This is a genomic window from Pseudomonas sp. KBN12P06040 (genome assembly GCF_037574965.1).
GTDB lineage: Bacteria > Pseudomonadota > Gammaproteobacteria > Pseudomonadales > Pseudomonadaceae > Pseudomonas > Pseudomonas aeruginosa.
Map to the genome: position 1 here is coordinate 3,647,658 of NZ_JBBELS010000001.1, position 222,784 is coordinate 3,870,441.

At 66.4% G+C, this 222,784-nt stretch carries 217 protein-coding genes and 2 pseudogenes (2 of these 219 only partly in view); 75 read left to right on the top strand and 144 right to left on the bottom strand.

The window, feature by feature from the left end; all coding sequences use genetic code 11:
- On the top strand, positions 1–33 hold the 3' end of the coding sequence (locus VQ067_RS17075) for an alpha-L-glutamate ligase-like protein (protein WP_003087807.1). The gene continues 951 nt to the left of window position 1, outside the view; only the last 33 of its 984 coding nucleotides appear in the window; its start codon lies off the left edge, out of view; it ends in the stop codon at positions 31–33.
- Between the two features lie 56 nt (positions 34–89).
- Here VQ067_RS17075 and VQ067_RS17080 read toward each other — a convergent pair whose 3' ends face one another.
- The 7 genes from VQ067_RS17080 to VQ067_RS17110 form a co-directional block, all read right to left on the bottom strand.
- Positions 90–1,277: a MalM family protein gene (locus tag VQ067_RS17080; RefSeq protein ID WP_003087803.1), complete on the bottom strand. Its 1,188-nt coding sequence runs from the start codon at positions 1,275–1,277 to the stop codon at positions 90–92.
- Positions 1,278–1,290: 13 nt separating this feature from the next.
- On the bottom strand, positions 1,291–2,889 hold the full coding sequence (locus tag VQ067_RS17085; protein WP_079383373.1) for an outer membrane protein transport protein: 1,599 nt from the start codon (positions 2,887–2,889) through the stop codon (positions 1,291–1,293).
- Positions 2,890–2,908: 19 nt separating this feature from the next.
- Positions 2,909–3,934, bottom strand: a complete 1,026-nt coding sequence (locus VQ067_RS17090) for a transporter (RefSeq protein WP_003120313.1) — start codon at positions 3,932–3,934, stop codon at positions 2,909–2,911.
- Between the two features lie 40 nt (positions 3,935–3,974).
- A complete protein-coding gene (locus VQ067_RS17095; RefSeq protein WP_003098072.1) occupies positions 3,975–4,736 on the bottom strand; it encodes a C39 family peptidase in 762 nt (253 codons plus the stop codon).
- Positions 4,737–4,814: 78 nt separating this feature from the next.
- Positions 4,815–5,252, bottom strand: coding sequence for a DUF6160 family protein (locus VQ067_RS17100; RefSeq protein ID WP_003098074.1), 438 nt, complete (start codon positions 5,250–5,252; stop codon positions 4,815–4,817).
- 231 nt (positions 5,253–5,483) lie between these two features.
- The gene (locus tag VQ067_RS17105; protein WP_033991557.1) at positions 5,484–8,207 is read right to left on the bottom strand and encodes a LuxR C-terminal-related transcriptional regulator; all 2,724 of its coding nucleotides are present in this window, start codon (positions 8,205–8,207) and stop codon (positions 5,484–5,486) included.
- 2 nt (positions 8,208–8,209) lie between these two features.
- Positions 8,210–10,915 (bottom strand): LuxR C-terminal-related transcriptional regulator, encoded by a 2,706-nt coding sequence (locus tag VQ067_RS17110; RefSeq protein ID WP_060853487.1) that lies wholly within the window; start codon positions 10,913–10,915, stop codon positions 8,210–8,212.
- Between the two features lie 164 nt (positions 10,916–11,079).
- On the opposite strand from VQ067_RS17110, the gene pabB reads away from it, so the two are divergent.
- Complete coding sequence (pabB, locus tag VQ067_RS17115; protein ID WP_009314634.1) at positions 11,080–12,441, top strand: aminodeoxychorismate synthase component I; 1,362 nt, start codon at positions 11,080–11,082, stop codon at positions 12,439–12,441.
- A 42-nt stretch (positions 12,442–12,483) separates the two neighbouring features.
- On the opposite strand, the gene thrH is transcribed toward pabB, so the two are convergent.
- A complete protein-coding gene (gene thrH, locus VQ067_RS17120) occupies positions 12,484–13,101 on the bottom strand; it encodes a bifunctional phosphoserine phosphatase/homoserine phosphotransferase ThrH (protein WP_003098078.1) in 618 nt (205 codons plus the stop codon).
- A 134-nt stretch (positions 13,102–13,235) separates the two neighbouring features.
- Here thrH and VQ067_RS17125 point away from each other — a divergent pair, with 134 nt between their 5' ends.
- Both VQ067_RS17125 and VQ067_RS17130 read left to right on the top strand, forming a co-directional pair.
- On the top strand, positions 13,236–14,039 hold the full coding sequence (locus VQ067_RS17125) for a phosphoadenylyl-sulfate reductase (protein WP_003120317.1): 804 nt from the start codon (positions 13,236–13,238) through the stop codon (positions 14,037–14,039).
- 64 nt (positions 14,040–14,103) lie between these two features.
- On the top strand, positions 14,104–14,451 hold the full coding sequence (locus VQ067_RS17130; RefSeq protein ID WP_003140016.1) for a hypothetical protein: 348 nt from the start codon (positions 14,104–14,106) through the stop codon (positions 14,449–14,451).
- A gap of 56 nt (positions 14,452–14,507) precedes the next feature.
- On the opposite strand, the gene cysB is transcribed toward VQ067_RS17130, so the two are convergent.
- The 4 genes from cysB to VQ067_RS17150 form a co-directional block, all read right to left on the bottom strand.
- Positions 14,508–15,482 carry an HTH-type transcriptional regulator CysB gene (gene cysB, locus VQ067_RS17135; protein WP_003087775.1) on the bottom strand — a complete coding sequence of 325 codons (975 nt, stop codon included), beginning with the start codon at positions 15,480–15,482 and terminating at the stop codon, positions 14,508–14,510.
- A 131-nt stretch (positions 15,483–15,613) separates the two neighbouring features.
- Positions 15,614–16,111 carry a universal stress protein gene (locus VQ067_RS17140; protein ID WP_003087770.1) on the bottom strand — a complete coding sequence of 166 codons (498 nt, stop codon included), beginning with the start codon at positions 16,109–16,111 and terminating at the stop codon, positions 15,614–15,616.
- A 162-nt stretch (positions 16,112–16,273) separates the two neighbouring features.
- Positions 16,274–17,221: a putative 2-dehydropantoate 2-reductase gene (locus VQ067_RS17145; RefSeq protein WP_003113573.1), complete on the bottom strand. Its 948-nt coding sequence runs from the start codon at positions 17,219–17,221 to the stop codon at positions 16,274–16,276.
- The gene (locus VQ067_RS17150; RefSeq protein ID WP_003120319.1) at positions 17,221–17,598 is read right to left on the bottom strand and encodes a thioredoxin family protein; all 378 of its coding nucleotides are present in this window, start codon (positions 17,596–17,598) and stop codon (positions 17,221–17,223) included. Before VQ067_RS17150 ends, VQ067_RS17145 begins: the two co-directional genes overlap by 1 nt.
- A gap of 317 nt (positions 17,599–17,915) precedes the next feature.
- Between VQ067_RS17150 and VQ067_RS17155 the strand changes: the two genes are divergently transcribed.
- Positions 17,916–18,992, top strand: coding sequence for a 3-deoxy-7-phosphoheptulonate synthase (locus VQ067_RS17155; RefSeq protein ID WP_033991555.1), 1,077 nt, complete (start codon positions 17,916–17,918; stop codon positions 18,990–18,992).
- 57 nt (positions 18,993–19,049) lie between these two features.
- Here the strand turns inward: VQ067_RS17155 and VQ067_RS17160 are convergent, their stop codons facing one another.
- Positions 19,050–19,334, bottom strand: coding sequence for a GNAT family N-acetyltransferase (locus VQ067_RS17160; protein WP_003087762.1), 285 nt, complete (start codon positions 19,332–19,334; stop codon positions 19,050–19,052).
- A gap of 384 nt (positions 19,335–19,718) precedes the next feature.
- Between VQ067_RS17160 and VQ067_RS17165 the strand changes: the two genes are divergently transcribed.
- Both VQ067_RS17165 and VQ067_RS17170 read left to right on the top strand, forming a co-directional pair.
- Positions 19,719–20,408 (top strand): crotonase/enoyl-CoA hydratase family protein, encoded by a 690-nt coding sequence (locus VQ067_RS17165; protein ID WP_003087759.1) that lies wholly within the window; start codon positions 19,719–19,721, stop codon positions 20,406–20,408.
- Between the two features lie 150 nt (positions 20,409–20,558).
- Positions 20,559–20,747 (top strand): hypothetical protein, encoded by a 189-nt coding sequence (locus tag VQ067_RS17170; RefSeq protein ID WP_003087758.1) that lies wholly within the window; start codon positions 20,559–20,561, stop codon positions 20,745–20,747.
- A 71-nt stretch (positions 20,748–20,818) separates the two neighbouring features.
- On the opposite strand, the gene VQ067_RS17175 is transcribed toward VQ067_RS17170, so the two are convergent.
- Complete coding sequence (locus tag VQ067_RS17175) at positions 20,819–21,325, bottom strand: macro domain-containing protein (protein WP_003087757.1); 507 nt, start codon at positions 21,323–21,325, stop codon at positions 20,819–20,821.
- A gap of 220 nt (positions 21,326–21,545) precedes the next feature.
- On the opposite strand from VQ067_RS17175, the gene VQ067_RS17180 reads away from it, so the two are divergent.
- From VQ067_RS17180 to VQ067_RS17190, 3 genes are all read left to right on the top strand, one after another.
- The gene (locus VQ067_RS17180) at positions 21,546–22,034 is read left to right on the top strand and encodes a hypothetical protein (protein ID WP_023091972.1); all 489 of its coding nucleotides are present in this window, start codon (positions 21,546–21,548) and stop codon (positions 22,032–22,034) included.
- 154 nt (positions 22,035–22,188) lie between these two features.
- Positions 22,189–22,407: a hypothetical protein gene (locus tag VQ067_RS17185; RefSeq protein ID WP_003098091.1), complete on the top strand. Its 219-nt coding sequence runs from the start codon at positions 22,189–22,191 to the stop codon at positions 22,405–22,407.
- A gap of 27 nt (positions 22,408–22,434) precedes the next feature.
- Complete coding sequence (locus VQ067_RS17190; RefSeq protein WP_003087754.1) at positions 22,435–22,674, top strand: hypothetical protein; 240 nt, start codon at positions 22,435–22,437, stop codon at positions 22,672–22,674.
- A 57-nt stretch (positions 22,675–22,731) separates the two neighbouring features.
- Here VQ067_RS17190 and VQ067_RS17195 read toward each other — a convergent pair whose 3' ends face one another.
- Positions 22,732–23,454, bottom strand: a complete 723-nt coding sequence (locus VQ067_RS17195) for an amidotransferase (RefSeq protein ID WP_003087753.1) — start codon at positions 23,452–23,454, stop codon at positions 22,732–22,734.
- A gap of 244 nt (positions 23,455–23,698) precedes the next feature.
- Between VQ067_RS17195 and VQ067_RS17200 the strand changes: the two genes are divergently transcribed.
- Positions 23,699–24,070 (top strand): glutaredoxin family protein, encoded by a 372-nt coding sequence (locus VQ067_RS17200; protein ID WP_033991553.1) that lies wholly within the window; start codon positions 23,699–23,701, stop codon positions 24,068–24,070.
- Positions 24,071–24,078: 8 nt separating this feature from the next.
- Here the strand turns inward: VQ067_RS17200 and VQ067_RS17205 are convergent, their stop codons facing one another.
- Both VQ067_RS17205 and VQ067_RS17210 read right to left on the bottom strand, forming a co-directional pair.
- The gene (locus VQ067_RS17205) at positions 24,079–25,077 is read right to left on the bottom strand and encodes a Vgb family protein (protein WP_033991552.1); all 999 of its coding nucleotides are present in this window, start codon (positions 25,075–25,077) and stop codon (positions 24,079–24,081) included.
- A gap of 22 nt (positions 25,078–25,099) precedes the next feature.
- On the bottom strand, positions 25,100–26,071 hold the full coding sequence (locus VQ067_RS17210) for an aldo/keto reductase (RefSeq protein ID WP_033991550.1): 972 nt from the start codon (positions 26,069–26,071) through the stop codon (positions 25,100–25,102).
- 150 nt (positions 26,072–26,221) lie between these two features.
- On the opposite strand from VQ067_RS17210, the gene VQ067_RS17215 reads away from it, so the two are divergent.
- The gene (locus tag VQ067_RS17215; RefSeq protein WP_033991548.1) at positions 26,222–27,136 is read left to right on the top strand and encodes a LysR family transcriptional regulator; all 915 of its coding nucleotides are present in this window, start codon (positions 26,222–26,224) and stop codon (positions 27,134–27,136) included.
- 253 nt (positions 27,137–27,389) lie between these two features.
- Here the strand turns inward: VQ067_RS17215 and VQ067_RS17220 are convergent, their stop codons facing one another.
- The 3 genes from VQ067_RS17220 to VQ067_RS17230 all read right to left on the bottom strand — a co-directional run bounded on the left by VQ067_RS17220 (position 27,390) and on the right by VQ067_RS17230 (position 32,212).
- A complete protein-coding gene (locus tag VQ067_RS17220) occupies positions 27,390–29,534 on the bottom strand; it encodes a 3-hydroxyacyl-CoA dehydrogenase NAD-binding domain-containing protein (protein WP_023112521.1) in 2,145 nt (714 codons plus the stop codon).
- 13 nt (positions 29,535–29,547) lie between these two features.
- Positions 29,548–30,753 (bottom strand): acetyl-CoA C-acetyltransferase, encoded by a 1,206-nt coding sequence (locus VQ067_RS17225; RefSeq protein WP_033991546.1) that lies wholly within the window; start codon positions 30,751–30,753, stop codon positions 29,548–29,550.
- Between the two features lie 571 nt (positions 30,754–31,324).
- On the bottom strand, positions 31,325–32,212 hold the full coding sequence (locus tag VQ067_RS17230) for an AEC family transporter (RefSeq protein ID WP_003087746.1): 888 nt from the start codon (positions 32,210–32,212) through the stop codon (positions 31,325–31,327).
- Positions 32,213–32,324: 112 nt separating this feature from the next.
- Between VQ067_RS17230 and VQ067_RS17235 the strand changes: the two genes are divergently transcribed.
- On the top strand, positions 32,325–33,146 hold the full coding sequence (locus VQ067_RS17235) for a cytochrome c (RefSeq protein ID WP_019484633.1): 822 nt from the start codon (positions 32,325–32,327) through the stop codon (positions 33,144–33,146).
- Positions 33,147–33,153: 7 nt separating this feature from the next.
- On the opposite strand, the gene VQ067_RS17240 is transcribed toward VQ067_RS17235, so the two are convergent.
- The 6 genes from VQ067_RS17240 to VQ067_RS17265 all read right to left on the bottom strand — a co-directional run bounded on the left by VQ067_RS17240 (position 33,154) and on the right by VQ067_RS17265 (position 38,619).
- Positions 33,154–33,885, bottom strand: a complete 732-nt coding sequence (locus VQ067_RS17240) for a peptidase (RefSeq protein WP_003100716.1) — start codon at positions 33,883–33,885, stop codon at positions 33,154–33,156.
- An 81-nt stretch (positions 33,886–33,966) separates the two neighbouring features.
- Complete coding sequence (locus tag VQ067_RS17245; protein ID WP_033991544.1) at positions 33,967–34,767, bottom strand: transglutaminase family protein; 801 nt, start codon at positions 34,765–34,767, stop codon at positions 33,967–33,969.
- Positions 34,764–35,717 carry an alpha-E domain-containing protein gene (locus VQ067_RS17250; RefSeq protein ID WP_003087742.1) on the bottom strand — a complete coding sequence of 318 codons (954 nt, stop codon included), beginning with the start codon at positions 35,715–35,717 and terminating at the stop codon, positions 34,764–34,766. Before VQ067_RS17250 ends, VQ067_RS17245 begins: the two co-directional genes overlap by 4 nt.
- A gap of 2 nt (positions 35,718–35,719) precedes the next feature.
- Positions 35,720–37,132 (bottom strand): circularly permuted type 2 ATP-grasp protein, encoded by a 1,413-nt coding sequence (locus tag VQ067_RS17255; protein WP_003087741.1) that lies wholly within the window; start codon positions 37,130–37,132, stop codon positions 35,720–35,722.
- Positions 37,133–37,481: 349 nt separating this feature from the next.
- Complete coding sequence (locus VQ067_RS17260; protein WP_033991542.1) at positions 37,482–38,180, bottom strand: type 1 glutamine amidotransferase; 699 nt, start codon at positions 38,178–38,180, stop codon at positions 37,482–37,484.
- A 97-nt stretch (positions 38,181–38,277) separates the two neighbouring features.
- Entirely contained in the window at positions 38,278–38,619 is a 342-nt protein-coding gene (locus VQ067_RS17265) for a ribonuclease E inhibitor RraB (RefSeq protein WP_003087738.1), read from the bottom strand.
- 352 nt (positions 38,620–38,971) lie between these two features.
- Here VQ067_RS17265 and VQ067_RS17270 point away from each other — a divergent pair, with 352 nt between their 5' ends.
- Positions 38,972–41,029, top strand: a complete 2,058-nt coding sequence (locus tag VQ067_RS17270) for a putative bifunctional diguanylate cyclase/phosphodiesterase (protein ID WP_023095811.1) — start codon at positions 38,972–38,974, stop codon at positions 41,027–41,029.
- A gap of 170 nt (positions 41,030–41,199) precedes the next feature.
- Positions 41,200–43,494 (top strand): beta-glucosidase BglX, encoded by a 2,295-nt coding sequence (bglX, locus tag VQ067_RS17275; protein ID WP_003087736.1) that lies wholly within the window; start codon positions 41,200–41,202, stop codon positions 43,492–43,494.
- A 102-nt stretch (positions 43,495–43,596) separates the two neighbouring features.
- On the opposite strand, the gene pscL is transcribed toward bglX, so the two are convergent.
- From pscL to popN, 28 genes are all read right to left on the bottom strand, one after another.
- Positions 43,597–44,241: a SctL family type III secretion system stator protein PscL gene (pscL, locus tag VQ067_RS17280; RefSeq protein ID WP_023097772.1), complete on the bottom strand. Its 645-nt coding sequence runs from the start codon at positions 44,239–44,241 to the stop codon at positions 43,597–43,599.
- Complete coding sequence (gene pscK / locus VQ067_RS17285; protein ID WP_023112524.1) at positions 44,220–44,840, bottom strand: SctK family type III secretion system sorting platform protein PscK; 621 nt, start codon at positions 44,838–44,840, stop codon at positions 44,220–44,222. The genes pscL and pscK overlap by 22 nt, the downstream gene beginning before the upstream one ends.
- 8 nt (positions 44,841–44,848) lie before the next feature.
- Positions 44,849–45,595, bottom strand: a complete 747-nt coding sequence (gene pscJ, locus VQ067_RS17290; RefSeq protein WP_003120329.1) for a SctJ family type III secretion inner membrane ring lipoprotein Psc — start codon at positions 45,593–45,595, stop codon at positions 44,849–44,851.
- Complete coding sequence (gene pscI / locus VQ067_RS17295; protein WP_003132858.1) at positions 45,592–45,930, bottom strand: SctI family type III secretion system inner rod subunit PscI; 339 nt, start codon at positions 45,928–45,930, stop codon at positions 45,592–45,594. Before pscI ends, pscJ begins: the two co-directional genes overlap by 4 nt.
- The gene (gene pscH, locus VQ067_RS17300; RefSeq protein WP_003100725.1) at positions 45,930–46,361 is read right to left on the bottom strand and encodes a YopR family T3SS polymerization control protein PscH; all 432 of its coding nucleotides are present in this window, start codon (positions 46,359–46,361) and stop codon (positions 45,930–45,932) included. The genes pscI and pscH overlap by 1 nt, the downstream gene beginning before the upstream one ends.
- Positions 46,358–46,705: a YscG family type III secretion system chaperone PscG gene (gene pscG / locus VQ067_RS17305; RefSeq protein ID WP_340080871.1), complete on the bottom strand. Its 348-nt coding sequence runs from the start codon at positions 46,703–46,705 to the stop codon at positions 46,358–46,360. Before pscG ends, pscH begins: the two co-directional genes overlap by 4 nt.
- 2 nt (positions 46,706–46,707) lie before the next feature.
- Complete coding sequence (pscF, locus tag VQ067_RS17310) at positions 46,708–46,965, bottom strand: type III secretion system needle filament protein PscF (RefSeq protein WP_003087729.1); 258 nt, start codon at positions 46,963–46,965, stop codon at positions 46,708–46,710.
- Between the two features lie 2 nt (positions 46,966–46,967).
- A complete protein-coding gene (gene pscE / locus VQ067_RS17315; protein ID WP_003100751.1) occupies positions 46,968–47,171 on the bottom strand; it encodes a YscE family type III secretion system co-chaperone PscE in 204 nt (67 codons plus the stop codon).
- A complete protein-coding gene (gene pscD / locus VQ067_RS17320; RefSeq protein WP_003132859.1) occupies positions 47,134–48,432 on the bottom strand; it encodes a SctD family type III secretion system inner membrane ring subunit PscD in 1,299 nt (432 codons plus the stop codon). Before pscD ends, pscE begins: the two co-directional genes overlap by 38 nt.
- A gap of 1 nt (position 48,433) precedes the next feature.
- Positions 48,434–50,236 carry a SctC family type III secretion system outer membrane ring subunit PscC gene (pscC, locus tag VQ067_RS17325; RefSeq protein WP_003109511.1) on the bottom strand — a complete coding sequence of 601 codons (1,803 nt, stop codon included), beginning with the start codon at positions 50,234–50,236 and terminating at the stop codon, positions 48,434–48,436.
- A complete protein-coding gene (pscB, locus tag VQ067_RS17330) occupies positions 50,236–50,658 on the bottom strand; it encodes a YscB family type III secretion system chaperone PscB (RefSeq protein ID WP_003109510.1) in 423 nt (140 codons plus the stop codon). Before pscB ends, pscC begins: the two co-directional genes overlap by 1 nt.
- 33 nt (positions 50,659–50,691) lie before the next feature.
- Positions 50,692–51,522, bottom strand: coding sequence for a T3SS regulon anti-activator ExsD (gene exsD, locus VQ067_RS17335; RefSeq protein WP_003109509.1), 831 nt, complete (start codon positions 51,520–51,522; stop codon positions 50,692–50,694).
- Between the two features lie 97 nt (positions 51,523–51,619).
- Entirely contained in the window at positions 51,620–52,456 is an 837-nt protein-coding gene (gene exsA / locus VQ067_RS17340; protein ID WP_003120334.1) for a T3SS regulon transcriptional activator ExsA, read from the bottom strand.
- Between the two features lie 297 nt (positions 52,457–52,753).
- A complete protein-coding gene (exsB, locus tag VQ067_RS17345; RefSeq protein WP_033991539.1) occupies positions 52,754–53,167 on the bottom strand; it encodes a YscW family type III secretion system pilotin ExsB in 414 nt (137 codons plus the stop codon).
- An 8-nt stretch (positions 53,168–53,175) separates the two neighbouring features.
- On the bottom strand, positions 53,176–53,421 hold the full coding sequence (gene exsE, locus VQ067_RS17350; RefSeq protein ID WP_003117722.1) for a T3SS regulon translocated regulator ExsE: 246 nt from the start codon (positions 53,419–53,421) through the stop codon (positions 53,176–53,178).
- Positions 53,422–53,429: 8 nt separating this feature from the next.
- Positions 53,430–53,867, bottom strand: a complete 438-nt coding sequence (gene exsC / locus VQ067_RS17355; RefSeq protein ID WP_003100769.1) for a type III secretion system regulatory chaperone ExsC — start codon at positions 53,865–53,867, stop codon at positions 53,430–53,432.
- A 126-nt stretch (positions 53,868–53,993) separates the two neighbouring features.
- Positions 53,994–54,881 carry a type III secretion system translocon subunit PopD gene (gene popD, locus VQ067_RS17360; protein ID WP_003109504.1) on the bottom strand — a complete coding sequence of 296 codons (888 nt, stop codon included), beginning with the start codon at positions 54,879–54,881 and terminating at the stop codon, positions 53,994–53,996.
- Between the two features lie 11 nt (positions 54,882–54,892).
- Complete coding sequence (gene popB / locus VQ067_RS17365; protein ID WP_003087710.1) at positions 54,893–56,065, bottom strand: type III secretion system translocon subunit PopB; 1,173 nt, start codon at positions 56,063–56,065, stop codon at positions 54,893–54,895.
- Positions 56,046–56,552 (bottom strand): SycD/LcrH family type III secretion system chaperone PcrH, encoded by a 507-nt coding sequence (pcrH, locus tag VQ067_RS17370; RefSeq protein WP_033991537.1) that lies wholly within the window; start codon positions 56,550–56,552, stop codon positions 56,046–56,048. The genes popB and pcrH overlap by 20 nt, the downstream gene beginning before the upstream one ends.
- Positions 56,553–56,560: 8 nt before the next feature.
- The gene (gene pcrV, locus VQ067_RS17375; protein WP_003109502.1) at positions 56,561–57,445 is read right to left on the bottom strand and encodes a type III secretion system needle tip protein PcrV; all 885 of its coding nucleotides are present in this window, start codon (positions 57,443–57,445) and stop codon (positions 56,561–56,563) included.
- Positions 57,446–57,454: 9 nt separating this feature from the next.
- Complete coding sequence (gene pcrG, locus VQ067_RS17380) at positions 57,455–57,751, bottom strand: LcrG family type III secretion system chaperone PcrG (protein WP_003109501.1); 297 nt, start codon at positions 57,749–57,751, stop codon at positions 57,455–57,457.
- 27 nt (positions 57,752–57,778) lie between these two features.
- Complete coding sequence (gene pcrR / locus VQ067_RS17385) at positions 57,779–58,213, bottom strand: LcrR family type III secretion system chaperone PcrR (protein WP_033991535.1); 435 nt, start codon at positions 58,211–58,213, stop codon at positions 57,779–57,781.
- Complete coding sequence (gene pcrD / locus VQ067_RS17390) at positions 58,210–60,330, bottom strand: SctV family type III secretion system export apparatus subunit PcrD (protein WP_003100792.1); 2,121 nt, start codon at positions 60,328–60,330, stop codon at positions 58,210–58,212. Before pcrD ends, pcrR begins: the two co-directional genes overlap by 4 nt.
- Complete coding sequence (pscY, locus tag VQ067_RS17395; RefSeq protein ID WP_003113547.1) at positions 60,327–60,656, bottom strand: type III secretion system chaperone PscY; 330 nt, start codon at positions 60,654–60,656, stop codon at positions 60,327–60,329. The genes pcrD and pscY overlap by 4 nt, the downstream gene beginning before the upstream one ends.
- A 4-nt stretch (positions 60,657–60,660) precedes the next feature.
- On the bottom strand, positions 60,661–61,026 hold the full coding sequence (gene pscX, locus VQ067_RS17400; protein WP_003100794.1) for a type III secretion system protein PscX: 366 nt from the start codon (positions 61,024–61,026) through the stop codon (positions 60,661–60,663).
- The gene (gene sycN, locus VQ067_RS17405) at positions 61,023–61,394 is read right to left on the bottom strand and encodes a type III secretion chaperone SycN (RefSeq protein ID WP_003087694.1); all 372 of its coding nucleotides are present in this window, start codon (positions 61,392–61,394) and stop codon (positions 61,023–61,025) included. The genes pscX and sycN overlap by 4 nt, the downstream gene beginning before the upstream one ends.
- Positions 61,381–61,659, bottom strand: a complete 279-nt coding sequence (pcr1, locus tag VQ067_RS17410; protein WP_003087693.1) for an Acr1 family type III secretion system gatekeeper subunit Pcr1 — start codon at positions 61,657–61,659, stop codon at positions 61,381–61,383. The genes sycN and pcr1 overlap by 14 nt, the downstream gene beginning before the upstream one ends.
- Positions 61,640–62,506 (bottom strand): SctW family type III secretion system gatekeeper subunit PopN, encoded by an 867-nt coding sequence (gene popN, locus VQ067_RS17415; RefSeq protein ID WP_003087692.1) that lies wholly within the window; start codon positions 62,504–62,506, stop codon positions 61,640–61,642. Before popN ends, pcr1 begins: the two co-directional genes overlap by 20 nt.
- Positions 62,507–62,696: 190 nt before the next feature.
- Between popN and pscN the strand changes: the two genes are divergently transcribed.
- Genes pscN through pscU form a run of 8 tightly spaced genes read left to right on the top strand, consistent with a single transcriptional unit; the run spans position 62,697 to position 69,280 of the window.
- Positions 62,697–64,019 carry a SctN family type III secretion system ATPase PscN gene (gene pscN / locus VQ067_RS17420; protein ID WP_004349099.1) on the top strand — a complete coding sequence of 441 codons (1,323 nt, stop codon included), beginning with the start codon at positions 62,697–62,699 and terminating at the stop codon, positions 64,017–64,019.
- The gene (pscO, locus tag VQ067_RS17425; protein ID WP_003109497.1) at positions 64,016–64,492 is read left to right on the top strand and encodes a type III secretion system central stalk protein PscO; all 477 of its coding nucleotides are present in this window, start codon (positions 64,016–64,018) and stop codon (positions 64,490–64,492) included. Before pscN ends, pscO begins: the two co-directional genes overlap by 4 nt.
- Positions 64,480–65,604 carry a type III secretion system needle length determinant PscP gene (pscP, locus tag VQ067_RS17430; protein ID WP_094226338.1) on the top strand — a complete coding sequence of 375 codons (1,125 nt, stop codon included), beginning with the start codon at positions 64,480–64,482 and terminating at the stop codon, positions 65,602–65,604. The genes pscO and pscP overlap by 13 nt, the downstream gene beginning before the upstream one ends.
- Positions 65,601–66,530: a SctQ family type III secretion system cytoplasmic ring protein PscQ gene (gene pscQ, locus VQ067_RS17435; RefSeq protein WP_003132883.1), complete on the top strand. Its 930-nt coding sequence runs from the start codon at positions 65,601–65,603 to the stop codon at positions 66,528–66,530. The genes pscP and pscQ overlap by 4 nt, the downstream gene beginning before the upstream one ends.
- Complete coding sequence (gene pscR, locus VQ067_RS17440; RefSeq protein WP_003111622.1) at positions 66,527–67,186, top strand: SctR family type III secretion system export apparatus subunit PscR; 660 nt, start codon at positions 66,527–66,529, stop codon at positions 67,184–67,186. Before pscQ ends, pscR begins: the two co-directional genes overlap by 4 nt.
- On the top strand, positions 67,183–67,449 hold the full coding sequence (gene pscS, locus VQ067_RS17445; protein ID WP_021264587.1) for a SctS family type III secretion system export apparatus subunit PscS: 267 nt from the start codon (positions 67,183–67,185) through the stop codon (positions 67,447–67,449). The genes pscR and pscS overlap by 4 nt, the downstream gene beginning before the upstream one ends.
- The gene (gene pscT, locus VQ067_RS17450) at positions 67,446–68,234 is read left to right on the top strand and encodes a SctT family type III secretion system export apparatus subunit PscT (RefSeq protein ID WP_021264586.1); all 789 of its coding nucleotides are present in this window, start codon (positions 67,446–67,448) and stop codon (positions 68,232–68,234) included. The genes pscS and pscT overlap by 4 nt, the downstream gene beginning before the upstream one ends.
- Positions 68,231–69,280: a SctU family type III secretion system export apparatus subunit PscU gene (pscU, locus tag VQ067_RS17455; RefSeq protein WP_003087668.1), complete on the top strand. Its 1,050-nt coding sequence runs from the start codon at positions 68,231–68,233 to the stop codon at positions 69,278–69,280. Before pscT ends, pscU begins: the two co-directional genes overlap by 4 nt.
- Positions 69,281–69,385: 105 nt before the next feature.
- On the opposite strand, the gene VQ067_RS17460 is transcribed toward pscU, so the two are convergent.
- From VQ067_RS17460 to speE, 3 genes are all read right to left on the bottom strand, one after another.
- On the bottom strand, positions 69,386–71,488 hold the full coding sequence (locus VQ067_RS17460; RefSeq protein ID WP_003087666.1) for an LTA synthase family protein: 2,103 nt from the start codon (positions 71,486–71,488) through the stop codon (positions 69,386–69,388).
- Positions 71,489–71,490: 2 nt separating this feature from the next.
- Positions 71,491–72,360, bottom strand: a complete 870-nt coding sequence (locus VQ067_RS17465) for a YncE family protein (RefSeq protein ID WP_003087664.1) — start codon at positions 72,358–72,360, stop codon at positions 71,491–71,493.
- Between the two features lie 160 nt (positions 72,361–72,520).
- Positions 72,521–73,381, bottom strand: a complete 861-nt coding sequence (speE, locus tag VQ067_RS17470) for a polyamine aminopropyltransferase (RefSeq protein WP_003103196.1) — start codon at positions 73,379–73,381, stop codon at positions 72,521–72,523.
- 147 nt (positions 73,382–73,528) lie between these two features.
- Here speE and VQ067_RS17475 point away from each other — a divergent pair, with 147 nt between their 5' ends.
- Positions 73,529–74,422 carry a DNA-3-methyladenine glycosylase family protein gene (locus VQ067_RS17475; RefSeq protein ID WP_003087659.1) on the top strand — a complete coding sequence of 298 codons (894 nt, stop codon included), beginning with the start codon at positions 73,529–73,531 and terminating at the stop codon, positions 74,420–74,422.
- Between the two features lie 15 nt (positions 74,423–74,437).
- Here VQ067_RS17475 and VQ067_RS17480 read toward each other — a convergent pair whose 3' ends face one another.
- From VQ067_RS17480 to aroC, 6 genes are all read right to left on the bottom strand, one after another.
- Positions 74,438–74,629 carry a PLDc N-terminal domain-containing protein gene (locus VQ067_RS17480; RefSeq protein WP_003087658.1) on the bottom strand — a complete coding sequence of 64 codons (192 nt, stop codon included), beginning with the start codon at positions 74,627–74,629 and terminating at the stop codon, positions 74,438–74,440.
- A gap of 48 nt (positions 74,630–74,677) precedes the next feature.
- Positions 74,678–75,355, bottom strand: coding sequence for an acireductone synthase (gene mtnC / locus VQ067_RS17485; protein WP_033991532.1), 678 nt, complete (start codon positions 75,353–75,355; stop codon positions 74,678–74,680).
- 71 nt (positions 75,356–75,426) lie between these two features.
- On the bottom strand, positions 75,427–75,972 hold the full coding sequence (locus VQ067_RS17490; protein ID WP_003087656.1) for a 1,2-dihydroxy-3-keto-5-methylthiopentene dioxygenase: 546 nt from the start codon (positions 75,970–75,972) through the stop codon (positions 75,427–75,429).
- A complete protein-coding gene (locus VQ067_RS17495; RefSeq protein ID WP_003087655.1) occupies positions 75,969–76,586 on the bottom strand; it encodes a methylthioribulose 1-phosphate dehydratase in 618 nt (205 codons plus the stop codon). The genes VQ067_RS17490 and VQ067_RS17495 overlap by 4 nt, the downstream gene beginning before the upstream one ends.
- The gene (locus VQ067_RS17500) at positions 76,583–77,734 is read right to left on the bottom strand and encodes an MFS transporter (protein WP_003087654.1); all 1,152 of its coding nucleotides are present in this window, start codon (positions 77,732–77,734) and stop codon (positions 76,583–76,585) included. Before VQ067_RS17500 ends, VQ067_RS17495 begins: the two co-directional genes overlap by 4 nt.
- 43 nt (positions 77,735–77,777) lie before the next feature.
- Complete coding sequence (gene aroC / locus VQ067_RS17505; protein ID WP_003087653.1) at positions 77,778–78,869, bottom strand: chorismate synthase; 1,092 nt, start codon at positions 78,867–78,869, stop codon at positions 77,778–77,780.
- Positions 78,870–78,976: 107 nt separating this feature from the next.
- Here aroC and VQ067_RS17510 point away from each other — a divergent pair, with 107 nt between their 5' ends.
- Together VQ067_RS17510 and VQ067_RS17515 are read left to right on the top strand one after the other, a co-directional pair.
- Positions 78,977–79,960 (top strand): alpha/beta hydrolase, encoded by a 984-nt coding sequence (locus tag VQ067_RS17510; protein ID WP_003132885.1) that lies wholly within the window; start codon positions 78,977–78,979, stop codon positions 79,958–79,960.
- A 77-nt stretch (positions 79,961–80,037) separates the two neighbouring features.
- The gene (locus tag VQ067_RS17515; RefSeq protein WP_023106735.1) at positions 80,038–80,817 is read left to right on the top strand and encodes a hypothetical protein; all 780 of its coding nucleotides are present in this window, start codon (positions 80,038–80,040) and stop codon (positions 80,815–80,817) included.
- Positions 80,818–80,841: 24 nt separating this feature from the next.
- Here the strand turns inward: VQ067_RS17515 and prmB are convergent, their stop codons facing one another.
- Positions 80,842–81,756: a 50S ribosomal protein L3 N(5)-glutamine methyltransferase gene (prmB, locus tag VQ067_RS17520; RefSeq protein WP_003087648.1), complete on the bottom strand. Its 915-nt coding sequence runs from the start codon at positions 81,754–81,756 to the stop codon at positions 80,842–80,844.
- Positions 81,757–81,926: 170 nt separating this feature from the next.
- Between prmB and VQ067_RS17525 the strand changes: the two genes are divergently transcribed.
- From VQ067_RS17525 to folE, 4 genes are all read left to right on the top strand, one after another.
- On the top strand, positions 81,927–82,523 hold the full coding sequence (locus VQ067_RS17525; RefSeq protein ID WP_003103179.1) for a cysteine hydrolase family protein: 597 nt from the start codon (positions 81,927–81,929) through the stop codon (positions 82,521–82,523).
- A 172-nt stretch (positions 82,524–82,695) separates the two neighbouring features.
- Entirely contained in the window at positions 82,696–83,016 is a 321-nt protein-coding gene (locus tag VQ067_RS17530; RefSeq protein ID WP_003087644.1) for a hypothetical protein, read from the top strand.
- 56 nt (positions 83,017–83,072) lie between these two features.
- Positions 83,073–83,630: a Smr/MutS family protein gene (locus tag VQ067_RS17535; RefSeq protein WP_003087642.1), complete on the top strand. Its 558-nt coding sequence runs from the start codon at positions 83,073–83,075 to the stop codon at positions 83,628–83,630.
- A 77-nt stretch (positions 83,631–83,707) separates the two neighbouring features.
- Positions 83,708–84,253, top strand: coding sequence for a GTP cyclohydrolase I FolE (gene folE / locus VQ067_RS17540; RefSeq protein WP_003087639.1), 546 nt, complete (start codon positions 83,708–83,710; stop codon positions 84,251–84,253).
- Positions 84,254–84,317: 64 nt separating this feature from the next.
- Here folE and VQ067_RS17545 read toward each other — a convergent pair whose 3' ends face one another.
- A complete protein-coding gene (locus tag VQ067_RS17545; RefSeq protein ID WP_003087637.1) occupies positions 84,318–84,779 on the bottom strand; it encodes a bacteriohemerythrin in 462 nt (153 codons plus the stop codon).
- Positions 84,780–85,024: 245 nt separating this feature from the next.
- Here VQ067_RS17545 and VQ067_RS17550 point away from each other — a divergent pair, with 245 nt between their 5' ends.
- On the top strand, positions 85,025–85,405 hold the full coding sequence (locus VQ067_RS17550; protein ID WP_003110435.1) for a VOC family protein: 381 nt from the start codon (positions 85,025–85,027) through the stop codon (positions 85,403–85,405).
- A 27-nt stretch (positions 85,406–85,432) separates the two neighbouring features.
- On the opposite strand, the gene VQ067_RS17555 is transcribed toward VQ067_RS17550, so the two are convergent.
- The 17 genes and pseudogenes from VQ067_RS17555 to tssA all read right to left on the bottom strand — a co-directional run bounded on the left by VQ067_RS17555 (position 85,433) and on the right by tssA (position 106,115).
- Positions 85,433–86,422 (bottom strand): serine/threonine-protein kinase, encoded by a 990-nt coding sequence (locus VQ067_RS17555; protein WP_003087629.1) that lies wholly within the window; start codon positions 86,420–86,422, stop codon positions 85,433–85,435.
- The gene (locus tag VQ067_RS17560) at positions 86,419–87,147 is read right to left on the bottom strand and encodes a PP2C family protein-serine/threonine phosphatase (RefSeq protein ID WP_003110437.1); all 729 of its coding nucleotides are present in this window, start codon (positions 87,145–87,147) and stop codon (positions 86,419–86,421) included. The genes VQ067_RS17555 and VQ067_RS17560 overlap by 4 nt, the downstream gene beginning before the upstream one ends.
- The gene (gene tssM / locus VQ067_RS17565; protein ID WP_033991301.1) at positions 87,147–90,674 is read right to left on the bottom strand and encodes a type VI secretion system membrane subunit TssM; all 3,528 of its coding nucleotides are present in this window, start codon (positions 90,672–90,674) and stop codon (positions 87,147–87,149) included. Before tssM ends, VQ067_RS17560 begins: the two co-directional genes overlap by 1 nt.
- A 15-nt stretch (positions 90,675–90,689) precedes the next feature.
- Positions 90,690–91,559 (bottom strand): type IVB secretion system protein IcmH/DotU, encoded by an 870-nt coding sequence (gene icmH, locus VQ067_RS17570; protein WP_003120354.1) that lies wholly within the window; start codon positions 91,557–91,559, stop codon positions 90,690–90,692.
- Between the two features lie 2 nt (positions 91,560–91,561).
- Positions 91,562–92,893, bottom strand: a complete 1,332-nt coding sequence (tssK, locus tag VQ067_RS17575; RefSeq protein ID WP_003087620.1) for a type VI secretion system baseplate subunit TssK — start codon at positions 92,891–92,893, stop codon at positions 91,562–91,564.
- The gene (tssJ, locus tag VQ067_RS17580; protein ID WP_023110165.1) at positions 92,890–93,396 is read right to left on the bottom strand and encodes a type VI secretion system lipoprotein TssJ; all 507 of its coding nucleotides are present in this window, start codon (positions 93,394–93,396) and stop codon (positions 92,890–92,892) included. Before tssJ ends, tssK begins: the two co-directional genes overlap by 4 nt.
- Before the next feature lie 5 nt (positions 93,397–93,401).
- A complete protein-coding gene (gene tagH, locus VQ067_RS17585) occupies positions 93,402–94,595 on the bottom strand; it encodes a type VI secretion system-associated FHA domain protein TagH (protein ID WP_033991302.1) in 1,194 nt (397 codons plus the stop codon).
- Positions 94,596–94,612: 17 nt separating this feature from the next.
- Positions 94,613–94,753: a hypothetical protein gene (locus VQ067_RS17590; RefSeq protein WP_003087614.1), complete on the bottom strand. Its 141-nt coding sequence runs from the start codon at positions 94,751–94,753 to the stop codon at positions 94,613–94,615.
- Positions 94,754–94,841: 88 nt separating this feature from the next.
- Positions 94,842–96,353, bottom strand: coding sequence for a sigma-54 interaction domain-containing protein (locus VQ067_RS17595; protein WP_003087611.1), 1,512 nt, complete (start codon positions 96,351–96,353; stop codon positions 94,842–94,844).
- A 10-nt stretch (positions 96,354–96,363) separates the two neighbouring features.
- Positions 96,364–98,997: a type VI secretion system ATPase TssH gene (tssH, locus tag VQ067_RS17600; protein WP_074241138.1), complete on the bottom strand. Its 2,634-nt coding sequence runs from the start codon at positions 98,995–98,997 to the stop codon at positions 96,364–96,366.
- Positions 98,998–99,003: 6 nt separating this feature from the next.
- Positions 99,004–100,011: a type VI secretion system baseplate subunit TssG gene (gene tssG, locus VQ067_RS17605; RefSeq protein WP_003087607.1), complete on the bottom strand. Its 1,008-nt coding sequence runs from the start codon at positions 100,009–100,011 to the stop codon at positions 99,004–99,006.
- Complete coding sequence (tssF, locus tag VQ067_RS17610; RefSeq protein WP_003087605.1) at positions 99,975–101,762, bottom strand: type VI secretion system baseplate subunit TssF; 1,788 nt, start codon at positions 101,760–101,762, stop codon at positions 99,975–99,977. The genes tssG and tssF overlap by 37 nt, the downstream gene beginning before the upstream one ends.
- Before the next feature lie 159 nt (positions 101,763–101,921).
- Positions 101,922–102,083: pseudogene (locus VQ067_RS17615) on the bottom strand (PAAR domain-containing protein); the annotation flags it as partial.
- Between the two features lie 10 nt (positions 102,084–102,093).
- Positions 102,094–102,501 (bottom strand): type VI secretion system baseplate subunit TssE, encoded by a 408-nt coding sequence (tssE, locus tag VQ067_RS17620; protein ID WP_003110444.1) that lies wholly within the window; start codon positions 102,499–102,501, stop codon positions 102,094–102,096.
- A gap of 12 nt (positions 102,502–102,513) precedes the next feature.
- Complete coding sequence (gene tssC / locus VQ067_RS17625; RefSeq protein ID WP_003087596.1) at positions 102,514–103,989, bottom strand: type VI secretion system contractile sheath large subunit; 1,476 nt, start codon at positions 103,987–103,989, stop codon at positions 102,514–102,516.
- 27 nt (positions 103,990–104,016) lie between these two features.
- The gene (gene tssB, locus VQ067_RS17630) at positions 104,017–104,523 is read right to left on the bottom strand and encodes a type VI secretion system contractile sheath small subunit (RefSeq protein ID WP_003114607.1); all 507 of its coding nucleotides are present in this window, start codon (positions 104,521–104,523) and stop codon (positions 104,017–104,019) included.
- A 35-nt stretch (positions 104,524–104,558) separates the two neighbouring features.
- The gene (tssA, locus tag VQ067_RS17635) at positions 104,559–106,115 is read right to left on the bottom strand and encodes a type VI secretion system protein TssA (RefSeq protein WP_003097814.1); all 1,557 of its coding nucleotides are present in this window, start codon (positions 106,113–106,115) and stop codon (positions 104,559–104,561) included.
- 697 nt (positions 106,116–106,812) lie between these two features.
- On the opposite strand from tssA, the gene VQ067_RS17640 reads away from it, so the two are divergent.
- The 5 genes from VQ067_RS17640 (at position 106,813) to VQ067_RS17660 (ending at position 115,582) form a co-directional block, all read left to right on the top strand.
- Complete coding sequence (locus VQ067_RS17640; protein WP_003083317.1) at positions 106,813–107,331, top strand: Hcp family type VI secretion system effector; 519 nt, start codon at positions 106,813–106,815, stop codon at positions 107,329–107,331.
- Positions 107,332–107,530: 199 nt separating this feature from the next.
- Positions 107,531–109,567, top strand: coding sequence for a type VI secretion system Vgr family protein (gene tssI / locus VQ067_RS17645; RefSeq protein ID WP_060853488.1), 2,037 nt, complete (start codon positions 107,531–107,533; stop codon positions 109,565–109,567).
- Positions 109,557–110,297 (top strand): DUF4123 domain-containing protein, encoded by a 741-nt coding sequence (locus VQ067_RS17650; RefSeq protein ID WP_033990475.1) that lies wholly within the window; start codon positions 109,557–109,559, stop codon positions 110,295–110,297. Before tssI ends, VQ067_RS17650 begins: the two co-directional genes overlap by 11 nt.
- Complete coding sequence (locus VQ067_RS17655; protein WP_031636289.1) at positions 110,294–115,138, top strand: RHS repeat-associated core domain-containing protein; 4,845 nt, start codon at positions 110,294–110,296, stop codon at positions 115,136–115,138. Before VQ067_RS17650 ends, VQ067_RS17655 begins: the two co-directional genes overlap by 4 nt.
- Positions 115,139–115,147: 9 nt before the next feature.
- A complete protein-coding gene (locus VQ067_RS17660; RefSeq protein ID WP_016254153.1) occupies positions 115,148–115,582 on the top strand; it encodes a hypothetical protein in 435 nt (144 codons plus the stop codon).
- A 362-nt stretch (positions 115,583–115,944) separates the two neighbouring features.
- On the opposite strand, the gene VQ067_RS17665 is transcribed toward VQ067_RS17660, so the two are convergent.
- Both VQ067_RS17665 and VQ067_RS17670 read right to left on the bottom strand, forming a co-directional pair.
- Entirely contained in the window at positions 115,945–116,547 is a 603-nt protein-coding gene (locus VQ067_RS17665; RefSeq protein WP_003097816.1) for a glutathione S-transferase family protein, read from the bottom strand.
- A 55-nt stretch (positions 116,548–116,602) separates the two neighbouring features.
- Entirely contained in the window at positions 116,603–117,769 is a 1,167-nt protein-coding gene (locus tag VQ067_RS17670) for an aminotransferase-like domain-containing protein (protein WP_003140110.1), read from the bottom strand.
- A gap of 81 nt (positions 117,770–117,850) precedes the next feature.
- Here VQ067_RS17670 and VQ067_RS17675 point away from each other — a divergent pair, with 81 nt between their 5' ends.
- The gene (locus VQ067_RS17675; RefSeq protein ID WP_003097819.1) at positions 117,851–118,327 is read left to right on the top strand and encodes a MarR family winged helix-turn-helix transcriptional regulator; all 477 of its coding nucleotides are present in this window, start codon (positions 117,851–117,853) and stop codon (positions 118,325–118,327) included.
- A gap of 50 nt (positions 118,328–118,377) precedes the next feature.
- Here the strand turns inward: VQ067_RS17675 and VQ067_RS17680 are convergent, their stop codons facing one another.
- Positions 118,378–119,013 (bottom strand): hypothetical protein, encoded by a 636-nt coding sequence (locus VQ067_RS17680; protein ID WP_009876209.1) that lies wholly within the window; start codon positions 119,011–119,013, stop codon positions 118,378–118,380.
- Between the two features lie 230 nt (positions 119,014–119,243).
- Here VQ067_RS17680 and VQ067_RS17685 point away from each other — a divergent pair, with 230 nt between their 5' ends.
- Positions 119,244–120,440 carry a benzoate/H(+) symporter BenE family transporter gene (locus tag VQ067_RS17685; protein ID WP_003087572.1) on the top strand — a complete coding sequence of 399 codons (1,197 nt, stop codon included), beginning with the start codon at positions 119,244–119,246 and terminating at the stop codon, positions 120,438–120,440.
- Between the two features lie 6 nt (positions 120,441–120,446).
- On the opposite strand, the gene VQ067_RS17690 is transcribed toward VQ067_RS17685, so the two are convergent.
- Complete coding sequence (locus VQ067_RS17690) at positions 120,447–121,340, bottom strand: bile acid:sodium symporter family protein (protein ID WP_003087569.1); 894 nt, start codon at positions 121,338–121,340, stop codon at positions 120,447–120,449.
- A 158-nt stretch (positions 121,341–121,498) separates the two neighbouring features.
- The gene (locus VQ067_RS17695) at positions 121,499–122,260 is read right to left on the bottom strand and encodes an SDR family oxidoreductase (RefSeq protein ID WP_003120415.1); all 762 of its coding nucleotides are present in this window, start codon (positions 122,258–122,260) and stop codon (positions 121,499–121,501) included.
- 250 nt (positions 122,261–122,510) lie between these two features.
- Here VQ067_RS17695 and VQ067_RS17700 point away from each other — a divergent pair, with 250 nt between their 5' ends.
- Positions 122,511–123,515 carry an NADP-dependent oxidoreductase gene (locus VQ067_RS17700; RefSeq protein ID WP_340080873.1) on the top strand — a complete coding sequence of 335 codons (1,005 nt, stop codon included), beginning with the start codon at positions 122,511–122,513 and terminating at the stop codon, positions 123,513–123,515.
- A gap of 163 nt (positions 123,516–123,678) precedes the next feature.
- A complete protein-coding gene (locus VQ067_RS17705; protein WP_003087559.1) occupies positions 123,679–125,400 on the top strand; it encodes a SulP family inorganic anion transporter in 1,722 nt (573 codons plus the stop codon).
- On the opposite strand, the gene VQ067_RS17710 is transcribed toward VQ067_RS17705, so the two are convergent.
- Positions 125,381–127,339: a methyl-accepting chemotaxis protein gene (locus tag VQ067_RS17710; RefSeq protein ID WP_023106744.1), complete on the bottom strand. Its 1,959-nt coding sequence runs from the start codon at positions 127,337–127,339 to the stop codon at positions 125,381–125,383. The genes VQ067_RS17705 and VQ067_RS17710 overlap by 20 nt on opposite strands.
- A 201-nt stretch (positions 127,340–127,540) precedes the next feature.
- On the opposite strand from VQ067_RS17710, the gene VQ067_RS17715 reads away from it, so the two are divergent.
- Entirely contained in the window at positions 127,541–127,948 is a 408-nt protein-coding gene (locus VQ067_RS17715; protein WP_003087555.1) for a DUF5086 domain-containing protein, read from the top strand.
- Positions 127,949–127,954: 6 nt separating this feature from the next.
- Here VQ067_RS17715 and VQ067_RS17720 read toward each other — a convergent pair whose 3' ends face one another.
- Positions 127,955–128,563 (bottom strand): flavin reductase family protein, encoded by a 609-nt coding sequence (locus VQ067_RS17720; RefSeq protein WP_003087553.1) that lies wholly within the window; start codon positions 128,561–128,563, stop codon positions 127,955–127,957.
- Between the two features lie 137 nt (positions 128,564–128,700).
- On the opposite strand from VQ067_RS17720, the gene VQ067_RS17725 reads away from it, so the two are divergent.
- Positions 128,701–129,048, top strand: coding sequence for a GFA family protein (locus tag VQ067_RS17725; protein WP_003087550.1), 348 nt, complete (start codon positions 128,701–128,703; stop codon positions 129,046–129,048).
- Here the strand turns inward: VQ067_RS17725 and mnmH are convergent.
- The 3 genes from mnmH to VQ067_RS17740 form a co-directional block, all read right to left on the bottom strand.
- Positions 129,027–130,136 carry a tRNA 2-selenouridine(34) synthase MnmH gene (gene mnmH / locus VQ067_RS17730; protein ID WP_003087548.1) on the bottom strand — a complete coding sequence of 370 codons (1,110 nt, stop codon included), beginning with the start codon at positions 130,134–130,136 and terminating at the stop codon, positions 129,027–129,029. The two genes, VQ067_RS17725 and mnmH, sit on opposite strands and share 22 nt — an antisense overlap.
- Positions 130,136–131,170, bottom strand: coding sequence for a selenide, water dikinase SelD (gene selD, locus VQ067_RS17735; protein ID WP_003087546.1), 1,035 nt, complete (start codon positions 131,168–131,170; stop codon positions 130,136–130,138). The genes mnmH and selD overlap by 1 nt, the downstream gene beginning before the upstream one ends.
- Positions 131,171–131,253: 83 nt before the next feature.
- Entirely contained in the window at positions 131,254–131,532 is a 279-nt protein-coding gene (locus VQ067_RS17740) for a hypothetical protein (RefSeq protein WP_003097836.1), read from the bottom strand.
- A 114-nt stretch (positions 131,533–131,646) separates the two neighbouring features.
- Here VQ067_RS17740 and VQ067_RS17745 point away from each other — a divergent pair, with 114 nt between their 5' ends.
- On the top strand, positions 131,647–132,684 hold the full coding sequence (locus VQ067_RS17745; protein WP_003087542.1) for a patatin-like phospholipase family protein: 1,038 nt from the start codon (positions 131,647–131,649) through the stop codon (positions 132,682–132,684).
- Between the two features lie 3 nt (positions 132,685–132,687).
- On the opposite strand, the gene VQ067_RS17750 is transcribed toward VQ067_RS17745, so the two are convergent.
- The 10 genes from VQ067_RS17750 to VQ067_RS17795 all read right to left on the bottom strand — a co-directional run bounded on the left by VQ067_RS17750 (position 132,688) and on the right by VQ067_RS17795 (position 144,737).
- Positions 132,688–133,293 (bottom strand): DUF4893 domain-containing protein, encoded by a 606-nt coding sequence (locus tag VQ067_RS17750; protein ID WP_003110632.1) that lies wholly within the window; start codon positions 133,291–133,293, stop codon positions 132,688–132,690.
- 110 nt (positions 133,294–133,403) lie between these two features.
- Positions 133,404–134,312, bottom strand: a complete 909-nt coding sequence (gene glsB, locus VQ067_RS17755) for a glutaminase B (protein WP_003087537.1) — start codon at positions 134,310–134,312, stop codon at positions 133,404–133,406.
- 120 nt (positions 134,313–134,432) lie between these two features.
- A complete protein-coding gene (locus tag VQ067_RS17760; protein WP_003087534.1) occupies positions 134,433–135,125 on the bottom strand; it encodes a response regulator in 693 nt (230 codons plus the stop codon).
- 100 nt (positions 135,126–135,225) lie between these two features.
- Positions 135,226–137,883: a sensor histidine kinase gene (locus tag VQ067_RS17765; protein ID WP_003140123.1), complete on the bottom strand. Its 2,658-nt coding sequence runs from the start codon at positions 137,881–137,883 to the stop codon at positions 135,226–135,228.
- 107 nt (positions 137,884–137,990) lie between these two features.
- Positions 137,991–138,542 (bottom strand): potassium-transporting ATPase subunit KdpC, encoded by a 552-nt coding sequence (gene kdpC / locus VQ067_RS17770; protein WP_003136152.1) that lies wholly within the window; start codon positions 138,540–138,542, stop codon positions 137,991–137,993.
- A 53-nt stretch (positions 138,543–138,595) separates the two neighbouring features.
- The gene (gene kdpB, locus VQ067_RS17775) at positions 138,596–140,668 is read right to left on the bottom strand and encodes a potassium-transporting ATPase subunit KdpB (protein WP_003087527.1); all 2,073 of its coding nucleotides are present in this window, start codon (positions 140,666–140,668) and stop codon (positions 138,596–138,598) included.
- A gap of 11 nt (positions 140,669–140,679) precedes the next feature.
- Positions 140,680–142,374: a potassium-transporting ATPase subunit KdpA gene (gene kdpA / locus VQ067_RS17780; protein WP_023091989.1), complete on the bottom strand. Its 1,695-nt coding sequence runs from the start codon at positions 142,372–142,374 to the stop codon at positions 140,680–140,682.
- 10 nt (positions 142,375–142,384) lie between these two features.
- Positions 142,385–142,474 carry a K(+)-transporting ATPase subunit F gene (locus tag VQ067_RS17785; RefSeq protein ID WP_003097848.1) on the bottom strand — a complete coding sequence of 30 codons (90 nt, stop codon included), beginning with the start codon at positions 142,472–142,474 and terminating at the stop codon, positions 142,385–142,387.
- Positions 142,475–142,661: 187 nt separating this feature from the next.
- Positions 142,662–143,816 carry an acyl-CoA dehydrogenase family protein gene (locus VQ067_RS17790; protein ID WP_003109952.1) on the bottom strand — a complete coding sequence of 385 codons (1,155 nt, stop codon included), beginning with the start codon at positions 143,814–143,816 and terminating at the stop codon, positions 142,662–142,664.
- A 54-nt stretch (positions 143,817–143,870) separates the two neighbouring features.
- Positions 143,871–144,737 (bottom strand): IclR family transcriptional regulator, encoded by an 867-nt coding sequence (locus VQ067_RS17795; RefSeq protein WP_003097851.1) that lies wholly within the window; start codon positions 144,735–144,737, stop codon positions 143,871–143,873.
- Positions 144,738–144,978: 241 nt separating this feature from the next.
- Between VQ067_RS17795 and VQ067_RS17800 the strand changes: the two genes are divergently transcribed.
- The 4 genes from VQ067_RS17800 (at position 144,979) to VQ067_RS17815 (ending at position 149,372) form a co-directional block, all read left to right on the top strand.
- Complete coding sequence (locus VQ067_RS17800; RefSeq protein WP_031685949.1) at positions 144,979–145,764, top strand: enoyl-CoA hydratase; 786 nt, start codon at positions 144,979–144,981, stop codon at positions 145,762–145,764.
- A gap of 3 nt (positions 145,765–145,767) precedes the next feature.
- On the top strand, positions 145,768–147,297 hold the full coding sequence (locus VQ067_RS17805) for a 3-hydroxyacyl-CoA dehydrogenase (protein WP_033990474.1): 1,530 nt from the start codon (positions 145,768–145,770) through the stop codon (positions 147,295–147,297).
- A gap of 137 nt (positions 147,298–147,434) precedes the next feature.
- Entirely contained in the window at positions 147,435–148,082 is a 648-nt protein-coding gene (locus VQ067_RS17810; protein WP_003122888.1) for a FadR/GntR family transcriptional regulator, read from the top strand.
- 15 nt (positions 148,083–148,097) lie between these two features.
- On the top strand, positions 148,098–149,372 hold the full coding sequence (locus VQ067_RS17815; RefSeq protein WP_003136147.1) for a CynX/NimT family MFS transporter: 1,275 nt from the start codon (positions 148,098–148,100) through the stop codon (positions 149,370–149,372).
- A gap of 51 nt (positions 149,373–149,423) precedes the next feature.
- Here the strand turns inward: VQ067_RS17815 and VQ067_RS17820 are convergent, their stop codons facing one another.
- The 12 genes from VQ067_RS17820 to VQ067_RS17875 form a co-directional block, all read right to left on the bottom strand.
- Positions 149,424–150,491 carry an AI-2E family transporter gene (locus VQ067_RS17820; protein ID WP_003087507.1) on the bottom strand — a complete coding sequence of 356 codons (1,068 nt, stop codon included), beginning with the start codon at positions 150,489–150,491 and terminating at the stop codon, positions 149,424–149,426.
- Positions 150,492–150,656: 165 nt separating this feature from the next.
- A complete protein-coding gene (locus VQ067_RS17825; RefSeq protein WP_023099732.1) occupies positions 150,657–151,463 on the bottom strand; it encodes a DUF4892 domain-containing protein in 807 nt (268 codons plus the stop codon).
- An 8-nt stretch (positions 151,464–151,471) separates the two neighbouring features.
- Complete coding sequence (locus VQ067_RS17830; protein ID WP_003087500.1) at positions 151,472–152,134, bottom strand: glutathione S-transferase family protein; 663 nt, start codon at positions 152,132–152,134, stop codon at positions 151,472–151,474.
- A gap of 79 nt (positions 152,135–152,213) precedes the next feature.
- Positions 152,214–153,074, bottom strand: coding sequence for an alpha/beta fold hydrolase (locus VQ067_RS17835; RefSeq protein WP_033990473.1), 861 nt, complete (start codon positions 153,072–153,074; stop codon positions 152,214–152,216).
- On the bottom strand, positions 153,071–153,883 hold the full coding sequence (locus VQ067_RS17840; RefSeq protein WP_003087496.1) for an alpha/beta fold hydrolase: 813 nt from the start codon (positions 153,881–153,883) through the stop codon (positions 153,071–153,073). The genes VQ067_RS17835 and VQ067_RS17840 overlap by 4 nt, the downstream gene beginning before the upstream one ends.
- Before the next feature lie 101 nt (positions 153,884–153,984).
- Complete coding sequence (locus VQ067_RS17845; RefSeq protein ID WP_023126228.1) at positions 153,985–154,626, bottom strand: LysE family translocator; 642 nt, start codon at positions 154,624–154,626, stop codon at positions 153,985–153,987.
- A gap of 40 nt (positions 154,627–154,666) precedes the next feature.
- Complete coding sequence (locus VQ067_RS17850) at positions 154,667–155,491, bottom strand: AraC family transcriptional regulator (RefSeq protein ID WP_033990471.1); 825 nt, start codon at positions 155,489–155,491, stop codon at positions 154,667–154,669.
- A gap of 57 nt (positions 155,492–155,548) precedes the next feature.
- Positions 155,549–155,986, bottom strand: a complete 438-nt coding sequence (locus VQ067_RS17855) for a hotdog fold thioesterase (RefSeq protein WP_023106751.1) — start codon at positions 155,984–155,986, stop codon at positions 155,549–155,551.
- 52 nt (positions 155,987–156,038) lie between these two features.
- Positions 156,039–157,706, bottom strand: a complete 1,668-nt coding sequence (locus VQ067_RS17860) for an AMP-binding protein (RefSeq protein ID WP_003087486.1) — start codon at positions 157,704–157,706, stop codon at positions 156,039–156,041.
- 126 nt (positions 157,707–157,832) lie between these two features.
- Entirely contained in the window at positions 157,833–158,297 is a 465-nt protein-coding gene (sixA, locus tag VQ067_RS17865; RefSeq protein WP_003117751.1) for a phosphohistidine phosphatase SixA, read from the bottom strand.
- A complete protein-coding gene (locus VQ067_RS17870) occupies positions 158,294–158,635 on the bottom strand; it encodes a DUF4389 domain-containing protein (RefSeq protein WP_003097882.1) in 342 nt (113 codons plus the stop codon). Before VQ067_RS17870 ends, sixA begins: the two co-directional genes overlap by 4 nt.
- Positions 158,636–158,648: 13 nt before the next feature.
- Positions 158,649–159,671 (bottom strand): NAD(P)H-dependent glycerol-3-phosphate dehydrogenase, encoded by a 1,023-nt coding sequence (locus VQ067_RS17875; RefSeq protein WP_003087482.1) that lies wholly within the window; start codon positions 159,669–159,671, stop codon positions 158,649–158,651.
- A gap of 150 nt (positions 159,672–159,821) precedes the next feature.
- On the opposite strand from VQ067_RS17875, the gene VQ067_RS17880 reads away from it, so the two are divergent.
- From VQ067_RS17880 to VQ067_RS17910, 7 genes are all read left to right on the top strand, one after another.
- Positions 159,822–161,930, top strand: a complete 2,109-nt coding sequence (locus VQ067_RS17880) for a TonB-dependent receptor plug domain-containing protein (protein ID WP_019485660.1) — start codon at positions 159,822–159,824, stop codon at positions 161,928–161,930.
- Positions 161,931–162,101: 171 nt separating this feature from the next.
- Positions 162,102–162,860 carry a hypothetical protein gene (locus tag VQ067_RS17885; protein ID WP_003132907.1) on the top strand — a complete coding sequence of 253 codons (759 nt, stop codon included), beginning with the start codon at positions 162,102–162,104 and terminating at the stop codon, positions 162,858–162,860.
- Positions 162,857–164,812 carry an ATP-binding protein gene (locus VQ067_RS17890; protein ID WP_003109961.1) on the top strand — a complete coding sequence of 652 codons (1,956 nt, stop codon included), beginning with the start codon at positions 162,857–162,859 and terminating at the stop codon, positions 164,810–164,812. Before VQ067_RS17885 ends, VQ067_RS17890 begins: the two co-directional genes overlap by 4 nt.
- Positions 164,813–165,000: 188 nt before the next feature.
- Positions 165,001–165,516, top strand: a complete 516-nt coding sequence (gene fabA, locus VQ067_RS17895; protein WP_003087475.1) for a 3-hydroxyacyl-[acyl-carrier-protein] dehydratase FabA — start codon at positions 165,001–165,003, stop codon at positions 165,514–165,516.
- 11 nt (positions 165,517–165,527) lie between these two features.
- Positions 165,528–166,745 (top strand): beta-ketoacyl-ACP synthase I, encoded by a 1,218-nt coding sequence (gene fabB / locus VQ067_RS17900; RefSeq protein WP_003087471.1) that lies wholly within the window; start codon positions 165,528–165,530, stop codon positions 166,743–166,745.
- Between the two features lie 153 nt (positions 166,746–166,898).
- Positions 166,899–168,524, top strand: a complete 1,626-nt coding sequence (locus VQ067_RS17905; protein ID WP_023126233.1) for a methyl-accepting chemotaxis protein — start codon at positions 166,899–166,901, stop codon at positions 168,522–168,524.
- A gap of 104 nt (positions 168,525–168,628) precedes the next feature.
- Positions 168,629–169,069 carry a winged helix-turn-helix transcriptional regulator gene (locus tag VQ067_RS17910; RefSeq protein WP_003087468.1) on the top strand — a complete coding sequence of 147 codons (441 nt, stop codon included), beginning with the start codon at positions 168,629–168,631 and terminating at the stop codon, positions 169,067–169,069.
- 173 nt (positions 169,070–169,242) lie between these two features.
- Here the strand turns inward: VQ067_RS17910 and VQ067_RS17915 are convergent, their stop codons facing one another.
- Both VQ067_RS17915 and VQ067_RS17920 read right to left on the bottom strand, forming a co-directional pair.
- The gene (locus VQ067_RS17915) at positions 169,243–169,719 is read right to left on the bottom strand and encodes a DUF3859 domain-containing protein (RefSeq protein WP_003087466.1); all 477 of its coding nucleotides are present in this window, start codon (positions 169,717–169,719) and stop codon (positions 169,243–169,245) included.
- A gap of 68 nt (positions 169,720–169,787) precedes the next feature.
- Positions 169,788–170,822 carry an amidohydrolase family protein gene (locus tag VQ067_RS17920; RefSeq protein WP_003087464.1) on the bottom strand — a complete coding sequence of 345 codons (1,035 nt, stop codon included), beginning with the start codon at positions 170,820–170,822 and terminating at the stop codon, positions 169,788–169,790.
- Between VQ067_RS17920 and VQ067_RS17925 the strand changes: the two genes are divergently transcribed.
- The 5 genes from VQ067_RS17925 to VQ067_RS17945 all read left to right on the top strand — a co-directional run bounded on the left by VQ067_RS17925 (position 170,821) and on the right by VQ067_RS17945 (position 176,479).
- The gene (locus VQ067_RS17925) at positions 170,821–171,726 is read left to right on the top strand and encodes a substrate-binding periplasmic protein (RefSeq protein WP_031636641.1); all 906 of its coding nucleotides are present in this window, start codon (positions 170,821–170,823) and stop codon (positions 171,724–171,726) included. The genes VQ067_RS17920 and VQ067_RS17925 overlap by 2 nt on opposite strands.
- Before the next feature lie 38 nt (positions 171,727–171,764).
- Entirely contained in the window at positions 171,765–172,187 is a 423-nt protein-coding gene (locus VQ067_RS17930; protein WP_023095839.1) for a MarR family winged helix-turn-helix transcriptional regulator, read from the top strand.
- Positions 172,188–172,393: 206 nt separating this feature from the next.
- Positions 172,394–172,885 (top strand): (2Fe-2S)-binding protein, encoded by a 492-nt coding sequence (locus tag VQ067_RS17935; RefSeq protein WP_003140151.1) that lies wholly within the window; start codon positions 172,394–172,396, stop codon positions 172,883–172,885.
- The gene (locus tag VQ067_RS17940; protein ID WP_033990470.1) at positions 172,882–175,128 is read left to right on the top strand and encodes a xanthine dehydrogenase family protein molybdopterin-binding subunit; all 2,247 of its coding nucleotides are present in this window, start codon (positions 172,882–172,884) and stop codon (positions 175,126–175,128) included. Before VQ067_RS17935 ends, VQ067_RS17940 begins: the two co-directional genes overlap by 4 nt.
- A gap of 49 nt (positions 175,129–175,177) precedes the next feature.
- Complete coding sequence (locus tag VQ067_RS17945; protein ID WP_003122895.1) at positions 175,178–176,479, top strand: cytochrome c; 1,302 nt, start codon at positions 175,178–175,180, stop codon at positions 176,477–176,479.
- A 10-nt stretch (positions 176,480–176,489) separates the two neighbouring features.
- On the opposite strand, the gene VQ067_RS17950 is transcribed toward VQ067_RS17945, so the two are convergent.
- Positions 176,490–177,272, bottom strand: coding sequence for an AraC family transcriptional regulator (locus VQ067_RS17950; protein WP_003097919.1), 783 nt, complete (start codon positions 177,270–177,272; stop codon positions 176,490–176,492).
- An 80-nt stretch (positions 177,273–177,352) separates the two neighbouring features.
- Between VQ067_RS17950 and panB the strand changes: the two genes are divergently transcribed.
- Positions 177,353–178,174, top strand: coding sequence for a 3-methyl-2-oxobutanoate hydroxymethyltransferase (gene panB / locus VQ067_RS17955; RefSeq protein WP_003087450.1), 822 nt, complete (start codon positions 177,353–177,355; stop codon positions 178,172–178,174).
- Positions 178,175–178,184: 10 nt separating this feature from the next.
- Here the strand turns inward: panB and VQ067_RS17960 are convergent, their stop codons facing one another.
- The 5 genes from VQ067_RS17960 to VQ067_RS17980 all read right to left on the bottom strand — a co-directional run bounded on the left by VQ067_RS17960 (position 178,185) and on the right by VQ067_RS17980 (position 183,182).
- A complete protein-coding gene (locus VQ067_RS17960) occupies positions 178,185–178,910 on the bottom strand; it encodes a dienelactone hydrolase family protein (RefSeq protein WP_003087448.1) in 726 nt (241 codons plus the stop codon).
- Between the two features lie 67 nt (positions 178,911–178,977).
- Positions 178,978–180,882, bottom strand: a complete 1,905-nt coding sequence (gene htpG / locus VQ067_RS17965; protein WP_003087446.1) for a molecular chaperone HtpG — start codon at positions 180,880–180,882, stop codon at positions 178,978–178,980.
- A 117-nt stretch (positions 180,883–180,999) separates the two neighbouring features.
- Positions 181,000–182,229 carry a hypothetical protein gene (locus VQ067_RS17970; protein ID WP_009877910.1) on the bottom strand — a complete coding sequence of 410 codons (1,230 nt, stop codon included), beginning with the start codon at positions 182,227–182,229 and terminating at the stop codon, positions 181,000–181,002.
- Between the two features lie 36 nt (positions 182,230–182,265).
- The gene (locus VQ067_RS17975; protein WP_003087441.1) at positions 182,266–182,712 is read right to left on the bottom strand and encodes a PaaI family thioesterase; all 447 of its coding nucleotides are present in this window, start codon (positions 182,710–182,712) and stop codon (positions 182,266–182,268) included.
- Complete coding sequence (locus tag VQ067_RS17980; RefSeq protein WP_003087438.1) at positions 182,709–183,182, bottom strand: PaaI family thioesterase; 474 nt, start codon at positions 183,180–183,182, stop codon at positions 182,709–182,711. Before VQ067_RS17980 ends, VQ067_RS17975 begins: the two co-directional genes overlap by 4 nt.
- 172 nt (positions 183,183–183,354) lie before the next feature.
- On the opposite strand from VQ067_RS17980, the gene VQ067_RS17985 reads away from it, so the two are divergent.
- Complete coding sequence (locus VQ067_RS17985; RefSeq protein ID WP_003087435.1) at positions 183,355–183,591, top strand: hypothetical protein; 237 nt, start codon at positions 183,355–183,357, stop codon at positions 183,589–183,591.
- Between the two features lie 58 nt (positions 183,592–183,649).
- On the opposite strand, the gene VQ067_RS17990 is transcribed toward VQ067_RS17985, so the two are convergent.
- From VQ067_RS17990 to sdhC, 11 genes are all read right to left on the bottom strand, one after another.
- Positions 183,650–184,414 (bottom strand): DUF599 domain-containing protein, encoded by a 765-nt coding sequence (locus VQ067_RS17990; RefSeq protein ID WP_003087433.1) that lies wholly within the window; start codon positions 184,412–184,414, stop codon positions 183,650–183,652.
- Positions 184,415–184,559: 145 nt separating this feature from the next.
- Positions 184,560–185,873 carry a branched-chain amino acid transport system II carrier protein gene (brnQ, locus tag VQ067_RS17995; RefSeq protein ID WP_003132922.1) on the bottom strand — a complete coding sequence of 438 codons (1,314 nt, stop codon included), beginning with the start codon at positions 185,871–185,873 and terminating at the stop codon, positions 184,560–184,562.
- A gap of 310 nt (positions 185,874–186,183) precedes the next feature.
- Positions 186,184–187,071, bottom strand: a complete 888-nt coding sequence (sucD, locus tag VQ067_RS18000; RefSeq protein WP_003087428.1) for a succinate--CoA ligase subunit alpha — start codon at positions 187,069–187,071, stop codon at positions 186,184–186,186.
- Entirely contained in the window at positions 187,071–188,237 is a 1,167-nt protein-coding gene (gene sucC, locus VQ067_RS18005) for an ADP-forming succinate--CoA ligase subunit beta (RefSeq protein WP_003087425.1), read from the bottom strand. Before sucC ends, sucD begins: the two co-directional genes overlap by 1 nt.
- Positions 188,238–188,565: 328 nt before the next feature.
- Positions 188,566–190,002: a dihydrolipoyl dehydrogenase gene (lpdA, locus tag VQ067_RS18010; RefSeq protein WP_023095843.1), complete on the bottom strand. Its 1,437-nt coding sequence runs from the start codon at positions 190,000–190,002 to the stop codon at positions 188,566–188,568.
- 68 nt (positions 190,003–190,070) lie between these two features.
- Positions 190,071–191,300, bottom strand: coding sequence for a 2-oxoglutarate dehydrogenase complex dihydrolipoyllysine-residue succinyltransferase (gene odhB, locus VQ067_RS18015; RefSeq protein WP_003114264.1), 1,230 nt, complete (start codon positions 191,298–191,300; stop codon positions 190,071–190,073).
- A 42-nt stretch (positions 191,301–191,342) separates the two neighbouring features.
- Positions 191,343–194,174 (bottom strand): 2-oxoglutarate dehydrogenase E1 component, encoded by a 2,832-nt coding sequence (locus VQ067_RS18020; protein ID WP_003087413.1) that lies wholly within the window; start codon positions 194,172–194,174, stop codon positions 191,343–191,345.
- A 256-nt stretch (positions 194,175–194,430) separates the two neighbouring features.
- Positions 194,431–195,138: a succinate dehydrogenase iron-sulfur subunit gene (locus VQ067_RS18025; RefSeq protein WP_003087410.1), complete on the bottom strand. Its 708-nt coding sequence runs from the start codon at positions 195,136–195,138 to the stop codon at positions 194,431–194,433.
- Between the two features lie 11 nt (positions 195,139–195,149).
- Positions 195,150–196,922 carry a succinate dehydrogenase flavoprotein subunit gene (gene sdhA / locus VQ067_RS18030; protein ID WP_003087407.1) on the bottom strand — a complete coding sequence of 591 codons (1,773 nt, stop codon included), beginning with the start codon at positions 196,920–196,922 and terminating at the stop codon, positions 195,150–195,152.
- A gap of 3 nt (positions 196,923–196,925) precedes the next feature.
- Positions 196,926–197,294, bottom strand: a complete 369-nt coding sequence (gene sdhD / locus VQ067_RS18035; RefSeq protein ID WP_003104386.1) for a succinate dehydrogenase, hydrophobic membrane anchor protein — start codon at positions 197,292–197,294, stop codon at positions 196,926–196,928.
- A complete protein-coding gene (gene sdhC, locus VQ067_RS18040) occupies positions 197,288–197,674 on the bottom strand; it encodes a succinate dehydrogenase, cytochrome b556 subunit (RefSeq protein ID WP_003104388.1) in 387 nt (128 codons plus the stop codon). The genes sdhD and sdhC overlap by 7 nt, the downstream gene beginning before the upstream one ends.
- Positions 197,675–198,022: 348 nt before the next feature.
- Between sdhC and gltA the strand changes: the two genes are divergently transcribed.
- Positions 198,023–199,309, top strand: a complete 1,287-nt coding sequence (gene gltA / locus VQ067_RS18045) for a citrate synthase (protein ID WP_003087400.1) — start codon at positions 198,023–198,025, stop codon at positions 199,307–199,309.
- Positions 199,310–199,423: 114 nt separating this feature from the next.
- Here the strand turns inward: gltA and VQ067_RS18050 are convergent, their stop codons facing one another.
- The 3 genes from VQ067_RS18050 to VQ067_RS18060 all read right to left on the bottom strand — a co-directional run bounded on the left by VQ067_RS18050 (position 199,424) and on the right by VQ067_RS18060 (position 201,279).
- A complete protein-coding gene (locus VQ067_RS18050) occupies positions 199,424–200,032 on the bottom strand; it encodes an START domain-containing protein (RefSeq protein WP_003104390.1) in 609 nt (202 codons plus the stop codon).
- 133 nt (positions 200,033–200,165) lie between these two features.
- Positions 200,166–200,420, bottom strand: coding sequence for a YkgJ family cysteine cluster protein (locus VQ067_RS18055; protein ID WP_003087397.1), 255 nt, complete (start codon positions 200,418–200,420; stop codon positions 200,166–200,168).
- A gap of 103 nt (positions 200,421–200,523) precedes the next feature.
- Complete coding sequence (locus VQ067_RS18060) at positions 200,524–201,279, bottom strand: hypothetical protein (RefSeq protein ID WP_033990463.1); 756 nt, start codon at positions 201,277–201,279, stop codon at positions 200,524–200,526.
- A 112-nt stretch (positions 201,280–201,391) separates the two neighbouring features.
- Here VQ067_RS18060 and VQ067_RS18065 point away from each other — a divergent pair, with 112 nt between their 5' ends.
- Positions 201,392–201,733: a DMT family protein gene (locus tag VQ067_RS18065; protein ID WP_003087393.1), complete on the top strand. Its 342-nt coding sequence runs from the start codon at positions 201,392–201,394 to the stop codon at positions 201,731–201,733.
- A 6-nt stretch (positions 201,734–201,739) separates the two neighbouring features.
- Here the strand turns inward: VQ067_RS18065 and VQ067_RS18070 are convergent.
- Positions 201,740–202,605, bottom strand: a pseudogene (locus VQ067_RS18070) (NAD(P)-dependent oxidoreductase).
- Between the two features lie 103 nt (positions 202,606–202,708).
- Between VQ067_RS18070 and VQ067_RS18075 the strand changes: the two are divergent.
- On the top strand, positions 202,709–203,260 hold the full coding sequence (locus VQ067_RS18075) for an exonuclease domain-containing protein (RefSeq protein WP_003087377.1): 552 nt from the start codon (positions 202,709–202,711) through the stop codon (positions 203,258–203,260).
- Positions 203,261–203,354: 94 nt separating this feature from the next.
- Positions 203,355–203,636 (top strand): pyrimidine/purine nucleoside phosphorylase, encoded by a 282-nt coding sequence (gene ppnP / locus VQ067_RS18080; RefSeq protein ID WP_003087375.1) that lies wholly within the window; start codon positions 203,355–203,357, stop codon positions 203,634–203,636.
- 114 nt (positions 203,637–203,750) lie between these two features.
- On the opposite strand, the gene VQ067_RS18085 is transcribed toward ppnP, so the two are convergent.
- Both VQ067_RS18085 and VQ067_RS18090 read right to left on the bottom strand, forming a co-directional pair.
- On the bottom strand, positions 203,751–204,347 hold the full coding sequence (locus tag VQ067_RS18085; protein ID WP_003087371.1) for a DUF1287 domain-containing protein: 597 nt from the start codon (positions 204,345–204,347) through the stop codon (positions 203,751–203,753).
- 9 nt (positions 204,348–204,356) lie between these two features.
- Positions 204,357–205,502: an ATP-NAD kinase family protein gene (locus tag VQ067_RS18090; RefSeq protein ID WP_033937419.1), complete on the bottom strand. Its 1,146-nt coding sequence runs from the start codon at positions 205,500–205,502 to the stop codon at positions 204,357–204,359.
- Between the two features lie 209 nt (positions 205,503–205,711).
- Here VQ067_RS18090 and VQ067_RS18095 point away from each other — a divergent pair, with 209 nt between their 5' ends.
- On the top strand, positions 205,712–205,891 hold the full coding sequence (locus tag VQ067_RS18095; RefSeq protein WP_003087367.1) for a PA1571 family protein: 180 nt from the start codon (positions 205,712–205,714) through the stop codon (positions 205,889–205,891).
- Between the two features lie 68 nt (positions 205,892–205,959).
- Here VQ067_RS18095 and VQ067_RS18100 read toward each other — a convergent pair whose 3' ends face one another.
- Positions 205,960–206,841, bottom strand: coding sequence for a LysR substrate-binding domain-containing protein (locus tag VQ067_RS18100; protein ID WP_003140168.1), 882 nt, complete (start codon positions 206,839–206,841; stop codon positions 205,960–205,962).
- 377 nt (positions 206,842–207,218) lie between these two features.
- Between VQ067_RS18100 and VQ067_RS18105 the strand changes: the two genes are divergently transcribed.
- The 6 genes from VQ067_RS18105 to VQ067_RS18130 all read left to right on the top strand — a co-directional run bounded on the left by VQ067_RS18105 (position 207,219) and on the right by VQ067_RS18130 (position 213,625).
- Entirely contained in the window at positions 207,219–208,598 is a 1,380-nt protein-coding gene (locus VQ067_RS18105; protein WP_033990462.1) for an MFS transporter, read from the top strand.
- A 52-nt stretch (positions 208,599–208,650) separates the two neighbouring features.
- On the top strand, positions 208,651–209,004 hold the full coding sequence (locus VQ067_RS18110) for a RidA family protein (protein WP_003087359.1): 354 nt from the start codon (positions 208,651–208,653) through the stop codon (positions 209,002–209,004).
- A gap of 10 nt (positions 209,005–209,014) precedes the next feature.
- Positions 209,015–210,412, top strand: a complete 1,398-nt coding sequence (locus VQ067_RS18115; protein WP_033990460.1) for an FAD-dependent oxidoreductase — start codon at positions 209,015–209,017, stop codon at positions 210,410–210,412.
- A gap of 151 nt (positions 210,413–210,563) precedes the next feature.
- On the top strand, positions 210,564–210,752 hold the full coding sequence (locus VQ067_RS18120; protein ID WP_011666714.1) for a hypothetical protein: 189 nt from the start codon (positions 210,564–210,566) through the stop codon (positions 210,750–210,752).
- 127 nt (positions 210,753–210,879) lie between these two features.
- Positions 210,880–212,244 carry a glutamine synthetase family protein gene (locus tag VQ067_RS18125; protein WP_009314736.1) on the top strand — a complete coding sequence of 455 codons (1,365 nt, stop codon included), beginning with the start codon at positions 210,880–210,882 and terminating at the stop codon, positions 212,242–212,244.
- A 70-nt stretch (positions 212,245–212,314) separates the two neighbouring features.
- Positions 212,315–213,625, top strand: a complete 1,311-nt coding sequence (locus tag VQ067_RS18130; protein WP_003132950.1) for an NAD(P)/FAD-dependent oxidoreductase — start codon at positions 212,315–212,317, stop codon at positions 213,623–213,625.
- A gap of 31 nt (positions 213,626–213,656) precedes the next feature.
- Here the strand turns inward: VQ067_RS18130 and tusA are convergent, their stop codons facing one another.
- Together tusA and rlmM are read right to left on the bottom strand one after the other, a co-directional pair.
- On the bottom strand, positions 213,657–213,896 hold the full coding sequence (tusA, locus tag VQ067_RS18135) for a sulfurtransferase TusA (RefSeq protein ID WP_003105999.1): 240 nt from the start codon (positions 213,894–213,896) through the stop codon (positions 213,657–213,659).
- Between the two features lie 84 nt (positions 213,897–213,980).
- A complete protein-coding gene (rlmM, locus tag VQ067_RS18140) occupies positions 213,981–215,039 on the bottom strand; it encodes a 23S rRNA (cytidine(2498)-2'-O)-methyltransferase RlmM (RefSeq protein WP_003087345.1) in 1,059 nt (352 codons plus the stop codon).
- A 326-nt stretch (positions 215,040–215,365) separates the two neighbouring features.
- Between rlmM and acnA the strand changes: the two genes are divergently transcribed.
- Both acnA and VQ067_RS18150 read left to right on the top strand, forming a co-directional pair.
- On the top strand, positions 215,366–218,098 hold the full coding sequence (gene acnA, locus VQ067_RS18145) for an aconitate hydratase AcnA (RefSeq protein ID WP_003087332.1): 2,733 nt from the start codon (positions 215,366–215,368) through the stop codon (positions 218,096–218,098).
- Positions 218,099–218,470: 372 nt separating this feature from the next.
- Positions 218,471–220,036, top strand: a complete 1,566-nt coding sequence (locus VQ067_RS18150) for a methyl-accepting chemotaxis protein (RefSeq protein WP_003140182.1) — start codon at positions 218,471–218,473, stop codon at positions 220,034–220,036.
- A 37-nt stretch (positions 220,037–220,073) separates the two neighbouring features.
- On the opposite strand, the gene cprA is transcribed toward VQ067_RS18150, so the two are convergent.
- Together cprA and VQ067_RS18160 are read right to left on the bottom strand one after the other, a co-directional pair.
- Positions 220,074–221,231: a cationic peptide resistance protein CprA gene (gene cprA, locus VQ067_RS18155; RefSeq protein ID WP_003087328.1), complete on the bottom strand. Its 1,158-nt coding sequence runs from the start codon at positions 221,229–221,231 to the stop codon at positions 220,074–220,076.
- An 88-nt stretch (positions 221,232–221,319) separates the two neighbouring features.
- Entirely contained in the window at positions 221,320–221,952 is a 633-nt protein-coding gene (locus VQ067_RS18160) for an alpha/beta hydrolase family protein (protein ID WP_003105994.1), read from the bottom strand.
- A 186-nt stretch (positions 221,953–222,138) separates the two neighbouring features.
- Between VQ067_RS18160 and ccoN the strand changes: the two genes are divergently transcribed.
- Positions 222,139–222,784: the 5' end (the start) of a cytochrome-c oxidase, cbb3-type subunit I gene (gene ccoN, locus VQ067_RS18165; RefSeq protein WP_003087322.1), read on the top strand. The gene runs 782 nt beyond the window's last position; only the first 646 of its 1,428 coding nucleotides appear in the window; it begins with the start codon at positions 222,139–222,141; its stop codon lies beyond the right edge, outside the window.

Consider the following 222,784-nt stretch of genomic DNA (forward strand, 5'->3'; position numbering starts at 1 on the left):
CTGTTCGGCCACGTCCAGCAGCACCAGGGCTGACGTGCTTCCGGTATGAAGAAGCCCGGCTCCGGCCGGGCTTTTTCATGTCTCGGATTTCAACGCACCACGGCCAGCTCGAAGCCGCCCTGCCGGGCGTGCTCATGCACCTGCATGCCCGCCTCGTTCACCGCCAGGTCCTGCAGCGGACGCTTGAACGGCTTGTTGTCGAGGGTTTGCAGCGAGCGGTCCTCGTCGGTGGTCAGCAGCAGCACGTAGCGCTCGCCGCGATTGGCTCGCACCGGCACCGTACCCTCGATGAAAGCGTAGCGATACCAGGTTTCCGGGTTCAGCTTGTACACCGCGTCGCTGACCAGCCGGGTCGGCCGCTTGTGCTCGTCGAGGAACAGCAGCGACGGGTAGACCACCTGGCGGTTGGCGAAACTGCGGATGCGCAGGCCGTAGACACCCTGGGAGCGCGGCAGCCGGATCGCCGCGTAGAAGCTCCTGCCCATGGGAAAGTCGAAGCTCGGCGAGAAGCGGTTCAACTCCTCGTAGCGCGGTTCGTCGGCATCCAGTTCGGTGAAGTCGCTCTCGGCGATCTGCTCGCAGCAGCGCCGTTGCAGGTCCTGGTAGAGATCGTCGATGGTCATCTCGGTGCCCTTGAGCAAAGCCTTCAGCGCATCGCTCTGCTGGCCGGCGCCATCCAGCCCGGGCAACGCCGTCGGACGTTGCTTGAACTCGATCTGCCGGCCCTCGGTGAAGGCGATCTGCGACGAAGGCGCGGCCTCCCGCTTGAAGCGCGCCGCGCGCTCCTCGGGCGGGATCTGCGAGTTGTGCATGCGGCCCTTCTCGTCCACCCAGGTGTAGTAGGGACTGCCGTTCTCGCTGCGAACGAAACCCTTGCCCTCGAAGGCCTCGGCATCGATGTATTCGGCGGAGTGCTCGCCGTTGGGCAGGACGTAGTCGGCGCGCTGGCCGGCGACCTGGGCGCCGGCATAGAAGCTGTTCTGCACGTTGCCGTTGGCATCGATCCAGGTGTAGTAGCGACGCTTGCTCTCCCCTCCGCTGCTGTTCCCCGGCCACTGCGTGGCGTTGTCCGCCTTGTTCAGCACCCGCGCCTGGTCGCTCTGGCCGATGCGCTGCCGCGCCTGGCGCTGCTGGCGGTCGAACTGGCCGTCGACGAAGGTGTTGTGCACCCCGCCATTGTCGTCCACCCAGGTCAGGTAGCGCCCGCCGGAGGCCCAGCCCGGCGAAGATGCCGGCAGCGCCAGGGAGAAGACGCAAAGTACGATGGATGCGCGCATCATGCTCCAGCCCTCAGAAGGTCGTACGGTAGGTCATGGTGAAAATATAGGCCTTCACCGTGGTGTCCACGTCCAGTCCCGCGTAGGGGTTGTACACCAGGTTGTCGAGCCCGGTGCAGTTCAGGTTGCAGCTGGTATCGGCCTTGACGCTCTGCTTGGTGACGAAGTAGTTGAAACCGACATCGATCACCGTGTCCTTGTCCCACTGGTAGCCCAGCCCCAGGCCGTAGAGATTGGCATCGCCGATCGGCACCAGGATGTCCGCCTGGCCCTTGGGGATCGCCGAAGGCCGGTATTCATAGCCGGCGCGTAGCTGCAAACGGTCGTTGACGTCGTACTGCACGCCCATGGCCCAGCTCCAGGTATCGCGGTAGCCGCGGTCGAGGGTGATGCTGTGGCTGGTGGCGTCCTTCGAGTCGAGGTACTTGGCGATGCGCAGCAGGTCAAGCTCGCGGTCGAACTCGATCTTGAACTCGTTCCAGTCGCTGTAGCCGTTCCATTTCAGGTCGAAGTTGAATTGCCACTTCTTGAACGGGCGCAGCTTCACGCCGGTGGAGAAGGCATCCGGGTAGACCATGTTCATCGTGGCGTTGCCATGCTCTTCATCGACGTTCCCGTAGGGGAACATCTGGCCGAGGATCGCACCACCGAGCGACTTGTGCACCCCGGTCCAGAAACCCTGCCAGCCCTGGCCGTAGTCGACCCGGTACTTGCCCTTGAGCCTCATCCGCGACTCGCTCTGGTAGGTCGCGCCCCAGGCGAACCAGTCGGTGGGCTCCCAGAGCACGCCGAGGTTGAAGCTGGGCGACAGCGACTGCTGCATGTCCAGGTCGATATTGGCCAGGTTCTGGAACGGGCCGATGTTGCCGCCGCAGACGTTGAAGAACACCTCGAGGATCTCCTGCATTCCCGGCAGGCAACCGATCTCCTTGGTCTGCTGCAACAGCCCGAGCAACTGGTTCGGCGCCCGGAAATCCTCGTTCAACGCTACTGCCTGGTGGGAAAAACCCACCGACAGGCCGACCGACAGCTCGTCGTTGACCTGGTAGGCCAGGGTCGGCGAGAAGTAGGTGAGCCGCTGCAACGACACCTCGCGTCCCTGGTAGCGCGCCGGATCGCTATCGGAATCGCGGCTGTAGCCCAGCGCTTGCGGGGTGTAGACGTTGGTGGCGAAGGTGAACTTGGAACCCGGCGGGTTGATCGAGATCCCGGCCAGCGGCGCCACCAGCAACGGCACGTCGGTCATGCCGCCGAGGCCGGGCAGGTACATGGTCGGGGTCAGGGTCCGGCTGTGGCTGTTGGCGACCGGGTCGTCGCGCAGGCCGAAGGTGCCTTCGCCGTAGTTCGGCGGCGCCTTGAAGCCGGCGCGGATGTCCATTACCCCGGTGAGCAGCTTCACGGTCGCCTGGCGGCCCTTCATCTTGGTCAGCGCCGCCGGGTTGTAGTGCACCGAATCGATGCCGGTCTCGTCGGCGGTCACGGCGTTGCCGAGGGCCATGGCTTTCGGGTTGCCGATGGTCAGGTCGTTGGCCATCTGCGCGCCGGCCGGCGGAATCCAGGCCAGGCACACCCCTGCCAGCGCCAGCCAGAGCGGCGCAATGCGCATCTTCATAACAGGCCTCGCTCGCGGGTTACTGGGCCTTCAGCCCTTTGATATCGAGGGGTACGGATAACCCCAGCAGTACATCCGGCGAGTCTTCCGTGAGGCCGAAACCGGCGTTGACGTTGACGATGTAGTCCGGTGACGTCCGCAAGCCGAGCGAGAAGTTCATGATGCTACTGGTCTGTTCGGACGACTCGAACGTACCGGCAGTGGTGTGGTAGCGGTTCTTCAGCGTGTAGGCCATCTGGTACGAGGTCGCCAGCGAGACGTCGTAGGACAGCGCGTAGGCCATGCCCATGTTGAAGTTGATCGTGTTGCCGGGCGAGACCTTCTCCAGCTGGGAGTTGTCGGCCAGGGTCTGGTGCACGTCGTCCACCGGCAGGTTCCAGGTGTAGCCGAGCGAGCCGTAGAGGACCACCGGGTCGATCACATAGGACATGTTCGCGCCGAAGCCCAGGCTGTAGTAGCCGTTGCCGGTGGAGATGTCCTTGTCCAGGTTGGTCTTGTAGGGACTGTCGCCGGTCGGCAGGCCGATGGTGGTATACAGCGTGGTGACCGGCCGCCCGCGCACCGCCGCCCAGGGCTGCCAGCGCAAGGTCGCGGAAACGTCGCCGAGGCTGTAGGCGTGGGTATCCATCTCGGTGTCGTACTTGGCTACCAGCGGCAGGCGGAAACTGAAGGTGAGGTTGTCCCAGATCCCGTAGTCGAAGGTGAAGGAGTTGGTGAAGGTGTGCTGGGACTGGCTCTGCCGGCCGGCGAGGCCGTAGATCTGCGTGCCGCCGCTGGTCTTGGTCAGCGGCACCAGGGTCAGCCGCTGGTCGCGCACCAGCGCGTAGTCGAAACCGTAGGTCAGGGTCCGCTCGCCCTTCTTCAGCAAGGTGTAGCTCTTCTCGGCGGCCTGGAAGACTTCCTCCAGCGCCTTGGCGCTGTCGGCATCGTCATTCTTCTTGGCCAGCGCGTCACGGGCCTGGTCGACCGAGGCTTCCTCGGCAACGGACAAACCGCTGATAGACAGCATCAGCGCCGCCGCGCATGTGTACCCCCTGATTCTCATGGCGCTATCCCCAGAGATTGTTCTTGTTTTTGGGTATCTGCTACTTGGTGCGCAGGTGTATGACGTCGCCACCAGTGCCCAGCTCACGGACCTGGTTTTCAGTGATCTTGTTGATCTGCGGAAACTCGCGGAACGCCAGCAGGCTGACGGTGCGGTCGTCCACCAGGCGCATGTCGCGATCGTTCAGCGCCAGCGCGTTGCGGGGCTCCTGCCCACTCGGGAAGATCACGAACAGGACGTTCTGGTCCCAGATTTCCTCGAAGCGCGTCCGGGTGAAGCTGATGTTGCCCAAGGCCGGATCGGCGACGAAGACGTGATCGTTGTAGACATCGCGCACCACCACGAAATGCTTGAAGCCGGCATAGTGGATGGGGACCAGCGCCGGATGCTCGAGAGCGTCCAGGTCGCTGAACTCGGCGCGAAAACCACCGCTCTTGTAGCCCAGCGCAGCGGCGTAGCGCTTCATGTCGAGCAGCGAGAAACCGCGGCGCTGCACGATCTTATCGGCCTCGCCATAGCGCAGCAGCCCTTCCATGACCTGGCGTTCCTCGAGGTTGCGCCCGAGGTAGTAGTCCAGCAGCGTGGTAAGCGCCGCCGAGCCGCAGCTGTAGTCATAGGCCTGGCGGATGACGTTGCGGAACTGCAACTGGCTCATCGGCTCCAGTTGCACCGATTCGCGGTAGGGTCCATTGGGGGTCAGAGGCTGGCTGAGGTTGACCGTGCCCTGCGGTTGCGGCTTGGTATCGACCGTCTGGGTGAACCCGAACAGCCCGATCAGACTTCCCAGCAAAATCTCGAACATCGCCCCGTCGTACCTCTTTCGGAGAAAGACCCCGCCGATGCCTCGGCGAGGTCTTCGCGTCTCGACTCGGTTCCTGGATCAGTGACCCCAGACCTTGATGGTGGAACCGGCCATGTTCAGCCCGGAGACGGTCAGCGAGCCGATGCTGGCGGCGCTGGTGTCGCCCACCTTGATGGCGCCAACGGTCACGTCGCCGGTGATGGCCGGCAGGCCGATGGCCAATTGCTGGGTCGACTTGCCGCCGATATCGGTGGTGACGACGTCGATGGTCAGCGGCTTGGTATCGTCGATGGTCAGCGCCGGCAGGCTGATGTTCTCCAGCCGCAGGGAGCCGCCGTTGGTGTCGGTATCGGTGTAGGTCACGGCCCCGACGGAGCCCTGGAAAGTACCGGAAATGCTGATGCCTGCCTGGCCGGTCACGTCGGACAGCGCGCCATCGTCCATGGCTTTCAGGTCGGCATGCGCCAGCAAGGGAGCAGCCAGAACAGCAGTTGCAAGGAACAGGTGCTTTTTCATTGTTATTTCTCCAGTGTTCAGGTGTGGTTTGCCCCAGGGCACTGCCGTTTGCATCCTGTCCCCGGCAGATCGACCGGCATCTCGCCGGTCTCCAGGTCCGGTACTGCTTCCCTAGGTGTCCCGGACATGGATTCGGTAGAGCCTCATGCTCTCTCGTCCTGGATTCCAAGCTACTGGGCCACCCCTTCCGCCGCCAGCCCATCCAAGGGATGGAGCGATGGCGGCTGCCGCTCACGCCTCGCTCAGCAGTCCCAGGCTTTTACCCTTTAGTACGGCTTGCGTTCTGCTCTTCACACCCAGCTTGGCGAACAGGTTGTGCAGGTGCCACTTGATGGTGGCTTCCGACAGGTGCACCGCCTGCGCGATATCGCGGTTCGACAAGCCCGCCGCCACCAGCCGCAGGATTTCCCGTTCGCGATGGCTAACATCCTGATTTTCATCGAAACTTTCCGGGTCCACGGAGAGCTTCCGGCACTGCTCGCGGAGCAGGTCGGCCAGCCCCTGCCAGGCCGCGGCACGCTTGGGCTCCGCTTCCCTCCAGCTTTCCCACATCGGCAACAGCCACAACGCGTCGTCCTGGAACAGCCGGCGATAGCCGAGATTCCAGGCTTCCTCGAGCGTGGCGAGGAACAGGCCGATGGCTTTTTCGCTGTTACCTTTCTGCCAATACGCCACAGAAAGTAACAAGGACAAACGCAGCCGCCGATCCCTCTGGTAAGCGGAAGAGTAGCCGGCCAGACAGCTTTCCAGCTTGCTCTGCGCGCGTTCCGCGTGACGCTCGGACAATGCCAGCCGAGCCTCCGCCAGGACCAGGGCGGTCTGTGCGTCGGCATGCCGCTCGCCGGAGAGCCCGGCAAGATGCCGCTCCAGTTGCAGGCAGACCCGTTCGGCCTCGTTCGGACGGCGCAGCCACAGCAGGAACTGCACCTTGCAGCTCATGGCGTGAGCATAGACACGCTCGTAGCCGGGCGAGAGCAGACCGCTCAGCCATTCGTCGAGTTGCGCCAGCCCCTGCTCGGCGGCGCCGGAGAAGAAGCGCGCCTTGGCCATGACCAACTGGCCGCGACTGAGCAGTTCCACCGGCGTCGCGACATCCCGCCAGACCGTCGCCAGCGGTAGTTCGGCGAGCACGCCGGCATGCCGGTCCTGCTCGTAGAGCAGGTCGGCATAGGCCAGCGACAAGGGGCCGCCGACCCGGCTGCGCCGGCCGAACACCTGCTCGACCCGGTTGCGCGCCGACTCGGCGATCGCCCTGCCCCGCTCCAGGTCGCCACTCTCCTTGCAGATCAGGGATTCGATCAGGCTGGTCACCACCTGCAGGTACTCGCTGTCGGCGACTTTCAGGTCTTCCCGCGCGGAACCGATGGCGCCGGCGGCCTCGGCGTAGTCGCCGAGCAGCGCATGCGCCGAAGCCTGCACGCAGAGCAGGCTGGCGCGGAACACCGGCTGGTTGCTCGGGACCATGGACAGCCAGTGGCGGGCGACCTTCAGGCAGGCTTCGAGCTTGTCCTGGTAGAGCAACACCAGGGCCTTGAGCACCTGGGCGGCGGCGAGCAACTCGCCGAGCCCGAAGTGCATGACCTTGCCGCGCCCCTGCAAGAGGCGGTGGCTGACCTCCTCGATCAACGCCTCGGCCTCGGCGAAGCGTTGCTCGAACGCCAGTTGCCAGGCGTAGAAGATCTGGAACACCGGATGCTCACGGATCACCTCGGCGGGAATGCCGTTGAGCATGCCGAGGATGCCGTACACCCGGTTACCGGCGATCAGGCGCGCGCCCTGGCGCTCCAGCAACTCGGCGGCGAACAGGTAGTCGCGGGCGCGAAGGGCGTACTTGATCGCCCGGTCGGCCAGGTCGCGCCCCTCGCACCAGCGCGCCGCCGCATGCAGCAGCGGGGTCGGATCGGCATGCCGGGACAGCCGCCCCTGGAGGAACTCGGCGAACAGATGGTGGTAGCGGAACCATTCGCGCTGGTCGTCCAGGGCGATGACGAACAACTGCTCGTTCTGCAGGCGCATGAGCATGTCCAGGCCGTCGCGACGTCCGGTCAGCGCATTGCACAGTTCCGCATTGAACTCGTCGAGCACCGAGGTCTGGTCGAGGAACAGCTGCAGGTCGGCGGGCAGGCTGGCCAGCACGTCTTCCGCCAAGTAGTCGGCGATGTTCCGTTCGGTCCCGGAGAGCCTGCGGAGGAAACCTTCCCGGTCGGTATTGCGACTGAGGGCCAGGGCCGCCAGGTGCAACGCCGTGATCCAGCCTTCCGTGCGCTTGAACAGAAGCTTCAGCTCGCGCTCGCCCAGTTCCAGTCCCTTGAGGTCGAGGAGAAACGCATCGCTCTCCTCGCGCGATAGCCGCAGGTCTTCCGCGCTCAGGCAGAAGGTCCAGGGCTTGAGGGTCGGCTCGTCGACCAGGAAGCGCGGGCGGAAGCGGGTCGAGGCCACCACCCGCACGTGATCGGGCAGGTTCTCGATCAGGTAGCGAACCCCATGCGGCAAGGCGGCGTGGCGGATGCGGTGGAAATCGTCGAGGAACAGGTACAAGGGACCTTCCAGGCGACGCAGGTCGGCGAGGAAGGCATCCAGGATACCCTCCAGCGGCACCGCGACGTCGGTGCCGAGCAGATTGGCGGTATTGCCGCCGAATGCCGGGACCACTCGCTGGATGCTCGCCAGCAGGTACTGGATCAGACGCTGCGGTTCGCTGTCGGTCTCGTCACAGGACAACCATGCGACCGCCGCGCCCTGCTCCAGCAGGCGCAGGCGCAACTGGCAGAGGATGGTGCTCTTGCCGAAGCCGGCCGGCGCGCTGAGCACCATCGCGCGTCGCCCGCGGGCCTCGTACAGGCGGTCGATCAGCGCCTGGCGGGGCAGCAGCGGCAGCCCTCCGGCGCCTGGCGGGAACAGCTTGGTCTGCAACAGCGGGATGGTGCTGGCGGGAACCCCGTCGCGATGGCCCATGGTCAGAGCAGGCTCAGCTCGCGGGCTCGCCGGATCGCCTGGGTGCGATTGCGCACCTTGAGCTTTTCGTAGATGTTGTGCAGATGCCATTTGACGGTCCCCAGGGCCAGCGACAGGCGCTGGCCGATTTCTTCGTTGGATAGGCCCTGTGCGGCCAGGCAGACCACTTCGCGCTCGCGCTCCGTCAGGCCTTCCTCGAGCGCATCCTGGGGCTTGCGCACGCCCTGCCCGGGCCAGATGCCGAGCAGGCCGCGAATGAAGGTCTGTAGCGCCGGCTGGCGCTCGGTGGATTCGAGTTGCTGGAGCAACTGGCGAATGCCGTCGCCTTCCTCGATGAAGAGGCTGCGCACCCCTTCCCGTTCGGCATTGATCAGGCATTCGCCGAGCAGGCTGTTGGCCCGTTCCTGGTAGCCCAGGCGCTGATAGCTGAGCGCCGCCAGGATATCCAGGCGCAGGCGCTGCAGGCCGTGCCAGCCGGGCTGCAAGGTGCCGCGCAACTGAGTGATCTCGTGCAGCGCCTCGCTGAAATGTCCTCGCCCCTGCAACAGGCGCACGCGGCTCACACCCAGCGACCAGTTGACCGGGTTGAAGGCCATGTTGCGGTAGTGTGCGGCCATCTTGTTCCAGTCCACGCTCTTCAACCGCTGCTCGGCGCGCTTCAGGCGGTCGGGGCCGCTGTCCTGGAGGATCAGGTTGATCTCTTCGGCCATGGCCTGGGCGAAGAAGCGCCACGACTGATTGCGCGAGGCCAGGGCCTGCATCGCCGCCAGGCTGGCCAGCGCCTCCTTCGGCCGTCCCAGCAGGCGCTGGGTGCGCGCCAGGCAGATCTGTCCCTGGGCATAGAAATCGATCGGATTGATCACATCCACATGCCCGAGCGCCCAGCCCAGGCGCTCTTCCAGCCCGTCCAGCTCGATCCTGTAGTAGGCGGTCAGGGCCTCGGTGATGGTCGGCAGCGCCAGCGCGCTCCTGGACTTCTCGAACAGCGGCCGGGCACGCTGGCGGAGCCGCTCGATGAGCAGTTGCGCCTGTTTCACCTGGCCCTGCTCGAGTGCGAGGATCACCTCGACGTTGGCCAGTTGCATGTCCAGGTAGCGCCCTTCGAGGAAATGATTGCGCTGCTGCGCCAGCCCCAGCAGGCGCCGCGCCTGGTCGCCCTGGCCACGGACCACCTGGGCCAGCGCGGCGGTGATCAACACCGCCACTTCGAGGAAGGCAGCGTTCTGCCCGAGCTGGACCTCGACCCGGCGAGCCAGGGAGATGCACAGTTCCAGATCGTCCTTCTGCAACGCCACCACCGCTTTCACCGCCAGCGCGGAGAGGTACTGGTCGCCCATCGGTCCGTCGCCGCGGCTCTCCCCCCAGCGCGCCAGCAGTTCGTCGATGATCCGGTTGGCCTCGCCCAGGCTGAGGTCGCTGGCCCGCGACCAGACATCGGTAAGGACCAGGATCGGATAGCGCTCGGCGATTTCGTCCGGCACATGCTTGCGCCAACGGTAGATCAGGCTGAGCTGGCCGCGGTTGATCAGCTCCAGTCCGCATCCGTCGACCAGCGCGGCGATCATCTCCGGGTCTTCCGCCGCACAGGCATGCTCGATGGCGAACGTCGGCATGTGGTGGTTGGTGAACCACAGGCTGGCGTTGAAATGCAGTTGCTTAAAACGGTCCGGATCGGAGTCGCGCAGGCGGTTGCGGAGGAAGTCGGCGAACAGCAGGTGGAAGCGATACCACTGGCGTTCGCGATCCAGCGGCAGGAGGAACAATTGCATGGACTCCAGGCGTTCCAGCAGCGCCTGGCCGTCCTGGCGCCCGGTCAGGGCGTTGGCCAGGTCGCCGCTCAATTGGCTGGCAACGCCAAGGGCCAGCAGCGCTTCCTGCAGGTCGCCAGGCAAGCGTTCGAAGACCGCCGCCAGCAGATAGGCGCTGACCGCCTGCTTGTCGCCGTCGAGCAGGGCCATTTCCTGCACCTGCGGTTGCTGGCGCAGCCACAGGCTGACGAGATGCACGCCCACCACCCAGCCTTCGGTCTGGCCATAGAGCGCCTTCAGGCAGGGCTCGTCCAGATAGAGACCGCTGCGCTCGAGGTATTCGCGGGTTTCCTCGAAGCCGAGGCGCAGCTCCTCGAGGCCGATTTCCAGCAACAGTCCCTTGGCCCGCCAGGTAGCCAGGCTCAGCGCCGGCTGCGAACGCGTGCCCAGGGCCAGGACCAGCCCGGGCGGTGCGTACTGCACCAGGCGGTTGAGGCCGGTGAAGATGTCCGGGTTGCTAACCAGGTGCAGGTCGTCCAGCACCAGCAGCAACGGCCGCGCATAGCGATCGAGATCGCCGAGCAGGCTTTCGATCACCGCCACCACCGGGACCCGCATGGTGTTCTGCAGGTAGGTCTGGGCGTCGTCGCCAAGCTGCGGCACGGCTTCGCCCAGCGCCTCGATCAGCTGCCGGCAGAAACGGGCGGGGTCGTCGTCTTCTTCGGCCAGCGACAGCCAGGCCACCGCCTGGTCTGCTACAGTGCGCTCCCTGGCCAGGGCGGCGAGCGCGCAGGTCTTGCCGAAGCCGGCAGGTGCGGAAAACATCAGAACGCGTGAATGGGGATTGCGATCCAGCAGGTTGCGGATCGCGGGGCGAAGAGAATATTCGGCTGGCACCTGAGGCGGCACTATTCTGGAGCGCGAAAGGCTGCCGGCTGCTGGATCCTGTACTGCATCCACGGCCTGTATCCCTGTGTCATTATCATTGTGGTACGGAGCCAAATCTCCGTGGGATATTTCCATAATTAGCAGATCACCCTTCTTACGTAAACTGAAGAAATGGCTCTAGGATCGACGATTCCGGCGAACTAGAATTCCTGACTGTCCCACTACCCCCACTTTCCATGCCCAGTTGTCATGTTCACCCCCTGCCCTACCATAGCGACCCAAGCTGTCTCTTTGCCATCATCCATGAGGCGCCCGGTGCGGTGATGCTCGATTCGGGTCGCCCCATCGCTACCCGTGGACGCTATGACCTTATGAGCGCCTGGCCATTGGCAGAACTGGCGCCGCTGCCCGACGAATCGGCCAACCGCTTCTTCGCCCGCCTACGCGAAGCGGCCGGAAGCCTGGGCCCCGCGCAGCTGCCAGCGCCGTACGAACTGCCCTTCGCCGGCGGTCTGCTGGGCTATTTATCCTACGACCTGGGTCGGCGCATCGAGCGCATCGGCGAACACGCCCGCGATGACCTGGGCCTGCCGCTGGCCTCCGTCGGCCTGTATGCCTGGGCGCTGATCAGCGACCACCAGGCCGGCACCAGCCAACTGGTATTCCACCCGCGATTGGACGAGCGCGAACGCCAGCGCCTGATCGCCCTGTTCAGCGAGGAAGCGCAAGGCACGGCCGGCAACTTCAAGCTTCTGGGAAAATTCCGACGGAGCATCAGCGCATCCGACTATCGGCAGGCGATCCGCCGCATCCAGGACTACATCCAGGCAGGCGACTGCTACCAGGTGAACTATAGCCAGCGCTTCCAGGCCGCTTGCAGCGGCTCGCCGTGGCCGGCCTATCGCGCCCTGCGCGAGGCCTGCCCGACGCCGTTCTCCGGCTACCTGCGACTGGCCGACGGCGCGATCCTCAGCCTGTCGCCGGAGCGCTTCCTCAAGCTCGGCAAGGGCAAGGTGGAAACCCGGCCGATCAAGGGCACCCGCCCGCGTGGCAAGACGCCCGAGGAGGACATGGCGCTGGCGGCGTCGCTGCTGGCCAGCCCCAAGGACCGCGCGGAAAACCTGATGATCGTCGACCTGCTGCGCAACGACATCGGACGCAGTTGCCAACCTGGCAGCGTACGGGTACCGGAGCTGTTCGCCCTGGAAAGCTATCCCAACGTGCATCACCTGGTGAGCAGCGTCACCGGCGAACTGGCGCCGGGCAAGGACGCCCTCGACCTGCTGGAAGGCAGCTTCCCCGGCGGCTCGATCACCGGCGCGCCGAAGATTCGCGCCATGCAGATCATCGACGAGCTGGAACCGAGCCGACGCGGCATCTACTGCGGCAGCCTGTTCTACCTCGACGTGCGCGGCGAGATGGACAGCTCGATCGCCATCCGCACCCTGCTGGTCAGGGACGGCCAGGTCAGTTGCTGGGGCGGCGGCGGCATCGTCGCCGACTCGCACTGGGAGGACGAGTACCAGGAAACCCTGGACAAGGTCCGGGTGCTGCTGGAAACCCTGGAAGGAATGGCCGGGACAGCGTCCCCGGAATAGAAAAGAGCCCGCGTTCCGCGGGCTCTTTCATCGGCGGCGCGGCTACAGGCTCAGCGAACGGCTGGAAGCCTTGAGGAACTCGCGCTTGAGGTCTTCGTAGGTATGCACCGCGGGGAACTGGGGAAACTCGCGGATCACGTTTTCCGGGGCATGGAACAGGATGCCGGCGTGGGCCTCGGAAAGCATGGTGGTGTCGTTGTAGGAATCGCCGGCGGCGATCACCCGATAGTAGAGGCTCTTGAAGGCGATCACCGACTGCCGCTTGGGATCCTTCTGGCGCAATTGATAGCCGACCACGCGGTCGCTGTCGTCGATCTCCAGCTTGTGGCACAACAGGGTCGGGAAGCCCAGCTGGCGCATCAGCGGCTGGGAGAACTCGTAGAAGGTGTCGGAGAGAATCACCACCTGGAAGCGCTCGCGCAGCCAGTCGACGAATTCCACCGCCCCCTCCAGCGGCTTCAGGGTAGCGATCACCTCCTGGATGTCGCCCAGCTTCAGACCATGTTCGTCGAGGATGCGCAGGCGCTGCTTCATCAGCACGTCGTAGTCCGGAATGTCCCGGGTGGTCGCCTTCAAGGCGTCGATACCGGTTTTTTCCGCGAACGCGATCCAGATTTCCGGAACCAGCACGCCTTCCAGGTCAAGACAGGCAATTTCCACAGGACTCTCCTCGAAATTCTCTGAACGATGGGGTGACGACGGACGCGGCACTCTAGCCCCTCGCCGAGGGCAAGGCAACGCCGGCTTATTCCTGGAATCAAGGTCGACAGGGGTAAATGGTTATTTAGGGCCATATGCCGCCCTTTGCTACCATTCCCGCCACAGAGCGCAACAGCGCCGCCCAGCACCAGGACCCCAGCCCGATGAGCCAGCCTTTCGACCTTCCCGCCCTCGCTTCCAGCCTTGCCGACAAATCCCCCCAGGACATCCTGAAAGCCGCCTTCGAGCACTTCGGCGACGAGCTGTGGATCTCCTTCAGCGGCGCCGAGGACGTCGTCCTGGTAGACATGGCCTGGAAGCTCAACCGCAACGTGAAGGTGTTCAGCCTCGACACCGGTCGCCTGCACCCGGAAACCTATCGTTTCATCGACCAGGTCCGCGAACACTACGGCATCGCCATCGACGTGCTTTCCCCCGACCCGCGCCTGCTCGAACCCCTGGTGAAGGAAAAGGGCCTGTTCAGCTTCTACCGGGACGGCCACGGCGAGTGCTGCGGCATCCGCAAGATCGAACCGCTCAAGCGCAAGCTCGCCGGCGTGCGCGCCTGGGCCACCGGCCAACGCCGCGACCAGAGCCCCGGCACGCGCAGCCAGGTGGCGGTGCTGGAAATCGACGGTGCCTTTTCCACGCCAGAAAAGCCGCTGTACAAGTTCAACCCGCTGTCGTCCATGACCAGCGAGGAAGTCTGGGGCTATATCCGCATGCTCGAACTGCCCTACAACAGCCTGCACGAACGCGGCTATATCAGCATCGGCTGCGAACCCTGCACCCGTCCGGTGCTGCCCAACCAGCACGAGCGCGAGGGCCGCTGGTGGTGGGAGGAAGCCACCCACAAGGAGTGCGGGCTGCACGCCGGCAACCTGATCAGCAAGGCCTGAAACCGTCGATAGAGCGTATGCAATCGGGGTAAAGTGCGGGTCGAACCCCGAGCGGAGACCCAGCATGCGCATCACCATGGTCAAGAAAGTCCTCGCCACCGGCGAGGACTGCCGCAAGTGCAAGGAAGTCCGGCAACGCCTGGAACAAGGCGGCTACCTGCCGCGCATCCATCGCACCCTGGTGGCCGACGAACGCGACCCGAACAGCGCAGGCTGGATGGTCGCCGCCCAATATGGCGTAGAGACCGCGCCGTTCTTCGTGGTTCGCCACGACGACGGGCGCGAACAGGTCTACACCGTGTTCATGAGCTTCCTCCATGAAGTCCTCGAACCGCGAGCCGAGCAGGCCGCGGACGCTGATCGTGAAGCGCTGGCCAGGCTGGCCGGACGCGACAATCTCGACATGCTCTGAGGGCCAGCCATGAAAAAGCCCGGCACCAGGCCGGGCTTTTTCATGGGCCGAGGCGATCAATAGACCGGCAGTTCGATGCCGTCGAACAACTCGTCCAGCTCGGCCTTGTTGTGGCATTGCACGGCCTTGGCCAGCAGCTCGCGGGTCAGGTGCGGAGCGAATTTCTCGATGAAGTCGCACATGAAGCCGCGCAGGAAGGTGCCGCGGCGGAAGCCGATCTTGGTCACGCTGGACTCGAACAGGTGGCTGGCGTCGAGGATCACCAGGTCGTTGTCGAGCTTCGGATCGACCGCCATGTGCGCCACGATGCCGACCCCCAGGCCCAACCGCACGTAGGTCTTGATCACGTCGGCATCGGCCGCGGTGAATACCACCTTGGGCACCAGGCCGCGCTGGCTGAAGGCTTCGTCGAGCTTGGAACGGCCAGTGAAGCCGAACACGTAGGTGACGATCGGCTGCTCGGCCAGGGCTTCCAGGGTCAGTTTCGGCAGCTTGGTCAGCGGATGCCCGTGGGGCACGATGACGCAGCGATTCCAGCGGTAGCAGGGCATCATGATCAGGTCGCCGAACAACTCCAGCGCCTCGGTGGCGATGGCGAAGTCGACGGTGCCGTCGGCCGCCATTTCGGCGATCTGCATCGGCGTGCCCTGGTGCATGTGCAGGGAGACGTCCGGGTACTGCTTGATGAAGCCGCTGATCACGTTGGGCAGCGCATAGCGCGCCTGGGTGTGGGTAGTGGCGATGGACAGCGTGCCCTTCTTCTCGTTGGAGAATTCCTGGGCGATCTGCTTGATGCTCTCGACCTTGCGCAGGATCTCGCCGGCGGTATGGATGATCCGCTCCCCCGCCGGCGTCACCCGGGTCAGGTGCTTGCCGCTGCGAGCGAACACTTCGACGCCCAGTTCGTCCTCCAGCAGGCGGATCTGCTTGCTGATGCCCGGCTGCGAAGTATAGAGGCTCTGCGCCGTGGCGGAGACGTTGAGGTCGTGGTGCGCAACCTCCCAGATATAGCGCAATTGCTGAAGCTTCATGGAGATTCCTCGAAAAGGTTGTCGCGACCGGCGATCAAGAACCGAAGGTATATAACCATATTAATGGTTTGAGGAATAAAATTAGACGTTTTTTTTGATTTTGCACGCTTTTTCACCAGCCGACCGCTGGCCTACAGGTCGCGACTACGGTGCTGCAACATCGGCACCAGGTACACCGGTACCTCCGCCAGTTGCACCAGACGCGCGGCAGTCCGGCCCAGCGGCGTATCGAGCTGGGTGCCGTGGCTATGGCTGCCGGCGACGATCAGGTCCACGGCCAGCTTTTCCGCCTCATCGAGGATCATCTGCGGCGGGTCGCCCTGCACCACTCGCACGCTCTTGACCAGCGCCGCATCCTGGGGCAACTCGCCGAGTTCATCGCGAAACCCTTCCAGGACCCGCTTCTCGATGCTTTCCATGACGTTGTCCAGCCCTTGCGCCCGCAGGTCCTGGAGACGCTCGGTGTCAAGGTAGGTCTGCAGGACCGACTCGGCGAACAGCCCGAGGGGCTCCACCACATGGACGACATAGAGCTCGGCGTTGTAGGCGCGGGTCAGCGACAGGGCGTGTTGCAGGACATAGGGAGCATAGAGCCCCAGATCGGTGGCATAGAGAATCGAACGAATCATGCGGCCTCCTCGACAGCCTGCGCGGCGGGCCTCATTAGCAGATTAGCAGCAAGCATCCATTCTCCTAGCGTTCCCTGCTGTTTCGGGCTTTTTCCGGCCCGTTGGGGTAAATCCCTTTTCTCCCTGCGAGCGCGGCGCCGGCTGGTCGCCGCGCTCGGCCCTTCAGCGCGGTTGCGCTTCGAGGAAGCGCAACGCCTGGTGCAGCGCCTCGACCCTGGGCATCCGGTAGCCCGCAGCAGCAGCGCGGGCCAGGGGCGCGGCATAGATCGCCGCCAGCTCCAGTGGCCGCCCATGGGCGAAGTCGTGGTACATGCTCGGCCGATAGTCGGGCATCCGCTCGGTCGCCGCCAACAGTTGGTCCGCATAGCCCTCAGGCAGGATGAAGCCGCAGGCGCCGGCAGCACCGATGACTTCCTCCATGATCGCCTCGATCAGCGACCGACTGTCCGCGTTGGCCATCAGCGGCGCGGTGCTGCTCTTCAGCAATACCGACAGCCCGTTGTAGGGGATGTTCCAGACCAGCTTCTGCCAGCGCGCCTGCTCCAGGTCGGGCATCGCCGTGGACTCCAGCCCGGACTCGCGGAACAGCGCGGCACCCTCCTCGACGATCTCGCGCCGGCGTCGCTCGTCGGCCGGTCCGGAATGATAGCCGAGATTCACTCCGCCGTAGGCCTGGTGCTCGATCACGCCCGGTTCGCCGCGATGCACACAGATGAAGCAGAGGCCGCCCAGCAGATGCAGGCTTTCCGGCAGCAGCGGCCGCAGCCGCTCCTCCACGCCCAGACCGTTCTGCAGCAGCAGAACCTTGGCACCCGGCGCCGCCGCTGCGCGGATCAGGGGTGCCAGTTCGTCATTGCCGGTGGTCTTGGCGCCCACCAGCAACCAGTCGCAGGGCGGCATGTCCTGCGCCGAATGGTAGGCCTGGACCGGCGCCAGGCGCCGGAAGCCATGCACCGCACTATTCAGGCTGAGTCCGGCGCGATTGACCGCCTCGAACTCGCTGCGCAGGAGAAAATGCACGTCGTGACCGGCATGCGCCAGCATCAATCCATAGAAGCCGCCGATGGCTCCCGTACCGATGACGCCGATCCGTTGCTGCTTTGAATCCATCAGGGCAACTCCTCAGGTAAAGCGGTCGACCCCGCCAGCACCGCACCCCGCAAGGCTTCCTGGTGCAGCGGAACGTTCAGTGCGCCATGGAAGCGGCCGTCGCGGACCATGAACAGGGCCGGCAGGTGAAAGACGCCGTAGCGTTCCACCAGGCCGCCATTGCGGCCGGCGTCCACCCAGCACAGGCGCTCGATGGGCAGGTCCATCGCGGGGAGATGGCGCCGGGCCCAGCGGCACGACGCGCAGCCTTCGCTGGTGAATACCAACAGCGAAACCCCTTCCAGGGCAAGCAACTGCCGGTCGGCGTCCAGATCGGTGAGTTCCAGGGACGGCACGCTGCTGACCTCGATAGAAAGGAAGAAATGGGGCCCGACCATCATCCGTATGCTTCGGCTCCTGCGATAGCGCTGGCGCCCTCCTCGGCCAGCGGATACGCGCAAGGCGCGCCCCTCCGCAGCACCTGCACAATATCGTCCGCGGCGGCCTCGCCTGCAACTCCGCTGGCAGCCTTGGCCCGGAGCAACGAAGAAAACGTGCGCAGAGCGGGGAAAACACCGGCGAACCGCGTCCCGCCCATTGTCTAGGCCCGGCCCGACACGTTAAGGTTCGTCTCCCCGTTTGCGAACTTCATGCCTGCGCCCTTTCGCAGGGGGCCTCCCGGCGGCCGGCGCCCGTGACCTGATTGAGTACCACGATGGCTGATTTACAGATCGACGACCTTAACGTTGCCTCCAACGAGACCCTGATCACGCCGGAGCAGCTCAAGCGTGAAATTCCCCTGACCGACAAGGCGCTGCAGACCGTGGCCCATGGTCGCCAGGTGGTGCGCGACATTCTGGATGGCAAGGACCACCGTCTGTTCGTGGTGATCGGCCCCTGCTCCATCCACGACATCAAGGCCGCCCACGAATACGCCGACCGCCTCAAGGCGCTCGCGGCCGAAGTGGCGGATACGCTGTTCCTGGTGATGCGCGTGTACTTCGAGAAGCCGCGTACCACGGTGGGCTGGAAAGGCCTGATCAACGATCCGTACCTGGACGACTCGTTCAAGATCCAGGATGGCCTGCACATCGGCCGCCAACTGCTCCGCGACCTCGCCGAGAAAGGCTTGCCCACCGCCACCGAAGCGCTCGACCCGATTTCCCCGCAGTACCTGCAGGACCTGATCAGTTGGTCGGCGATCGGCGCCCGTACCACCGAATCGCAGACCCACCGCGAGATGGCCTCCGGCCTGTCTTCCGCGGTCGGCTTCAAGAACGGCACCGATGGCAGCCTGACCGTGGCGATCAATGCCCTGCAGTCGGTCTCCAGCCCACATCGTTTCCTCGGCATCAACCAGCAGGGCGGCGTATCCATCGTCACCACCAAGGGCAACCGCTACGGTCACGTGGTGTTGCGCGGCGGCAACGGCAAGCCGAACTACGATTCGGTCAGCGTCGCGCTCTGCGAGCAGGACCTGAACAAGGCGAAAATCCCGCTGAACATCATGGTCGACTGCAGCCACGCCAACTCCAACAAGGACCCGGCCCTGCAACCGCTGGTGATGGACAACGTCAGCAACCAGATCGTCGAAGGCAACAACTCGATCGTCGGCCTGATGGTGGAAAGCCACCTGGGCTGGGGCAGCCAGCCGATTCCGAAGGATCTCGACCAACTTCAGTACGGCGTCTCCATCACCGACGCCTGCATCGACTGGGCGACCACCGAGAAGAGCATCCGCAGCATGCACGCCAAGCTCAAGGACGTGCTGCCGAAACGCCTGCGCGGCTGAGCGAGGCGGAAACGAAAACGCCGGGCTGATGCCCGGCGTTTTTCATTGCACGCCTGCTCAGGCGGCCGGATCGGCCTGACGCTGACGACGCTCGATGTAACGCTCCACGTAGGAGCAGGACGGGATCACGCTGTAGCCCATGCGGTCGGCGTACTGCAGGGCGTGCTCGGTCAACGCAGCGGCGATACCGCGACCACGCAGCGAATCCGGTACGAAGGTCCGGTAGATATCCAGCGTCTGCTTGCCCAGGTCCATATAGGCCAGATAGGCACGATGGCCATCCACCGTCGTCTCGAATTGATGGCCGCCCACGTCATGATGGATGGACAGGGACTCGCTCACTTTGGATCTCCTCAACGGGTTCGTAACCCGACCCGCGCCTGATTGATAGGTTCCTCGCGAGGACGCCCCCGCGTACCGGCCTCCAGCGGACCGCCGGAGACCTTCGTCCGTTCTCGTCCCGGTGGCGGATCGCGCCTGGCGGACATCCTCGAAACGGCTGGCCTGCACCGCATGCAAGGCCGGACTAACGATAGGGCCCATATTGCTGTCTTCCCCGGTCAGACTCAACCGTTTCTTCTGGCAGGAACGCGCAGGCGTCGCTGGAGCCCTGGCCGGGAGGCCGCGCAAGCGCAATCGCGCATGACCCGCGGGTCAGCCAAAGCGCTTTACGCCGACGGCGGCCATCAGTAAGGTCTGCGCCACTCCACCAAAAGGAATCCTGCCATGAGCGAGTTGATCAGCTACCAGTTCGAAGACGGCATCGCCACCCTGACCCTCAACAACGGCAAGGTGAACGCCATCTCCCCGGCGGTGATCGACGCCTTCAACCAGGCTCTCGACCAGGCCTTGCAGGACAAGGCCGTGGTCATCGTCACCGGCCAGCCGGGCATCCTCTCCGGTGGCTACGACCTGAAGGTCATGACCTCCGGCCCGGAGAATGCCGTCAACCTGGTCGCCGCCGGCTCGACCCTGGCTCGCCGCCTGCTCTCCCATCCCTACCCGGTGATCGTCGCCTGCCCCGGGCACGCGGTAGCCAAGGGCGCCTTCCTGCTGCTCTCGGCCGACTACCGGATCGGCGTCGACGGGCCGTTCCAGATCGGCCTGAACGAAGTCGCCATCGGCATGACCATGCACCATGTCGGCATCGAACTGGCCCGCGATCGCCTGCGCAAGTCGGCGTTCACCCGCTCGGTCATCAATGCCGAGATGTTCAGTCCGGCCGCTGCGGTGGATGCCGGCTTCCTCGACACCCTGGTCAGCGCCGACCAGTTGCAGGAAAGCGCGCGTGCAGCGGCCCAGCAGTTGAAGAAACTCAACATGACCGCGCACCGCAATACCAAGCTCAAGGTGCGCAAGGCACTGCTGGAAACCCTCGACCAGGCGATCGAGCTGGACAAGAAGCACCTGGGCTAAGGCCCGCTCCAGCGAAAGCCCGGTTGATACCGGGCTTTTTTTGCGCCCAATAATTACTTATTACGCAAAGGTAACTCTCCAGAACTGCTATTTTTAAAAAATTATTACGAATTATCCTGATGACATTCCCAAGGAAAACCGGAGGTCATCATGAAACGCAATGTCTTCGCCGCCATTCTCCTCGGCATGGCTACCACCCTCGCAGTGCAAGCCAGCTTCGCCGACGAATCCAGCCTGATGGAAAACCGCATGGTCCAACTGAACCAGCACGCCATCGAGCAGGCCCAGCAGCAACAGGCCACGGCGCCAACCGCGAGCGACACCGATGCGCAGGGTTGAACGCCGCCTGCCAGGAACGTTTTTCTTTTCCCCGCAACCCTGAAAAGCCCGGCTCACGCCGGGCTTTTCGTTCAGGCCAGCTTTTCCTCGGCCGCCACGCCCTTGCGATAGACCTCGTAGAGAATCACCGGGATCTCCAGGTCGCCCAGGTGGCGAACCACCAGCGGCTTGACCTCGGACCAGTCCAGCCCGCCCACTCCCGTCGCCACGCAGGGCAGAGCCAGGCTGCTCACCCCTTCGCTGCGCACATAGCGGGCCAGCTCGCGCAGGGCATGGCCGACATCCTCCAGGCTCGCCTTGCCCGGCTTGGCGCTACGACCGCTGTGCAGCATGCCCTGGGTGATCAGGTTGACGATGCACTGGGTCTTGCCCTGCTCGTCGACCCCGGCCCAGACCCAGATGCCGCCCGGCTCGGGCGCCCTGGCATGGGCGGCATGCCGGTAGTCGCGAACCATCGACGGCCAGCGTTCGCGCAAGGCGAGGGCCAGGCCGCTGTCGAAATGGTCCTGGGGCGCGATGCCGTGGGCGATCACCTGGGCCCCGGAAAGCAGAATGTCACCTTCAACTTCACGAATCATGAGCGTTTCCTTCTTGGCTTCGGGACAGGCGCTTCGTGCGCCGCCCTGCATCTTTCACCGTACGCCTTGCCCGCCGGCGCCAGTTGATGCGTATCAAGAACGGCCGGTCCCATCCGCTACGGGCCGACTAGACTGCATGCGAGGGAACCTTGGAGGCGCCTCGCCTCTCCATTGGATTCCAGCCTCGTGCCGTCTCATCCATGACAAGGAAACAACCGCCATGCCGAAATGGATTGCACTTTGCCTGATCCCGCTGTTGGCAAGCTGCGCCACCTGCCGCCAGGACAGCGACAGGGAAAAACTGCTGTACGAGAACGACATGCTGCAGGCGAAACTGATCATCGTCGCCAACGACCGCGATCGCCTGCCGCTGGCCCAGGCCCTGCTGGAGCGCGCGGCGCGCGACGACCGCAGCGGCGAGGCGGACTTCTACCAGGCCGTGCTGATCGCTCGCCGCGACGGCCAGGCCAGCGATTGCGAGCGCATCACCCGCCTCCTCGAACGTTCCGCCGAGCGACGCTACCCGCTGGCCAACGCGATGCTCTACAAGATCTACGCCGAGCCCTTCCTGTTGCCGCGCGCCGACATTCCCAAGGCCGAGACCTATCGCCAGGCCTACGCCGAGCTGCCGGTCGCGCGCAGCGGCTACCCCTCCTTCGAGCGAGCCCGGCAGGTGGTCGATCGCCTGCTCACGCCGACTTCGTCCTGATCCATCGGGCCCGAACCCGGGCCCCGCAACCCGTACCGGTCGTTCGGCCAAAGCATCATTTCTGTCGATAGTTAATAGCGCGACAATTCGTTATCCAATCGAATTCTTCTCCGCGATCCTATGCCCATCCGAGGTATCGATCACGGAAGCCGCCATGAAACGTCGCAGCCCACGCCATTACGCCCGCAACACCGCCCTGGCCACCCTGGGTCTGTACGCCATCCTCATGCTGGTCGTGCTGAGCCTCGTCGCCGGCGCCGAAAGCGCCAGGAACGCCACACCGGACAACGACACCGCCACGACCTTCTCCAACCAGATCGGCCAGGCCCTGCCAGGCCTGCTCTCGGGGTTGAACAGTCGACGCGCCGGTTGAACGCCGGCTTCTTTCCCGGGAAACAGCATGAGAAGGCAAACACGGAAATTCTGGATCGTCGCCGCCCTGGCGATATTGACCAATGGCTACTCGCTACTCGGCCTCGCCCAAGGCTCGGCAGGCGCACTGGCGCGCACCATCGAATGCAACCAGGCGATGGTCCGCGCGCTGGCGGCCAACCTGGCGCTGAAGCTGCAGAGCGGCACCCCGCCGGCACGCCCGCAGCGCTGGATCCCGGAGCGCTTCATCCTCGACTGCCCGGCCTGAAACGAAAACGCCGCCAACCCCGGGAGGCTGGCGGCGCTCGCATGGCGCGGGGCCGGCTCAGGCGCCGGTCGGCTGGCGCGCGACGAAACGCATCATCCATTCGGCGACGACGGTGCCCTGGTGATCCCTCGCCAGGCTATCGACCCCCTTGCGATAGAGTTCCTCACCCAGGTGCTGCTGGCGCAGTTCGAGCAGTTCGCGGGAATAGTCGTGGACGAACTCGGGATGCCCCTGGAAGCACAGCACTTGGTCGCCGATGGCGTAGGCGGCATAGGGACAGAAGTCGCTGGAAGCGATCACCCGCGCGTTTTCCGGCAGCCGGGTGACCTGGTCCTGGTGGCTGATCAACAGGGTCAGGTCCGGCAGCGCCGGGCTCATCCAGTCGGCCCGTTCGTTCAACTGGTACTGGTGGATGCCCATGCCCCAGCCCTGGCTGGCGCGCTCGGCCTTGCCACCGAGCAGCAGGGCCAGCAACTGGTGGCCGAAACACACGCCGAGGAGCTTGTCGCCGCGCTCGTAGCGGTCCAGGAGGAAGGTCTTCAGGGTCTGGATCCACGGGTCGGGACCGAAGGAGTCGGCCTTGCTGCCGGTCACCAGGTAGGCGTCGAAGCGCTCGTCGTCCGCCGGATAGCGCCCCTCCACCACGTTGTAGATGACGAATTCGGCGGCGATCGGTTGCTTGGCGAACAGTTGCTGGAACATCCGGCCGTAGCCTTCGTAGCGCTCGATCAGCTCGGGACGAAGGATATCGGTTTCCAGGATACAGATGCGGAGCGACATAAAGACTCTCTGAAGAAGTGGGGTTATTGTCGTTTTCGTTTGATTTAATTAACACAGGAGCGCGGGCAAGGGAACCGTCGCCCTGGCCTCGAAAGGAATATCCGGACGATTCGCCAAAAAACAAGCAGGCGGCAGAAAGATTCCCGAGACGCCCAGCCGTAAAGAAATCTGCACAGGAGACGGAAGGACTCCCCATGCCCGGAACCGCCACGTAAACTGGCGGTTTTCCCGCGAGGCACACGCCATGTTGCTCAAGGCAGTACGTAACGGACTGGGTCAGGCGATTATCCTCGCCGACTTCGTCAGCCGCCCCCGCAAGCTGCAGCGCAGCGCCGAGGCCCAGGCCGAGGTCGAGCGGGCGCTGCGGAACCTGTCGCTCTACCAGTTCCGCGCCTGTCCGTTCTGCGTGAAGACACGCCGCGCCATGCACCGGCTGAACCTGCCGATGCAACTCAAGGACGCCATGAACGATCCGCAGGCCCGCCAGGCTTTGCTGGAAGGCGGCGGCAAGGTCAAGGTGCCGTGCCTGCGCATCGAGGAAAACGGCCAGGTGCGCTGGATGTACGAATCCAGCGAGATCATCGCCTATCTGGAAGGCCGTTTCGCCAACACCTGAGCGGCCGATCAACGGCCCCCGGCCGCATCCAGGGGCAGCCGATGGATCAGGAAATGCGCCGGCACCTCGCCCTCGCGCCCCGGCAACAGGCGATGGCGAATGCGTGACTCGCTGACATAGGCGCAACCCTGTCCGGTGACGGTCAGGTTGACCGGCGACTCCAGGCCCTCGCGTATCACTTCGATGCCGCGCCGCCCTGGAGCGAGGGGCTCGGCGATCCGCAGCACCTTGCCGGCGCCGCTGCGGATGGCGTTCTCCAGCACGATCAGCGAGCCGTCCGGAGCCAGCGCCATGCCATCCGGATTCTCCAGCGTTCGGGGCAGCTCCATCTCGCGCAGCCGCGGACGCGTGGCGACCCCTTCGACGACATGGATCGCCCCGCTACCGAAGTTGCCGACCAGCAGGGTGTCGTCGTCCACCCGGACGATGCCCGCCGCGCCCAGGCCGCCGGGGCCGGCCAGGCGGCTGTCGCGCAGCAACACCTGGAACGCCGGTTCCCCGGGCCGCAGCCGCATCAGGCTGCCATCCCGGGTTTCGCTCAGGTAGACCGTTCCGTCCGGCGCCACCGCGAGATCGTTACCCATCCCGTCGCCGGGCAGGGTCAGGTATCGGCGCACGGCACCGCTCGCGAGATCCAGGGCGAACACCCCATGCGGCCGGCGCCGGCCAGCGGGTAGGAAGTCCGGCGAATTGCCCCAGAGCAGGCCACGCGGCTCGTCCAGCCGCAGCGCGGTGGCAGCGAAGATCGCCGGGCTGCCGGCGAAGAAGGTTTCCCACTCGCCCCCGGGAGGCTTGCGCAGGATGCGCCCGCTGGTGACCAGACCGACGTACAGCGTTCCATCGGCGGCATGGGCGATGCCGTTGGGATACCGGGCCCCCGCTGGCAGGACGATGCTCGTCGCGGCGCAGGACGGCTCGCGCTCGCCCGGCGCACGGGCGAAAACCGGCAAGACGGTCGCCGATACCATGGATACCAGCAGCAACACGGAAGCCTGTCGTCTCATCATGCTTTCTCCGTCGATGTGCGCCCTACCAGCGCGGGGTCCGGGCGCGCACCGTGAGCGGCGCCTCCAGCGTGGCGCACTCCTCTTCGGCGAGGTCCAGCGTCAGCGCCGCGAGGGCATCCTCGAGGTGATGCGGCCTGGACAGGCCGACGATCGGCGCGGCGACACCGTTCCGGCCAAGCAGCCAGGCCAGGGCGAGTTGCGCCGGTGGAAGCCCGCGGGCTGCGGCGATTTTCTCCAACGCGCCGAGGGTCGACTCGACTTCCTCCCTGCCGCCGTACCAGCGCGGGGCCTGTTCGTCCGTCCGGGTCCGCAGCGTGCCGGCGCTTCGCGCTCCGGCCAGCAGCCCACGCGCCAGCGGCGACCAGGGCGTCAACGCGATCCCCTCTTCCCGGCACAGCGGCACGAGGTCCTCCTCGTCCTCGCGAACGATCAGGTTGTACTGGCTCTGCATCGAGATGAATTGCGCCAGGCCGTGGTGGCGCTGGAAGGCGAGCATCTTCATGAAGCGCCAGGCCGGCATCGACGAGGCGCCGAGGTAACGGACCTTGCCGACGCGCACCAGGCTGTCGAGGGTTTCGCAGGTTTCCTCGATCGGGGTGTCCGGATCGAAGCGATGGATCACGAAGAGATCCAGGTAGTCCGTACCCAACCGCCGCAGCGAGGCATCCACGCTGGCAAGCAGGTGCTTACGCGACAAGCCGCAGGCGTTGGGCCTGTCGCTCATGGGAAAGAACGCCTTGGTGGCGATTACCAGGTCCTCGCGCTGCGCGAAGTCCCTGAGCGCGCGCCCGAGGATCCGCTCGCTCTCGCCGGTGGAATAGATATCGGCACTGTCGAAGAAGTCGATCCCGGCTTCCAGCGCCTCGCGAATGAACGGACGCGCCCGTTCCTCGTCCAGCACCCACGGACGCCACGCCGGAACGCCATAGGTCATGCACCCCAGGCAGAGCCGGGAGACTTTCAGGCCGCTGTTGCCAAGACGGACATGCTGCATCGTACGACCTCGTCGGAAGGCTCTGAAAAGAGTGGTTTCCCCGGCCCAGCCTGTTCATGAGCCAGGTTTCCCGACGATGCTATATTGCTGCCGAATAGCTAACTATCCTGGAAAAATCTCTTTCATTGATCGAGTTATTTTAATAATCCAATGAAGAAGCCCGATCTCGCCGGTCTCGCCGCCTTCGTCGCCATCGCTCGCGAACGCAGTTTCCGCCGCGCCGCCGCCACCCTCGGCGTAACCCCGCCGACGCTCAGCCACACCCTGCGCGAACTGGAAACCCAGCTCGGCATCCGCCTGCTCAACCGCACCACTCGCAACGTCTCGCCGACCGAGGCCGGCGAGCACCTGCTGGCGCACCTGGACCCGGCGTTCGAAGACATTGCCGCCGCGCTGGACAGCCTTAACCGCTTTCGCGAAACGCCTCACGGCCTGGTACGAATCAACGCACCGCGAAACGCCATCGGTCTCGTCCTCGCGCCACGTTTCGGCGAACTGGCCCGCGACTATCCCGGCATCACCCTGGAAGTGGTGGCGGACGAAAGTTTCGCCAATATCGTCGAAGCCGGTTTCGACGCCGGCATCCGCCTCGGCGAAGACCTCCAGCACGGCATGCGCGCCGTGCGGGTCGGCCCGGACCTGCGCTTGGCCATCGTCGCGACCCCGGCTTACTTCCGACGGCAAGGCAGGCCGGGTAGCCCGGAGGAATTGCTCGGCCACCGTTGCATCGGCTGGCGCAAGGTGTCTTCCGGAGAGCTGTACAAATGGCAATTCAGCAAGGGCACGAAAGCGCTTTCGGTGGCCGTGAGCGGACCGCTGGTCCTCGACGACCCGCGCCTGATGCTACAGGCGGCGCTGGCCGATGTCGGGATTGCCTTCGCCATCGAGGAGGAAGTCGCCGAGCACCTCGCCGCCGGCCGCCTGGAACGGGTCCTGGCGGATTGGTGCGCCCCCTTTCCCGGTTTCCATCTCTATTATCCGAACCGCCGCAACCACCCGGCGGCGTTGAGCGCCGTGATCGACCTGCTGCGCTACCCCGGCGAGGAACACCCAGGTCCCGCGTAGGCACATCGGCGGAAGCGCCCGTGGCGGCCTGGAGGCAAGGGCCTGTACCGACGCACGGCGTAGGGCGCATAACCGCATCGCGGTTATCCGCCGAACCTCGGCATATCGGCGGATAGCGCCCACGGCGCTATTCGCCCTACCCGTGGCGGCCTGGCTGGCAAGAACCAGGGGATACCGGGGTGGCGTCATCCGCCGCGGTACGCGACCACGAGAAAGCCGGCCCGAAGGCCGGCTCTCCATGCGACGTCAGGACTCAGAATAGCTCGCCCTTCGCCGCCTTCTCCAGCAACAGCGCCGGCGGCTCGAAGCGCTCGCCGTACTGTTCGACCAGGTATTGGGCGCGGGCGATGAAGTCCTTCAGGCCGTACTGGTTGATGAACTGCAAGGCGCCCCCGCTCCAGGCGGCGAAACCGATACCGAAGATCGAGCCGATGTTCGCGTCGGCGGTGGAGTGCAATACCCCCTCCTCCACGCAACGCACGGTCTCGATGGCCTGGATGAACAGCAGGCGGTCGCGTACGTCCTCGGCGGATATTTGCGCATCGGGCTTCTCGAAGCGGCTCTTGAGTTCCGCCCAGAGATGTTTCCTGCCGTTCGCCGGGTAGTCGTAGAAGCCGGCGCCGGCCGCCTTGCCCGGGCGCTTGTACTCATTGACCATCAGGTCGATCACGGCGAACGCGGGGTGCGTCGGCAGAGCCTTGCCCTCGGCCTCGAGGTCACGGGCGGTCTGGTTGCGGATGTGGGTCATCAGGCTCAGCGAGACTTCGTCGGAAATCGCCAGCGGCCCCACCGGCATACCGGCCTGGCGCGCCTGGTTGTCGATCATCGCGGCGCTCACGCCTTCGCCGAGCATGGCGATGCCTTCGTTGGTGAAGGTGCCGAATACCCGCGAGGTGAAGAAGCCGCGGCTGTCGTTGACCACGATCGGCGTTTTCTTGATCTGCAGCACGTAGTCGAAACCGCGTGCCAGGGTTTCGTCGCTGGTCTTTTCGCCGCGGATGATCTCCACCAGCGGCATCTTGTCCACCGGGCTGAAGAAGTGCAGGCCGATGAACTTCTCCGGCCGCGCCACCGCCTGGGCCAGCCCGGTGATCGGCAGGGTCGAGGTATTGGACGCCACCACCGCATCGGCCAGGGCATGCTTCTCGGCCTCGGCGGTGACCTTGCCTTTCAGCGCGCGGTCCTCGAAGACCGCCTCGATGATCAGGTCGCAGCCTTCGAAGTCGGCTTCGCTGACGCTCGGCACGATCCGCGCGAGGAAGGCGTCGCGCTTCTCGGCGGACAGGTGCCCGCGCGCAACTTTCTTGTCCAGCAGCCTGGCCGAATAAGCCTTGCCCTTCTCCGCCGCTTCCAGCGAGACGTCCTTGAGCACCACCTCGATGCCGGCCGCCGCCGATACGTAGGCGATGCCCGCGCCCATCATCCCGGCGCCGATCACGCCGACCTTTTTCGTCTCCCGCACCGGATACCCCTGCGGCCGCGACTTGCCGGCGTTGATCTCGTTGAGCTGGAACCAGAAGGTGCCGATCATGTTCTTCGCCACCTGGCCGGTGGTCAGCTCGGTGAAATAGCGCGCCTCGATCAGTTGCGCGGTGTCGAAATCGACCTGGGCGCCCTCCACCGCCGCGCACATGATCTTCTCGGGCGCCGGGAAGCAACCCTTGGTCTTGTCGCGCAGCACCGACGGTGCGATGGCCAGCATCTGCGCCACGTTGGGACTGGCAGGCGTACCGCCGGGAATCTTGTAGCCGGCGCTGTCCCAGGGCTGCTTCGCCGCCGGGTTGGCGAGGATCCAGGCGCGGGCCTTCTCCAGCATTTCCTCGGTGCTGTCGGCCAGTTCGTGGATCAGCCCGGCCTTGAGCGCTTCCGCCGGACGCACCTTCTTGCCTTCGGCGAGGTACGGCAGGGCTTTCTCCAGGCCAAGCAGGCGCACCATACGTACCACCCCGCCGCCGCCCGGCAACAGGCCGAGAGTCACCTCCGGCAGGCCGAGCTGCACGCCGGGATTGTCCAGGGCGATGCGGTGGTGGCAGGCCAGGCAGATCTCCCAGCCGCCGCCCAGCGCAGCGCCGTTGATCGCGGCGACCACCGGCTTGCCGAGGGTCTCCAGGCGCCGCAGTTGGCCCTTGAGTTCGAGGATGCCCTGGTAGAAGGCCGGGGCGTCAGCCTTGGTGACCTTGATCAGCTCGTTGAGATCGCCGCCGGCGAAGAAGGTCTTCTTCGCCGAGGTCAGCACCACGCCGGCGATCCCCTCTTTCTCCGCCTCCAGCCGCGCGATGGTCTTCGCCATCGCCTCGCGGTAGACACCGTTCATGGTGTTGGCGCTCTGCCCGGGCATGTCCATGGTCAGGACGACGACGTTGTCCTGGCCTTTTTCGTAACGGATAGCGTCAGTCATTCCGGTTCTCCCTTCACACGCGCTCGATGATGGTGGCGATGCCCATGCCGCCACCTACGCAGAGGGTGGCCAGGCCGTAGCGCAGGTTGCGCCGCTCCAGTTCGTCGAGCAGCGTGCCGAGGATGATGCAGCCGGTGGCGCCGAGCGGGTGGCCCATGGCGATGGCGCCGCCGTTGACGTTGACCTTGCTTTCCGCCACGCCCATGTCCTTCATGAATTTCATCACCACCGAAGCGAACGCCTCGTTGACTTCGAACAGGTCGATGTCTTCCACCTTCAGGCCGGCCTTGGCCAGGGCCTTGCGGGTCGCCGGCGCGGGGCCGGTAAGCATGATGGTGGGGTCGGTGGAGGTCACCGCGGTAGCGACGATCCGCGCCCGCGCCTTCAGGCCCAGTTCGCGGCCCTTGGCCTCGGAGCCGATGAGCATGGCGCTGGCGCCGTCGACGATCCCCGAGCTGTTGCCCGGCGTATGCACGTGCTCGATGCGCTCGACCTGGCTGTACTTGCGCAGCGCGGTGGCGTCGAAGCCCATCTGCCCCATCATCTCGAAACTCGGCTTGAGCGCGGCGAGCCCTTCCAGGGTGGAGTCGGCGCGAATGAACTCATCGTGGTCGAGCAGGACGATGCCGTTCTGGTCGGCGACCGGCACCAGCGACTTGCCGAACAGCCCTTCGGCGCGGGCCTTGGCGGCCTTCTGCAGGGAGCGCAGGGCGAAGGCATCGACATCGGCGCGACTGAAGCCTTCCAGGGTGGCGATCAGGTCGGCGCCGATCCCTTGCGGGACGAAGCTGGTGTGCAGGTTGGTTTCCGGATCCAGTGCCCAGGCGCCGCCGTCGGAGCCCATCGGCACGCGTGACATGGACTCGACGCCGCCGACCAGGACCAGGTCCTCGAAACCGGAGCGTACCTTCATCGCCCCCAGGTTCACCGCCTCCAGGCCGGAGGCGCAGAAACGGTTGATCTGCACGCCGGCAACCTGTTCGTCCCAGTCGGCCACCAGCGCCGCGGTCTTGGCGATATCGGCGCCCTGGTCGCCCACCGGCGTCACGCAGCCGAGCACGATATCGTCGACCTGGGCGGTATCCAGGTCGTTGCGCCGCTGGACCGCGCGCAACAGCCCGGCCATCAGGTTCACCGGCTTGACGCTGTGCAGCGCGCCATCCTTCTTGCCCTTGCCGCGGGGAGTACGCACGGCGTCGTAAATGAATGCGTCGGTCATGGCGGTCTCTCTTATCCTGTTCTCGTCCGGCCGAGCGGGCCTCCGCCTACCTTAAACAGGCTCGCCGGCGGGACAATGACCGAACCGCTCAGGCTGATTGACCGCCAAGCTCAGCCTGCAACGCCGGGAAGATAGCACCATGCCATCTTTCGACCGGAAACCCGGACACCGGACGAACGGTCGAGACGCACGCCAGAGCCGTCACCACGCTGTCATATAGAGGGAATATGTCTAGACCGGAGCAGCTTGTATCCAAGTGGTCTAAGCCCGCGCAGGCCGGGGCTTAGACTGATTCATGCAAGCGTTCGAAAGGGAGGTCGACGCCGGGGATGCCGGGCCGACCGAAGAGTACGCCACTGCGTGGCAAGCCGTTCCGCCGGGCCGTAGCGCGGAGCAGGCAGCCACCCGACAACAAGAAAGGCAGACAGGCCATGTTGAACGAGCAGCCAAAAAGATGGCGGCAAGCGAGCCTCATCGTCTTCGCCACCACAGTCATCCTGATCCTTCCCAACCTTAACAGTCTGATCCGCTAGGGCATCCTGCTGCCTGCACGCTGCGCACCGCCTCGCGGTCAGCGCAGCGCAGGCAGCCACCAGGTCAGCAGCAGCGGAATGAAGGCGAACGACAGCAAGGTCGAACACAGCACCAGGCTGGCGACCTGATCCGGCGAACGATTGCCGCGCAAGGCGTAGAGATAGTTGAACACCGCCACCGGCATCGACGATTGCACCACCAGCACCCCCTGCGCCAGCGGCGGCAATTGCAACGCCAGCGCCACCGACCAGCCCACCAGCGCCCCCAGCAGAAGACGCAGGCCGCCATAGAAGAAGCCATTGCCCAGTTGCCGCGGACGGATGCTGGCCAGGGACACGCCGAGGGTGATCAGCATCAGCGGAATGGTCAGCCCGGCCATCAGGTCGACGGTATTCGCCATCCAGCGCGGCAGTTGCAGGTCGAGCCCCATCAACAACAAGGCCAGTAGCACGCTGAGCAGGATCGGATTGCCCAGCAGCGAGCGCCAGGAGCGCTCGCCGCTCATCCAGAACACGCCGAGGCTGAAGTTGCCGATCGACATGATCAGGTAGAACGCCACCGCCAGGGTCATCCCCGCCTCGCCGAACGCATACAAGCACACCGGCAGGCCCATGTTGCCGACATTCGGGAAGCTGTAGGCCGGCACCAGCACCTGCCACTCCTGGCGCCCGAGGCGCGCCGCCGCCCAGCCCAGCGCAGCCATGCAGACGCAGATCAGCGCGCTGGCCAGGGCCATCCGGCCGAAGCTATGCAGGTCCACCCGGGTATGCGCCAGGGTGGCGAGGATCAGGCATGGCGAACCGATGTTGAACACGATGCGCGAAACGAACTCGGTCGGATAGGCGTGTCCGAGACGGACCCAGACATAACCGACACCGGCGCCGAACAGCACGGGCGCCATCACGGCGAACAACTCGGCGAGCACGGGAACCCCTTGGTTAGCCAGCTATGCAATGGCCCGCATGCTACCGCGAGGCCCCCGTTCCGTGCCAATCTCTCGCTCCATGTCATAACCGGCGGATGCACGAGGAACCCGCATGCCTGTCACTCTCCCGCGCCTGGCGTTGCTAGGTGCCCTGCTCTTCCCTGCGGCTGCCGCCTGGGCCGCCGAGCTCCGCCTGGAACTGCCGGGGGGCACGCAGACCTGGAGCAGCGAAGAACTGCTCAGGCATCCGCAGGCCCGCGACCTGGACATCCCGGCCGACGTCGCCTACCGCCGGAACATGCGCTACCGCGCCGTGCCACTGGCGGCCTTGTTGAAAGGCGTGCATCCCGAAGACCATTTGCAGGCCGTGGCCAGCGATGGCTTCGCCGCCGAGTTGCCGGCCGCCCCGCTGCTCGCCGAACAGGGCTCGCAAGCCTGGCTGGCGATAGAGGATCCGCAGCGCCCCTGGCCGCCGTTGGGCGCCGGCAAGCCGTCCGCCGGGCCGTTCTATCTGGTCTGGAGCAAACCCGAGGAAAAACGCATCGGTCCGGAGCAATGGCCCTTCCAGGTCGTCCGCATCCGCTATCAGCCCCCTCTGGCCGAACGCTTCCCGGCCCTGCTGCCGGCCGCCGACGCCAGCGCGGAAGTGCGCGCCGGCTTCGCCGTGTTCCAGAAGAACTGCCTGGCCTGCCACCGTCTCAACGGTGCCGGCGACGCCCAGTTCGGCCCGGACCTGAACCTGCCGTACAACCCCACCGAGTACTTCCAGCCGCAATTCCTCTCCCGCTACATCCGCGACCCGCAGGCGCTGCGGCAATGGCCACAGGCGAAAATGCCGGCGTTCCCGGAACGGGTGATCGACGACCAGGAGTTGCGCCAGCTGATCGGCTACCTGCGCCACATGGCCGGCCGCAAAGCGGGCGCGGCCGGCTGAAGCGGCGTCAGATGTTGTACGCCGAGGGCGGCGACGGCAGGCGCTCCAGCAAGTCGTGCAGGCCGGCGCTCCACTGGCGGCGGATGGCGCTGAAATAGGCGTCGTCCTCGGTGACCCGGTAGCCCTCCGGCAGGATCAGGCTGTCGCGGTGGTAGACCAGCAGGTCCAGCGGCATGCCCACCGAGAGGTTGCTGCGGATGGTCGAGTCGAACGACACCAGCGCGCAGCGCAGGGCCTGCTCCAGCGGCGTGTCGAAAGTCAGGTTGCGGTCGAGGATCGGCTTGCCGTACTTGCTTTCGCCCAGTTGCAGGAAAGGCGTGTCCGGCGTGGCCTGGATGAAGTTGCCCTGGGGGTAGATGCTGTACAGCGCCGGCGGTCCGCCGGCGATCTGCCCGCCGACCAGGAAGGAGCAGCTCAGGTCGGTATTGCCGGCCAGATTGCCGCCGTCGCGGGCCATCACCTCGCGGGTGGTCTCGGCGATCAGCGCCGTGGCGTCGTAGACCGAGGGCACGTTGAGCAGGCTGGCGCCGTCCCGGCGGATGCGCTGCTGCAGCAGGTTGATCACCGATTGCGAGGTCGCCAGGTTGCCGGCCGTCTGCACCACCAGCAGGCGCTCGCCGGGCGTGCCGAAGGTGAACAGCTTGCGGAAGGTGGCGATATGGTCGATCCCGGCGTTGGTCCGCGAATCGGAGGCGAACACTAAGCCGTCGGCCAGGTGCATCGCGACACAGTAGGTCATCTCGAATCTTCCTTATTCCGTCCGTCCCCGCCCCTCAAGCGTAAAGGCAATCGCCGATAACGCCAGGCGCGCAATGGATCGTCACTGTTGCTGCACCTGCAGCAGCGGCGCGCTGACCAGCACCCGCGCATGCATCTGCTCGCAACCGCCGCCACGGCGCAAGCCGCGCACCGGGCAGGCATCCAGGTAGTCGAGGCCGACGGCCAGCTTGAGATGGCGCTCCGGACGGCCGAGCCGGTTGGTCACGTCGAAGCTGTACCAGCCGTCGCCGAGCCAGGCCTCGGCCCAGGCATGGCTGGCCAGGTGCGTGTCGTCCTCGGTGTAGAGGTAGCCGGAGACATAGCGCCCCGGCACACCCTGGCTGCGGATGCAGGCGAGGAAGGCATGGGCATGGTCCTGGCAGACCCCGGCGCGTGCGCCGAAGGCCTCGATGGCGGTGCTGTCGACGCGGGTCGCCCCCGGCTGGTAGAGGATATGCTCGTGCAGCGCATGCATCAGGTCGAGCAGGCCGCCGCGATCCTTGCGGCCGCCCATGGCGCGTTCGGCGAAGGCGCGCATCTCGGCATCGGCGCCGGTCAGGCGGGTGCTGCGCAGGAACGGCAACGGCGACTGGCGATCGTGCTCCACCTCACGCTCCTCGTCGATCTCGACCAGGCCGTGGGCGGCGATCAGGACCGACTCATGCGGTTCGTCCAGGGTCAGGACGTGCAGGATGTTGCCGTACGGATCGCGCAGCGGCCGCGCCGGGCGCGGCAGGTCCAGGCGCCAATCGACCACGTGCTGGCGCTCGCTGTCCTGCGGGGTCAGGCGCAGGTACTGGATGCTGGCGCGCACCCGGTCTTCGTAGCGATAGGTGGTGTCGTGGGCGATCGAGAGTCTCATGCGGCCTCCAGGTAGGAGCTGTGAATGGCGTTGGCCAACTGGCGAACCAGCAGGATGTAGTCGGTGATCCAGGTATGCAGGCCCTGCTCCAGCACCTCGTCGATGCCGGTGTAGCGCACCCGCGCCTCCAGCTCGGCGGCCAGGCGCTGCGCCGGCCGGCCGTTGACACCGGGCAGGCCGGAAAGGATCTCGCTCAGTTCCTCGATGCAGGACAGCAGCGAACGCGGCACGTCCTCGCGCAACAGCAGCAATTCGGCGATGTTGCGCGCGTTGGGCGAGGCGCGGTACAGCTCGGTGTAGCCCTCGAAGGCGGATAGCGCCCGCAGCAGCGCGCTCCACTGGTAGTAGCCGCGCGCGGTGCCCTCGTCCGCCCCGGCGAGCGCCGCTTCGCCCTGGGTCTGGTAGCGCGCATCGAGCAGGCGCAAGGTATTGTCGGCGCGTTCGATGAAGGTTCCGAGACGGATGAAGCGGAACGCATCGTTGCGCATGCTGGTGGCGAAGGTCGCGCCGCGGAACAGGTGCGAGCGGTCCTTCACCCATTCGCAGAAACGACTGATGCCATAGCGCAGGATGCCCTCGGCGGCGATGCCGCGCATTTCCAGCCAGGTGGCGTTGATGTTCTCCCACATGTCCAGGGTGATCCGCCCGCGTACCGCATGGGCACTGGCGCGCGCTGCAGCCAGGCAGCTGTAGATGCTCGCCGGGTTGTCCGGGTCGAGGGCGAAGAAACTCAGCAGGCGCTCGGCGGCCAGTTCGCCGTGGCGCTCCAGGTAGGCGTCGAGGGTGCCGGTGATCAGCAGCGGCATGGCCAGTTCGTCCAGGCCGCCGCCGTTGCGGTCCTGCGGCAACAGCGACAGCGAGTAGCTGACGTCGAGCATGCGGGCGAGGTTCTCCGCGCGTTCCAGGTAGCGCGACATCCAGTACAGGTCGGAAGCGGTCCGGCTGAGCATGCTTATTCCTCCACCACCCAGGTGTCCTTGGTGCCGCCGCCCTGGGACGAATTGACCACCAGCGAGCCTTCGCGCAACGCCACCCGGGTCAGCCCGCCAGGCACCAGGCGAACCCGATCCGGCGCCGACAGGACGAACGGCCGCAGGTCGATATGGCGCGGCGCGACGCCGCTCTCGACGAAGGTCGGACAGGTCGACAGGGACAGCGTCGGTTGCGCGATATAGGCCTCCGGACGAGCCTTCAGGCGCTCACGGAACAGCTCGATTTCCTCCCGGCTGGCCGCCGGTCCGACCAGCATGCCGTAGCCGCCGGAACCCTGGGTCTCCTTCACCACCAGCTCCGGCAGGTGCGCCAGGACGTGCGCCAGTTCCTTCGGCTTGCGACATTGCCAGGTCGGCACGTTGTGCAGCAGCGGGTCTTCGCCGAGGTAGAAGCGGATCATGTCCGGCACGTAGGGATAGATCGACTTGTCGTCGGCCACCCCGGTACCGATCGCGTTGGCCAGCACCAGGTTGCCGGCCCGGTAGGCGGCCAGCAGGCCGGGCACGCCGAGCAGCGAATCCGGGTTGAACGCCAGCGGGTCGAGGAAGGCGTCGTCGATCCTTCGGTAGATCACGTCCACCGGTTGCGGTCCGGCCGTCGTGCGCATGTAGACCCGCTCGTCGCGGACGAACAGATCGGCGCCTTCGACCAGTTCCACGCCCATCTCGCGGGCGAGGAAGGCGTGTTCGAAGTAGGCGCTGTTGAAACGTCCCGGCGTCAATACCACCACGCTCGGCGATTCGACGTCACTGGCCCGCTTTAGGGTGTCGAGCAGCAGGTCCGGGTAGTGGTCGATCGGCGCCACGCGCTGGCGGACGAACAGCTCGGGGAACAGGCGCATCATCATCTTGCGGTTTTCCAGCATGTAGGAAACACCGCTGGGCGTGCGCAGGTTGTCCTCCAGCACGTAGTAGTTGCCGCTGCCGTCGCGGACCAGGTCGACCCCGGCAATGTGCGCGTAGACGTTGCCCGGCAGGTCCAGTCCCTGCATCGCCAGTTGGTACTGGTCGTTGGCCAGGACCTGCTCGGCAGGAATCACCCCGGCCTTGAGGATGCGCTGTTCGTGGTAGAGATCGGCGAGGAACAGGTTCAGCGCCTGGACGCGCTGGATGCAGCCGGCCTCGATGTGCGCCCACTCCGCCGCGGGGATGCTGCGCGGGATGGTGTCGAAGGGGATCAGGCGCTCGGTGCCCTGCTCGTCGCCGTACAGGGTGAAGGTGATGCCGGCGCGATGGAACAGCAGGTCGGCTTCGCGCCGGCGTTGCAGCAATTGCTCTTCAGGGGTGTCGGCCAGCCAGCGAGCGAATTCCCGATAATGCGAGCGGCATTCGCCGCCAGCATCGTGCATCTCGTCGTAAAACATACGTGCCATGCCGGACTCCTTGTCGTCACGAACGATGGGGAACTCGCAAAGCCCGTGCCAGCGCGCGGATCACGGCTCGTCGGCGATTCGCAGGGTCGGCGCGGCGGGTTCGCCCCAGTCTGGTGCATCCTGCCCACAGGGAGAGGAAGGGCGCCCCGTTCGACGGCATGCGCGCCCCGCGGCCACGGACCGGCATCGACCTGCCGATCGCGAAGCGACCTGTGGGACCGATAAGTCTAGAACAGACCCGGAAGGGAGACGGCTTCTCCCCTCCCTTCCATGCAGACAGCCGTCTCGCTCGAACGAGCGATAAAGCGGACCGGCGGTAGTGCCAGGGAAGCGCCCGCGGCCGGGAAGGTCAATCGATCAGCGACAGCCAATGACGGTAGAAACCCTCGGCCACCCGATTCAGCCCGGCAACCTTGGCAGGCAACCCGGCCAGCATGTCCTCGGCGGATTGCTGGCTGGGCTGGGAGGGATCGAGCAGGTGCGGCCAGCCGGCGATCCAGCGCCGCACCAGTTCCTCGGTCATTTCCGGATGGCCTTGCAGGCCGAGTACGTGATCGCCCCAGGAAAACCCCTGGTTCTCGCACCTCGGGCTGGACAGCAGGCGCTCGGCGCCCTGCGGCAGGTCGAAGGCATCGCCGTGCCACTGGAAGATCGAGAAGCGCTCCGGCAGCCCGGCCAGCCATGGACTGTCGCGGCTTTCCCGCTGCATGGGCTGCCAGCCCATTTCGGTGTAGGGCTGGTGCCGCACCGTCGCGCCCAGGGCGCGGGCCAGCAACTGGCCGCCGAGGCAATGGCCGATCAGCGGGATGCGCCGCTCGATGAAGCGACGCAGCAGCGCCAGTTCGTCGCGCAACCAGGGCAGGTCGTCGTTGACGCTCATCGGCCCACCCATGATCGCCACCGCTCGCGGGCGTTCGGCGTCGAGACCGGCGAGTTCGCCGAGGTCGGCGCGGATCACGCGGAAGTCCAGGCCGCGCGCCGCCAGCACGGCACCCAGATGGCCTGGCGGACAGAACTCGGCATGGGTCAGGATCAGAATATCGCTCATGGCTTACCTCCTTCCCCAGTCTGAAGGAAAGCCTTCGAGGAAGGAAAGCCCGACGCAGGAGCCCCGGCCCGGGATCGCGGCCGGGGTCCCGCCGCCGTCACGGACGCAGCGAAGTGACCTCCTGGGTCACGCCCCACCCGTCCAGCACGCCGCCCAGCGGCACCACGACTTCCTCCAGGTCGTGTTCGAAGGCACCGATGGCGGCATGGGTGGCGTACATCACCTTGCTGACCTGCAGGTTCCAGGAGCCATCGTCGCGAGCGACGACCTGGGCCCTGAGCGACTCGCCGCGAAACTGGCCCGCTGCCTGGCGGGCCTCCCGCTCACTGGGAAAGATGGCGAAGAAGTCGATGGGATGGATGCGCGCGAAGTCGAAGCCGCCTTCTTTCATGCGACGCAGGACATTCACGCTGACATCATCCGAGAAGGGCTTTTCCATGAGACGCACCTCCTGTCGAGACATTCAGAAAATTCACCGATTCCCCATTCAGCTGAAGCCATCGTCGGCGATCATGAGAGTTTTGTGATCAGGCCAGAGGAGGATCGGACGACCATGGCTTCTTTCAGGGTAGCGTCAACCTGCCAGCGCTGCCGAGCTTTCCGCCGCCTGCCCCGGCGGGCGGCGACCGGCGGCAGACAAAGCGCTGTACAAAAGGCCCGGCCGTTGAGCAAGATTCCGCCTGCGCCGGCGACCGTTGGTCCTGCCCGATGGCATTGGCGAAAGCGACTCGTGCAATAATATCAGGTTGATATCAACCACTTCTCTCCCGCTATCCCGTTCGGACGCTTTCATGCTTATCAGCAGCTACAACCAGGTTCTTGTCGCCTTTTCCCTGATTGTGGCCATCCTGGCGTCCTACACCGCTCTCGACATGGCCGGCCGGGTGACCCTGGCGAAAGGCCGCGAGGCGCTCTCCTGGCTGATCGGCGGCGCTTTCGCCATGGGCTTCGGCATCTGGTCGATGCATTTCGTCGGCATGCTCGCCTTCAGCCTGCCGATCCCGCTCGGCTACGACCTGGGCCTGACCCTGCTGTCGCTGCTACTGGCCGTCGGCAGTTCGGCCTTCGCCCTCTGGCTGGTGTGCCAGGCGGAACTCCCCTGGCAACGCCTGGCGCTGGGCGCCCTGCTGATGGGCAGCGGCATCGCCGCCATGCACTACACCGGGATGGCCGCCCTGCTGATGATGCCGGGGATCGTCTACGACCCGCTGTGGCTCGGCCTCTCCATCCTGATCGCGGTGATCGCCTCCGGCGCCGCGCTGTGGATCGCCTTCCGCCTGCGCCATGGCAGCCGGCGCATCGTCCTGGTCCGGGCCGGCGCCGCCCTGGTGATGGGCTGCGCCATCGTCGGCATGCACTACACCGGGATGGCCGCCGCGCAGTTCCCCCTGGGCAGCTTCTGCGGCGCCGCCGGCCGAGGCATCGACAACGGCTGGCTGGCGGTGCTGGTCATCGTGATCACCCTGGCGGTGATCGCCATCGCCCTGATCGTCTCGGTGCTGGACTCGCGCCTGGAGGCACGTACCTCGGTGCTCGCCACCTCCCTCGCACGAGCCAACCGCGAGCTGATCCAGTTGGCCCTGCACGACAACCTGACCAAGCTGCCCAACCGCATGCTCCTCGACGACCGCCTGGAGCAGGCGATCCAGCAGGCGATCCGCGACGATCGCCGGTTCGCCGTGCTGTTCATGGACCTGGACGGCTTCAAGGCGGTCAACGATGCCTACGGCCATCACCTCGGCGACCTGTTGCTGATCGAAGTCGCCGAGCGTATCCGCGCCAACGTCCGCGCCCAGGACACCATCGCCCGCCTCGGCGGCGACGAGTTCGTCCTGCTGATCGAGGCCCGCGAGCCCGCCGACGCCGCGACCCTGGCCGAGAAACTGGTGAAGCGGATCAGCCAGCCGTACCAGATATCCCGCCACGAGGTGCGGATCTCGGCGAGCATCGGCATCGCGCTCTACCCCGGCGACGGGCAGACCCGCCACGAACTGATGATCAATGCCGACGCGGCGATGTATCACGCCAAGGACCAGGGACGGAACGGCTACTGCTTCTTCGAGAGTTCGATGAACGCCAACGCCCAGGAACAGTTGCAACTGCTCCATGACCTGCGCCAGGCCCTGGAGCGCCGGCAGTTGGTCTTGCACTACCAACCCAAGGTACTGGCGCCGAACGGACCGATGGTCGGCGTGGAAGCGCTGCTGCGCTGGGAGCATCCGCAACACGGACTGATCCCCCCCGACCAGTTCCTGCCGCTGGCGGAAAAAACCGGCCTGATCGTGCAGATCGGCGAGTGGGTGCTCGACGAAGCCTGCCGGCAGATGCGCCTCTGGCTGGACGGCGGGCATGCGGAGTGGAACATCGCGGTGAACCTTTCGGCCCTGCAGTTCGCCCATGCCGGCCTGGTCGACTCGGTGCGCAACGCACTCCTGCGCCACAGCCTGGAGCCCAGCCACCTGATCCTCGAGGTGACCGAATCGACCGCCATGCGCGATGCCGATGCCAGCCTGGTGATCCTCGAGCAGTTGTCGGCGATGGGCGTCGGCATCTCCATCGACGACTTCGGCACCGGCTACTCCAGCCTGCTCTATCTCAAGCGCCTGCCGGCGAGCGAACTGAAGATCGACCGTGGCTTCATCAACGAGCTGGCCCACGACAGCGACGACGCCGCGATCGTCTCGGCGATCGTCGCCCTCGGCCACACGCTGAACCTGAAGATCGTCGCCGAGGGCGTGGAAACCGAGGCCCAGCAGGAGTTCCTGACCCGCCTCGGCTGCAATTCGCTGCAAGGCTTCCTGCTCGGCAGGCCGATGCCGGCCGAGCAGTTGCTCGCCAGCGTCGCCTGAGCGCCGCCAGCGGCGCGCCACGTGACCTGTCAGAACCGGCAGATTCGCCCATCGCCGTCTCGTTGACTTCCGCCCGCGCTGCGAACACCTTATGTCGCGCCCGCCGGGCGGCATGCCGCGACATGTCACGCCGCCACGACGAGCGTCTATCCAATAACGAGAAAACATGCATGAACAGGCTGTGTGTACTGGGGCTTCTCATCGGGCTGAGCGGGAGCCCGGCACTGGCGGCTGGCCAGGGCGAATCCGGCAATCCACCGGCTACCGACAAGGAGCGTTTCATCGCCAGCCTGATGGCTCGCATGAGCAACGCGGAAAAGATCGGCCAGCTACGCCTGGTCAGCGTCGGCGCCGACCATCCCAAGGAGGCGCTGATGGCGGACATCCGCGCCGGCAAGGTCGGCGCCATCTTCAATACCGTGACCCGCCCGGACATTCGCGCCATGCAGGACCAGGTCCGCCATAGCCGCCTGAAGATCCCGCTGTTCCATGCCTACGACGTGGCCCACGGCCACCGCACCATCTTCCCCATCAGCCTCGGCCTCGCCGCCAGCTGGGACCCCGAGGTGGTCGCCCGCAGCGCGCGGATCTCCGCCCTCGAAGCCAGCGCCGACGGGCTCGACATGAGCTTCTCGCCGATGGTCGACATCACCCGCGACGCGCGCTGGGGGCGGGTCTCGGAAGGCTTCGGCGAAGATACCTACCTGACCTCGCTGCTGTCCGGCGTGATGGTCCGTGCCTACCAGGGCTCCAACCTGGCCGCCCCGGACAGCATCATGGCGGCGGTCAAGCACTTCGCCCTGTACGGCGCGGCCGAAGGCGGCCGCGACTACAACACCGTGGACATGAGCCTGCCGCGCATGTTCCAGGACTACCTGCCGCCCTACAAGGCCGCGGTGGACGCCGGCGCCGGCGCGGTGATGGTCTCGCTGAACACCATCAACGGCGTGCCCGCCACCGCCAACCGCTGGCTGCTGACCGACCTGCTGCGCCAGCAGTGGGGCTTCAAGGGGCTGACCATCAGCGACCATGGCGCGGTGAAGGAACTGATCAAGCACGGCCTCGCCGGCAACGAGCGGGACGCCACGCGCCTGGCGATCCAGGCCGGTGTCGACATGAACATGAACGACGATCTCTACTCGACCTGGCTGCCGAAGCTACTGGCGGCCGGCGAGATCGACCAGGCCGACATCGATCGCGCCTGCCGCGACGTGCTGGCGGCGAAGTACGACCTCGGCCTGTTCGCCGATCCCTACCGGCGCCTGGGCAAGCCGGACGACCCGCCGTTCGACACCAACGCCGAGAGCCGCCTGCACCGCCAGGCCGCCCGCGAGGTGGCTCGCGAAGGACTGGTCCTGCTGAAGAACCGCGACGGCCTGCTGCCGCTGAAGAAGCAGGGGCGGATCGCGGTGATCGGCCCGCTGGCCAAGAGCCAGCGCGACGTCATCGGCAGTTGGTCGGCAGCCGGCGTGCCACGCCAGGCGGTAACCGTCTACCAGGGCCTGGCCAATGCCGTCGGCGAGCGTGCCACCCTGCTCTACGCCAAGGGTGCCAACGTCAGTGGCGACCAGGCGATCCTCGACTACCTGAACAGCTACAACCCGGAAGTCGAGGTCGATCCGCGCTCCGCCGAGGCGATGCTCGAGGAGGCCTTGCGCACCGCGCGCGACGCCGACCTGGTGGTCGCCGTGGTCGGCGAATCGCAGGGCATGGCCCACGAGGCCTCCAGTCGCACCGACCTGCGCATCCCGGCCAGCCAGCGGCGGCTGCTGAAGGCACTGAAGGCCACCGGCAAGCCGCTGGTGCTGGTGCTGATGAACGGCCGACCGCTGTCGCTGGGCTGGGAGCAGGAAAACGCCGACGCGATCCTGGAAACCTGGTTCAGTGGCACCGAAGGCGGCAACGCCATCGCCGACGTGCTGTTCGGCGAGCACAACCCCAGCGGCAAGCTGACCATGTCCTTCCCGCGCTCGGTGGGCCAGGTACCGGTCTACTACAACCACCTGAACACCGGCCGGCCGATGGACCACGACAACCCCGGCAAATACACCTCGCGCTATTTCGACGAAGCCAACGGCCCGCTCTACCCGTTCGGCTACGGCCTCAGCTACACCGAGTTCAGTCTCTCGCCCCTGCGCCTGTCCAGCGAACGGCTGGCCCGCGGCGACACCCTGGAAGCGCGGGTCACGCTCAGCAACAGCGGCAAGCGCGCCGGCGCCACGGTGGTCCAGCTTTACCTGCAGGACCCGGTCGCCAGCCTCAGCCGTCCAGTGAAGGAACTGCGCGGGTTCCGCAAGGTGATGCTGGAGCCCGGCGAATCGCGGGAGATCGTCTTCCGCCTCGGCGAGGCGGACCTGAAGTTCTACGACAGCCAGCTCAGGCACACGGCCGAGCCAGGCGAGTTCAAGGTCTTCGTCGGCCTGGACTCGGCGCAAACCGAAAGCCGCAGCTTCACCCTGCTCTGAAGGCGCCGACCGCACCGCCAGCGTCGCCGCCGCGGGCGAACGGCAGCGCCTCAGCCCTCGGCCCGGAGCCAACGCCCGGGCCGGGGGCGGCGCCTGGTTCCCTCAACCGGCGTCCCCTTCCTCCTCGCCGCTCCGCGCCACGCCCTCCGTCAATGCGGCCTGCAACGCCGCCAACTGGCTGTCGAGCGATGCGTCGATGATCCCGATCTCGGTTTCCAGGATGCAACCGCCCTGGTCCAGCCGGGCATCGCCGACCACTTCCAGGTAGCCCACCTCGGGGAAATCCTTGAGCACCCGGGCGACCTGCTCGCGCACCGCGACCAGCTGTTCCGGCTGGACGTGCAGGATCACCTGCTTCTGGTTGCTCACCAATGCCAGTGCCTCGCGCGTGGCCGCCAGGGTCAGCTCGACAGCGTCGTAGTGGCGCAACACCTTGCGCACCGCCTGCAGCACCACTTCGCCAAGCTGGCGATCGACCTGCCGGTAGTAGCGATTGCAGCGCAGTAGCGTTTCCTGGATCAGCCCGGCCTGGCGCAGACGCGCCTCCTCCAGTCCGGCCTCCCAGCCCAGGCGCTTCTGCTCCTGGTAAACCTCGTGGGCGTCGCGCTCGATTTCGGCGGCACGCTCGCGTGCCGCTTCCACCAGGCGGTTGGCGCTGAGGTAGTCCTGGTAGTCGCGGGCGCGCAACAGGGCCTGCCCGGGGGCCAGCCGTACGCGACTGGCGTCTAGTTCAACAAATGGAAGCATTCATCGCTCGCTTGTCGGGCGACCTTCAGGCACAGGGTCCGCGCCAGGGATCGCCGTTGTTCGTCGAAGGTCCAGTCCGCCGGGGCCGGCATGGCCTCCAGGCGCAGGCGCAGGCGCCGCGAGAAACCGCAGTCGGCATCGCTACAGGCGGCCAGCCAGAAAGCCAGGCCGCAGCGCCGGAAATAGCCGTCTTCCGGGTTTTCCGGCAAGGCCCGCTGCCAGCCGGGCGGCCAGCGACCGATGAGCAGGTCGAGCTGCTCCAGGCAGAAACGCTGGCCCTGTGCGCCGATCTGCGCGCGGATGCGCCGTACCCGCGCACCGTCCAGCACCTGCCGCAAGGCCTGGCCGTGCAGCAGCGCGCCGAGCCAGCCCAGGGTCCGTTCCAGCGCCGCCTGCGGGTAAAGGGCCAGCCCGCCCAGTTGCGCGGGCATGCGGAACGCGCAGTCCAGCTCCAGCTGCTCCAGCAGCCAGGCGTTGAGAACGCTCTGTCGCCGCCAGTCCGGCAGCGCCGGCAGCAACCGCAGCAATACCGCGGGCAAGTGCGACTCGTGGATGTAGCGGGCCGGGCAGAAGCGCAACTGGTAGGCCGTCAATGGCATCGCGCCGCTCAGCCCCGTTGCCGGTGCCAGAAGAACTGCGCCAGGTTGCTCGCCAGCAGCAACGCCAGCAGCAGGCCGAACAGACCGAGCAGGCGTCCGCGCGAGTGCTCCGCCACCTGGATCGAGAAGACACTCTCGAAGCGTGGCGCCAGCGGGACCTGGCGGACCCCGGCCGACGGCACCAGCACCACGCTGATGCGGTCGTAGCTGAGTCCTTCGATGCCGTTGTTCACCAGTTGCTTGATCTGCGGCACGTAGGCATCCAGTTGCACGTCGGCGGCGTGCTTGATGAACACCGAGGCCGATGCCGGCGAGGACTTCCTGCCCAGTCCGTCGCGCTCCTCGGGCAGCACCACATGGACCCGCGCCACCAGCACGCCATCGATCTCGGAAAGGGTATGGGAAATCTCCTGGGCCTTGGCGTAGTTGAGCCGCGCGCGCTCTTCGATGGGCGAGGAAATCAGCCCGTCCTTGGGAAACACATCCTTCAGCGTGGAGAAGTTCTCCCGCGGATAGCCCTTGCGCTTGAGCACCTCCACCGCCTCGGCGATATCCGATTCCTCCACCAGCAGGCGCACGGTGCCATCCTTGTCCGCCTGCTTGTCCGCGGAAACGCCCTCCGAACGCAACAGCGCCAGCATCTCGTTACCTTCCTTCTGGCTGATCCCGGTATAGAGTTCGACCTTGCACCCGCCCAACGCCAGGACCAGCGCCAGGAGCGCCATGCGCGACAGACCTTTCACCGTTCGCCTCATTGGGTCTTCATCAGGGTTTCGACGTTCTGGCTCATGCGCCCGACGGTCTTGGCGATCAGCTCTTCCTGCATGGTGATGCGCATCAGCGACCACTGCATCTGCATCAGGCTGTTGGGATCGTCGCCGGGCGTCGACAGCTCCACCTGCAACTCCTGCTTGGCCTGGCTGAAACGCTCCTTGATCTGCCCCAGTTCGCTGAGCAGGTCGCCGCCCAGGCTGCCGGCACCGCCCATCGCCCGTTCGAACTCGGCGACGTGGGCCGCGCCGGCCGGGCCGCCGGAGAGTTCTTCGAGACTGGTGATCTGCGCCTGGGCGCCCATCCGAGAGATATCCATCATGACTCCAGGTCGAGTTTGTGGCTGTTGCGCACGAGGTTGTCGAGCATGCCGTTGAGCGGGATCAGCACCTGCAATTCGCGACGCGCCAGTTGCGCCAGGTATTCGCCGCCCGGCGCATGCTCGACTGCACCGAGCAACTGGAGGAGAAAGGTTTGCTGCTGGCGCCCCAGCGGCAGTTCCGCACGGAGCATCGCCTTCAGCTCCAGGCGGTCCGCCTCCAACCCTTGTAGCGGCTGGGCAAAGCGCTGCAGCAGGCGCTCGCCGAGAGCGCCGTTCTCCAACCCGGCCAGGCGGCGTCCGGCCGCCGGCGGCTCGCCGCCGAGGGCCTGCTCGAAAGCCAGCACCTGATCGACAGCCGGCAGGTTCGCCGCCTTTGGACTGGCCGACGGATAGACGGCGAATCCCGGCGGCGTGTCGATGCGGCTCATGTCCGCACCTGGGCGCGCATGCCGGCGGCGAAGTCGGCCAGGGCAGGATTGCTGCTGCCGCCCAGCCCGGCCAGCCTGCGGTCCAGCGCGGCGCCCAGCCCCAGGTGCCACTCGCACAAGGCGAACCAGGGCTCCAGCGCCGGCCAGGGATTGCCATGGGCGAAGGCCAGGGCTTCCTGATAGCGCCCCTGGTTGGCCAGGCTGGAAATCCGGATCAGCCGTGCCGCTTCGTCCTGTCCGAGGCGCTCCAGCCACTCGGCGATGCACAGCGCCTCTTCGTGGCAGTGCTGCCCGCTGCCAGCCAGCGCCAGTTCCGCCAATTCGCGTATCAGTGAAGTGTCCATGTTCAGATCTTCTGCAGGATGCCTTGCATCAGGTCGCGCAGCGCCCGGGTCACCGTCGAGTTGATGTTGTAGATGACCGACCACTTGTTGATCTTGTGTTGCAGCTCGGCCAGCAGCGCCGGGTTGTCGGCATTGTCGGTCCCCTGCAAGGCCTTGATCGCGTCGTTGACGTCCTTGTTCGCTGCGTTGGCCTGCTCCTTCAAGGCATTGGCCACGGTATCGAGGGTATTCCCCGGGTTGGGGTTGAATATCTGCGCCATGCTTAGTCCTCTGTGAGCTGCGAAAGAATGCCGAGACCGCCTTCGAGGGCCCGGGCCTGCTGTTGCAGGAATTGAAAGCGCTCCGGGCCGGCGCCTCTGGCCAGTTCCCGGCGACACTCCGCCAGCGCCGCCTGCAGACGCTGCCGGAGCGCTGCGGCATGCGTGCCGTCAGCGACCGACAGTCGCGTTTCCAAGGCTGTCATCATGGAGCACCTCCCCTTTGAGATTGATGATGAAACGCTGCTTGCCGCGGGCCACCAGGATCGACTCCGGCTCGATGGCGAGGATTCGCACACCGCGGGATGTCGAGGCGCCCACCGGGTATTTCTGGCCGTCGCCGAGCACTACATAGGGCACCCGCCCCAGCGACACCGAGCGCACCGTGAACTCCAGTTCGTCGCCGCTGGCGCGCTTGCCGCGACTGAGCAGCTCCAGGCTCGGGCGGTTGCCGAACTCCTGCTGGAACTCGCGCTGCAGGCGGTAGAAGGCGCTGAGCTGGACCTCGTCGAGCGTACCGCTCAACTCGATGCGCTCGCCGCGCTCGCGGAAACTCAGTTGCCGGTCGAGGCCGGCGTCCGCCAGTAGGCGTTCGAGGCGGCGCAGGTGCGAGCCGGCCACCCGGACCTGGTTTTCCACCCCGAGCAGGCCCGGCACCTCGGACTCCAGCAATGCGTCGATCCGCGCCCAGCGTTCGTCCTGTTCCGCCAGTTCGCCGTTGAGCCGGACCCAGCCAGGCTTGTCCGCGTTGCTGCTGAGGATCTGCCGATAGCCGAATTTCTGCAGGATGAAATCCACGCCCTGGCGAATGTCTTCCATGCTCCGTGCTTCCAGTCGGTAGTCCACGCCGCTGCCATCGAGGTAGCGCTGCAGCGCCAGGCGCCGAGCGTTGTCCTCCAGGTAGCCGCCGAGCAGGAGACTGTCGCCCTGGCGCTGCACATCCACCTCGCTCATGCCCTGCTCGCGCAGGTAGGCGCGCACCCTCGCCAGGGGCTCCTCGCCGGCCATGCCGTGCTGGCGGGCCGACCAGGGTTCGACGAGCATGCCCAGCAGGCACAGGGCCAGCGCCAGGCTGATGCCGAGCAGCCAGGCCCCGCCGGCACGGGCGGACGGCTTGCGGCGCACTGGCGCGGTCTGCGCCTCGACTTCGGGGAAACGCTCGGGAAAACTCCGCTGCGGGTCGCAGAATGCCCAGCGCAGCGGGCCGCAGGTCTGCCCGGCAAGCGCCTGCAGGATCGCTCCGGCGACTTGCGCCTGGCCGTCCTGGCGAGGCTCGCAGCCCTCCGCCCACTCCAGCAGGCGCACGCCCTGGGCATCGACCTCGAGCACCAGGTGGACTGCCGCGATGCCCTCGTCGAGCAACACCAAGTCGGCCTGCAACGGATCGCTGCCAAGCGCCACCCGGCCCTCTCCGAGCGAGACTTCGGCGCCCTGGTTCAGCCCGCTGTAGAAGCGGATCTTCCAGGCCATGCTAATTCCCGCGCTCCGCGCCGACGCACCAGGCGCCGTCCTTGGGACAGGCGCCGTCGGTCACCCGCCAGCCCTCCTGCGCACCCATCCGGCAGGGCGTGAGGAACGAACCCTGGCCGGCCTGGCGCAAGCGCTCCTGTTCGGCCCTGGCCGGCGCCAGCGCCTGGCAGCGGGCGCTACCGAGCAGCTTGCGCAACGACAGGCTCTGGTTCGACAACTCGTCGATTTCAAGCAGGCCGCCGCGCAGGTCGCGACGGTTGTTCAGCGCCAGGTAATGGCCGACGCCATCGTCGATCAGCCGCGGCTCGATGAGGAACAGCCGCACCGAGCGGCGCACGGTGTCCGCGGTAGTGCGGAACAGCGCGCCGAGATAGGGAATGTCGCCGAGCCAGGGTACCTTGCGCTGGCTCTGGCTCAGTTCGTCGCGGTAGATGCCGCCGATCAGCAGGCTCTGGCCATGGCCCACGCGGGCGATGGTATCGATCACCGTGCGGTTGATCGTGGGGATCTTGTCCAGGCCGGCGCTATTGGGTTTCTGGCTGCCGTCCTCGATGTGCAGGCTGAGGCTGATCTCCGGCGTATCGCCGAGAGTCACCACTCGCGGCGTCATTTTCAGCATGGTGCCGTAGGTGATCGCCTTCAGCTCGGCCACCCGCTCGCCCGTGACCCGCACATAGTAGGTTTCGCTCTGGTCGAGCACCGCCTGGGTATTCTCCTGGGTCAGCAGGGTCGGCCGGGATCCGATCTGCGCCTGCCCCTGGCTCTGCAACAGGGTGACCTTGGCCAGCAGGAAATCCAGCCCGCGACTGTCCACCAGGCTGCCGACCGCCCCGTTACCGGCGCCGCCGCCCTCCTCGCTATCCTGGCCGGTGGTGCGGATCTGGATCGACTTGTTGTTGCCCAGGCGAATCCCGGCGCTCCAGTCGACGCCCAGCTGGGCGAGGTTCTCGGCATTGATGTCGATGATCGACAAGCCGACCTCGATCCGCGCCGAGGGCCGGTCGAGGGCTTCGATCAGGCGACGATACATGGGCAACCGGTCCTTGTGGTCGCGCACCACCACCGCGTTCAGCGACGGTTCCGCCTGGACCACCGCATGGCTCGATTGCGGTCCCGGGCGCAGCTTGCCCGGCTCGTCCCCCACCGCAACCACGTTGGCATCGCTGAGCACCCGCGAGAGGATGCTGGCGATGCCCGGCGCCTCGATCTCGTCGTCGCGGTACTCGATCTTGCGGTCCTCGGCGACCGCATAGCGCAGCGGGAAGATCTCCACGCTGAGGTCGCCGGTCTTTTCGCTGCGCAGGGTGTATTGCTGCTCCAGCACCTGGGCGGTCTGCTCGACCAGTTCGAGATAGCGCCCCGGACCGGACACGTGCACCAGCCGCCCGGAAGGGTCGGCACGCCAGCCGAAGCGCGGTTCCCAGATGCCGGCGGCGGTCAGCGCGCGCTTCAGCTCGGCCTCGCCGACCTGCTCCAGCCTCACCAGCCGCGATTGCATCTCGGTGGTCTTGAATACGTACAGCACGGTGCCGTCGTAGTACCAGCCGAGGTTGTAGAGGGAGGCCATCAACTGCAGGAAGGCCTGCGGGCTTTCCAGGTCGAAGCGACCGCTGACCTGGTCGTTGACCTTGTCGCTGACGATCACCGAGGCATCGTAGTTGGCGCCGAAGTTGGCCAGCACGTCGCGCAGGCTTTCGCCCTGCGCCACATAGTCGTAAGGCAGGCTGGGCCAGTCCAGCGGCTGCGCGCGCAAGACCGCGCCAGGCAGCAGCGCCAGCAGTCCGCCGATCAGCAGGCGGCGCATCAGGGACGCCACACCGGAACCTGCGGCGGCAACCCGCGGGGCAGCGGCTCCAGCTCCGGCGCCAGCGCCTCGAGCAGCCCCACCTGGGCGGCCAGGGCCCGTTCGAGTCGCTCGGGATCGAGGCCATCGAGGCCCAGCCGCGCCTGCAACAGCAGGCGCCCGTCCGCATCCAGGACGATGGCCTGGGGATAGCGCCGGCTCCAACTGGCGACCCGCGACAACAGCGCTCGCAGCAACCCCTGCTGGTCGCGCTGCGGGTCCAGGGGGGCGTGCTCCAGCGGGCTTTCCAGCAGCAGGTCGTCGCCCTGGCGCAGCAACAGGACGCTCTGTCCGTCGATGCGCAGGTGGTACGAACCCGTCCGATCGGCAACAAAGGGCCCTTGGCCCAGGCGAGTGGCCAATCCGCTCAACAGATGATCCATGATTCCTCGGTAGGGCCGGCTTTCGCCGGCCGCTCAGCTCTGCCAGTAGAAGTGATCCTGTGCCTGGCACAGGTTGCGTTCGTGCAGCCAGGCCTGGACGGCGTCCGCCGCGCCGACGTCGTCGTCCAGCCGGCAGAGAGGTTGCCAGAGGCATTCGAGGACCTCGGGGATCGGCTCGAAGCCGGCCAGCCCGCCGCTGGCGAGCAGCGTCGCCATGCCCCGCTGCCAGTTCGGCCAGGCGCTCTTCGCCAATGCCGAAGCCGTCTCCAGCTTGCCGGCCAGTTCGGCCACCTGTTCCTGGGTGCGCGCCTGGCACTTGGCGACCCTGGCCAGTTCCTCGCGGGCCTGCTCCGGCTCCAGCTCGGCCACGCGGGACCAGAATTCGGACTTGATTCGCAGTTGCCGGGACTGGGTCTCCAGCTCCACCAGCGACAGGCGCCAGCCGGGGATCGCCTGGTCGAGCAGGCTTTCCCACCAGCCATAGACCGGCAGCAGGACCCAATCGATCATCGACTGCGGCACGGCGAGGTTGACCCGATCGCCCAGTTCGGCGCACCAGCCGTCGTCGTCCTGCGCCGCGCAGAGGAGAATCTGCCGCACCTCTTCGCGCCCCAGTGCCAGGCCGCGCGCCAGGCGCTGCTGCAACCATTCGCAGCGGAACAGTTGCTCCAGCCGCAGGCGCGGCAGCATCCGCTGCAGCAACGCCAGTTGCCGCGCACTGATGATTCCGGACTCACGATACAAACTGCTCGATGCGTAACCCGGCACCCGACCCCGCGAGCGGGCGTCCGAGCCCACCACGGATACCCGCCTGCCGGCGAACACCGCTTCTCGGGAGTACTGCTTATCGTCTTCCTGCTCCATTCTCTGCCTTGGCTTCCTCACTACATTGCGCGCTCGTCAGAGCCTGCAATTTGGGCCGATTCTACTCATGCAGCCGCTACCGGGCTTTCAAAAAACGTCAGTTATTTTTAGCCCGGCATTCGTCCTTCCCCTGCCGCGAGCGGCTCGGTGTGCAGCCGAAACGACGGCGATAGCTCTGGGTGAAATAGGACTGGCTGGAAAAGCCCGCCTCCATGGCGATGTCGACGATGCTCATGTCGCTGTTGAGCAGCAACTGATGGGCATAGAGGATTCTCCGCTCGCTGATCCAGGCGCGCGGCGAAACCCCGTAGACACTGCCGAACAGCTCCTTGAAGGTGGTCAGCCCCATGCCGAACTCGCGGGAGAAGTCGGACAGCTTCCACTCGTTGAGGTAGTGCTTCTCCATGAATAGCTGCAGACGCTCGACATGCCGGTTGCTCAGTTGCCGCAGGACCGACATCAGCAGCGGCCCCTGCGGACTGAACGCGAAGAGCATCAGCAACTCCTCGATCTTCAGGCAGGCGAGCATCGGCGGATGCTCATGCACAAGCAATTCCTTCAACCCCTTGACGCAACCGGCCAGCAGAGGCGTGGCAGCGAACGCGATGATGCCCGGCACGGGCTCGTCGCAACGCTCGACTTCACTCAACAGCGCGCCGAAGCGCTGGACGAAGCCTTGTAGAAACTGGGCAGATAATGGAATCCAGAGTATTCGGCTGTCCTTTCCCTTGGTACTTACGACATAGCTTCCGCGGCGGACGAAAAGCAACTCGCCAGGCGCCAGGCAAAAAGTGGAATCGATGTCCTGGACGGTCAGTTCGCCCTCGAGCAGAACATATACGCCCTCTTCCTTGTTTACCCTGTATTCGAAAGTTGGAATGTTCCAATGACAAGACGTTATCTGCTTTCGGCCAAGAGATTTGGCTCCTTGCATATTATAAGAACCCCAACACTTCCCGTCGTACCTTGAATGCCCCGCCTAGCGGAGAGGCATGAATACGCTCCGTTTTATTGATTTTCAAAGCCATGAGCACGGAGTCGATTTTATAATAATCAGGATTATCCGACGTGCGCTGATTCGCAGAGCGAGTCGGCTTCCGCCAATTAATCCAGCCTTCTTTAGAAGCGGAACAAAAGTACCAGTTTTATTATTCGAGGCCTTCCCTGACAACGAACGAGACTTGCACTTCTTTAATCTCCATACGCACTTTCCGAAACAGCAGGCAATGTATCAATCGTTGCCAGATCTTTCTTCCGGGCGAGCGGCCGTACAATTCGGAAAACAGTCGCGCCGAACCAGCCGGACCCACTCATCGACGCCCGCCGCCACCCGCTGCCAGGCGCTCGCCTGGAGCGCCGCGACGCCCACCCAGGAAAGCTCGGTGCGCAGGTACAACGCCTCGCCCTCCAACCTGTCGACCTCCAGATCGAACGCATAGCGCAACGGCAACCCGGACACCCGGTAGCGCCGCTCGGCAATCGTTTGCATTCTTCCCTGAACGACGACATACAGGCGCAGCCTGAGTTGCGCCTGGCGCGCCTGCAGGGAAACGCCGCCCACCGAACCGCCCACCGTCACCTTCGGCGACATCGGCGCGGGCTGGCTGACGCAACCGCCGAGCAGCAACGCCAGCGGCAACAGCATCCAGCACCTCACCTGCGCCGGACCGTGCGCGCCTCCAGCGGCGTGCCGTCGCCGTCGGCGAGGCGCTGCAAGGCCTGCTCGCTGCGCGGATCGCCAGCCACGTTGCGCGCCAGCCAGCGCGCCAGCCCGGCCACGCTGGAACGGTCGTCGCCGCGAACGGCCGCGCGGGTCACCGAACGCCCCTCGAAATGCCCCACCGTCTCGGCTCCTGCGTCTTGGGACGGCTGCACCGGCGAAATCGATTCGATTTTCATGGAGCCACTCAAACCCTCATGCCGACCGCAGCGACCGCCTCGCGATCGCTGTCGCACGGCAGCAGGCGCTGCCAGAACTCGGCGTGGTCGAGCAGGTTGGCCAGGGTCGCCTCGAAGCATTCGAGGGTCAGTTGCGCTGCGAGAATCTGCGCATACAACTGGACCTTGCCGGTCAGCTCGTCGAAGCCGAAATGCAGATCGAAACGGTGCCAATGGCGGTTGAAGCTGGCGAGCTGGCGAAAGATCCCCTCGCCCAGCACATCGATGCCCGCCACATCGGCCTCCAGCAACAGACGCTCGCGCTCGGCGAGCAGCAACAGGGTGACGCCCACCTGTTCGTCGAACAGCAGGCTCGCCATGCCCTCTTCGTCGAGGGACAGGGAAGGCAAACCGATACGGCCTGCGAACTCGGCAAGCAGTCGGTTGACCTTGCTCGTTAAATCCATGGGGGCGCCTCCTAAAGCTCAGCGCATGCTAGCACCGGGCTATGCATCGCTTTTGTCACTGAGAGACTTTTCTTTTAAGAAAAAAGCCACATCGCTGTGGCCTTTTTCCTCCCGCGCGGAGACGGCTCAGACCACTCCGGCCGCCGCACGCCAGGCCTGGTTATGGCTCTGGGTGTACTGCTGGATGAGCTGCAGGACGTCCTTCATGAAGCCGGCATCGAAGCTCATCTGGTCCTCGACCTTCTGCTTCTGGCTCTGCCCGATGGTGGCGTTGACCTCCTCTTCCCGGGCGCTCGCCTGCGACTCGCCCTGGCGCACCTGGACCGAGGCGTTGGCCATCTGGACGAAGGACTGGATCACCGTGTTGGCCACCTGCAGGGCGCCGTTGCGGCTCTCGAAGGCACGGCCCGCCGCGCGCAACGCCACACTGTCCTGCGCCTGGTCCGCCGCCCAGACCTTGCCGACGATCTTGCGATCCTCGTCGGAGGTCTTGCCCAGCGCCTGCATCTTCGCGTCGATCAGTTCGTTGCGCCCATCGATGTTCTTCTGCAGGGTCTTCTCCTGGCTGATGGCCTTGCCGTTCTTCAACGCGCCGAGACTGCCGACCACTGCCGAGGCCAACGCGCCGACGCCGGCGATCACCGCCATGGCGATCATCAGCGTGGCGCCGCTGCGCATCTCGTCCACCTGCGCCTTCTGCGCGTGGATGATCGCCTGGTTCTCGTTGTCGCGCTGGAGTACACCCAGCTCGCGCGCCTTCTGCGCGATGCGGAAGAGAATCAGCAGAAGCTCCACGCTGCTGTCCAGCTCGCTGCCGGCCGCTTCCATACGCACCGGGTCGAGCACCTGGCGCGGAGCGTTCAGTTCGACCCGGTCGGCCCGCGCGGCCGGCACCTGCGGCAGCTCCGCAGCCGCTTGCGGCGTGCCGACGGAACGCCCGGCGGCGCCGGGAGCGATCGGCTCGGAGGGGATCGCGGCCTGGGTAGCCGCCAGGGAATATTGCGTATCGATCATGTGACGCCTCCTCAGATCGCTGCCGGTCGGCTGGACAGGTTGTGCAGGGTTTCACCCTTGGCCTGGAGCATGGCGAAGATCCGCTCCATGATTTCCTGGAATGCTTCCAGCATGCGGCTCAGCTCTTCCTTCAGGCGCTCGATCACGCCCTGCAGGGTGGTCAGGTCGGCACGCGATTCCTGCACGTCGGCCTGGCGGTTCGCGGCCTTCGCCTGGAATCCCGAATGAGTGGCCTGGGCCGCGCCGTTGGCGACGTCCAGGGTCAGGTCGGAAACCTGCACGCCGAGTTTCAGCGAGTGCGACAGCGATTGGCCGGCCAAACTGCCGAACTTGCCGCCCAGGTCGGCGACCTTGCTCGCCAGGCTGGCGGTCATCTCGGCCGCCTTGCCGCCGATCTTCGCGCCCAGCTTGGCCAGCCCGCCGACCGCTGAGCCGCCGAAGCTGACCACCGCCGCCAGCAGCGCGACGGCGATCTCGATACCCATCAGTGCCGGGCCGAGCTTTTCCATCACTTCCTTGCTGATCAATCCGTCCGCGGCTGCCTGCTGTACCGACTGGGAGACCACTCCCATGACACCGCCCGCGATCATCAGTGCACCCGCGGCCGCGCCGACGCCGGTTGCCACCATGATTGCGCCGACGATGATCGAAGCTATTGCACTGATCCAACCAAAGATTTTGGCTGCCAGACCGGACTTCTGGGCTTCTTTCGCGGCTTCTTCCGATTCCCTGATCTTCTGCTGGTTGTCCTCCATCTTCTGCAGGTTCTGCTTTCGCGCCTGCTCGATTTCGGTCAGCTTGAGTTTCTTCTGCTGGTTCTCGACTTCGCCGGTGATTTTCGCCAGCTCGATCTCGAACGCCTGCGGCGACATCAGGCCGGCGGACAACAGCGTCGAAGCGCCGGCCAGCACAACCTGCCGCGCCAGTCCGGCATCCTCGCCCACTGCTTGCACCAGGCTGGCGATCTCCGCACGATTGGCGACCTCCAGGCGCTGCTGGCTGGCTGCGGACGGCGGCGTCAGCGCCACCCCCGTGCCGCTCGCGGAAGCCGCGGCCGGCGCCGCCAGGCGCTCCACCCGCAGACTCTCGACATCCCTCGCGACCGGCCTGCCGAGCGCCGGGATATCCCCGGCGTCGGCCACCCCGTAGGGCAGTCCGGCGCGTTCAAGCGTTATCGGATTCATATGTTCGATCCTTTCTCGCGGTTACGGCTTCCAACATGGCGCCGGCACGCGCGGCCAGGGCCTCGTGCGCCGGCTGTGCCGCGGCCAGGGCCCGGGCCGAGTAGAAGCCACTCTCGGCTCCGTCGAGATCACCCAGTTGCAGGTGGCACTCGGCGGCATGGAAGGGAAAGCGCGGCTCGTTGATGTCCATCAGCGCGCCGTAGCTGTAGCTCTGCAGGGCCTGTTCATAGAGACCGAGGGACTGGCGGCAGGCGCCCAGGCCGAGAAAGTAGCGGGCGTCGTAGTGGTCGAGCATGCACAGTGCCTGGAAGATCTTCTGCGCGTCGTCCCACTTGCCCGCCTGGTACTGGTTGAAGCCCAGCACATAGAGCTGCTCCAGGGTGTCCTCGCTGAGTCCGCGAAGCATCGCCAGGGTGCCGCCGTCGCGCAGGAAGGCCTCCAGCGCCTGTTGCTGGTCGGTGTCGGAAGGGGTCGCTTGCTGGTTCATGGATACCTCTAGATCGCGCTGAGAATGTCGCGCAGGACGCTGTCGTATTTCTGGATGAAGCGGTTGAGCGCCTCGACCGCCGAGTTGTAGCGGGAGCTGGTGTCGTTGAGCAGGGTGGTCTTCTCGTTGACCTTGTCGTTCAGCGGACGCGAGCGGTCGCTCACCGTGGTGGCGAAATTGCCGACCGGGTTGTTGTCCTTCTCGAAGGGGTACTCATCCTTGAGGCCCTTGAGTTCCCCGCTCTGCTTCGGCGAGCCGCTGAGAAAATCCTTGATCGACAGCTTGCCGCTGAAGGTATCCAGATTGCTCAGCAACGCATACTCGGGGCTGTCCTTCCACCTGGGATCGCCGACGGCATAGCCATAGAGCGTGGGGTCGACCAGATCGATACCGCCAGCGTCGATCCTGATGCCCTGCTTGGCCGACAGCGCGGCGTTGATCTGCGACTGGATCACGCTGTAGACCTTCAACTCCGCGGTCAGCGCCTTGAGCTCGTCGAGCAGCGCCTTGCGCTTGCCGTCCTGGGTCTGCAGGACATCCTTGTAGACACCGATGACATCCTCGTCGAGACGGCCGTGCAGGCTGAAATAGGCCGACACCAGGAACTCGCGCAAATCCCACTGCGCACCGGGCTGCCGACGTGCCTGCAGGACTTCGCGGAGTACCTCGAGGCCCTGCCCCGGAGGCGCGGACGGATTGGCCGCGAGCAACCAGGCGAGCGCCTTGAGCACTTGCGCCTCGCTCAGCGGCTGGCCGGCGTGGGCCAGCACGATCCGCTCGCTGCGCAACAAGGCCAGCAGTTCCTCCTGCTCGGCACTGGCAGGCGCCGCCGGCGCGGCCAGGAGTTCGTCCAGGAACAGCTCGCGAGCGGCATTAAAGTTTCTGACTTCCATCGTGATTCCTCAGATCAACAAGCCACGCATCGGCGTCGGACGCCGCGGCCGGGTACCCTGCTCGCCCTGCGTCGGCTGGGAACTGCGCATGCGCCGCAGTTCGGCCAGCAGCTCCTCTTCGGCGGCTCGCGCCAGCTCTCGCTCCGGCGCCAGGAACAGCAGCTCGCCGGCGTCCGCGGCAAGCCCCAGGCCTTGCCACATTTCCGCCAGCAGGCGGCCGCGTTCCTCGCTGTCGCGAATCGCCAGTTCGGCGGCCTGGACGGTCGCCCGCAGGGTGTCTTCGGTGTATTCGTTCATGTCGCCCATGGTAGGGATCGACGTCGCCGGAGCCTGTCAGGCACGGTCGGGTTTTTGTCGTTTTCGCAGGCTTCGCTGCGTCACCACCCGCCCGGCCTCCAGCTCGAACCAGCCGTCGGCGGGCTCGGCGGCGCCGGTCCAGCGGCGATAGAAGCGCGCCATGCGCTCGCCAGGCAGCGGGCTGCCGGCCAGCACCAGGACCTTGCCGTAGAGACGCTGGCGCGGCCCCAGCGTATCGAGCGTGGCCTCCGCCAGCAGGTACAGCGCGGCGAATGGATTGGCCAATCCGCTGCGCGCCTGCCGCCGACGCAACATCACGATCCAGACCCGCTCGCCGTCGCAGCGCCAGGCCAGTTCGCAGCCATGGGCCAGGACCTGCCAACCGAGCGCGATCGAGGTGTCGCGCAGGCAATGCGGACGCACCGCCAGGCCGCGGGCGAGAAACCAGGGAATCAGCGGATCGGCGCTCACAACACGATCCTGCCAAGCGGCTGGATGTTGATCTGCTGGGTCAGCTCCTGGTAGGACAGCACCGGCAGCCCGGCATAGTCGCTCTCCACCAGCTTGCGCACGTAGCGGCGGATATCCATGGAAACGATCAGCACCGGCCGGTTCTGCATCTGCGCGAGATCGCCGACGGTCTGCCGCACGCGCTCGAGGAAGGCCTGGGTTATCGCCGGGTCGAGGGCCAGGTAGCTGCCGGCGCTGGTCTGGCGGATGCCACCGCGGATCTGCTCCTCCACCGCCTGGTCCAGCAGGTAGGCGGGAAGGATATTGTTGCCGCTGGAGTACTTGTAGCAGATGTAGCGCTTGAGGCTGCTGCGGATGTACTCGGTGAGCTGCACCACGTCCTTCTCCTTCTGCCCCCACTCCACCATCGCCTCGAGGATCGCCCGCATGTTGCGGATCGAGATGTCCTCGCCGACCAGGCGCTGGAGAATCTCGGTCATCCGCTGCAGGGGAACGATCCGCTGCGCCTCCTTCACCAGCTCGCCGTAACCCTGCTCCATCTGCTCCAGCAGGTAGCGCGTCTCCTGGATGCCGATGAAATCCTCGGCGTACTCCCGCAGCACATGGGACAGGTGCCAGGTGAGCACCTGCTCCAGGCCCAGGCAGGCACAGCCGGAACGCTCCAGGCGATCCTGGTGCGCCTGCTCCACCCAGCTCGCTTCCTCTCCCGGCACCTGCAGCTCCGCCGGCTCGTGGGGGACCGCGAGCAGTTCCAGCTGCGCGGCGCGTTCGCGCACCAGCAACCAGCCCGGCCGCAGGCATCCGCGCGCGACCGGGACCTCCTGTAGCTGCACCAGGTATTCGCCATCGCCCATCGCTTCGTTGAAGCGCAAGTGGATACCCGGGAACGGCACGCCGAAATCCAGGTACAGCGCGCGTCGTACCCGCACCAGCTCCTCGTTCAGCGACATCGCCTCGAGACGTTCCTGGAGGCTGGCATCGACGTCGATCAGCAACGGCACGGTGAGGGCGAATTCTTCCTGCTCGGCGAGACGCCCGGCCTTCGGCTTGCCGCCGCCAGCCTTGCCACGCGCCTTGGCCGATGGCGCTCCGGCGCCCTGCGCGAGCAACGCCGGCAGGTCGCGGGAACCGGCGCTGGCCTGGGCCCGCTGGCGCCAGAGCATGAAGTAGCCGCCGCCGCCGACCAGCAGCGCGAGAGCCAGGAAGGTCAGGGTCGGGAAACCGGGAATCAGGCCGAACAGTACCAGCAACAGGCCGCCGATCAGCAGCGCCTTGGGCTGCGCCACCACCTGTTCGCCGATGTCGCTGCCGAGGTCCGCCGACTCGTCGGAAGACACCCGGGTGACGATGATCCCGGCGGTGATGGCGATCAGCAACGCCGGCACCTGCGAGACCATGCCATCGCCGACGGTCAGCACCGCGTACAGTTGCAGCGCGTCGGCGGTGCTCAGGCCCTTCTGCGTGACGCCGATGGCGATGCCGCCGAGGATGTTGACGACGATGATGATCAGCCCGGCGATGGCGTCGCCCTTGACGAATTTCATCGCGCCGTCCATGGAGCCGAACATCTGGCTTTCCTTTTCGATCACCGCGCGCCGCGCCCGCGCCTCGTTGACATCGATCACGCCAGCACGCATGTCGCCGTCGATGCTCATCTGCTTGCCCGGCATGGCATCCAGGGAAAAGCGCGCGCTGACCTCGGCGACCCGCTCGGCACCCTTGGTGATCACCAGGAACTGCACGATGGTGATGATCAGGAAGATGATGATGCCCACCACCAGGTTGCCGCCGACCACGAAGCTGCCGAAGGTGTTGACGATCTGCCCCGCGTCGGCCTGCAGCAGGATCATCCGCGTGGTGCTCACCGACAGCGCCAGGCGGAACAGCGTGGTGATCAGCAGCACTGCCGGGAACACCGAGAACTGCAACGGCGAGCCGATGTACACCGACATCATCAACAGGACCACGGAGATGGTGATGTTGACGGCGATGAGGATGTCCAGCAGCAGCGGTGGCAACGGCAGCACCATCATGAACACCACCGCCAGCAGCAACACCACCAGCAGGATGTCCTTGCGCTCGCCGACCCGGCCGAGAAGCCCGCTCAGGTCGTTCATTCCCGCGCCTCCAGCTCCAGCGCCCGGGCGTGCGCGGCACGCGCCGCGTCGAGACGCCCGGCGAGCTGTTCGGCACGGCTCAGGCAACGCCACAGACCGGGCTCCTCCTCGCCATCCTCCTGCAACTGCCGGCACAGGCGCACGGCGGGCTCGCCGAGGCCTTGCTGGAGCAACGCCAGGAGCAAGGCGCGGCGCCCGTCGCGGCGCTCCGGCGCAACGCTCAGCAAGGCCTCCAGCAACACCTGGGCGCGTCGCGGCTGGCCGCATTGCAGGTGCAGCCAGCCCAGCATCAGCAACAGGCGCTGTTGCGTCGGTTTCAACGTCATCGATTCATACCTTGTGCAACAGGTTCAGGGCCATTTGCAGCAGTCGCTCGTCTTCGTCGCGCTCGCCGAGCAGGCAGGCCGCAGCCTGCAGGGCTGGCTGGCGGGGCAGCGTGAGGGCCAGGCGGAGATCGCGCAGCGCCTGGCGGAAGTCGCCGGGGCGCAGCAGGCCGTGGAACTCCAGCTGGGGCCGGGCGTAGTCGAACAGGCGCTGTTGCGCCTGCTGCGCGGGATACAGGCTGGCGACGTGGGTCTCCACCGGCCGGCCGTCGGGCGCCAGCAGATGGCGCTCCGGCAGGGGCGGCGCGAACGGCTCGGCATGCGCCAGGTCGAGCCGTTCGATGCCGATGTGCCAGGCACCGACCCGGCTCATGCGGCGAGCACTTCGCTGCGCGCCGAGCGCAGCGCCTGCAAGGCCTGGTGCAGCGTCGGGATGCCGACCTGCCGGGCTTCCAGGGTGATGCACAGCAGCAGGCGCGATTCGCCGCTCCAGGCGCAACGCAGCGGCAGGCTCCCGGCCGCGCGCGCATGGCACAGGCGCAACGCCCGCAGCGTTCCGCGATAGGCCTGGTGCCAGGCCAGGTCACAGGCCAGCCAGAGCGACAACTGTTCGCCATGGCGTTCCAGCTGCAAGGTGCCGCTGTCCTCGAAATCCAGTTGCACCACGCGCGCCAGCGGCGCCGGTACGCTCACCCGCAGGTCCTGGCAGAACTGCGCGACGGCCAGCTCAACCCAGTCCATGCTGCTGCTCCTCTTCGCGCTCGATCGCCAGGTCGAGTGCCATCTGGCAGGCATTCAAAAGATTCTGGCGCTGCTCGTCGTCGCCGAACACTTCGACCGGCAACAGGCGGTAGAGACGCTTCAGTTCGCGGAAGAAATGGATCTGCCGGGCGACGTCGGCCAGCGGCAACGGCTCGAGCAACGCCTGCACCTCGGCGACGCCGACCCAGCGCTTCTCGAGCAAGGCGATGACTGCGCCGGTCAATTCAGAAGGCCCGTATGCCATGGCCCCGCTCCCCTGTCACCAGCACCTGCCAGAGCGCCCCCACCTGCTCCGCCAGGCCGCCGAGCACGCGCAGCTTGTGCATGTCGCTCATGACCCGCTCCAGCTTCACCGGATCGAGCCGGCTCGACTGACTGTCCAGGTCGGCGCTCAGGGCTTTCTGCAGGAAGGCCACGACCCGCTCCAGCGGCGTCGCGGCGAAGCGCGCCTGGATGTCCTGCCAGGCCGCCGACAGGCCCCGGTAGTCGAGTACCGCGTCACGGTAGGTATCGCGCAGCGCCTGGATATCGCCGACACCGGCGGCGGAAGCCTCGGCGGCCAGCGGCTCGATGCGCAGGCCGAGTTCGATCTCCAGGCCCTGCTCGTCGGCCATCCGCAGCAACGCCTGGTCGACCAGCGCCAGCATCGCCCGCGCCTCCGGCCGCCCGGCCAGGACGTCGCGCGCCCGCGACAGCGCCAGGAAGCGCTGGCTGATCTCGCTGGAGAAGCCCTCCAGGTAAGCACTGAGCTGCGCCAGGCTGCTCAGTTGGCCGCTGCCCAGGTGGGCGATCAGCGCCTCGAGCTTCTGCTGGCTTTCCAGGTCCGGAATGCGCTTCCAGTACTCCTGCAGCATGGCCTGGACTTCGCTCAGGCGCGCATGGGCGTCGCTCAGGCGGCGCTTGGCCAGGGATTTCTCGGCGCGCTCGGAAAAGGCGAAGGTCAGCTCTTCCGCGGCATCGGCCAGCGACTGCGAAACGGAAACGTAGTGGACGCGCTCGCCCTGAAAGCTGCCGCCAGCCTGCTGCGCGGGGGCGTTGGCCGCTTCCCGCGGCGCGAGGGGCGCGGCGGAGGAACTCTGGAGGATGTCCATCGTGGCTGTGGTTCCTGGTCTGCAAAGGCGGCGCAGTATAGGAACCGGCCCGGTGCCGCCGATGCCAATATCGGCCGGTTTTTTTTAGCCGCGGCGGCAACCGATTTCTAAAAACTCCCGGCTGGCACTGAAATTCGTCGCGCGAGGCTTTCTCTATAGTGCGCGCCGACTCCAGCCGAACCGATCCGCCATGCCCGCGCCTCTCTCTCCTCTCATCGTCCGGATGCGCCACGCCATCGAAGGCTGCCGGCCGATCCAGATCCGCGGGCGGGTCACCCAGGTCACCGGAACCCTGCTCAAGGCCGTGGTGCCCGGCGTGCGCATCGGCGAACTCTGCCAGTTGCGCAATCCCGACCAGAGCCTGGCGCTGCTCGCCGAGGTCATCGGCTTCCAGCAGCACCAGGCGCTGCTCACCCCGCTCGGCGAGATGCTCGGGGTTTCCTCCAACACCGAAGTCAGCCCTACCGGCGGCATGCATCGCGTGGCGGTCGGCGAGCACCTGCTCGGGCAGGTGCTCGACGGCCTCGGCCGCCCCTTCGACGGCAGCCCGCCGGCCGAGCCGGCGGCCTGGTATCCGGTCTACCGGGATGCCCCGCCGCCGATGAGCCGGCGCCTGATAGAGCGGCCGCTATCGCTGGGTGTGCGCGCCATCGACGGCCTGCTGACCTGCGGCGAAGGCCAGCGCATGGGCATCTTCGCTGCCGCCGGCGGCGGCAAGAGCACCCTGCTGGCCAGCCTGGTGCGCAATGCCGAGGTGGATGTGACGGTACTCGCCCTGGTCGGCGAGCGCGGTCGCGAAGTCCGCGAGTTCATCGAAAGCGACCTCGGCGAACAGGGGCTGCGCCGCTCGGTGCTGGTGGTCGCCACTTCCGACCGACCGGCGATGGAGCGCGCCAAGGCCGGTTTCGTCGCCACCAGCATCGCCGAGTATTTCCGCGACCAGGGACGCCGCGTCCTGCTGCTGATGGACTCGCTGACCCGCTTCGCCAGGGCCCAGCGCGAAATCGGCCTGGCGGCCGGTGAACCGCCCACCCGCCGCGGCTATCCGCCATCGGTGTTCGCCGCGCTGCCACGCTTGATGGAGCGTGCCGGGCAATCCGAGCGGGGCTCGATCACCGCGCTCTACACCGTGCTGGTGGAAGGCGACGACATGAGCGAGCCGGTGGCCGACGAGACCCGCTCGATTCTCGACGGGCACATCGTGCTGTCGCGCAAGCTGGCCGCCGCCAACCACTATCCGGCCATCGACGTGCTGCACTCGGTGAGCCGGGTCATGAACCAGATCGTCGACGACGATCAGCGCCATGCGGCCGGACGCTTGCGCGAATGGCTGGCGAAGTACGAGGAAGTCGAGTTGCTGCTGAAGATCGGCGAATACCAGAAAGGCCAGGACAGTGAAGCCGACCGGGCCATCGAGAAGATCGGGGCGATCCGCCAGTGGCTGCGCCAGGGTACCCACGAAACCAGCGATTACGCACAGGCCTGCGCGCAGTTGCGGAGCCTCTGCGCATGAGCCTGGCGCTGCTGTTGCGCGTCCGACGCCTGCGCCTGGACCGGGCCGAGCGCGCCCAGGGCCGCCAATTGCTACGGGTTCGCGCCGCGGCGCAGGAACACACCGAGCGCCAGGCGGCACAACGGGACTACCGCGACTGGCGACTGGCCGAAGAGCAACGGCTGTTTCTCGCCTGCCAGGCGGCCATGCTCGACCGCCGGCGCCTGGAAGCCTGGCAGCAGCAGGTAGGGCTGCTGCGGGAAAAGGAAGCCGGCCTGGAACAGGACTGCGCCGAGACCGCGCAGCGCCTCGAAGGGGAGCGCGAGCGCCTGCGGCAGTGCCGGCGAGAACTGCTGGAACGCCAGCGGCAACTGGAGAAGTTCGCCGAACTGGAGCGCCACGTCGACGCCGAGCGCCAGGGGCTGCGCGAACGCAGCGAGGAAGGCGAACTGGAAGAATTCACCCGCCACGAGACCTGGCCATGCTCAAGCTGAACGCCGTGGATACGGCTCCGCTCGTGTCGTCCGACACCCCTGCCCCCCTTCCGCCGCTGCGCGCGCAGCAGATCGCCTTCGAACAGGCCCTGCCCGCGCACCGACCGCCGGCGCCCAGGCCACCGTTCGACAAGGGCGACGAAACGACAGAGGCCGAAGAGCCCGCCGCGACAGCCGACGCGCCGACCTCGACGCCTCTCGCCGACCAGCCCGCGGCGCCTGCCGCCGACCGGCCGCCGACCACTCGGCAAGCCCCCGTGCCAGTTGCCGCGGACGCAACGCCAACGCCAACGCCAACGCCAACGCCAACGCCAACGCCAACGCCAACGCCAACGCCAACGCCAACGCCAACAGTGTCGCCGTCCGGATCGGTAGCACGGCAAGCGCCGGCGGTCTCCGCGCGCGTCGCGGCGTCCACGCAAGCCCGGGAGCCGGCCAGCGTTTCGGCGCCTCCGGTCGACGAACCGCCGCTGGTGCCGGTGTCCTCCCACCCGCAAATCGCAGGTCGGACGCATGAGCGGCCGCAGCCCGGCCCCGGCTTCCCGGCGAAAGCCGCAGCCGAGGTCGCGCCCACGGCGCAGGCCAGTGCCCAGGCTTCGCCGCCCGCGCCGACAGGGGGCGGCGAAGGCCGCGGAGAGGAGCGTCGGAAACCCGGAGAAACCGATCCATCCGCACTGCCCCCCGACGACCAAGCGCCTGTGCCACTGCCTGCCATGCAAACCCCCGGCGACCGCCTGCTGGCACGCCTGCTGGCATCGAGCGGGAGCCGGCCACTGCCGCTGGCCGATCTCGCGCGCCTGCTCGATGCCGTGCAGGGGCGCATCCAGGTCGCCAGCGCAGCCGAAAGCCATGCGGCGCGCCTGCAGGTGCGACTGCCCCAGCTCGGCGCCGTGGAGGTGCAGGTCCTGCATGGCCATGGCCAGTTGCAGGTCGAGATCAGTGCCAGCCCCGGCAGCCTGGCGTTGCTCCAGCAAGCCCGTGGCGAGTTGCTCGAACGCCTGCAACGGCTGCATCCGGAACAACCGGTGCAACTCACCTTCAATCAGCAGCAGGACAGCGGCCAGCGCTCGCGGCAACGTCGCTACCTGCATGAAGAGTGGCAAGCCGAATGAACGGTGCGGACCTCGACCTGCCGCTCGCCAGCCGCGCCGAACTGGATCTCCAGCGACGTCTCGCACGTTGCCGTCGCCACTATGTCGGCAACGCTTTGCAAGCGCGCCTGGACATCGCCCAGGCCGCCCCCGACGTCGATCTCGAACTGAGCCTGGCGTGGGACGGCCTGCCCCTGCGCTTTCTCTGCCAGGCCCCGGCGCTGGCCCGCTGGCTCGCGCCGAACCTGCAGGAGGCAGCCTTCGCCAGCCTGCCGGCGGCCCTGCAACTGGCCTTGCTGGAGCGCGAAGGCAACGTCTTTCCCGGCCTGGTCTGGTACGGCCTGAGCCCGGCGCAACCACGCGCTGCGATGGGCCTGCGCCTGAGCCTGGAACGCGACGACCAGCGCCTGGCGCTCTGGCTCGACGGCGATCCGGCGACGCTGCTGGCACGCCTGCCGCCGCGCCCCTCGGCGCAACGCCTGGCCATACCGCTGCGCCTGTCGCTGCAATGGCCCGGCCTGCCGCTGGACGCCGGCGAGCTGCGCACCCTGGAGCCCGGCGACCTGTTGCTGCTGCCTGCCGGCCATCGCCCCGACGCAGCGCTGCTGGGGGTTCTCGAAGGACGCCCCTGGGCGCGCTGCCAACTCCACTCCACGCAACTGGAACTGCTCGACATGCACGACACCCCCTCCCTCGCCGACAGCGAGGACCTGCACGAACTCGACCAACTGCCGATCCCGGTCAGCTTCGAGGTCGGCCGCCGCACCCTGGACCTGCATACCCTCTCCACCCTGCAGCCAGGCTCGCTGCTCGATCTCGACTGTGCCCTGGACGGCGAAGTGCGCATCCTCGCCAACCAGCGCTGCCTCGGTATCGGCGAACTGGTCAGGCTCCAGGACCGGCTCGGGGTGCGCGTAACCCGCCTGTTCGGACACGACGAAGCATGATCCAGTTGCCCGACGAGCTCGGCCTGATCCTCGGCCTGGCCCTGCTCGCGCTGGTCCCGTTCATCGCGGTGATGGCGACCTCCTTCATCAAGATGACCGTGGTCTTCTCGCTGCTGCGCAACGCTCTGGGCGTCCAGCAGATTCCGCCGAACATGGCGATGTACGGGCTGGCGATCATCCTCAGCCTGTACGTGATGGCACCGGTCGGCTTCGCCACCCGCGACTACCTGCGCAACCACGACGTCAGCCTGAGCGACTCGGCATCGGTGGAACGCTTTCTCGACGAGGGCATGGCGCCCTACCGGAACTTCCTCAAGCGGCAGATCCAGGAGCGCGAACACACCTTCTTCATGGAAAGCACCCGCCAGGTCTGGCCCAGCGAATACGCCGAGCGGCTCGACCCGGACAGCCTGCTGATCCTGCTGCCGGCCTTCACCGTCAGCGAACTGACCCGTGCGTTCGAGATCGGCTTCCTGATCTACCTGCCCTTCATCGCCATCGACCTGATCATCTCCAACATCCTCCTGGCGATGGGCATGATGATGGTGTCGCCGATGACCATTTCCCTGCCGTTCAAGCTGCTCCTGTTCGTCCTCCTCGACGGCTGGGCGCGGCTGACCCACGGCCTGGTCATCAGCTACGGAGGCTGGCCATGAACAGTGCTGACATCCTCCACTTCACCAACCAGACCCTGTGGCTGGTGCTGGTCCTGTCGCTGCCGCCGGTACTGGTCGCGGCCCTGATCGGCACCCTGGTATCGCTGGTCCAGGCGCTCACCCAGATCCAGGAGCAGACCCTCGGCTTCGTCGCCAAGCTGGTGGCCGTGGTGGTGGTACTGTTCGCCACCAGCGGCTGGCTGGGCGGCGAGCTGTACCGTTTCGCCGAAATGACCCTGCTGAAGGTGCCGCTGGTGCGATGAGCGTCCAGGACCTGCAGCAACTGCTGCTGACCTACAGCCTGCTGCTGCCGCGGATCATCAGTTGCTTCGTGGTCCTGCCGGTGCTGGCCAAGCAGACCCTGGGCGGCGGCCTGGTGCGCAACGGCGTGGCCTGCTCGCTGGCGCTGTTCGCCTACCCGATCGTCGCCGGCAGCCTGCCGCCGGCCCTCGGCGCGCTGGACATCGCCCTGCTGATCGGCAAGGAAGTGCTGCTCGGCCTGCTCATCGGCTTCGTCGCCACCATTCCCTTCTGGGCCATGGAAGCGACCGGCTTCATCATCGACAACCAGCGTGGCGCGGCACTCGCCTCGACCCTCAACCCCAGCCTGGGCAGCCAGACCAGCCCCACCGGGCTGCTGCTGACGCAGACGCTGATCACCCTGTTCTTCTCCGGCGGCGCCTTCCTCGCGCTGGTCGGCTCGCTGTTCAGGAGCTATGCCAGTTGGCCGGTGAGCAGTTTCTTCCCGCAGTTCGGCAGCCAATGGGTGGCATTCTTCTACGCGCAGTTCTCGCAGATGCTGATGCTCTGCGCGCTGTTCGCCGCGCCGCTGCTGATCGCCATGTTCCTCGCCGAGTTCGGCCTGGCGCTGGTCAGCCGCTTCGCCCCGTCGCTGAACGTGTTCATCCTCGCCATGCCGATCAAGAGCCTGGTCGCCAGCCTGCTGCTGGTGCTCTACCTGGGCATCCTCATGGAGCACGCCTACGATGCCCTGCTGCTCGCCGTCGACCCGCCGCGCCTGCTGCGTCCCGTGCTGGAGACGCCATGAGCGCCGAGAAGACCGAGCAGCCCACGGCGAAGAAGCTGCGCGACGCCCGCCGGCAGGGCCAGGTGGTGAAGAGCAAGGAAATTGTCTCCAGCGCGTTGATCCTGTCGCTGGTGGCGCTGCTGATGGGCTTTTCCGACTACTACCTGGAGCATCTCGGCAAGCTGCTCCTGCTGCCCGCCGAGTACATCGACCTGCCGTTTCGCCAGGCGCTGGAGACCATCCTGGAGAACCTTCTCCAGGAACTCCTCTACCTGCTGGCGCCGGTCCTGCTGGTCGCGGCGCTGGTGGTGGTGCTCAGCCATGTCGGCCAGTACGGCTTCCTGCTCAGCCTCGACAGCGTCAAGCCGGACCTGAAGAAGATCAACCCGGTGGAGGGCGCGAAGAAGATCTTCTCGATCCGGAGCCTGGTGGAGTTCCTCAAGTCGACCCTGAAGGTCGCCCTGCTCTCCCTGCTGGTCTGGCTGACCTTGCAGGGCAACCTGGCCAGCCTCCTGCGGATTCCCGCCTGCGGGCTGGACTGCGTGGCACCGGTGAGCGGGCTGATGCTCAGGCAACTGATGCTGGTCTGCGCGGTCGGCTTCCTGGCGATTGCCGTCGCCGACTACGCCTTCGAACGCCACCAGCACTACAAGCAGTTGCGCATGAGCAAGGACGAAGTGAAGCGCGAGTACAAGGAGATGGAGGGCAGCCCGGAGATCAAGAGCAAGCGCCGGCAATTCCATCAGGAACTGCAATCGAGCAACCTGCGCGCGGATGTCCGGCGTTCCTCGGTGATCGTCGCCAACCCGACCCACGTCGCCATCGGCATACGCTATCGACGCGGCGAAACACCCCTGCCGCTGATCACCCTGAAGCACACCGACGCCCTGGCCCTGCGGGTCCGGCGCATCGCCGAGGAAGAAGGAATCCCGGTGCTGCAACGAGTTCCGCTGGCACGGGCGCTGCTGCGCGACGGCAATGTCGACCAGTACATACCGGCGGACCTGATCCAGGCCACCGCCGAAGTCCTGCGCTGGCTGGAAAGCCAGCAGACGGATACACCCTGAACGCTATCGGGCAGGGCGGCCGCCTCGGCACCGGCAACGCAAGACGCTGCGACCTGGCGCCGAAAAAAAGGGGCCCGAAGGCCCCTTTCTCATGCTTGCTACGGGTCAGTCCTTGTCCGGGATCCCGTGTACCACGCCCGCGGTATTCTCCAGCAGGCTCTTGGTCGCGGTCTGGATGAACGACTCCAGCTTCTTCTGTAGCTCGGCCTGGTCCGGCACGTCCTTGGTGATCACCGCCTTGGCATCGCCGCCCAGCTGGTAATCGTAGACGCGCACGTCACCGTCCTTCGGCCGCACCAGGATGCGGTTGCCGGAGACGATGGCGACGTTCTGCTCGCTGCCCGACGGCTTGATCACGCCGAAGCCCTTGTCGCCTTCCGGCAGGTTCAGCAGGTCGCGGCCCCAGCACTGGTGGACGGTCTCGCCGCCGAGCAGGCCCATGATGGTCGGCACGATGTCGACCTGGGTACCGACGGTCGGCAGGTGGGTACCGAACTTCTCCTGGATGCCGGGGGCGATCAGCAGCAGCGGCACGTTGAAGCGGTGCAGGTCCATCTCGGTGAGCTGCTCGGGGCTGCCGAAGCCATGGTCGCCGACCACCACGAAAAGGGTGTCCTTGTAGTACGGCGACTTCTTCGCCTTCTCGAAGAACTGGCCCAGCGCCCAGTCGGAATAGCGCATGGCGGTCAGGTGCTCGTCGAGCGAACCGTAGCCGGTCACGCGCTCCACCGGCAGGTCCTTCGGCAACGCGTAGGGCACGTGGTTGGAGAGGCTCTGCAACAGCGCATAGAACGGCTTGCCGGTGCTCGCCAGCTTGTCCAGCTCCTCGTTGCCACGGGCGAACATGTCCTGGTCGGAGACGCCCCAGGTCGGATCGGAGAACACCGGGTCGACATAGTCGTTGCGGCCGATGAAGGTGGTCATGCCCTGGTTGCTGAAGAAGCCGGACTGGTTGTCCCAGGCGAAATCGCCGTTGTAGACGTAGACGTCCTCGTACTGGCGGGCGCTGAGCAACTGCGGCAGGCCGGAGAACTTGTGGCCGCCCTCCGGGGTTTGCATCAGGTATTCGAAGCCCGGCAGGTTGGGGAAGCAGGCCATGGTGGCGAACATGCCCTGGTGGGTATGGGTGCCGTTGGAGAAGAACTGGGTGAACAGCAGGCCTTCCTTCGACAGCTTGTCGAAATACGGCGTGATGTTGCCCGGCGCGCCCAGGGCGCCGACATAGTGGCCGGCGAAGCTTTCCAGCAGGACCACCACCACGTTGCGGATCGGCAGGGTGTTCGCCGCCGGCGGGGTGAACTCGCGGCGCACCGCGGCCTCGTCGGCGTCCACCAGCTTGTCGTTGGGGGTCAGCAACATCTGCCGGGTGGTCTCCAGGGCGACCTTGTCGTCCAGGGTGGCCTTCCAGATGTTCGCGCGGTCTTCGGAGAAGCGCTCCTTGGCCGCCTTGACCAGGGTCAGGGTGCCGTTCAGGCCCAGTTGGTTGGCGAACATGGATTCGGTGGTGAAGGCATCGCCCCAGCGCAGCGGCGGGCCCTGGCGCAGGGTGCCGCGGGCGGCGAGGACGCAGACCAGCACGCAGAGGAACAGCACCACGCCGCGCACGTACCAGGGCGCGGCAGCGCCCGGCCGGGCGATCACGCTGTCTTCGCGGGGCTTGCGCTGGCTCGGGCGGGTCGCCAGGTCGATGGCCTTGAACACCCGGTACAGCACCCAGGTGGCGAAGGCCCAGGCCAGCAAGTAGCGGACCACCGGGAAGCCGTACCAGAGCATGCTCATGACGGTCTTCGGGTCTTCCGACATGTACTGGAAGACCAGGCTGTTCAGGCGCTGGTGGAACTCGCGGTAGAAGTCCAGTTCGAGTACGCCGAGGAACAGGGTGATGCTGGCGAACAGCGTCAACCATGTACGGAACAGGCCGCGAGCGGCCATCGCGCGTACCGCGAACAGCGACAGCACCAGCGGCGCCACGGCATAGACGACGACCCGCAGGTCGAAACGCACGCCGTTGCCGAACGCCTCGAGGAAGGTGCTCGCCGGGGTCGCGCCGATCAGTTCGCGGTTGTAGATCAGCAAGGCCAGGCGCAGCAGGCTGAACATGACCAGCAGCACCAGCGCGCTGAGCGCGGTGAACGCCAGGTGACTGCGGATGGTGGGCTGGAACAGCCGTGGGGGCGATTGGGTGGTTCGGACTTCCGTTTGGTCCATGTTTACAATTCGCTCTTCTGTCGTTCGATTTCGAGAATGCGGTCCCGCCCCTGCTCGGCCAGCAGGTAGCGGCCGGGCCCGATGGGCAGTAGGGACTGTGCGGAACGCAGGCGCCGTACGATCACCTGCAGCGGCCCGTCGGGCGGCAGCAGCAAGGCTCGCGCGTTATGCGTCGAGTCCTCGGTGATCCACAGGCCTTCGCTGTCGCACAGCAAAAAGCTCGGTGCATTCAGTCCGTTCAGCACCACCTCGTCCTCGGCCCCCTCATGCAGACGCATGACGTGGCCACGTTTCTTTTCCGTGTAGAAGACGCTTCCGTCCGGGCAGGCGGCCACCCCTTCGGAGCGCTGCAATCCCTCGCGCAGTACCGTCAGTCCGCCGGTCTCCGGGTCGTAGCGGAGAATCCGCCCGTCCAGGTCGCGATCCTCGGCGGCGTACAGGTAGCGGCCGTCGCTGGCGACGCCCTCCACCTGGATGCCGTCGAACAGCGGCCGGGCCTGCTGGGCATGCCACCAGAACACCGGCGAGGCGCCCTGCTCCTGGCTGATCGCGATGCCGTCGCGGAAGCTGGCCATGCCGTCGGGCTTGGACAGCCCGTCGAGCACCGTATCGCGGCTGCCATCGGCGGCGATGCGGAACACCAGGCCCTTGCCGTCCTGCAACTCCTGGCTCACGTAAAGCAGGCCGTCCGGGTCGCGGGCCAGGGCGCTGACGTGGGGAATGTCCTCGAGCACTACCCGGTAGGTCCAGCCGGATACGGTGGCCGCCGGGGCGAAACGTTGCCAGCCGAGGAAGGCCAGGGCGATGAAGAGGACGCTACCGAGCAGGCAGGAGACTACTACGCCGCTCTGGCGCAATCGTTTGGTCAGCATTCGATGCACTCAAGGACAAAACTGCCATTTATAGCCATGGCAACGGAAAAAAGCGCGCAGATTTTCCCGGATCGATTGTGAAAAAAATGTTAGCTGGCAGTAACAGGGGATGTCGGAGCGACGCATGAAAAAGGGCCTTGCGGCCCTTCCCGGTGAAGCGTCAGTCGTTGTCCTGCTTGCCGATGGCCTGCAGCACGTACTGCGGCAGAGCAAACGCGCCCAGGTGGATATCGGCGTTGTAGTAGCGGGTGGCGATGCCGCTGTCACGGAAGCGCTGGCGCAGCGTTTCCAGCGGAAGGCGACGCAGGCCTTCGCGGGTCGAGCCCCAGGCGAAGGTCATGGCGCCGCCGATATAGGTCGGCACCGCCGCCTGGTAGAAATGCCAGTCGGCGAACAACCCGTCGGTACGTGCGGCGGTGGTGCGCACTTCCTCCAGTTGCATGAACGGCGTGCCGTTCTGGGTGACCAGGATGCCGCCCTCGTTCAGGCAGCGCCGGCAGGCCTGGTAGAAGTTCTCGGAGAACAGCACCTCGCCAGGGCCGATCGGGTCGGTGGAGTCGGAGATGATCACGTCGAAGCGTTCTTCCGTGGTAGCCACGAAGCGCATGCCGTCGTCGATCACCAGGTTCAGCCGCGGGTCGTCGAAGGCGCCCTGGGAGTGGTTGGGCAGGAACTCCTTGCACATGTCGACCACGGTGCCGTCGATCTCGACCATGGTGATCCGCTCGACGCTCTTGTGCTTGGCCACCTCGCGCAGCATGCCGCCGTCGCCGCCGCCGATGATCAGGACGCGCCGGGCCGCGCCGTGGGCGAGGATCGGCACGTGGGTGAGCATCTCGTGGTAGATGAACTCGTCGGCCTCGGTGGTCTGGATCACTCCGTCGAGCGCCATCACCCGGCCCATCCGGGCGTTTTCGAAAATCACCAGGTGCTGGTGCTCGGTGCGCACCTCATGCAGCATGTTGTCGATGCTGAAGCGCTGGCCGTAGCCCTGGTACAGAGTTTCCTGATAATCGCTCATGGGCCGGGATCTCCCTGGTAAGGCTGCAATCTGGCAGCGGGACTTGCCCGCGCCGCGAAGAAAGGCGCGCATTCTACGCTGGCGGCAATGACAGGTCGAACCCCCCGGCGGATGGCGCCGGCTGCGCCGGACAGGTATCGTCTGCCCATGAGCCAGCCTACCTCTCCCCTCGTCCTGCACCTGCCCTACCAGTCACCCTGGGAATGGCGCCAGTTCCACCAGCATTTCGCCCTGCGCCTGCTCGCCGGTGTCGAAAGCCTGGGCGACGACCACTATGCCCGCAGCTTCCGGGCCAACGGCCGCCCGGCCTGGTTCGAGGTGCGACCGCTGGCGGAACGCCAGGTCCTGGCGCTGAGCCTCAGCCCGTCCGCCCATGCCCTGGCCGCCGAACTCGAGGCACGGGTCCGCCGGATGTTCGACCTGGACAGCGACCCGGCCGCCATCGCCCGGCATTTCGCCGGGGATCCCCTGCTCGGCCCGCTGGTGGCCGCCAATCCGGGGCTGCGCCTGCCGGTGGCCTTCGACCCCTTCGAACAGGCGGTGCGCGCCATCGTCGGCCAGCAGGTCACGGTGAAGGCCGCGGTGACCATCACCGGGCGCCTGATCCAGCGCCTCGGCGAGCCGCTGGAAAATCTCGGCTACGACGGCATCAGCCACCTGTTCCCGACACCCGCCGCGCTGGCGCAAGCCAACCTCGACGGCATCGGCATGCCCGGCAAGCGGGTACAGACGCTGCAACGCTTCGCCGCGGCGATCGCCTCGGGAGAGCTGAGCCTGGACCTGGCGGACGGCCCCGAGGCGCTGGTGGAGCGCCTCTGCGCGTTGCCCGGCATCGGCCCCTGGACCGCCGAATACATAGCCCTGCGTGCCATGGGCGAAGCCGACGCCTTCCCCGCCGCCGACCTCGGCCTGCTGAAATCCACGGTCTGGGGGCCGCAAGGCATCGATGCGCGCAGCCTCAAGGCCCGCGCCGAGGCCTGGCGGCCTTGGCGCGCCTACGCCGCCATCCACCTGTGGCACCACTACGCCGCAGGCGGCTAGCGCCGCGGCGGGAGGCTACAGCCTGACGTTGCCGCGCGGGCCGGCGATGGCCCAGATGATCAGGCCGAGCACCGGCAGGACGATGATCACCAGGACCCAGATGATCTTCATCCCGGTTTCCGCAGTGCTTTTCAGGATGTTGACGATGGCCCAGATATCCAGGGCCAGGATGACCAGGCTGATCAGCCCGCTGAGGGTGGAACCCATGGCGCGATGCTCCCGAGCAAGAGTGTTCCCTCAGGATAGCCGGCGCGCTCACTCCACGACGATGTCGGCGAAGCTGGCCACCGTCGGATGGCCGTCCAGGCTGCCGCCTTCGCGGGCCAGGCCGAGCGTGCGCATGCCCGCGTCGCGCGCGGCATCCAGCTCCTGCAGCACGTCGGAAAGGAAAAGGATTTCCGCGGCCGGCAGGCCGATGGCCCCGGCGATCCGCGCATAGGAGGCGCTTTCCCGCTTCGGCCCGCTGGTAGTGTCGAAGTAGCCGGAAAACAGCGGGCCCAGGTCGCCGGCCTCGGAACAGCCGAAGATCAGCTTCTGCGCCTGGATCGAGCCGGAGGAATAGACGTACAGGTCCAGCCCACGGGCCTTCCACTCGCGCAGCGCCTGCACCGCGTCCGGGTAGACGTGGCCCTTCAATTGACCGTCGCGGTAGCCCTGGGCCCAGACCATGCCTTGCAGGGCCTTCAGCGGCGTCGCCTTGCGGTCCTCGGCGATCCATTGCAGGAGGATCGCGATCGCCCGCTCGACATCGGCGTCCGCCTCACCGCTCTCGGCACGCACCGCCGCCAGTTGCGCGACTACCTCGGGCTCCCCGGCGTGTTCGCGGACGAAGTCCGGCAGGTGCCGGGCGGCATAGGGAAACAGCACGTCGAAAACGAAGCTGACCGCGCTGGTGGTGCCTTCGATGTCGGTGAGGATGGCTTTGATGGTCATGCGGACTCCGGATGAAACCGCCCCCGGCAGGACCGGGGGCGCGGATGGTGACGGATGGGACGGCGCCTCGCTCAGTCTTCCAGCAGGGGGAAGCGGCTGGCGATGTCGTCGCCGGTGAACTGGGCGACCCAGCCCTCCGGGTTGTTGAACAGGCGCACGGCGACGAAATGCGGGTGCTCGCCCATGTCGAACCAGTGGCGCGTGCCGGCCGGCACCGAGATCAGGTCGTTGCGCTCGCAGAGCACGGCGTAGACATGCTCCTCGATATGCAGGACGAACAGGCCGCGCCCGGCGACGAAGAAGCGCACCTCATCTTCGCCATGGCGGTGCTCGTCGAGGAACTTGGCGCGCAATTCGGCCTTCTGCGGGTGGTCGCTGTTCAGGCTGACCACGTCCACGGTGATGTAGCCGCGCTCGCGCTTGAGCCGCTCGATCTCGTGGGCGTAGGCGGCGATCACCTCGTCCTGGCTGGCGCCGGCGGCGATCGGCGCGGCGGCTTCCCAGCGTTCGAAACGGACGCCGACCTCGGCCAGGGTCGAAGCGATGTCCTCGGCATGGGTCAGCAGCTTCAGCGGCTGCTCCGGCTGGTTCTCGTGATAGACGGTAAGGCTGCTCATCGGCTCAGACTCAGTACTTTCAGTTCACACTCGAACAGAAACTCGAAAGCTTCCACCTGACGCAGGGCATCGCTCATGCGCGCACCCCAAGTGTACAGCCCGTGGCCGCGGATCAAATACCCCGGGCAGTGCGGATGCGCCTCCAGCCAGGGCTGCACGCGGCTGGCCAGGCGGGCGATGTCCTGGTCGTTGTCGAAGATCGGCACCTCGACCTGGCCTTCGTGGGTGGTGACCCCGGCGAAGGCTTTCTGCAGTTCGTAGTCCTGCAACACCAGGCGGTCGCCGCGGACCAGGCGGGAAAGCACGGTGGCATTCACCGAGTGGGTATGCAGCACTGCGCCGATCGCCGGGTTCCAGGCATACAGCTGGGTGTGCAGGAGGGTCTCCGCCGAGGGTTTCTTGCCCGGTTCCAGGCTGTTGCCGGCCAGGTCGGTGACCAGCACGTCGTCGAAGCCCAACTGGCCCTTGTGCTTGCCCGAGACGGTGAGCAGCGCGCGCTGTTCGTCCAGGCGCGCGGAGTAGTTGCTGCTGGTTGCCGGCGACCAGCCGCGGCCGTAGAGGAACCGGCCGGCGTCGATGATCTGCTGGGTCAGCTGTTCACGGTTGTCGTTCATGCCCGCACCTCTTGCAAACGGGTACTGATGATAGCGGCTGCCAGCAAGGCTGCCAGGCTGGCGATGGCGAAGGTCCAGGCAGGGCCCAGGCTGTTCCAGCTATAGCCGGAATACAGCGCGCCCAGGGCTCCGCCGGTACCGGCCAGCGCAGCATACAGGGCCTGGCCCTGGCCCTGCTGGCGCGGGCCGAAGCTACGCTGCACGAAATGGATGGCAGCCGCATGAAAACTGCCGAAGGTGGCGGCATGCAGCGTCTGGGCAAAGACCAGCAGCGCCAGGCTGTCGGCCAGGTTGCCGAGAAGCAGCCAGCGCAACGACGCCAGCAGGAAGCTCGCGGCCAGCACCTGGCGCAGGCTGAAACGTTGCAGCAGGCGTGGCATGGCGAGGAACAACATGACCTCGGCAACCACCCCCAGCGCCCAGAGCAGACCGATCAGCGCCCGGCTGTAGCCCAGCGATTCCAGGTGCAGGGTCAGGAAGGTGTAGTACGGCCCATGGGACAGCTGCATCAGGCACACGCACAGGTAGAACGCCAGCACGCCCGGCTGGCGCAACTGGGCGAGGAAGCCGCCCTCGCCTTCGCGCGGTTCGCGATGGGCCGGCTGGGCATTGGGCACCCACCAGCTGCACAGCACGATGCCGAGCATGATACCCAGCAGCGTCGCCGGGTAGACATCCAGGCTCAGGCGCTCGAACAGCGCGCCGAGACCGACCACGGTGCAGATGAAACCGATCGAGCCCCACAGGCGAATCCGGCTGTAGCTGGCGCTGCGCTCGCGCAGGTGGGCCAGGGTGATGACCTCGAACTGCGGCAGCACGGCGTGCCAGAAGAACGCGTGCAACGCCATCACCAAGGCCAGCCAGGCGTAGCTGTGGCTGACGAAGATCAGCGAGAAGCCCAGCGCCGTGCATACCGCGCCGAAGCGCACGATGGCCAGGCGCTGGCCGCTGCGGTCGCCCAGCCAGCCCCACAGGTTGGGCGCGACGCAACGCATCAGCATGGGAATCGCCACCAGCTCGCCGATGCGCGGGCTGGGGAAGCCCAGGTGATGGAAATACAGGGCGAGGAACGGCGCCGTGGCGCCGAGCAGGCTGAAATAGAAGAAATAGAAGCTGGACAGGCGCCAGTAGGGAACCGCGCTGGTCACGATCCGCCGTTCACCCGTCCCGCACCGCGGCCTGCCACAGCCCTCACAGCTGCGGCAGGACCGGCGTGTCGACGCGCACGTCGGCGTTCTGCCCACGCTGGCGCAGCAACTGGTCGAGCAGGACGATGGCCATCATCGCCTCGGCGATCGGCGTGGCGCGGATGCCGACGCACGGGTCGTGACGGCCTTTGGTGATCATGTCCACCGGCTCGCCGGCGGTATCGATCGAGCGCCCGGGAGTGGTGATGCTGGAGGTCGGCTTCAGCGCCAGGTGGGCGACGATCGGCTGGCCGGAGGAGATCCCGCCGAGGATGCCGCCGGCATTGTTCGACAGGAAGCCTTGCGGGGTCAGTTCGTCGCGGTGCTCGGTGCCGCGCTGGGCGATGCTGGCGAAGCCGGCGCCGATCTCCACGCCCTTCACCGCGTTGATGCTCATCAGCGCATGCGCCAGTTCGGCGTCCAGGCGGTCGAAGATCGGCTCGCCCAGGCCCGGCGGCACGCCTTCGGCAACCACGGTGATCTTCGCCCCGACCGAATCCTGGTCGCGGCGCAATTGGTCCATGTAGGCCTCCAGCTCCGGCACCTTGTCCGGGTCGGGGCTGAAGAAGGCATTCTGCTCGACGCTGTCCCAGCTCCTGAACGGAATCTCGATCGGCCCGAGCTGGCTCATGTAGCCGCGCACCTGGATGCCCAGGCCCGCCAGGTATTTCTTGGCGATAGCCCCGGCGGCCACGCGCATGGCGGTCTCGCGCGCCGAAGAACGGCCGCCGCCGCGGTAGTCGCGCACGCCGTACTTGTGGTGGTAGGTGTAGTCGGCGTGGGCCGGGCGGAACAGGTCCTTGATCGCCGAGTAGTCCTTGGACTTCTGGTCGGTGTTGCGGATCAGCAGGCCGATCGGCGTGCCGGTGGTCTTGCCCTCGAACACCCCGGAAAGAATCTCCACCTCGTCGGCTTCCTGGCGCTGGGTGGTGTGCCGGCTGGTGCCGGGCTTGCGCCGGTCGAGGTCGCGTTGCAGGTCCCGGGCGGACAGTTCCAGCCCCGGGGGGCACCCATCGACGATGGCGACCAGCGCCGGGCCGTGGCTTTCGCCTGCGGTGGTGACGGTGAAGAGCTTGCCGTAGGTGTTGCCGGACATGCGAGGCTCCGCGTGAGGACGAGAGGGAAAGACATCGGAGTATACCCGTCAAGGACGGGCCTGCGAACCTTCCCCGGAGGACGCGATCAAAGCGCTATCATCGGCCCATGAAGACCTCCATGCCGCGCGCCCTCCTCGCCCTGTTCTGCCTGCTCGCCAGCCTGGCCCACGCCGCTCCCAACAGCATCCTGCACCGCCCCTACGACCTGGACACCGGGCACGGCGTGCTGCGCGGCTCCTTGCTGCTGCCGCGCAGCGCCGTGCCGCCGCCGGTGGTCCTGCTGGTCGCCGGCTCCGGTCCCACCGACCGCGACGGCAACAACCCCTTCGGCGGCAACAACCGCTACCTGCTGCGTCTCGCCGAGGCCCTGGCCGAACGCGGAATCGCCAGCGTGCGCTACGACAAGCGGGGAGTCGCCCGCAGCCTGGCGGCGGCGCCGCGCGAGGAAGACCTCAGCGTCGGCGCCTATGTCGACGACGTGGTCGCCTGGAGCGAGCGGCTGGCCCGCGACCCGCGCTTCTCCCGGCTGATCCTGGTCGGCCATAGCGAAGGCGCGCTGATCGCCAGCCTGGCGGCGCCTCGCACGCCGGCCGAGGAATTGATCGCCATCGCCGGCAGCGGCCAACCCATCGACCGGGTGTTGCGCGAGCAACTGCGCGGTCGCCTGCCGCCGGCGCAACTGCGCCAGGCCGACTCGGTGCTGGCTTCGCTGAAGGCCGGCGAGACCCGCAGCGATATCCCGCCGGCGCTCTCCAGCCTGCTCCGACCCAGCGTGCAGCCGTACCTGATCTCGCTGTTCCGCGAAGACCCGGCCCGCGCGTTCGGCCGCCTGCGCATCCCGACCCTGATCGTCCAGGGCCGCAATGACATCCAGGTCGGCGTCGCCGACGCCAAGGCGCTCCAGCGGGCCAAGCCCGACTCGCAACTGGTGCTCATCGACGGCATGAACCACATCCTGCGGATCGCCCCGAGCACCGGTCTGCAGCAGCTTTCCGCCTACAACGACCCGAACCTGCCGCTGGCCCGGCAACTGGTCGAGGCGGTCAGCCGCTTCATCCTGCGCGGCGCAGACGCGGAAAAAGGCCGCTGAGCCGCTACAGAAATCGCTTCCCGCGCCGACAAGTTCTGAAAGCCGGCCCGTGAAGGCGGCCGGCCAGAGGATGTCCGATGATCGATAGCGATACCCAACCGGCCGCAGAAGAAGCCGAGAAAAAACCGCCGCACCCCTGGGCCGAACTGGCGCCGGAGCATTTCCGCCTGCTCCGCCTGGCGCCGCTGCCCACCGACCGCGCGACCGGCGCCCGCCCCCTGCGCTTCGTCCAGCTCGGCAGGGTCGAACGGCACAGCGCGGACCAGAGCCTGCTGCGCCTGAGCATCCAGGTGCCAGGCCTGATGCTGCGCAAGGAGCAGAACCTGCTGGAGGTCTGGGCCGATCATCGCAACAAGGAAGTGCGTTTCGGCTCGGACGCCGGGCTCAGCCTTGAACCCTTGAACCGCGGGCTGGGCCGTTTCCTGCTGGCCCAGGCGATCGCCTGGGCGCAACGACGCTGGGCCCACTACAAGGTGGAAGGCGGCGCACTGGCGCTGAAGGATGGCCTGAGCGAAGACGCACGCCTGCGCCGCGACCATTTCATCCGCGCCCAGGGCTTCGACGTCAGCTATGAGGACCAGCGGTTGCTCAAGGCCCGCTACAGCGCCGGCCGGGTCAGCGAGCTGCACAGCGATTGGCACAAGGACAAGGTGCAGATCGTGCCGCTGCTGGACGCCGCGGCGATGCTGGAACAGGCCGAGCAGACCCTGCAGGCCCAGGATGCGGAGATCCGCCAACTGGAACAGCGCATCAACCACTACCGCCGCGACGACACCAGCTTGCGCTTCACCATCGCCTGCCTGACCGCCTTCGCGGTGTTCCAGGCCGGCCTGCTGATCTGGATCGCCACTCACTGAACCGGCGGCACCAGCCGCCTCCGATCACTTTTCCAAGCGCGAACGGAACAGTTCCCGGTGCTCGCGGCACTGCGCGGCGGACAGCATGAACACCCCGTGGCCGCCGTGCTCGAACTCCAGCCAGGTGAAGTCCACTTCCGGATACAGCGCCTGCACATGGACCTCGCTGTTGCCCACCTCGACGATCAGCAGGCCTTTCTCGCTGAGGTGGTCGGCCGCCTCGGCGAGCATCCGTCGCACCAGGTCCAGGCCGTCGTCGCCGCAGGCCAGGCCGAGTTCAGGCTCATGATGGAACTCCGCCGGCATGTCGGCGAAATCCTCGGCATCCACGTAGGGCGGATTGGACACGATCAGGTCGAAGCGCTGGCCGGGAAGCCCGGCGAAACCGTCGCCCTGGACGGTGTAGACCCGCTCGCCGAGGTCGTGGCGCTCGATATTGACGTTGGCCACCTCCAGCGCATCAAAGGACAGGTCGGCGAGCACCACCTCCGCCTGCTCGAACGCATAGGCGCAGGCGATGCCGATGCAGCCGGAACCGGTGCAGAGGTCGAGGATTCGCGCCGGCTCGGCCGGCAGCCAGGGCGCGAAGCGCTGTTCGATAAGTTCGGCGATAGGCGAGCGCGGCACCAGCACGCGTTCGTCGACGCTGAAGGGAATCCCGCAGAACCAGGCTTCGCCCAGCAGGTAGGCCGCCGGAATCCGTTCCTCGATGCGCCGCCGGAGGATCTCCGCCAGCTCGGCGCGTTCATCGTCTTCCAGGCGACAATCCAGGTAGCTGTCAGAAATTTCCCAGGGAAGGTGCAGGGAGCCCAGAACCAGGTGGCGCGCCTCGTCCCAGGCATTGTCGGTGCCGTGACCGAAGAACAGGCCGGCGGCGTGGAAACGGCTGACTGCCCAGCGGATATAGTCGCGCAGGGTGAGCAGACGGGACTCGGACATGACGGAATTGCTCCTCGCAACGCACAAAAGGGCGACATTCTAGCCGATCGCGCCGGAGCTGGCCTCCAGCGCGGGAAGTCCATACCACTTTAGTGCGCATGCGGCAAAGGTTCACAGGCTCGCCGATAGGGGCCAGAATGAAAGGCATGTGCCTTCTCAGGAGTAGTGACATGCCTCATCCGCTCACCCTTTTGCAGATCAGCGGACGCGGCTACCCGCCAGCCCCCCTTCGGCAGAGCACCTTGCTGATCATCGATGCCCAGGAAGAGTACCGCAGCGGCGCCCTGCGCCTGCCAGGCCTCGACGCCGCCGCCGCGGAGATCGGCGTGCTGGTGCAGGCGGCCCGCGCCAGCGGTACGCCCATCGTGCATGTGCGCCACCTGGGTATCCAGGGCGGCCTGTTCGATCCGCAGGGTCCGCGCGGCCAGTTCCTCCCGGAACTGCAACCGGAAGCCGGGGAAAAGGTCGTGGAGAAACGCCTGCCCAATGCCTTCTCCGGCACCGAGCTGCACGACCTGCTGCAGAACCACGGCCGTCTCGACCTGATCGTCTGCGGTTTCATGACCCATTCCAGCGTCAGCACCACCGTGCGCGCGGCCAAGGACTACGGCTACCGCTGCACCCTCGCCGATAGCGCCTGCGCCACCCGCGACATACCCACCCTGAACGGCGGGGTCCTGAGCGCCGCGGACCTGCAACGCGCCGAGATCGCCGCCCTCGGCGACAACTTCGCGGCGATCGTCGCCCAGGCCCGGGAACTGCTCTGACCGCCCATCCAGCCGCCCTCCCGTCCCGCCCTGCGGAGGACTAGTCTGCCTGCAGGGCCATGGCTTGCGGCGAGAAGACGAGTGGCGCACGGTTTGCCCACGGCTCCCGGGAATCCGGGAACCCGGCCGGAAGGTTCCGGTCCTAGCCCCGATGACACACGAGGAAGTCGGGATGAAGCTGTCCGATAGTTTCGATGCGCGCCGGCTGCGCCCGCGCCGGCCGAGAGTCTGGCGCTGGCGCCTGGCGGCGGCGTTCGCGGCCCTGGTGGCGAGCCTGGGCGTGCTGCTGTCGCTGGCCGGCACCTCGGCCTTGATCGGCCGCCAGCCGGCTGTCGGCATGCTGCATATCGAACCCGCCGCCGGCGGCGTCTTGCTGGCCCTTGGCCTGCTGTCGCTCTGCCTCGGCGTGTTCTTCTGGCGTTTCAGCCGCCGTCGCAGCCGCCGCAACAGCGACCTGAGCCTGTCGCCGAACCTGATGAAAAAGCGCGACTGAGCGGGCTGCCGGCGTGCGGCCGATCCGGTAAACTGCGCCGCTTCGCGGAGGCTCCCATGCAAGACGACGACTTTTCCCTGTTCAAGAGCGAGATGCGCGGCGTCAAGCGCATCTCGGTCGATCGAGCCGATACCGGCAAACCTCGCAACGACCGCCAGCAACTCAAGCAGCGCCAGCTCAATGCCAGCGTGCGCAACGACGAAATCCGCGTCGACGGCCTGTCCGACCAGTTCGTCATCGACGTCGGCCCCGAGGACGAGCTGTCCTGGGCCCGCGACGGCGTCCAGGAAAGCCAGTTGCGCAAGCTCAAGCAGGGCCTGGTGCCCTTCGACGGTAGCCTCGACCTGCACGGCATGAGCGTGGAGAAGGCCCGGCAGACGCTATGGGACTTCCTTGCCGAGGCCACCCGCCTGGAAATCCGCTGCGTGCGCGTGACCCATGGCAAGGCCGCGCGCAAGGACGGACGCAGCCCGCTGGTGAAAAGCCACGTCAATACCTGGTTGCGCCAGCACCCGCAGGTGCTCGGTTTCACCTCCTGCCTGCCACGCCACGGCGGCACCGGCTCGGTCTACGTGATGCTGCGCAGGACCATGCTCGAAGGCCGCGACGAGTAGCCGGCAACCGCCGAGTCTTGCCAGCGGCCCGGCGACGTCCTACCCTCCGCGCTGGTAATCGTCTGACTGGAACGCCCATGTCCCTGGAACAACACTACTCCTCGATCCTCACCCAGCTCGGCGAGGACGTTAACCGCGAAGGTCTGCTGGACACGCCCAAGCGTGCCGCCAAGGCCATGAAGTACCTGTGCCGCGGCTACCAACAGAGCCTGGAAGAAGTCGTCAACGGTGCCCTGTTCAGCTCCGACAACAGCGAAATGGTATTGGTCAAGGACATCGAGCTGTACTCGCTCTGCGAGCACCACCTGCTGCCCTTCATCGGCAAGGCCCACGTGGCCTATATCCCGAACGGCAAGGTGCTCGGCCTGTCGAAGGTCGCGCGGATCGTCGACATGTACGCCCGCCGCCTGCAGATCCAGGAGAACATGAGCCGGCAGATCGCCGAGGCGGTCCAGCAGGTCACCGGCGCCCTCGGCGTCGCGGTGGTGATCCAGGCCCAGCACATGTGCATGATGATGCGCGGCGTGGAGAAGCAGAACTCGTCCATGGTCACTTCGGTGATGCTCGGCGAATTCCGCGACAACGCAGCCACCCGCAGCGAATTCCTCAGCCTGATCCGCTGAGGCCAGGTCCGCTGGCGAAAGAACCGGCCCCACTGGGCCGGTTTTGCGTTTCCCTCCCCGGCGATCAGCCGAAGAAGCGCTTCATCGAGCGCGACAACCAACCGCCCTCGCTCTTGTCCTTGACCAGTTCGGACATGCTGTGGCGTACCGCATCCACGTAACCGGCGTCGTCGTTGCGGATGTGGTTGAACAGCCAGCGCGAGAGCAAGCCCTTGAGTTCGTCGCCGACATCCTCGCCGGCCTGGAAGCGCACCCGGTACTCGGAGACCCGGCGGATGAACAGCTCGTGGATCTTCTTGTGCGCCCGGGAAAACTGGTAGCCGGCATCCTCCATCAGGGTTTCCTCGAAGGCGAAGTGCGACAGCGTGTAGTCCACCAGCTCCTCGATCACCTCGGCGATCGCCGCGTGTTCCTTGCCTTGCTGGGCGTCGTGCAGGTGATTGATCATCTCGACGATGCGTTTGTGTTGATTGTCGATGACCTGAATACCGGTATTCAGGTCATCCTGCCAGACCAGATGCGCCATGATGACTTCCCCCAAGCGAACAGCGAACGGCCTTTCCGAACGGCCTGGGGCCAGGGTATTTTTGTGACGCAGTACGGGTATTGACGCCGGTCAAGCGGGACAAGATGTTAATGAATTTCGCATGAATTCATTCGCCTCCCTCGCGGCGGCATGCCCGCTCGACCCGCTCGGTTTCGCGCGGCTGAACATCCGCCATCGTCGCCGGAAAGCGGCGTCACCAGTGGTCCCGACAGGACAGGAAGGAAATGAACCTGATCGCGCACGTGGAAATACCGGTGTCCGACCTGGAGAGGGCGATGCGTTTCTACGCCTCGGTGTTCGGAGTGGCGTTCGGCGAGGTAGCCACCCTGCACGGAAGCAGAATGGCGCATTTCCCCTTCGAGGAAGGCCGTGACGGTGCCAGCGGCGCACTCGCCGAGGGCGACGTCTACGTGCCTACGCTACATGGGGCGATCATCTACCTGAATGTCGCGGACCTGGATGTCGTCCTTGCCCGGGCTCTCGGCGAAGGCAGCGAAATCCTCTTCCCGAAGACGCCGCTTGGCGACGGCGTGTTCATCGCCGAGATCAGGGACAGCGAAGGCAATCGTATCGCCCTGCAGAGCGCTTGCGGAGAGCGGCCGTAGAGGTCCTGCAAACCGAGCGCCGCCGGCTCAACGGGCAAGAACGCCGGCCAGCCAGGAACGCCGCGCGCCCAGCGCTTCCTGCAATTCGCGGACGCCGATGCAGCGCCGTTCGGGGTCGAGGCTCAGGGCGGTACGCAGCGCCGGCCAGCAGCGCCGAGGCAGGTGTCCGGGCGCGCGCAGCTGGCGCTCCAGCCCCTGCTCCCGGGCCTGGTTCGAGGGCAGGCGGCGGAACGGATGGCGACCGTCGGCCAGTTCGTAGAGGACGCAGGCCAGCGCATACAGGTCGGCTGCCGGCGACAACGGCGCACCCTCGAGCAGTTCGGGAGCGGCGTAGCCCGGGGTCCAGGCGTCGATGCGGCCCCGGCTGAGCTGCGGCAGGCCGTCCAGGATGCCTGCCTGCGCCTGGCCGAGGCCGAAGTCGAAGAGCCGCACGCCCTCCTCGCCGAGCATCACGTTGCTCGGCTTCAGGTCGCCATGCAGCACCCCTTGTTCGTGGACATAGGCCAGGGCGTCCAGCAACGGCCGGGCGATCGCGCTCAACTCGGACCAGGGCAGGCCTTCGGGACGCTCGCAGAGCAGGCGATCGAGCGGCAGGCCAGGCATGAGTTCCATGACGATGTAGGCGCGCTGGCAGGCGGTGTCGACGTCGAAGGTGAACAGACGCACGACGTTCGGATGGCGCAAGCGCCGGGTCAGGGCGAACTCGCTATAGAGCAAGGCGCTGGCGTCGGGTGACTCGGCGACCGATTCGTTGAGCAGCTTCAATGCTACCAGCGGCGCCGGGTCGCCGAACTGCTCATGGAGCAGGTCCCGGGCACGGTATACCGTGCCCATGCCGCCGGCGCCGAGCATCCGCTCCAGACGGTAGCGCCCGGAAAGAACGTCCGGCAGCGGACCGGGCAACACGGCCGGCAGGTCCGGCGCCGAGGCGGTCGGGGCGGCGAAGGCGAAATAGGTCAGGTTCGCGCCGCCCTCCTCCTCCGGCAGCAGCTCCAGCGACGACAGCGGTTCGTTCATTGGCGGATCACCACGGCCGTCAGGTTGTCCCGCGCGGCGCCGCTCAGAGCGCCGTCGAACAGCCGCTCCACCGCCACCTGCGGCGATGCCAGGCTCAACGCGCGGCCCAGCGCATCGGCGCTCAGCTCTTCGTAGAGCCCGTCGCTGCAGAGCAGGAAGACATCACCGGGATGCACCTCCAGTTCCAACACGTCCAGCACCAGTTGTTCGCTGGCGCCGACGGCACGGGTCAGCGCGCGCGCCGAGGGATAGGCGCGCGCCTGCTCGATATCCATCCGCCGTTCGTCGACCAGTCGCTGCAACAGCGAGTGGTCGCGGGACAGCTGGTACAGCCGCTGGCCGCGCCACAGGTAGCAGCGGCTGTCGCCGACCCACACGCAGGCCGCCCGCGAACCCTCCACGACCAGCGCCACCACCGTACTGCCGATGATCCTGTCGCCGCGTTCGGCGCTGAGGGTGAGTTCCTCGCCCAGGCGCCGGTTGAGCCAGTGCAGGCACTGGCGCATCGCGTTCAGGCGCTCGTCGAATCCCGCCCGGGCCGGCAGTTCCGCCAGGCTGGTGACGATCATCCGGCTGGCCAGGTCGCCGGCCTGGTGCCCGCCCATGCCATCGGCGACCACCCAGAGCCCGCGATCCGGGCAGTCCAGGAAGGCATCCTCGTTGCGCGCGCGGACCTTGCCGCGATCCGTGCGCGCCGCGCTGCGCCAGGGCTCGGTGCGTTGCATCAGAGCTGCACCGGCATGCGGAAGCTGCGCAGGACCGCGAGATCGAACGGATTCGGCGTGCGCTGGGCGAGCAGCAGGTAGTTGGCGCGCAGGCCGCCCAGGTCGGCCTTGAGCACCATCACGTCACGCCCGCTGAGGTACTCGGTCTGCATCAGGTCGAACAGCCTGAACAGCGACCAGGGCCCGGTATTGCGTTCGATTCCCACCGGTCGCCCGGCCATCTTCTCCAGCACCAGGCTGGTGCGGCCGCCGTCGGCGTCGCTGGGCCACTTGAACGACATCGGCACGATCGGGCCGTGGCGGTATTCCATGGATTGACCGTCGAAACGGAACTCGGCGCGGCTGACGCCAGGATCGAGGGTATAGGGCTCCAGGCGGAAGCGCACCTGTGGCTCGGCCGGGTTCTCGGCGAAGAAGCTCTGGCGGATCACCTGGGCCGTGCCCATCTGGTCGAGATAGACCTTGGACATCGGCAGGCTGTAGCCGTCCACGCTGCGCAGGCGATAGCTGCCCGGGTCGCCGCTGACGAAGGGCCGCATGTAGGTTTCGAAGAAGCGTTCGGCGACGCCCTGCGCCTTGAAGAACTCGCGGAAATCGCTGACCGCGACATCGCTGGCGCTGTGCGCGTTGAACGGGTAGCGCTTGTTGATCGCCTTGCTGTAGAAACCGTACAGCTCGCTCTGGTAGCGCTGGTTGAGGTACAGGTAGGCATCGCCGAGGACCAGCCGCCAGGCGTCTTCGGCCAGCACGCTGAACCATCCGCCAAGCGGTCGCGGCAGTCGTGCGGAGGCGTTGCGCAGGTTGCTCAAGGCATCGCGCTGGCCGCCCATGCGGCTCTTCGCCATGTCGAAAGCCGCCTGCTCCGGCTGGCTGGCGCGCGCCAGTCCGGCGAGTTGCAACTGCAACTCGTTGAGCGCCTGCAACAGTGGGGTGAGGTCGGCCGCCGGGCCGTTGTTATCGTCGAGCAGGCGATGCAGGGGCTCGAAGCGGCGTTGCAGGGACTTCTTCGCGGTATCCGGCAGGTTCTTCGCCAACGCGACCCTGGCCTTGCCGGCCGCCGCGGCGGCCGCCTTGCCCAGCTTGCCGCCCTTTTCCGCGGCCTTGTCGCTGGCCTCTGCCAGCGCCTCGGCGCTCTCCGCCAGGACCGGGAAACGGGTGTTCTCACGGACCTCCAGCAACAACTGGAGGATCGGCGAGTTGGCGGCGAGCAGCCCGGAAACCTGGTCGGCGCCCTCGCCGGCATCGTTGAACGGCAGCAGGCCCAGGCGTCCGACCGCCTCGCTCCAGAAGTTCGCGTAGTCGCGGAAATACAACTGCTCGAGTTCGACCATCAGGCGCCGCAGGTCCATGTCGCTGATCCCGCTGCCCTCGCCCAGGACCCAGTTGTCGCGAAGGATGTCGTTGACCAGGCTGGCGCCCTGTACCACGAAGTACTGCTGATAGCCCTGCTGGGTGTAGAACCCCGGGATCACGTAGTCGGTGCCGACGAACAGACCGGCCTGCGGCCCCAGGTGCTGGCCGAAGCGATACTCGGGCAGGCTTCGCGCCTGTTCGCGCAGCACCCGGTAGACCACGTTGGCCAGGGACTCGCTGCGCAGCACCTGGCGCGCCTGGGCCACCAGGGTCTCGTTCAGCGGATAGCTGAACGGTTGCTCGAGCAGACGGGCGAAATGCGTGTTCAGGCCATTCTGCACGGTGCCGTTGCCGGCATAGCGCTGCGACCAGTCGGTAGCCACCCAGTCCTTGAGCCATCCGTTCTCGCGGCGCTCGCGCAGATTCAGCATCAGGTAGGCCCGCAGGCTGTTGAGCAGGCGTTCGCGATTCTGCATGTTGCCGCGGATCTGCGCTTCGAGCATCCGCGCCACGCGCGGCAGCAGTTGCGTCTCCAGCTCGCGGCGATAGGCAGCGGCCAGCGGCGGGTTGACCTCGTTGCCCTGGTACAGCCCGGCGCGCTCGTGCAGCGAGACTTCCCCTTTGGGCGGAAACACGGTGGTCGCCGCATAGCTGCTATCCAGCGTCTTCAGCGCCGCCATGGCATCATCGCGCTCGCCAAGCGCCTGGCGCTGCTGGGTCCATTGCTGCGCCAGCTCGCGGACCCGCTCCAGGCGCTCGTGGTTGGCCGAGAAACCGCCAGCCCAGAGCAGGCCGAATAGCAGAAGGAGCGCCAGCGAACCGACGTACAGGGCGCGCTGGCCCCAGTGGATGCGCGTGCGCTCGCGGCGATCGAGACCTGCCAGGTTGGCCTCGGGGAAGATCACCTGGCTCAGCAGGTGGTGGATGAAGCGCGAGCGCCCGTTGCGCAGGGTCGGCAGCAGGCCGCTGGCGATCCCCAGGTTGGCGCCGATGCCGGCGGTGTCCTCGTCCAGCTGCTGGGCCAGGTGCGGCGCGCTGGTCAGGTAGAAGCCGCGCAGGCGGCTGGCGCGCTGGTAGCGATTGCCGGTGAAGGCGAGTTCGACGAACAGGCACAACCGCTCGCCGATCTGGCCAAGCTGGTGCGGGAAGTCGAGGATGCGACCGCGACGCAGGGTATCGCGCTCCTGGTGGATGCGCATGATCACCTGGCTGTTCAGGCGTCGCAGAAGGTCCTCGAACGCCTGGCGCAGGACCGTCACATCGGTGCCGTTCTGCTCCTTGCCGAAGCTGGTGCCCAGAACCTGGTCGCTCTCCTCGCGGCTCAACTGGTCGAAGAACTCGTCGAAGCCGAGCAACTGGTCGGCCTTGCTCAGCACCAGGTAGACCGGCAGATCGAGGTGCAGGGTCTGCTGGATTTCCTGCAGGCGCGCGCGCACCTGGCGAGCCAGCGTATCCAGCGCCATCTCGTCGTCGCTGAGCAACGTTTCCACCGGAATCGACACCATCACGCCATTCAGCGGCCGTGCGCGGCGGCGCTTGCGCAACAGGCCGAGCAGGGTCGCCCAGGCGCCCCCGTCGACCTCGCCGTCGGCTTGGGTCAGGTAGCGCCCGGCGGTGTCGATCAGGACGCCGTGGTCGGCGAAGTACCAGTCGCAGTAGCGCGTGCCGGCGGTATCGCGGGTCAGCTTGCGGTCGATCCGGTTGATCGGGAATTCCAGTCCGGAAAAGTCCAGCAGGCTGGTCTTGCCGCTTCCCTGCGGGCCGATCAGCAGGTACCAGGGCAGCTCGTTGCGCCAGCGCTCGCTGCGGCCGCGGTACAGGCTGGAGGTCTTCAGGGTGCGCAAGGCATCCTTGAAGCGGCTGCGCAATTCCTTCTGTTCGTCTTCGATCAGACCGTCGCGGCGCAGGCGCTCCTGGCCCTCGTCGCTGTCCTCGACGGCCTTGCGCCGCACTCCGGCGCGCCAGCTGACGAAGACCATCGCCAGCCCCCAGACCAGGAACATCAGGCTGATGCTCAGCAACCGCGAGGTCGGGCTTTCCCAGAACTTGTAGTCGGCGACCGCCAGCAGCGGCCCGACGAACCACACCAGCAATGCCGCCAGGAGTACCAGCAGCAGCGTCCAGACCCACGTCTTGCGCAGGAAGGCGCCGACTTTCTTGAAGAAGTTTTTCATTTCGCGTCCCTGTGTTTACGAACCGGGCTGTCCTGCCGCCGCATCGAGCGACTGGTAAGGCTGCAGCACCGTGTCGCGTTGCTCGCCGAGAACCCAGGCGAATCCCGAATACATCACCACCAGGCAGACCAGGGTGAACAGCGCCACCATCCACCAGGGCACGATCCGCACCAGGCCGCGACGCTGGTCGCTGAGCCCCTGCCAGTGCGGCGACAGTTCGCGCGGCACGTCGCCGCGCAACTGGCGGATCTGCCGGTAGAGCGCATCGGAAATACCGTCCAGGTCGAGCACGCCGCGAGCCATCACCCGGTACTTGCCCTCGAAGCCTAGGGCCAGGCAGAGGTACATCAGCTCCAGCATCGGCAGGTGCTTGACCGGGTTCTTCGACAGCCGGTCGAGCAACTGGAAGAACTTCTCGCCGCCGAAGGTCTCGTTATGGAAGCTGCTCAGCAGGCTGATCTTCGACCATTCGCTTTCGTTGCCCCACGGGGTGGTCACCACCGCCTCGTCGACCACCGTGCACAGCACGTAGCGCGCCGCCATGACCTGGCTGTTTTCCACGCCATCCTGCACGGCGCGGAATTCGAAGAGCTTCATGGCGGAGGTCAACCGCTCCTTGAGCGCCGCAAGGTTCTCCAGCACGCTGCTGTGCTTGAGCCGGACCACTTCCGAAAGCAGTTCGGAAGCCGCCGCCACCAGCGGGTTCAGGCTGACGTTGAAGGCCTCGCCCGGACGCAGGCGCGCCGCGTAGATCATCCGCTCCTCGAGCTGCTCGAAGCGCGGCGGTTCGGCGAAATCGGTCAGCGGCCCCTGGGCCGGTACCTGTCCCTGGTGATCGAGGAGGACGGTCTTCTCGTCCTCGTGGTATTCCCTTTCCTTGATCATGTTCAGTTCCTGATGGCCCAGAATTTCAGTTCAAGCTCGGAGAACTCGCCGGATACGTGGAACGCGAAACCGCCGGAGCGCTCCAGCTGGGTCATGTCCTCGGCGTTGGGTTCGAGAATGAAATAGGTCTTGTTGGAGTGGAACGGGATCTGCCGCGGCGCCACCGGCAGCGGCTTGACCCGGATCCCCGGCAGGTGCAGGTTGACCAACTGGCGAATGTGCTCGACCGCACCCACCTTGAGATGCGCGGGCAGGCGCTGGCGCAGTTCCTCCGACTCGCAATTGGCACTGGCGGCGAGCACGAACGAGGCGCTGCCGAGCAGCTTGTGGTCGTGCAGGGGCGAGACCAGGATGCCGTACTGGCGGGCCTGGAGAGGCAGTTCGATGGCATGCTGCTCGAGCACCATCGACAGGACCTGGCGAATCGCCTCCATCAGCCTGCGGAAGCTGGCGCCCTGGTCGCTGTGCTGGTAACGGCTGTCCAGGCGCGGACGCTTGCTCTCGCTGCCGAAGGTGGCGAGGTCGCCGAGCATGGTCAGCAGCACCCGGTACAACTGCTCCGGATGCACCTGCTCCAATCCCAGGTAGTGGCGCAGCAGCAACTCGGTGCGATTGATCAGTTGCAGCATCATGAAATCGCCGACCTCCGCGCCGCCGACCTTGCCATTGGACCGGATACGCTCGGCGATGGTGTCGCCGCGATGGCCGAGCATGCTGATCACTTCCTTCAGGCAGGACAGCAGGTAGGCGGATGCGTGGGCGTGGAGGTAGCTCGGCACGAAGTCGGGATCGAGGCTGATCACCCCGTCCGGCGTGGTATCCAGCACCACCGCCACCTTCAGTTTGACGTAGGCCTGGTCGCTCTGCTGCTCGCCGAGCAGCAGGCGAAAATCCGGCCGCGCGCAGCTGACCTGCACCATGGAATCCTCGCCGGCGTTGGAGTCCGCCACCTCCAGGTCGTAGGCGGTATAGCGCGCCAGGACCTCGGCCTGCTCCGGCCGGCGCGCCTCGATGTGGTTGCCGGTGACCAGCGGCAGGGCCAGGTAGATCGGCACGTTCGAGGTATTGGGCGGCACGTCGAGGGCGAGCGGCTCGGTGTTGCCACCGAGTTCGAACAGGCTGCCGTCGGGCAGTACGCCGGAGGCCTGGCTGATCACCAGCTTGCCCATGTTGAGGAACTGGCGGTCCAGCTCCAGGGCGAGGAAGCCCCAGTTGTAGCTGCCCAGCAACTGGGTCCGGGCCTTCATCTGGTTGTCGTAGTAGCGGTCGTTGTGTTGCAGGTGCTGCGGGCGCAGCAGCATGCCTTCCTGCCAGACGATCTTGTGCACGTTCATCGCGCGTCACCCGCCTTGCCGAGCAATTCGCCGGCATTCTGGATGCCCTTCCGGCCCAGCTTCAGCTCTACCCGGGTCAGCTCTTTCGCCGTGACCGGCACCACGTAGCGCCAGCTTGCCTCGCCGAGATCGCGGTAGGCGGCGAGCACGCCCACGTAGCGGCTCCCCTCCTCCACGCTGAGTTTGAGTTCGACCCGCTCGCCGGGCCGCAGCTCCAGCTCCTCGCTGGTCACCAGGTCGGGGTCCAGGGTCTCCTTGGGACGTTCGTAGAGGCTGAAGAAGTCGGCGTTCTCGAACGCCACCGGATGCTTCAGCTCGAACAGCCGCACTACCACCGGCGACGGCCGGCCATTGAGGTCGGGATTGACCCGCTCGCCGGCGCTCAGGGCGAGGTCGAGCTTGGTCAGTCTGGAATACGGCGACAGCGTGGAACAGCCGGCCAGCAGCGCCAGGACGGCGAGCATGGCCAGCGCCCTGGCTGGCGGGATCGGGCGACGAGACATGGCGATCATCCTTGGTGCTCGGTGTAGAGGGTGGAAATCAGGCGAACCTGCTCTTCGTAGGCCTGGGCGAAATCACGCGCCAGCAGGCGCTCGCTCCAGTCGTCGTCCTGGCATAGCGACTGGTGGTAGCGACCGTAGGCACGCCAGCGGCTGCCCGAGGTGGCCAGCAACGGCCGGCGGCCGTCGCGCTCGAAACGCAGGGTCAGCTGCTGCGGCGAGAAATGCTCGAGGGTCGCGCGCACCGCCGCCCGGCTGGCGCCGAGCAGCGCCACCTGGTGCGCCTGGAGGTCGCGGAAACTGCGTGCGACGGCCTGTTCGCCACTCAACTGGCCAGGCTTGCCATCCCGTAGCAGATGACCCAACGCCTCGCCGGCATCAGCGCTGAAGCGCAAGGGATTCTTGCCGGTATCGCGCAACGTGCTCAGCGACAGGCGCAGTTCGTTCTTCAGTTCGCTGCGGGTCCGCAGGCTCTGCTGCAAGCCGCCGATGCACTGCCGCAGCAAACCGGCGGCGTTGATCGCCAGCGCTTCGCGCGCAGCGCCGTCGAGGCCTTCGAGGTCCACTCCCAGGGCCTGGCCGAAACGCTGCCAGAAGGCTTCGTCGCGACCCGGACGCGGACTGTCCACGGGTTCCTGCGGAGCCACCGGGGCGGGCACCAGCTCCGGTACGACCAGGCTTTCCATGTCGATCCGCGCGTAGTCTGCACGCGCCCCGGCCTCCTGGCTGGGCTGGGCGATCGCGCTCAGGTCGTCGAGTTCGTAGGCATCTGCACCGTCCTGGTCGAGCGCCTGCAACGGATCGAGGGCCAGGAAGGCATCGTCCGGAATGATGCTGCCCGCCGGCTGCGGCCGCCCGACGTCCATGGCGAGCTCGTCGGGCTCGCGCAGCAACCGCGCGCGGATCTCGAAGTCGCCGAGCAGGAAGACGCTGTCCTGCTCGATGCGCTGCGGCTCGCCATGCGGCAGGCGGCTGCCGTTGCCGGCGCGGATGCCGTTGCTGCTGGTGTCGGTCAGGTAGAACGCGCCGTTGCGATAGCTGACCCGCGCATGCTGCTTGGAAAGGTGCCGCTTGCGATCGGGAATCGCCCAGTCGCACTCACCGCCGCGGCCGATGAGGCCTCCGTTCCTGCCGAAGGTCTTGCTGCACAGCTCCGTCGGTACGAATTGCTTGGCGCTGAGCATTTCCAATACCAATTCCATGAGATCGCTCCTTGCGGTCACTTGCCGCGATTGACCGCCTGCGGATCGCCAAGCGGGCGATAGTCGCCGTCGTTGAATTTGTAGTTGCCGCTGCAACCGGCGAGGCCGCAGAGGACGGCCAGGGCCAGAAGCACGGCGGGCCAGTGACGAACAGGCATCAGGGAGTCTCCATGGAAGGGCCGCGGACGCCGCGCTCCAGGCGCGCGCCCGGCAGGGCTGGATGGAAGGAAATCTCGATCATGGGCTTCAGGTCCGGGGATCGCCGAAATGAATGTTCAGGCGTCCCATGCGATAGATCAGGGTTCGGCGCGGCAGACCCAGTTCGCGCGCAGCGAGGGTCTGGTTGCCAGCGTTCCTGCGCAGGCAGGCGAGCAGCAGGTCGCGCTCGATCTGCTCCAGGTGCTCGCGCAGCTTGAGCGGCGCCTCCGCTTCCGGGGGCGCGCGCAGGGAAAAGTGTTCGGCCAGCAGCACCTCGCCTTCGCAGAGCAGTACCGCGCATTCCACCAGTCCCTTCAGCTCCCGAACGTTGCCGGGAAAGCCATAGCCGTCGAGCAGTTCCAGCGCTTCCGCGGACCAGCCCAGCGGCGCGCGGCGCAGGAACACGCAGGCGCGTTCGGCGAAATGCCGGGCCAGTTCGAGGGCGTCGCCCTCGCGCTGGCGCAACGGCGGCAACTCGATGGGAAACTGCGCCAGCCGGTAGTAGAGGTCTTCGCGGAACTTGCCATCGCGGACCAGCAGGGCGAGGTCACGGTGGGTAGCGGCGATGATGCGTACATCGACCTTGTGCGTGTCGTTGCCGCCGAGCGGGCGAATCTCGCCTTCCTGCAACACGCGCAACAGCTTGGCCTGGAGCGACAGGGGCATGTCGCCGATTTCGTCGAGCAGCAGGGTTCCGCCATCCGCGGCATCGAACAACCCGGGACGATCGCGCTCGGCACCGGTAAAGGCGCCCTTGCGGTAGCCGAACAGCTCGCTTTCCAGCAGGTTTTCCGGAAACGCCGCGCAGTTCTGCACCACGAACGCCTGTGCTCGCCGCGGGCCGTACTCGTGGATCGCCCGTGCGACCACCTCCTTGCCGGTGCCGGTCTCGCCCTGCAGCAACACGGTATAGGGGTTGTGCAGGACCTTGCTGATCAGGCGGCAGGTCTCACGCATCGCCGCGCTCCTGCCGATCAGCCCGTAGCCGCTGACCACCGGTGCGCTGGACGGTCCCTGCGGCTCGCCGGAGGGTTGCGAGAGGCGTTGCAGCAGATGCAGCTGGGCCAGCACGAACGAGCCCAGCTGGCCCAGTGGATGGGCGAATCCCTGCAGGTCCAGTGGGCGCCGGGTAGCGCAGACCACCATGCCCTCGACCGTTTTCTCCGGGCTCACCAACGGAACGCAGAGCAGGGACAGCCAGGGCTGCTCCCCTGCCGGCAGGAAGCCCGTCTCGTGCAGCCGCGACGGCAGGTCGACGAGACTGACCACGCGGTTCTGGCACAGGGCGAACTGCAGCAACTGCTCGCCGGTGTAGTCCGCCGGCAGGCTCGACGGCTCCAGCGCCTGCAACAGGCCGTCCCGGCATTCGGCGTTGAGGGTGAGCGCGGTATGGGTCTGGTCGAGCAGATACAGCTGGCTCAGCTCGCAGCCGCTGAGTTCGCCGACTGCGCGTGCGAAACCGCCCAGCAGGGCCGCGATGTCGGTTTCCCGCGACAGCGCGCCGAACTGAGCGAGCAGGGCTTCGGCGAAGGCCAGGGGTTGCGGTACGCGGCTGAACATCGCACCCACCTCAGGCGAACTCGCAGAGCACGCGGCCGTGCTCGCCCAGCGTCGCATGGACCCGCTCGAGACGCTCGTCGCGCGCCATCGCTTCCAGCAAACGGTCGGCCACCAGCGGCAGCAGGTGCGTGTCCAGCAGGTGGTCGATCAACCGTGCGCCGCTGTCGCTCTGGGTGCAACGCTCGGCCAGGTGGTCCACCAGCGCCTGGCTGTAGTCGAAAGCCAGTTGACGGCGGGCCAGACGCTCGCCGAGGCGTTGCAGCTTGATCTCGATCAGCTCGCGCAGTACCGGGCCGCCCACCGGGTAGTAAGGCACCACGCGCATGCGCGCCAGCAGCGCCGGCTTGAAATGCCGGCTGAGCGCCGGCCGGATGGTTTCCTCCAGGAGTTCGGCGGAAGGCCGCGCGCCGTCCTGGCAAAGCGCGGCGATGTGCTCGCTGGCGAGGTTGGAGGTCATCAGGATCAAGGTATTGCGGAAATCGATCTCGCGCCCTTCGCCATCGTTGGCCACGCCCTTGTCGAAGATCTGGTAGAACAGGTTGAGCACGTCCGGATCGGCCTTCTCCACCTCGTCCAGCAATATCACCGAATAGGGCTTCTGGCGTACCGCCTCGGTGAGCATGCCACCCTCGCCATAGCCGACATAGCCGGGCGGCGCGCCGATCAGGCGCGAGACGGTGTGCTTCTCCTGGAACTCGGACATGTTGATGGTGGTGATGAAACGCTCGCCGCCATACAGCAGGTCGGCCAGCGCCAGCGCGGTCTCGGTCTTGCCCACCCCGCTCGGGCCCACCAGCAGAAACACGCCGACCGGCGCATCGGGCTTGTTCAGCCCGGCCGCGGTGGCGCGCATCGCGCGGTCCAGGGCGCTGACCGCCTGTTCCTGGCCACGGATCCGCGTCCGCAGGTCGTCGGCGAACCCCATCACCTTGGCGTTGTGTTCCCGCGCCAGTTGTTCCACCGGTACGCCGGTCCAGGCGCCGATCACCTCGGCAACCAGGCGCGGGCAGACCTCGAAGCTGACCAGCCGCCCCTGGGCCTGGGCATCGGCGAGTGCCTGGCGGGTTTCGTGAAGGGCCTTTTCCAAGGCTTCGACACCGCCATGCTCGTCGGCCGGGAAAGCCTCCGCGTCCGCCTCGCTGCCCTGCTCTTCCCGGTTCGCCTCGCGGGCCCTGGCCAATTGCTGGCGCAGGGCGAGCAGGCGCTCGGCGAGTTCGCGCTGGCGGCTCCACTGGTCCTCCTGTACGTGCCGCTCGCTTTCCACCTGGGCCAGGCGCTCCTCCAGCGCCTGCAGGGCATCGTGGTCGATCGGCAGGCCTGCCTCGGCATCGCGGCGCAGGGCCTGGCGCTGGCGCTCGCCTTCGGCCAGCTCGCCGCGCAGGCGCTCGAGATTCTCCGGCGCCGCCGCCAGGCTGATGCGCACCCGCGCACAGGCGGTGTCGAGGACGTCGACGGCCTTGTCCGGCAACTGGCGACCCGCCAGGTAGCGGGCGGACAGTTCGGCGGCGGCCACCACCGCGTCGTCGCGCAGGTAGATACCGTGGCTTTCCTCGTAAACCCGGGCCAGGCCACGCAGGATCGTCACCGCCTCGGCAACGCTCGGCTCATGCAACTGCACGGGCTGGAAGCGCCGGGCCAGCGCCGGGTCCTTCTCGAAATACTTCTTGTATTCGGCCCAGGTCGTCGCCGCGATGGTGCGCAACTCGCCACGGGCCAGGGCCGGCTTGAGCAGGTTGGCGGCATCCGAGCCGCCGGCCTGACCGCCCGCGCCGATCAGCGTATGGGCCTCGTCGATGAACAGGATGGTCGGCCTGAGCGCTGCCTTCACTTCGTCGATGACGCCTTTCAGGCGCCGCTCGAACTCGCCCTTCACGCTGGCACCGGCCTGCAACAGGCCCATGTCGAGGGACAACAGTTCGACGTCCCTCAGCGCCGGCGGCACTTCTCCTGCGGCGATCCGCGAGGCCAGGCCTTCGACGATGGCGGTCTTGCCGACGCCGGCCTCGCCGACCACGATGGGGTTGTTTTTCCGCCGACGGGCCAGGATGTCGACCATCTGGCGAATAGCCCCGTCGCGACAGAGCACCGGATCGAGCTTGCCGTCGCGCGCCTGCTGGGTAAGGTTGTGGGTGAAGCGCTGCAACAGGGACTCGCCGCCGCCCGGCTTGCCGCTGGGCGCGCCCTCCAGCGGCTGCGAGAGCGCGAAATCCTTCAACCGCTCGATGTCGAGCCGCGCCAGCAGCGGCTGGTAGCGGCTGCCGGCATAGCGCAACGGGTTGCGTAGCAGGGCCAGGATCAATGCCGCCTGGTCGATCTGGCTACGGCCCAGTTCGAGGTTGGCCAGCAGCAGCGCATCCTGCAGCCACTGCACCAGCTCGGGCGCGAACACCGGATTGCGCGAGGCACTGTGCTCGCCCCGCGCTTGCAACGCGGCGTTGAGTTCGCCAGCGTCCACCGCGGCATCCTGCAGGGCGCGCGCCAGCAGTCCCTGGGGACGCTCCAGCAGGCCCAACAACAGGTCCTCCACCAGTACCTTGCTGCCGCCGCGGGCTACGCAGCGCTCGGCCGAGCCTTCGAGGTCGCGCCGGGTGTCGGCATCCAGCGCCTGAATCAGTTGTTGCAGGTCTACGTTGATCATGCTCATCCATCCTTAATGAATCTTGCTGCCCAGCGTCACCACGCCATCCGCGCGCTCCCGGCCCAGCCAGCTGGTCCAGCCAAGGCGGCAGGCGTTCTGCGCGCCGATGCGGAACTCGCGGATTTCCTCGTGGCGCAAGACCAGCCGGATGTCGTAGTCGAGCGGGTCGCGCAGGGTGAAGCGGACCAGCGCGCAAAGCGGCTGGTAGCCGGGACCGATCGGCAGGAACTCGTGGAAGCGCTGCCAGTCGAGCTGGCGGATATGAATGCGGAACTTGCCGCTGCGGTCGCGGACCCGTTCGCCCAGCACCGCGTCTTCGCCAAGCTGGCTGTTGAACAGGCCGAGTCGGTTGCGCTGCTCTTCGAGGATCGCGACGCGCCGTTCGATACACTGCTCGGCGACCAGTTCGGCATGCTTGAAGTAGTAGCGCAGCACCGATTCGATCAAGGCCGCCGAGTGCGCCCGCAGGCTGAGCAGGCCCAGGTAGGGCAGCAGGCGTTTCCAGTTCAGTTCCCTGGCCTTGCGGATCTCTTCCCCGCCCAATCCGACGAGGGCGAACAACTGAGCGGAGAACGCATCGCTCGCGCCGCTCTGGAAGCTCACCCGGTAACGGTACTTGCGCCAGATCGGCAACAGCAGCCGATGCAGGCGGTGATGGAAGAGATCGAGGAAGTTCCGCGTAGGATTGCCCTCCTCGCTGTCGCCCAGGGCCTGTTCGCTGTAGAACGCCGGCAACGGCGAACTGGCACCAAACAAGCCGATCAGGTTGAAACGCAGCCGCGCCCGCAGCATGCCGCGCTCTTCGAAGAACTCCACCCGATCGACATCGCTGCCCGGGAAGCCGAGGCTAGGATTGGCCTGGAATTCCAACTGATCGTAGAGCGCCTCGTCTCCCAGGCCGGGATATTCCTCGCGCAGGCGATCCATGACCAGCAGGACCGCCTGGAACAGCGAGTACTCGCGAATGCCCCGGGCCAGCGCGCTTACAGCAGGGGCTGCAAACCCATGCGCGGTTTCCATTGGTACACGTCTCCCTGTGTGCTCCTCACCCGCAACTCGTGGTAGGAGTTGATGCTGGCGTAAAGCGCGAAAAATTCGTTCAGAACCGAAGCGAACACGAACAGGTCGCCCTCGCCGATGTAGCCTTCCGGATCGATCGTCAGCTCGGTACGCAAGCCGCGCAGCGGCAGGCCCCGATGCAGGCGGTCGACATGCTCGTGGCGGACCGCCTTGAGCCCGCCCAGCAGGCGCTTGCTGACCTTCGCCGCATGCTGGTCGTAGTAGCGCGGCAGGTCGTAGGTTTCGAGGATCACCTTGAGCGCGTCGACGTTGGCCAGCGACAGGTAGTTGAGCGACATGTTGCTGATCAGTTTCCAGAGGAAATCGCGGTTCAGCGGCGGCGCGTAGCTCGGCGTCGCCGGGGTGATATTGCGGAAACCGAGGAACTCCGGCGTGCCTTCGCAGGCGACGCAGATATCGCCCAGGCGCAGCCGTTGGGGCAGGTTCTGGTTGGTGCAGGTCAGTTCCACCGACAGCGTCTCGATCTGCTCGGGATGGCGGATGCCGAAGCTCAGGTAGGTGTCCAGGCCATCGTGCAGCAACGAGGTCCGTTGCCGGACGCTGTAGTGGGGCCGTGCTTCGGGAACGTCGAAGCTGGGATCGTGCTCGAAGGACTCGAACGGTACGTAAGCCTGGTAGCCGAGCCCGCCCGGCCGCCAGCCAGTGACGCCTTCTACCGAGAACACCCCGCAGTCCTCCAGGCTGTATTCGGCCGGCATCAGCAGGTACTCGTCCTGCTTGCCGTCGAGGCGGATCGGCAGCGCATCGTGGCGGAACAGGTTGGCCACCGGCGTACAGTACAGCTTGACGTTCTCCAGCGTCGGGTGCAGGCGCTGGATGCCGCTCTTGCGGATATCGAAGCGCAACTCGAGGCCGCGGACCTGCTTGAGGGTTTCCTCGGGCAGCGCGCCGAGCAGGTCCAGGCCATCCACGTCGACGAACAGGAACTTGTCCTGGAACGCGAAGTACTCCTGCAGGTAGCGATAGCCACGGAAGGTATTCAGCGGATAGGGAATCAACGCCTCGTCTTCGGCGAAACCCACCGGCTGCACCCGCTCGCCCGTCAGGCGGAACGACATCGGCTTGCCGGCCACGCCATCCAGCGGCCGCCCATGGGCGTCCAGCGGAATCAGCTGGATGCTCTCCAGGTTGCGCAGCAGGCACAGGTAGAGCATCTGGCTGATGTAGCGCTCGCCGGCCAGGTGCAGGCGCAGCCGACTCAGGCCCAGCTCGCCGAGGTGCCCGTCGCAGTTCATCGCCAGGCGCAGGCCGAGCAGCGCGCCTTCGCCGGTCACCGAATAGTTGAGCGCCTCCAGCACCAGCGGCAGGACCTCGGTGGCGTAGCAGGTACGGAAGCGACAGGCGACCTCGCCCACCGGCCGGCTCTCGACCGGCGTATCGCGCTCCACGCGCAGCGCCCCGCCCGGGCGGGTCAGGGGGTCGAACTGGAGAATGCTGAAAGCCGGCAGCGGGCGCATATAGTTCGGCCACAGCAGGTGCATCATCGAGTGGCTGAGTTCCGGCAACTCGTCGTCCAGCTTCTGCCGCAACCGCCCGGTCAGGAAGGCAAAGCCCTCGAGCAGGCGCTCGACATCCGGATCGCGTCCGACCTGCCCGAGAAACGGGGCCAGGGCCGGGCTACGCTCGGCGAAACGGCGCCCCAGCTGGCGCAGTGCGGTGAGTTCGCTCTGGTAGTAATGATTGAAGGACACGGCCTACCTGCTGGATATCGTTTCACTGATGGCAGTCGTCTGACCGCTGCCGCCAAAACCGCAATGACATTTCTGGCCTGAAGATCGGAAACCCACGGTGTCCGTTGTCTTTCCGTAATCGACCCGATTCGCGCCCATCTCAGAAGACCTCATGGACGAACCAGGCATCGAAGCGCGCCAGGCCGAGGCGTCACCCTGGCGGGCCGCCGCGAGGCCGTCGAAGAACACGTCGGCGGAACCGACGACGATGGGATTGCTGCCGTGCCCGGGGAGCGGACAAGCGGTTGGATCGGAAACGCGGGCTGCGGGTTTGCCGGACATCGAAACCTCCTTAGCTGACCGTCACTTGGCCGCTGCCATCCAGGCATGCGGAAAAACTCACCTGGCGCTTGAAACCTTCCACCTCCAGCAACCCTTCGATGCTGAAGGCCAGGCGGAGCTGGTCGTTGTCGCGTGGCAGGGAAACGACACGCACGTCGCTCAAGCGCGGTTCGTAAGCCTCGATGAAACCTTCGATGGCCGAGCGGGCCTGGCTCAGGGAGTCGTGCAGGCTCAGGCGCATGTCGTTGAGATCGGGCAACCCGTAGTCGGACAGCGTCTGCACGCTGCCCGCCCGGGTGCTGAGCATCTTGCCCAGATGGGCAGCCACCGACGCCATGGCGGAAACCTCGCGGCTCCAGCCGACGCGCTTATCCGCGTCGCCGTTCAGGCGCTCGAACAGGCTGCCGTATCCGGTCATGGAAAGCTCCGCTTACTCTTTGTCCAGCTTGCCGACCAGCGACAGGGTGAAGTCCGCCCCCATGTACTTGAAGTGCGGGCGCACGTTCAGGCTGACGCGGTACCAGCCCGGCTCGCCCTCGACGTCACTGACGATGATCTGTGCAGCGCGCAGCGGGCGACGGCCGCGCACTTCGGCGCTGGGGTTTTCCTGGTCGGCGACGTACTGGCGGATCCACTTGTTCAGCTCCAGCTCGAGGTCGGTACGCTCCTTCCACGACCCCAGCTGTTCGCGTTGCAGGACCTTCAGGTAATGGGCCAGGCGATTGACGATCATCATGTACGGCAACTGGGTGCCGAGCTTGTAGTTCAGCTCCGCGGCCTTGCCTTCGGCGCTGATGCCGAAGAACTTCGGCTTCTGCACCGAGCTGGCGGAGAAGAACGCGGCGTTGTCGCTGCCCTTGCGCATGGTCAGGGAAATGAAGCCTTCCTCGGCCAGTTCGTACTCGCGGCGATCGGACACCAGCACCTCGGTGGGGATCTTGGTCTCGATCTCGCCCATGCTCTCGAAGTGGTGCAAAGGCAGGTCCTCCACCGCACCGCCGCTCTGCGGCCCGATGATGTTCGGGCACCAGCGATACTTGGCGAAGCTGTCGGTCAGCTTGGTGCCGAAGGCATAGGCGGTGTTGCCCCACAGGTAATGCTCGTGGCTGTTGGCCACGGTCTCCTTGTAGGCGAACGACTTGACCGGATTCTCTTCCGGATCGTAGGGCGTGCGCAGCAGGAAGCGCGGTACGGTCAGCGCCACGTAGCGGGAATCCTCGGACTGGCGGAAGCTCTGCCACTTGGCGAACTGCGGGCCTTCGAAATGATCCTTCAGGTCCTTCAGGTCCGGCAGGCCGGTGAAGCTTTCCAGGCCGAAGAACTTCGGACCGGCGGCCGCCACGAACGGCGCATGGGCCATGCAGGCCACGCTGGAGACGTATTGCATCAGCTTGACGTCGGGCGAACTGGGCGACATGTAGTAGTTGGCGATGATGGCGCCGACCGGCTGGCCACCGAACTGGCCGTATTCGGCGGTGTAGATGTGCTTGTACAGGCCGGACTGCATCACCTCGGGCGAGTCCTCGAAATCGTCCAGCAGGTCCTGCTTGGAAACGCTGAGAATCTCGATCTTGATGTTCTCGCGGAAGTTGGTGCGGTCGACCAGCAGTTGCAGGCCGCGCCAGGCCGACTCCAGCGCCTGGAAATCGGGATGATGGAGGATCTCGTCCATCTGCGTGCTGAGCTTGGCATCGATCTCGGCGATCATCCGGTCGACCATCGCCTTCTTCACCGGCTCGCCGTCGTTCTGCGGCTTGAGCAATTCCTCGATGAAGGCGGAGACGCCGCGCTTGGCGATGTCGTAGGCCTCGTCGTCCGGGCTCAGGCGGGTCTCGGCGATGATGCTGTCGAGAATGTTGTATTCGCCGTTCTGGTTCCGGCCTTGCTGTGCGGCACTGGTGCTCATGTATCTGCTTCCTTGGCTAGGGGTGGCTCAGGCGTCCTGGGAGGGGGCGGCGCTCAGCCCCAGCTCGCCCAGCACACGGCTACGGGACTCGTCGTCGGCGAGTACGCTTTCGATGGCCTTGCGGAACGCCGGGGCGTTGCCCAGCGGGCCCTTGAGGGCCACCAGCGCATCGCGCAACTCCATCAGCTTCTTCAGCTCGGGCACCTGCTCGACGATGCTGGCCGGGTTGAAGTCCTTCATCGAGTTGATCTGCAGCCCCACCGCCAGCTCGTCGCTGCCGCCCTCCTCCTGGAGACGATTGGGTACGCTCAGCGTCAGCCCCAGCTCCTGCTTGGCCAGGACCTCGTCGAAGGTCATCTTGTCGATGCCGATCGGCTTGCGGTCCTCCACCTTGCGCTCATCCGCGCGCTGGGTGTAATCGCCGATCGCCAGTAGCTTCAACGGCAGTTCGATTTCTTCCTGGGCACCGCCAGTGGCGGGCTTGAAGGTGACGTTGATGCGTTCCTTTGGGGCTACCGAGCCTTCTTTGGCCATGGCTTTTTCTCCTTGAGAATTGAGGGCGCGAAGCCCTATTCGAGCACCACCTCGAGATCGAGGTGGCACAGCCTGCGATAAATGTCTTCCTTGCGTTCTCGCACGGCGTGGTTCTGCGGCAACAGCTCGCAGCAGCTATGCAGCAGGTGCAGTACATCCAGCGCCAGATCGGGCTCCCAGGCGTGCAATCCCGATTCGTGCAACTGATGGTCGAGGCTCTCCAGCTGGGTCTTGGCCAGCTCGTACTTCTTCGCCAGGAAGCACAGTCGCGCGAGGCTCAGTTGCCAGAAGAACCGGGCGCGCCCGCCGTGGGCGCGCTTCATGCCCTGCTTCAACACCTGTACCGCCGCCTTCAAGCCGTCCTTGCGCAACACCGGCTGGACCTCGTCCAGGGCGACGTCCCATTCGGCCTGCAGGGCCACGGTCTCGACCTTGCGCGGCGCACTGTCGTTCTGGAGATGGGGCATGACATGGGCGCTGATCCAGCCGCGGGTGGCCGCATCGGCGAATGCGCTGCCGTCGTGGAAACGCAGCTCCACCAGCCCCGGCAGACGCTGCAGGAGCAAGGCGAAATGCATTTCGACTTCCCGCATCGCCTGCTCGGCGTTGAGCCCTTGCAGGCACTCCCAGACCAGGCGCTGGCCGTCGAACCAGAACGGCGCCCGTGCCAGGCTCGCCTCCAGCTCCACCAGGAGATCGGCGTACAGGCCCTGGGCGAAACGCTCCTGGTAGCTTTTCAGCTTGTCCGCCGGCACTCCCCTTAGCGCGGTGACCTGTTCGGCATTGCGCTCGGGCATGGACTCGATGGGCAGCCAGAGCATCGTCCGGTTGAGGCGCAGCGCGCGCAGATCGGTGGCTTTCTGCTTCAGCCACCAGGCGCACAGGGGGCGTGCAGCCTCCTGCTGGGCGCGCATGGCCTTGTGGGCGTCGCGCTCGTTGTCGATGGGCGCACCAGGCGCCAGCAACTGGCTGGCCGCCTGCTTGACCTGGGCCACCACGGCGCCGACCACGCCAGGTTCGGGCTGGTTGTCGGCGGCGCGCTGGAGCATGCCCGAAAGGCGTCGACTGATCGGCAGCAACAAGGGCGCGTCGTCGCCCAGTTGCGCGGTCAGCGCGGTATCGAGTTTTTCCAGGTGCTCGGCGAGACGCCGGAACAGGGGGAGTTGCTCCTTGATCGGTACGTTCTCGTTCAGCGCCTGCTCCAGCCGGGGCACCAGCCAGGCAATTGCCGCGGCGCGAGTGCGCGCCTTGAGCGGATGGATCTCGACCCAATGCCGGCTGCACAGACGTTCCAGCAATCCCAGTCCGGCCAGCAAACCGGGAAAGGATTCCCGTTGGTAGAGTGCCCAGGTCAACCAGGCTGCAACACGCAGGTCCTTGGATTGGGCACGAAGCAGCGCTTCGCTGTTTTCCAGGATTTTCAACCAGTCGGTCTGGCCGTTCTCATGGAGCGAGAGCGCCTTGCCCAGCTCATTTTCCAGCGCCTCGTATTCGCTGGAAAAACGCACATCCTCACCCGCAAAGACATCCTTTGAAATCGGCTGTTCCGCGAGTTCCAGATAATGCGAGGAGAGCTTGCTCGAATAGGTCATCCTAACCCTTCAATGCACACCATGTGCGCCAATGAATATCTTAACAATTCAACTAGTTGGCATAAAAACCGAACAAAAATCCCAATAGCCTGAAGAGCTCTTTGCCTTTTCCATGAAAACAACATAAAAACTGGCAAGCAACAGGACATTCCCTCTTTGGGAATTTTCCTATTCATTGATACGAATCAATGAAAGATTTTCAGCCAAACGTCAGGCGTCTGCATCCATGCCCTTTACGGCTTGGCTCTAGCCATCATAACGACATTGATGGCCATTTGGAAAACCCTACCAAAACAGGTAGTTAAAAATTTATAAAAAATAAGGCAGGCAACAGTGGATTCCTCTGGAGAGCCTCGAAACATAGGCCTTCCAAGCGGACCAACAGCTGATTTAGAGCGTAATAGCGATCGTGCAAGAAGTTGCACAATTAAAACCAAGAAACATCCCCAATAACAGCCCACAGCCCTTGAAAATACTGGCCTGGACACTACTGCGCAAAAAGTTGCACAGCACTGCGCAACTTCTTGCTCAATTCACTTGTTATTTTTCATTCAAAACGAGACATGGATAACAATTATCCGTCGGATTCGTTTGATTTATAAGGATAGTTAAAACACTGGCATGAGAATTGTTAGGTGAAGTTGCCCGAGGGGTGGTCCAACCCGCGGGATTTCCTACTCACGCAAGGAGAGCATCCATGGCAACCCCCGCCTATATGTCCATCACCGGCACCAAGCAGGGCCTGATCACCGCCGGCGCCTTCACCGAGGATTCGGTCGGCAACACCTACCAGGAAGGCCACGAGGACCAGGTGATGGTCCAGGGCTTCAACCACGAAGTGATCATCCCGCGCGACCCGCAGTCCGGCCAGCCGACCGGCCAGCGCGTGCACAAGCCGGTGGTCATCACCAAGGTCTTCGACAAGGCCTCGCCGCTGCTGCTGGCCGCCCTGACCTCCGGCGAGCGCCTGACCAAGGTGGAGATCCAGTGGTACCGCACCTCCGCCGCCGGCACCCAGGAGCACTACTACACCACCGTCCTGGAAGACGCGATCATCGTCGACATCAAGGACTACATGCACAACTGCCAGGACCCGGGCAACGCCCACTTCACCCACCTGGAAGACGTGCACTTCACCTACCGCAAGATCACCTGGACCCACGAAGTCTCCGGCACCTCCGGCTCCGACGACTGGCGCTCCCCGGTCGCCGGCTGAGCCGCGACCGCCGCACGCGGCCAGCCTCGCTGGCCGTCGTGCCCTCGATGACCCACAGCGCCGTGGCCAGGAAAGCCCGCGCCGGGTCGATGCCGCTTTGTTTGTTGTAGGCAGCTTCCGATCGAGCCTGCGCGCCCTTGTCTCGCCCGCGCCAGGCAGGACAATCGAATCGGTCGCCTGCGCCAGTGAGGGACAACGGATGTTCGCAGCAGCCAACCAGACCCATTTCAGCCTCGCCATCGACGGCCTCGCCCTCGACCTGCAGGTGCTCTCCTTCAGCGGCCGCGAAGCCATCAGCCAGCCGTTCGCCTTCGACCTGGAGCTGGTCGGCGAACGCCCCGTGCCGGACCTCGAAAGCCTGCTGCACAAACCCGCCTTCCTTACCCTCGGGCCCGCCGGCAACGGTATCCACGGCCTGGTGCGCAGCGCCGGACAGGGCGACTCGGGCAAGCGCCTGACCCGCTACCGCATCACCCTCGTCCCGCAACTGGCCTACCTCGCCCAACGCACCAACCAGCGCATCTTCCAGCATCTCACGGTGCCGCAGATCGTCGGCCGGGTGCTGGAGGAACACGGCATCCTCGCCGACGCCTACCGCTTCCAGCTCGGCACCCGCTACCCCGAGCGCGAATACTGCGTGCAGTACGACGAGAGCGACCTGCAGTTCGTCCAGCGCCTGTGCTGCGAGGAGGGCATCCACTTTCATTTCCAGCACAGCGCCACGGCGCACCTGCTGGTGTTCGGCGACGACCAGACGGTGTTCCCGCGGCTCGCGCCGGTGGCCTACCAGCAGGACTCCGGCCTGGTCGCCGACCGGCCGGCGGTCAAGCGCTTCGGTGTACGCCTGGAAACCCGCACCAGCCGCGTCACCCGCCGCGACTACGACTTCGAGAAACCGCGCCTGACGCTGGAAAGCGCCGCCCGCGGCGAAGCCCGGCCGGACCTCGAGGACTACGACTATCCCGGTCGCTTCGTCGACCGCGAGCGCGGCAAGCACCTGGCCAGGCGTGCCCTCGAACGGCAGCGCAGCGACTACCGCCTGGCCGAGGGCCGCAGCGACCAGCCGTTGCTGCTCAGCGGCCACTTCCTGCCGCTGGCCGCCCATCCCCAGGCGGGCTGGAACGACCTCTGGCTGCTCACCGAGGTGATTCACGAGGGGCGGCAGCCGCAGGTGCTGGAAGAAAGCATCGTCTCCGACACCTCGGCGAGCCCGGACGACTTCCGGCAGGGTTACCGCAACCGCTTCCAGGCCACGCCCTGGGAGGCGTTCTTTCGTCCCCCGCCGACGCCGCCGAAGCCGCGCATCCTCGGCACGCAGAGCGCGGTGGTGACCGGCCCGAAGGGCGAGGAAATCCACTGCGACCGCTACGGTCGGGTGAAGGTGCAATTCCACTGGGATCGCGAGGGCCAGGCCGACGACAGCAGCAGTTGCTGGTTACGCGTTGCCTCCGGCTGGGCGGGAAAGAACTACGGCGCCATCGCCATCCCGCGGGTCGGCATGGAGGTGCTGGTGACCTTCCTCGAAGGCGATCCCGACCAGCCGCTGGTCACCGGCTGCCTGTTCCACAGGGAACATCCGGTGCCCTACGAACTGCCGGCGCACAAGACCCGCAGCGTCTTCAAGAGCCTCAGCAGTCCTGGCGGCGGTGGCTACAACGAGCTGCGCATCGAGGACCGCAAGGGCCAGGAGCAGATCTTCGTCCATGCCCAGCGCGACTGGGACGAAAACATCGAGCACGACCAGAAGATCCGCGTCGGTCACCAACGCCACGACACCGTGGAGGCGAACAGCTACAGCGAGTTCAAGGCCGAGGAACATCGCACCACCCACGCCGAGCGCAAGGTGGAGGTCCGCGCCAGCGACCACCTCACCGTAGCCAACGACCAGCACCTGAAGATCGCCAGCGGCCAGTTCGTCGAGGCCGGCCAGGAGATCCACCTGAGCAGCGGCCTGAAGGTGGTGCTGGAGGCCGGCGCCGAACTGACCCTGAAGGGCGGTGGCAGCTTCCTCAAGCTCGACGCCAGCGGCGTGACCCTCTCCGGGGCCAACGTCCGGGTCAACTCCGGCGGCAGCCCGGGCAGCGGCGCGGCGCCGCTGTTGCCGGGGCCGCTGCGGCAGGCCGACAGCGACAAGGCCGGCGCCCTCCTCACCCCGGCCCAGATCAATACCCTGAAGCGCAACGCGCCCTTCTGCGAAGAGTGCGAGAAGTGCAAGGACGGTGCCTGTGACCTCTGACGCTCTCTCCCCGCGAACCTGGCTGGCCCGACATCCGCTTCAGGCAGGCGAATGCTTGTACGCGATCTTCGGCAGCGCCAGCGATGCCGCGCCCCTGCAAGCCTACTACCGGGAAGACAGCCCACCCCTACCGCTCCCTCTCTGGAACGGTACGCCATATGCCGACTGGCAACCGGTGATGCCCTACCTCGCGAAGCTGCCCCCCAGCAGCGTATTCCTCGATTGGGCTGCCAGCGAAAAGTCTCGCGACTGGGGTTGGCTGGCAGTTTCCACCTGGTCGACAGACGCAATCCTAGAGCACCTACGCAGCCTCACCCAGGTACGCATGCCGGATGGCAGCGAAGTGTTCTTCCGTTTCTGGGACGGCCGTCACCTGCTACCGATACTCGCCCACCTCGGCGAGAAAGCGCACGAAGTACTGCCGATGTTCGGCCGTTACCTGATCAATGGCAAAGCACTCGAAACCGGCCAGGGCCATCTCCATGCCGCCCGTCCCTACCCCTGGTGGGAGGTTCCGCGGGCACTGGTCGACACGCTGCATGCCGACGACCCGACTACCGCTATCGACAACCTGCTGCAGTGGCTGCGCGAGAACCACGCAGATCTGTACTTCGCCTATCCCGAGCGAAGCCTGCAATTGCGCGCCAGACGCCTCATCGCGAAAGCCGTCGCCATGGATGAGATCGGCGGCCTGTTGTTGAACCAGTTGGAAAAGGACCTGACCCCATGATCTCGTCGTTCTACGCCATGTTCATGCTGCGCGGAGTGAACGCGAAGCAGCCGGATGCCAGCCAGTTGATCGGCGAATTCAGCTCCGGGGTGCTCAACCGCTATGAGGAATATGCGAACAGTTGGCTCTGGGGCTGGGCACTCGACGTCCAGCAGACCATCGCCCTTTCCGATGGGAACGGCAACGAGTTGACCAGGCTGAAAGCCGACAAGGACGCCAACATCCTCGAAGACGTCGCCTCATGTCCGGTCAACGGTCAACTGAAACTGCTGCATACTTTCGAATCGACCAGTTTCGTGCCCATCGGCAACACGCCTTACGAAATCACTCGGATAGGCAGCAGGACACCGCAGTTCAAGGGCGTACTGGATGCAGATGGGATGGCGAGCATAAGCGGCTGCGCTCCCAATACGCTGTACCAGGTCAAGTTCTACCCAGAGGTAAGCATCCAGGAGATCGACGCGCTCTACCGCTCCTACGACGACGTAATCGCCAAGCTGAACGAATGGCTTCTGGAGCAATGGAACGGCCCGCTTTCCGCCGAATGGAAAAGGCTCGCGCCGGTTGGCGACCGTAGGCGGATGGAGCAGATAAACGACGCCTATCTGGACGGCATGGGCAAAGCGCTGGTCAATCTCTGGGATGATGTGGTCGAGCTGTTCGGCATCCTCGCGAACCTCGACGAGCACGCGGCGAAACTCCTTGAGTTCATCAACGAAGCGGATTTCGAAAAGCTCAAGGCTCAGGCCAAGGAACTCCTCGGTACCGCCTTGCTGATCGCCAGCGACGAACCGCTTCTGTTCATCTATGCCAGCGCCATCGTGTGCTGGACCCAGTTGCTGCCGCCCACGACTGCCGCGGAAATGGTCGCGGAACTCTCCACCGGCCTGCTCCTCGATATTCTGCTCGGCATCATCCTGACCGGCGGAGCCGGTCTCGCCGTTCGCCTGGCCGTCAAGGGCTCGAAAGCGATCAAGGCCTCCGAAGGTGCGATGCTGCTGCGCAAAGCCATGCAGGTGCTGATCGATACCAGCTGTCGGCATTCCCTCCAGTTGCACGCGGAAAAGCTGAAACCTCTGGCCGTCCGCGGTGAAGTGATGGCCAACAGCTCCAACAAGATCACCGCACAGATCCAGAGCACCGCCCAAGGCATCGCCCGCACCGAGCCCGACACCCTGCCGCTGAGCCGAGGAAAGCGCGCGAACACCTCGCTCTCCAGCAGTCAGGCGACGCCCGATGCCTCCGCACCCGGCAGGACGCCCGCCGGCAAACCCGCCGACCAGGCCGCCCAGACCTGCGTCAAGGACTGTCCCGTTTCGATGGTCACCGGCGAGGAGCTGCTGACCCTGACCGACTGCGAGCTGGACGGTCCGCTGCGTTTCGCCTGGACGCGCCTGTACCGCACCAGCGCGGCGGAAATCGACAATGGTCTGGGCTTCGGCTGGAGCCATGCCCTCTCCCATCGCCTCGATCGCGACGGCGACGAGTTGGTATGGACCGATCACGAGAACCGCCGGACCCGCTTCCCGATCCCTGACGCCCAGCGCCCGGCGATCACCAACCGACTGTCGCGCGCCGCCATCTACCTCGGCGGCGACCCATCCGAACTGATCCTTGCCCAGGCCGGCGAAAAGCCGCGCTTCTACCACTTCCGCAAAGACCCGGACGGCGCTTACCTGATCGCCATCAGCGACGCCTACGGCAACCGCCTGGAACTGAGTCGCGACCGCCTCGGCCGGCCGCGCCGCCTCAGCCACAAGGCCGGGCGCGCGCTACTGCTGTGCTACCAGGGCAGGCACATCGAGCGCGTCGAGTACCAGGTGTACCAGCCCGCCGATAACCTGGAGGCCTGCTGGCACACCACCCAGGTACTCGCCCGCTACCGCTGCAACGAACGTGGCCAGTTGATCGAAGCCGGAAACGCACTCTACGAGGCTGAACGCTATCGCTACGACGCGCGCAATGTCATCCTCGAGCGCCAGTTGGCCGGCGGCGCCTCGTTCTTCTGGGAATGGGAAGGCGAAGGCAAGCAGGCCCGCGCGGTCCATCACTGGGCCAGCTTCCCGCAGATGGACTCGCGCTACGTCTGGAACGAAGACGGCAGCGTTACCGCGATCAACGCCGACGGCAGCGAGGAAGTCTATGTCCACGACGACAACGCGCGCCTGGTACGCCAGGTCGATCCCGACGGAGGCGAAACCCTCAGGCACTACGACGAGAAGGGCCAACTGGTCGCCGAACGCGATCCGTTGGGAACGATCACCGAGTACCGCTACGACCAGGCCGGACGCTTGGAGGCACTGCTCCCGGCCGAAGGCGAGCCAACCTGCTATAGCTACTTCGACGGCTTCGTGCGCAGCGTGCGCCGCGGCGAGGCGCAGTGGAAGTACGAGCGCAACGCTCAGGGCGACATCACCCGCCAGACCGATCCCGAAGGCAACGTCACCCACTACGCCTACGACCACCGCGGCTGCCTGGTGGAAATCACCCATGCCGACGGCAGCCTGCACCAGTTGACCTGGAATCCGCTCGGCCAGTTGATAGAAGAACAGCTTCCGGACGGTAGCGTGCGCCGCTATCGCTACGACACACTGGGTAGACAGATCACCCGCCAGGACGAAAGCGGCGCCATCACCCGGTTCCAGTGGGATGCAGCAGGCCGCCTGAGCCAGATCACCCTGCCCGGTGGCGCCAGCCGCATGTACCGCTACAACGCTTACGGCAAGGTCACCAGCGAGTGCGACGAACAGGGCCGGATGACCCGCTACGAATATCTTGACGACCTGCACCTGGTCAGCCGGCGGATCAACCCGGACGGCAGTCAGCTGCGCTACCGCTACGAAAACGCCCGGCTACTGCTCAGCGAGATCGAGAACGAACGCGGCGAACGCTATCGCCTCGATTACCACGGCAACGGCCTGATCAGCCAGGAAACCGGCTTCGACGGCCGCCGCACCGCCTATCGCTACGACCTCAAAGGCCAGCTTCTGGAGAAAACCGAGTACGGCGACGACGGCAGCGAACTGCGCACCACCTACCAGCGCGACAGTACCGGGCGCCTGCTGGCGAAGACACTGCCCGACGGCAATCGGGTCGACTACCGCTACGATACGCTCGGACGCCTGGTCGCCGTCGACGACGGCACCTGGCCGCTGGCCTACGAATACGACCTACGGGACCGCCTGGTCCGCGAGCACCAGGGCTGGGCCACCCTTCACTACGCCTACGACGCCCTCGGCCAGTTGATCCACTGCCGACTGCCCGACGGCAACCGCGTCGACTACCGCTACCAGACCGGCGGCACCCTCTCGGCAATCGATCTCAACGGCCAGTCCCTGACCCGGCACCAGTTCGGTAGCGGTCGCGAACGCCAGCGCCAGCAGGGCGAACTGCTCAGCCAATACCACTACGATGAGCAGGGCCGCCTGCTGGCCCACCAGGTCAGTCAGCGGCAGCGCCATCTCTACCAGCGCCAGTACCGCTATGACGCTAGCGGCAACCTGGCCGCCATCGAGGACAGCCGCAAGGGCATTCGCAGCTTCCACTACGACCCGCTGGACCGCCTGCTCGGCGTACGCGGTGAAACCCCGGAAAGCTTCGTGCACGACCCGGCCGGCAACCTGCTCGCCCAGGGCGGGCAATTCGACGCGCGACAGATGGAGGTTCGCGGAAATCGCCTGCTGACGCAGGGCGACCGGCATTTCGACTACGACGCCCACGGCAATCTCGTTCGCGAACGCCGCGGCACCGGGCAGAAGCTGGTCACCGAATACAGCTACGACTGCCAACACCGCCTGATCGGCGTCAGCCTGCCGGACGGGCGCCAGGTCGTCTACCGCTACGACGCCTTCGGCCGACGCATTGCCAAGCAGGTCGACGGGCGCAATACCGAGTTCCTCTGGCTCGGCGAACGCCTGCTCGCCGAGAGCGGCGACCGGCACTACCGCACCTATCTCTACGAACCCGACAGCTTCCGCCCGCTGGCCCTGCTCGACGGCGAAGGCCCGGAACAGGTCGAACCCTGCTACTACCAACTCGACCACCTCGGTACCCCGCAGGAACTGACCCGCGCCGATGGCCGCCTCTGCTGGTCGGCGCGCTACCGGGCTTACGGCAATGTGCTCAAGCTGGACATCGCCGAAGTGGATAACCCACTGCGCTTCCAGGGCCAGTATTTCGACGCCGAGACCGGGCTGCACTACAACCGCCATCGCTACTACAATCCAAGCACGGGACGCTACCTGACCCCCGATCCGATCAGGCTGGCAGGTGGGTTGAACAGCTACCGGTACGTGCCGAATCCGACGGGGTGGGTGGACCCGTTGGGGCTGGCCTCAAATAAAACTCGCTGTCCCGAAGCATTAGACAATAATCCCCGCAAAGGGATTAACTCCACATCCGGCAGCAAAAAGCCGGCAGGACCAATCGTAGAGCTGGATGCGCAGGGAAACGAGATTTACTACCGAACACTAAGCGAGCAGCACCTTGAGATACTGAGGAACAACTTTGAAGTACCTCCGACGAGTGAGACCTTCATCTCCCCGCTACAATCCTACTCCCAAGAGTATGATGGGAAATTAGTAAGACTTACAGCCAGTCCAGGCACCATGAATGAGCTGTCTAAAATTGGAGTAACTGCAAATTCCGGAACCGGCCTATTGCTTCCAGATCTCCCTCCCGCCCGAAAGGGCTGGAAACAGAACAACGCACTATTCAAACTCGAAGCACTAAAAAAGCCAACGATAAATGAAGGAGGCGGCGTTATCAACACTGGCCTTGGGGATGGAAAAGCCCTAGAGATTTTCAACAAGAACCTAATAGACTTCGAAGTAATAGACTAGAGAAAACTCATGAAAACCATTTATAACTTCAAACAGCGTATCAAAGAAGACCCCGAGTACATTCGAAAAGCCCATGAACTCACTTTGAATACAACGAAGCCTAAAGCTGGCCTTAAAGGGACTTATGGACTACTGGGCTCAAAGGAATGGTGGGACAATCTTGAAAACGGATCAATTCCACAAAAAGAAATTTCCGGAACCATAAAGAAAGTATATTTAACGGGGCAAGACAATACCGAAGATTTCAACACGATAGATATAGAAACAGAAAACAAAACCCTCTGCACGGAGGGCACTTACACAAACAAGAATACCGACAGAAAGCATTACGAAGCAGGAAAAAAAATCACCATAAAATATGCTTTCGACCCACTAAAAAAGCCCAAACCAAATGGAGACATCGACTATTCAAAAATAGTTGTTGAGATATTAATATCCGAATAACTGAAAATCAGCCTTAGGGAAGGTTATATAAAAAACCAAAAGACAGAAGCAAATGAAAACCCCCTATCCATGGGAATCATACATCGGAAAGTTGACATGTTCTTTTCTCGAATAAACAGAAAAGCTGGAGGATGCCAGCGAACCAGGATCGCTCCGACGAAACGCTAGCAAAGCACCATGAGCAAGTATGAATCCAGCTGAGATAACGCACACTTACTCATGACCTGGCCCAACACTGCCGGGAATTTTCCCTGGCTCAGGAAGTTCACGCATCTTGCCCAATGAGTGGAAATTTCGCTCTACCCGAAATTCCCGCTCATGACAGAAATCACTGCCTCGCCAACCGCTGATCGAATCTCCCCTCAATCCAGCATCCCCACATACCCCGGCACCTCCCCCACTCGCTTGATCCACGCGCGGATCGCCGGGTAGGCCGTCAGGTCGAAGCCGCCTTCATGGGCGACATGGGTGTAGGCGTAGAGGGTGATATCGGCGATGGAGAACTGTTCGCCGACCAGGAATGGCGTGCGCGACAGCTGTTTCTCCATGACGTCGAGGGCCTTGTAGCCGCCGATCTTCTTCTCTTCGAACTCGGCGCGGCGGGCTTCCGGGAGGCCGAGGTAGAGCTTGATGAAGCGCGCCACGGCCACATAGGGCTCATGGCTGTATTGCTCGAAGAATTGCCATTGCAGCACCTGGGTGCGCAGGCGCGGTTCGCTGGGCAACAGGGCGCTGCCGTCGGCGAGGAAGTTGAGGATGGCGTTGGACTCCCACAGGCAACTGCCGTCCTCCAGCTCCAGCACCGGTATCTTGCCGTTGGGGTTCTTCGCCAGGAACTCCGGGGTCTGGGTCTCGCCCTTGAGAATGTCCACCGGTACCCACTGGTAGTCGATGCCGAGCAGCGACATGGCCAGCTTGATCTTGTAGCAGTTGCCCGAACGGTAATCACCGTAGACCTTGTACATCGTGTCGCTCCTCGGATCGGATGGCCGGCGCCCTCGGAGGAGCGCCGATGAGGGTTCAGGCCGCTTCGGCGGCCTGGGCGTCGCGGACGACCTTGGCCAGGCGCCGCAGGCCTTCGTGCAGGCGCTCCGGGGCGACGTGGCTGAAGTTCAGCCGCAGACGCCCGAGGTTCTGCTCCGGCTCGGCGAAGAAAGGTTCGCCGGGCATGAATGCGACATCGGCGGCCAGCGCCGGCTGGAGCAGGGTGCGGGTATCCAGCGGCTGCCTGAGGGTCAGCCAGAAGAACAGCCCGCCCTCCGGGATATTCCATTCGGCCAGCTCGCCGAAGTGCTCCAGCAGGGCCTCCTGCATGGCGTCGCGGCGGACCCGGTAGAACTCGCGCAGTTCGGCCAGGTGCTGGCGATAGGCCTCGCTGCCGAACCATTGCAGCGCCTGCCACTGCCCTACCCGGTTGGTATGCAGGTCGGCCGACTGTTTCAGCCGCAGCAGGTGCGGGAACAGGTCCGGGGTGGCGATCAGGAAACCGACGCGCAGGCCCGGCAGCAGGGTTTTCGACACCGTGCCGGTATAGATCCAGCTGGACTTGCGCAGGCGGCTGACCAGCGGGGTTGCGCGGCCCTCGTCGAACACCAGTTCGCGATAGGGTTCGTCTTCGATCAGGGTCACGCCGAATTCGTCGAGCAGCGCCGCCACCGCGTCGCGGCGTCCCTCGCTGTAGCGCACGCCGGACGGATTCTGGAAAGTCGGGATCAGGTAGGCGAAGGCCGGCTTGTGTCGCTCCAGGCGCTGCCGCAGGGCAACCAGGTCGGGGCCCTCGGCACCCAGCGGCACGGTCACGCAATCGGCGCCGAACAATTGGAAGGCCTGTAGCGCGGCGAGGTAGGTCGGCGCCTCGAGCAGCACCTCGGTGCCCGGATCGATGAACAGCTTGCTGGCCAGGTCGAGGGTCTGCTGCGAACCGCTGACGATCAGCACCTGGCTCGCCTCGCAGGGGACGCCGAGGGCGCGCGCTTCGGCGGCGATGGCTTCGCGCAGGGCAGGCTCGCCTTCGCTCATGCCGTACTGGCCCATGGAGGCCGGCATCTGCTCCCACTGCACCTTCGGCAGCATCGGCTCGGCCGGCAGCCCGCCGGCGAACGACATCACCTCCGGACGCTGCGCCGCGGCAAGGATTTCGCGGATCAAGGAGCTTTTCAGGCGGGAGATGCGTTCAGAGAAGGCCATGGGATCACCAGTAGCGTAGGCGGGAAAAAATGAGTCAAACTGCTTGACCGAAACTACGATGCCGCGCCCGGAAGCGTCAATATGCCTGACCTGAAAAACCACGCCGTCCAGCAGCAGGCCATGATGGAAGCCTTCTTCTTCGCGTACCAGGCCTTCACCACCAAGCCTGACGAGATGCTCGCCCGCCGCGGCCTGGGTCGCGTGCACCACCGCGTGCTGTTCTTCATCGCCCGCTATCCGGGCCTCAGCGTGAAGGAACTGCTGGCCCTGCTCGGCGTGACCAAGCAGGCGCTGAACATCCCGCTGCGCCAGTTGCTGGAGATGAACCTGATCGGCAGCGCCACCGCCGACGACGACAAGCGCAAACGCCTCCTCGGCCTCACCGCCGAGGGCGTGCGGTTGGAAAAGGCGCTGCGTCGCGAGCAGTCGCGGCTGCTCCAACGCTGCTTCGAGGAAGCCGGCGGCGAAGCGGTCTCCGGCTGGCTGGCGGTCAATCGCACCCTGGCTCGGGCGCATGCAGGCAGCCGCGGCGAAGCGGCGACGGAGGCCGCCGACTGACGCCCCATGGGCCTGGCGCATGGACGCTCGGCAAGCCGACCGGCTGCCCGCTAGCTCCGCTCCAACTCCCGCGCCGCGCGCCAGCAGGCCAGCGCCATGGCCAGGGTGGCGGCCAGCAGCGGCAGTACCGCCAGCACCAGCAACAGCACCGAAGCCAGCATCGCGCCGCCGGCGATGTCCAGCCAGGCCATGATCCGCAGCGACGGATAGAGGTTTTCCTGCTTGAGCAGACGCAGGCCCAGCCAGAGGGTGGTAGCGCCGATCAGCGCAAGCAGCGCGAAGTACACCAGCGCCTGCCAGTTCCAACCCTGCAGCGCATCGTCGGTAACCGCCAGCAGGCTCCAGCCCTCGCCCAGCAGGGTCAGGAGAATCGACAACCATACCGGCCAGGCCAGCGAGGGGCCGCGAAAGCGCGACTCGACCAGGTGCTTGAGCCGCAGCAGCAGGTAGGCGCCGAGCAGGCTGAGGAGCAGGCCCAGCCAGTCGGCGTAGACCCCGAACGCGGCGCCATCGCCGAATGCCTCCAGCAGGCTGAGCACCATCAGCACCACGCCGCCGGCTATCGAGGCCAGGCAGAGCCAGGCGAGGATGCGCAGTTGCGCGGGCGTCCAGCGCCGGCGGAAAGCATCCGGTATGCCCTGCTCGACCAATTCGACACGCGGCGTGGCGTAGGGGTTTGCATCCATGGCGAAGCTCCTCGGCAAATGCCGGGAAGTTACCAGCTCCGCCAGTTTCCGGCAGCTGCGACTGTATGGCCAACTATGTCCGCGGCTGTACCGGGACAGCCCCTGGCCGGCTGTTTAGGCTGCGCAAAACAGAAAAAGATGATCGGCACTCCGCGCCTCGCGCAACCTGCCCCGTGGCTCCGCCCACCGCCGTGCCCGGTCGTCCCGCACACTCCATGGAAGTACCCGGCATGACCGAAACCACCCAGCCCCAGCCTCGTCTGCGTCCGTTCGCCGACTCCTCTCCCGCCGCCGTGGTGGCCGGCTTCGTCGCCATGCTCACCGGCTACACCAGCTCGCTGGTACTGATGTTCCAGGCCGGGCAGAACGCCGGTCTCAGCAGCGCGCAGATTTCCTCGTGGATCTGGGCCCTGTCGATCGGCATGGGCCTGGCGACCATCGGCCTGACCCTGCGCTACCGGGTGCCGATCGTGATCGCCTGGTCCACCCCCGGCGCGGCGCTGCTGATCAGCAGCCTGCCCGGAGTGCCGTACAGCGAGGCGATCGGCGCCTTCATCGTCTGCGCCCTCCTGATCACCCTGTGCGGCGTCACCGGCAGCTTCGAACGCCTGATGCGCCAGGTTCCCTCCTCGCTGGCCTCGGCGCTGCTGGCCGGGGTGCTGTTCCGCATCGGCATCGAGATCTGCAACGCCGCCGAGCAACAGACCCTGCTGGTGCTGGCGATGTTCTTCAGCTATCTGCTGTGCAAACGCTTCTCGCCGCGCTATGCGGTGTTCGCTGCGCTACTGGTGGGGGTGCTGCTGGCCGGGATACTGGGCCAACTGGACTTCAGCAGGTTCCGCCTGGAACTGGCGGTACCGGAGTGGACCACGCCGAGCTTCTCCCTGGCCGCCACCATCAGCATCGGCATCCCGCTGTTCATCGTCGCCATGGCGTCGCAGAACATGCCCGGCATCGCCGTGCTGCGCGCCGACGGCTACCAGGTGCCGGCCTCGCCGCTGATCTCGAGCACCGGCATCGCCTCGATCCTGCTGGCGCCGTTCGGCTCCCACGGGATCAACCTGGCGGCGATCAGCGCGGCGATCTGCACCGGTCCCTCGGCCCACGAGGACCCGCACAAGCGCTATACCGCGGCGCTCTGGTGCGGCTTCTTCAACTGCGTCGCGGGAACCTTCGGCGCCACCCTGGCAGCGTTGTTCGCGGCGTTCCCCAAGGCACTGGTGCTGTCCATCGCCGCTATCGCCCTGCTCGGCTCGATCATGAACGGCCTGGCCAATTCGATGGCCGACGAGCGCCAGCGCGAGGCCGCGCTGGTGACCTTCATGGTCACCGCCTCCGGCTTCACCCTGCTGTCCATCGGCTCGGCGTTCTGGGGCTTGGTGGCCGGCCTGCTGACTCAGTTCGTGCTCAACTGGCGGCGCGGCTGACCGACCTCAGTCCGGCGCCGTCACGGGCGCCGGCGCGGCCTGGTGGCCACGGCTGACCCACCAGCCGAAGGCCGCCGCGGTGAAGAACATCAACACCCCGTAGATCGCCGGCGGAATCGCCATGGTGCTGTTGTTCAGCAGGCTCGGACTCAGCGCCAGGGCGATCGCCAGGGTGCCGTTGTGGATGCCGATCTCCATGCCGATGGCCACCGCCTGGGCCTTCGGCAGGCGCAGCAGGCGCGGTACCCAGTAGCCCACCGCCAGGCTCAGCAGGTTGAAGGCCAGCGCGGCCAGCCCGACCACCGGCGCGTAGGTGACGAAGGTCTGCCAGTCCTTGGCCAGCGCCAGCAGGATGATCACCAGCAACAGCAGCGCGGAAAGGATCTTCACCGGCTTCTGCAGCCGATCCGCCACGGCCGGCAGGCGGTTGCGCACCAGCATGCCGATGGCCACCGGGCCGAGGACGATGACGAACACCTGCATGACCTTGCCGAACTGCAGGGGAATCGCCTGCCCGTCGCCCATGAAGTATTGCAGCGACAGATTGACGATCAGCGGCATGGTGAGGATGGCGATCACCGAATTCACCGCGGTCAGGGTGATGTTCAGTGCCACGTCGCCATGCGCCAGGTGGCTGTAGAGGTTGGCGGTGGTGCCGCCGGGCGAGGCCGCCAGCAACATCATGCCGACCGCCAGGGCCGCCTCGAGGGCGAAGCCCTGGACGATCAGGAAACAGGCCATGGGCAGCAGGACGATCTGGCACACCAGGCCGACCAGCACCGGCTTCGGGTAGCGCACCACGCGGAGGAAGTCGGCCGGGGTCAGGGACAGTCCGAGACCGAGCATGATGATGCCCAGGGCGATGGGGAGGAACAGGGTCAGGATGGGATCGGCGGTCATTATTGTTATTGCTCCGATGCGATGGAGACGGGCTCAGGCCCCGGATTCTCGACCCAGGTTAGTCCCCCGGCAGTGGCCTGGCGCGCCAAACCGCGCGCCGACCTGTAACAGAATGCGAATGCCCCGCGCCGGGGCATCCCGATTGTATCGCCGCCCGCTCAGATCGCCGTCGCCCCGCCGTCCACTGGCAAGGCGATACCGGTGGTGAAGCCCGCGTGGTCGCTGCACAGGTAGAGCACCGCGGCGGCGATTTCCTCGACCCGTCCGACCCGACCCAGCGGATGCATCGCGGCGGCGAACTCGGCCTTGCGCGGATCGGCCTCGTAGGCGCGGCGGAACATGTCGGTGTCGATCACCGCCGGACACACGGCGTTGACGCGGATGCCCTTCTTCGCGTACTCGATCGCCGCCGATTTGGTCAGGCCGATCACCGCGTGCTTGGAAGCAGCGTAGATGCTCATCTTCGGCGCCGCGCCGAGCCCGGCGACCGAGGCGGTGTTGACGATCGCGCCGCCGCCCTGGGCCAGCATCAGCGGGATCTGGTGCTTCATGCACAACCAGACGCCCTTCACGTTGACAGCCATGATGGCGTCGAACTCGGCTTCGTTGCCGTCGGCCAGCTTGCCCTGCTCGATCTCGATGCCGGCGTTGTTGAAGGCGTAGTCGAGACGGCCGTAGGCCGCCGCGCAACCCTCGACCAGCGCCTTGACCTCGGCGTCACGGGTGACGTCGCAGCGAATGAAGAGGGCTTCGCCACCTGCCTGGCGGATCGCTTCGACCGTGCCCTCGCCGCCGGCGCTGTCCAGGTCGGCGACCACCACCTTGACCCCGGCGGCGGCGAAGGCCAGCGCGGTAGCGCGGCCGATGCCCGCCGCACCGCCAGTGACCAGTGCGACCTGGCCGGAAAGAAGTTTGCTCATCTGCTGCTCCTCGGAAAATCGCCTTCCGCCAACCGCGACGGAACCGGGCCGCGCCAGTCTAGCCAGGGCCGGCGCAAGGCATAGCACTATCAGGGGACTGGAGGATGGGCCATCCAGCCCGCTGATAAGACTGATGGCGGCGAATCATCAGCATAGATGACCGGTCATTTCCGCACTCGCCTTCGCTTGCCGCCGGCGCCGGCGCCGGCTATCCCTAGGGGCCTGTTTCCCGACATTCGAGTGCCCTGCCATGACCTCCCAGATCAATCGGCAATACCAGTTGGCCCAGCGTCCCAGCGGGCTGCCCGGCCGCGACACCTTCAGTTTCGTCGAGACCCCGCTCGGCGAGCCGGCCGAGGGCCAGATCCTGGTGAAGAACGAGTACCTGTCGCTGGACCCGGCGATGCGCGGCTGGATGAACGACGCCCGCTCCTACATCCCGCCGGTGGGGATCGGCGAGGTGATGCGCGCGCTCGGCGTCGGCAAGGTGCTGGTTTCGAAGCACCCCGGCTTCCAGACCGGCGACTACGTCAACGGCGCCCTCGGCGTGCAGGACTATTTCGTCGGCGAGCCCAAGGGTTTCTACAAGGTCGACCCGTCCCGCGCGCCGCTGCCGCGCTATCTCTCGGCGCTGGGCATGACCGGCATGACCGCCTACTTCGCGTTGCTCGACGTCGGCCAGCCGAAGAGCGGCGAGACCGTGGTGATCTCCGGCGCCGCCGGTGCGGTGGGCAGCGTTGCCGGGCAGATCGCCAGGCTCAAGGGGTGCCGGGTGGTGGGCATCGCCGGCGGCGCCGAGAAATGTCGCTTCCTGGTCGAGGAGCTGGGCTTCGACGGCGCCATCGACTACAAGAACGAAGACCTCGCCGCCGGACTCAAGCGCGAATGCCCGAAGGGCATCGATGTGTTCTTCGACAACGTCGGCGGCGAAATCCTCGACACGGTGCTCACCCGTATCGCCTTCAAGGCACGCATCGTCCTCTGCGGGGCGATCAGCCAGTACAACAACAAGGAAGCGGTGCGCGGCCCGGCCAACTACCTGTCGCTGCTGGTCAATCGGGCGCGCATGGAAGGCATGGTGGTGATGGACTATGCCCAGCGCTTCCCAGAAGGCCTGAAGGAGATGGCCACCTGGCTGGCGGAAGGCAAGCTGCAATCGCGCGAGGACATCGTCGAAGGCCTGGAGACCTTCCCCGAGACCCAGCTCAAGCTGTTCAGCGGGGAAAACTTCGGCAAGTTGGTGTTGAAGGTCTGAGGTCCGCCGCCGGCGCGAAGAAGCGGCGGATAGCGCCTTGCGCTATCCGCCCTGCGCCTCGCCTCGAAGAGCGTGTGCACTGAAGAAATAATGATTCCCGGCAATCCTGCCGCCTGTCCTTCGGGCTAAGCTGCGGCATCCGCGCCTGCAAGGAATCAGCCGCATGCCACTCGCCCGCTGGGTACCCGGACTCGATAGCCTGCTCCACTACCGCCGCGCCTGGTTCCGTCCGGATGTCCAGGCCGGGCTGTCGGTGGCGGCGATCCAGATCCCCACCGCCATCGCCTACGCCCAGATCGCCGGCTTCCCACCCCAGGTAGGCCTCTATGCATGCATCCTGCCGATGCTGATCTACGCCCTGATCGGCAGCTCGCGCCAGTTGATGGTCGGCCCCGACGCGGCGACCGCGGCGATGGTCGCCGCCGCCATCACCCCGCTGGCGGCGGGCGACCCGCAGCGCCTGGTGGACCTGTCGATGATCGTCGCGATCATGGTCGGGCTGTTCTCCATCGTCGCCGGCCTGGCCCGCGCCGGATTCATCGCCAGCTTCCTCTCGCGACCGATCCTGGTCGGCTACCTCAACGGCATCGGCCTGAGCCTGCTGGTCGGGCAACTGGGCAAGCTGTTCGGCTACGAGGCGGCGACCAGCGGCTTCGTCGCCGGCATCCTCGCGCTGCTGGAGAACCTGCTGCACATCCATTGGCCGACGCTGATCCTCGGCAGCCTCTCGCTCTTGCTGATGGTGCTGCTGCCGCGGCGCTTCCCGCAGTTGCCCGGGGCGCTCTGCGGCGTCCTCCTGGCCAGTCTCGCCGCGGCGCTGCTGGGCCTGGATCGCTACGGCGTGGAACTGCTTGGCGAGGTACCGGCCGGGCTGCCGCAACTGAGCTGGCCGCAGACCAGCCTGGAGGAACTGAAAAGCCTGCTGCGCGACGCCACCGGCATTACCGTGGTCAGCTTCTGCAGCGCCATGCTCACCGCGCGCAGCTTCGCCGCCCGCCACGGCTACAGCATCAACGCCAACCACGAATTCGTCGCCCTCGGCCTGGCCAACATCGGCGCCGGGGTCTCCCAGGGCTTCGCCATCAGCGGCGCCGACTCCCGCACCGCGGTGAACGACATGGTCGGCGGCAAGACCCAACTGGTCGGCGTGGTCGCCGCGCTGGTGATCGCCGCCACCCTGTTGCTGCTGAACAAGCCCCTGGGCTGGGTGCCGATGCCGGCGCTCGGCGCGGTCCTGTTGCTGGCCGGCTGGGGCCTGATCGACGTGCAGGCGCTGAAAGGCTTCTGGAAGCTCAGCCGCTTCGAGTTCAGCCTCTGCCTGCTGACCACCGTCGGCGTGCTCAGCGTCGGCGTGCTGCCGGGAATCTTCGTCGCCGTCAGCATCGCCGTACTGCGCCTGCTCTACTACACCTATCGCCCAAGCGACGCGGTGCTCGGCTGGATGCACGGCATCGACGGCCAGGTCGAGCTGGCCAAGTACCCGCAGGCCACCACTCTTCCCGGCCTGGTGATCTACCGCTTCGACGCCCCCCTGTTGTTCTTCAACGCCGACTACTTCAAGCAGCGGGTGCTTGCCGTGGTGGACGGCAGCGAGCGGCCGAATGCGGTGCTGCTCAACGCCGAAGCCATGACCAACCTCGACATCAGCGGCCTGGCCACCCTCCACGAGGTGCAACAGATCCTCAAGGCCCAGGGCGTGCACCTATCGCTGGCGCGGGTGACCGGGCAGACGCTGGACCTGCTGCAACGCTCGAGCATGCTCGGCGAGATCAAGCCGCCGCTGGTGTTCAGCTCGGTGCGTTCGGGGGTCAGTGCTTATCGCTACTGGCTGCGCCAGCAGGAAAGACTCGCCGCCCAGGCCGCGGCTACAAGCGGAAATGCCTGACCATGCCCTGTAGTTCGCGCCCCAGCTCCGCCAGTTGTTCGCTGGACGAAGCCGTCGACTGCATGGCCTGGGCCGACTGATCGGCCACCTCGCGGATCGCCGTGACGCTGCGGTTGATCTCCTCGGCGACCGCGCTCTGCTGCTCGGAGGCCGCGGCGATCTGCTGGTTCATCTGCTGGATCAGCGCCACCGCCGTAGCGATGTTGCCCAGCGCCGCCTCGGTCTGCAACGCGTCGTCGACGCTCTGGTCCACCAACTGGTGGCTGCGCTGCATACGCTGCACCGCCTGCTGCGTGCCATTCTGCAAGGCACCGATCAGGGTCTCGATCTCGGCCGTGGACTGTTGGGTGCGCCGCGCCAGCGCCCGCACCTCGTCGGCGACCACGGCGAAGCCTCGACCCTGGTCGCCGGCCCGCGCCGCCTCGATGGCGGCGTTCAGCGCCAGCAGGTTGGTCTGCTCGGCCACGCTCTTGATCACGTCCAGCACGCTGCCGATGCGCTGGCTGTCGGCGCTCAGCGCCTCGACGCTGGCGGTGGCCGCGCGCACCGCCTCGGCCAGTCGCTCGATCCGCTCCAGGGTCTGGCGTACCACCTCCTGGCCGACGCTGACCTTGCCGTCGGCGCTTTCCGCCGACCCCGCGGCTTCCTCGGCGTTGTGCGCCACTTCGTGGACGGTGGCGGCCATCTGGTTCATCGCCGTGGCCACCTGTTCGGTTTCCGCCCGCTGGCTGTCGATTCCCAGGCGGGTGCGCGTGGTAACGCCGGACAGCGCCTCGGAAGCGCCGGCAATCCGCCCGACGCCGTCCTGCAACTGGCTGACGATACCGCGCAGGCTGCCGGTCATGGCGCGCATCGCGGCCATCAGTTGGCCAACCTCGTCGCGCCGCTCGCTGTCGACCCGTACCGCCAGGTCGCCTTCGGCGATCCGCTGCGCCACACCCATCGCCTGGCGCAGCGGACGGACGATCAGCAGGCTGATGCCGAAGGCCGCGCCCAGGCCCACCAGCAGCGCCAGCACGGCGGCGCCGACGATCAGCAGGGAGTTTGTCCGCAGGCTGTGGAGCATGGCCTGCTGCTGCGCCTCCCAGCTACGGTCGACACGCGCCATCACCTGCCCGGCACGCTCGCCCATGGCGGCGTACATCTGCCGCTCCTGGCGCTGGCTGGCGCGATACTCGGCGAGCTTGTCGGCGAAACCGCGGATATTGGTCAGCACGTCCTTGACCACCGACACGTAGGCATCGTCGGTGATCGCCTGCTCCAGCCGGGCGGCCAGCTCCAGCGCCTCGCGCAGCGATTTCGGCGGCCCCTCCTGCGCATCCGCGGCGCGCGCTTCGAGACGCGAGCGGGCCTCGTCCAACCCCTGCAGGACCAGGCGATTGACCTGGGCGACCTGGGCCGCCTGCTGCAACAGCGGTTCGCCGTCGCGTCCCTGGCTCTCCTTCAGCGCATAGGCGCCATCCTCGGCCAGGCTGGACTGGAGGATATCGAGGCTGTTGGCGGCGCCGTTCAGCGACCAGCTGGCGCTTTCCCAAGCCAACTGGCGTCCCTGGATGGACTGCTCGAAGCGGCCAAACGCTTCGAGGTATGCCGCCAGCACCTGCTCCACCTCGGCCATGCCAAGCGCCTGATCGGCGTCGCCGTCGGCCTTGAGCCGGCCCACCCGTTCAAGGGTCGCGGCCAGGCGCTGGCGCAAGCGCTCGGCGTCACTCTTTTCCCCGTGCAGGGCAAAGTCCTTCTCGGCCTGGCGAACCTCCAGCACGTCGCGATTGATCGCGCTCATCTCCTGCAGGCGCGCGAAGCGCTGCCCCAGCGCATGCAGCGAGAGCACCGCGAGCGCGGCCACCAGCGCGGTCAACAGCAGGACCAGGGTAAAACCGATGGCCAGTTTCTTCGCCGTGCCGAGATCGGCCAGACGCCTGCGCAGCAACCCCAGCATGACTCCCCTCCCCCGTGACGCGCCGTCTGCGTGCGCATTTCCCGCTGTGTCGCGCGTTTTTCGCCGAACCTGAGCGGCCGGGCAAGGTAGTGGCTCGATAATGGCCAGGAGAGATATGCGCAGGTCGTTTCCAGGATATCCGGGCTGACGTCGGGCGGCCGCGGAGCCATACTGGACGCCCCATGGAAAAAGGAGCTTGCCATGCGTCCCGTATTGCCGCTGTTGCTGTCGCTGAGTCTGTGCGCCCCCGCCCTGGCCGACTGGAGCGGCCCGATCGAGCAGCCGCTCTGGTCGTTGCCGGCGGCGCCGGGCCTGTCGCGCTGGCTGATCGTGCACAACCTGTCGAGCGCGGCGGCCGACGGCCTGTACCACGTCGAGGTCCTGGAGCGCCGCCAGGGCCAGCAGCCCTGGCAGTTCCAGCGCCTGGCCGCGCACCTGGCGCTGACCGAACAAGCGCTGCGCGCGAGTATCGTGGCGCCGCTGAAGCGCGGCGGGGTGTATCCGGAAAGCTACCAGTTCGCCTATCGCCAGTGGCAGGAACGCCAGGCCGCGGGCCAGGCGCCGGTGTGCCGGCGCACGGTCGACGAGTGCCTGCGGGCGCCGGACTGAGCCCGACTACCTGGGCCGGATCATGCTGAACGTGTCGCGGGTATAGCTGTAGTGGCTGCCGCCCAGGCGACCGACCAGGTCGAGCCTGTCGCTATCCACATGGCGCTCGTCGGCCAGCACGGCATCGTCGACATGGGCCAGCAGCACGCGGGCGAAGATCAGGTGGCAATTGGGGTTCTCCGCCGGATACGGCTTGATCTCCGCCACCTCGCACTCGAAGGCCACCGCCGCCGCGGCGATCCGCGGCGGCGCCACGCGTACGCTGGACACGGTAGGGATGCCGACCGTCTCGATCTCGCTCACGCCATGGGGCAGCCAGGCGGAGGTGGCGTTCATGGTCTCTGCCTGGGCGGCGCCGACCAGGTGGATCACCAACTGCCCGGTGGCCTGGACGTTGCGCAGGGTGTCCTTGAGGCTGCCGTCGTCGCGCAGGCTGACGTTGACCATCAGGGTCGGCGGCTCGTCGCTGATCACCTGGAAGAAGCTGAACGGGGCCAGGTTGCTGGCGCCCTCGGCGGACAGGGTCGAGACCCAGGCAATCGGTCGCGGGGTGACGGTGGAAGCCAACCAGCGATAGGCCTCGGCGGGAGCGATGGTGGTGAAGTCCAGTTGCATGGCGGTCTCGCGGAAATCGACGGAGGGGACGCCGATTATGCCGCAGCCCCGCAGCTCTCGCGACCGTCTGCGCCGAGGCCCTGCGCCACCTGGAAGCAGCGGCTAGACTTGCCCTACCCTCACCCAGGAGCCCTGCCATGAACTATCGAGGAAGCTGCCACTGCGGAACCATCGCCTACGAAGTCGAAGGCGACCTCGACCAGGTGATCCAGTGCAACTGTTCACTGTGCAGCCGGCGCGGCTGGCTGCTGTGGTTCGTCCCGCGCGACCGTCTGGCGCTGAAGACGCCGGCCAGCGCGATGCACACCTACACCTTCAACACCCATCGCCTGCAGCATCACTTCTGCCCCACCTGCGGCTGCGCGCCGTTCAGCGAAGGCATAGGCCCGGACGGCCAGGCGATGGCCGCGGTCAACGCGCGCTGCCTGGAGGACATCGACGCCAGCGCGCTCCCGGTACAGCACTACGATGGCCGCAACGCCTGACGCTGGCGCAGGTAGCCGATCACCTCGGCCTGGTTGCCGCGGAACTCGACGCGGTCTTCCTTGCTCTGCCGCTGGAAGGCGTACATCGGGTCGTAGTACTCCTTGAGCAGCCCCTCGATCCAGCCGCGATGGGTATCCACCGAGCCGTCGCGGCCCTGCTCTTCCAGCGCCTGCACGAGGATCGCCGCCAGCCGCTGGTAGCGCTCGCCGCCGAGGCGCTTGACGATGCCGGCGAGGCTCTTCTGCAGGTAGGCGGAGAAGGCGGCGAAGCCCTCCTCCACGCCCACCACGCGCTCGAACTCGCTGCGCAGATCGATCACGTAGTCCCTGAGGATACGCTCGACACGCTGCTCGAAGGCATCCTCCAGCCAGACCAGCGGGTAGCCCTGCATGCCCTGGTACAGCTCCAGCGGCAAGGAGCAGCTGCCGACGATCCGCCCCTCGTCCTCGAGGACGAACTGGCCGACGCCACGATGACGCTTCTTCAGGATGTCGATGGCCAGGCGGTTCTCGAAGTCGATCTGCGCCGGCTGCGGCGTGGCTCGCCGGCCAAAGCTGGAGCCGCGGTGGTTGGCGTGGCCTTCGAGATCGAGGCTGTTGTCCAGCGCCGCGATCACCTCGGTCTTGCCGCAACCGGTGAGGCCGCCGACCAGCACGAAATCGCACTCGTCGACCGCCGCTCGGGTGGTTTCGAAAAGGAAGTTGCGCAACGCCTTGTAGCCGCCGATCACCCGTGGGTAGTCGATGCCGGCGTCCTGCTTCAGCCACTGCTGGACGATCTGCGAGCGCAGGCCGCCGCGGAAGCAATACAGGTAGCCGTTCGGGTTGGCTTCGGCGAAGGCTTTCCAGGCCGCCAGCCGTTCGGCCTTGAGCGCCCCGCAGACCAGTTCGTGACCAAGGGCGATGGCGGCCTGCTGGCCGTGCTGCTTATAGCTGGTGCCGACCTTCTGCCGCTCGATGTCGTTCATCAGCGGCCGGTTGACCGTGTTGGGAAAGGCGCCCTTGTGGTACTCCACCGGGGCGCGCACATCCATCAGAGGGATATCGTCGAGAAACAGCTCGCGGTAGTGCTGGGTGTTGTCGCGCATTACAGCACCTGTACCGCGAGACTCTGTCGCTCGACCAGTTCGCCGATCGGCGCCAGTTGCAGGCCGAGTTCCGCCGCCACGGCGAGGAACTCCGCCTCGCCTTCCGGAGCCACCGCCACCAGCAGGCCGCCGCTGGTCTGCGGATCGCAAAGCAACAGCTTCTGCACCTCCGGCAGTGGCGCGATGCGCTCGCCATAGCTGTCGAAGTTGCGCAGGGTGCCGCCGGGCACGCAGCCCTGCTCCAGATAATATTCGGCACTGGCCAGGCGCGGCACCGCGGCGTACTCAACGCGCGCGGTGAGCTTGCTGCCGTCGGCCATTTCCACCAGGTGGCCGAGCAGGCCGAAACCGGTGACGTCGGTCATCGCCTTGACCCCGGCCAATCGACCGAAGCGCGCGCCGGGCCTGTTCAGGGTGCACATCCAGTCGCGCGCCACGCCGACGTCCTCGGCGCGCAGCCTGGCCTTCTTCTCGGCAGTGGTGAGGATGCCGATGCCCAGCGGCTTGGTCAGGTACAGCCTGCAGCCGGCCTCGGCGGTGTCGTTGCGTTTCATGAAACGCTTCTCCACCACGCCGGTCACGGCCAGGCCGAAGATCGGCTCGGGGGCGTCGATGGAGTGTCCGCCGGCCAGCGGGATGCCGGCTTCCTCGCAGACCTTGCGGCCGCCGGCGATCACCTCGCGGGCGACTTCCGCGGCCAGTACGTTGACCGGCCAGCCGAGGATGGCGATGGCCATCAGCGGGTCGCCACCCATGGCGTAGATGTCGCTGATGGCGTTGGTCGCGGCGATACGGCCGAAATCGAAGGGGTCGTCGACGATCGGCATGAAGAAATCGGTGGTGGAGACCACCCCGCGCTCCTCGTCGAGGGCGTAGACAGCCGCGTCGTCGCGCGAGGCGTTGCCGACCCAGAGCTTCGGATCGAGGTTCTGCGCGCCGCTGCCGGCGAGGATCACCTCCAGTACCTTGGGCGAAATCTTGCAGCCGCAGCCGGCGCCGTGGCTGTACTGGGTCAGGCGGATCGCCTCGCTCATCGGTGTACTCCCGTGGATGTCGGAAAAGTGCCCATTCTAGCAAAGCCGGCGCCGCCGCCAGAGGGCCGATCGCCGCGCCCGGCTCAGCGCCCGGCGCGCGACTCGCGGATATAGAAGCGCGCCTTCTCGGCCTTGCTGGTGCAGCCCTCGTAGGCTTCGAACTGCTGCTGGGTCTTGGCCCCGGTGAGCAGGGTCAGGGCCTTCGAGTAGCTGACGGTGCCGGCGAAGCCTTCGGCCTTGGCCAGGTCAAGTTCCTTCCAGGCCGCGTCCAACTGGTCGGCGCAGTTCTCCCGGTAGGCGGTCTTGCCGGCGCAGCCGGCCAGGGTCAGGGCAAGGACGGGCAGAACGATCCAGGTTTTCATCGAACGATCTCCGGACAGGGAAAGGGCCGCGCATCGCCGCGACGCACTTGGCGGCGGCCGGGCGACACGCGTATCGTTTTCGCTTCGTCACGCAGTATTGGCAAGGGGTTGCAGATGAGCAAACAGGTCGCCCTGGTATTGGGCTCCGGCGGTGCGCGCGGCTACGCGCACATCGGCGTGATCGAGGAACTCGAGGCGCGCGGCTATGAGATCACCTGCATCGCCGGTTGTTCCATGGGCTCGGTGATCGGCGGCATCTACGCCGCCGGCAAGCTGCGCGAGTACCGCGAGTGGGTGGAAAGCCTGGATTACCTCGACGTGCTGCGCCTGCTCGACGTCAGCTTCCGCCTCGGCGCAATCCGCGGCGAGCGGGTGTTCGGCAAGATCCACGAGATCCTCGGCGAGGTGAACATCGAGGACCTGTCGATCCCCTACACGGCGGTTGCCACCGACCTCACCAACCAGCAGGAAATCTGGTTCCAGGAAGGCTGCCTGCACCAGGCCATGCGCGCCTCGGCGGCGATCCCCAGCCTGTTCACCCCGGTCATGCAGGGCAGCCGCATGCTGGTCGACGGCGGCCTGCTCAACCCGTTGCCGATCGTGCCGGTGGTGTCGGCCCACAGCGACCTGATCATCGCGGTCAACCTCAACGCCACCAACCAGAAGCAATACCACCTGCCGGTGATCGAGCGTCCGGCCGCGCTCAAGGGGCGCTTCGACAGCATGATCGAGAGCCTCGGCCACAAACTCTCGTTCTTCCGCCGCCACGGCGACGACAATACCCCGCCGGAGCTGAGCGCCGACGCCCTGCTCCATCCGGTTCCGGCGGAATCCGAGGAGCCCGCCGAGCCGCAACTGCAACAGCCGGCCGCGGCGCCGCAAGGCAAGGACTCGCCGAAGTCGGCCAGCGGCACCACGGTGGTGGAAAGCAGCGGTCCGGCATCACTGCTGGAACTGGTCAACCAGAGCTTCGAGGTGATGCAGACCTCGCTGGCGCAGTACAAGATCGCCGGCTACCCGCCGGACATCCTGATCAACGTGCCGAAGCGGGTCTGCCGCTTCTTCGAGTTCTACAAGGCGCCGGAGTTGATCGCCCTCGGCCGGCAGATCGCCAGCGACACCCTGGACCGCTACGAGGAAGACAACGCCTGAGCCTCAGCGGCTGAACTCGAGGACCTCGTAGCCGCCGCGCCGTTCCGGGAACAGCAGGAGGAAGCCGCCGGCGTGCGGGCGCAGCAGCGCGACCACGTCGGACTCAGCCGGCGCGCCGTGGGCCAGGCCACTGAAGGCCACCTGGGGCTCGTCGTTGACCGTGGCGCCGCCGAGGAACACGTAGCGCTGCGTGCCTTCGCGGAACAGGTAGCCGCTGACCCGCTGCGAACCGCTGGTCTTCTCCAGGAACAGGCCGCGGTCGGTACGCCGGATGCGGCACTGGAAGTTCGGATAGCGATAGATGCCGTACTGGTCGGCCTGGGTCGAGCGGCACTTCCAGTCGCCCAGCAGGCCTTTCTCGTCGACGGCGACGACGGGCTGCGCCAGGCTGAGTTCCAGTTGCTCCAGTTCCGGCAGGAATTCCTCGAAGGCACTGTCGTAGTAGCGCTTGTTGATGGCCTCGGCGTCCTGCTCGACGGCCAGCACGCTGCGCTGCTGCTGGTCGCTGGTATAGCCACGCCAGTCCGGCTCGGCGGCGCCGGCGTGCGCGCAGGCGGCGAGAACGGTGAGGCAGGCGAAGACACGGGAAACGGGAATCGGGCGGGACATGGCGACCATCCTGGCGAGTGGACCGGCGCATCCGGCGCCGGCAAGCGGTAGCCGCAGAACATAGCGCAGCGGCGCCGGGAATTCGAGCGCCACCACGACGGGCGGCGGTTTCAGAAGATCGACCAGCCGATCCGCTCGCTGAGTTTCTCCAGCGCGGCGATACCCGCCAGCGAATTGCCCGCGGCGTTCAGCTCCGGCGACCAGACGCAGACCGTGAAGCGCCCCGGCACCACCGCGATGATGCCGCCGCCGACGCCGCTCTTGCCCGGCAGGCCGACCCGGTAGGCAAAGTTGCCGGCCTCGTCGTAGAGCCCGCTGGTGGCCATGATCGCGTTGACCTGCTTGGTCTGCCGCTCGTTGAGCACCTGCTCGCCGCTGTGCTTGCAGAAGCCCTTGTCGGCGAGGAAGCAGAACGCCCGCGCCAGGTCGACGCAGCTCATGCGCAACGCGCAATGATGGAAATAGCTGAGCAGCACCGCCTCGACGTCGTTGTGGAAGTTGCCGAACGATTTCATCAGGTAGGCCGCCGCCGCGTTGCGCGAGCGGTGCTGGTACTCCGAGCGCGCCACCACCGAGTCCGACACCACTTCCGGGTTGCCGCACAGGCGCCGGACGAAATCGCGCATCGATTGCGCCGGCGCGGCGAAACGCGACTGGTTGATGTCGCAGATCACCAGGGCGCCGGCATTGATGAACGGATTGCGCGGCTTGCCGCGCTCGAACTCCAGCTGCACCAGGGAGTTGAAAGGCTGGCCGGAGGGCTCGTGGCCGAGGCGTTGCCAGATGTCCTCGCCGGAATGCTGGATCGCCTGGACCAGGCTGAACACCTTGGAAATGCTCTGGATGGAAAACGGCCGCAGGGCGTCGCCGGCATGGAACAGCTCGCCGTCGCGGCTGTACACGGCGATCCCCAGTTGGTTCGGCTCGACGCCGGCGAGCGCGGGAATGTAGTCGGCGACCTTGCCGCGCCCGATCAGCGGGCGGACTTCATCGAGAATCTCGTTCAACAGTTGCTGCATGATGACCTTCGTCGTGACACCGGGGCGCCGACCCGGCGCATCCGGGCCAGCGCGAATGCGCGGCATCATAGGCGATGAACGCGCGGGAGGCATGCCCCTCGCGCAGAATTGCGCTGCGCGTCAGCTGTCGCGCAGGCGATAGCCGACGCCCGCCTCGGTCACCAGGAAGCGCGGGCTGGCCGGATCGTCGCCGAGTTTCTGCCGCAGGTGGCCGACCACGACCCGCAGGTAATGGGTGTCTTCGACGTGGGTCGGGCCCCAGATATCCTTGAGCAGTTGCTGCTGGGTCACTACCCGTCCGAGATGGCGTGCCAGCGCGGCGAGCACCGCGTACTCCTTACGCGTCAGCGCCACTTCCGCACCCTCCAGGGTGACCCGGCGATAGGCGAAGTCCACCTGCAACGGGCCGACCGCCACCGCCGCCTCCGGGCTTTCGCCCTGCGCCGCCTGGCGCAGCAGGACGCGCACGCGGGCGAGGAACTCCTGGATGCCGAACGGCTTGGTCACGTAGTCGTTGGCGCCACCGTCCAGGGCCAGCACCTTCTCGCCCTCGCTGGCGCGCACCGACAGCACCAGCACCGGCACCTGCGACCATTCGCGCAGGTCGCGGAGGATGTCCTGGCCGTCGCGGTCCGGCAGGCCGAGGTCGAGCACCACCAGGTCCGGCCGGTTCAGCGCGGCCTGGGCCAGCCCCTCTTCGCCGGTGCCGGCCTCGAGTACCCGGTAGCCCTGGGCATTGAGGCTGATACGGAGGAACTTGCGGATCTGCGGTTCGTCGTCGATCAGCAGGATGCTGTTCTGCAATTGGGTCATGGCACTCGGCACGGCAGGTGAACACGGCGACGAGCCAGCGGCGGCGTCGCGCAAACGGCAGGAATAGCGCGAGCGCGGGCGCCAGGCAAGTGCGCCGGGCTCATTCGTCGCCCTCCAGTTGCCCGAGGTCCGGCTGCGGATGCAGCGGCAGGTGCAGGACCAGCGTGGTGCCGCGACCGTCGAGGCCTTCGCCGACGCTGATGCGCCCGCCGTGGGCGCCGATCATGCCCTGGCAGATCGCCAGGCCCAGGCCGGTGCCCTGGCCACCGCGGTCGCCACGGGCAGCGGTGTAGAACATGTCGAAGATCTTCTCCCGCTCGGCCTCGGGAATCCCCGGCCCCTCGTCGCTCACCGCGAAACGCAGCTCGGCGGCATCCTGGCTGACCTCGATGCGCAACCGGCCGTGGCTCGGCGAGAAGCGCGCGGCATTTTCCAGCACGTTGATCAGCGCCTGTTCGATCAGCGCCGCATGCACGTAGAGCAACGGCAGGTCGTTGGCCACGATCGCCTGCACCCGGTACGGCGCCAGCACCGCACGCAGGCGGTTCAGCGCGCTGCCGACGATGTCGCCCGGCGCCACCCAGTCGCGCGCCAGCTTCAGGCCACCGTGGCCGAGACGGGTCATGTCGAGCAGGTTCTGGATATAGCGGTCCAGTCGCTCGGCCTCGTCGCGGGTGCTTTCCAGCAGTTCGCGACGATCCGCCGGCGGGATCGCCTCGCCCAGCGCCAGCAGGCTGTCGATGGAACCGCGCATGGCCGTCAGCGGCGTGCGCAGGTCGTGGGACACCGAGGCGAGCAAGGCGCTGCGCAGTTGCTCGGTTTCGCCGTGCAGGCGCGCGGCCTCCAGGTCCTCGGCCAGGCGAGCCCGCGCCAGGGCCTGGGCCAGGGGCTGGCCGAGGGCGGCGAGCAGGCGCCGGCGCTGCGGGCTCAGCGGCTGGCCGTCCAGCGGCGCGACGCCGAGCAGTGCCAGCGGCCCCTCTTCCGCCGACAGCGGCCACCACCACCAGCGTCCTCCGGGCAGCGTGCCAGTACCGAGGCCGGCCGGCTGGTCGTGGGCCCAGGCCCAGTCGGCGGCGACCCGTTCCTGGTCGGCGAGTTGCCGCTGCACGCCGGCCTCGGTCTTCCACTCGCCATTGACCTGACCGAGCAGGCAGACCTCGACGTCCTTCCAGTCGTCGAACTGCTGGGCGGCGGCGGCCAGCACCGCCTGGCGGTCGGTGGCGGCGGTGAGCTTGCGCGACAGCTCCAGCAGCAGGCTGGTTTCCTCCTGGGTATCACGCAGCGCCTCCAGCTGGCGCCGCTGGCGTGCCGCCAGGTTGCCGGTGAGGCCGGCCATGAACAGGAAGAACGCCAGGCTCAGCAGGTCTTCATGGCGATGGATGGCGAAGGAAAAATGCGGTGGGATGAACAGGAAGTCATAGGCCAGGAACGACGCCACCGCGCACAGCAGTGCCGGCATCAGGCTGCTGCGCACTGCCACCAGCAGCACCGCCATCAGGAACACCAGGGAGATGTTCGGCAGTTCCAGCAGGTGCGCCACGACCCAGGCCAGGCCGCTGGCCAGGGCGGTCGCCAGCAGCGCCAGCAGATAGTCGTTCCACACCACCGGATAGCGTGGCCGCGGTTCCGCCGGGCGCAGGTCGGCCTCGCTGTCCAGGGCACTGATCTCCAGGCCCTGGCCGTCGCGCAGCAGGCGCCCGGCGAGACCACCGCCGAAGGCCCGGCGGTACCAGCGGCGCCGCGACTGGCCAACCAGGACCAGGCTGGCGCGGCGCTCGCGGGCATGTTGCAGGAGGGTCCGCGCCACCTCGCCGGCGCGCAGCACGACGATCTCGCCGCCGAGCCGCTCGGCCAGTTGCTGCGCACCCTGCAGGCGCATCCGCGCCTGCTCGCCGCGCAAGCCGCCGGTATCGACGTGTACCACGCTCCAGGGCAGGTGCCGACGTTCGGCGACCCGGCAGGCGTGGCGCACCAGGCGTTCGGCCTGTTCGTCACCGTCGATGCCCACCAGCAGCCGCCCGCGCAACGCCGGCGCCTCCTCGCCGCGCTGGCGGTAGCGGTGGTTGAGGTCGGCGTCGACCCGCGCGGCGGCGGTCTGCATCGCCAGTTCACGCAGCGCGGTGAGGTTGGTCTGCGAGAAGAACGCATCGATCGCCGCCCGCGCCTGTTCCGGCACGTAGACCTTGCCCTCGCGCAGGCGCTCCAGCAGCTCGCGCGGCGGCAGGTCGATGAGGACGATCTCGTAGGCCTCCTGCAACACCCAGTCCGGCACCGTCTCGCGGACCTGCACGCCGGTGATGTCGCGGACCTGGTCGTTGAGGCTCTCCAGGTGCTGGACGTTGACCGTTGTGTAGACGTCGATTCCCGCCGCCAGCAACTCCTGGATGTCCTGCCAGCGCTTGGCGTGGCGGCTGCCGGGAACGTTGCTGTGGGCCAGTTCGTCGACCAGGGCCAGCGCCGGCGGGTCGGCGAGGAGACCGTCGAGGTCCATTTCTTGCAGTTTCATCCCTCGATACTCGAGGCTGCGCAGCGGCTGCTGCGGCACGCCTGCGAGGAGGGACTCGGTTTCCGCCCGCGAGTGGGTCTCGACCACCCCGGCGCGCAGTTTCACGCCCTGGCGCAACTGGGCCTGGGCGGCCTGCAGCATGGCGAAGGTCTTGCCCACCCCCGGCGCCGCGCCGAGAAAGACTTTCAGGCGGCCGCGCCCGTCAGCGGGCAGGTCGGCCAGCAGCGCGTCGGCGCGTGCGGTGTCGGTCATGGATCGGTCGTACTCCGTTGCTCTGCGCCGCGCGGGGCGGACGATCGCCGGCGATCATCCGCCGATGCGGCGATATTGCAAGCCCTTGCGTGGGTCTCTGGGGAAACCTAGCGCTTCAACCCCGTCAGCGCCATGTTCAGCGCCAGCACGTTGACCACCGCCGGCCCCACCAGCGGCCGCTCGGTGTGGCTTTCCACCAGGTCTTCCACCAGCCGCAGCGGCAGCCCGCGCGCCGTGGCCACCCGCAGCGCCTGGTAACGCGCGGCCTGCGGCGGCAGCTGCGGATCGAGTCCGCTACCGGAGGTAGTGACCAGCGCCAGCGGCACCGGCCCCTGGTCGGCGATACGCTCCTGGGCGGCGTCCCTGGCGATGCGCTCGGCCAGTGCCGGGTTGCTCGGCGCCAGGTTGCTCGCGGCACTGGAAACGGTGGCGTAGTCGCCCGCCGAAGGCCGCGAATGGAACCACTCCTCGCCGTCGAACTTCTGCGCGATCAGCCGCGAGCCGAGCACCTTGCCCTCGGCGTCGCGCAGCAGGCTGCCATTGGCCTGCTCGGGGAACGCCAGTTGGGCGATACCGGTGACCAGCAGCGGATAGGCCACGCCGGTGACCAGGCTCAGCACCAGCAGTGACGCCAGTGCCGGACGGAGTTGCTTGAACATGTGCAGATCCTCTCTTCAGTCCCAGGCCCTCACCCGACGGCGAGGGCCGTTGTTCATGCCAGGCCGACGGCGGTCAGCAGCAGGTCGATCGCCTTGATCCCGAGGAACGGCGCCACCAGGCCGCCGACGCCATAGATCAGCAGGTTGCGCTGCAGCAGTTGCGAAGCGTCCGCCGCCTGCACCCGCACGCCGCGCAAGGCCAGTGGGATCAACGCGACGATGATCAGCGCGTTGAACACGATGGCCGACAGGATCGCGCTCTGCGGGCTTTGCAGGCGCATCACGTTGAGCACGTCGAGCTGCGGGTAGATGCCGACGAACAGCGCCGGCAGGATGGCGAAGTACTTGGCCACGTCGTTGGCGATGGAGAAGGTGGTCAGCGCGCCGCGGGTGACCAGCAACTCCTTGCCCACCTGGACCACGTCGAGCAGCTTGGTCGGGTCGCTGTCCAGGTCGACCAGGTTGGCCGCCTCGCGGGCGGCCTGGGTGCCGTCGTTCATGGCCATGCCGACGTCGGCCTGGGCCAGCGCCGGGGCGTCGTTGGCACCGTCGCCGCACATCGCCACCAGGCGACCTTCGCCCTGCTCCTGGCGAATCCGCGCCAGTTTCTTCTCCGGGGTAGCCTCGGCGATCACGTCGTCGACCCCAGCCTCGGCGGCGATGGCAGCGGCGGTCAGCGGGTTGTCGCCGGTCACCATCACAGTGCGGATGCCCAGCCGGCGCAGTTCGGCGAAGCGCTCGCGAATGCCCGGCTTGACCACGTCCTTCAGGTGAATGGCGCCGAGCAGCCGGCCGTTGGCTACCACCAGCAGCGGGGTGCCGCCGCTCTGGGCGATCTTGTCTACCTCCCGCGAAAGCACCTCGGGCATCTTCTCCCGCGGCAGGTCGATGAAGCGCAGCGCCGCATCCACCGCCCCCTTGCGGTACACCTGGCCGTTCCAGTCGACCCCGGACAGGCGGGTTTCCGCGCTGAAGGCGATCGGCGTCAGCTCCTCGCGGCGCGGCTCCTCGATCGGATGCAGGATGCGCAGGTATTCGACGATCGACTTGCCTTCCGGCGTGTCGTCGGCCAGCGAGGCCAGCAACGCGCCCTCGGCCAGTTCCTTGCCGCTCACCCCCGGCGCGGCGTACAGCGCGCTGCAGCGGCGGTTGCCGAAGGTGATGGTGCCGGTCTTGTCGAGCAGCAGCACGTGGACGTCGCCGGCCGCCTCCACCGCGCGACCGGACTTGGCGATCACGTTCAGGCGCACCAGGCGGTCCATGCCGGCGATGCCGATGGCCGAGAGCAGGCCGCCGATGGTGGTCGGGATCAGCGTCACCAGCAGCGCCACCAGGAACACCAGCGGCAGGTTGCCGCCGGCGAACAGGGCGAACGGCTTGAGGGTCACCACCACCAGCAGGAAGATCAGGGTCAGGCCGATCAGCAGGATGTCCAGCGCCACTTCGTTGGGGGTCTTCTGCCGCTTGGCGCCTTCCACCAGGGCGATCATCCGGTCCAGGGTCGACTCGCCCGGGTTGGCGCCGATCCGCACCAGCAGCCAGTCGGACACCACCTGGGTGTTGCCGGTCACCGCCGAGCGATCGCCGCCGGACTCGCGGATCACCGGCGCCGATTCGCCGGTGATGGCGGCCTCGTTGACCGCCGCCACGCCTTCGATGACTTCGCCGTCGCCGGGAATCATCTCGCCGGCCTGGACCCGTACCACGTCGCCCTTGCGCAGGCTGCTGGCAGCGACGCTCTCGAAACTGCCGTCGGCGCGCCGCTTATTGGCGGAGAGGCCCTGGCTGCCGGCCTTGAGACTGTCCGCGCGGGCCTTGCCACGCCCCTCGGCGAGCGCTTCGGCGAAATTGGCGAAGAGCACGGTGAACCACAGCCAGAGGGCGATCTGCAGCGCCACCGAGGTCGGCACCGCCTGGTCGGGGACGAAGCACAGCAAGGTGGTGAGCACGGCGGTCAGTTCGACCACCAGCATCACCGGCGAGCGCAGCAACTGGCGCGGGTCGAGCTTGACGAAGGCTTGCAGCAGCGCCGGCCGCCACAAGGCGGCGAGGCTGGTGGACGCGTTGTGGCGACGTTCGAGCGATTTGTGCAAGGCGTTCTTGGACGCCTGGGTCTGAGCGTTCATGTGCGATTCCTTCAGAAGCCGAGGCTCAGTTGTTCAGCGATCGGGCCGAGGGCCAGGGTCGGCAGGAAGGTCAGGCCGCCGACCAGCAGGATGGTCACGGTGAGCAGGCTGACGAACAGCGGACCATGGGTCGGGAAACTGTTCGGCCCCACCGGGCTGGCCTTCTTCGCCGCCAGGCTGCCGGCGATGGCGAGGATCGGCAGGATGTAGCCGAAGCGGCCGATGAGCATGGCCAGGCCGATCATCAGGTTGTGGAACGGCGTGTTGGCACCGAAACCGGCAAACGCCGAGCCGTTGTTGGCGCTCCCCGAGGTGTAGGCGTAGAGCAGTTGGCTGAAACCGTGCGGGCCGGGGTTGGTCACCGCCGAGGCCGGTCCCGGCAGGCTGGCGGCAATGGCGCCGAGCACCAGCACGCCGACAGGCATCACCAGGAGGGTGAAGACCAGCAGGCGGACCTCCTTCGCCTCGAGCTTCTTGCCCAGGTACTCCGGCGTCCGCCCGACCATCAGGCCGGCGAGGAACACCGCGATCAGGACGAACAGCAGCATGCCGTAGAGGCCGGCGCCGACGCCGCCGAAGATCACCTCGCCGAGCATCATGTTCAGCAGCGGCAGCATGCCGCCCAGGGGGCTCAGGCTGTCGTGCATGGCGTTCACCGAGCCGTTCGAGGCGGCGGTGGTGGTGATCGCCCAGAGCATGCTGGCGGCGGTGCCGAAGCGACTCTCCTTGCCCTCCATCGGTGCGCCCTGCTCGACCGGCAACTGCGCCAGCGCCGGGTTCGGCTGGTATTCGGCCCACAGCGACAGGCCCAGGCCGAGGCAGAACAGCAGCAGCATGCAGCCGAGGATCGCGCGGCTCTGGCGCAGGTCCTTCACGTAATGGCCGAAGGTGAATACCAGCGCCGCCGGGATCAGGATGATCGAGGCCACTTCGAACAGGTTGCTCCAGGCGCTCGGGTTCTCGAACGGATGGGCCGAGTTGACGCCGAAGAAGCCGCCGCCGTTGGTGCCCAGCTGCTTGATGGCGATCTGGCTGGCCGCCGGGCCGAGCGGGATGGTCTGCTCGGCGCCTTGCAAGGTGGTGGCATGGACGTAGTCGAAGAAGGTCTGCGGCACGCCCTGCCAGACCAGCAGCAGCGCCAGCAGCAGGCACAGCGGCAGCAGCACGTAGAGGGTGCCGCGGGTCAGGTCGACCCAGAAGTTGCCCAGCTGTCGTGTGGAGCGGCGGCTGATGCCGCGCGCCAGGGCCACCAGCACGCAGAGGCCGACCGCCGCGCTGACGAAGTTCTGCACCGTGAGGCCGACCATCTGGCTGAAGTAGCTCAGCGAGGCCTCGCCGCTGTAGGCCTGCCAGTTGGTGTTGGTGACGAAACTGACCGCGGTGTTGAACGCCAGGGTCCATTCCAGGCCCGGCAGGTGCTGCGGGTTCAGCGGCAGGCTGCCCTGCAGCATGAGGATCGAGAACAGCAGGACCAGGCCGGCCAGGTTGAATGCCAGCAGCGCCAGGGTGTAGGTCTTCCAGTCCTGCTCGCTCGCCGGATCGACGCCGAACAGGCGATAGCAGACGCGCTCCAGTGGCGCCAGCGGCGCGCTGAGGAGATTGCGTTGGCCTTCCATTACCTTGAAGCAGTAGCGCCCGAGGAACGGTGCAGGCACCAGGACCAGGGCGAAAAAGGCCAGGATCAAGAGAATCTCGTGGCTGTTCATGTGCCCTCCCCTAGGCACGGTCGGCGCGTAGCAGCGCCACCAGCAAATAGACGAACAGTCCCGTGGCCAGGGCCAGGGACAACCAATCCAGAACGGTCATGTGTGCGATCTCTCCTTCGAACGGCCTCTGCCGCTTGAGGGAAAGTCTCCGCAAAGGGGGCGTAAAGAAGCGATTCCGGGCCGCGCCGGACGGCATAAAGAAAGCGTAAAGAGTGGCGCGGACAGCGCCTGGGAGAGCAACCGGCCGGGGACTGCGCCACGGCCGGTGACAAGGCGAAGGATCGACGCTAGCCCTGGGCGGCGCGGATCATGTTGCGGGCGATCAGCAGTTGCTGGATCTGCGTGGTGCCCTCGTAGATGCGGAACAGTCGCACGTCGCGATAGAAGCGCTCGATCCCATAGTCGCCGATATAGCCGGCGCCGCCGAAGATCTGCACCGCGCGGTCGGCGACGCGGCCGCACATTTCCGAGGCGAACAGCTTGGCGCAGGACGCCTCGGTACCGACATCGCGGCCTTCGTCGCGCTGCCGCGCGGCGTCGATGACCATGCAGCGCGCCGCGTAGGCTTCGGCCTTGCTGTCGGCGAGCATTGCCTGGATCAACTGGAACTCGGCGATCGGCTGGCCGAACTGCTTGCGTTCCAGGGCATAGCGCAACGCATCCTCGAGCATCCGCTCGGCGACCCCCACGCAGACCGCGGCGATGTGCAGGCGGCCCTTGTCGAGCACCTTCATCGCGGTCTTGAAGCCGACGCCCTCGACCCCGCCGATCAACTGGCTGGCAGGCACCCGGCAGTCGTCGAAGATCACGTCACAGGTATGCGCGCCCTTCTGTCCCATCTTGCGATCCGGCTTGCCCAGGGACAGCCCGGGCGTACCGCGCTCGACGACGAAAGCGGAGATTCCGCCGGCGCCACGGATCGCCGGGTCGGTGCGTGCCATCACGGTGTAGATGCCGGCCTGCGGGGCGTTGGTGATGAAGCGCTTGGTACCGTTGAGCACGTAGTGCTGGCCGTCACGCACCGCCGTGGTCTTCAGCGAGGCGGCGTCGGAACCGGAGTCCGGTTCGGTGAGGCAGAACGAACTGAGCAGTTCGCCCGACGCCAGGCGCGGCAGGTAGCGCCGCTTCTGTTCTTCGGTGCCGTCGATGACGATGCCCTGGGAGCCGATGCCATTGTTGGTGCCCAGCAGCGAACGGAACGCCGGCGAGGTCCGCCCCAGTTCGAAGGCGATGCTCACCTCTTCCTCCATGGTCACCCCGAGGCCGCCGTAGGCCTCCGGGATCGACAGGCCGAACAGGCCCATCTCGCGCATGCGGGCGATGATCGCCTCGGGGATGCGGTCGGTTTCCGCCACCTCCTGCTCATGAGGCACCAGGCTTTCGCGGACGAACTGGCGGATGCTGTCCAGCAGCAGGTTCAGGGTTTCCGGATCACGAATCATGCTCACTCCAATAGGCCCTTAGGCCGGTTGCCATGATTCCGTCACCGGCCTCGGTCAGCGGGTGGCGGCCTCGATGTTGTGGACCATGTGCAGCAGGCGCGGGCCGATGTCGTCCTCCAGTTTCTCGCGCTTGAGGTGGAAACTCGGCCCGCCGCAGTTGAACGCCAGCAGCCCATGGCTCTCGTGGTGCAAGGCCACGCCCACCGCGTTGACGTCGCGTTGCCACTCGCCGAGCGACAGGCAGAAGCCGTAGTCGGCATAGTCGCGGAAGGCCCGCTCCAGCCCCTTGCGCACTTCCGGCCAGTCTTCCGGGTGGCGCTTGCGGATGTGCCCGAGGATGAACTCCCGCTCGTCCTCCGGCATCGCCGCCAGGCAGGCCCGACCGATCGCGCTGCGGTGCAGCGAGAGGTGGCTGCCGACCTGGCGACGCATGGTCAGGTTGGCCTCGCCATGCACCACGTCGAGGTAGACCATGCTCAGCCGGTCGCGGGCCGCCATGGCCACCGCGGCCTTGGCGTAGCCGGCCATCTCTTCCATCAAAGGGCGGGCGAGCGCGCGAATCGACAGGTTCGAGAGCATCGCGTAGCCGAACGACATCACGCCCACTTCCAACTGGTACTTGCCGCTATGCGGCAGGTGACGCAGATAGCCCAGCCGGGTCAGGGTGTGGGTCAGACGCGACACCGTCGGCTTCGGCAGGCCGGTCTTCTTCGCCAGTTCCTGGTTGCCCAGCAGGCTTTCCCGTGGTGTGAAACAGCGCAGCAATTCCAACCCGCGGGCCAGCGCGGTGACGAACTGGCGGTCCTTGAGTTCCTCGTCTTTCTCCTGCATCGGGTCGATCAGCACAGCTTCGAAGGCGGACACTTCCGCTTCCGTACTGGCACCTTCCGCCGGACTCCGGCGCTCATCGTTGCCGCGCATAGTAGGGACCTCTTTTTCAAAAAATCAATAAAACAAAATCATATTTCGCATAGCGAAACTAATAGAAGAACCCATGAACTTTCAACAACGAAAATAAAATCCTTTTAAAACAGTAAATTGTATAAGTAGATCGTCCGAAATCCGACGCGAGTATTTACAACGCCACGGCTGGCGCTGATTATTTTCGATAAATCATGAAACTATATTTCGCATAGCGAAATATCAATTCATCGGAGCTTCCATGTCCGCCGATCCTTCGCCCGTGGTTCTGCTCGAATTTCCCGCAGCCGATATCGCCCTGCTTCGCCTCAATCGTCAGCAAGCCAGGAACGCGCTGAACGACGAAGTGCGCCAGCGCCTCGCCAGCCACTTCCAGACGCTCGGCGCGGATCCGGCGATCCGCGTCATCGTGCTCACCGGCGACTCGCGCTGCTTTGCAGCTGGCGCCGATCTCCGCGATCTCTCGACGAGCACGGCGATCGGCCTGTACGGCCGCCACAGCGAGCGCTACTGGGAAGCCATCGCGCGCTGCCCGAAGCCGGTGATCGCCGCGGTCAACGGCTTCGCCCTGGGCGGCGGCTGCGAACTGGCGATGCATTGCGACCTGATCGTCGCCGGCGAGTCGGCACAGTTCGCCCAGCCGGAGATCAAGGTCGGGGTGATGCCGGGTGCCGGCGGCACCCAGCGCCTGGTACGGGCGGTGGGCAAGTTCCAGGCGCTGCGCATGCTGTTCACCGGCTGCCTGGTGAAGGCTCCGCAAGCGCTGGCCATGGGCCTGGTCAGCGAAGTGGTGGCGGACGAGTCGACGCTGGCGCGCGCCCTGGAACTGGCCACGGAGATCGCCCGCCTGCCCCCTCTGGCGCTGGCGCAGATCAAGGAGGTGGTCCTGGCCGGTGCCGACCTGCCGCTGGACAGTGCCCTGGCCCTGGAACGCAAGGCGTTCCAGTTGCTGTTCGACTCGCAGGACCAGAAGGAAGGCATGCACGCCTTCCTGGAGAAACGCCCGCCGAACTACCAGGGGAAATAGACGATGCCCGATATTCGTTGTATCGCTGTGGTCGGTACCGGTGCGATGGGCACCGGGATCGCCCAGATCGCCGCCCAGGCCGGCCTGACCGTGTGGCTGTTCGACAGCCGCGCCGAGGCCGCCGCGGAGGCACGCCAGCGCCTGCGGCAAACCTTCGAGAGTCTATGCGGCAAAGGCAAGCTGAGCGCCGCCGACGCCGAGGCCGCGCAAAACCGGCTGCGGGTGGCGGAACGCCTGGAACAACTGGGCGACTGCGAACTGGTGGTGGAGGCCATCGTCGAGCGCCTGGAGGCCAAGCAGGAATTGCTGCGCCGGCTGGAAGCCATAGTCGCGCCGGAGACCATCCTCGCCAGCAATACCTCGTCGTTGTCGATCACCGCCATCGCCGCCGCCTGCGAGCGGCCGCAGCGGGTCGCCGGCTTTCACTTCTTCAACCCGGTGCCGCTGATGCGCGTGGTCGAGGTAGTCGACGGCCTGGCCAGCGCTCCGGAAGTCGGCGACGCCCTGCTCGCCCTCGCCGCGCGCCTGGGCCACCGCGGTGTACGGACCAAGGACAGCCCCGGCTTCATCGTCAACCATGCCGGCCGCGCCTATGGCACCGAGGCCCTGCGCATCCTCGGCGAAGGCGTCGCCGAATGCGCCGAGATCGACCGTGTGCTGCGCGAGTGCTCCGGCTTCCGCATGGGGCCGTTCGAACTGCTCGATCTTACCGGCCTCGACGTGTCGCACCCGGTGATGGAATCGATCTACCAGCAGTACTACCAGGAACCGCGCTACCGCCCGCACCCGCTGACCCGCCAGTTGCTCGCCGCCGGCCGTCTCGGGCGCAAGAGCGGCCAGGGCTTCTATCGCTACGTCGACGGCCAGCCGCAGGACAAGCCCGGTCCGCAACCGGTGCCGCAGGCCGCCACCCGACCACCGGTGTGGCTGGGCTGCGAAAACGAGGACGACCGCCGCACGCTCGCCGAACTGCTGCATCGCCTCGGCGTCGAGCCGGAAACCGGCGAACGCCCTTCCGCCGCAGCACTCTGCCTGCTGGCCGCCTGGGGCGAGGACCTGAGCAGCGCCGTGCAGCGCTTCGCCTGTCCCGCCGAGCGCAGCGTCGGCATCGACCTGCTCTGCGACCTCGAGCGCCGGCGCTGCCTGATGCTCTCGCCGCTGACTACCCCGGCCATGCGCGACGCCGCCCACGCGCTACTGGCTTGCGACGGCGCCGGGGTCACGATGCTGCGCGACAGTCCCGGCTTCGTCGTCCAGCGGGTACTGGCGATGATCGTCAACCTCGCCTGCGACATCGCCCAGCAGGGCATTGCCAGCGTCGAGGATATCGACCAGGCGGTGCACCTCGGCCTCGGCTATCCCCACGGCCCGCTGGAATGGGGCGACCGCCTCGGCCCGCGGCGCCTGCTGAGCATTCTCCAGCGCCTGCAGGCGCTTACCGGTGACCCGCGCTACCGGCCCAGTCCCTGGCTGCGCCGACGAGCGCAACTGGGCATGTCCCTGCGCGCCGGCGAAACCACCGCCGTAGACTGACGCATCGGCGACCTGGCGGCGCAGCGTCATGCGTCTCGCCGCCAGGCCAACGCTTTTTCCCCGAGCGACGCTTTCCGGGCTTGCAGCTGCCGAGGTATCCTGCGCGCAAATTCATCCGATGATTGGATGTTTCTTCCGTGACCATTCCCCTCAAGCGCTCCCTGGTGGACATCGCCCTGGAGCAGATCCGCCAGCGCATCGACGCCGGCCATTGGCCGCTCGGCCAGCGCCTGCCGCCGGAGCCGGAACTCGCCGAGCTGCTCGGCATGAGCCGCAACACCGTGCGCGAAGCGGTGCGCGTGCTGACATTCTCCGGCGTGCTGGAAGTCCGCCAGGGCGACGGCACCTACGTGCGCGCCTGCGCCGATCCGCTGGAAACCATGCTGGTGCTGGCGCGCAGCGCGGTGCAGCACTCCCTGGAGGCACGCGGGATGATCGAGATCGAGGCGGCGCGCCTGGCAGCCGTTCGCCGCGACGACAGCGACCTGAGCGCATTGCGCGAGCATCTCGACGCTTCGCGCCAGCGCTACGGCAGCGACGACCTGCAGGACTACATCGAGCACGACGTCCGCTTCCACCAACGGATGGTCGATGCCGCCCACAATCCGGTGCTCAGCGAACTCTACCGCTACTTCTCGCAGGTCATCCGGACCTCGCTGGAACGCACCATGGCCGACCCACAAAGGGCCCAGCCCTGCTTCGAGCTGCACCAGCAACTGCTCGATGCCATAGAACGCGGAGACCCGGACGCTGCCGCCGCGGCCAACCGCGCACTGCTGATCTGAACCCGGGACAGACCCATGACTCACGCCTTGAATGCCCGGCCGGGAGCGCACCCCGGCCATCCTCCGGAAGAACTGCTGATCGATGCCGAAGTCGACGACGAACCAGCCCCGCCGGCGCCGCCGCTACGCCCCTGGCTGCTCCTGCTGGGCCTGGTGCTGGTGGCGCTGAACCTGCGCCCGGCGCTGTCCAGCCTCGCCCCCCTGCTCAACCAGGTACGCGACGATACCGGCCTCTCGGCCGCCGCCGCCGGCCTGCTGACCACCGCGCCGGTACTCTGCCTGGGGTTGTTCGCGCCGCTCGCGCCGCGCCTGGCCCGGCGTATCGGCGCCGAACGCAGCGTGCTGCTGATCCTCTTCTGCCTGGCCGGCGGCATCGTCCTGCGCAGCCTGTTCCCGGTGTTCGGCCTGTTCGCCGGCAGCGTTCTGGCCGGCGCCAGCATCGGCATCATCGGCGTGCTCCTGCCGGGCATCGTCAAACGCGACTTCCCGCGCCAGGCCGGGGTGATGACCGGGGTCTACACCATGGCCCTGTGCCTGGGGGCCGCGCTCGCCGCCGGCGCCACCGCGCCGCTGGAGAAGCTCTTCGGCAACTGGGAACTGGCGCTGGCGTTCTGGTCGCTGCCGGCGATCCTCGCCGCCGCCTTCTGGCTGCCGCAGACCCGCCAGGGCCAGCACGCCCATCGCCAGGCCTTCCGTGTCGTCGGTCTGTGGCGCGACCCGCTGGCCTGGCAGGTCACGCTGTACATGGGCCTGCAATCGTCCCTGGCCTACATCGTCTTCGGTTGGCTGCCGTCGATCCTGATCGACCGCGGCATGACTGCGGTGGAAGCCGGCCTGGTGCTGTCCGGCTCGGTGATGCTGCAACTGATCACCGCCCTGCTCGCGCCCTGGCTCGCCGCTCGCGCCAGGGACCAGCGCCTGGCGGTGGTGCTGGTGATGGCTACCACCCTCGCCGGCCTGCTCGGCTTCCTCTATGCGCCGCTGCCGACCATCTGGGGCTGGGCGGTCCTGCTCGGCCTCGGCCAGGGCGGCACCTTCAGCATCGCCCTGGCGCTGATCGTCCTGCGCTCGCGCGACGCCCACGTCGCCTCGCATCTGTCGGGCATGGCCCAGGGCGTCGGCTACACCCTGGCGGCCATGGGGCCGTTCATGGTCGGCGTGGTCCACGACCTGACCGGCGGCTGGAACGCGGTCGGCTATATCTTCATCGGCGTCGCCATCGCCGCCACCCTGTTCGGCCTCGGCGCCGGGCGCAGCCAGTACGTGGCGGCCCGCAGCGAACACCTGTAGCCCCGCAGACGCAAAAAGCCCCGCATCGCGGGGCTTTTTCTCCTTCGTCACTCAGGCATCCGGGCCGCGCCCTTCGCCGGGCGGCGTCCGCGGCGTGCTGGCGATCCAGTCGCTGAGCAGGTTGTAGGCCACTGCCAGCAGGATCGGGCCGAGGAACAGGCCCATGAAGCCGAACGCCAGCAGGCCGCCGAACACCCCGAGCAGCACCACCACCAGCGGCAGGTTGCCGCCACGGCTGATCAGGTAGGGTTTGAGGATGTTGTCCACCCCGCTGATGATGAAGAAGCCCCACAGGCCGAGGAACACCCCGTGGCCATAGTCGCCCTTGAAGAACAGCCAGGCGGTGGCCGGGCCCCAGACCAGCGGCGGGACCATCAGCAGGCTGCAGGCGAAGGTCAGCAGGCCGAGCAGCATGGCTCCCGGTACGCCGGCGATCGTGAAGCCGATCCAGGCCAGCAGGGCTTGCGCCGCGGCGGTGCCGATCACCCCGTTGACCACCCGCTGTACGGTGCCGGCGACAAGGTCGCGATAGTGCTCCGCGCGGTTGCCGATCAGGCGTTCCAGGGCACGGTGGACGATGGACTCCAGGCGCGGCCCGTCGCGGTAGAAGAAGAAGATCAGGATCAGACTGAGGACCAGTTCCAGGATCCCTCCACCGATCTTCGCGCTGCGCGCCAGCAGCCAGTTGCCGACCTCGCCGACATAGGGCTTGAGCACGTAGAAGAACGCCACGCCCTGTTGGTCGATGGAGTTCCACCAGCCGATCAGGCGGTCGCCGATCAGCGGAACGCCGGCCATCCACGAAGGCGGCGGCGGCAGGCCCTCGACCTGGAGATTCTTCAATAGCTCCATCAGCGAACGAACGTTGTCCGCCAGGCCGAAGCCGAGCCAGATCAGCGGCAACGCCACCAGGACGATCCAGCCCAGGGTCAGCAGGCCCGCCGCCAGCGACTCGCGGCCACCGAGCAGGCGCGTGAGCATACGCATCAGCGGCCAACTGGCGAAAGCCAGCACCGCGGCCCAGAACAGCGCCGACCAGAATGGCGCCAGCACCCAGAGACTGGCACCGAGCAGGCCGAACAACAGCACGCGAAGCAACAGCCGATCGTTATCGAACATCAAGGCAGGCCTTCCTCAAAGGGGGATACACCGATAGACAGCGCTCGGCGTGCGCCGTTTCCAGCCGGAGCGTGGGGCGCGGGGGAAAGGCAGTCTACTCTGGCGGGCGGCCTTGCCGAAGGCATTTTCACCATCGCCCGGGCCCGCAGGCCCGGGCGAACGCGTTCAACGCAGCCAGTTGAGGTGCAGGCCCTCGACCTCCGACTGGCCCAGCTCCATGCGGCTGTTCAGCACGCCCTGCCCGCGCAGGGCGTCGCGCCACTCCTGGGCGTGCTTGCCGGACAGCTCGACCCGCACCCCGGTATCCAGGCGCAGGGTCCGCACCAGCAACTCCAGCCAGGAGCCGGCCGGCTCCGCCGGCACATGGCTGAGGGTCAGTTCGCCGTTGGCCTTGAGCAGGCGCAGCAGGGTCGCCGGGCTCGGCAGCAGTTCCCCCAGCGGCGCATCGGCCTTGAGTTCCTCGGCCTGCAGGTAGGCGCGGCGATTGCCGCGGGTGATCGAGTAGACCGCCACCAGGCTGTTCTCCTGTGGCGCCGCCAGGCGCACCAGCAGGTAGGCCTGCTGCTCGTCCGGGCCGTACAGCTTGGCATTGCCGAACACGGCGTTGGCCAGCAGGCTGCTGGAGCCGCAGTCGCGCCGCTCGCACCAGAACAACGGCGTGGCGTCGGCCTTGAGCAGCGCAGTGCGCGCCGCGGCGAACGCCTCCTGGCTGCTGTGCTCGGGCGGCAAGCGGTAGGTCAGCGCGGTCAGCTCGCCTTCGGCGCGCACCTCGCCCTCCATGCGCAGGCGACCGCTGATGCGGCTGATCGCCCCTAGCGGGTAGATCCGCTCCTCGCTCGGCGCCTGGCGGAAGTCGACGATCTCGGCGCGCGGGAAGCGCGGCAGGACGTCCAGGTCATAGCTGCCGGGAAGGTCGGCGGCCAGCGCCGAAAAGCTGAAAACGCCCAGGGATAGCAACAGGAACCCTCGCATACCGGCCCTCAACGGGTCAGCATCGACTGGGCGGTACGGATGGCGTCGTCGCCCTCCTTCTCCCGCCGCGGCACCAGCAGTCCGCGCTGCACCGCGGGACGCGCCTCGATGGCGGCGATCCAGCGCTGCAGGTTGTCCAGCCCGTCGACGGCGACACCGGACCAGTCGTGGATGCGCACCCAGGGATAGGTGGCGATGTCGGCAATGCTGTAGTCGCCGGCGAGGTACTCGGCCTCGCCCAGGCGACCGTCGAGAACTTCGTAGAGGCGCCGGGTCTCATGCTGGTAGCGGTCGATGGCGCCCTGCAACTTCTCCGGGAAATAACGGAAGAACACGTTGGCCTGCCCCTGCATCGGGCCGACCCCGCCCATCTGGAACATCAGCCACTGGATCACCCGCGAGCGACCCTTGACGTCGGCGGGCATCAGTTGCCCGGTCTTCTCGGCGAGGTAGATGAGGATCGCGCCCGACTCGAAGACGGCGAAGTCGTCGTTGTCGCGGTCGACGATGGCCGGGATGCGGCCGTTGGGATTGATCCTGAGGAATTCCGGAGCCTTCTGCTCCTTCTTGTCGAACGACAGCGCGTGCACCCTGTAGGGCAGGCCCATTTCCTCGAGGGCGATGGAAACCTTGTGGCCGTTCGGCGTGGCGGCGGTGTAGAGATCGATCATGCGGTGACTCTCCGTAACGATCCGTCCAGCCTTACGGCTGGACCCGGAATAGTCAAGGAAACAACGGCAAGCCGGTGTTTCAGCGCGCGAAGAAGGCCGCGAAGACCCTGGCCACCGCCTGCGCCCCGGCCTCGTCGTCCAGATGCAGGTGATGCCCGCCCGGCAGGTGGTGCCGCTCGAACGGCAGGGTCTCCAGCAGCGCCCGCATGCGCGGCTCCACCGCCAGCATGCCCTGCTCGGCCAGTACCAGGCTGACCGGGCACTCCACGCTGCGCACGAAGTTCAGCGCGTGGGCCTGGGTCAGGCGCAGCGGCGACGGTAGGGTCAGGCGCGCGTCGGTGCGCCAGGTATAGCCGCCGGGCACCGGTTCCAGGCCGCGCTGGGCGAGCAGTTCGGCGGCCTCCCGGGAGATCTCGCCGACCCCGCGCATCCGCGCTTCCACGGCTTTTTCCAGCTCGGCATAGACCGGCTTGCGCTTGTGGCGTAGCGCCAGTTGCGCCTTCAGCGCTTCGCCGAGCTTCTGCGGCGCCTTGTCGGCTTCGCCAGTGTAGGGAATCAGGCCATCGATCAACGCCAGCCGCTCGATGCGCTCGGGCAAGGCCCCGGCGAGCAGCACCGAGACGATGGCGCCCATCGAGTGCCCCAACAGGGAAAACCGCCCCCAGCCCAGTTGCTCGGCCACCATCAGCACGTCCAGCGCGTAGTCCCAGAGCAGGTAGCTGGCACCCTCGGCACGATGCGCGGAATGCCCGTGGCCGGCGAAGTCAAGGGCGACGATACGCAGCCCGGCGAGCTTCGGCGCCAGGCGCGAGAAGCTCATGGCGTTGTCCAGCCAGCCATGCAGGGCGATCACCGGCTTGCCGTCCGGCGGACCGAACAGATGCGCGGCCAGTTCGATGTGCGGCAGGCTGATGCGTACTTCCTCGACCTGCAGGCTCATGCCGAACGCTCCTCGGTCGCCCGCGACCAGCGATCGAACACGCCTTTCAGCAGTTCGGCGGTTTCTCGCGGGCGCTCCAGCGGGAACATGTGGCCGCCGGGCAGCGACATGAACTCGCCGCGCGGCATCGCCCGGATCAGCCGGGTGTGGTGCGGCAACACCACCTTGCTGTGCCGCCCGCGCACCATCGCCAGCGGCACCTGCAACTGCCGCGCACGCCCCGGACTGCTGTGCGGCACGCTGCGGTAGATGCTGATCTCGGTGGCCGGATCGAAGCGCAGGCGCAGGCCGGAACCGCCGCCGCTGTCGGCCAGCCCATGGCGTACGTAGGCCTCCAGGCAGTCGGGGTCGAAACGGCGGAACAGCGCCTTGCCGGAGAAGTAGGCCCGCGCCTCTTCCAGGTCGGGGAACGCCTCGCGACGCCCCAGGGTGCGCCCGGCCGGAGTGATCCGGTCGATGAAGCCGAAGCGCTTGGCGGCACGGATCACCAGGCGGTCGGCGAGGGTCAGCACCGGCGAATCGAGCATCACCACGCCGCGGTAGAGTTCCGGCCGGCGCAGCGCCGCGTGGTAGTGCAGCACGCCACCGAGGGAATGGCCGACGCCCCAGACCGGCTGTTCCAGGCTGGCGAGATGGTGCAGCAGTTCGTCCACCAGGTTGTCCCAGTTGTCGTTCACCGGGAAACGCGGGTCGTGCCCGTGCATTTCCAGGTGATCCACCCGGTACTCCGGCGCCAACGCCTCGAACAGCTTGGCGTAGGTAGCCGACGGGAAGCCGTTGGCGTGGGCGAAGAAAACCGATTGCGACATGCGCGACGTCTCGACAGGGCTGATGCCAGGGATTCTCCGGCAGCCTCGCCGAGGCGGCAATGGCTTTGCCGGCTGCCTTGCACGGCGAAGCGGCCAAAACCTCAGGCAGAGCGGACGAGATGCTCGAGGATCGCCGCCGCCACCAGCAGGAACACCACCCCGCAGGCCGCGTCCAGCCAGGGCACCGCGCGCAACAGGCGGGCCTGCAGGGCCGGGCGGGTAAGGGTCAGGCTGAGCAGGCCGAACCAGCAGGCGCCCATGCCGAACAGCAGCGTCGCCACCGCCAGCTTGCCGCCGAGCGACATCTGCGCGGGAATCAGGCTGCCGAGCAAGGCGATGAAGAACACCAGCGCCTTGGGATTGAACAGATTAGTCGCCACCCCGCGCAGCCAGGGCCCGAGGGGCGACGGCGGCAGCGCCCCGTCGAGCCGGCCCGGCTGGCCGTCGCCGCGCCGCAGCCAGGCACGCAGCGCGCCGACGCCGAGCCAGGCCAGGTACAGCGCGCCGAGCGCCTGCAGGATGGCGAACAGCACAGGCGTACGGCTGAGCAGCAGCGACACGCCGGTCAGCACCAGGGTGGTATGCAGGAGAATCCCGCAGGCCAGCCCCAGCGCGCTGGCCAGGCCGGCCCGCCGCCCCTGGTGCAGGGACGTGCGCACCACCAGGGCGACATCGGGACCAGGGCTGACCAGGGCGACGGCGAACACCGCCGCCAGGGTCAGCAAGACAGACAATTCCTGCATGGCTACTCCACGAAAAAGGGATCGGAAAGGAAAACGCGATTCAGCGCTGGCGCAGGCGCGCGGGCGGTAACCCGTAGGTGCGACGGAACAGACGGCTGAAGTGCGCCTGGTCGTAGAAACCGAACTGCTGAGCCACCTGGCTCAACGGCTGCTCGCCGCGCAGTACCAGCGGCAAGGCGCGCTCCAGACGCAGTTGGGTCAGCCACTGGTGGGGCGGCAGGCCACAGTGACGGCGGAAGCGCCGCAGCGCCTGCCAGGGGCTCAGGCCGCAGAAGGCGGCCAGTTCCTCCAGGCTCGGCGGGTATTCCAGGCGCGACTCCAGCCAGTCGCGCAGCCGCGTCCAGTCGCGCCGGCCGAAGCCTTGCCGGTCACCCTCCTCCAGGCGCAGGCTGCTACCCAGGCTGAGCAGACAGGCCAGCGCCTGCCAGAGATGGTCTTCCAGGGCCAGACGGTTCTCCAGCGCCGCCGCGCCGCCGAGCATGCCCAGGTGCAACTGGCGCAGGCGCTGCTGCAGGCGCTCGTCGCGGACCAGGCTGCTGGTCAGGCGCGGCGCCCCCCGGCGGCCGTCGCTGAAGTCGCGGCTGGCGCGCTCCAGCCAGTCGGCATCGAGTGCCAGGACGCGGATACGGTAGCCCTCCTCGCCGGCGCTGCTGCCGTCGTGGATGCTTTCCGGCGCCATCAGCAACGCGTCGCCGGCCTCGGCCAGGCGCCGTTCGCCGCCGGCGGCATAGCGATGCCGGCCCTGCAACAGCAAGCCGATGTGGTACTCCAGGTGGAAGTGCCGGGGAAAGGAAAAGCGGTTGTGCTCGGCGTCGATCAGGCGTACGCCGGGAATCCCGCTGCTGAGATGGGTGATCTGCTCCATCCCGCTACTCTACCGCCAGCGGGACGGAACGATCTTGGACAAAATTGCGGACCGCGCTCAGCCCGCCCTGCCCGCCAGCGGCACCACCGCCATGGTCAGGCGGGCGATGCAGCTCGGCTTGCCGTCGTCGCCACTGAGGCGAATGTCCCAGACATGGGTGGTACGCCCCAGGTGGATCGCCCTGGCCACCGCGGTGACCCGGCCGCTGCGCAGGCCGCGCAGGTGGTTGGCGTTCACTTCCAGGCCGACGCAGTAGTACTGGCTGGTGTCGACGCACAGGTAGCTGGCCATCGAGCCCAGGCTTTCCGCGAGGACCACCGAGGCGCCGCCATGCAGCAGGCCGAACGGCTGGTGGGTACGCGAGTCGACCGGCATGCTGGCGGTCAGCGACTCGTCGTCGCAGGCTTCGAAGCGGATGCCAAGCAGGTCGCCGATGCTGTTCTTCTGCGAGGCGTTCAGTTGCTCCAGGTCGGGCGTTTGTCGCCAGAGGCTCATGGGAATTCCTTGCGCAAGGGGGAAGCCCGGAAGGGCTTCCCGTCGGTGGGAGTCATTCGTGCCAGAGCACGGCCTCGCGGCGTTCCACCCATTCGTGGAAGCGCGAGCCATAGGCACCTTCCACCATATTGCGCTTGATCTTCAAGGTCGGCGTGAGGAAACCGTTGTCCACCGCCCAGGTTTCCTGCACCAGGACCAGGCCGACCAGGCGCTCGTGCTTGTCGAGCGCACCGTTGACCTGTTCCAGGTGCGCCCGCAGGCTGCTTTCCAGCGCCCCGCGGGTACCGTTGAGGGCCTCCCGGCGACCGACCTCGGAGAGCACGCAGAGCCCCAGCGGCGCGCTGAGGCCCTCGCCGACCACGCAGACCTGCTCGATGCGATCGTGCACCGCCAGGCGGTTCTCGATCGGCGCCGGCGCCACGTACTTGCCCTTGCTGGTCTTGAAGATTTCCTTCATCCGCCCGGTCAGGCGCAGGTTGCCGTCGGCGTCCTGCTCGCCCTTGTCGCCGGTGCGCAGGAAACCGTCGGCGGTGAGCACCTCGGCGGTCTTCTCCGGCTCCTTGTAGTAGCCGACCATGGTCGCGCCGCTACGCACCTGCACCTCGCCCTCGTCGCTGATGCGTACCTCGACGCCGGGGCTGTTCTGGCCGATCCAGCCGGTCTTCTGCCGGCCGGGCCGGCAGACGTGGGAGTAGCCGCTGTTCTCGGTCATCCCGTAGACCTCGAGCACGTCCAGGCCCAGGCGGCGATACCAGAGCAGCAGCGCCTCGGGTACCGGCGCCGCGCCACAGAGCGCGTAGCGCACCGCGTCCAGGCCTAGCCCGGCGAGCACCTTGCGACCGACGATGCGGCCGAGGATCGGCAGCTTCAGCAGGCGGTCGAGCTTCTGCGCCGGCATCTTCGAATACACCCCCATCTGGAACTTGGTCCAGATGCGCGGCACGCCGAACAGCAGGGTCGGCCGCGCACGCTTCATGTCCTCGACGAAGGTGTCCAGGCTTTCGGCGAAGAACACCGTGGTTCCCCCGTAGAGCGACCCCATCTCGACGAACATCCGCTCCGCCACGTGGCACAGCGGCAGGTACGAGAGCATCCGGTCGTCTTCGCGAGTGCCGAACAGTTCCACGCCGCGGCTGGCGGCGAAGGCGAAACTGCTGAAGTTGTGCATCACCCCCTTGGGCACGCCGGTGGTTCCGGAGGTGTAGATCAGGGTGGCGAGTTGCTCGGCGGCGGTCGGCGTGTCGCCTTCGAGCGGCGCGCAGGCCTGCAGGTCGCTCCACTGGCGGTCGAAACGCCCTTCCGGGTGCAACGGCATGGCCACGGTCGGTATGCCCTCGGGGACTCCGGGCGCCATCGCCGGCCAATCGTCGAGCTTGCCGACGAAGACCACCGCCGACTCGGAATGCTCCAGCACCTGGCGCGCCGACTCGGCGGTGAGATTGGGATAGAGGGGGACGGAAACGTGCCCGGCCATCCAGATCGCCAGGTCAGTGACGATCCAGTGCGCACAGTTCTTCGAGATGATCGCGATACGGCTGCCGGCGGGGAGATCCAGGCTGCGCAACCAGGCGGCTGCACGCCGCGCCTGGTCGCCCACCTCGCCCCAGCTCAGCTCCTCGACCCGGCCGCCACCGATGGGCTGCACCAGGTAACGCCGTTGCGGATGACGCTTTTCGCGCTCGAAGAAGACTTCGAGCGGCAGACGATTTGCAGTGACCACGTACCGCCTCCGTTGTTGTTGTTCTGGGAGATCGACCAAGCACTTGCTTGGTCGAATATTCCATCACAGCCAACCGCAGGCAAGCCGGGAAATGTTTCGGTTTGTAGTCGTTGCGCCAGGCGCTTCCTAGCCGTGCCGCGGGTGATGCAGCGAGACCAGGGTCATCAGCCCGGCGGCGGCGAAGTCGCCTTCCAGCTCGGCCAGCGAGGCAGTGCTCATCGGCAACGGATCACGCCGGTTGCCATGCACCAGCAGACCGCCCAGCGCTCCGACCAGGGGCTGGTGGCTGACCAGCAGGAGATTGCGCTCGCTGCGCTCGTCGAGGAAACCGAGCACCTCGCGCGGATCGTCGTCGGGGGTCAACCAGGGCGCGGTGCCGACCGGCTCGACCAGGCCCAGTGCCTCGCGCACCAGCTCGGCGGTCTGCTGGGCGCGCACGTAGGGGCTGGCGAGAATCCCGTCCAGCGGCAACCCGGCCAGCCGCGCGGCGCTCTGCAGCACTTCCTTGCGTCCATGGGCGGTCAGGCGCCGCTCGGAGTCCCGGCTGGCGTGCGGCTCGGCCTCGCCGTGGCGCAACAGCCAGAGCTTCACAACTTCGGCTCTTCGTCGCGCGCCGGGTGCGCGGCGGGCGGCACGCTGTGGGCGGCCTCGCCCTCGGCGGCGCGGGCGCTCGGCCAGTCGGCGAACGGCCAGGGTTTCTCGTCGCTGTGGAAGGTACCGAAACGGCCGATCTGCGCCAGGTACTGGCTGAGGCTATCGCCGAAAGCCATCAGGCTGCCGTTCGGCGCGCCGTAGATCAGTCGGTAGACCAGCTGGATCACCACCACCGCCCCGAGGAGCAGTTCGGCGACCTGCCAGACCAGGACGAACAGCAGCATCCAGAGGATGCGGATGGCGATCGATTCGCGTGCTTGCGGGTCTGCGGACATGGCGGTCTCCTCGTCAGAAGCCGGTGGTGGGAATGAAATCGACGTCGGTCTTCGGCTCGCCGCGCATCAGCAGCTGGATGACCTGCGCCAGGGTGCGGCCTTCGAAGAGGATCGCATGGAGACCGGCGACCAGCGGCATGTACACCTGCATCTCGTCGGACTTTTCCTTGAGTACCTTGAGAGTGTTCACACCCTCCGCGGTCTCGCCCATGCGCGATACCGCCTCCTCCAGGCTGAGCCCCTCGCCGAGGGCGTGGCCGACCTGGTAGTTGCGGCTCTTCGGCGAGGAACAGGTGACGATCAGGTCGCCGACGCCGGCGAGGCCGAGAAAGGTCATCGGGTTGGCACCGAGCTTGACGGCGAACCGGGTCATTTCCGCCAGCGCCCGGGTAATCAGCATGCTGCGGGTGTTCTCGCCCATGTCCATCGCCGCGGCCAGGCCGGCCATGATCGCGTAGACGTTCTTCAGCGCACCGCCGAGTTCCACGCCGAAGCGGTCGCGGCTGGCGTAGACGCGGAAGGTGCGGCCGTGCAGGGCCGCCTGGACGCGGGCGCACAGCTCGTCGTCCTCGCTGGCGACCACCGTGGCGGTCAGCTCGTGCTCTGCGATCTCGCGCGCCAGGTTCGGGCCGGAAATCACCCCGATGCGGGCTTGCGGGGCGATTTCCTCGAGGATCTCACTCATCAGCTTGAAGGTGTGCGCCTCGATGCCCTTGGTCAGGCTCACCAGCAGCTTGTCCGTCAATGCCGCCTGGTGTGGTTGCAGCACCTTGCGCAGGGCGCTGGAGGGCAAGGCGACGAAGATCAGTTGGCAATCGGCCAGGGTGCGCTCCAGGTCGGTGACCGGCTCGACTCCGGGATGCACCTTGACCCCTTTCAGGTAGCGCGGGTTCTCGCGTCGTGTGCGGATCGCCTCGGCCTGTTCCGGGTCGCGCATCCACTGGCGGACCGCCTGGCCGTTCTCGGCCAGCAGGTTGGCGATGGCGGTGCCGAAACTGCCGCCGCCGAGCACGGCAATCGGTTGCTGCTCTGTCATGATTCATCCATTTCTGGCCGCCACGCGGCAATCACGCCATTATACGGTCGGCCAGCCGGCCGACCAGTCTTGACGCCGGCGCTGGCAAAAGCCCGCGCCTCGTTTACCATGCCCGGGCCAGACAATACCTATCGAGAACAAGGTCGTTCCGTGCCCATCGCTTCGCGTGCTCCCGTCTCCCTGACCCTGCTGGCCCTGCTGTTCGGCAGCAAGCTCGCGGCCGCCGACCTGTTCAACGATCCCAGCGGCGTTCCCGAAGTATTGACCGCGACACGCCTGAAACAATCCCCGGCGGAAGTTCCCGGCAGCATCAGCGTGCTCGACCGCGAGCTGATCGTCGCCAGCGGCGCCCGCGACATTCCCGAACTGATGCGCCTGGTCCCGGGCATGATGGTCGGCTACCTGTCCGGCAACCAGCCCACGGTCAACTACCACGGCACCAGCATGTCGGGGGCGCGGCGCCTGCAAGTACTGATCGACGGTCGCTCGGTGTACCGCCCGGGCCTCGCCAGCGTCGACTGGAGCGACCTGCCGCTGGCCCTCGAGGATGTCGAGCGGATCGAAGTGTTCCGCGGTCCGAATACCGTCAGCTACGGCGCCAACGCATTGATGGGGGTGATCAACATCATCACCCGGGCCCCCGGGGAGTCGCCCGGCACGCGCCTGAAATACACCGCAGGCCAGCGCGGCATCCGCGACTGGTACACCAGCCAGAGCATCGCCCTGGAAGACAGCGACTTCCGCCTGTCGCTGTCCGGCCAGGAAGACGACGGCTTCGACCACGACCTCGACGGTCACGCCCTGCGCGACGGCCGCCGGCTCAGCCGCTTCAACCTCAACGCCAGCCACAGCCTGGCGCCGAACCAGAGCCTGGAGTGGCAACTGGCGGCCAAGGAAGGCTCGAACCAGCACCCCTACGCCTACCGCTCGCCGTTTCCCCAGGTTCCCGACGACGTCGACAACTCCGATACGCTCGCCCACGACTATGCCGGTTCGCTGCGCTGGAACGTCGACCTCGACCCACGCCACAGCTTCTATATACAAGGCTACGCGCAGCACTGGGAGCGCCGGCAGGAATGGAACGCCTGCGAGGCGGGCATCGCCTTCAGCCCGCAACTGGCGCAACTCTGGGAACTGAACCCGGACTACCTGCGCAGGTTCGCCGACGACCCTACCCGGCTGCCGCCCGGCAGCCCCCAGGAGCTGCAACTGGCGACCCAGGTCCTCGACCAGCTACGCAACGGCGGACTGCGCCCGGTCTGCGGACGGGTCGACCGCAACATCCGGGAAAGCCGCTACGACCTGGAGATGCAGGACACCCTCAGCCTGGGCGACAACCTGCGCCTGCTGAACGGCCTGAGCTACCGCTACGACCAGGCAAACTCCGAGACCTTCTACGGCGGCAGGGTCAGCAGCCAGATCTGGCGGCTGTTCAGCCAGTTGGAGTGGCATGCCGGCGAACACTGGCTGCTGCAGGGCGGCGGGATGCTCGAAGACGTCGAGGGCTCCGGCAGCTCGTTCAGCCCGCGGCTGGCGGTGAACTACCTGTTCAACCCCCAGCACAGTCTGCGCGCGGTCTATTCGGAGGCGGTGCGGTCGCCGGGCATGTACGAAAACGACGTCGACTGGCGCTACCGGGTCCGCCACCTGACACCGGCGCCCTACGGGCAGAGCGAAGCCTACTACTTCGCCAGCGCCCACGGCCCCGGCGACCTGGGCAAGGAACACACCCGTTCGCGCGAGATCGGCTACAACGGTTTTTTCCGCGAGACCGGGCTGGCCGTGGATGTACGCCTGTTCCACGAGGAAATCACCGGACTGATCAGCGATCCGCTCAGCGTCGTCGACTTCAGTCCGGACAATGGCGATCGCATCCGCTTCTCCGGCGCGGAAGGCCAGCTCGACTGGCGCCTGGGCCTGCGCGACCGCCTGCGCGCCACCTACGCCTATCTCGACTACGACGCCACCAGTCGCTACGACCGGCGCCTGACCGCCCGCCACGGCGGCTCGGCCGGCTGGATGCGCGACTGGGGCCAAGGCTGGTCCAGCGCCCTCTTCTATTACGGCGACGATTCGCTCAATGGACATCGTTTCGAACGCGTCGACCTGCGCCTGGCCAAGCGCATTCCCCTGGGCAAGGCCGCCCTGGAATTGGCCGGCGTGCTCCAACAGCGTCTCGACGACCAACCGCTGACTTTTCCCGACAACCGCTACGACAGCCGCCACCTGCTCTACTTCAGCGCCGAGGTGACATTCTAGATGCGTCGCTTGCGCCCCGCCCGTCGGGCTTTCCAGGCGCTGCTCGCGCTCGTCGTCTGCTGTCTCGCGCATGTCGGCGAGGCCGCGCAACTGGTCCTGGTCAGCGCCAACCAGGGGGCCGCGGTGAACGCCTTTCGCGACGCCCTGTCGCAGCGACGGCCGCAGGACCAGGTGGAACTGCGCACGCCCGCGGCCCTGGCGGAGGGGATGGTCTTCAACGACGACACCCGCCTGCTCCTGCTCGGCCCCGAGGCCCTGGCCTGGCGCCTGCGCCAGCACCGGGCGCCACCGACCCTGGCGCTGCTGCTCAACCGGGTCGATGGCCAGCGCCTGCTGCCAGGCGCCAACGGGCATGGCGGACACGGCGTCGGAGGGCTCTGCGTACTCTGGAGCGACCCGCCGGCGGCCCGCCAGCTCCGCCTGGCGCGCCTGATCCTGCCGGGCATCCAGCGCATCGGCGTGCTCTACGGCAAGGACAGCGAATTCCTCCTCGACGAGCTTCGTCGCGAGGCCCGCAGCCAGGGGCTCGAGCTATTCGTCGCCAGCAGCAGCGGCAACGACGACCCGCGCCCGCTGCAGTTCCTGCTCGGCAATAGTGACCTGCTGCTCGGCATCGACGACAAACAGCTGTACAACTCGCAGAGCATCAAGAGCCTGCTGCTCGGCAGCTACGCCAAGAACCGCGCGCTGCTCGGACCCACCGCTGCCTTCGTCAAGGCCGGCAGCCTGGCGAGCAGCTACAGCGACCAGGAGGACTGGCTGGACACCCTCGACGAACTGCTCGGCCAGGCGCCCAGGCACTGGCCCCTCAGCCTCTATCCAGGGCATTTCAAGGTGCTCGGCAATCGGCAGGTAGCCCGTTCCCTGGGTATCGACCTGGCCAGCGACGCCGACCTCGGCCGGCGCCTCGCCGAAGGAGAAGAACCATGAGCCAGCGCCACGGCTGGGACATCCGTACCCGCATGCTGGCGATCAGCCTGGGCCCGGCGCTGCTGCTGACCCTGTTGCTCACCGCCTACTTCACCTACTCGCGCCTGCAGGACCTGCGCCAGGAACTGACCCATACCGGCCAGTTGATCGCCGACCAGTTGGCGCCGGCCGCCGAATACGGCGTGATCGCCGGCAACACGCCCGTGCTGCAGAAGCTGCTGCAGGCCACCCTCGACACCCCGCATGTGCGCTTCATCGAGGTACGCGACCGCAACGACAATATCCTGGTGTACGTCGAACAGTTGTCCGGCGCGTTGCAGAACGCCGCGCCGATCGACATCTTCCACTCCACCATCCAGCGCCAGCGCATCGCCCTGGCCAGCGACCCGCTGCTGGACGGCGCCAGCGAAGGCGACGGCCAGTCCGGCGAGGACTACCTCGGCCGGGTGGTGGTCGGCATGTCCAACGACGCCTTCAGCCAGCGGCAACAGGAAATCCTCCTGAAGGCCGCCCTGCTGGCCGCCTTCGCCCTGATCCTCACCTTCCTCGTCGCGCGCCGCCTGGCGCAGCGCCTGTCGGCGCCGATCAGCACCATGGGCCAGGCGGTCGAGGCGATCCAGAGCGGCGACTACAAGACCAGCCTGCCGATCCTCGACGACGGCGAGATCGGCGACCTGGCCCGTCACATCAACAATCTCGCCAGCGGGCTGGACCGCGCGAGCCGGGAACAGGAACAGGCGATCGGCCAATTGATCAGCGCCCGCGAGGAAGCGGAGCAGGCGAACCGGGCGAAGTCCGACTTCCTGGCGATGATGAGCCACGAGCTTCGCACCCCGATGAACGGCGTGCTGGGCATGCTGCAACTGCTGGAAACCACCGAGCAGACCCGCGAACAGGCCGAGTACACGGCGCTGGCCACCGAGTCCACCGAACACCTGCTGAAGGTCATCAACGACATTCTCGATTTCTCAAGGATCGAACGCGGCGCGCTGGAACTGGAGTGCATTCCCTTCAACCTGCTGGAACTGGTGCAAGGCTCCGCCCTGGTGTTCCAGCACAGCGCCCAGCAACGCGGACTGGCGCTGGAATTGCAGATCCAGGCCGGCCTGGAGAATATCGAGGTCTGCGGCGATCCGACGCGTATCCGACAGATCCTGGTGAATCTGCTGGGTAATGCGCTGAAATTCACCGAGGAAGGCGCCATCCATCTCAGCCTGGAGTGGCAGGCGCTCGATCACGACGTACTGTGGCTGACCTGCGCGGTGCACGACAGCGGCATCGGCATCTCGCCGGAACGCCTGGAACATATGTTCGACGCCTTCCAGCAGGCGGATTCGTCGATTTCCCGGCGCTACGGCGGCACCGGGCTCGGCCTGGCGATCGCCAGGACCCTGGCGGAACGGATGGGCGGCACCCTGCAGGCAGAGAGCAAGGAAGGCTCGGGATCGACCTTCACCCTGGAGATTCCGCTGCCCTTCCAGCAGTCGCCGGCGCACCGGCAGCAGGCCGCTGGCGACGCCGCCCCGATTGCCGCCGGTCAGGAAATCCTCCTGGTCGAGGACAATCCGGTGAACCAGACAGTCATAGAAGCCATGTTGCGCAGCCTCGGCTATCGCGTCACCCTGGTCGCCGACGGTATCCAGGCGGTACGCAGCGCCGAGCGCCAGCGCTACGACGCGATCCTGATGGACTGCCGCCTGCCGGTGCTCGACGGCTACTCGGCGACACGGGAAATCAGGGCCCAGGAGAACGGCCGGCGGGTACCGATCATCGCCCTGACCGCCAACGCCCTGCAGGGCGATCGGGAGAACTGCCTGCAGGCGGGAATGAACGATTACCTGGCCAAGCCATTCAAACGGGCGGAATTGCAACGCATACTGCAACGCTGGATCGGCTCGCAGCCGGAACTCCCCGTGACGTCGAACGAAACCGGACGAGGGGAGCCGGAATGATCTACGACAAGGGCGGCAAGCGGACGCGGGAATAAAGTGAACATCTGTTCGCCGGACACTGTGACTTTCACCGCAACGCAACAGTCTATGACTAGGCTGCCGCTGCGACGCCGATACAATAACCCGGCGCGACGGCCGCTGGACGAACCGCCACAACCCTGCAGTTCAGGGATTTTTGAGGAGCTCGCATGACCAAACAACACGCCTTCACCCGAGAAGACCTGCTGCGCTGCAGTCGCGGCGAGCTGTTCGGCCCGGGTAACGCGCAACTTCCCGCCCCCAACATGCTGATGATCGATCGCATCGTTCACATCAGCGATGTCGGCGGCAAGTATGGCAAGGGCGAGCTGGTCGCCGAGCTGGATATCAACCCGGACCTGTGGTTCTTCGCCTGTCACTTCGAAGGCGATCCGGTCATGCCCGGTTGCCTGGGCCTGGATGCCATGTGGCAGTTGGTCGGTTTCTACCTCGGCTGGCAGGGCAACCCCGGCCGCGGCCGCGCCCTGGGTTCGGGCGAAGTGAAGTTCTTCGGTCAGGTTCTGCCGACAGCGAAGAAGGTCACGTATAACATTCATATCAAGCGCACGATCAATCGTTCGCTGGTCCTGGCCATCGCCGACGGCACCGTCAGCGTCGATGGCCGCGAAATCTACAGTGCCGAAGGCCTCCGCGTCGGCCTGTTCACCTCCACTGACAGCTTCTAAGGGTTATCCGCATGCGTCGCGTCGTTATCACCGGTCTGGGCATCGTTTCCTGCCTCGGCAATGACAAAGACACCGTTTCCGCCAACCTCCGTGCGGGTCGGCCCGGCATTCGCTTCAATCCGTCCTACGCCGAGATGGGCCTGCGCAGCCACGTTTCCGGTTCGGTCGACCTGAACCTCGAAGAGCTGATCGATCGCAAGGTCTTCCGCTTCATGGGCGATGCCGCCGCTTACGCCTACCTGGCGATGGAGCAGGCGATCAAGGACTCCGGCCTGACTCCGGAACAGATTTCCAACCCCCGCACCGGCCTGATCGCCGGCTCCGGCGGCGCTTCCACCCTGAACCAGATGGAAGCCATCGACACCCTGCGCGAGAAAGGCGTCAAACGCATCGGCCCATACCGCGTGACCCGCACCATGGGCAGCACCGTATCGGCCTGCCTGGCCACGCCGTTCCAGATCAAGGGCGTCAACTACTCGATCTCCTCCGCCTGCGCCACCAGCGCGCATTGCATCGGCCAGGCCATGGAACAAATCCAGCTGGGCAAGCAGGACGTGGTCTTCGCCGGCGGCGGCGAAGAGGAACACTGGAGCCAGAGCTGCCTGTTCGACGCCATGGGCGCCCTCTCCACCCAGTACAACGAGACGCCGGAAAAGGCCTCCCGCGCCTACGACGCCAAGCGTGACGGCTTCGTCATCGCCGGCGGCGGCGGCATGGTGGTGGTCGAGGAGCTGGAGCATGCGCTCAAGCGCGGCGCCAAGATCTACGCCGAGATCGTCGGCTACGGCGCCACCTCCGACGGCTACGACATGGTCGCCCCGAGCGGCGAAGGCGCGATCCGCTGCATGCAGCAAGCGCTGGCCACCGTCGACGCGCCGATCGACTACCTGAACACCCACGGCACCTCCACCCCGGTCGGCGACGTCGCCGAGATCCGAGGCGTGCGCGAAGTGTTCGGCGACAAGGCGCCGGCCATCAGCTCGACGAAGAGCCTGTCCGGCCACTCGCTGGGCGCCGCCGGCGTACACGAGGCGATCTATTGCCTGCTGATGATGGAAGGCGGCTTCATCGCCGGCTCCGCCAACATCGACGAACTCGACCCGGAAGTGGCCGACCTGCCGATTCTCCGCGAGACCCGCGAGAACGCCAAGCTCGATACCGTCATGAGCAACAGCTTCGGCTTCGGCGGCACCAACGCCACCCTGGTCCTCAAGCGCTGGCAGGGTTGATTCCCTCCATCGCCGCATGAAGCGCCCTTCGGGGCGCTTTTTTGTACCCAGCGTTTCTTTACCCGAACTGCATGAACGGGCTAAACCTAGCGCCCCGCCTGCCGATAGAACTGATCAGCCCCGTCTCTCTCCTGCCCCCTGGAATCCGCCATCATGTCTTTGCGCAGTATGCCCATCGCGACCCGTGCCGCCCTGAGTTTCGCCCTGATCACCGCTCTGCTGGTCATCACCGGCATCTTTTCCCTGAACCGAATGGGTTCGCTCAACGAAGCCTCTTCGGACATCAGCGACAACTGGCTGCCTAGCGTCCGCGAAAGCGCCGAGTTGAACGTTCTGCTCGCCGAACTGCGGCAGGTGCAACTGGCCCATGTGCTGGCGGCGGACGACAGCAGCAAGCGCTTCCTGGAAAGCCGCATGACGGAAATCGGCAAGGAGCTGACCGATCGTGAGGGCGCCTACCAGCGACTGATCAGTGGTGCCGACGAGCGCTCGATCTACGAGCGCTACCTGGCTACCCGGCAGACGCTCCTGCAAAGCCAGCAGACCCTGGTGCAGATGTCGCGCAGCAAACCGCTGGAAGAGACCCGCCAGTACACCGAAAGCACCCTGCTCGACCAGTACCGCGCCACCCAGCAGCAACTGCAGGCGCTGATCGACTTCAACGCCAAGGGCGCCAGCCAGGCCAACCAGACGGCCGACCGTGTCTATCACAGTGCCTTCGCCGCAGTGATCGGCGTGCTGCTGGTCGCCGGCCTCGCTACCCTGGTACTGGCCTGGCTGTTCACCCGCAGCATCACCCAACCGCTCGGCGAGGCGCTGCGAGTGGCCGAGGTGATCGCTTCCGGCGACCTCACCAGCCGCATCGATACCTCTGGCCGCGACGAACCGGCCAAGCTGCTGGCCGCTCTCCAGGGCATGCAGGCACAACTGCGCCAGACCATCCAGCAGATCGGCAGCTCGGCGACCCAACTGGCCTCCGCCGCAGAGGAACTCAGCGCCGTCACCGAGCAGGGCAACCGCTCGCTGACCCAGCAGAACGACGAAATCCAGATGGCCGCCACCGCGGTCAACGAGATGACCGCCGCCGTCGAGGAAGTGGCGCGCAACGCCAGCTCCACCTCGGACGCCTCGTCCGCCTCCGAGCAATCGGCGCAGAACGGACGCCAGCGGGTACTGGAGACGGTCCAGGCGATCCGCCTGATGAGCGAAGAAGTGGACAATACCTCGGCGCTGGTCGGCGGCCTGGCGGAAAAGGCCCAGGACATTTCCAAGGTCCTCGACGTGATCCGCGGTATCGCCGAACAGACCAATCTCCTGGCGCTCAACGCGGCCATCGAGGCGGCTCGCGCCGGCGAGCAGGGCCGCGGTTTCGCCGTGGTCGCCGACGAGGTTCGCGCCCTCGCCCATCGCACCCAGGAATCCACCCGCGAGATCGAGCAGATGATCGCCAACATCCAGGAAGGCACCGGCGCCGCGGTCGGCGCCATGGACAGCAGCAGCGTACGCGCCCGCAACATGCTGGAGATCGCCGAAGCCGCCGGCCTGGCGCTGAACGAGATCGCCGAGCGGGTCGGCCAGATCAACGAGCGTACCCTGGTGATCGCCAGCGCCTCCGAGCAGCAGGCCCAGGTGGCCCGCGAGGTCGACCGCAACCTGGTGAACATCCGCGACATCTCGCTGCAGACATCCGCCGGCTCCAACCAGACCGCCGCCGCCAGCCAGGAACTGTCGCAACTGGCCATCGACCTGAACAACATGGTCACCCGCTTCGTCGTCTGACCATGCCGTGCGCCGTCTCACGGCGGCGCACTTGCTGCGGTTGCCCAGCGTGGAGCCCGGGTTTTACCATGAAACCCGATCCTCTCCCCTCCGGAGCCGCCCTGATGGTCAAGCGCACCAGCCACAAGCAAGCCAGTTGTCCAGTCGCCCGCCCGCTGGACGTGATCGGCGACGGCTGGTCGATGCTCATCGTGCGCGATGCCTTCGAAGGACTGACGCGCTTCGGCGAATTCCAGAAGAGCCTCGGCCTGGCCAAGAACATCCTGGCGGCGCGCCTGCGCAACCTGGTGGAGCACGGCGTGATGGTGGCGGTCCCGGCCGAAAGCGGCAGTCACCAGGAATACCGCCTGACTGACAAGGGACGCGCGCTCTTCCCCCTGCTGGTGGCGATTCGGCAGTGGGGCGAGGACTATTTCTTCGCCCCGGACGAATCCCATGTCCGCCTGGTCGAACGCGACAGCGGCCAGCCGGTGCCGCGCCTGCAGGTACGCGCCGGCGACGGCAGTCCGCTCGCCGCGGAAGATACCCGGGTCAGCAGGGACTGATCGAAGGACGAACAGGCTACCGTCGGCATCCGCGCGTACGCCGCCAAAACGGCGGATAACCGCAGGCGGTTATTCGCCCTACCGCACGCAGGCAACCCTTGCCCGGTAGAGCGAATGGCGCCCCCGCGTTATCCACGCGACACAAGAAAACCAGCGCTCTGCATGGCTCGCGCTCAGCGCACGTCGAAGGATTTCTCCGCCAGCAGGCGATCGCCCTGGAACACCATCAACCGCCATTCGCCCTTCACCACTTCATGCGGCTCGGTGAATTCGTAGGCCATGACATCGGTCGGCGCGCCCGGCACCAGCTTCTGCACCACTTCGAACTTGTCATGCCGCTGGCCATCCGGAGTGACCACGCCCGGGGTGAGGTAGAGCAGCGTCAAAGGCGTATCGCCTTCCTGCTTGCCGCTGAGTTGATAACGCATGCCGAACTTGGTGCCGAGCTTGGCCGGGACTTCGGTAGTCTGCTGGATGTTCTGCTCGCTACGGGTCAATACCCGTTCTCCGGGCTGGAAATCCTGGTAGCGGCTTTCGAACACGCCATATTCGATGGGGCCGTCAATACGCACCTCGGCCTGCGCCGCCACGGCGACGCCGGCGCCGAGCAGGAAGACGGAACGACTGATGCAAGAACGGATGAAGGACATGACTCACTCCTGGATGGGACTGGCGCGAGCCTATGACGCCGGCATGACAGACTGATGACGAATCCGGGTTATTCGCCTCGCGGATCGGCGGGCTGGCGCGGCAGCACTGCGAGGAAGTTGTCCCGCGCCACCTGGCGAGCGACCTGCTCGGGCAAGGCGTCGAGGAACGGATCGAAGCTGGCCATCAACTCGGGCAGGCTGTCGAACTGGCCGACCACATCGGAACCGAGCATGAAGCGTTGCGGAAACCGCTCGACCAGTGCCAGCCACTGCGGGTCGGGCTTGCCCTGCTCGTCCAGCAGGTACGGGCGCAACACCGACCAGGACAGGTCGATGTAGAGGTTCGGGTAGCGCTGCAGCAGACGCCCAAGGGTCGGCAGGAGGAAGTCCAGTTTCTTCTGGTGGCGATGGATCTCCATGCTGGTCCCGGCATGGGCCCAGATGAACCGCACATGCGGGTGATTGCGCAGGGGCTCCTCGATTTCCGCCAGGTACAGCGGGTTGCGTTCGCGCTTGGAAGTGACGTTGGCGTGCAGCAACACCGGCAGGTCGAATTCGGCGGCCAGGTGATAGACCCGCGCCAGCGCCTCATTGTTGGCCCTCGGCACGTCGCCGTAGGTCAGCGCGGTGAGGTCGTCGTGCCGGGTAAAGATCTCGCCGATGCCCTGCCAGAGTCCTGGGTCCAGCTCCAGCATGCGACGGATGTGCGCGTCGGCGTTCTTGTCGGTCGGGTTGAAACCGGTCAGGAACGGATGCACGCGCCGCCGCTGCTCGGCTGGCAGGGATTTCACCGCCGCCGCCACGATCACGTCGGTGGCGCTGTACCAATAGGCTCCGGCATCGTCGCCAGCGTAGTAGCGCGGCCGCTTCGGCTCGTCCTCGTGCCATTTCTTGGCGACCGCGACGCCGCTGAGCATCACATGGTCGACCCGGCCTTTGTCCATCGCCTCCAGCAGGCGCGGCATGCCTTCGCTTTCCTGGAAGAAATCCACATAGTGCACGTGAGCGTCGCTGTAGCGATAATCCCTGGCATGGGTCAAGGATGTCACCAGGGACAGGACGAACAATGTCGAAAACAGGGCACGCGTACGGGGGCCAGCCATGGCATTCCTCCTGATAGGCCTGAGTGAACATAGACCGCTGCCGCTCGGCCAGGGTTCGCCGCTCCGCTGGCTGGCCCTGTTGCTCGGCCTGCTGACCTGGCATGCCGGGGCTGGCGAACGGCTGATCTATCCGCGCCATTCCGAAGGGCGCAACCCCGAACCCTACGTCGTCGAGCTGCTGCAACTGGCGCTGGCCAGGAGCGGCGGCGACTACCGCCTGGAGCCCAGCGCGCAGCCCATGCCGCAGTCCCGTGCGCAACTGCGCCTGGAGCAGGACGATCCGGGCCTGCAGGTGATGTGGGCGCAGTCCCGCGACGACCTGGAAGAGACCCTGCTGCCGATCCGCATTCCGATCTATCGCGGCCTGATCGGCTGGCGCATTCCCCTGGTCAGCGCCGCCAACAAGGATCTCCTGGCCTCGGTGCGGACCCTCGACGATCTCCGCCGCCTGCGCTTCGGCCAGCGCCAGGACTGGGCCGACACACCGATCCTGCGCGCCAACGGCCTGGAGGTGAAGACCAGCCAGAACTACGAGAGCCTGTTCCGCATGCTCGATGCCGGCCGCTTCGAGGTCTTCCCCCGCGAGGTCGTAGTGATCGACGGAGAACTGGAGGACGCCTCCCGCGCCGGGCTGCACCTGGCGATCGACCAGCACCTGGCCCTGCACTACCCCGCGGCCTTCTATTTCTTCGTTTCGCGTCAACGCCCGGAACTGGCCGAGGCCATTCGCCAGGGCCTGGAGAAGGCGATTGCCGACGGTAGCTTCGAACGGCTGTTCGAGCGACATTTCAAGACGCGGCTGGAAAAGCTTGCCCTTCGGCAGCGGAGAATAATCGAGCTGAAAAACCCCTATCTTCCAGGAAAAACTCCTTTTCAGCGCGAGGCACTCTGGTACCGGCCGTGAGCTAGAATGAGGCCCTCACGCCACCACCGATGTCCAGCATGTCCCGTACCGCCCCGTACCGCCTCGACGACCAGATCGGCTTCATCCTGCGCCAGGCCAACCAGCGCTATGCAGCGTTGTTCGCCAATGGCATCGGCAACGGCCTGACACCCACCCAGTGGGCCGCCCTGGTCCGCCTCGGCGAGACCGGACCCTGCCCGCAGAACCAGCTCGGCCGGCTCACCGCCATGGACGCCGCGACCATCAAGGGCGTCGTCGAGCGCCTGGACAAACGGGGACTGATCCAGCGCAGCGCCGATCCGGACGACGGCCGGCGCCTGCTGGTCAGCCTCAGTCCTGCCGGACGCGCCGAACTCGAGGCCGGCCTGGCGGCCGCCCGCGAGATCAACCGGCAGGCCTTGGCTCCCCTCTCCCCGCAAGAACAGGAAACCCTGCGCGGGTTGCTCGCTCGCCTGATCTGAGGCCATTGCGGTCTATCTTTTTTTCCGCGTTACGTCGTCCGGAGCTGCGCCTTTCGTCGTAGCGGCCTGCCATTGACAGTTCGCCGCAGGCATCCATAACATGTTTGTATACAAACAAATTCCCGCAGAGCCGCACGCTACCAGGCACGGCCGACGGGACATCCGCCTGATGAACAGCCATGCCCCCGGCATGGGGAGAAACCGCCATGAGCGATGCCCTTGCCCTGACCGTCAACGGTCAGTCCCTGCGCCTCGATGTCGCCCCCGATACCCCCCTGCTCTATGTCCTGCGCAACGACCTGCAACTGAACGGTCCCAAGTTCGGCTGCGGCCTCGGCGAGTGCGGCGCCTGCACCGTGCTGATGGATGGCGTCGCCACCCGCTCCTGCATCACCCCGGTGGAGGCTGCCGTGGGCCGCCAGGTGGTTACCCTCGAAGGACTCGGCGATGCCGCCCATCCCCATCCGCTGCAACAGGCCTTCATCGACGAACAGGCCGCCCAATGCGGCTACTGCATCAACGGCATGGTGATGACCGCCAAGGCGTTGCTGGATCGCAACCCGAACCCCAGCGACGGCGAGATCCGCCAGGAATTGGCCTACAACCTGTGTCGCTGCGGCACCCATGTGGAGATTCTCAAGGCCGTGCGGCGTGCCGCCGAGAGCCTGAAGGAGCGTCAGGAGGAGCACCCGGCATGAGCCTGGCCAATCCCTCGCGACGCGGCTTCCTCAAGGCCGGCGGCCTGCTGCTGGTCACCGTCAACCTGCCCGCCCCGCTGCTCGCCCTTGCCGAGCAGGGCGCCACCGACCTGCCGCTGGACCAGGTCGACTCGTTCATCGCCATCGCCGCGGACGGCAAGGTCACCGCCTTCTGCGGCCACGTCGACCTTGGTACCGGCATCCGCACGGCACTGGCGCAGATCGTCGCCGAAGAGTTGGACGTCGCGTTCGAGCAGGTCGAGATGATCCTCGGCGACACCCGTCGCACACCGGACCAGGGGCCGACCATCGCCAGCGCCAGCATCCAGGTCAGCGCCGTGCCGCTGCGCCAGGCCGCCGCCGAAGCCCGGCGCTTCCTCCTGCGCCAGGCCGGAAGCCATTTCCCGGTGCATCCGGACAGCCTGCGCAGCGAAAACGGCCAGGTCTTCGCCGCCGCCAATCCGCAGCGACGGATCGGCTACGGCGAGTTGCTGCGAGGCCAGCGCTTCAACCTGAACATCGACGGCAAGGCGCCGCTCAAGCCGCGCAGCGAGTACCGCCTGGTCGGCAAGCCGGTGCGTCGGGTGGACATCCCGGCGAAGCTGACCGGCCAACTGACCTATGTCCACGACATGCGCCTGCCCGGCATGCTGCATGGGCGAGTGGTACGCCCGCCCTATACCGGCGCGGATGTCAGCGCCCCGCTCGGCAGCAGCCTGCTGGCGGTAGACGAAAGCTCGGTCGCCGGGCTGCCGGGGCTGGTCAAGGTGGTCGTGATCGGCGACTTCGTCGGCGTGGTCTGCGAACGCGAGGAGCAGGCGATCCGCGCCGCGCGCCAGCTCAAGGTGCGCTGGAAGGACTGGCAGGGCCTGCCGCCGCTGGAACCCGACCGGCTCGAGGACACGCTTCGCCGGCATCCGAAGAAGCCACGCACGCTGCACGACTCGCCCGGTCTCGAGCAGCACCTCGCGGGCATCGCCCGGCCGCTGTCGGCCACCTATGTCTGGCCCTACCAGTTGCATGCCTCCATCGGCCCTTCCTGCGCCCTCGCCGAGGTCGATGCGCAGCGCGCTCGCGTCTGGTCCGGCACGCAGAACCCGCACGACCTGCGCAACGACCTGGCCAGGCTGCTGCAGCGCGAGACCGGGGACATCGAGGTGATCCGCATGGAAGCCGCCGGCTGCTACGGACGCAACGGCGCCGACGACGTCAGCGCCGACGCCGTGCTCCTGGCGCAGGCAGTGGGCCGGCCGGTGCGGGTACAACTGATGCGCGAACAGGAACATGGCTGGGAACCGAAAGGCACCGCGCAACTGATCGAGGTCCGCGGCGGTCTCGACGAGCAAGGCCGGGTGGCGGCCTACGACTTCGCCACCTGCTACCCCTCCAACGGTGCGCCGACCCTGGCCCTGCTCCTCACCGGGCGGATCCAGGCCACCCCGCAGGTGGCCGACATGGGCGACCGCACCGCGATCCCGCAATACCGCTACCCGCGGATGCGGGTGGTGGCCAACGACGCCGCCCCCATCGTCCGCGCGTCCTGGATGCGCGGCGTCTCGGCGCTGCCGAACGTGTTCGCCCATGAGTCCTACGCCGACGAACTGGCGCACCTGGCCGGCATCGACCCCATCGCCTTCCGCCGCCGCTACCTGGACGACCAGCGCGCCCTGGCGCTGATCGACGCCCTGGTCGCCCGCGCCGGCTGGCAGCCACGCACCTCCCCCAACCCAGAGGCGCGCCGGGACGGCGTGCTGAAGGGACGCGGCTTCGCCTATGCGCGCTACTTCCACAGCAAGTTTCCCGGTTTCGGCGCCGCCTGGGCCGCCTGGATCGTCGACGTCGAGGTGAACCCGGAGAACGGCGCGGTGCGCGTCGCCAAGGTCTGGGTCGCCCATGACTGCGGGCAGATGGTCAATCCCGATGGGGTCAGGCACCAGGTCCACGGCAACGTCATCCAGTCCACCAGCCGGGTACTCAAGGAATTCGCCACCTTCGACCGCCGCGGCGTCACCAGCCTGGAATGGGGCGGCTACCCGATCCTCGGCTTCCCCGAACTGCCGGAGATCGACGTGCTGCTGCTCGACCGCCCCGAGCAGCCACCGATGGGCGCTGGCGAGTCAGCCTCGGTGCCCAGCGCCGCGGCCATCGCCAATGCGATCTTCGACGCTACCGGAGCGCGCCTGCGACAGGTGCCGTTCACTCCGGAACGCGTACTCGCGGCGCTGCGCAGCGCGCAGGCCTGATCCTTTTCCCCGGGGCGCCGCGGCGCCCCGCGCAGTGGATGACTGACAGATGAAGAAGGCAACACGCATCGGCCTCTGGGCCTCCGGCAGCCTCGTCGCGCTCGCCGCCATCGCCCTCGGCTACGCCTGGCAACCGGCCATCGCGCCACTGGAAGGCACACCCGGTCCCTTCAGCGCCGAGCAGATCGCCCGCGGCGAACGCCTCGCCGCCCTCGGCGACTGCGCGGTCTGCCACACTCGCGAAGGCGGCCCGCGCAACGCCGGCGGACGGGCCTTGCCGACGCCGTTCGGGACGATCTACAGCAGCAACCTCACGCCGGATCGCGCGAGCGGCATCGGTGGCTGGTCCTACCCCGCCTTCGAGCGGGCCATGCGGCATGGCGTGGCCCGCGACGGCAGCTACCTGTATCCGGCGTTCCCTTACACCGCCTTCACCAGGACTCGCGACGAAGACCTGAAGGCCCTGTACGCCTACCTGATGAGCCAGCCGGCGGTGCACAGCGAAACGCCTGCCAACCAGTTGCCGTTCCCCTTCGACCAACGCCAGCTGATGGCCGGCTGGAACCTGCTGTTCCTGGAGCCCGGCGCCTACCGCGACGAGCCGACGCGCAACCAGCAATGGAACCGCGGCGCCTATCTCGCCGAAGGCCTCGGCCATTGCAGCGCCTGCCACTCGCCGCGCAACGCGCTCGGCGCGGAAAAGTCCGGCAGCGCGCACTTCGCCGGCGGCGAGGCGGAGGGCTGGACCGCGCCAGCCTTGAACGCCAGTTCGCCGGCGCCCATCGCCTGGAGCGAGGAGGCCCTCTACGCCTACCTCCGCCACGGCTATTCGGCCTACCACGGGGTCGCCAGCGGGCCGATGGCGCCAGTGGTCGGCGAAGGCCTGGCCAAGCAGTCGGACGAGGACCTGCGGGCCCTGGCCCATTACCTTGCGTCCTACGCCGCTGCCCCGGCCGGGGAAACCGATCAGCAACAGGCGCAACGCCTCGACCGGCAGGGCTACGGCCGCGTGCAACCGCCCAGCGGCAGCGGCGCGCGCCTGTTCGCCGGTGCCTGCCTGGCCTGCCACCATGACGGCGACGGACCGCGCTTCTTCGGCGTGCGTCCATCCCTGGCGCTGAACAGCAATGTGCATGCGGACAGCCCGGACAACCTGCTGCGGATCATCCTCGACGGCATCCACAGCCCGGCCACCGGCGACCTCGGCTATATGCCCGGCTTCCGCCATAGCCTCGACGACCGGCAAGTCGCCGCCCTGGCCAACTACCTGCGCGAGCGTTTCGCCGGCAAGCCCGCCTGGCCGGACCTCGCGGCCAAGGCGGCAAGCCTGCGCCGACAGGCGGCGCCCTGAAGCATGCGGCTCAGTTGGGCAAGCGCAGGGAGCGGGCGAAGCAACCGGGGGTCTGGCCGAAATGACGCTGGAACAGGCTGATGAACGCCGAGGTGGAGTCGTAGCCAAGGTCGCTGGCCACCCGCGTCACGCTGGCGCCCTCCTCCAGCGCGGCGACCGCGTTGAGCAGACGCAGGCGCTGGCGCCACTCGCGAAACGACAACTGGGTCTGCTCGCGGAACAGCCGCGCCAGGGTCCGTCGGGAAGCCCCCACCAGTCCCGCCCAATCCGAGATGCCGCGCGGATCGGCGGGATCCGCCTGTAGCGCGTCGGTGATCCGGCGCAAGCGCGGGTCGCCAGGCAACGGCAGGTTCAGCGGTGCCTCGCGAAGGCGCCCGACCTCATCGGCGACCACCTGCATGAGACGCTCGGCCTCGCCACCCGGCGGATATTCACGGGGAAACTCCGCCGCCCGCAGCAACAGTTCGCGCAGCAGGCCGGACACCTCCAGTACCCGGCAACCGCCGGGCAGCGAACGATCCAGGTAGAGACTGCGGAACAGCACAGGGTTGCAAGCCTCCGCGGCGTGCCGGACGCCCGGCGGAATCCACAGCGCCCGCTGCGCCGGCACCAGATAGCTGTGCCGCTCGGTGCTGGCGCGCAAGGTGCCGCTGGCGGCGTACATCAGTTGGCCCCAGGGGTGGTCGTGCATCTCCACCCGGTGCCCGGCGGGCATCTCGAAGGCGCGCAGATACACCGCGCAGGGCAGGCTGCGGAATCGCGGCAGGTCGCGTTCTTGTCCCGTTTGCGGCATCGGTTGTCCCCATCCGTCGAGTGAGCGGTGCGTGGCCGATGGTAGCGTGTGGCTCCCCATAGACAAACCGGAGCCACGCCATGAGCAGTCATCGCCCGCAACATCGCCTGTCCGTTCCCGATATCCAGCGCCGCAAGGGTGCCGGCAGCCTGGTGGCGCTGACCGCCTACAGCACGCCCATGGCCCGCCTCCTCGATCCGCACGCCGACCTGCTGCTGGTCGGCGATTCGCTGGGCATGGTGCTCTATGGCATGCCCAGTACCCTGGGAGTGAGCCTGGAGATGATGGTCGCCCACACCCTGGCGGTGATGCGCGGCAGCCGGCGCGCCTGCGTGGTGGCCGACTTGCCGTTCGCCAGCTACCAGGAATCGCCCCGACAGGCGTTCCGCAACGCCGCACGCCTGCTGGCCGACAGCGGCGCCCAGGCGGTGAAGCTGGAAGGCGGTGAGGAAATGGAAGAAACCGTGGACTTCCTGGTACGCCGTGGCATACCGGTGCTCGCCCATATCGGCCTGATGCCGCAGCAGGTCAACGCCATGGGCGGCTTCAAGGCCCAGGGGCGTGACCCGGAAAGCGCCGAACGGGTACGCCGCGACGGCCTCGCCATGCAGCGCGGCGGCGCCTTCGCGGTGGTCATCGAAGGCGTAGGCGAGCCGCTGGCCCGTCGCCTTAGCGAAGAACTGGCGATCCCCTGCATCGGTATCGGCGCCTCGCCGGCCTGCGACGGCCAGGTACTGGTCAGCGAGGACCTGCTCGGGCTAAGCGGCGAACAGGTACCGCGCTTCGTCGAACGCTACGCGCGCCTCGACCGGGAAATCGACGAGGCGGCCCGGCGCTTCGCCGAGGACGTGCGCGAAAGGCGCTTCCCCGAGGCCAGGCATTGCTTCGCCATGCGCGAGTGAGCCGGCGGTCTCAGGCGAAGACTTCCGCCAGCAGGTCGTCCATCGCCTGGAAGGCACGCCGGGAGGTCCTGGCGTCATAGTGCATCTTGCCCGGCACCTTGGCGTTCGGATCGGTGAAGGAATGCACCGCGCCGCCGTAGCTGGTGAGCTGCCAGTCGACGCCGGCATCGGTCATCTCCCTGGCGAAGGCCGGCAACTGCTCGCGCGGCACCAGCGGATCGGAGGCGCCGTCGAGGACCAGTACCGCGCCCTTGATATTCCTGGCATGCGCCGGGTCCGGCGTATCCAGGGTGCCATGGAAGGACACGAAGGCCTTCAGCTCGGCGCCGTCGCGAGCCAGCTCCAGCGCGCAGCAACCGCCGAAGCAGAAACCGAAGGCGGCCTGGCGGGTCGTATCGACAGCCGCGAGCGCCTGTCCGCGCAAGGCCGCCAGCGCTGCCTGCATGCGCTTGCGCAGCAGGGCCCGGTCGTTCTTCAGCGGCATCATCGCCGCGCCCGCCTCGTCGCCGTTCTGCGGACGCACGTCCCTGCCGTAGAGGTCCGCCACCAGCACCACGTGCCCACGGCCGGCGACCTGCCGGGCGATGTCCAGCGCGGCGGCGCTCACGCCCATCCAGTTCGGCGCCATCAGCAGGCCCGGGCGCGGCCCCGCGTGGCTGGCGTCGTACACCAGTTGACCTTCGTACGGCTGCCCATCGATGTCGTAGGCGACCGGCTCTACACGAATCTCACTCATGGGTACTGCTCCTGCGAGAGTTGGAAAAGACAAAGCCCGCCGAAGCGGGCTTTGTCGGGGCTACTGCTTAAGCGGACAGCTCCACCAGCAGCTTGTTCAGTCGGCGTACGTAGGCGCCCGGATCCTTGAGGCTGTCCCCCGCGGCCAGGGCGGCCTGGTCGAAGAGAATATGCGACAGCTCGCCGAAGCGGTCCTCGTCCGGCTCCGCATCCAGCTTCTCGATCAGCGGATGCTGCGGGTTGATCTCGAAGATCGGCTTCGAGTCCGGCACTTTCTGCCCGCTGGCCTCGAGGATCTGGCGCATCTGCAGGCCAAGGTCCTGTTCGCCGATGGCGAGGATCGCCGGCGAGTCGGTCAGACGGTGGGAGACGCGGACTTCGCTGACCTGCTCGTCGAGCACCTTCTTCAGGCGCTCGATCAGGCCTTCCTTGCTCTTGGCGACTTCTTCCTGGGCCTTCTTGTCCTCTTCCGAGTCCAGGCTGCCCAGGTCCAGGTCGCCGCGGGCGACATCGACGAACTGCTTGCCGTCGAACTCCGGCAGGTAGCTCATCAGCCACTCGTCGATGCGATCGGTGAGCAGCAGCACCTCGATGCCCTTCTTGCGGAAGACTTCCAGGTGCGGGCTGTTCTTCACCTGCGAGTAGCTCTCGCCGGTGAGGTAGTAGATCTTGTCCTGGCCTTCCTTCATCCGACCGATGTAGTCGGCCAGCGCTACGCTCTGCTCGCCCGAATCGTCGCCGGTGGAGGCGAAGCGCAGCAGGCCGGCGATCTTCTCCTTGTTGCCGAAGTCTTCCGCCGGGCCTTCCTTGAGGACCTGGCCGAAGTTCTTCCAGAAGGTCTTGTACTGCTCCGGCTCGTTCTTCGCCAGCTTCTCCAGCATGTCCAGCACGCGCTTGGTCAACGCCGACTTCATCGAGTCGATCACCGGATCCTTCTGCAGGATTTCCCGGGAGACGTTCAGCGACAGGTCGTTGGAGTCGACCACACCCTTGATGAAGCGCAGGTACAGCGGCAGGAACTCGTCGGCCTGGTCCATGATGAACACGCGCTGTACGTACAGCTTCAGGCCTCGTGGCGCCTCGCGATGGTACAGGTCGAACGGCGCGCGGCCCGGCACGTAGAGCAGCGAGGTGTATTCCAGCTTGCCTTCGACCTTGTTGTGGCTCCAGCTCAGCGGGTTCTCGAAGTCATGGGCGACGTGCTTGTAGAACTCCTGGTATTCCTCGTCCTTCACCTCGGCGCGCGGACGGGTCCACAGCGCGCTGGCGCGGTTGACCGTTTCCCATTCCGGCTCGGCCGGCTTGTCGGCCTCTTCGCCGTGGAATTCCTTGGGTAGCTCGATCGGCAAAGCGATGTGATCGGAGTATTTCTTGATCACGTTGCGCAGGCGCCAGCCATCGGCGAACTCCTCCTCGCCCTTTTTCAGGTGGAGGACGATGCGGGTGCCGCGCTCGGGCTTGTCGATGGTGGCGACGTCGAACTCGCCCTCGCCCTTCGACGACCAGTGCACGCCTTCGCTGGCCGGTTGGCCGGCGCGACGGGAGTAGACATCGACCTTGTCGGCGACGATGAAGGCGCTGTAGAAACCGACGCCGAACTGGCCGATCAGGTGCGAATCCTTCTTCTGGTCGCCAGACAAGTTCTTCAGGAAGTCGGCGGTCCCGGACTTGGCGATGGTGCCCAGGTGAGTCACCACATCCTCGCGGCTCATGCCGATGCCGTTGTCTTCCAGGGTGACGGTGTTGGCTTCCTTGTCGAAGCTGACGCGGATCTTCAGCTCGGCGCCGCCCTCGAGCAGCTCGGGATTGGCCAGGGCTTCGAAACGCAGCTTGTCGGCGGCGTCCGAGGCGTTGGAAATCAGTTCGCGGAGGAAGATTTCCTTGTTCGAATAGAGAGAATGAATCATCAGGTGAAGCAGTTGCTTCACTTCAGTCTGAAAGCCCAGTGTCTCTTTTTGGGTTTCCACGCTCATCGCTCCAAGCTCCATCAATGACATAAGCCGCGTACCACGGCGGATGTCCCCTAGGTGGGGCCTTCTTCCGGCTTTTCAAGCGCTTATGCGAAAAAACCGCGCACCGTCGTGCGACGACTAGCGTTCGAGCAGTTCGAGACGGGCGATCTCCGCCGGGCGCAACAGGTAGCTCGCCTCCCCCGCACCGGGCATTTCCCGGCGGATCACCAGGCGCCCCTCGCTGTCGAGGCCGGTGAAACGGCCCTCGGCGATACGCCCGCGTACCGTAGTGGCCTTGACCAGGCGCTGGCTGTAGCGCTGCGGTTCGACCTGGACCAGCTCCAGGTCGAGGGTGGCGTTGCCCGGCGCCGGCAGCGCCTGCGGCTCGGGCGGCGCCGCCGCGGCCACGGTCGCAGGCTCCGCCGGCAAGGCGGGGAACGCGTCGCCGCGCACCGTCCACTCCCGCCGGGCGTTCTTCTCCAGCGTCAGCTCCAGCACCTGAGTCTGGCCGGCCACCAGGGCCTCGATACGCAGCGGCCGCGCATGGCTGGCCGCGCGCCAGGACGGCGCCCGCACGAGGCTGACGTCGCGGCTGGCGAAGCGCCGCTGCAGATAGTCGCGCAAGACCAGGGCCAGGGTATCGTCGGAGTCGTAGCCCAGGTCGACCTTGCCGTGCCGATAGCGCAGCCGGTCGGTATACAGCTCGACGTGGCCGCTGAGGGTGGTCCGGTAGTCGCTCGGCAGGCTCAGGTGGAACTCGCCCTCCAGGCGGTTCGGCGCCTTGGGCCGCAGGTCCAGGTGCAAGGTATAGCCACGCAGGAGACGACGCGCCTCGGGCAGGTCCTGCTCCGGTTGCAGCCAGCTCAGCTCGACTTCTGGCAACGCGCCGCCGTCCTCGGGCAGCACGTCCAGGCGCAGCGCCCCGAGCGGCTGTGCCGGAAGGCGGATCTGCAGCTCGCGCTGGGCGTAGAAATCGTGCCCCTGGCGCAGGCTCAGCACGCCGCCGATCAACTCGCCGCTCTGCGGCGCGAAAGGCTTGCCGTTGAACTCCCCGCTGAGCGCGATGGCCAGTTCCGCCGGCGGCCTGGCCTCCGGCTTCAGCCAGCGCAGGCTGAGGATCGCCTCCAGTCGCGCAGCGTCGTGACTGGCCAGCAGCGCCAGGCCGACCACCAGCGGGATGCAACCCAGCGCGGCCAGCCCGACGCCCTTGCGCGCCGTACGCCAGTGCACGCCGATATAGGCCAGCGCCACCGGCGGGAAAAGGCTGCCGTAACCCCACAGCAGACCGGTACCGAAGGCCAGGACGATGACCCAGATATAGCCGGCGACCATCAGCAGCAGGCCGCCCAGAATCAGCAAGGCATCCATCGCGATATCCTCAGCCCACTTTCCGCAGCGTACGGCTCACGGCTCGTCCACCTTGAAATGCGCCCGCGCGGTGGCGATGGGCTCGCCCTGGGTGGTCTGCCAGGCGTTGATCGCGACGTTCGCCACCCGTCGCCCCTGGCGCCAGACCTGGCATTGCGCGTAGGTATCGCGGAAGTGCCCGGCACGCAGGTAATCGATGGAGAAATCGATGATCTTCGGCAGGTGCGGAATGCTCATGAAAGTCAGCAGGTGCAACATCGCCGCATGCTCCATGAAGCCGGCGATCACACCGCCATGGATGGCCGGCAGGGTCGGGTTGCCGATGTTGTCCTTGTTCGCCGGCAGGCGGAAGACCATGTCGTCGCCCAGGCGCAGGCATTCGATGCCGAGCAGCTTGGCGTACGGGATCAGCTCCACCAGCGGGCTGTAGTCGTTGTTCCGGCGCGCGTCGCGGACCAGTTGCTCGAGGCTGGTCGGGCTCATGCCGCACCTCCCTGCGCGGCCGGCCTGGCCGCCCCGGAGCGAGCCGAACCGCCCATGCGCATGAAGGCGCCGACGACATGGGCGATGGGCTGGCCCGGATCGTCCTGGTAGGCGAAGCCGCGGGTGAAGATCACGTTCGGCGTGACCCGGTAGCACTCGGCGAAGCCATAGACATCCTTGTGCGGTTCGGCGGGATGCATATAGTCGATGCGCAGGTCGAGCGTCGGGCAGATCTCGAAGTCCGGCAGCACGCAGACCGTGGAAATACCGCAGGTGGTGTCCATCAGGGTGGTGATCGCACCGCCGTGGACGACCCCGCTTTCCGGGTTGCCGATGATCGCCTGGCTGTAGGGCAGGCGCAGGGTCAGTCCTTTCTCGTCGGCGGCCTCGACCGTCAACCCCAGCACCTGGCAATGACGCAAGGCCGAGAGAAAGCGCCGGGCGCGCTCGAGGAGAGGATTTTCCGACATGACGGCGACCTTGCTGGGAGTTTTCTGGAGGGCGAATCATACCCTGCCGCCAAAGCCCCGGCAGCCGGGGTTTTGGACATAACGATCGAAATAGTCGAAGTGTGTGGAACTTCACGCCAGCGCAAATGTTCAAAGGGCTACAACGAGGAAAGCCGCACATGGAGGCTAAACGATGAAAAAGACCGTAACTCTTGCCCTGCTGCTCGCTGCCAGCCTTGGCCTGGCCGCTTGCGACAAGAAAGAGGAAGACAAGGCAGCGGCCCCGGCAGCTCCGGCTACCGAGACCCAGCCGAGCGCTCCGGCTACTCCCCCTGCCGAGCCCAGCGCCCCGGCGCCGTCGAGCGACACTCCGGCAACCCCGCAGACTCCGGCACCGACTCCGGAGCAACCGCAACAGAACCAGCAATAAGTTCTCGTTGACGTACCCTGAAAGAGCCCGCGCAAGCGGGCTTTTTCATGCCCGGGATTCAGCCTCTGGGCACCTCGCCCTCGCCTTCCCGCGGGCTTTCGGCGATTGCGGTCTCGGTGTAGACCATCACCTCCAGCACGTCCGAATGGAATTCGCGGCGATACAGGACCAGCACCACGCCGGCCGTCACCAGCATGAAGAACCAGGAGTTGATGAACCAGGCGAGCATGGCCAGGCCGAAATAGTACGAGCGCAAGCCGAAGTTGAACTGGTTGGCCGCCAGCGAGATGACCCGGGCGGCACGCTCGGCAAAGGATTTGCGCTCCAGCTCGCCGACGTTGCGCTCGCCGATCATCGGTGCCGAGCCGACCAGGATCGCCGCGAAGTTGTACTGGCGCATGCACCAGCTGAAGGTGAAGAAGGCATAGACGAAGACCACTGCCAGGCACAGCAGCTTCAGTTCCGACAGTCCCCGGCTGGCCTCCTCCACGAACGGCAGGTCGGCCAGTACCGAGACGGCGCGATCGGTGGAGCCCAGCAGGGTGAGGATGCCGGCGAGGATGATCAGCGTGCTGGAGGCGAAGAACGACGCGTTACGCTCCAGGTTACCGATCACGCTGGCGTCGGCGATACGGTTGTCGCGCAGCAGCAGCCGGCGCATCCAGTCCTCCCGGTAGAGGTGCAGGACGCTGGCCAGGCAGGCGGTGTCGCGGCCCTTCCAGGTGGCGTAGCGGGTGTAGCCCACCCAGCAGAACAGGAACCAGAGCGCCGCCAGCAGGTGTTGCGACAGGTGCCCGTTGAAAATGCCGAGTTCGGCGGTCATGAAAACTCCCTCTTGAGCCGGCCGGGAATCGCCCCGCCGTTGTTTCGCGCCGTTGGGACGCCGCTCGCCGCGGCCAGGACACGACTTTCGTCAGCTCATGAAAAAGGCCGCCCGGAGGCGGCCTTCCTGGGGTTCGCCTGACGTCTCAGGCGACCGCTTCGCGCGGCTTGCCCAGCAGCCGATCGCAAACGACTGCCAGGACCAGCGCAATGGATACCGGCAGCAGCCAGCCAAGGCTCTGATCGGCGAGCGGGAGCTTGGCGAAGACGTCCGGCACCCACCCGTTCAGCTTGGCCGCCCCCAGCCCGTCGACGATGCCGAAGAGCAGCGCGACGATCATCACCGGCACGAACACCCGCGGGGCCGACACCCAGAGCCGGTCGAACAGGCTCAGGGCGATCAGCACGATGGCGAGCGGATAGAGTCCCACCAGAACCGGTACCGAAAGGCTGATCAACTGGGTCAGTCCCTGGTTGGCGACCAGCAGGCTGAACAGCGAGAACACGATCACCACCGTCTTGTACGAAACCGGCAGCAGGTCGCTGAAGAACTCGCCGCACGCCGTGATCAGCCCTACCGCCGTGGTCAGGCAGGCCAGGGTGATGACCACCGCCAGCAACAGGCTGCCGGAAACGCCAAAGGTCTGCTGCACATAGGCGGTGAGGATCTGTACGCCATTCTGGGCGTCGCCGGCGATGCCCTGGCTGGTGGCGCCAAGATAGAACAGCGCCAGGTAGACCAGGGACAGGCCGGTGGCGGCGATGATCCCGGCGATCATGGAATAGCGCGTGACCAGCCGGCTGTCGCTGATGCCGCGGTCGCGAATGGCGGTGGCGATGACGATACCGAAGACCAGGGCACCGAGGGTATCCATGGTCAGGTAGCCCTGCAGGAAACCCTGCACCAGGGGCGCGCTCTGGTACTCGCCGGAACTGCTGCCGATCGCTCCCGCCGGCGCGAAGATCGCCGCGCCGCCAAGAACCAGCAGGGCCGACAGCAGCACCGGCGTGATGACCTTTCCGACCCGGTCGACAAGGCGACCCGGGTTCAGCACCAGGAACAGAACCACGGAGAAGTAAGCGACGGTATAGACGAGCAACGGCGCGCCGCCGTCCCCGGTGAAAGGCGCGACGCCCATCTCGAAGGACACCACGGCTGTACGCGGGGTGGCGAACAGCGGGCCGATGGCAAGATAGACGGCGATGGCGAACGCCACTCCCGCGCGCCGCCCGATCGGCTGGGTCAGGCGGCCAATACCGCCTCCGACCCGGGCCAGGGCGACCACCGTCAGCAACGGCAGGCCGACACCGGTAAGGAGGAAGCCGAAAGCCGCGCTCCATACGTGTTCGCCCGCCGCCATGCCGGCACTGGGAGGAAAGATGATGTTACCCGCGCCGAGAAAAAGCGCGAACGTCATGAAGCCAAGGGCGAGCAGGTCGAACCCTTTCAAATGAGTCATAGGAGGATGTACCACTGGCAGAAGTCTCGGTTGTTCGGGGTTTCCCTTTGGGGGTGTTAGGAAACATCGTCCTTCCGGATGAGGAGGACCGGTCAAGCCGCCCGACCCCTTTTGAGGGCCATGTGGCGCTATAGCTGCAGGCGCGCTGGCCTGCGGGATGATGCGTGGCGCGCCCGGGGTTTTGTCGGACACGAACCGTTGGCAATGATAGCGCATCGCGGCAACATTCGTTTGACGGATGCGATAGAACGACGAAGGCCACCGCTGTGAGGCGGTGGCCTTCGTCCTGGAACTCAGAAAACCCGGGAAATCAGGCCTTCTTCACTTCCCAACCGGTCAGCTCGGCCAGGGCCTTGCCGATGTCGGCCAGGGAACGCACGGTCTTCACACCGGCGTCCTGCAGGGCGGCGAACTTCTCGTCCGCGGTGCCCTTGCCGCCGGAGATGATGGCGCCGGCGTGGCCCATGCGCTTGCCCGGAGGGGCAGTCACGCCAGCGATGTAGGACACCACCGGCTTGGTCACGTTGGCCTTGATGAAGGCCGCGGCTTCTTCTTCGGCGGAACCGCCGATCTCGCCGATCATGACGATGGCTTCGGTCTGCGGATCTTCCTGGAACAGCTTCAGGATGTCGATGAAGTTGGAGCCCGGGATCGGGTCGCCGCCGATGCCCACGCAGGTGGACTGGCCGAAGCCGGCGTCGGTGGTCTGCTTCACGGCTTCGTAGGTCAGGGTGCCGGAACGCGACACGATGCCTACCTTGCCCGGCAGGTGGATGTGACCCGGCATGATGCCGATCTTGCACTCGCCGGGAGTGATCACGCCCGGGCAGTTCGGGCCGATCAGGCGTACGCCCAGCTCGTCGCACTTGACCTTGGCGTCCAGCATGTCGAGGGTCGGGATGCCTTCGGTGATGCAGACGATCAGCTTGATGCCGCCGAATGCCGCTTCCAGGATCGAGTCCTTGCAGAACGGAGCCGGAACGTAGATGACCGAGGCTTCGGCGCCGGTGGCTTCCACGGCTTCCTTGACAGTGTTGAACACCGGCAGGCCGAGGTGGGTGGTGCCGCCCTTGCCGGGGGTCACGCCGCCGACCATCTTGGTGCCGTAGGCGATGGCCTGTTCGGAGTGGAAGGTGCCCTGGCTACCGGTGAAGCCTTGGCAGATGACTTTGGTGTCTTTGTTGATCAGGACGCTCATTACTTACCCTCCGCGGCCTTGACGACTTGCTGGGCAGCGTCGGTCAGGCTGGTTGCCGCGATGATGTTCAGGCCGCTTTCGGCCAGGACCTTGGCACCCAGTTCAGCGTTGTTGCCTTCCAGGCGGACGACAACCGGAACCTTCACGCCGACTTCTTTGACGGCGCCGATGATGCCTTCGGCGATCATGTCGCAACGCACGATGCCGCCGAAGATGTTCACCAGGACAGCCTTCACGTTGCTGTCGGACAGGATGATCTTGAACGCTTCGGTCACGCGCTCCTTGGTCGCACCGCCGCCAACGTCGAGGAAGTTGGCCGGCTTGCCGCCGTGCAGGTTGACGATGTCCATGGTACCCATGGCCAGGCCGGCGCCGTTGACCATGCAGCCGATGTTGCCTTCCAGCGCGACGTAGTTCAGCTCCCACTTCTGCGCATGGGCTTCACGGGCATCGTCCTGGGACGGGTCGTGCATGGCGCGCAGCTTCGGCTGACGGTACAGGGCGTTGCTGTCGATGTTGATCTTGGCATCCAGGCAGTGCAGGTTGCCGTCTTTCTTGATCACCAGCGGGTTCACTTCCAGCAGGGCCAGGTCGTAGTCCTGGAACAGCTTCGCCAGGCCGACGAAGATATGGGTGAACTGCTTGATCTGGTCGCCCTTCAGGCCCAGCTGGAAGGCCAGCTCGCGGCCCTGGTACGGCTGCGCGCCGACCAGCGGGTCGATGGTGGCCTTGAGGATCTTCTCGGGAGTGTCGTGGGCGACCTTCTCGATGTCCACGCCACCTTCGGTGGAAGCCATGAACACGATGCGGCGGCTGGAACGATCGACGACGGCGCCGAGGTACAGCTCCTTGTCGATGTCGGTGCAGGACTCCACCAGGATCTTGCTGACCGGCTGGCCGTTGGCGTCGGTCTGGTAGGTCACCAGGTTCTTGCCCAGCCACTGCTGGGCGAACGCCTTGGCGTCCTCTTTGCTCTTCACCAGCTTCACACCGCCCGCTTTACCGCGGCCGCCGGCGTGCACCTGAGCTTTGACGACCCACTCGCTGCCGCCGATCTTGTCGCAGGCTTCTGCGGCCTCTTCGGGGGTGTCTACGGCAAAGCCCTTGGATACAGGCAGGCCGTATTCAGCGAACAGCTGCTTACCCTGATATTCGTGGAGATTCATGCTTGTCTACCGTTATTCGTCTAGGTATTGCGCATTTCGGCGGAGCGCTCGTGGCACCCCACCACCTGTGACCGTCGCTTCGCGAACCACCCGGCTCGCGAAAAAACAGTCCGGCGGCATACGCCCGCGGCCACCTCGCAACGGTCGCCGGCGCTCACCCGCCGTGGTTCTTCTGAAAGTCTGCCGCCTGCGTCATCCCGACGCAGGCGGCAAACCGTGGATTCTACAGAACCCGGACCCGACAAGGCCAGGAACCTGTCCTGGCCTGACGGACGACGCGTCCCGCGTCGCTGTGACGCCCCTGGCGTGAACCGGGGCGTCGGATCACTCAGCGCTTCTTGCGGTTGGCGATGTGGATGGCATGGCCATTCACCGCCAGGGCAGCTTCGTGCAGGGCCTCGGACAGCGTCGGGTGGGAGAAGACCATCATGCCCAGGTCTTCGGCGCTGGTGCCGAATTCCATGCCGATCGCACCTTGCTGTACCAGCTCGGCGGCGCTCGGGCCGATCACGTGGACGCCCAGGACGCGGTCGGTCTTCGCATCGGCGATGACCTTGACCAGGCCGGTGGTGTCGTTGGCAGCCATCGCGCGACCGCTGGCGGCGAACGGGAAGGTGCCGACGTTGACTTCGACGCCCTCGGCCTTGAGGGTCTGCTCGGTCTTGCCGACCCAGGCGATTTCCGGGTGGGTGTAGATGACCGACGGGATCAGGTCGTAGTTCATCTGCGCCTTGTGGCCGGCGATGCGCTCGGCGACCATCACGCCCTCTTCCGAGGCCTTGTGCGCGAGCATCGCGCCGCGAACCACGTCACCGATGGCGAAGACGCCCGGAACGCTGGTCTTGCAGTGGTCGTCGACGTAGATGAAGCCACGCTCGTCCAGGGTCACGCCGCTGTCGGCGGCCAGCAGGTCGGTGGTCACCGGGCGACGGCCGACCGCGACGATCAGCTTGTCGAAGGTTTCCTTCTGCTCGCCGTTGGCATCGGTGAAGGTCACGGTGACCTGCTTCTTCTTCACTTCCGAAGCGGTCACGCGGGCGCCCAGGCGAATGTTCAGGCCTTGCTTGGTCAGGACCTTCAGGGCTTCCTTGGCGATCTGCTCGTCGGCAGCCGGGAGGAACTTGTCCAGGGCTTCCAGCACGGTCACCTCGGCACCCAGGCGGGCCCATACCGAACCCAGCTCCAGGCCAATGACGCCGGCGCCGATCACACCCAGCTTCTTCGGCACGGCCTGAAATTCCAGGGCGCCGGTGGAGTCGACGATGATGTCGTCGGTCAGCGGGGCCGGCGGGATCTCCACCGGGCGGGAGCCGGAAGCGATGATCACGTTCTCGGCTTCCAGGACCTGGGTCTTGCCGTCCAGGCCGGTCACTTCCACCTGCTTGTTGGCCAGCAGCTTGCCGTGGCCTTCGAAGGAGGTCACGCCGTTGGCCTTGAACAGGGTAGCGATGCCGCCGGTCAGGTTCTTGACGATGTTGGCCTTGCGCGCAACCATCGCCGGAACGTCGATGGTGATGCCCTTGGCTTCGATACCATGGACTTTGAAGGCCTCTTTGGCCTCATGGTACTTGTAGGAGCTGTCCAGCAGCGCCTTGGACGGGATGCAGCCAACGTTCAGGCAGGTACCGCCGAGCGCCACCTTGCCTTCCTTGCCGATGTACTTCTCGATGCAGGCGGTCTTCAGGCCCAGCTGGGCAGCGCGGATGGCGGCAACGTAACCGCCGGGGCCGGCACCAATCACTACCACGTCGAATTTCTGGCTCATATCTCAATCCTTATTCGGGTGAAACCGGACGGCCCCACGAGGGGGCCGCCGTGAAGAGAAACGCTAAATCAGACGTCCAGCAGCAGGCGAGCCGGATCTTCCAGCAGGTCCTTGATCGCCACCAGGAAGCTCACCGCTTCCTTGCCGTCGATCAGACGGTGGTCGTAGGACAGCGCCAGGTACATCATCGGCAGGATCACCACCTGGCCGTTCACGGCCATCGGGCGCTCCTGGATCTTGTGCATGCCGAGGATGGCGGTCTGCGGCGGGTTGACGATCGGGGTCGACAGCAGGGAACCGAACACGCCACCGTTGGAGATGGTGAAGGTGCCGCCGGTCATGTCTTCGATGGTCAGCTTGCCTTCCTTCGCCTTCTTGCCGAAGTTGGCGATGCCGCCCTCGATCTCGGCCAGGCTCATGAACTCGGCGTTACGCAGTACCGGAACCACCAGGCCGCGGTCGCTGGAAACGGCAACGCCGATGTCCTGGTAGCCGTGGTAGACGATGTCGTTGCCGTCGATGGAAGCGTTGACCCCCGGGAAGCGCTTCAGCGCCTCGGTGGCGGCCTTGACGAAGAAGGACATGAAGCCCAGGCGCACGCCGTTGTGCTTCTTCTCGAACAGGTCCTTGTACTTCGAACGCAGGTCCATGATCGGCTTCATGTTGACCTCGTTGAAGGTGGTCAGCATGGCCATGGCGGACTGCGCCTCGACCAGGCGCTCGGCGACCTTGGCCCGCAGGCGGGTCATCGGCACGCGCTTCTCGACACGGTCGCCGGCGGCGAAGATCGGCGCCTCGGCAGCCGGGGCGGCAGGCTTGGCCGGGGCGGCCGGGGCGTTCTTCTTCGCTTCGACCGCAGCGACCACGTCTTCCTTGGTCACGCGACCGCCCTTGCCGGTGCCGGCGATGCTGTTCGGATCGATACCGGCCTCCTCGGCCAGCTTGCGCGCGGCCGGGGACAGGATGGCGTCGTCGCCGCCAGCAGCGGCCGGAGCGGCGGCCTGGGCAGCCGGAGCGGCGGCGGGCGCAGCGGCAGCCGGAGCGGCCGGAGCGGCGGCGCCGCCTTCGTTCAGCTTGCCGAGCAGCTCGTTGCTCAGAACGGTGTCGCCTTCGTTCTTGATGATCTCGGCCAGCACGCCGTCAGCCTCGGCGAGAACCTCGATGACCACCTTGTCGGTCTCGATGTCGACGATCAGTTCGTCACGCTTGACCGCTTCGCCCGGCTTCTTGTGCCAGGTGGCGACGGTGCCGTCGGCGACCGATTCCGGGAAGGTTGGGGCTTTGATTTCGATAGCCATTGTGTGCGTTTCCTTAAATTCGGTTTCTTCAGCGCGTAGGCGTTAAACAGTAAAGGCGTCTTGCAGCAGTTTTTCCTGCTGCTCGGCGTGCATCGAGGCGTAGCCGCAAGCCGGAGCAGCGGAGCCTTCGCGGCCGGCATACTCGAGATTGAGGCCCTTCTTGTGCGCGGCGATGACACGACGCATGTGATGCTGGCTGCAGAACCAGGCGCCCTGGTTCATCGGCTCTTCCTGGCACCAGACGATGTGCTTGAGGTTCTTGTAGGGAGCCAGAACTTCCGCCAGGTCGTCTTCCGGGAACGGATACAGCTGCTCGATACGGACGATCGCGGTATCTTCGCGGCCTTCCGCGCGACGCTTCTCCAGCAGGTCGTAGTACACCTTGCCGCTGCACAGCACGACGCGGTCGACCTTCTTCGGATCCAGGCTGTCGATTTCCGGGATCACGGTCTGGAAGGAACCGTTGGCCAGATCTTCCAGGGTCGAGATGGCGAGCTTGTGACGCAGCAGGGACTTCGGCGTCATCACCACCAGCGGCTTGCGCAGCGGGCGGATCACCTGACGGCGGAGCATGTGGTAGACCTGAGCCGGGGTGGTCGGCACGCAGACCTGGATGTTCTGCTCGGCGCAGAGCTGCAGGTAGCGCTCCAGGCGCGCGGAGGAGTGCTCCGGACCCTGCCCCTCATAGCCGTGCGGCAGCAGCATGGTCAGGCCGCAGAGTCGGCCCCATTTGCTTTCGCCACTGGTGATGAACTGGTCGATGACCACCTGGGCGCCGTTGGCGAAGTCGCCGAACTGGGCTTCCCAGATCACCAGCGAATTCGGCGTGGTGGTGGCGAAACCGTATTCGAACGCCAGCACGGCCTCTTCCGAAAGGAAGGAATCGTAGATATCCAGGCGCGGCTGGCCATCGAACAGATTGGCCAGCGGTACGTAGACCGAGTCGTCCTTCTGGTTGTGCAGCACCGCGTGACGGTGCGAGAAGGTGCCACGGCCGACGTCCTGGCCGGTCATCCGTACCGGATGGCCTTCGAACAGCAGGGTCGCGTAGGCCAGGGTCTCGGCGAAGCCCCAGTTGATCGGCAGGCCACCGGCCGCCATCTTCTGGCGATCTTCGTAGATCTTCGAAACCTGGCGCTGAACCACGAAGCCTTCCGGCACTTCCAGCATCTTGCTGGACAGTTCCTGCAGGGTCTTCAGGTCGAAGCGGGTGTCGTGACGCGCGGTCCAGGCATGGCCCAGGTACGGACGCCAGTCGACGAACAGTTCCTTGTTGGGTTCCTTGACCAGGCTCTTCACCACGTGCAGGCCGTTGTCCAGGGCGTCGCGGTAGTCGTCGATCTTCGACTGAACCTGCTCGGCGCTGAGCACGCCAGCGTTCACCAGGGCGTCGGCGTACAGCTCGCGGGTAGTACGCTGCTTGGCGATCTGCTGGTACATCAGCGGCTGGGTGCCGCTCGGCTCGTCCGCCTCGTTGTGGCCACGGCGACGGTAGCAGACCAGGTCGATGACCACGTCACGCTTGAACTGCATGCGATAGTCGACGGCCAGCTGGGTGACGAACAGCACGGCTTCGGGATCGTCGCCGTTGACGTGGAAGATCGGCGCCTGAATCATCTTCGCCACGTCGGTGGCGTACTCGGTGGAACGCGCATCGTCCTGGCGGCTGGTGGTGAAGCCGACCTGGTTGTTGATCACCAGGTGGATGGTGCCACCGGTCTTGTAGGCGCGGGTCTGCGACATCTGGAAGGTTTCCATGACCACGCCCTGCCCCGCGAAGGCGGCATCGCCGTGGATGGAAATCGGTACCACCTTGTCGCCGGAGCTGTCCTTGCGGCGGTCCTGGCGGGCACGAACGGAACCCTCGACCACCGGGGAAACGATTTCCAGGTGGGACGGGTTGAACGCCAGCGCCAAGTGGACTTCGCCGCCGCTGGTCATCACGTTCGAGGAGAAGCCCTGGTGGTACTTCACGTCACCGGAGCCCAGCTCGACGATCTTCTTGCCTTCGAACTCGTCGAACAGGTCGCGCGGGTTCTTGCCCAGGGTGTTGACCAGGACGTTCAGGCGACCGCGGTGGGCCATGCCGATGACGATTTCCTTGGCGCCGTAGGAACCGCAGCGCTGGATGATCTCGTCGACCATCGGGATCAGGCTTTCGCCGCCTTCCAGGCCGAAACGCTTGGTGCCCGGGTACTTGGTGCCCAGGTACTTCTCCAGGCCTTCGGCCGCGGTCAGGCGCTCGAGCAGGTGCGCACGCGCCTCGGCGGAGAAGCCGGGACGGCCACGCACGCTTTCCAGGCGCTGGAGGAACCACTTGCGCTGCTCGGAATCGACGATGTGCATGAACTCGGCGCCGAAGGTACCGCAATAGGTGCTCTTCAGGCTGTCGACGATTTCACGCAGGGTCGCCTCTTCCTTGCCGATGTAAAGCTCACCGGTGCGGAAAGTGGTATCCAGGTCGGCACCCGTCAGACCGTAGTGGTCGATCGACAGGTCGGCAGGCGCGGGACGCTGCCACAGGCCGAGCGGGTCGAGGGTGGAAGCCTGGTGGCCGCGGAGACGGTAAGCGTGAATGAGACGAAGGACTTCGACCTGTTTCTTCTCGTGCTCGCTGCTCACGCTACCGGCGGAAACCGGCTGGGCACGGCGCTGGTTCTTGGCCAGCAGGACGAAATGATCGCGCACTGTGGAGTGCGAGACGTCGGGGGCGGGATTGCCATCGGCGGGAAGCTTCTGGAAATACGTGCGCCACTCTTCTGGCACAGCGTTAGGGTCGTGCAGGTAGAGCTCGTAGAGCTCTTCGACGTAGGCAGCGTTACCACCGGATAGATGGGCACTGTTCCACATCCGCTGCATTACGCTTTCGTGCATGCTAGGTCACCCTCGGTAAGGGGACAACCACCTGGCGAAACCTTGAAGGCTCCGAAGTCCTCAGGCAGCGACATCGGTATGGCCACTACAGATCCCGCAGATAGTCCGGGTACCAGCCCGGATGCCCCTGCTGGTCATATTTTTCAAATCTGGGCCATGGCTTTGTGAGCTTGGCCCGCTTAGTTGCTGCGACGCCGGAAGAACTCCGGCGCCACAGGTGTTGCTAGGTACAACTCATATAACAACTGCGAGAGGATCAGGTTCCGCTCTGCAGCAGCATATTACGCACGTGGCCGATCGCCTTGGTCGGGTTCAGACCCTTCGGGCAAACGTTCACGCAGTTCATGATTCCGCGGCAGCGGAACACACTGAACGGGTCGTCCAGCGAAGCCAGGCGCTCTTCGGTCTTGGTGTCACGGCTGTCGGCCAGGAAACGATAGGCTTGCAGCAGTGCGGCCGGACCGAGGAACTTGTCGGGGTTCCACCAGAAGGACGGGCAGGAGGTCGAGCAGCAGGCGCACAGGATGCACTCGTACAGACCGTCCAGCTTCTCGCGCTCTTCCGGGGTCTGCAGACGCTCGATGGCCGGGGCCGGCGTATCGTTCTGCAGGAACGGCTTCACCTTCTCGTATTGCTTGTAGAAGATGCTCATGTCCACGACCAGGTCACGAATGACCGGCAGGCCGGGCAGCGGACGGATCACCAGCTTGCCGCCCTTCAGGCCGGCGGCCGACAGCGGGGTGATGCAGGCCAGGCCGTTCTTGCCGTTGATGTTCATGCCATCGGAGCCGCAGACGCCTTCACGGCAGGAACGACGGTAGGAGAAGCCCTCGTCCTGTTCCTTGATCAGCGCCAGCACGTCGAGGACCATCACGTCCTTGCCGTTGGTGTCGACCTGGAAATCCTGCATGTACGGCGCAGCATCTTTGTCGGGGTTGTAACGATAAACACTCACTTGCAACATGGCGGGCACCCTTAGTAAGTCCGAACCTTGGGTTCGAATGCCGGAACGGTCTTCGGCGCGAAGTTGACGGAACGCTTGGATACGCGCTTCTCACCCGGGAAGTACAGGGTGTGGCACAGCCAGTTCTCGTCGTCGCGCTCCTCGAAGTCTTCACGGGCGTGGGCGCCACGGGACTCCTTGCGGTGCTCGGCCGCGATCGCGGTGGCCTCGGCCACCTCGAGGAGGTTTTGCAGTTCCAGCGCTTCGATGCGCGCGGTGTTGAATGCCTGGCTCTTGTCGTTGATCTTGACGTTGGCGATACGCTCGCGCAGGTCGGCCAGCTGGGCGATGCCCTTCTGCATGTACTCGCCGGTGCGGAACACACCGAAGTAGTTCTGCATGCAGCTTTGCAGCTCGCGCTTGAGCGGAGCGACTTCTTCGCCGCTGGTGCGCTCGTTCACGCCGTTCAGGCGCTTGAAGGAGGCTTCCAGGTCGCTCTCGGAAGCGCCGCGGGCGTCGATGCCCTCTTTCAGCGCTTTTTCCAGGTGCAGACCGGCGGCACGGCCGAATACCACCAGGTCGAGCAGCGAGTTGCCGCCCAGGCGGTTGGCGCCGTGTACCGATACGCAGGCCACTTCGCCCACGGCGAACAGGCCTTCGACGATCTGGTCGTTGCCGTTGGCGTCCTGGGTGATGGCCTGGCCATGGATGTTGGTGGCAACGCCGCCCATCATATAGTGGCAGGTCGGGATCACCGGGATCGGCGCGACGACCGGGTCGACGTGGGCGAAGGTCTTGGACAGTTCGCAGATGCCAGGCAGGCGGCTGTGCAGGACTTCCTCGCCGAGGTGGTCGAGCTTCAGCAGCACGTGGTCCTTGTTCGGGCCCACGCCGTTGCCGGCCAGGACTTCCTTGACCATGGAACGGGCGACCACGTCGCGGCCGGCCAGGTCCTTCGCGTTCGGCGCATAACGCTCCATGAAGCGCTCGCCGTGGGCGTTGATCAGGTAACCGCCTTCGCCGCGGCAACCTTCGGTGACCAGTACACCGGCGCCGGCGATGCCGGTCGGGTGGAACTGCCACATCTCGATGTCCTGCACCGGCACGCCGGCACGCAGGGCCATGCCCACGCCATCACCGGTGTTGATCAGCGCATTGGTGGTGGAGGCGTAGATACGGCCGGCACCGCCAGTAGCCAGGACCACGGCCTTGGAACGGATGTAGACGGTCTCGCCGGTCTCGATGCAGATGGCGATGATGCCGACCACCGCGCCGTCCTGGTTCTTCACCAGGTCGACCGCGTACCACTCGTTGAGGAACGAGGTGCCATTCTTCAGGTTGGCCTGGTACAGGGTGTGCAGCAGCGCGTGGCCGGTACGGTCGGCGGCGGCGCAGGTACGGGCGGCCTGGCCACCCTTGCCGAAGTCCTTGGACTGGCCGCCGAACGGACGCTGGTAGATGCGGCCGGTTTCGGTACGGGAGAACGGCAGGCCCATGTGCTCGAGCTCGAACACGGCCTCGGGGCCGACGGAACACATGTATTCGATCGCGTCCTGGTCACCGATGTAGTCGGAGCCCTTGACGGTGTCGTACATGTGCCAACGCCAATCGTCGTTCGGGTCGGCCGAAGCGATGGCGCAGGTGATGCCACCCTGTGCGGATACGGTGTGGGAACGGGTCGGGAAGACCTTGGTCACCACGGCGGTCTTGTGGCCGCCCTGGGCCAGTTGCAGCGCGGCACGCATGCCGGCGCCACCGCCACCGACGATGATGGCGTCAAAGGAAAGTGTACGAATGCTAGCCATGGATCACATACCCCAAAGAATCTGCACACCCCAGACGAAGAATGCGAACATCGCCATGCCGCAAACCGCCTGGAAGAGGAAACGCACGACTGTCGCCGCCTTGCCGAGAGCCATCGAAGTCAGGTAGTCGGTGGAGATGGTCCACATACCGACCCACGCATGGACGCTCAGGGCAACCAGGGTCAACAGGCTGAAGATGCGCATCCAACCCTGCGAGAACAGGCCGTGCCAGTCCGCGTAGGAAATGTTGGGGTGAGCAATGAGGTAGCCCAGCAGGAAAATGACATAAGCCGCGAGAACGACCGCGGAAACGCGCTGAGCCATCCAGTCGTAGAGGCCGGAGCGCGAGAAGTTTGTGACGTTAGTTACCATACCCATACCCCCGCCAGAACGATCAGCACCACCGCGATGGCGATGACGATTTTGGAGCCACGCTTACCGCCTTCCAGCGTCTCGCCGACGCCAGCGTCCATGACCAGGTGGCGAACACCGGCCACCAGGTGGTACAGCAGCGCAGACAGCAGGCCCCAGATCACCAGCTTGGCCAGGGGACTGGTCAGGCACGCCTTCACCTGCTCGAAGCCTTCTTCCGAACTCAGCGACTTGTCGAGCGCGAACAGCAGCACGGCAATACCGAGGAACAGGATGACGCCAGAGATACGGTGGAGAATGGACGTGTAAGCGGTGACAGGGAGTTTGATGGTCCTTAGGTCTAGGTTTACAGGTCGTTTGCTATTCACGGCTTTTTTCACACTGAGAGCCCTAACGAACAGGGCTAGTTGTCGGGAAGTGCACTTGTCAGGTACCCATCACCAGGGAGTGGCGACCGTCTATGAAAGCGGGCCAGGAATACCCCTTGCGGTCGGACGCCGAGTATAGACAGTTAGGCTACTAATGACAACGAAAACACCCATCGCCAAATGGTTGATTGCGGGCCTTTTATAAAAGGCGTAAATAGCCCCCTTTTTCTGCGAAAACCCCGCAACGAAAGGCTCTACGGCATGGATTCGCGCAAATTGACTTTCGAATTTATCCCTCTATAGTGGTGCGGGCCCTGCGTGGGGGGTACTGATGATTTCAAGCATAAATAGGAGGCCATCATGGCTGACAAAAAAGCGCAGTTGATCATCGAGGGCTCAGCCCCCGTCGAACTGCCCGTCCTATCCGGTACCATGGGTCCCGATGTAGTGGATGTACGGGGCCTCACCGCCACGGGCCACTTCACCTTCGATCCTGGCTTCATGTCGACCGCCTCCTGCGAGTCGAAGATCACCTATATCGACGGCGACAAAGGCGTCCTCCTCCATCGCGGCTACCCCATCGAGCAACTGGCAGAGAAATCCGACTACCTGGAAACCTGCTACCTGCTGCTGAACGGCGAGCTGCCCACCGCCGCGCAGAAGGAACAGTTCGTCGGCACCATCAAGAACCACACCATGGTTCACGAGCAGTTGAAGACCTTCTTCAACGGCTTCCGCCGCGACGCCCACCCGATGGCCGTGATGTGCGGCGTGATCGGCGCCCTCTCGGCCTTCTACCACGACTCCCTGGACATCAATAACCCGAAGCATCGCGAAGTCTCCGCGCATCGCCTGATCGCCAAGATGCCGACCATCGCCGCCATGGTGTACAAGTACTCCAAGGGCGAGCCGATGATGTATCCGCGTAACGACCTGAACTACGCGGAAAACTTCCTCCACATGATGTTCAACACCCCCTGCGAGACCAAGCCGATCAGCCCCGTGCTGGCCAAGGCCATGGACCGCATCTTCATTCTCCACGCCGACCACGAGCAGAACGCCTCCACCTCCACGGTGCGTCTGGCCGGCTCCTCCGGCGCCAATCCGTTCGCCTGCATCGCCTCCGGCATCGCCGCCCTGTGGGGACCGGCCCATGGCGGCGCGAACGAAGCGGTGCTGCGCATGCTCGACGAGATCGGCGACGTGTCCAACATCGACAAGTTCGTCGAGAAGGCCAAGGACAAGAACGATCCGTTCAAGCTGATGGGCTTCGGCCATCGTGTCTACAAGAACTTCGACCCGCGCGCCAAGGTCATGAAGCAGACCTGCGACGAGGTCCTCCAGGAGCTGGGCATCAACGACCCGCAACTGGAACTGGCGATGAAGCTGGAAGAAATCGCCCGCCACGACCCCTACTTCGTGGAACGCAACCTGTACCCGAACGTCGACTTCTACTCGGGGATCATCCTCAAGGCGATCGGCATTCCGACCAGCATGTTCACCGTGATCTTCGCCCTGGCGCGTACCGTCGGCTGGATCTCGCACTGGCAGGAAATGCTCTCCGGTCCCTATAAGATCGGCCGCCCGCGCCAGCTCTATACCGGCCACACCCAGCGCGACTTCACCGCCCTCAAGGATCGCGGCTGAAACCCGTCACGCCTGGCGAGAAAGGCTGCTTCGGCAGCCTTTTTTGTGCCCTCCCCTTTCCTCCGGACACAAAAAAACCGCCCCGGAGGCGGTCTTTTTGCAACGAAGGCGCGCTCAGCGCTTCTCGGCGGCGCTACGCAGGCCCTTGAGGGTGTTCAGCGGCGCGTCGACCACGAAGCTGTTGGCCAACCAGGAAGGAATGCTGCCACCCGGCTCGGTTTCCACCTGGTAGGTCACTTCCGTCACGCCCTGCCCCTTCGGCTGCAACTTCCACTCGCCGACCAGCTTGGGCACGCGGATCTGGCCCTTTTCCTCGGGGATATAGGTCGGATCGGCCTTAAGGTGACGGATCACGGTGCCATCCGCGGTCTTCTCGGTGGTGACATGGATGACCACGTCGCGACCGGTAACTGGCCAGGGCATGTCGATCTTCGAGTAGGTCCAGGCGTCGGCGCCTTCCTGCTTCAGGAGTTTCATCTCGGCGCAGGCATGGATCCACTTGCAGGAACCCTTGACGTCCTCCTGCAGCGCCTCGATGGTCGCCACGTCGGCCTTGATGTCGGTAACGCCGCGATAAGCCTTGTACTTGGAGCCCTGGACACTGCTGAGGTAGACCTTCACGCCATCCTCGTCCTTGGCCAGCTTCCAGTCTTCGGCCAGCGCATTGCCGGCCACCCCGAACACTGCGGCAGCCAGCACGGTCATACGCAAAATGCCACGCATCGTTCCTGTTCCTCTCTTTATGGTTATTTTCGGTTCGCCGGCCGGGCGGTCGACGCCCTGCAAGCCGCGATCCTGAGCCTTCGGCGCAGGATGCGCAGCAGTATGGCGTGAGACAGCCAGACTTCCAACCCGTTCAAGCGGCAGTGATGACTTCCCACTCCGCGATCAGGGCCAGCGCCTGCTCACGGCTGTCGCCGCAGATTTCCGGATCGGCGCCGAACTGGCCGCATACGGCCGGTCGCTCCGGTCGGCCGAACAGCCCGCAGAGATGGTTTTCGTCCAGGTGCAGGCAGCGTACGCCCGCGGGCTTGCCGGCCGGCATGCCCGGCAGCGGAGAGGAAATCGACGGTGCTATGCAGCAGGCGCCGCAGCCGGCTCTACATTGCATGGGAAGGATCTCGCCCGAAAGTTGGCAGAGGAGCGGCCAGGACAGCCGTCCGGAACGGGCGCAAAGAATACGGACCGGCCAGGCCGCCGCCAAGCCCGGCGGATCAGCGGCGCGTTTCCGCCTCGAGACGCGCGCTGCGAAGCTGCCACTGCTCGCGGTTGCCGGCAGCGAACAGCCAGGCCCTGGCCGACTCCGTCGCAGCCCGCCATTGCACCCGGCCCGGCTCGCGCAGGTCGAGGGATTGCGCCGCCGTCGAGTGGCCGAGGAAGGCGTTGCCAGCGGAACTCCAGTAGCCGGCGACCCCGGCCGGCAAGACCCAGGAGCGACCTTCCGCCTCGTCATCGACGATACCGGACAAGCGCTCCCCCGCTCCACGCCGCCAGGACAGGGCGACCCGGTTCAGCTCGCTGTCCGCCAGCGCGACGCGCACCTCCACGCCGCCCTGGCGCGGCTCGAACGACAGCTCGTAGGCGCTGAGCCGGCCATCGGCGCAGCGCAGGTGCCCCTTCAGGGACAAGCGTCGACCGACCAGTTCGAAGCTCTCCAGGCTCTGCTCCTGGCAGCGCAACTGCAGGCGACCGGCGCTTTCCCGCCCGGCCCCGAGAAAACCGCCCTCGCTCTCCCACAACGGCGGCCGAGCGCTACCCGCCACTGACAGGGCGAGGCTCTTGCCGCCCCAGCTCAAGCGGTATTCGCCCAGGTCGAAATCGCGCGGGATGGCAAACGCCGGCGGCACCTGCAGCTCGCTCCACAGAGCCGGCTCCCGCGACGCCTGGCTCGCCCACCAGGCGGCCGCCAGCACGACGGCCAGCCCGCTCAGCGCGAGCCCCCAGACCAGCGAGCGCTTGTGCAACCGCATACCTTTCATCCTTTTCCGAGCACCAACCCCTACCGACCGATGCCTGCCCACTTGGTTTTATCGCCGCAGCCAATTAGGCTGCGCCGTCCCAGCCCTCCGGAGCCCATCCATCATGCCTGTCTGGCTGCAAACCGCCTTGTTGCTAGCCTGCTCCAACCTGTTCATGACCTTCGCCTGGTATGGCCACCTGAAGACCCTCAACAGCAAGCCCTGGATCATCGCCGCCCTGATCAGCTGGGGTATCGCGCTGTTCGAATACCTGCTGCAGGTGCCGGCCAACCGCATCGGCTACACCGAACTCTCGGTCGGCCAACTGAAGATCATGCAGGAAGTCATCACCCTGGCGGTCTTCGTCCCGTTCAGCGTCTACTTCATGCAGCAGCCGCTGAAACTGGACTACCTCTGGGCCGGCCTGTGCCTGCTCGGCGCGGTGTACTTCATCTTCCGCGCCTGAGCCGCGTCACGAACGTAGCCGGGCGATCAGGCTGGAGGTATCCCAACGACCGCCGCCCATCGCCTGCACTTCGGCGTAGAACTGGTCGACCAGCGCCGTGACCGGCAACTGCGCGCCGTTGCGTCGCGCCTCGGCGAGCAGGATCGACAGGTCCTTGCGCATCCAGTCCACGGCGAAGCCGAAGTCGAACTCTCCGGCCAGCATGCTCTGGTGGCGGTTTCCAGTTGCCAGGACTGAGCCGCGCCCTTGCCGATCACCTGCATCGCCGCCTCGCCGTCGAGACCGGCGCACTGGGCGAAGTGCAGCGCCTCGGCCAAGCCCTGGAGCAGCCCCGCGACGCAGATCTGGTTGACCATCTTGGTCAATTGCCCGCTACCCACGTCGCCCATTCGCCGGACCATCCGCGCATAGCTGCGCAGCAGCGGTTCGGCGCGTCGATAGAAGGCCTCCTCGCCACCGACCATCACCGTCAGGGCGCCGTTGACCGCGCCCGCCTGGCCGCCGGAGACCGGCGCGTCGAGAAAGCCCAGCTCACGCTCGGCAGCCAGCAGCGACAGCTCGCGGGCGACTTCCGCCGAAGCGGTGGTGTGGTCGACGAACAGGCTGCCCGGCGCCATTCCGGCGAAGGCGCCCTGCTCGCCCAGCGCCACGGCACGCAGGTCGTCGTCGTTACCGACGCAGCAGAACACCAGTTCGGCGCCGGCACAGGCCTCGCGCGGCGTATCGGCGTATCGTCCGGCGTACTCCTCGACCCAGCGCAGCGCCTTGGCCGACGAGCGATTATAGACGCAGACGTGATAGCCCTCGCGCTGCAGGTGCCCGGCCATCGGGTAGCCCATCGTGCCCAGGCCGAGAAATGCGACCGCAGTCATTCCGTCATCTCCTCGAAATCCGATCCCGCAGCCTAGCACAGCGGTTTGCCGAGGTCCGGAAGCCCCGCCATACTCAGCGCGGACCCTGGTATGGATAGCTCCGATGCCTCACTGGCTGGTAATCGATCTGGAGGCCACTACCGCGGAAGGCGGCTGGCCCCTGGAGGAAATGGAAATCATCGAGATCGGCGCCACCCTGGTCGCCGCCGCGGACGCCCGCGAACTGGACCACTTCCAGCGTTTCGTACGACCGGTCAGGCGGCCGCTACTGACCCACTTCTGCCGCGACCTCACGCATATCAGCCAGGCCAACGTCGATGGCGCCGCCCATCTCGACACGGTCTGGGAAGCCTTCGAGCGCTGGCTCGCCCAGCATCGTCCGCGACTGGCCGGCTGGGCCAGCTGGGGCGACTACGACCGCCGCCAGTTGGAGCAGGAGTGGCGCCAGCACGGGCTGACCAGCCAGCTCAGCGAAGTGCCGCACGTCAATCTCAAGCAACGCTTCGGCGAAGTCCGCCAGTTGCCCCGCCCGGTCGGCCTGAACGCGGCCCTGCAACTGGCCGGGATGAGTTTCCAGGGCCAGCAGCACCGCGCCCTGGAGGATGCCCGCAATACCGCACGGCTGCTGCCGCTGGTATTGCCGGTGGAGCATTGAACGAGGCCCGCGCCGCCTAGTGACGCCTTTCCGAGGCTTGGGCATACTGGCGGGCCTTTTCAAACCCGCCTGTTCACCCCTTCAGGAGAAGCCCATGTTCAAGGTCAACGAATACTTCGACGGCACCGTCAAATCCATCGCCTTCGACATGACCGCCGGCCCGGCCACCATCGGCGTGATGGCGGCAGGCGAATACGAATTCGGCACCAGCCAGCTGGAGATCATGCATGTGGTCGCCGGCGCGCTGACGGTCAAGCTGCCGGGCAGCGACGAGTGGCAGGAATACGCCAGCGGCAGCCAGTTCACCGTCCCGGCGAACAGCAAGTTCCAGCTCAAGGTCGCCCAGGACACCGCCTACCTCTGCGAATACCGCTGAGCCCGGGCAGACAGGAAAACCGGCCGCAGGCCGGTTTTTTCTTGCCCGCCGTCCAGCGGCGGCGGAGGGATCAAGGTACGCTCATCCGCCGCTGGAGCGGCTCGCCTAGCCCATTCAGCCCTGCGGGAAGCGGTAGTGGCCGATGACCTGGTAGCGGAACAGCAGGTCCTCTTCCCGCACGCCGGCACCGATGTTGTGCAACACCAGCGGCCTGCCCTCCAGCCTGCGATCGGAAAGCACGCCGATATGCAGCAGGCCGTTGTCCAGGCGCCAGGCGACGATGTCTCCGGCCCGGTAGGCGGAGGCGTCGCGGCTCGGCGTCAGTGCCAGGCCCTGGCGGCTGAACCAGGTCATCAGGTTCGGTACGCGGCGGTGATCGATGTTGCGGTCGGTGCCTTTCATCCCCCATTGCTGCGGGTAGGCCGCGAAGTGGCGACGCATGTCCTCGTGCACCGCCTTCTGCAGGTCCAGCCCCTGTCCACGCAGCGCACGGACCACCACGTCGGTGCAGACCCCGGTCTGCAGCGGCACGTCGCCGCCCGGATAGTCCAGTTGCCGGTAGGCCGGGTCGTAGCCCAGGGTCACGCCCACCTGGGCACGCGCCGCATCCACCAGTCGCTGCGGTTCGACCGCAGCGGCCGCCGCCAGCGGCAGTCCGAGCATGGCGAGCAGCAACAGGCGGCGCAGCGCGCCGGATACGTCCTTGTCCATCCTTTCCTCCTAGGCGCCCGCGGGCGCGTCCTGGTCCTTCGCGTATCCCAGCGGATACAGCAGTTCTTCCTTGTAGCCGGCCCAGACCCGGATGGCGTCCGGGAAGCTGTCGTCCAGCACCGGGTCGCCGCTGTCGACCAGCAACGGGCGGCCCCCGAGGGTCCCCAGCTTGCGCTTGGTGGCGACCACCCGCATGCGCTCCAGGCCGATGGCGCGCAACACCCGGGGACTGATCTGCTGGTTGCCGCGACCGATCACGTGGCCCTGGCCGCCGATGGCGGTGACCAGCAGGAACGCCGGATGACCGTCCACCAGTTCGAACAGCCGCGCCTCGTCGACGTCGCGGGCGAGCACCGCGCCATTCTCCAGCACGTCGACGCCCAGCAGGGTGGTTTCCAGGCCGAGGTTGCGCGCCAGGCCATGCAGGGTCGAGCCCGGTCCGAGCACATAACGCACGCCGTCTTCCCAGCTTTCCGCCAGCCAATCGGCGAGGTCCACCAGCACCAGCTCCTCGGACTCCATCCCTGCCTGCTTCACGTGCTGCATGAAGTGGCCCTCCTCCGGCACCGTCATCTCGCCGTACCAACGCGCGGCGACGCGGCCGGCGCGCAGCGCCTCTTCGTCGAGATCGCGCACCTCGCCGCTGGCCAGGCGCACCAGGCCGCCCTCGACCAGGCGCCTGGCCAATTCGCCGGCCGCGCGCGGACTGATGGCATAGACCCCGGAGTGGATCTTCACCCCGGCCGGAATGCCGAGCACCGGCTGTTGCTCGCGCACCACCCCGGCAACATCCCGTGCTGTGCCATCACCACCGGCGAACAGGATCAGGGCGACGCCGGCCTCCTGCAAACGCTCGACCGCCAACCGGGTATCCGCCGCGCTGCTGACCGCTCCCTGCCACTCGCCGAGCAGGCGATGGCGGAAGCCCATGCGCTCGAGCAACTCGCCGCCCATGGCCCCGGGAAAGGTCAGGAACTCGATCTTCTCGACCAGCGGCAACAGGCACTCCAGGGCTATCCGGGTGCGCTCCAGCGCACGTGGTTCGGCGCCTCTGGCCAGGGCCTCGGCAGCCACCCCGTCGCTGCCCTTCAAGGCGACCGGGCCACCCAGCCCGGCCAGGGGATTGACCACCAATCCCAGGCGAAACATGTCCATACTCATCCTCGGGCGAACTCCAGGGCGCCCACACCGGTCGGACCACTATAACCAGAAAAACCCAGCGGTAGCCGGCAAGCTGGCACGCCGGCTGCAAGATTGCTATGGTCCATGGCTTTCGCGTTGGAGCTGCACGACATCCGCCGTTTGTCACGGCGGTTTCATCTGCGCTCCCTAGACTGCCGATAAACCTGATGAGGAGACGGGCAATGAATTCGCAACACACCGATACCGCCAAGCGCCGCGTGATCCCCTTCAATACGCAGCAGCACAGCGGTGGCGCCATCATCGACGCCCAGGGCCGGGAAATCCCGATCACCGAGGTGATGATCCAGCGCGCCTGCCGCGAGCTGGACAGGTCCCTGGAGCAGGAACAGAAGCAGGCCTGAGTGCCCGCCAGCACGACTTCGAAGCCCGGCATCCGCCGGGCTTTTTTTCGCTTGCGCGAAGCCGCGCCCTAGCTCGGCGCCGACAGGTCCTCGCCGACCAGGTCGAGGAAGGTCTCGACGATCCGCCGCGAGCGCTGTTCGCGCAGGCACACCAGGGTCTCGGTCAGGCGTCGCTGGCAATCGACGATGGGCAGCGCATGGACCCGCGTGTCGGCGCCGAACTCCGCGGCCGACACCACCCCCACGCCGATCCCCGCCACCACCGCCTCGCGCGAGGCCTCGCGGCCTTCGACCTGGATCGCCGGGCGGATCCGCAGGCCGGCGCGGCTCATCTCCTCCTCCAGGGTCTGGCGGGTCACCGAGCCCTGCTCGCGCAGCACCAGCGGCATGTCGTCGAGATCGGCGAGGCGGATCGACTCGCGCCCGGCCCACGGATGGCTGAGCGAAACGAAGGCGACGATCGGGTCGTTGCGCAGGGTCAGCGAAAGCAACCGCTCGTCGCTGACGTCCCGGCCCAACAGGGCCAGGTCGGCCTGGTAGCTGAACAGTCGCTGCAGAGACTCGTCGGTATTGCCGGTCTCCACCCGCACCGCGATACCCGGATAGCGCTCGCAGAAACGCGCGATCTGCGGCAATACGTGCACCGGCGCATCCACCGCCAGGGTCAGGGTGCCGGTCCGCAGGGCGCTGGAGGCGGACAACAGCTCCTCCGCCTCGGCCTCGATCGCGAACAGCCGCTGGGTCACCGCGAGCAGGCGCTCGCCCAGTTCGCTCAGGCGCACCGAGCGCTTGTTACGGTGGAACAGCAGCACGCCGTAACGCTCCTCCAGCTTGCGCACCTGGTCGGAAACCGCCGGCTGGGTGAGAAACAGGCGCTCGGCGGCGCGCGTGAAGCTGCCGTACACGGCGACTGCATGGAAAGCCTTCAACTGCGCATGGGATACCGACATGGACCTTCACCACTCCAGGCAGGACAAGGGGTTCCGCGCCATGGGCGGCGCACACGGGGATGACCGTTCGGTCAACTTCCTCGACCCACGCCGCGCCAGGCCTACGGACAAACAAGTAAAACTTATATTTAAAATTTGATAAATCGATTTCATTTATTTATCCGGAATTGTTTCCATCGCTTCACCACAGCGCGCCAGCGCCTCGGCAGCCAGCCCCTGCCTGGGCATCCGCAACCCTTACCCAGGAGGTGAAGCCGACTCCAGATCCCTCTGACCAAGCACCGCGACATGGCGGTGCGGAAGTGCTCATCAGAACAACAACAAGGCGTGTTCCCCTCACACCTGCCGGCACCGATAACAAGATCGAGGTCAGAACCATGAATCAACGTCCCGGGACGGCGCTGCCGTCCTCTCCCGTGTCCAGCTTCCAGCGCTGGCGCCTGCAGATATTCGCGATCACCTGGCTGGCCTACGCCGCCTTCTATTTCACCCGCAAGGCCTTTTCCGTCGCCAAGCTCGGCATCGCCGAAGATCCGGGCTTCCAGTTGGACAAGATGGCGATGGCCGATCTCGACGCCATCTACCTCGCCGCCTATGCCGTCGGCCAGTTCACCTGGGGCGTGCTGGCCGACCGCTTCGGCCCGCGCATCGTGGTGTTCGGCGGCCTGCTGATCTCCGCACTGGCCGCGGTGGTCATGGGCACCTTCGCCACCCTGCCGATCTTCGCCACTTGCATGGTGGTCCAGGGACTGGCGCAGTCCACCGGCTGGTCGGGGCTGTGCAAGAACATCGGCAGTTTCTTCGCCACCCACGAACGCGGTCGGGTGCTCGGCCTGTGGAGCACCTGCTACGCCTTCGGCGGACTGGTCGCCTCGCCGTTCGCCGGCTGGTGGGCGTACAGCGTGTTCGGTACCTGGCACGCGGCGTTCTACTCCAGCGCCGCGGTGGTCGGCGGCGTGGCCCTGCTGTTCCTGTTGTTGCAGCGCAACCGCCCGGAGGACGTCGGCCATCCACCCGTCGAACCGCAGGTCGCGAGCGAGGCCGTGCGCTATGCCGGCTTCAGGCCGGAAGGCGGCAACGGCGGCAACGGCGGCAACGGCGGCAGCCTGCAGGTACTCGCCAAGGTGGTGCGCAACCGCACGGTGCTCTGCCTCGGCCTGGCCTACTTCCTGCTCAAGCCGGCGCGCTACGCGATCCTCCTGTGGGGACCGGTGATCGTCTACGAACGCATGCCGGCGCTCGGCAAGGTCGGCGCGGCGATCGTTCCCACCGCCTTCGAGGTAGCCGGCCTGCTCGGCCCGATCCTGATCGGCTTCGCCTCGGACAAGCTGTTCGGCGCACGGCGCATGCCGGCCTGCGTGATCAGCCTGCTGGCGCTGACCGTCTGCCTGGCGCTGTTCGTCCCGGCGATGACCACCGGCAGCATTCCGATAGTGGTCGGCCTGCTGTTCATGATGGGACTGACCCTGTACGGCCCGGACTCGATGATCTGCGGCTCCGCCGCCATCGACTTCGGCACCGGCGAGGCCGCCGGCACCGCCTCCGGCTTCGTCAATGGCTGCGGTTCGGTGGGCGCGATCCTCGGTGGCCTGCTGCCCGGCTATTTCGACACCTACACGGTGTTCATCGGCTTCACCGTCGCCGCCCTGATCGCCACCGCGGTGCTCCTCCCGCACTGGAACAGCCGACCCGACGGTGTTGTGAAAGGCCACAGGAACATCCCCAGCCTGGGGGACTTCCGCCCGATCCGCTCCTGACTCCGGCGCGCCCGCCGCGCCACCAGCGTCTTTTCAAGCCAGGGAAACCCTCATGCATATCGAACGCTTCGAAGTCGTCAAACGCCGGGCCGAAATGGCCCTGCACGGCAACACCCTCTACATCGGCGGCCAGGTCGCCGACGATCCCAGCGGTGACATCCAGGACCAGACCCGCCAGGTCCTGGAGAACATCGACCGGCTGCTCCAGAGCGTCGGCAGCGACCGCGGCCAGGTGCTCTCGGTACGCATCCTGCTCGCCCACCGCGAGGACTACGCCGGTCTCAACCAGGTCTGGGACCAGTGGTTTCCCGAAGGCCGGGCGCCGACCCGCGCCTGTAGCCTGGCCGAGTTGATCGACCCGCGCTGGCGGGTGGAAATGATCGTCGTCGCCGCCCGTCCGCAGTGAGAGCACAGCCATGACCTTCCGACCCTTCTGGCTGGACCAGGCCCTACGCTCCGAACATGCGGCCCCCTGCCCGCCGCTGGCCGGCGATACCCGCGCCGACCTGTGCATCGTCGGCGGCGGCTACACCGGCCTGTGGACCGCCATCATGCTCAAGGAGCACGATCCCGGGCTCGACGTGGTGCTGGTCGAGGCCGACCTCTGCGGCGCCGGCGCCAGCGGCCGCAACGGCGGCTGCGCGCTGTCCTGGTCGGCCAAATTCTTCACCCTGGAACGGCTGTTCGGGCTCACCGAGGCGATCCGCCTGGTCAAGGCCTCCGAGGACAGCATCCGGGCCATCGGCGCCTTCTGCCAGCGCTACGACGTCGAGGCCGACTACCGGCTGGACGGCACCCTCTATACCGCCACCAACCCGGCCCAGGTCGGCAGCACCGACAGCGTGATCGCCGCCCTGGAACGCCATGGCATCAACTCCTTTGCCAAGCGCCCGCTGGCCGACGTGCAACGCCTGGCCGGCTCGCGCCGGCACCTGGAAGGCTGGTTCTCGCCGGCTGCCGCGACGGTGCAGCCAGGCAAGCTGGTTCGCGGCCTGCGCCGGGTCGCCCTGCAACTGGGGGTACGCCTGTACGAAGGTACGCCGATGCGAGGACTGGAGCACGGCCGCCCGGCGGAAGTGGTCACCCCCCACGGGCGGGTCGTCGCCGACCGCGTGGTGCTGGCGCTGAACGCCTGGATGGCGAGGGCCTTCCCGCAGTTCGAACGCAGCGTGGCGATCGTCTCCAGCGACATGCTCATCACCGAGCCACGACCGGACCTGCTGCAGGAGATCGGCCTGACCAGCGGGGTCAGCGTGCTCGACTCGCGGATCTTCGTGCATTACTACCACAACACCCCGGACGGCCGGCTGATGCTCGGCAAGGGCGGCAACACCTTCGCCTACGGCGGACGCATGCTGCCGGTGTTCGACCGCCCCTCACCGTATCTCGGGCAACTACGCGGCAGTTTGCGGGAGTTCTTCCCCGAGTTCGCCGAGGTCGCCATCGAAGCCAGCTGGAACGGTCCATCGGATCGCTCGGTGACCGGCCTGCCGTTCTTCGGCCGGCTCGACGGCCGCGACAATGTGTTCTACGGCTTCGGCTACTCCGGCAGCGGCGTCGGCCCATGCCACATGGGCGGGCAGATCCTTTCTTCGCTGGCGCTCGGCCTGGACAATCCCTGGACCCGTTCGCCGCTGATCCAGGGACCGCTCGGTCGCTTCCCGCCGGAGCCGATCCGCTATGTCGGTTCGCTGATGGTGCGCAACGCGATCCGCCGCAAGGAGCGCGCCGAAGACGTCGGCCGGCGCCCGCGTCATCTCGACGTACGCCTGGCCAGGTTCGCCGCCGCCGCGGGCAAGGCCGACAAGGGGTGAGCCGCTTTCCGGGCGCCTCTTCAGCCCATTCGGGGGCGCCCTTCTTTTTCCTTCGGTTTCGATTTCGCTCAAGCAAAGGTCGTAAAAAGCTCATTTAATTCACCCGTCAGCCTGTGCGAGTCTGTTCCAACCCCTGGCCCAGTTTTCCTTCATGCACCTACCGACGACGCGCACCCTGCCCTACCAGCCTTCCGCCAACCCGGCCGGAACGCCCGCGCGTCTACCCCGCAAGCACAGCCGGTGGCTGGAACTGGAGCCGCTCGCCCTCCCTCTCGAACTGGCCTTCTGGGCGCTCTGGCATTGCCGCCACGCGCGTCCGCCGGACGCTCGTCACGCCTGATTTCCCTCCGGCCCCGCGCAACGGCGGGGCCGGCCTGCCGCTTGCATGCCGTTCCGCGACGCTGCCGTCGCCGGAGCGCCGCTGCGAGCATCGCGACGCTACCGGACAAGACCGACAAGAGAGCCCCATGAACTTCGCCTGCGAACAAGAAGCCCAGGATTTCCTGGCCGCCAACCCCGATATCGAACTCTTCGAACTGTTCATTCTCGACGCCAACGGCGTGCCGCGCGGCAAGCTGCTGCACCGCGACGAACTGCTGGCCGTCTACCGCAGCGGCCGGCCGCTGCCGAGCACCATCCTGGGGCTGACGATGAACGGCGAGGACGTCGAGGACTCCGGCCTGGTCTGGGACGTCGGCGACATCGACTGCCGCGCCTACCCCCTGTCCGGCAGCCTGGTGCGCCTGCCCTGGCGGCAGATCCCGACGGCGGCGGTGCAGGTCAGCATGCACCCGAGCGAGGGCCTGCCCGCCAGCGTCGCCGATCCGCGCCACCTCCTGGTGCGCACCATCGACGCGCTGAAGAGCGAGGGCTATCACCCGGTGATGGCCGCCGAGCTGGAGTTCTACCTGCTCGACCGTGAGCGCGACGCCAACGGCCGCCCGCAACCGGCTCGCGACGCCGATGGCGGCCGCCCGCGGGCGACCCAGGTCTACGGCCTGCGCGAACTGGAGCAGATCGAGCCGTTCCTCGCCGACCTCTATGCCGCATGCAAGGCGCAGGGCCTGCCGGCACGCACGGCGATCTCGGAATACGCCCCGGGCCAGGTGGAAATCACCCTCGACCACGGCGACGCCCTAGTCGCCATGGACCAGGCGATCCGCTACAAGCGCCTGGTCAAGGGCGTCGCGCACAAGCACGGAATGCTCGCCTGTTTCATGGCCAAGCCGTTCGACGACCTGGCCGGCACCGGCATGCACCTGCACGTCAGCCTGGCCGACGAACAAGGCCACAACCTGTTCGCCAGCGACGACCCCGCCGGCACGCCGTTGCTGCGCCAGGCGGTCGGCGGCATGCTCGCCAGCCTGCTCGACTCGCTCCTGCTGTTCTGTCCCAACGCCAACTCCTACCGGCGCTTCCAGGCCAACAGCTACGCGCCGCTGGCGCAGACCTGGGGCGTCGACAACCGCACCGTGAGCCTGCGCGTGCCGGGCGGCCCGGCCTCCAGTCGGCATATCGAGCACCGCATCTGCGGCGCCGACGCCAACCCCTACCTGGCCGCCGCGGCGCTTCTCGCCGGGGTCCACCGCGGCATCCGCGAAGGCATCGATCCGGGCGCGCCGGTGGAGGGCAATGGCTACGCCCAGGCCGGCAAGCGCCTGCCCACCGACTGGCTGACCGCCCTCGACGCCCTGCAAGGCTCCGAGTGGGCGCGGGAAGCCTTCGGCGAGCCGTTCCTCGGCGTCTACCTGGCGGTGAAGCGCGCGGAATACCGGCAATTCATGGGCGAGGTCGGCGAGCAGGACTGGCGCTGGTACCTGACCCAGGCCTGAGCCACCCCGGACCCGCCCGCATACGGCGGCGCGCCGGCAGGACGCGCCGCACTGGAACAAGGAATACCCGATGAACGCAGCAATCCATCCCCGTCCGGCCGCGGAACGCGCGCCGTCCTACTACGCCGCCACGCTCAACGAGGAAACCGACTATCCGACCCTGCTGGGCGCGGTGACGGTCGACATCGCCATCATCGGCGGCGGCTTCACCGGCGTCGCCACGGCGGTCGAACTGGCCGAGCGTGGCTACAAGGTGGCCCTGGTCGAGACCCATCGCATCGGCTGGGGCGCCAGCGGGCGCAACGGCGGCCAGGTCACCGGCAGCCTGTCCGGCGACGCGGCGATGCACAAGCAGATGCGCCAGTGGCTGGGCGCCGAGGTCGAGGACTTCATCTGGCACCTGCGCTGGCGCGGCCACGAGATCATCCGCCAGCGGGTGGAGAAGTACGGCATCGCCTGCGACCTCCGCCATGGCCACCTGCACGCGGCGATGAAGGCCAGCCACATGGGCGAGCTGCAGGCCTCCTACGAGGAGGCGGTGCGCCGCGGCATGGGCGACCAGGTGCTCCTGCTGGACAAGGCCGGCGTCCAGGCCCACCTGGAGACCGAGCTGTACTGCGGCGCGCTGAAGAACACCCGCAACATGCACCTGCACCCGCTCAACCTGTGCATCGGCGAGGCCAGGGCGGCGGCCGGCCTCGGCGCGCTGATCTTCGAACATTCCGAGGTCCTGGATATCGTCCACGGCCCGCGGCCGGCGGTGATCACCCGCGAGGGAAGGATCGAGGCGCAGCAGATCCTGCTTGCCGGCGATGTCTACCACAAGCTCGAACGCAGGCAGCTCAAGGGCATGATCTTCCCGGCCATGGGCGGAATCGTCACCACCCGCCCGCTGGGCGAGCTGGCACGGGAGATCAACCCGCAGGGGCTGGCGGTCTACGATTGCCGCTTCGTCCTCGATTACTACCGCCCCACCGCCGACGGCCGCCTGCTGTTCGGCGGCGGCGCCAACTACTCGGGCCGCGACTCGCGGGACATCGCCGCCGAGCTGCGGCCATGCATCGAGCGCACCTTCCCGCGCCTGAAGGGCGTGGAGATCGAGTTCCAGTGGAGTTGCGCCATGGGCATCGTGATGAACCGGATCCCCCAGCTCGGCAAGCTCTCCGACAACGTCTGGTACTGCCAGGGCTACTCGGGGCATGGCGTGGCCACCAGCCACATCATGGGCGAAATCATGGCCAAGGCGATGAGCGGGAGCCTGGAGCAGTTCGACACCTTCGCCCGTTGCAAGCACCTCAAGGTGCCGCTGGGCGACCTCTTCGGCAATCCGATGCTGGCCGCCGGGATGTGGTACTACCAGCTCATGGAGAAGCTGCGCTGAAGCGCGTGGGATGGCGGGGTCCGCGGAAGGCCTAGTCGGCCTTCTTGCGGATCCAGTAGAGATAGGTGCCCGCCTCTTCCTGCTGCTCGACCAGCTCGTGGCCGAGGAACACGCAGAACTTGGGGATGTCGCGGCGGGTCGAGGGATCGGTGGCGATCACCTTGAGCAGGCCGCCGGGCGCCAGGTCGCGGACCTTGTTGTGCAGCATCATCACCGGCTCGGGACAGTTCAGGCCGGTGGCGTCGAGAATGGCGTCGACAGAATGGGTCATCGGGAAACTCCGCAACAGAATCCGCGCATTGTCGCGCATGCGGCGCGGCCGGTCACCTGTCCCCGGCCGGAACGCCGCCGCCCCTCAGCGTTCAAGGCGGCGTAGATGGCAGGTCACTTCCTCGCGGTCGTGATACAGCTGCTTGCAGCCGATCGCTACCTTCAGGCCGCGCGCGTCGAAGCTCTCGCGCAGGCGCTGGAGGATCTTGCGCACCTCGGCGTAGCGCTGCTTCATCGGCAGCTTGAGGTTGACCACCGCCTCGCGGCAAAGCCCTTCGCCGATCCAGGTCTCGATCAACGCACCGGTGCGTGCCGGCTTCTCGACGATGTCGCAGACCATCCAGTCGACCCGTTGGCGCGGGCGGTACTGGTAGCCGTCGACCTTCTGGTGGTCGACCAGCCCGGAATACATCAGGTTCTCCGCCATCGGCCCGTTGTCCACGGCGGTCACCCGCATCTCCCGGTTAACCAGTTGCCAGGTCCAGCCGCCCGGCGCCGCACCGAGGTCCACGGCGAGCATGTCCGGCGCCAGGCGCTTGTCCCATTCGCTGCGCGGGATGAACTGGTGCCAGGCTTCCTCCAGCTTCAGCGTCGAACGGCTCGGCGCCTCGCGGGGAAACTTCAGGCGCGGGATGCCCATCGGCCAGAGCGCGCTGTTGCGCGGCTCGGCGAGGCCGACGAAGACTTCCCGGCCGGAGCGGAAGGTCAGCAGCAGGCGCGGCAGCGCCGGGTCCTCCTGCAACCGCCCGGCCTTCACCAGCGCCGCGCGCAGCGGTTTCTCGAACTTGCGGCAGAAGGTCGAGACCTCCTTGCCGGCATTGGTGTCCAGCACCTCCAGCCAGAGGCTGCCGCAGACCGGATAACTCGCCAGTTCCGCCAGCAGCACCTCGATGCGCTGGCTTTCCGGCAATTCGATGAAGCCGGGTCCGCGCGCCCACTGGCGCGGGAAGATCAAGTCGGCGAAACGCAGGCGGCGCATCAGGCGCTCGGCGCCGTCGGCGTCCTGGCAGACGAACTCGACGTGGGCGCTGGCCGGCTTGCTCTTGGCGTAGCCGGGAATCTCGAGAGTGGCTGCATGCTCGGCGATTTCGGCGCAGACTTCACCTTCGAAGCCTGGCCGGCAGTGCATCAACAGGGTATTCATGGGGTTGTCTCCTTGGCCGCGCACTATAGTGCCGGGCATGCCTCAAGGGAACTGCAGCGACCGTTCGTCGGTCCAGTGTATATGGCAGGAGCCCTCGAGCCGGTCTAGCTTGAAGGTTTCGAACAACGCTATCCCAAAGTCTGACTCTCGCCAGCGGCCGGTACCGATGGGATCGGGCCACCGCGCATTACCGAGGTAACGGCACCCTGGCGTCCGCGGACGCCGCGGGTCCCGGGCGAAGCCAGGCACTATCGGCTCGACGACGGGCCTGGCGTCAGGACGAGGCCAGGCCCGCCGCCCCCGGGCCCGCCGTGAGGAAATCAGAAATGCCTGCTTTGGACAGCCTGAAAACCCTTCGCAGTCTCGCTGTGGACGGCAAGACCTACCACTACTACAGCCTCCCGGAAGCCGCCCGGACCCTGGGCGATCTCGGCAAGCTGCCGATGTCGCTGAAGGTCCTGCTGGAAAACCTCCTGCGCTGGGAGGACGGCAGCACCGTCACCGGCGACGACCTCAAGGCCCTCGCCGGCTGGCTCAGGGAGCGCCGCTCCGACCGCGAGATCCAGTACCGCCCGGCGCGGGTCCTGATGCAGGACTTCACCGGGGTTCCCGCGGTGGTCGACCTGGCCGCCATGCGCGCGGCCATGGCCAAGGCCGGCGGCGACCCGCAGAAGATCAACCCGCTGTCGCCGGTGGACCTGGTCATCGACCACTCGGTGATGGTCGACAAGTTCGCCAGCGAATCGGCCTTCGAACAGAACGTCGAGATCGAGATGCAGCGCAACGGCGAACGCTACGCCTTCCTGCGCTGGGGCCAGAACGCCTTCGACAATTTCAGCGTGGTACCGCCGGGCACCGGCATCTGCCACCAGGTCAACCTGGAATACCTGGGCCGCACGGTCTGGACCAAGGAAGAGGATGGCAGGACCTACGCCTTCCCAGACACCCTGGTCGGCACCGACTCCCACACCACCATGATCAACGGCCTCGGCGTGCTCGGCTGGGGCGTCGGCGGCATCGAGGCGGAAGCCGCCATGCTCGGCCAGCCGGTATCGATGCTGATCCCCGAGGTCATCGGCTTCAAGCTCACCGGCAAGCTGCGCGAGGGCATCACCGCCACCGACCTGGTGCTGACCGTCACGCAGATGCTGCGCAAGAAGGGCGTGGTGGGGAAATTCGTCGAGTTCTACGGCGACGGCCTGGCCGACCTGCCCCTGGCGGACCGCGCCACCATCGCCAACATGGCCCCGGAATACGGCGCCACCTGCGGCTTCTTCCCGGTGGACGAGATCACCCTCGGCTACCTGCGCCTGTCCGGACGCCCGGAAAGCACGGTCAAGCTGGTCGAGGCCTACAGCAAGGAACAGGGCCTGTGGCGCGAGAAGGGCCACGAGCCGGTGTTCACCGACACCCTGCACCTGGACATGGGCGAAGTCGAGGCCAGTCTGGCCGGACCGAAGCGCCCGCAGGACCGCGTGGCCCTGCAGAACGTCGCCAGCGCCTTCAACGAGTTCCTCGGCCTGCAACTGCATCCCTCCAGCACCGAAGAAGGCCGCCTGCTCAGCGAGGGCGGCGGCGGCACCGCGGTCGGCGCCAACGCCGCCTTCGGCGAGATCGACTACCAGCACGACGGCCAGACCCACCGCCTGAAGAACGGCGCGGTGGTGATCGCCGCCATCACCTCCTGCACCAACACCTCCAACCCCAGCGTGATGATGGCCGCCGGCCTGCTGGCGAAGAAGGCGGTGGAGAAAGGCCTGCAACGCAAGCCCTGGGTGAAGAGTTCGCTGGCGCCGGGCTCCAAGGTGGTCACCGACTACTTCAAGGCCGCCGGCCTGACCCGCTACCTCGACGAACTCGGCTTCGACCTGGTCGGCTACGGCTGCACCACCTGCATCGGCAACTCCGGCCCGCTGCTGGAGCCGATCGAGAAAGCCATCCAGCAGGCCGACCTGACCGTCGCCTCGGTACTCTCCGGCAACCGTAACTTCGAAGGCCGCGTGCACCCGTTGGTGAAGACCAACTGGCTGGCCTCGCCGCCGCTGGTGGTGGCCTACGCCCTGGCCGGCAGCGTGCGGATCAACCTCAGCGAGGAACCGCTGGGCACCGGCAAGGACGGCCAGCCGGTCTACCTGAAGGACATCTGGCCGAGCCAGAAGGAAATCGCCGAGGCGATCCAGAAGGTCGACACCGAGATGTTCCACAAGGAGTACGCCGAGGTCTTCGCCGGCGACGAGAAATGGCAGGCGATCCAGGTGCCGCAGTCGGACACCTACGAGTGGCAGGCCGACTCCACCTACATCCAGCATCCACCCTTCTTCGAACACATCGCCGAGGCGCCGCCGGCCATCGCCGACGTCGAGCAGGCGCGGGTGCTGGCGGTGCTGGGCGACTCGGTGACCACCGACCACATCTCCCCTGCCGGCAACATCAAGGCCGACAGCCCGGCCGGCCGCTACCTGCGCGAGCACGGCGTGGAACCGAAGGACTTCAACTCCTACGGCTCCCGTCGCGGCAACCATGAGGTGATGATGCGCGGCACCTTCGCCAACATCCGCATCAAGAACGAGATGCTCGGCGGCGAGGAAGGCGGCAATACCCTGTACGTGCCCAGCGGCGAGAAACTGGCGATCTACGACGCGGCCATGCGCTACCAGCAGGACGGCACCCCGCTGGTGATCGTCGCCGGCAAGGAATACGGCACCGGCTCGTCGCGCGACTGGGCGGCCAAGGGTACCAACCTGCTGGGCGTGAAGGCGGTGATCGCGGAGAGCTTCGAGCGCATCCACCGCTCCAACCTGGTCGGCATGGGCGTGCTGCCGTTGCAGTTCGAGAACGGCCAGGACCGCAAGAGCCTGAAGCTGACCGGCAAGGAGGTGCTGAACATCCGCGGCCTCGGCGGCGAACTCAAGCCGCACATGCCGCTCAGCGTGGAAGTGACCCGCGAGGACGGCAGCCAGGACAGCTTCAAGGTCCTTTGCCGCATCGACACCCTCAACGAGGTCGAGTACTTCAAGGCCGGCGGCATCCTCCACTACGTGCTGCGCAGCATGCTCTGAGGCAGCGGCGGTACGCGCGGAGGGGTGGCTTCGGCCACCCCTTTTTCATTCCGGCGCCCGGGGCGGCGGGCGCTTCGCAGGGCGAACAACGCCCCTGCGTCATCCGCCGATACCCCGCAGGACCGGCGAATGGCCGCCTCGCGCTTATCCGCCAAGCCCCTCCCCAGCCCATGCGCGCCGCCGGGAATGACACGAAACCGTAACGTATTGACCTCCATCAGCGAATCCGCCATCTATCCGACCACGTGGTCGGTTCTCATGCTTTGGGTCAATAGCTATCTGTTTTTCCTCGTGAAAGCATTCACAAATCCCTCATGTGAAAGGCGTTTTCGCCGATGCAGAGGTAAATGCTTCACTTGTTTTGGAAGGCCCATGCGCAACAATCAACCGATCACCCAGCACGAGCGCGTCTATCCGGCGGAGCAACGCCTGATCACCACCACCAATCTCAAAGGCATCATTACCTACTGCAATGAAGCCTTCATCGACATCAGCGGCTTCAGTCGCGAGGAGCTGATGTCCGCGCCGCACAATCTGATCCGTCACCCCGACGTCCCGCCGGCGGTGTTCGCCCACATGTGGACCACCCTCAAAGCCGGCCGCCCGTGGATGGGGATCGTCAAGAACCGCTGCAAGAACGGCGACCACTACTGGGTCAGCGCCTATGTCACGCCGATCTACGACCAGGGCGCGGTGGTCGGCTACGAGTCGGTGCGGGTCAAGCCGACCGCCGAACAGATCCAGCGCGCCGAGGCCCTCTACCGTCGCCTCGGCGCCGGCAAGCCGGCGATCCCCCGGCGCGACCGCTGGCTGCCGGTACTGCTCGACTGGCTGCCGTTCATCCTGATCAGCCAGATCGGCTTCCTCATCGGTATCTGGCTGAACTCCTGGTGGGGCTTCATCCTCGCCGGCCTGCTCGCCGTTCCGCTCGGCCTGGCCGGACTGCGCTGGCAGAAGCGCGGGCTGAAGCGCCTGATGCGGCTCGCCGAACAGACCACCTCCGACCCGCTGATCGCGCAGATGTACACCGACAGCCGCGGTGAGCAGGCGCGCCTGGAAATGGCCATCCTCAGCCAGGACGCGCGCCTGAAGACCTGCCTGACGCGCCTGCAGGACACCGCCGAATACCTCACCGAGCAGGCGCGCCAGGCCGACACCCTGGCCCACCACAGCTCCGCCGGTCTGGAACAGCAGCGCGCAGAGACCGAGCAGGTGGCCACCGCGGTCAACGAGATGGCCGCCACCACCCAGGAAGTGGCGAACAATGTCCAGTTGACCGCCGACGCCACGCAGAAGGCCAACGAACTGACCTCGCGCGGCCGCGACATCGCCGCGGAGACGCGCAACGCCATCCAGCGCCTGTCGGAGTCGGTGGGCGAGACCGGGGCCGCGGTGAGTCGCCTGGCCCAGGACAGCAACGAGATCGGCGGTGTGGTCGATGTGATCAAGGGCATTGCCGACCAGACCAACCTGCTCGCCCTCAACGCCGCCATCGAGGCGGCGCGGGCCGGCGACCAGGGACGCGGCTTCGCCGTGGTGGCCGACGAAGTGCGCTCGCTGGCGCAACGCACCGCGGCCTCCACCGAGCAGATCCACCATCTGATCGCCAAGTTGCAGAACACCGCCAACGATGCGGTACATACCATGGAGAGCGGTCTGCAGCAGGCCGAGGCCGGGGTCCAGCGAGTGCTGGAAGCCGACAGCGCGCTGGTCGGCATCAGCGAGGCGGTCAGCAACATCACCGAGATGACCACCCAGATCGCCGCCGCCGCGGAAGAACAGAGCGCGGTGGCCGAGGAAATCAACCGCAACATCAGCACCATCGCCGCCCTGGCCGAGCAGACCTCCGACGAGGCGCTGCGCACGGCGAAACTGAGCGAGGAACTGACCACCACCGCGCAGAGCCAGTATTCCCTGGTCGAGCGCTTCAACCGCTGAGATCAAGCCGCGGGGAGGAAGCTCCCCGCGCCTGCCGTCACTTGAAGTCCCATTGCATCTGCGCCGGGATGCTCACCGCGCTGGACGACTGCACGCAGACGTCGAGGTAGTCGGTGAAGCGCGGCGGCGCGGAGATCCCCTCCTCCAGCAGACGGCTGTTGTCGAACAGGTAGTTGAGGTCGGCAAAGCCGCTGTACAAGCGCAACGCGCGCAGGACCAGACGCGGATTGGCCGGGCCGATGCGCGACTCGAAGCTCTTCGCCAGTTCCTTGAGGTCGTCCACCTCCACCTTGCGGTAGCGCTCGCCTACCGGCGCCGCCCCGTTGGCGCGGGCGAAGGCCTCGTCGATCTCACCGAAGGTGCAGGCCGCGCGATGGCCGGCGGAGATATGGTAGAGGCTGTGCCCCAGGCACGGCTTCAGCGCCAGGCCGATCAGCGCCTCGGCGCAGTAGTCGACCGGGATCACGTCGATCTGCTCGTCCAGGCCGCAGGTGAAGCTTTCCAGGGCGAAGCCCATGCGGAAGACCCAGAAGATGCTACCGGAGGCCTGGCAGCCAAGGGTACGGTGGCCCACCACGATGGATGGCCGCGCCACCACCAGGGGCAGGCCCGGCAGTTCCTCGCGCATGCGCCGCTCGATTTCCGCCTTGGACGCGGTGTAGTCCACCAGTTGCTGCTCCGCCGCCGGGAACTCCCAGGACTCGCTGATCGGCGACTCTCGCTGCGGTCCGCAGCACATCGCGGTACCGACGTGGAGGAAACGCTTCAGTCGCTTCGAACGGCTCAGCACGTCGGCGAAGGCGAAAGTGCCGTCGACGTTGACCGGCCAGATGGTCGGGTTCTTCGAGAACGACGCTACGGCGGCGCAATTGATCACCCGCTCCACCTGCATCAGACGCGGCGTCTCGCGGGCCAGCCAGGAGGTGTCGAGGAAATCGCCGCAGAGGATCTGCTCCGCCCGCAGTGCCAGGCAGTCGGCTTCGTCGACGCCATGCATCAGCAGGTTGCCGCGCAGGCGTTCGAGCCCCTGCTGGCGGGATTCGGCGCGGACCAGGAAGGACAGGTTGGCGCCGTGCCCGGCGGCGATCAGCTGGGCGGCGACCGAACCGCCGAGAAAGCCGGTGGCCCCCGTCAGCAGGATGCGTTCGCGGGTATCGATAGCGGTGATCTGCTCACCGTCGGCATGCATGTTCATGTCTTCCCCCCTCAGAGAAGTCAGTCGCCCACGCCTCGATGCGAGGGTGGTTGCGCCGCAGCTTATGAGGGGATGCCTTAAGGAACCGTTAATGGCCCTGGAGCCCGCGAAGGAAGCCGGCCACCTCCCGCGCCGTTGCCGCCAGGTGCTGCTCGTGGGTCAGGCCGGAGGCCTTCAGCGGCTTGAGGTCGTGGTCCGCCGCGGCCAGCCAGTGCAGGCGGATCGTCGGCGCCAGCGCATAGCCCGCCACCGCCTCGCGGTTGCCCAGGGCATCGCGCTCGCCCTGGACGATCAGGGTCGGCGTGCGCAGCCCGGCGAGGTGCGCGACCCGCGGCTTCTCCGGCTTGCCGGCGGCGTAGAACGGGTAGCCGAGACAGACCAGGGCATCCGCGCCCAGCTCGTCGGCCAGCAGGCTGGCCATGCGCCCGCCCATCGACTTGCCGCCCAGGGCCAAGGGCCCGTCCAGGGTCTCGCGGACCTGCGCATGGACCCGCCGCCAGCAGTCGAGCAACTGCGCCTGCGGATTCGGCGGACGCTTGCGGCCGTCCTCGCGGCGCTGGGCCATGTAGGGAAACTCGAAGCGCGCGACGGCGATGCCCTGGGCGGCGAGCAGTTCGGCGATGCGCTCCATGAACGGGCTGTCCATCGGCGCCCCAGCGCCATGGGCGAGAATCAGGGTGGCCGACAGCGAGCCGGCCGGGCGGTTCCATTTCAGCGACAACTTGCCACACCTCGTATGCAGTGGGGGTCGGGAAGCCAATTGATCCCGATCAATATTTCATAACGCCCCATTATCCATGCTTCCTCTCGCTAATTACGCCAATTAGACCAGCCCCAATGGGGGGACGCCCGGCATCCCAACTGCCGGAAAAGCCATAGCGTATAACCGTGGATGGAAGCCCATAGCATGAGCACCACTAACCCAGAGTCCGCCTATAACTACAAGGTGGTCCGCCAATTCGCCATCATGACCGTGGTCTGGGGCATCGTCGGCATGACCGTCGGTGTCCTGATCGCCGCCCAGTTGGTATGGCCCGACCTGAACTTCGGCTTGCCGTGGACGAGCTTCGGCCGCCTGCGCCCGCTGCACACCAACGCGGTGATCTTCGCCTTCGGCGGTTGCGCGCTGTTCGCCACCAGCTACTACGCGGTGCAGCGCACCTGCCAGGTGCGACTGTTCTCCGACACCCTCGCCTCCTTCACCTTCTGGGGCTGGCAACTGGTGATCCTGCTGGCCGCCATCAGCCTGCCGCTGGGCTACACCTCGTCCAAGGAGTACGCCGAGCTGGAGTGGCCGATCGACATCCTGATCACGGTGGTCTGGGTCGCCTACGCGGTGGTGTTCTTCGGCACCCTGGTCAAGCGCAAGGTCAAGCACATCTATGTGGGCAACTGGTTCTTCGGCGGGTTCATCCTCACCGTCGCCATGCTCCACGTGGTGAACAACCTCGAGCTGCCGGTGACCTTCACCAAGTCCTACTCGCTGTACGCCGGCGCCACCGACGCCATGGTCCAGTGGTGGTACGGGCACAACGCCGTGGGCTTCTTCCTCA

Bases quoted from the DNA above. Each gene is read 5' to 3' on its own strand.
- VQ067_RS17080 (WP_003087803.1), bottom strand. From the start codon at position 1,277: ATGCGCGCATCCATCGTACTTTGCGTCTTCTCCCTGGCGCTGCCGGCA.
- VQ067_RS17085 (WP_079383373.1), bottom strand. From the start codon at position 2,889: ATGAAGATGCGCATTGCGCCGCTCTGGCTGGCGCTGGCAGGGGTGTGC.
- VQ067_RS17090 (WP_003120313.1), bottom strand. From the start codon at position 3,934: ATGAGAATCAGGGGGTACACATGCGCGGCGGCGCTGATGCTGTCTATC.
- VQ067_RS17095 (WP_003098072.1), bottom strand. From the start codon at position 4,736: ATGTTCGAGATTTTGCTGGGAAGTCTGATCGGGCTGTTCGGGTTCACC.
- VQ067_RS17100 (WP_003098074.1), bottom strand. From the start codon at position 5,252: ATGAAAAAGCACCTGTTCCTTGCAACTGCTGTTCTGGCTGCTCCCTTG.
- VQ067_RS17105 (WP_033991557.1), bottom strand. From the start codon at position 8,207: ATGGGCCATCGCGACGGGGTTCCCGCCAGCACCATCCCGCTGTTGCAG.
- pabB (WP_009314634.1), top strand. From the start codon at position 11,080: ATGCCCAGTTGTCATGTTCACCCCCTGCCCTACCATAGCGACCCAAGC.
- VQ067_RS17125 (WP_003120317.1), top strand. From the start codon at position 13,236: ATGCCGCCCTTTGCTACCATTCCCGCCACAGAGCGCAACAGCGCCGCC.
- VQ067_RS17130 (WP_003140016.1), top strand. From the start codon at position 14,104: ATGCGCATCACCATGGTCAAGAAAGTCCTCGCCACCGGCGAGGACTGC.
- cysB (WP_003087775.1), bottom strand. From the start codon at position 15,482: ATGAAGCTTCAGCAATTGCGCTATATCTGGGAGGTTGCGCACCACGAC.
- VQ067_RS17140 (WP_003087770.1), bottom strand. From the start codon at position 16,111: ATGATTCGTTCGATTCTCTATGCCACCGATCTGGGGCTCTATGCTCCC.
- VQ067_RS17145 (WP_003113573.1), bottom strand. From the start codon at position 17,221: ATGGATTCAAAGCAGCAACGGATCGGCGTCATCGGTACGGGAGCCATC.
- VQ067_RS17150 (WP_003120319.1), bottom strand. From the start codon at position 17,598: ATGGTCGGGCCCCATTTCTTCCTTTCTATCGAGGTCAGCAGCGTGCCG.
- VQ067_RS17155 (WP_033991555.1), top strand. From the start codon at position 17,916: ATGGCTGATTTACAGATCGACGACCTTAACGTTGCCTCCAACGAGACC.
- VQ067_RS17165 (WP_003087759.1), top strand. From the start codon at position 19,719: ATGAGCGAGTTGATCAGCTACCAGTTCGAAGACGGCATCGCCACCCTG.
- VQ067_RS17170 (WP_003087758.1), top strand. From the start codon at position 20,559: ATGAAACGCAATGTCTTCGCCGCCATTCTCCTCGGCATGGCTACCACC.
- VQ067_RS17175 (WP_003087757.1), bottom strand. From the start codon at position 21,325: ATGATTCGTGAAGTTGAAGGTGACATTCTGCTTTCCGGGGCCCAGGTG.
- VQ067_RS17180 (WP_023091972.1), top strand. From the start codon at position 21,546: ATGCCGAAATGGATTGCACTTTGCCTGATCCCGCTGTTGGCAAGCTGC.
- VQ067_RS17185 (WP_003098091.1), top strand. From the start codon at position 22,189: ATGAAACGTCGCAGCCCACGCCATTACGCCCGCAACACCGCCCTGGCC.
- VQ067_RS17190 (WP_003087754.1), top strand. From the start codon at position 22,435: ATGAGAAGGCAAACACGGAAATTCTGGATCGTCGCCGCCCTGGCGATA.
- VQ067_RS17195 (WP_003087753.1), bottom strand. From the start codon at position 23,454: ATGTCGCTCCGCATCTGTATCCTGGAAACCGATATCCTTCGTCCCGAG.
- VQ067_RS17200 (WP_033991553.1), top strand. From the start codon at position 23,699: ATGTTGCTCAAGGCAGTACGTAACGGACTGGGTCAGGCGATTATCCTC.
- VQ067_RS17205 (WP_033991552.1), bottom strand. From the start codon at position 25,077: ATGATGAGACGACAGGCTTCCGTGTTGCTGCTGGTATCCATGGTATCG.
- VQ067_RS17210 (WP_033991550.1), bottom strand. From the start codon at position 26,071: ATGCAGCATGTCCGTCTTGGCAACAGCGGCCTGAAAGTCTCCCGGCTC.
- VQ067_RS17215 (WP_033991548.1), top strand. From the start codon at position 26,222: ATGAAGAAGCCCGATCTCGCCGGTCTCGCCGCCTTCGTCGCCATCGCT.
- VQ067_RS17220 (WP_023112521.1), bottom strand. From the start codon at position 29,534: ATGACTGACGCTATCCGTTACGAAAAAGGCCAGGACAACGTCGTCGTC.
- VQ067_RS17225 (WP_033991546.1), bottom strand. From the start codon at position 30,753: ATGACCGACGCATTCATTTACGACGCCGTGCGTACTCCCCGCGGCAAG.
- VQ067_RS17235 (WP_019484633.1), top strand. From the start codon at position 32,325: ATGCCTGTCACTCTCCCGCGCCTGGCGTTGCTAGGTGCCCTGCTCTTC.
- VQ067_RS17240 (WP_003100716.1), bottom strand. From the start codon at position 33,885: ATGACCTACTGTGTCGCGATGCACCTGGCCGACGGCTTAGTGTTCGCC.
- VQ067_RS17245 (WP_033991544.1), bottom strand. From the start codon at position 34,767: ATGAGACTCTCGATCGCCCACGACACCACCTATCGCTACGAAGACCGG.
- VQ067_RS17250 (WP_003087742.1), bottom strand. From the start codon at position 35,717: ATGCTCAGCCGGACCGCTTCCGACCTGTACTGGATGTCGCGCTACCTG.
- VQ067_RS17255 (WP_003087741.1), bottom strand. From the start codon at position 37,132: ATGGCACGTATGTTTTACGACGAGATGCACGATGCTGGCGGCGAATGC.
- VQ067_RS17260 (WP_033991542.1), bottom strand. From the start codon at position 38,180: ATGAGCGATATTCTGATCCTGACCCATGCCGAGTTCTGTCCGCCAGGC.
- VQ067_RS17265 (WP_003087738.1), bottom strand. From the start codon at position 38,619: ATGGAAAAGCCCTTCTCGGATGATGTCAGCGTGAATGTCCTGCGTCGC.
- VQ067_RS17270 (WP_023095811.1), top strand. From the start codon at position 38,972: ATGCTTATCAGCAGCTACAACCAGGTTCTTGTCGCCTTTTCCCTGATT.
- bglX (WP_003087736.1), top strand. From the start codon at position 41,200: ATGAACAGGCTGTGTGTACTGGGGCTTCTCATCGGGCTGAGCGGGAGC.
- pscL (WP_023097772.1), bottom strand. From the start codon at position 44,241: ATGCTTCCATTTGTTGAACTAGACGCCAGTCGCGTACGGCTGGCCCCC.
- pscK (WP_023112524.1), bottom strand. From the start codon at position 44,840: ATGCCATTGACGGCCTACCAGTTGCGCTTCTGCCCGGCCCGCTACATC.
- pscJ (WP_003120329.1), bottom strand. From the start codon at position 45,595: ATGAGGCGAACGGTGAAAGGTCTGTCGCGCATGGCGCTCCTGGCGCTG.
- pscI (WP_003132858.1), bottom strand. From the start codon at position 45,930: ATGGATATCTCTCGGATGGGCGCCCAGGCGCAGATCACCAGTCTCGAA.
- pscH (WP_003100725.1), bottom strand. From the start codon at position 46,361: ATGAGCCGCATCGACACGCCGCCGGGATTCGCCGTCTATCCGTCGGCC.
- pscG (WP_340080871.1), bottom strand. From the start codon at position 46,705: ATGGACACTTCACTGATACGCGAATTGGCGGAACTGGCGCTGGCTGGC.
- pscF (WP_003087729.1), bottom strand. From the start codon at position 46,965: ATGGCGCAGATATTCAACCCCAACCCGGGGAATACCCTCGATACCGTG.
- pscE (WP_003100751.1), bottom strand. From the start codon at position 47,171: ATGATGACAGCCTTGGAAACGCGACTGTCGGTCGCTGACGGCACGCAT.
- pscD (WP_003132859.1), bottom strand. From the start codon at position 48,432: ATGGCCTGGAAGATCCGCTTCTACAGCGGGCTGAACCAGGGCGCCGAA.
- pscC (WP_003109511.1), bottom strand. From the start codon at position 50,236: ATGCGCCGCCTGCTGATCGGCGGACTGCTGGCGCTGCTGCCTGGCGCG.
- pscB (WP_003109510.1), bottom strand. From the start codon at position 50,658: ATGGATCATCTGTTGAGCGGATTGGCCACTCGCCTGGGCCAAGGGCCC.
- exsD (WP_003109509.1), bottom strand. From the start codon at position 51,522: ATGGAGCAGGAAGACGATAAGCAGTACTCCCGAGAAGCGGTGTTCGCC.
- exsA (WP_003120334.1), bottom strand. From the start codon at position 52,456: ATGCAAGGAGCCAAATCTCTTGGCCGAAAGCAGATAACGTCTTGTCAT.
- exsB (WP_033991539.1), bottom strand. From the start codon at position 53,167: ATGCTGTTGCCGCTGGCGTTGCTGCTCGGCGGTTGCGTCAGCCAGCCC.
- exsE (WP_003117722.1), bottom strand. From the start codon at position 53,421: ATGAAAATCGAATCGATTTCGCCGGTGCAGCCGTCCCAAGACGCAGGA.
- exsC (WP_003100769.1), bottom strand. From the start codon at position 53,867: ATGGATTTAACGAGCAAGGTCAACCGACTGCTTGCCGAGTTCGCAGGC.
- popD (WP_003109504.1), bottom strand. From the start codon at position 54,881: ATGATCGATACGCAATATTCCCTGGCGGCTACCCAGGCCGCGATCCCC.
- popB (WP_003087710.1), bottom strand. From the start codon at position 56,065: ATGAATCCGATAACGCTTGAACGCGCCGGACTGCCCTACGGGGTGGCC.
- pcrH (WP_033991537.1), bottom strand. From the start codon at position 56,552: ATGAACCAGCAAGCGACCCCTTCCGACACCGACCAGCAACAGGCGCTG.
- pcrV (WP_003109502.1), bottom strand. From the start codon at position 57,445: ATGGAAGTCAGAAACTTTAATGCCGCTCGCGAGCTGTTCCTGGACGAA.
- pcrG (WP_003109501.1), bottom strand. From the start codon at position 57,751: ATGGGCGACATGAACGAATACACCGAAGACACCCTGCGGGCGACCGTC.
- pcrD (WP_003100792.1), bottom strand. From the start codon at position 60,330: ATGAACGACCTGAGCGGGCTTCTCGGCCGGGTCGGCGAGCGCAAGGAC.
- pscY (WP_003113547.1), bottom strand. From the start codon at position 60,656: ATGACGTTGAAACCGACGCAACAGCGCCTGTTGCTGATGCTGGGCTGG.
- pscX (WP_003100794.1), bottom strand. From the start codon at position 61,026: ATGAGCCGGGTCGGTGCCTGGCACATCGGCATCGAACGGCTCGACCTG.
- sycN (WP_003087694.1), bottom strand. From the start codon at position 61,394: ATGGACTGGGTTGAGCTGGCCGTCGCGCAGTTCTGCCAGGACCTGCGG.
- pcr1 (WP_003087693.1), bottom strand. From the start codon at position 61,659: ATGGCATACGGGCCTTCTGAATTGACCGGCGCAGTCATCGCCTTGCTC.
- popN (WP_003087692.1), bottom strand. From the start codon at position 62,506: ATGGACATCCTCCAGAGTTCCTCCGCCGCGCCCCTCGCGCCGCGGGAA.
- pscN (WP_004349099.1), top strand. From the start codon at position 62,697: ATGCCCGCGCCTCTCTCTCCTCTCATCGTCCGGATGCGCCACGCCATC.
- pscO (WP_003109497.1), top strand. From the start codon at position 64,016: ATGAGCCTGGCGCTGCTGTTGCGCGTCCGACGCCTGCGCCTGGACCGG.
- pscP (WP_094226338.1), top strand. From the start codon at position 64,480: ATGCTCAAGCTGAACGCCGTGGATACGGCTCCGCTCGTGTCGTCCGAC.
- pscQ (WP_003132883.1), top strand. From the start codon at position 65,601: ATGAACGGTGCGGACCTCGACCTGCCGCTCGCCAGCCGCGCCGAACTG.
- pscR (WP_003111622.1), top strand. From the start codon at position 66,527: ATGATCCAGTTGCCCGACGAGCTCGGCCTGATCCTCGGCCTGGCCCTG.
- pscS (WP_021264587.1), top strand. From the start codon at position 67,183: ATGAACAGTGCTGACATCCTCCACTTCACCAACCAGACCCTGTGGCTG.
- pscT (WP_021264586.1), top strand. From the start codon at position 67,446: ATGAGCGTCCAGGACCTGCAGCAACTGCTGCTGACCTACAGCCTGCTG.
- pscU (WP_003087668.1), top strand. From the start codon at position 68,231: ATGAGCGCCGAGAAGACCGAGCAGCCCACGGCGAAGAAGCTGCGCGAC.
- VQ067_RS17460 (WP_003087666.1), bottom strand. From the start codon at position 71,488: ATGGACCAAACGGAAGTCCGAACCACCCAATCGCCCCCACGGCTGTTC.
- VQ067_RS17465 (WP_003087664.1), bottom strand. From the start codon at position 72,360: ATGCTGACCAAACGATTGCGCCAGAGCGGCGTAGTAGTCTCCTGCCTG.
- speE (WP_003103196.1), bottom strand. From the start codon at position 73,381: ATGAGCGATTATCAGGAAACTCTGTACCAGGGCTACGGCCAGCGCTTC.
- VQ067_RS17475 (WP_003087659.1), top strand. From the start codon at position 73,529: ATGAGCCAGCCTACCTCTCCCCTCGTCCTGCACCTGCCCTACCAGTCA.
- VQ067_RS17480 (WP_003087658.1), bottom strand. From the start codon at position 74,629: ATGGGTTCCACCCTCAGCGGGCTGATCAGCCTGGTCATCCTGGCCCTG.
- mtnC (WP_033991532.1), bottom strand. From the start codon at position 75,355: ATGACCATCAAAGCCATCCTCACCGACATCGAAGGCACCACCAGCGCG.
- VQ067_RS17490 (WP_003087656.1), bottom strand. From the start codon at position 75,972: ATGAGCAGCCTTACCGTCTATCACGAGAACCAGCCGGAGCAGCCGCTG.
- VQ067_RS17495 (WP_003087655.1), bottom strand. From the start codon at position 76,586: ATGAACGACAACCGTGAACAGCTGACCCAGCAGATCATCGACGCCGGC.
- aroC (WP_003087653.1), bottom strand. From the start codon at position 78,869: ATGTCCGGCAACACCTACGGCAAGCTCTTCACCGTCACCACCGCAGGC.
- VQ067_RS17510 (WP_003132885.1), top strand. From the start codon at position 78,977: ATGAAGACCTCCATGCCGCGCGCCCTCCTCGCCCTGTTCTGCCTGCTC.
- VQ067_RS17515 (WP_023106735.1), top strand. From the start codon at position 80,038: ATGATCGATAGCGATACCCAACCGGCCGCAGAAGAAGCCGAGAAAAAA.
- prmB (WP_003087648.1), bottom strand. From the start codon at position 81,756: ATGTCCGAGTCCCGTCTGCTCACCCTGCGCGACTATATCCGCTGGGCA.
- VQ067_RS17525 (WP_003103179.1), top strand. From the start codon at position 81,927: ATGCCTCATCCGCTCACCCTTTTGCAGATCAGCGGACGCGGCTACCCG.
- VQ067_RS17530 (WP_003087644.1), top strand. From the start codon at position 82,696: ATGAAGCTGTCCGATAGTTTCGATGCGCGCCGGCTGCGCCCGCGCCGG.
- VQ067_RS17535 (WP_003087642.1), top strand. From the start codon at position 83,073: ATGCAAGACGACGACTTTTCCCTGTTCAAGAGCGAGATGCGCGGCGTC.
- folE (WP_003087639.1), top strand. From the start codon at position 83,708: ATGTCCCTGGAACAACACTACTCCTCGATCCTCACCCAGCTCGGCGAG.
- VQ067_RS17545 (WP_003087637.1), bottom strand. From the start codon at position 84,779: ATGGCGCATCTGGTCTGGCAGGATGACCTGAATACCGGTATTCAGGTC.
- VQ067_RS17550 (WP_003110435.1), top strand. From the start codon at position 85,025: ATGAACCTGATCGCGCACGTGGAAATACCGGTGTCCGACCTGGAGAGG.
- VQ067_RS17555 (WP_003087629.1), bottom strand. From the start codon at position 86,422: ATGAACGAACCGCTGTCGTCGCTGGAGCTGCTGCCGGAGGAGGAGGGC.
- VQ067_RS17560 (WP_003110437.1), bottom strand. From the start codon at position 87,147: ATGCAACGCACCGAGCCCTGGCGCAGCGCGGCGCGCACGGATCGCGGC.
- tssM (WP_033991301.1), bottom strand. From the start codon at position 90,674: ATGAAAAACTTCTTCAAGAAAGTCGGCGCCTTCCTGCGCAAGACGTGG.
- icmH (WP_003120354.1), bottom strand. From the start codon at position 91,559: ATGATCAAGGAAAGGGAATACCACGAGGACGAGAAGACCGTCCTCCTC.
- tssK (WP_003087620.1), bottom strand. From the start codon at position 92,893: ATGAACGTGCACAAGATCGTCTGGCAGGAAGGCATGCTGCTGCGCCCG.
- tssJ (WP_023110165.1), bottom strand. From the start codon at position 93,396: ATGTCTCGTCGCCCGATCCCGCCAGCCAGGGCGCTGGCCATGCTCGCC.
- tagH (WP_033991302.1), bottom strand. From the start codon at position 94,595: ATGGAATTGGTATTGGAAATGCTCAGCGCCAAGCAATTCGTACCGACG.
- VQ067_RS17590 (WP_003087614.1), bottom strand. From the start codon at position 94,753: ATGCCTGTTCGTCACTGGCCCGCCGTGCTTCTGGCCCTGGCCGTCCTC.
- VQ067_RS17595 (WP_003087611.1), bottom strand. From the start codon at position 96,353: ATGTTCAGCCGCGTACCGCAACCCCTGGCCTTCGCCGAAGCCCTGCTC.
- tssH (WP_074241138.1), bottom strand. From the start codon at position 98,997: ATGAGCATGATCAACGTAGACCTGCAACAACTGATTCAGGCGCTGGAT.
- tssG (WP_003087607.1), bottom strand. From the start codon at position 100,011: ATGGAAACCGCGCATGGGTTTGCAGCCCCTGCTGTAAGCGCGCTGGCC.
- tssE (WP_003110444.1), bottom strand. From the start codon at position 102,501: ATGACCGGATACGGCAGCCTGTTCGAGCGCCTGAACGGCGACGCGGAT.
- tssC (WP_003087596.1), bottom strand. From the start codon at position 103,989: ATGAGCACCAGTGCCGCACAGCAAGGCCGGAACCAGAACGGCGAATAC.
- tssB (WP_003114607.1), bottom strand. From the start codon at position 104,523: ATGGCCAAAGAAGGCTCGGTAGCCCCAAAGGAACGCATCAACGTCACC.
- tssA (WP_003097814.1), bottom strand. From the start codon at position 106,115: ATGACCTATTCGAGCAAGCTCTCCTCGCATTATCTGGAACTCGCGGAA.
- VQ067_RS17640 (WP_003083317.1), top strand. From the start codon at position 106,813: ATGGCAACCCCCGCCTATATGTCCATCACCGGCACCAAGCAGGGCCTG.
- tssI (WP_060853488.1), top strand. From the start codon at position 107,531: ATGTTCGCAGCAGCCAACCAGACCCATTTCAGCCTCGCCATCGACGGC.
- VQ067_RS17655 (WP_031636289.1), top strand. From the start codon at position 110,294: ATGATCTCGTCGTTCTACGCCATGTTCATGCTGCGCGGAGTGAACGCG.
- VQ067_RS17660 (WP_016254153.1), top strand. From the start codon at position 115,148: ATGAAAACCATTTATAACTTCAAACAGCGTATCAAAGAAGACCCCGAG.
- VQ067_RS17665 (WP_003097816.1), bottom strand. From the start codon at position 116,547: ATGTACAAGGTCTACGGTGATTACCGTTCGGGCAACTGCTACAAGATC.
- VQ067_RS17670 (WP_003140110.1), bottom strand. From the start codon at position 117,769: ATGGCCTTCTCTGAACGCATCTCCCGCCTGAAAAGCTCCTTGATCCGC.
- VQ067_RS17675 (WP_003097819.1), top strand. From the start codon at position 117,851: ATGCCTGACCTGAAAAACCACGCCGTCCAGCAGCAGGCCATGATGGAA.
- VQ067_RS17680 (WP_009876209.1), bottom strand. From the start codon at position 119,013: ATGGATGCAAACCCCTACGCCACGCCGCGTGTCGAATTGGTCGAGCAG.
- VQ067_RS17685 (WP_003087572.1), top strand. From the start codon at position 119,244: ATGACCGAAACCACCCAGCCCCAGCCTCGTCTGCGTCCGTTCGCCGAC.
- VQ067_RS17690 (WP_003087569.1), bottom strand. From the start codon at position 121,340: ATGACCGCCGATCCCATCCTGACCCTGTTCCTCCCCATCGCCCTGGGC.
- VQ067_RS17695 (WP_003120415.1), bottom strand. From the start codon at position 122,260: ATGAGCAAACTTCTTTCCGGCCAGGTCGCACTGGTCACTGGCGGTGCG.
- VQ067_RS17700 (WP_340080873.1), top strand. From the start codon at position 122,511: ATGACCTCCCAGATCAATCGGCAATACCAGTTGGCCCAGCGTCCCAGC.
- VQ067_RS17705 (WP_003087559.1), top strand. From the start codon at position 123,679: ATGCCACTCGCCCGCTGGGTACCCGGACTCGATAGCCTGCTCCACTAC.
- VQ067_RS17710 (WP_023106744.1), bottom strand. From the start codon at position 127,339: ATGCTGGGGTTGCTGCGCAGGCGTCTGGCCGATCTCGGCACGGCGAAG.
- VQ067_RS17715 (WP_003087555.1), top strand. From the start codon at position 127,541: ATGCGTCCCGTATTGCCGCTGTTGCTGTCGCTGAGTCTGTGCGCCCCC.
- VQ067_RS17720 (WP_003087553.1), bottom strand. From the start codon at position 128,563: ATGCAACTGGACTTCACCACCATCGCTCCCGCCGAGGCCTATCGCTGG.
- VQ067_RS17725 (WP_003087550.1), top strand. From the start codon at position 128,701: ATGAACTATCGAGGAAGCTGCCACTGCGGAACCATCGCCTACGAAGTC.
- mnmH (WP_003087548.1), bottom strand. From the start codon at position 130,136: ATGCGCGACAACACCCAGCACTACCGCGAGCTGTTTCTCGACGATATC.
- selD (WP_003087546.1), bottom strand. From the start codon at position 131,170: ATGAGCGAGGCGATCCGCCTGACCCAGTACAGCCACGGCGCCGGCTGC.
- VQ067_RS17740 (WP_003097836.1), bottom strand. From the start codon at position 131,532: ATGAAAACCTGGATCGTTCTGCCCGTCCTTGCCCTGACCCTGGCCGGC.
- VQ067_RS17745 (WP_003087542.1), top strand. From the start codon at position 131,647: ATGAGCAAACAGGTCGCCCTGGTATTGGGCTCCGGCGGTGCGCGCGGC.
- VQ067_RS17750 (WP_003110632.1), bottom strand. From the start codon at position 133,293: ATGTCCCGCCCGATTCCCGTTTCCCGTGTCTTCGCCTGCCTCACCGTT.
- glsB (WP_003087537.1), bottom strand. From the start codon at position 134,312: ATGCAGCAACTGTTGAACGAGATTCTCGATGAAGTCCGCCCGCTGATC.
- VQ067_RS17760 (WP_003087534.1), bottom strand. From the start codon at position 135,125: ATGACCCAATTGCAGAACAGCATCCTGCTGATCGACGACGAACCGCAG.
- VQ067_RS17765 (WP_003140123.1), bottom strand. From the start codon at position 137,883: ATGACCGACACCGCACGCGCCGACGCGCTGCTGGCCGACCTGCCCGCT.
- kdpC (WP_003136152.1), bottom strand. From the start codon at position 138,542: ATGTTCAAGCAACTCCGTCCGGCACTGGCGTCACTGCTGGTGCTGAGC.
- kdpB (WP_003087527.1), bottom strand. From the start codon at position 140,668: ATGAACGCTCAGACCCAGGCGTCCAAGAACGCCTTGCACAAATCGCTC.
- kdpA (WP_023091989.1), bottom strand. From the start codon at position 142,374: ATGAACAGCCACGAGATTCTCTTGATCCTGGCCTTTTTCGCCCTGGTC.
- VQ067_RS17785 (WP_003097848.1), bottom strand. From the start codon at position 142,474: ATGACCGTTCTGGATTGGTTGTCCCTGGCCCTGGCCACGGGACTGTTC.
- VQ067_RS17790 (WP_003109952.1), bottom strand. From the start codon at position 143,816: ATGATTCGTGATCCGGAAACCCTGAACCTGCTGCTGGACAGCATCCGC.
- VQ067_RS17795 (WP_003097851.1), bottom strand. From the start codon at position 144,737: ATGCGCGGCAACGATGAGCGCCGGAGTCCGGCGGAAGGTGCCAGTACG.
- VQ067_RS17800 (WP_031685949.1), top strand. From the start codon at position 144,979: ATGTCCGCCGATCCTTCGCCCGTGGTTCTGCTCGAATTTCCCGCAGCC.
- VQ067_RS17805 (WP_033990474.1), top strand. From the start codon at position 145,768: ATGCCCGATATTCGTTGTATCGCTGTGGTCGGTACCGGTGCGATGGGC.
- VQ067_RS17815 (WP_003136147.1), top strand. From the start codon at position 148,098: ATGACTCACGCCTTGAATGCCCGGCCGGGAGCGCACCCCGGCCATCCT.
- VQ067_RS17820 (WP_003087507.1), bottom strand. From the start codon at position 150,491: ATGTTCGATAACGATCGGCTGTTGCTTCGCGTGCTGTTGTTCGGCCTG.
- VQ067_RS17825 (WP_023099732.1), bottom strand. From the start codon at position 151,463: ATGCGAGGGTTCCTGTTGCTATCCCTGGGCGTTTTCAGCTTTTCGGCG.
- VQ067_RS17830 (WP_003087500.1), bottom strand. From the start codon at position 152,134: ATGATCGATCTCTACACCGCCGCCACGCCGAACGGCCACAAGGTTTCC.
- VQ067_RS17835 (WP_033990473.1), bottom strand. From the start codon at position 153,074: ATGAGCCTGCAGGTCGAGGAAGTACGCATCAGCCTGCCGCACATCGAA.
- VQ067_RS17840 (WP_003087496.1), bottom strand. From the start codon at position 153,883: ATGTCGCAATCGGTTTTCTTCGCCCACGCCAACGGCTTCCCGTCGGCT.
- VQ067_RS17845 (WP_023126228.1), bottom strand. From the start codon at position 154,626: ATGCAGGAATTGTCTGTCTTGCTGACCCTGGCGGCGGTGTTCGCCGTC.
- VQ067_RS17850 (WP_033990471.1), bottom strand. From the start codon at position 155,491: ATGGAGCAGATCACCCATCTCAGCAGCGGGATTCCCGGCGTACGCCTG.
- VQ067_RS17855 (WP_023106751.1), bottom strand. From the start codon at position 155,986: ATGAGCCTCTGGCGACAAACGCCCGACCTGGAGCAACTGAACGCCTCG.
- VQ067_RS17870 (WP_003097882.1), bottom strand. From the start codon at position 158,635: ATGTCCGCAGACCCGCAAGCACGCGAATCGATCGCCATCCGCATCCTC.
- VQ067_RS17875 (WP_003087482.1), bottom strand. From the start codon at position 159,671: ATGACAGAGCAGCAACCGATTGCCGTGCTCGGCGGCGGCAGTTTCGGC.
- VQ067_RS17890 (WP_003109961.1), top strand. From the start codon at position 162,857: ATGAGCCAGCGCCACGGCTGGGACATCCGTACCCGCATGCTGGCGATC.
- fabA (WP_003087475.1), top strand. From the start codon at position 165,001: ATGACCAAACAACACGCCTTCACCCGAGAAGACCTGCTGCGCTGCAGT.
- fabB (WP_003087471.1), top strand. From the start codon at position 165,528: ATGCGTCGCGTCGTTATCACCGGTCTGGGCATCGTTTCCTGCCTCGGC.
- VQ067_RS17905 (WP_023126233.1), top strand. From the start codon at position 166,899: ATGTCTTTGCGCAGTATGCCCATCGCGACCCGTGCCGCCCTGAGTTTC.
- VQ067_RS17910 (WP_003087468.1), top strand. From the start codon at position 168,629: ATGGTCAAGCGCACCAGCCACAAGCAAGCCAGTTGTCCAGTCGCCCGC.
- VQ067_RS17915 (WP_003087466.1), bottom strand. From the start codon at position 169,719: ATGTCCTTCATCCGTTCTTGCATCAGTCGTTCCGTCTTCCTGCTCGGC.
- VQ067_RS17925 (WP_031636641.1), top strand. From the start codon at position 170,821: ATGGCATTCCTCCTGATAGGCCTGAGTGAACATAGACCGCTGCCGCTC.
- VQ067_RS17920 (WP_003087464.1), bottom strand. From the start codon at position 170,822: ATGGCTGGCCCCCGTACGCGTGCCCTGTTTTCGACATTGTTCGTCCTG.
- VQ067_RS17930 (WP_023095839.1), top strand. From the start codon at position 171,765: ATGTCCCGTACCGCCCCGTACCGCCTCGACGACCAGATCGGCTTCATC.
- VQ067_RS17935 (WP_003140151.1), top strand. From the start codon at position 172,394: ATGAGCGATGCCCTTGCCCTGACCGTCAACGGTCAGTCCCTGCGCCTC.
- VQ067_RS17940 (WP_033990470.1), top strand. From the start codon at position 172,882: ATGAGCCTGGCCAATCCCTCGCGACGCGGCTTCCTCAAGGCCGGCGGC.
- VQ067_RS17945 (WP_003122895.1), top strand. From the start codon at position 175,178: ATGAAGAAGGCAACACGCATCGGCCTCTGGGCCTCCGGCAGCCTCGTC.
- VQ067_RS17950 (WP_003097919.1), bottom strand. From the start codon at position 177,272: ATGCCGCAAACGGGACAAGAACGCGACCTGCCGCGATTCCGCAGCCTG.
- panB (WP_003087450.1), top strand. From the start codon at position 177,353: ATGAGCAGTCATCGCCCGCAACATCGCCTGTCCGTTCCCGATATCCAG.
- VQ067_RS17960 (WP_003087448.1), bottom strand. From the start codon at position 178,910: ATGAGTGAGATTCGTGTAGAGCCGGTCGCCTACGACATCGATGGGCAG.
- htpG (WP_003087446.1), bottom strand. From the start codon at position 180,882: ATGAGCGTGGAAACCCAAAAAGAGACACTGGGCTTTCAGACTGAAGTG.
- VQ067_RS17970 (WP_009877910.1), bottom strand. From the start codon at position 182,229: ATGGATGCCTTGCTGATTCTGGGCGGCCTGCTGCTGATGGTCGCCGGC.
- VQ067_RS17975 (WP_003087441.1), bottom strand. From the start codon at position 182,712: ATGAGCCCGACCAGCCTCGAGCAACTGGTCCGCGACGCGCGCCGGAAC.
- VQ067_RS17980 (WP_003087438.1), bottom strand. From the start codon at position 183,182: ATGTCGGAAAATCCTCTCCTCGAGCGCGCCCGGCGCTTTCTCTCGGCC.
- VQ067_RS17985 (WP_003087435.1), top strand. From the start codon at position 183,355: ATGAAAAAGACCGTAACTCTTGCCCTGCTGCTCGCTGCCAGCCTTGGC.
- VQ067_RS17990 (WP_003087433.1), bottom strand. From the start codon at position 184,414: ATGACCGCCGAACTCGGCATTTTCAACGGGCACCTGTCGCAACACCTG.
- brnQ (WP_003132922.1), bottom strand. From the start codon at position 185,873: ATGACTCATTTGAAAGGGTTCGACCTGCTCGCCCTTGGCTTCATGACG.
- sucD (WP_003087428.1), bottom strand. From the start codon at position 187,071: ATGAGCGTCCTGATCAACAAAGACACCAAAGTCATCTGCCAAGGCTTC.
- sucC (WP_003087425.1), bottom strand. From the start codon at position 188,237: ATGAATCTCCACGAATATCAGGGTAAGCAGCTGTTCGCTGAATACGGC.
- lpdA (WP_023095843.1), bottom strand. From the start codon at position 190,002: ATGAGCCAGAAATTCGACGTGGTAGTGATTGGTGCCGGCCCCGGCGGT.
- odhB (WP_003114264.1), bottom strand. From the start codon at position 191,300: ATGGCTATCGAAATCAAAGCCCCAACCTTCCCGGAATCGGTCGCCGAC.
- VQ067_RS18020 (WP_003087413.1), bottom strand. From the start codon at position 194,174: ATGCACGAAAGCGTAATGCAGCGGATGTGGAACAGTGCCCATCTATCC.
- VQ067_RS18025 (WP_003087410.1), bottom strand. From the start codon at position 195,138: ATGTTGCAAGTGAGTGTTTATCGTTACAACCCCGACAAAGATGCTGCG.
- sdhA (WP_003087407.1), bottom strand. From the start codon at position 196,922: ATGGCTAGCATTCGTACACTTTCCTTTGACGCCATCATCGTCGGTGGC.
- sdhD (WP_003104386.1), bottom strand. From the start codon at position 197,294: ATGGTAACTAACGTCACAAACTTCTCGCGCTCCGGCCTCTACGACTGG.
- gltA (WP_003087400.1), top strand. From the start codon at position 198,023: ATGGCTGACAAAAAAGCGCAGTTGATCATCGAGGGCTCAGCCCCCGTC.
- VQ067_RS18050 (WP_003104390.1), bottom strand. From the start codon at position 200,032: ATGCGTGGCATTTTGCGTATGACCGTGCTGGCTGCCGCAGTGTTCGGG.
- VQ067_RS18055 (WP_003087397.1), bottom strand. From the start codon at position 200,420: ATGCAATGTAGAGCCGGCTGCGGCGCCTGCTGCATAGCACCGTCGATT.
- VQ067_RS18060 (WP_033990463.1), bottom strand. From the start codon at position 201,279: ATGCGGTTGCACAAGCGCTCGCTGGTCTGGGGGCTCGCGCTGAGCGGG.
- VQ067_RS18065 (WP_003087393.1), top strand. From the start codon at position 201,392: ATGCCTGTCTGGCTGCAAACCGCCTTGTTGCTAGCCTGCTCCAACCTG.
- VQ067_RS18075 (WP_003087377.1), top strand. From the start codon at position 202,709: ATGCCTCACTGGCTGGTAATCGATCTGGAGGCCACTACCGCGGAAGGC.
- ppnP (WP_003087375.1), top strand. From the start codon at position 203,355: ATGTTCAAGGTCAACGAATACTTCGACGGCACCGTCAAATCCATCGCC.
- VQ067_RS18085 (WP_003087371.1), bottom strand. From the start codon at position 204,347: ATGGACAAGGACGTATCCGGCGCGCTGCGCCGCCTGTTGCTGCTCGCC.
- VQ067_RS18090 (WP_033937419.1), bottom strand. From the start codon at position 205,502: ATGGACATGTTTCGCCTGGGATTGGTGGTCAATCCCCTGGCCGGGCTG.
- VQ067_RS18095 (WP_003087367.1), top strand. From the start codon at position 205,712: ATGAATTCGCAACACACCGATACCGCCAAGCGCCGCGTGATCCCCTTC.
- VQ067_RS18100 (WP_003140168.1), bottom strand. From the start codon at position 206,841: ATGTCGGTATCCCATGCGCAGTTGAAGGCTTTCCATGCAGTCGCCGTG.
- VQ067_RS18105 (WP_033990462.1), top strand. From the start codon at position 207,219: ATGAATCAACGTCCCGGGACGGCGCTGCCGTCCTCTCCCGTGTCCAGC.
- VQ067_RS18110 (WP_003087359.1), top strand. From the start codon at position 208,651: ATGCATATCGAACGCTTCGAAGTCGTCAAACGCCGGGCCGAAATGGCC.
- VQ067_RS18115 (WP_033990460.1), top strand. From the start codon at position 209,015: ATGACCTTCCGACCCTTCTGGCTGGACCAGGCCCTACGCTCCGAACAT.
- VQ067_RS18120 (WP_011666714.1), top strand. From the start codon at position 210,564: ATGCACCTACCGACGACGCGCACCCTGCCCTACCAGCCTTCCGCCAAC.
- VQ067_RS18125 (WP_009314736.1), top strand. From the start codon at position 210,880: ATGAACTTCGCCTGCGAACAAGAAGCCCAGGATTTCCTGGCCGCCAAC.
- VQ067_RS18130 (WP_003132950.1), top strand. From the start codon at position 212,315: ATGAACGCAGCAATCCATCCCCGTCCGGCCGCGGAACGCGCGCCGTCC.
- tusA (WP_003105999.1), bottom strand. From the start codon at position 213,896: ATGACCCATTCTGTCGACGCCATTCTCGACGCCACCGGCCTGAACTGT.
- rlmM (WP_003087345.1), bottom strand. From the start codon at position 215,039: ATGAATACCCTGTTGATGCACTGCCGGCCAGGCTTCGAAGGTGAAGTC.
- acnA (WP_003087332.1), top strand. From the start codon at position 215,366: ATGCCTGCTTTGGACAGCCTGAAAACCCTTCGCAGTCTCGCTGTGGAC.
- VQ067_RS18150 (WP_003140182.1), top strand. From the start codon at position 218,471: ATGCGCAACAATCAACCGATCACCCAGCACGAGCGCGTCTATCCGGCG.
- cprA (WP_003087328.1), bottom strand. From the start codon at position 221,231: ATGAACATGCATGCCGACGGTGAGCAGATCACCGCTATCGATACCCGC.